Here is a 176805-nt window from a genome sequence, read left to right as displayed (position 1 = left end):
GTGGTAAAGGATGTGGGATTTCTAAGACAACTAGGATGTTGGCTTAGAAGCAGCCACTCATTTAAAGAGTGCGTAATAGCTCACTAGTCAAGAGATCCCGCGCCGAAGATGTCCGGGGCTAAAACTTACCACCGAAGCTATGGATGTGTACTACGTACACATGGTAGAGGAGCTTTCTGCATTGGTNGGGCAGTTTGACTGGGGCGGTCGCCTCCTAAAAAGTAACGGAGGCGCCCAAAGGTTCCCTCAGAACGGTCGGAAATCGTTCGAAGAGTGCAAAGGCAGAAGGGAGCCTGACTGCGAGACCTACAAGTCGAGCAGGGACGAAAGTCGGGCTTAGTGATCCGGTGGTACCTCGTGGGAGGGCCATCGCTCAACGGATAAAAGCTACCTCGGGGATAACAGGCTGATCTCCCCCAAGAGTCCACATCGACGGGGAGGTTTGGCACCTCGATGTCGGCTCGTCGCATCCTGGGGCTGAAGTAGGTCCCAAGGGTTGGGCTGTTCGCCCATTAAAGCGGCACGCGAGCTGGGTTCAGAACGTCGTGAGACAGTTCGGTCCCTATCCGTCGCGGGCGTAGGAAATTTGAAGGGAGCTGTCCTTAGTACGAGAGGACCGGGATGGACAGACCTCTGGTGCACCAGTTGTCACGCCAGTGGCACAGCTGGGTAGCTATGTCTGGAAGGGATAAACGCTGAAAGCATCTAAGCGTGAAGCCCACCCTAAGATGAGATTTCCCATAACGTAAGTTAGTAAGACTCCTGGAAGACTACCAGGTTGATAGGTGAGAGGTGTAAGCATGGTAACATGTTCAGCTGACTCATACTAATAAGTCGAGGGCTTGATCTAATAAATTGACGAAACAATATTCACTGTGTAATTTTGAGAGAATATTTCTCTTATAACCAAGATAATCTGGTGATGATGCTCTTAATGGATACACCCGTTCCCATACCGAACACGAAGGTTAAGCATTAAGAGGCCGATAGTACTGCACGGGAAGCTGTGTGGGAGGGTAGGTGGTTGCCAGGTCTTTTTTTATGGTTCGCTAGCTCAGTCGGTAGAGCACATGACTTTTAATCATGGTGTCCGGGGTTCGATCCCCCGGCGAGCCACCAAAAGCACTTCAGTTATGAGGTGCTTTTTTTATTTTAAAGTTAAAAATAAAAAATTAAAATAAAAAATATTGTAGATAAAGAGAGGTGTTGAAAACTATATCTGTATTATTTTTTTAGTTTTTATTTATAGTAAAAATATGTTAGTAAAACAATGTAAATATAAATAAATAGGAAAGAATTAAAATCATTTACCGTATAAAGATAATTTACATACAAACAGCCTTAGGGATTTCCCAGAGGCTGTTTGTTTTGGGAAAATAGCTGAGTTTTAAGATTAATATTCAAGTTAATTGATACCTATAAAATTTAAAAAGAGTGAATATTACTTGATTTAATTGATTCTATTTTCTAGAATCTTTTTTTGTATCAAAAACGCAATGAAATATTTATAAATGTAATGAAAAAATATATAACGCAATATTAGTCAAATAATTAACAATATTGGTGAAGAAGTGACCAAATCTGTTATGATATAGTTTAATTATCAAAATATTTTGCATTTAGAAATATACTAGTCGTTTTCTAACTGTATAAAGCAATATATATTTTTAAAATTGGAGGAATTACTTTATGGAAAATTTTATGGAGTATTTTGGTAAATATACCCCGGCAGCTGATGGCGTTGTAGCGAGCTTTAAAGTAGAATATTTAACCTCTCTTTTAGTTGCGGCTGTAGTAATCTTCTTAGGTAGAGCTTTGGTTAGAAAATCTAAGTTGTTGAAAAAATATGCTATTCCTGCGCCTGTTATATCAGGGCTTTTATTCTCAATTGTAATATCACTTATTAAAGGTGCTGGCATTATTGGATTAAGTTTTGATAAAGCGCTTATACAAGATTTGGCACAAAATATATTTTTCTTGTGTGTTGGATTTGGTTTTAGTTTAAAAATGCTAAAAAAAGCTGGAGGAAAACTTTGCTTTAGAATAGCTTTTGCAGCATGTCTTATAATTTCAATTCAAAATATAGTAGGACTTCTTATAGGAAAAGCCATAGGGTTACATCCATTACTTGCTCTTCAATGTTCTTCATCAGCAATGAGTGGTGGTGTGGGAACAGCATCTGCTTTTGGTGCAACCTTCGAAGCTGCTGGTGTTGCCAATGCCGTTACCGTGGGTGTTGCAGCTGCAACGCTTGGAAACGTTATGGGTTCATTAATTGGTGGACCAGTTGGAGCATTTTTAATTAATAAACATAACTTAAAGGCTGATCCAAAAGATTCTATAGATGTAGCAGCAACAGGAAAAGTTGTTGAGTTAAACACAAACAGATTAATATCTTCTTTTGCATTAATTTTGGTACTTGCTGGTTTAGGAATGCCAATATATGCATTACTTGATAATATTCCATTTATAGAAATGCCTAAATTTATAGGTTGTATTTTTGCAGGAGCTATTGGACGTAATGTATTAGAAGCTCTTAATGTAGAATTCTACACACCTGAAATAGATGCAATTGAGCACATGTTCCTAGAATTATACTTAGCGCTTGTACTTATGAGTATCGATATAACTGCATTACTTCCCGTTGCAGGTAAAATGGGGATTATATTAGTAGCTCAAGGTTTACTAGTTGCTGCATTTGCGATATTCATTTCTTTCAGAATGTTTGGAAGAGATTATGGTGCTGCTGTAATGTCAGCCGGAAACGTTGGTTGGTCTTGTGGATCAGGTTCCAATGCGGTTGCTAATGAAAAGGCTATCATGGATCAATATGGATGGCACACTATTGCATGGGTATTATATCCATCCTTTGCGGTAATTGTAGACGATATCTACAACCCAATTATATTATCTATTTTAGGAAGTGTTCTAAGATAATTAGTTTGGTGAAAAACTAGACAAGCTTATTTTAAAATTTTTAGTATTAGATTTAAAAACACCCTAGTAAAGCTTATGTATAGCTTTACTAGGGTGTTTTTATTGGAAATTAAGTGATTTTGAAGTTGATATAGTACCTTAAACATATTTAAAGAGTGGGAGATAAGCTTTGTTTAAACTAAGTTCCTCAAGGTTTTATTAAAAAACTAATATTATATGTAAAAAGTGGATTCTATAAGAATCCACTTTAGTTTAGGTCTATATATCTTAGCACAACTTCAATAAAACTACTACAAGTTTATTATTTACTATAATTCAATAGGTTTATTAATGGACATAAAGGTGAAAACACCTTCTCCAAGAAGGGTATCGTTTTCATCGGTTACGGATACAGAGTAAACTAAAACTCTTTTACCGTGTTTAAGTTCTCTGGTTTCTGCATAAAGTGTTTTTGTATTTAAACCAGGATTTAAGAAGTTGAAAGTGTTGCTAAGAGTTGCAATGTGATTCCCGTGGGAACTAGCAGCGGCACAACCGGCAGCATCAGCAATTGAGAATAGACAACCTCCATGTACAGAACCTACAACATTTAAGTATTCTTCACGTATAGGCATCATTGCACGTGCATAACCAGGTCCTATTTCTGTTATTTCAAGTCCTAAAAGTTCTGCAAAATTATTGTGGCTGTTCCTATATTGACGCAATTTTTCATAATCCATATTATTTCCTCCTAATATTAAGTTATTTTGTCATTCCTATTAGTGCAGTATTTTCACTTTGAATATATTGCTGAGCATATTTCCGTGGAGATACACCAGTATATTTACGGAAGGTTCTGATAAAGTAAGAGTTAGTTTGAAATCCGGAAAGTTCTCCTGCTGCCTGTACAGTTATGGGTGAACGAAGAAGCTCTCGAGCTTTTAGGATTCTTTTTTGAATTATATATTCAAAGATACTGAAACTAGTTACATTTTTAAAGATATGGCAAAGATGGTATTTGTTAATTGAGAAATATTTAGATAAATCCTCTAAGGTAATTTGTTCGGTGTAATGCTGCTCAATGTATTCAATTACAGGCTTAATGCGGTAATAATCATCATTTGTTCTCTCTATTACAGTAGTTGTACTTGAGGAAACAGCCATTACTTCTAATAAAAATTCTAAGATTAAAATTTTATATCGTATATCAGCACCAAAGGTATCCTTTGGAAGGTTGATTAATTGCTCTGAAAGAGTAATAATCTTCTGGGATTGTTCTGATGTAAGTGGAATACAGTAAAAGGGCGCTGATATCATAGACACAAAATTTGTTAAGGTTGTACTGGCTTGTGACAGTAATGTTGGTGAAATGTGAAGCACATAGCGTTTAAAGTGTTGGGATTCAGAGGTGTACACTGTACGATGAAGGGTAGAGCTGTTAATTATAAATAGTGTATTTTGTTTTATTTCACAAATACTCTTTTGAAGAAAAAATTCCCCATCATCAGATAATACAAGCATAAATTCCAGGTCATCATGGAAATGAAGCTTATCCATGTTCCAATCATCATTCTCTTTTAGTTGAATAGAAAATTCTTTAGTAATATCAATAGCATCCATTTATTTTCCCACCCCATAATTAATTAAAAATAATAGTATATTGTTTAAAATAGTTCTTATAATTTGAAGAACTATTTTTTATTTAGGTCTGATAAAGAAAAATAAGAGATTTTAATAAATAAATAAGTTTAATTAGATAAGAATTATTGTAAGAATGTAATTTTGAGTGAATATTAACAAGATTTAAAAATATATAAAAATTGTAACATATTCAAAAAATATGGTCAATATTAATAATTATTCTACATTATTTTCATTTTTTTGTTTAAAAAGATAAAATAAGAGAATTTTAAAAGAAAAAAATTCATAATAAAAATCGAAAAAAGAAAAATTATTTTCGATAGAATTTCATAACGCAATATTAGTCAATTTTTAACCAATATCAAGGAAGAATTTTAAAAAGCAATATGAGAAAATATTATTAGATAAAGGAATTAAAAATACTTTTTTAAAGGTATCAATTACATAGGTATGACAATGGATTTAGGAGGTGGAAGAGTTGTGGACAAGTAATACTATGTCATTTAGTCAATCTTTGCTAATTTCTTTAATGGGACTTGCAGTTGTTTTAATTGCATTAACAGTATTAGCAATAATGATAACGTTATTTTCGAAGATTTTTGAAAATTTAAACAAAAACAAAGAGAAGCAAGTTGTGTCCAACGCTGATAAAAAAGAGGGGTTGGCTGAAGAGGAAATAGGGGCGATTATTATTTCGGCAGTATGTGAAGATCTTCGCGTAGAGCCTGATTGTATCAGGATAACAAGTATAAGAGAAATATAATCTTGAAAAAATGAAAAGTTTTAATTTGGAGGAGAAAAGATATGAAGTATATTGTGACATTAAACCAAAAAAAGTATGAGGTGGAAGTTGAGAGAGTATCACCATTCCATATGCTTACTCACGAAGAAGTTGCAACAGGAGTTAAAGCAGCACCAGCACCAGTTCAACCAGCAGCGCCAGTTCAAACTGCTGCACCGGTAGCAACACCAGCAGCTTCAGGTTCAGGAACAACAGTTAACAGCCCAATGCCAGGAACAATTTTAGAGGTTAAGACTGCTGTAGGACAAAGTGTTAAGTCAGGACAAACTCTTTTCATAATGGAAGCAATGAAGATGGAAACTGAAATTGTGGCTCCAGCAGATGGAGTAGTAGCATCAATCGCTGTTAAGTCAGGAGATATAACAGAAACAGATCAGGTATTGGCAACATTAAGCTAGAAGGAGGAATTTAAATTGGATTTTTTAGAGATTCTTTCCGAATTATTTCAGCAATCCGGATTTGCTCAAATGACATGGCAGTCGGGTGTAATGATTTTGATTGCTTTTGTACTATTCTATCTTGCAATAAAGAAGAAGTTCGAACCAATGTTACTTCTTCCAATTGCCTTTGGTATTTTCTTATCTAACATGCCAAGTGGGGGAGTATTTGAATATTTCTATGAAATGGAGCATTGGTATGATGCCGGAGTAATTGGAGTTATGTATGCCGGAGTAAAATCAAGTTTATTTCCTTGTTTAATGTTTTTAGCAGTAGGAGCCATGACAGACTTTGGACCACTTATTGCAAATCCAATCAGCTTGCTTCTAGGAGCAGCTGCTCAGCTAGGAATTTACTGTGCATTTATTTTTGCAAATAGTTTAAGTATTTTTACACCACAACAAGCAGCAGCAATAGGAATTATTGGAGGAGCTGATGGTCCAACTGCAATTTACATAGCAAATAACCTTGCACCAGAGCTGGTTGCACCAATAGCAGTTGCAGCATATAGTTACATGGCATTAATCCCAATGATTCAGCCACCTATAATGCGTGCTCTTACAACTAAAAAAGAACGTAAAATTAAGATGAAACAACTACGTAAGGTAAGTCAGACTGAAAAAATCATCTTCCCAATATTCGTTGCAACTCTTTGTATATTACTTTTACCATCCGTTGCACCACTAATTGGAATGCTTATGTTTGGTAACTTATTAAGAGAAAGTGGCGTTGTTGGAAGATTATCAGATGTTGCACAAAATGCTCTTTGTAACATCATAACAATTATGCTTGGTTTATCAGTTGGAGCAACAGCTCAAGGAGATGTTTTCCTTCGTCCACAAACTCTTGCAATTATTGCAATGGGACTTGCGGCCTTCTGCTGTTCAACAGTTGGAGGATTACTTCTTGGTAAACTACTTTGCTTTATAACAAAAGGAAAAATTAATCCATTAATTGGATCAGCTGGAGTTTCAGCAGTTCCTATGGCTGCTCGTGTAGCACAAACTGAGGGAATGAAAGAGGACCGTACAAACTTCCTTCTAATGCATGCAATGGGACCAAACGTTGCAGGGGTAATTGGAAGTGCAGTTGCTGCTGGATTCTTTATGACAATTTTCCGTTAGAATGAAAGCTCTTTCTTATTATATTTATTTAATGGATAAGGGGGTATCCAAATTATAACTTTGGATACTCACTTAGAAGTTTCGATTGAAAAATATGATTTTAAATAAAGTGAAAATAATTTAATTAATTATAGAAGTTAATTATGACGTTAATTTAGGAGGGATTATAGTGAATAAGGTTATGAATATGCATGATGCGGTTGCAAAATATGTTGAGAGTGGTGATACTATTTGTTTTGGTGGATTTACTACTAACAGAAAACCATATGCAGCTGTGTCTGAAATTTTACGTCAAGGCCAAAAGGACTTTACTGTATGGGCAGGTCCAGCAGGTGGTGACTGGGATATGTTAATTGGAGAAAATCGTGTTAAAACTTATATAAATTGCTATACAGCAAACTCAGGATATACAAACGTATCTCGTAGATTCCGTGCAGCAATTGAAGAAGGAAAATTAATGTATGAGGATTACAGCCAAGACGTATTAATGCTTCAATTACATGCTGCATCCTTAGGTCTTCCATACCTACCAGTAAGACTTATGCAAGGCTCAGGACTTTTAGATTTCTGGGGAATCAGCAGAGAAGAAAGAAAAGCACTTGAAAAAGTTGATAATGAAAAGTTTGTTGAAGTTGAAAACCCATTTAATCCAGGTGAAAAGATAATAGCTGTGCCAGTACCAAAGCTTGATACAGCAATAATTCATGTGCAGAAGGCATCTCCAGATGGAACTTGTATTATTGAAGGAGATGAGTTCCACGATGTTGATATAGCTATTGCAGCTAAAAAAGTTATCGTAACTTGTGAGGAATTAGTTAGTGATGAATATATAAGAAGAGATCCTTCACTTACAAAAGTATTTAGTCAATGTGTAAGTGCTGTTGTACATGTACCATTTGGAGCTTGGCCTTCACAATGCTACAACTACTACGATGTAGATGGAGTAGCTCTTACTGAATACGATAAGGCTTCTAAGTATGCAGATGCTGCAGATGCAGTTAAAAAGCTTAAGAAGGAAGCAGCTAAAAAAGGAATAGAATTTAACCTTGAGAATAAACCAGAGACCTTCGAAGATTATGTTGAGAAGTGGGTTTATAGTGTGAAAAATCATGAGGAGCTTTTAGATAAAATTGGAGGCTCTCGTTTAATGACAATAAGAAATGTTCCAGGTCTTGGATATGCAGGAAAAGTACAGTAGGGGGGAATGAAAATGTCTAATTACAGTAATTATACAAAGCAGGAAATGCAGGCTTATGCCATTGCAAATAGTATAAAAGAAAATCAAATCGTTATTGTAGGAACAGGACTTCCGCTTATTGGAGCTTCATTAGCTAAAAGAGTTATTTGTCCTAGTTGCCACCTGATAGTAGAAAGTGGACTTATGGACTGTTCACCAATCGAAGTTCCAAGAAGTGTTGGAGATAACCGTTTCATGGCACAATGTGGTGTTCAGTGGCCTAACGTTCGTTTTGTTGGTTTCGAAACAAATGAATGGCTTCATGATGAAGATCGTATGATAGCTTTCATTGGTGGAGCTCAAATAGATCCATTTGGAAATGTTAACTCTACTTGTATCGGTGATTACCATAATCCTAAAACACGTTTCACTGGTTCAGGCGGTGCAAATGGAATAGCAACTTATTGCAATACTATCATAATGATGCAGCATCAAAAGCGTCGTTTTATGGACAAAATTGATTATGTAACTAGTGTAGGCTGGGGAGATGGCCCTGGTGGACGTGAAAAATTAGGGGTTCCAGGTAACAGAGGACCATTAATGGTTGTAACAGACCTTGGAATAATGAAGTTTGATGAAGAAACAAAACGTATGTACTTGGCATACTACTATCCATTCTCAACACCAGAAATGGTTAAAGAAAACACAGGTTTTGATATAGATGTTTCTAGAGCTGTGCTTATGGAAGGACCATCAGAGGAAATAATCAAAACAATACGTGAGGAAATTGATCCAGGACAAGCGTTTATAAAGGTTCCAAAGGAAGCACCTTCAAAGCCAGTAGAAAAAGAAGTAATAGAAGAAGTAGCTTCAGAAAAATCCTTAGCTTAATAAGATTAAGCAAAGTTAAAAGGAAAGATGAACATTTTGATATAAGTTATATGAAGAAAAGGAGATATATTTATGGGGAACTATTCAATGCCAGGGTACTTTCAAGCTATGAATGTTATAAAGGGCGACACTTTTCATAAGAATCCCGAAAATGAAAAAGAGCTTAAGGCTGTAGAAGAAGAAATAGGTAAAAAAATAAAGGAAGTTCTAAATGCGGGAACACCTGATGATAAGATACATGCAAAGGGACAAATGACTGCAATGGAGCGTATATTAAGCCTTGTAGATGAAGGAAGCTTTTGTCCATTAAACAGTCTTTTCAATCCAGAAGATAACAATGAAACAAAGATTGGTATCGTAAGCACTGGACTTGTAAAAGGTTTAGGAAGAGTAAACGGAAAATGGGCAGTTATCATTGCATCAGATAATAAAAAAATGGCTGGAGCATGGGTTGCTGGTCAAGCAGACAACTTATTAAGAGGAAGTGACACAGCTAAATTATTAGGAATTCCTCTAATTTATATCTTAAACTGCTCTGGAGTTAAGTTAGATGAACAAGAAAAGGTATATCCAAACCGTCGTGGAGGTGGAACACCTTTCTATAGAAATGCACAGTTAAATCAGCTTGGAGTTCCTGTTATCGTAGGTATCTATGGTACAAACCCAGCTGGAGGCGGATACCACAGCATAAGTCCAACAATCCTTGTTGCCCATGAAAAAGCAAACATGGCAGTAGGTGGAGCTGGTATCGTTGGAGGAATGGATTCTAAACCTTACGTTGATGCTGAAGGCGCACAAGCAATGATTGATCAGACTCGTAAGATGAAGATGGACCCTCCAGGTTCTGTAAGTGTTCACTACAATGAAACAGGATTCTTCCGTGAAGTATACAGTGAAGAGCTAGGAGTTCTTGACTCAATTAAAAAATATATGGACTATCTTCCAGGCTACAATCCAGAGTTCTTCCGTGTTGATACACCAAAGGCTCCAGCAGTAGATGGAGAAAGCTTATATGATATCGTTCCTTTAAATACAAGAAAAGCTTATGATATGTACAATGTATTAAAGGTTTTAGTTGACGGAAGCGAATTCATGGAATTCAAAAAAGGCTACGGACCAGAGATGATTACAGGTCTTGCTAAAGTAGATGGATTATTAGTTGGAATTGTTGCCAATCAGCAGGGCGCTCTTCCAATGAGAGGATATCCTAACTATCCAGAATACAGAGGCAAAGGTGCCATTGGAATGGGTGGAAAGTTATACCGTCAGGGTCTAATTAAGATGAATGAATTCGTAACTATGTGTTCAAGAGATAGAATACCAATGATATGGATTCAAGATACTACAGGAATTGATGTTGATAATGAAGCTGAAAAGGCTGAATTATTAGGACTTGGACAAAGCTTAATTTACTCAATTCAAAACAGCGGGCTTCCAATGTTCGAGATTACCTTAAGAAAAGGAACAGCAGCGGCTCACTACGTTTTAGGTGGACCACAAGGTAATGACAATAACGTATTCAGTATTGGAACAGCAGCAACAGAAATCAATGTAATGTATGGTAAGACAGCTGCAGGTGCAATGTACAGCAGACGTCTTGTGAAGGATCAAGATGCAGGAAAAGACCTTCAACCAACAATAGATAAGATGAATGGATTAATTCAGCAGTATATTGATAAATCAAAACCAGAATACTGTGCAAAAACAGGTATGGTGGATGAGATTGTTGATATGCCAATGTTAAGAAAATATATGGTTGCCTTCACAGCAGCGGCATACCAGAATCCAAAATCAATTTGTCCAGTACATCAGATGATTCTTCCAAGAGTTATTCGTGATTATGATGCTATAAATAATAAATAGTAAGAGGGTAAAAGGATGGATATTTATACTCTTGGTGTTGATGTGGGTTCAACAGCCTCAAAGTGTGTCATTTTAAAAAATGGAAAAGAGATTGTAGGAAAATCACTTATAGGAGTGGGGATTGGTACAAGCGGTCCTGACCGTGCAATTTCGCAGGTGTTAAATGAGGTCGGCATGACAAGAGAAGACATGGCATGTGTACTAGCTACGGGCTATGGAAGAAATATGTTGATGGATTTTGCTGACAGACAGCTTAGTGAACTTAGCTGCCACGCCTTTGGTGCAAAATTCCTATTTCCTAATGTTCACACAGTAATTGATATTGGTGGACAGGATGTTAAGGTGATGAAGATTGAAAATGGCAGTATGATTAACTTTCAAATGAATGACAAGTGTGCAGCAGGTACAGGACGTTTTCTTGATGTTATGGCAAGGATCCTGGAGGTAACCGTTGACGATTTGGATACTCTTGGAGCACAGTCCACTAAAGAGGTTTCCATAAGTTCCACTTGCACAGTATTTGCTGAAAGTGAAGTTATCAGTCAATTGGCTGCTGGCAGTGATAAATGTGATGTTATTCATGGAATCCACAAGGCTGTTGCAGCCAGAGTAGTTGGCCTTGCACACCGTGTAGGATTAGAGGACGATATTGTTATGACAGGTGGAGTGGCACAGAACAAGGATGTTGTAAAGGCTTTAGAAGAAGCTTTAGGGCATAAAGTGCATACAACACCTATGACTCAGTATGTAGGGGCTCTTGGAGCTGCACTATTTGCTTGGAAAAAAGCACAAAAACAGAAGTAACACATAAATAAGTATAGCGGGTAATGTATAAGTTATACATTACCCCTATTATACGTGTATAGATTTTTATTAAAAATAAAAAAAGATATGAGGTGTAATTATGTCTGAAAATGAAAATAAAAAAGCTCCTGAAGTGAAAAAGAAAAAGGGTGCCAGCCCAGGAGTTCTGGCTTTAAGAAAAGTTGTTGATGATGTTTACACTGCTGCAAGAGAAGCAAAAAAACAAGGACAGCCAGTTGGTTGGTCATCTTCAAAGTTCCCATGTGAATTAGCAGAAGCCTTTGGTCTTAAGGTTGTATATCCAGAAAACCAGGCTGCGGGTATTGCAGCACAGCATGATGGAGAAACAATGTGTAAAGCAGCAGAGGAGTTAGGCTATGACAATGATATTTGTGGATATGCCAGAATAAGTCTTGCATATGCTGCAGGAAAAAGAGCTGCTAAAAAATATAACCATGAAACTGGAGAATATATTATCAATCCTAACAGTGGTAAACCACTTAAGGATGAGAATGGTAAGGTTGTTATAGATCCTGAAACAGGAAAACCAGTGAAGGATCCAAAAACCATGACTCCTTATACAGAGCTTGTAGATTTAAATGAAATTGAAGCAATGGAAGAGGGCGAAGAGAAGGAAAGAGCTTTAGCTGCAATCCACAGCTTCAAACAAATGCAGATGCCACAGCCAGATTTTGTACTTTGCTGCAACAACATTTGTAACTGCATGACAAAATGGTATGAAAACATTGCTCGTATGCATAACATTCCTTTAATAATGATTGATATTCCATATAACAATACTGTTGAAATAGATGATACTTATGTTGCCTATGTTCGTGGACAGTTTGATAAGGCTATTGAGCAATTAGAGGTAATTAGTGGAGTTAAGTTTGATGAAGAAAAATTCAAGACAGCTTGTGCCAATGCAAACCGTACAGCTAAGGCATGGTTAAATGTTTGTAATTATCTTCAGTACAAGCCATCACCAATGAGTGGTTTCGACTTATTTAACCATATGGCTGACGTTGTTACAGCACGTGGAAAGGTTGAAGCTGCAGAAGCTTTCGAGCTTTTAGCAACTGAACTTGAGGAGAATGTTAAAAAGGGTGAGTCAACACTTCCATTTAAAGAAGAACACCGTATAATGTTTGAAGGAATTCCATGCTGGCCAGGACTTCCAGCTTTATTCAAGCCACTTAAGGCAAATGGAGTAAATGTAACAGCCGTTGTTTATGCACCAGCCTTTGGATTTGTATATGATGACATGGATGCTATGGCACGTGCTTATTGTACTGCTCCAAACTCAGTATGTCTTGAGCAGGGAGTTGCCTGGAGAGAAGGAATCTGTCGTGATAATAAGGTAGATGGAGTTTTAGTTCACTACAACAGAAGCTGTAAACCTTGGAGTGGGTATATGGCCGAAATGCAGAGAAGATTCACTAAGGATTTAGGAATTCCATGTACTGGTTTTGACGGTGACCAAGCAGACCCTCGTAACTTTAACACAGCACAGTATGAGACTCGTGTACAAGGTTTAGTAGAAGCAATGGAAGCTAATAAGCAAGCAAAGGAGGCAAAATAATGAGTATTGAAGCATTATTACAGAATTTTAAAGAGATTGCAGAAAACCCAAAGAAACAATTACAAGAGTGTAAGGCAAGTGGTAAAAAAGCAATAGGAGTAATGCCATATTTTGCACCTGAGGAGCTTGTTTATGCTGCTGGCATGATGCCTTTTGGAATGTGGGGTTCAAATAAGAAAAACATCAGCCGTGCGAAGGAATACTGTGCAACCTTCTATTGCACTATAGCACAGCTGGATTTAGAAATGATGCTAGATGGAACTATGGATATGCTTTCTGGCGTAATAACACCTACAATTTGTGATACTCTACGTCCAATGAGCCAGAATATCCGTATTGCCATGGGGGAAAAATTAAAGGTTATCTTCTTAGCACATCCTCAAAATCGCTTTGATGAAAATGGAATTAAATTTACAATGGCACAATACACAAATGTTAAGAAGGAACTTGAAAGCATAAGTGGTAAGGAAATTACTAATGCTGACATACAAAATGCAATTAAGGTATATAATGAAAGCAGAGAAGCACGCAGAGAATTTACAAAGCTTGCAGCAGACCATTGTGATATAATCACACCAACTAAACGTAGTGCAGTTTTAAAGGCTGCTTGGTTTATGATGAAGGATGAATATACAAAGCAGTTAAAAGAATTAAATGAAGAATTAAAAGCACTTCCAGTATGCAGCTGGAATGGTGTTAAGGTGGTTACTTCTGGAATCATCTGTGACAATCCAGCTTTACTTTCAGTATTTGAAGAAAATAATGTTGCAGTTGTTGCTGATGATGTTGCCCATGAAAGCCGCTCTTTCCTTGTGGATGTACCAGAACATGAAGATGGTATGAGAGCTTTAGCTTTACAATTTGCAAATCAAGATTACGAGATATTACTTTATGATTGTCATGCAAATAAGAACCGCAGAGGCGAATATATTGCTGATTTAGTAAAGAAAAGCGGTGCAGATGGGTTAGTTCTTTTCATGCAGCAATTCTGTGACCCAGAAGAAATGGAATATCCATACTTAAAGAAAGCTCTTGATGATGCTGGAGTTTCACATATTAAGCTTGGTATTGATCAGCAGATGAAGGACTTTGGTCAAGCTCGTACAGCAATTCAAGCCTTTGCTGATATGCTAGAGTTTGTATAAAATTAATCGGTGGTAAAAAATAGGGGATTATATATGTATTGAGAGGGGTATAAAATGGGGATAGAAAAAATCTTTGCAGTATATTTTTCAGGGACAGGAACAACAAAAAAAGTAGTAACACAAGTAGCAAAAGGACTCAGCACAGCATTGAACCTTCCTATATATGAAATTGACTTTACAACCTACGAAGCTAGGAAGCAAAATTTAGAGTTTTGCAAAAATGATTTAGTTGTCCTTGGTATGCCTGTTTATGCAGGCAGGCTACCAAATCTTATATTACCATATATAAAAACTATAAAGGGAAATGGCGCTATGGCTGTTCCCATAGTTTTATATGGAAACAGAAATTATGATGATGGTCTTATGGAGCTTAAGACAGAGCTTGATAAAGACGGGTTTCATTCAATTTATGCAGGTGCCTTTATTGGTGAACATTCCTTTTCAAGGAAATTAGCGGCAGGAAGGCCAGATTCAAAGGACATAGAGGTAGCAGACAACCTTGCAAGCTTAACAGCAGAAATTATCAATTCGCTCTCCAGTGAAGAGAAGCTTCTAAAGTATGAGCTTCAAGTCAAGGGCAATATGCCTTTAAGTCCATATTATACCCCAAGGGATCGTAAGGGAAATCCAATCGATATACGTAAGGTAAAACCTAAAACAAAGGAAAGCTGCAATAAATGTGGAAAGTGCATCAGCATGTGTCCGATGAATGCCATTGATGCTAGTGACCCAGCACTAGTTTCAGGGGTATGCATTAAATGCTGTGCTTGCATAAAGCGTTGTCCACAAGAGGCTAAATACTTTGAGGATGAAGGTTATCTTTATCATATGAGAGAACTGGAAGAACAATATGGGGTTACCCGTAAGGAGCCAGAAATTTTCTCAATTAATTTTTAAAAAGAAATTCAAAAATCACAAATTGAAAGCAAAATAAACCTTGCTATAGTAGGCTATATATAAAAATGGAGGTGGAAGTATCTTATGATAGAAAAAATTTATGATAGTCCCAACATTTATAGAATTTATGTTCCACTTCCTGAAAATCCTTTGAAAAACTTAAATTGTTATGTTGTTAAAACAGGTGACAAGGATTTAGTGATAGACACGGGGTTTAACATGAAAGAATGTCTGGATGAATTGAAAAAAGGTTTGGCTGAACTTAATGTGGACATGGAAAAGGCAGTACTTTTTCTTACACATATGCATTCAGACCATATTGGACTTACTGAAGAAATAACAGAAGAAAATACTACAATTTATATGTATAGACTGGATTATCAATATTTATCTAAAATACAAAAGCGAGATATTTGGTGTTGGTTGGAGGAGAGATTTATTGAAGCAGGTTTCTCTGAAAACTTATTAAAACAGCAAGAAGAGGTTAATCCAGCAAGAGTATATGCTCCAAAGAATTGTTTTAATATTACTGAGATTGAGGATGGGTTTATTTTTAAATTTGGTGGACAGGAATTTGAATGTATTCATACCCCAGGTCATACACCAGGCCATACTTGTATCTATCTTAAGGAAGAAAAAATCCTTTTTTCAGGAGACCATATTCTTTTTGACATTACCCCAAATATAACAAGGTGCAAGGGTGTACCTAATTCCCTTGAAGATTATATGAATTCTTTGAAGAAAATTAAAGATAAAGATATCAACCCTTTGCAGCACATAGGGCTAGTGAAGGGAACATCTATGCTCGTAATGATGAACTGCTAGTTCATCATTAATATAGATTGGATAATTTAATGAAAATACTTAAAAGCAGAGATGGACAAACTGCATATGAGGTTGCAGCTCAAATGCAGTGGTCTATGAGGGGGAAAGATTGGAGTGGATTTCCAGCACACCAAAGATGGTTTGCGGTAGGAGAAACTTTATCACATTTAGACTATCTTATAGAAAAAGGTAAATTAACTGTAGCTAGGGAGAATAAGGTTAATATATACAGAGTTACTCAGTAAAGGGGACCACTTATATAAAGAAAAGCTATAATTTCAATGAAGACTATGTTTGCATTTAAAACAAATATGGTCTTTTTATTTTTCTACTATCATAATCGAGTAAAACCTCATCATATACTTAAAAGAACTAACTATGAATATAATTAATAAATAAGTAAGAAACACTTACGTTTCAGATGCTAAAATTTACTTAGGGGTGATAAAATGAGTCAATTTAAGATGGGAAGAAAAAGACAACGAAAGAAAACGTTAATTAAGTTTATAGGCTTTATAGGTGTGTTTATAATACTATTTATTGGCTGTAATATGTATCTTGATAATATTTATAAAAATGAAAGAAAAAATATGACTGTTAGTGATGAACAGCTTATAGATGAAGTTATTACACTTGCAAAATCCAAGGAAGGCCTTGAATATGTGTGGGGTGGTAAGGGTGAAATCATGACGGAGGAAAGGTTAAATGAGCTTATTTCCTGGTATGGTGATGATTATTATCCATTAAATCATGAGGAGTACATTGGTCAGCAGGCTTTTGATTGTTCAGGGTTAACCTACTGGACTTATATGGAGCTCACAGATGTGTTTATTGGATACTCAACCACAGAGCAACAGGAGGTTCTAAAGGATTATAAAGTGTCGTGGAAGAGTCTGCAGCCGGGGGACATAATCTTCACTCCAGGCCATGTTGTCATGTACATTGGTGATGGGAAAATAATTAACTCTGCAAATAAAAAGGCTTATCCAGCAGGGGGAGTTAAAATTGAGAATCTTGGTCTTGATAGATTTGGGGATATATATAGGCCTATTGATTATATAAAGGAAGTTAAAGCGGAAGGTTAGAGAAATGGTAGATAGCTTAAGTACATTAAGCTATCTACTCTTAAATACTTGAAGAATAGGCAAGTTTCACTGGAGAACTATAGAACATTAAAAATAGAATAATGTTTTTGGAAGCAATATGGAATGTATAAAATTATTTAATATGGATATAATTTTAATATATCTGTCAAATTATATCCTGCATGGACTGAGGTAATACTCAGTCTTTTTTATTATTTTCTAACTAAAATATATAATCAAGGTATAAAAAATGAAAATGTGGGAATATTAAAAGATGGCGTTAAGCTAAATAAAAATTAAGTTTGATAAGATAAGTAGTTTCTTTTAAAGTAGAAAGTATTATATCAATATAGAAACTTAAAGCATGGAGGATTTATCATGAATGATAAAACAATAAAATGTAAAGAGTGTGGATCAGATTTTGTATTTTCAGTAGGTGAGCAAGAGTTCTATAAAGAAAAAGGATTTGAAAACGAACCTACAAGATGTACAGATTGCAGAAGAGCAAAAAAACAACAAAACCATAGAAGATAATTTTATAGTTTTAAGCCTTAGTGTAAACTGTAGGCTTATTTTTTTGCAAATAATTCAATTGTAAAGTTGTGAGGAGTTTGTAGTTGCTTCTCTAGAAATTCATATAGTGACTAATTAAAGTAGGAACTAGGTAAGAGGCAGGAATAGTAAGAATAATACTGTTTTTGTATTATTTTACACAAATTTATTAAGTTATTTATGATTATTAAGTTTGAAGTAAACAAAGGATATTATAAGTAAAACATGGAATATAATAGTGATGAGTTTAGATAATAACATAATATCTTGAGGTTAAAGGCAATATAAAAAATAAGGGAGGAAGTTTATGGGGATAAGAAGTTTAATTGATGGAGGTAAAACTGCTGTAAAAAAGGCTGTGGCAAGATTTCCAATTGTGATTATATTGTCGGCTGCAGCAGCAATGCTTACAGTTTATATGACTGAAAAATCAATGTATGCATGGGAACAGGGCATTAGCAGATTTATAGTTGTATTATGCTTAGGAATACCTCTTTATCTATGTATATATGTGATCCTTGAGAGAATTAATAAGGAAAATCATAAAGAAAAGTATTTATATCATGGTTTAGGGACACTGATGTTAATCCTTTATTGGAGATTTGTTTACACAGATGCATCAATGGTTATTGTAATAAGACATATTGGACTGATTTTAATATTGATTTTATGCTTTTTAGTAATTCCATATATTAAGCGTGAGGAGAATTTTGAATTATATATAATTCAAATATTGAGTCGTTTATTTATAACAGCCATATATGCTGTTGTGCTTCAAATTGGGATTTCAGCTATTCTGGTAACTTTAAATTATCTTCTAGAGGTAAGGATTAAATTTGAATTATATTATTATACTTGGCTTTTGATAGTTGGCATATTTGCGCCTTGTTTTTTCCTTGGGGGAATTCCAAAGAAGGGTGAGGTACTTAGTAAGGAACACTATCCAAAAGGGTTAAAGGTGCTGATGCTTTATATAATAATGCCTTTAATTTCAATATATACTATGATTTTGTACCTTTACTTTGGAAAAATAATTATTACAAGTAAATGGCCAGAAGGTTTAGTATCACATTTAGTGCTTTGGTATGGGGTGATATCAGCTGGAACATTATTTCTGATTTCGAAGTTAAGAGATACTAATAAATGGGCAGATATTTATTTTAAGGTTTTCCCAGGAGCAATTTTACCATTAATGGTGATGATGTTTGTCTCAATAGGAATAAGAATTGGAGATTATGGAGTTACTGAAAACAGATATTTTGTTGTTGCTTTAGGAATTTGGGTCTCTGGGACAATGATATATTTGGCTATTGCAAGAAAGAAGAAGTTTATAATCCTTCCAATATCCTTGGCAGTTATAATGCTAATATCTGTGTGTGGGCCATTTAGCAGTTATAGTATATCTGTAAGAAGTCAAAACAAACGATTTTCAGACATTCTTAAGAAGAATGATATGATATCAGATGGCAGTATTGTGAAGAGTTCAAAGGAGTTATCTGAAATGGACAAGCAAGACATAAGCAGTATTCTTCATTATTTCGAGAGGAATCACGCCTTAAGTCAGGTTAAATATCTACCAAAGGATTTTCATTTCAAAGATATGAAGGGCATTTTAGGATTTGAAGATATTGAGGGATATGCATATAGTGCTAATAGATTTTTCTATTTTGGAGCAGAGGAAGGCTTTACTAAAATAGATATAACAGGTTATGATTACATGTTTCAAGGTGCCAGCTATAGTGGTGGTGGCAACAGGTATGGAGAGGGAATCAATGCTGATTATAGACAGCAAGAAAGAAAATTTGTTTTAAATAGAGATGGGGAAGAAATATACTCCAAAGCTATGGAGGAATATGCACAAAAGCTCGTTGAAGAATATGGCCTGGACAATAATAGCATAAAAGGTATTGTTAAGGAAATTATATTTGAAGATGAGAATGATAAGGTAAAGATAAAATTTATATTTAAATCTATGTCAGGTGAAGCAGTTAGTGGAACTAATGACATTCAAAATGTAGATTGTGAGTTTATTGTGTTAGTTAAGATGAAATAAAGAGGCCAATAAAAGAATTAGATAAGTGAATTATATGAAAATAAATAGAGAATAAAAGAAAGACTGATCAAGGTTTGAGCAGTCTTTCTTTTATTCATCACCTTCAGGGTATTTAATTATGACCTTCAAGGTGCAGAAATTAATCCTTTAGCAATTCCAATTAATTTTAACAGGATTAGGCTCATTTTCTACTGCGATTTTGTGAAGTTCAGATTCATACTTTGAACAAACCTTTGCAGCTATGTCCTCGTAAACCTCAGCTGAAGATTCAAGACCAACGCGGTCATAAGCAATTGCAGCTGAACCATAGAAGGCAACAGCTAAAGAATTAGTTATAGTAGTAATTGTGGCAGCGGCCTGGGCACAAGCTCTTGCAGCAGCCTGAGCAATAGGATTTCCTTCTGCTTCCTTTGCAGCACCTTGAGCTTCACGAACTAATTTTTTAGCATCAGCTAATTTCATACCACCTTCAACGAAGCTTAAAGCAGCGGTTAAAGCATTTTTAAGACGAGTATCTTCAGGATAAGCTTTTTCGTAAATTGGTAAAAGGTAAGCTTCTGCATATTTTACAGACCAGGTTATTATTGTGGTTTTATTTTGAGTTTCTATTATTCTCATTAAAGAGATTATGTATGGGGAATCAGCAGTACCAAGCATTTTTCTTAATTTAGCCATAAGATTACTCCTTTATATTCAATGTTATATATTATTTTACCTAAAATTTAGGTGAGATGAAATGGGTATTTAAAATATGTGGATTTTTGTAATGAGTTATATATTACTGCTTATAAAGTTATGGCATAATATATAAAAATGTTACTATAAATGGAATGTTAATATTAAACGTTAAATACATAAATAATAATTTTGGAAAATTTATTTGTTTAAAATATTAGATAGGGGGAGTGGTAAAATGGATGCTGTAACATTAGTTTTTGAGTTACCTGGGATATTTACTATTTTAAGTATTATATTATTTTTAGGTAATGTATATAAAAGGTGCAAGATTGGAAAGGGACTTACTACAGTGGCTACTTGTATTGAAGTTTTCTTCGTTTTGGACTCTGTGGAATAATACCTGCAAAGCAGCAGATAATCAGATATCAGAATATGTATATGTGGAGGAATTTTCAGTTTCTAAGGTCGGGAATCGTGACATAATCAAAGCAGGGTTTAAGATTGACTTAGTATATGGACTTTATATACCTGCTTCAGAAAAAGTGGACTTAGATGCTATTGAGGTTTGGGAGTAGTTAAGAAAAATAGTAGTGGATGAGTAGAAATAAATTTTACCAAAAGAGATATAATAAGATTGACATATTTAACGAAGGAGAAAAGCTATGAATAATTTTATTGAACAAGCAAAGGCAATAAAAAATGATTTAGTAAAGTATAGAAGAACTATACATGAAAGTCCAGAAGTTGGAGATAGTCTGCCAAAAACCAAGGGGTATGTTATAGCAGTATTAAAGGAACTTGGCTATGAACCAACTGAAATTTGTGAAAGTGGCATAGTTGCCACAATAGAGGGACGTAAAGAGGGAAAAACATTTCTACTAAGAGCTGATATGGATGCACTTCCTATGAAGGAGGATACAGAATGCGAGTTTAAGTCAACTAATGGCGCAATGCATTCTTGTGGTCACGATATGCACAGTGCTATGCTTTTAGGTGCAGCAAAGTTACTTATGGAAAATAAAGATAAGATAGAGGGGAAAGTAAAGCTTGTATTTCAGCCTGATGAAGAGGGATTTACAGGAGCTAAAAAAATGATAAAGGCAGGAGTTTTGGAAAATCCTAAGGTTGATGCGGCAATGGCAATGCATGTACATTCAGGCACGCCTTCAAATGTGGTGCTTTATGGACTTGGCACAAGTATTGCAGGATGTAATAGGTTTAGAATAGTTGTAAGGGGTACCGGATGTCATGGAGCATTGCCAGAAACAGGTGTTGATCCAATAAATATAGCATCTCATATTTATATTTCGCTTCAAGAAATAATAAGCAGGGAGGTATCGCCAACAGAACCAACAGTTTTGACCATTGGTAAGTTTACAGGGGGAGATGCACCTAATATTATTCCAGATGAAGTTATAATGGAAGGAACTATTAGAAGTTTAAATAAGGAAATTGGTGAGTTTATATTTAACAGAATGAATGAAATAGTTAAGAGTACAGCCAAGATGTTTAGAGGAGATGGAGAAGTGATAGAGTTGTCATCAGTTCCACCACTTGCAAATAATACAGATCTTGCTAAAGAATTAGGAGGATATGTTAAAGATTTAGTTGGAGAACAATCAGTTGTTTCCTTTGAAGGTGGGGGTATGGGATCAGAGGATTTTGCATCATATTCCTATGAGGTGCCAAGTGTGTACTTTATGCTTGGAGCTGGTGTAAAACAAGAAAATCCATCTTATGGAGAGCCTATGCATAATAGCAAAGTTATGTTTAATGAGGATATTTTAGCTACAGGTGCAGCTATGCATGCTTATTGTGCTATTAAGTGGTTACAAAATAATAAATAGTAAGTTACAAGAGAAATGGTTGGATTTGATATCTTGGAAAGAGAAAATGGAATATATAAGTTGAAGGAAGTTTCAATAGAAGTATAAACAGCTTATCCTTTTTTACTTAAGGTGTATTTATTTTATGATATTTAGAAATACTTAAGGTAAAGGAGGAGTTTTATGAAAAAGAACACAAGTTTTTTGGTCATAACCCTTATTCTTGCTGTAGTAGTTTCAGCGCCTTTGATAGGTAACTTAAGAGAAGGCATCAGTAAGGACAGCGATGAAGGAAATGTTTCTGCACCAGCTGCAAGTGTTATTACCGATGAAGTAATTAATATGAAAGGAAGCAAGTATGGTGAATATACATACAATAAATATGAAAATCCACGTTATGGGTTTTCTATTGATTATCCATCTTTTTTAACAGAAGCGAAGGAAAGCCAGAATGGAGATGGCATAATACTACAAAATAAGGAAAATACTATAGTAGTAATTCTTTCAGGTGTTAATAATGCCCTTCACAAAACTTCAAAGGAGCTTTATGAAGGTTATTTAAACAATACAAGAGGCGTTGTATATAAAAAACGCATAGGAAATTCATTTATGATAGCTGCTGAAAATGGAAATAACAGTTACTTTATTTATGAAGTAGCGGGAGAAGGCTCAATTAATACTTTTATTGTTGGATATCCTAAGGAAGATTCAAAAGAGTTTGATAAAATAATTAAAGAAATGAAAAAATCCTTTGAAACACCATACGTTCATAAAGCAAGATAAATTAATAGTTTGTGAGTGAAAGAAGCATCTTAATAGGAAGCTTCTTTTTTCAATTATTTTTTTGAGTTTATAGCTAACAAAGAGGTCATTTGTAATTTCTACGGGGTAGGTCTGTTAATTACAAAAGTTGGACCTGACGGGTCGAATTTTTTACAATGTTTTATATAAGAATTTATTATAAAATTATTTTAATAAAAATAAAACTCTTTGGAGAGTTAAGGAGTCTAATAGATGTAGAAGGTAATTACTTGATAGATCTGTACAGGTTGGAAAGGAGATTTTCATGCAAAATGAAAAAAGGGTAAAAAGAGCTATAAAAGGGGATGACAAAGCCTTTGAGGAGCTTATGAGTGAGTAGAAAATTTATATAGGACGGCTTTTTCTTATGTGAGGAATGAGGCAGATGCCCTTGATATTGTACAAGAGACCGTGTATAAGGCTTATATATCTATAGACAAGCTTAAGGAGCCAAAGTATTTTAAAACATGGATTATAAGAATACTTATTAATACGGCATTAACTCATATTAGAAAAGGAAGCAAGATAGTTTATCTAGAGGATAGAGAGCTTAGTGAGGCTATGGGGTCTGTTGAAAACAGAGTGGAGGAAAGCATTTATATTTGGTAGGCTTTAGATTCCTTAGAGGAAAAGCATCGTGAAGTAATAATACTTAAGTACTTTAATGACCTTACAATAAATGAGGTTGCACAGGTTTTGAAGTATCCTCTTGGAACAGCTAAAACATACTTAAATAAAGGGCTCAATAAGCTTAGAAATATTATGAGAAGGGATGTTGTGTAAATGAGTGATTTAAATATAAAGGATACAGTGAAGATACCAGAGGGGTTAGATAATGCGGTGCTTAAGGGTATTGAAAGAGGAAGACAAGATAAGCAGTACGAAAAGGATAAAAGAAGGATTTATGGATTTAGAAGGGTTGCAATTGCAGCTGGTTTAGCATTCGGGGTAACCATGACAGCAGGAGTTATAAGTCCAGAGATTGTTAGTGCAATACCAGGCTTAGGACAAGTTTTTGAAAGCTTTAATACCTCTTTATTTGGAGAACCAACGGATAGGTTTAAAGAAGCTACACAGGTTATTGGAGAAGCTAAAGAAAGTAATGGTGTATCTGTGATGCTTGATGAAGTGATTTTAGATGAGAATATGCTGGTGATGACACTCATAGTGGAAAGTGACTTTTTAAGAGGTTATGAAGATCTTAACGAGGGGGATTTTTTCTATTTGAATGGATATATGTTCATTGAGGGAGAAGAGCCTATGTCCATGAGTGAAAGGGTTAGAATCATTGATGATAACAGGGGAGCTGTGGTTTTAAGTGCGAATATTGCGGAGATGAATATTAAAGATAAGTCAGACATCAAACTTAAGATAAGAGGTATTTCAAGAGGTTATAAGGATAAGAATGTTAATATAGATTTTGCCTTAAAGGTTAATAAAATATCAGGCGGAAACAGAGTTATTCTTAAAGATGTTCTGCAAGTGGGAGATAATTCCATTGAATCAGCAGAGCTTGTAACCTCAAAATTAGCTAATACACTACTATTAAAAGGTAAGACGGCACCAGTAAAAGAAGGAAGTAAAGATTATTCGGAGACAGTTTTCTTTGACACAGAGTATGTGGTTAGGGACAATAATGGTAAGTATTTTAGAACAGAAAAAACAGGAAACTTAAGCTATGAAGGGGATATGTTTATAAAGCTTGAAATTAAAGGTGACCTATCTGATAGTCAATCAATTCAGGTTATGCCAAAGGTTAATGACAATACTATTACTGAACATATAGATGGAGTATCATTGGAGCCGTCACAATGTACAGGAAATGATGCTGAAGAACAGAATCCAGAAATAATTTCAAGACCTGCCTCAGAAGCAGAATTAAAGGCAGGTTATGCTTTAGAGAAGGTTTCTTATTATGTGAATATGGATGAGCCTAAGGTGTTTAACACTGTTGAAGAGTTAATTGGGATGTCAATACCAGTGAATAGTACAGAAAATGTACTTATAAAGAATATTGAAGTTGGTGAGAAAGGAACAAAAGCAACTTTTAGGATTGAAGGTAACTATGATTATAGAAATCTAAGTCAGATGGTAATCTTTGATGAAAGCATGAAGGATGTATCAAGAAGAGAAGGACAAAGCCTTGTAGCAGTTGAAAATGAGCAAGAAGGAATATACAGTATGACTGTAGATAAAATTTCAGCTAATGGAAAGTATAAAATTGCTATTCCAAGAATGCCAGAAAACAGTGAAGAAGCTCCGGAGTGGGAGATAAATATTGATTTGAAGTAAAAAAATTGAACTTCAATGATTATATGAATCTAAATAGACTAAAATCATTTCAAGGTCATTTTAGTCTATTTTTTACTTAGGTATGTATTTACAGCATTATTTAAAGTTAAAATTATAATACTTAATTTTTAATAATATATTATGTTTGATATAATATATATTATATTTAGGGTTAAATTAAGGGGGAATGAAAATGACTAAATATGCTTTCATTGGTGGCTTGCTTATTGATGGCACAGGTAAGGAACCAGTTGAAAATTCATTAGTATTAGTTGCTGATAAAAAGATTGAATATGCAGGAACTTACATAGATTTTGGAAATGATTATAAGGTAGTTAATATAACAGGAAAAACAATCATGCCAGGTCTTATTGATAGTCATCTGCATTTTTCAGGGAATCTTACAGATGATGATAGGGACTGGATTTTAGAAGATCCAATTCAGAAAACAGTTGTGGCTGTGCAGCAGGCACATGAATGCCTTGAGCATGGATTAACTACCGTTGGAGAAATTTCACGTTCAGGATTACATATTCGTAATATGATTGAAGTCGGAGTAATGAAGGGGCCTCGTGTGGTTGGAACAGGACTTGGATTCTCAAGAACCTGTGGACATGGTGATTCTCACAGGCTGCCACAGTGGTATAACGAGGAGTCACACCCTTGGGCAGAGCGAATTGACGGTCCATGGGATTTACGTAAGGCTGTTAGAAGAAGATTAAGAGAGAATCCAGATGCTATTAAGATATGGTCAACAGGTGGAGGAATATGGAGATGGGACCAAAAGCTTCATCAGCATTATACCTTTGAAGAGATAAAGGCTGTGGTGGAGGAATGTAACATGGTTGGTATTCCTGTTTGGTCTCATGCTGAAGGCTATGAAGGAGCCCTTGATTCTGCAAAGGCTGGTGTTCATTTAATTATTCATGGACAAACTCTTAATGATGACTGTTTGGATATAATGGCAGAAAAGCAAATATATTTCTGTCCCACTATTCAATTCCTTAATGAATGGTTTAAAACCTATGCTCCTCCATATATTCCAGAGGTTCACGATCAGTATCCGGGGGACACAGTAGCTGAGAAAGAGCTTAATCGTGTTTATGCAAACCTAAGGAAGGCAAAAGAAAAGGGCATTGGGTTAACAATTGGGTCGGATTCCTTCTGTTCAAGCCTCACACCTTATGGGATAACTGCCATCGGAGAAATGTATTCCTTCGTTGAAAAGGCAGGAATATCACCAATGGATACTATAATGGCTGCAACAAAAATTGGAGCTGAGATGCTTAGGATTGGAGATATTACTGGTACATTAGAGAAAGGTAAGTTTGCAGATTTGCTGGTTATAGATGGAAACCCTTTGAAAAATATCCGAGAGATAGCTGTTGAAAATATGGATATTATTATGAAGGAAGGAGATATTATAAAAAAAATACTGTAAAAAAATGGACCCTAGAGGTCCGTTTTTTTATATAGCGATTAAGAGGTTTTTTTGAAGGTTTTCGAGGAATAATAATTTTAAATAATCAATTGACAACTACATACTATATGAATATAATGAAACTATAACGTATGAATGATTGCTCATATATTCAATCAAAAGGAGGGGAAATTATATGACAGTAAAGCAGAAAAAAGAGTTAATTTTAGAAGGATTAGAGTGTGCTAATTGTGCTACTAAAATTGAAACAGAAATAAATAGAATAAGTGGTATAACAGCTACCATGAACTTTATGACCAAAACACTTTCCATTGAGACTGAAGGTGGACAGGATTTAAATGTTGTATTAAATAATGTGAAAAATATTGTTAATAGAATAGAATCCCATGTAATTGTAAAAGAAAAAGTAATCAATAAGGGATCAAAGAAGACTCTTATTTTAATGGGACTTGATTGTGCAAACTGTGCGGCAAAAATAGAGAATCAAGTTAAGAATATTTCAGGTGTAAGGAGTTCTACATTAGATTTTATGGCTAAAAAGCTGATTATTGAAGCTGACAGTAATCATGAAATGAAAAGAATTGTTGATGAGGCTACTACAATCGTAAATAAATTAGAGCCAGATGTTAAAGTTATAGATAATGGAACAGAGTCAAAGTCAGAAAAAAAAGTGGACGAGGCTTCAGATGAAGTAAGCTATAAAAAAGAATTCATTCAGCTAGGTGTTGGTGGAGTACTTTTCCTTCTTGGAAGCATATTAAAGCTACCGGATTGGGCTGAGCTTTCCGTATTTTTTATTGCATATCTGATTGTTGGTGGAGAAGTTTTACTAAGAGCTATAAAAAATATATTTAGAGGACAGGTTTTTGATGAGAATTTCCTAATGGCAATTGCAACTATTGGTGCTTTCATTATTGGAGAATTTCCAGAGGGTGTTGGAGTTATGTTGTTCTATCAGGTTGGAGAGTTGTTCCAAAGCATAGCAGTTAACCGTTCAAGAAAATCAATCAGCTCTTTAATGGATATAAGACCAGACTTTGCTAATTTAAAGGTTGGAGATGATGTTAAGAAGGTTGCACCAGAAGAGGTTGCAATTGGCGATATAATCATTGTTAAACCTGGTGAGAAGGTACCGCTAGATGGTAAGGTTATTTCAGGTGCTTCCATGATGGATACTTCAGCTTTAACTGGTGAATCTGTACCAAGAGAAGTTGAAGCTGGGAATGAAGTTCTAAGCGGATTTATCAATAAAAATGGAGTTCTTGAGATTGAAGTTGCCAAGGAGTTTGGGGAATCTACAGTTTCTAAGATTTTAGATTTAGTTCAAAATGCCAGCAGTAAAAAGGCTCAAACAGAGAACTTTATCACTAAGTTCGCTAGATACTACACTCCAGTTGTAGTTATAACAGCGGCAGCTATTGCTGTAATACCTCCAATGGTAATTAGTGGAGCTTCTTTTTCAGATTGGTTATATAGAGCATTAATCTTCCTAGTTATTTCATGTCCATGTGCTCTTGTTATATCAATACCTCTAGGGTTCTTTGGAGGAATTGGTGGTGCATCTAAGAGAGGTGTTCTTGTTAAAGGAAGTAACTATCTTGAAGCTTTAAATGATGTTGAAACTGTTGTATTCGATAAAACAGGAACTTTAACTAAAGGTGTGTTTAAGGTAACTAAAATTGTTACAAGAGAAGGATATTCAAAAGATGAACTTCTTGAACTTGCAGCTTTTGCAGAAAGCTACTCAAATCACCCAATTGGAATTTCAATATTAAAGGCTTATGGAAAAGAAGTTGATAGAGGTAGAATTGACACCTATGATGAAATCTCTGGTCATGGTACAAAGGTAGTAATTTTAGGCGAGCAGCTTTCAAGTGGTATGCTTAAGTTAATGAAAAAAGGAAAAGAAGTATTAGCTGGAAATGCTAAGCTTATGAAAAAAGAAAATATAAGCTACGATGAGGTTAGAGCTGTTGGAACTGTGGTTCATTTAGCAGTTGATAAAGAGTATGCAGGATATATTGTAATATCTGATGAGGTTAAAGAGGATTCAGCAAAAGCTATTCAAAGTTTAAAGGCTCTTGGCGTTAAGACAACTGTAATGCTTACAGGTGATGCTAAGGTCGTTGGTGAAAAGGTTGGAAAAGAACTTGGGTTAGATCAGGTTTATGCAGAATTATTACCTACAGATAAAGTTGAGAAACTTGAAGCTTTAGATAAACAGAAGTCTCCAAAAGGAAAGCTTATCTTTGTTGGTGATGGAATAAATGATGCTCCAGTACTTGCTAGAGCAGATATTGGAATTGCCATGGGAGGACTTGGTTCAGATGCGGCTATAGAAGCAGCAGATATTGTTATTATGACTGATGAACCATCTAAAATAGCTGATGCAATTAAAATTGCAAAGAGAACTAAAACTATAGTTTGGCAGAATATCGTGTTTGCATTAGGAGTGAAAGGAATATTTTTAGTCCTTGGAGCTTTTGGTATTGCAACTATGTGGGAGGCTGTATTTGCTGATGTTGGAGTTTCAGTAATAGCCATCTTAAATGCTATGAGAGTGATGAAGGTAGAAAAACTTTAAGTGTAATTTAATAAAAGGAATTGCGAGGGCAATTCCTTTTGTTTTTACTTAAATAAGAAGACATCATAATTTATACATAAGTTTACAGAAAGATGACTATATGTACCAGATAATTAAAGATTGTGGAAAAATACTCAAATAAATGTTAATTTTTAAGGTTGAATATTTAGACTTATCTATGTTTTGTTGACAGAAAAGAGGTCAGGGGCTAATATGGTAGAAGGGGTATTTTATCCTAATAAACTTGTGAGGAGGGTGTAAAATGAACAAGCGAATAAAAGTTTTAATATCAGTTTTAATGTGTACAAGCCTTTTTTCAGCTACAGTTTTTGCAGATGATCTTAGTGACAAAAAGCAGCAATCATCCGATGTAGAAGCTGAAATAGATGCAGGAAAAGCAAGAGTTAATGAACTAGAAAGCAAGAAAGACACCGTTACTAGAGAAGTTGAGGCATTAAATAGTGAGGCAGAAGCGCTTAATAAGGAAATTAATGAATTAAATAGCAAGATAGAAGTATCAAATAAAAATTTAGAGGAATTAAAAGTTAAAACAGAGGAACTTACAAAGGCAATTGAAGATAATCAGCATGTTGTAAATGAAAGAATGAGAACTCTGTATAAGAGTCAAGGACAAAGCTACATTGAAATTCTTTTAGAATCTCAGGGGATAACAGATATGTTGAAAAGAATTGATTATTTAATGAGAATGATCAAGTTCGACAAGGAAGTTATGGAGGAATTTGAAAAGAATCAAAGGGAGCTTGCCTCAGTAACTAAGGAAGCAGAAGAGGAAAAAGCCAAACTTCAAGACGATAAAATGGTTGTAGAAGTAAAAACTAATGAGTTAAATGCTAAAACTGCTGCAAAAAATGCGTTGGTGGCAGGATTGGAAGCTGATATTGCAGCAGAAGAAGCTAAAATAGCTCAAATGGAAGCTGAGTTTAATGAACTTCTTAGTGCTATCAATACAATGGAAGCTGAAGCTGTTCAAGATGAAAGACCAAGCAGAGGTGATGCTGGCTCTACAACAGCAGGAAATGGAGATATTTTTTCGATTACCGGTGGAATGGCATATCCAATTACTTCAACCTTTGATCCAAGACCGAACCCAATAACTGGGGTGTGGGAATCTCATGGAGCTCTTGATCTAGGAGCACCACATGGTGCAGGAGTTTTTGCTTTAAAAGCAGGAACTGTAGCATATTCAGGATGGATGAGCGGATATGGTAACGTAGTTGTTATTAATCATGGAGATATGAGCACTTTATATGCACATAATTCAGTTCTTAATGTAAGTGCGGGAGAGCAGGTTTCAGGTGGACAAAGAATTGCTTCAGTTGGTTCTACAGGAAACTCTACAGGACCACATATTCACTTTGAGGTAATAATAGGTGGGGTTAAGGTAGACCCAGCTCCATATTATATTTATTAAGTTTAAAAATTAATATTATAAAAGCATAAGCATAGACCATATGCAGAATGGTTTATGCTTATGCTTTTATATGATAGAGTAATTGAACTGAGTGGGTTAGTTGTTATATATAAGAGTAAAATTTGTTTAAACATATATGTCACTTGTGTATAATTAATGTAATAGTGTAAGTTAATTTAGTACAATTATTGTTATACTGTGTGGAAAATGAATCAGAAAAAGAATTAAGGTGATTAAAGATATGGAAGAAAAGTCAATTGGACGAGGAATTATTATTTTATCTATATCCAGCATAGTATTAAAAGTATTATCAGCTTTATATATGCCAATTTTGTCCTATATATTAACGGATGAGGGTATTGCCATTTATACAGTTGGTTATGATGTGTTTATATTTTTGTTTGCATTAACAAGTCTTGGAATGCTTCCGGCAACAACAAAGCTAGTGGCAGAGTATAAGGTTAAGACCAATGATAAAAGTGAATTACAAGTGATGAAGGTCGCAAGGAATGTGTTATTTATATATGGTGGTGTGATTGCAGTTTTATTTGCTGTTATGGCAAAGCCGCTTTCAAAACTGCTTAATAGTGAACAATCATTTTGGGTATTTGTTTTTTTATCTCCTGCAGTTTTCATTGCATCAATTTTAACAGCATATAGAGGTTATTTTCAAGGGTGTAAGGATATGCTTTCCTTAAGTGTTTCAAATATTATTGAGCAGGTATTAAATGTAGTCTTTAGCCTTATTTTTGCTTTTCAGCTTATGAAATTTTCAACTAAGTGGGGAAGTACTGGAGGCACAGTTGGAACTACAATTGGAGCTTTAGGTGCTTTAATATACGTAAGGTATATTATAAATAAGAAGTACATAGAAAAATCAAATTTAAAACAAGTGAGAATATCAAAGTCAAAGAAGCGGGAAATATTAAAAACTTTGCTTACTTATGCAGTGCCCTTTATACTCATTGCAGCAATACAAAATATATCTAACTTAATTGATGTTATCACAATCAGGAATTTAATTCATGGTGATGTTAATGTTAAAACAGCAACTTTAAAATATTATACAACAATTATAAGTGTGCCACTTGTTATTGTAACTTCACTAGGGATTGGTATCTTTCCAAAGATAATAAAAGGATATATAGAAAAAAATAAAAAAGAGTTGATGATTCAGACCTCATATTTTTATAAGTTGACCTATATGATTACAATTCCGGCAGTGTTTGGTCTTATGATTTTAAGTAAAGAGGTTTTTTATTTTGTGTTTGGAAGAACCTTTGGTTATGAAATTCTATCAATTGGTGCTGTGGCTTTATTATTCATGGCATTGACAACTATTCAAAATATTGTTCTTCAGGGGATGGATAAATTTGGGTTTATTATAAACCTAGGCATAGCAACAATTTTAATAAAAACTTTAATAAACATAATGTTAGTAAGGATAGATAGCATAAATATAATTGGAGCAGTAATAGCAACCATAGTATCACTTATGATAGCTACAGTTATTAACCATAAAAAGCTACAAAAGGAGTTTCAGGTTAAGATTCCAATTGTAAAGCAAAGTAAAACTTCAATAATTTCAGCAATGATTATGAGTGCTGTTTTATTAGTTTTAAAGTACGTCATAGTTAATAGCTTCTTTATGGAATATTACACAAGAGCAGGTGCTGGAATAATTCTATTTGTATTAATACTTATTGGTGTAATAGTATACTTCACAGCATTGCTCCTTCTTGGGGGAATTACTAAATATGAATTAGATACGGTTTCACCTAAGATATATGAGTTTATGCCACAAAGTCTAAAAAGTAAGGTAGTAAAGATAAAATAAAAGCAGCCACTAAGGCTGCTTTTATTATCGTGTATATACTATTTTTCCATCAACCATAGTCATTTCAGCTTGAACATATCTTATTTCATCCTCTGGGATTTTAAAGATATCTTTATCTAAAACAACTAAGTCTGCTAATTTACCGATCTCTAAGGTTCCTTTTTTATCTTCATCAAAGGAGCAATAGGCACTTCCTGAAGTAAATAACTTTAGGGCTCTTTCAAGAGAGAGCTTTTCTTCTGGCATGAATCCTCCTTCAGGGAAGTTGTTAAGATCCTTTCTGCACACTGCAGAATATAGGTTTTCAAATGGATTAAAGTGAACTACAGGAGCATCACAGCCGATGGATAGTTTAATTCCCTTATCATCCATAGTTTTAAAGGCATAAGTTTCCTTATATCTGCTGCCAACTCTATCTTCAACTATATGCATATCGTAATCTAAAAATATTGGCTGAATGTAAGCCATAACATCCATATTATTCATGCGTTCAATGATTTCACCATTAGTTATCTGGCAATGAACTATTCCATGACGACCAGCTTTTAAAGGTGTATTAAGATTATCTAAGGCATTTAAATATAAATCCATAGCCTTGTCACCGATGCAGTGGGCTGCTGTTTGGAAGCCGTTATCATGAGCTGTTTTAATATATTTATTTAACGCCTCTTGAGAGTATAATCCAATTCCACAGTTTCCTGCATCATCACTATACGCTTCTCGGAGAAGTGCTGTTCTTCCACCTAAGGCTCCATCTAAAAGAAGCTTTAAAGGTCCTATTTTGAAAAAGTCATCTCCCATACCAGTTTTATAACCGTTATGTATAAACTCTTTAAAAACATCAAGATTTTCAAATAAGCATTGCTCATAGATTCTTACTTTTAAGTTGCCCTCTGAAAGCAGCTCTTTATAAGCCTTTATAACATTTTCAAAGGACTTATCAGGCATGGCATCAAAATCATCCGTTTGAACTGAGGTTATGCCATAGCTTAGCAATTCATCACAGGTTCTTAAAATCATACTTTTCATAGATTCCACAGAAGGTGGTGGAATAATACCATAAATTATAGAGAGTGCATCCTCCATAAAGATCCCCTTGCTTAAATCTATATTTTTGTTGCCTTCTAAAATTCCATGATAAATGTGATCCAAGGCAACAGAGTTACAAACTGCAATATGCCCACATATTCTTGTAAAGATTACTGGTATTTCAGTAGAAATTTTATCTAAATCTTCCCTTGTAGGAAAGCGGTTTTCGTTAAGCTTGTCTTGATTCCACCCACGACCAAGAAGGCAGTTTAGGGAAGTTGCTTGTCTTTCAGCAATAAATTCTATGCCGGCAGCTATCATTTCCTCAATGGAGTTAACCTTTGTTAAATCCATTTTCTCAAGGGTATAGCCATAGTTTAAAAGATGAAGGTGGCTGTCATTAAAGCCAGGTAAAACTACCTTACCATTTAAATCTATAATTTGGTCATAGGAAGCTTTTTCAGCATTACCTTCTTCAGTAGTACCAAGGAATTCAATTATATTATTCTTGATGCCAAGGGCCTCATAAAAATTATTTTTTTCATCCAGTGCTGCTATTTTTCCGTTTAAAAACAAAGTATTCATCATTCATCCTCCAGTTCAGTGCTAAATATGACTTTTTTAAACATATCTGCTACAATAAATATGAATTTTAAAAATTCAAATAATTTAATTTATACATCATTGGTGGGGATTTTATGGAACAAATAGTTGAGTTTTTGGTGGATTTATTATGGGACTGGCCATTAATTATAACAATTCTCTCTACAGGTATATATTATACGTTGTCGTCAGAATTTTTTCAAATCAAATATTTTACCTTCATTTGGAGAAGAACTTTTAAAGCTATTAGTAATAAGGATGAGAAAAATATAAGTATGTTTCAGACATTATTTGCTTCATTGGGCACAACCACTGGTATAGGAAATATAACAGGGGTTACCAGTGCTGTTGTAATTGGAGGGCCAGGGGCTATTTTCTGGATGCTGGTAACGGGGATCCTTGGAATGATAATAAAAATGGCAGAGGTAACCTTGGCAGTTTACTATAGGGATGAGTATAAGAATGGAACTGTTGGAGGAGGTCCGATGCAATATATTGAAAAAGGTATTGGAGAAGGTATGAATTTCAAGTCTGCATGGGTCTTAAGTACAATTTTTGGAGTTGGAATTTTATCCACTTTAATCTTTACAATTCAAAACTATAACGCTTCAGTGATAATATCAAATAGCTTTAATGTACCAATTATACTAGTGGCCATTACGTACAGTTTAATAACTTATGCTGCAATTTATAAGGGAACAAAGGGAATAAAAGAGCTCTTTATCATTGTCGTTCCTGTAATTACATTACTTTATGTAGGAGCTGGAGTCCTAGTAATAGTAAGAAATGGAGGCTTATTTGTAGCAGCATTAAAGGGAATTATATATGATGCTTTTAGCGTAAGGGCAGTCGCGGGAGGTTTTATTGGAAGAGGTTTGCATGAGACTATATCAAAGGGAATGTCTAGAGGTGTTTATTCCAATGAAGCAGGCTGGGGAACCTCTGCAATGATTCATTCAACAGCTAGTACAAATCATCCAATTGAAGTGGGTTTATATGGTGTAGTTGAAGTGTTTTTGGATACTATAGTTATATGTTTTATTACTGGAATTGTAGTTGTAATGGGAATTTTATCAGGAATTTCCCCAGCTGGAGATATAGTAGTATCGGCCTTCTCCCTTGGAATAGGTGAGTTTTCAAAAATAATTATACCTATAACAATATTCTTATTTGGGTTAACTACATCTATTGGGTGGTACTCCTATTATGAAAGTATTTTATTGTTCTTTTATACAAGGGGAAAGATGAAGTTTAATATGGAAAAGCTTTTAAAAAATATGAAGAGAATTTATCCAATACCAGGATTTATTATTGTAGTTATAACAACCAATTTTGGTGGAACAGAGGGGATACTTTGGGGTTTTGCTGACATCTTAGCTGGAATTCCAACCTTTGTTAATATGTTTGTTGTGCTTCTATTATCGGATAAGTTTTTTGAATTGCTTCAGGATTATAAGGAAAGGCACATCTTATGCGAGGAGGCAGAAGTGATTCCTATATTTTATGGAGAGGAAGATCGAAATTATTATAATTTTTAGAATTATGCCAGAGATAACATAATTGTAGCATAAAATTTACGCATTAATCCTTTACAATCATATTAAAGAATATTATTGGGAGGGTTTTTATGGAGAATATCTTGCAGGCAATGGTGGATTTCCTATGGGGATTGCCATTAATAATTGTAATTCTTTTTACAGGTCTTTATATTACTTTACGTTCAGGATTTTTTCAAATTAGATTTTTTGGACACATAATGAAAAATACCCTAGGAAAAATATTTACTAAGAAAAATAAGGAAGAAGCAAAGGGAAAAGGAATTCTTTCACCATTAGAAGCAGTTTCTACAGCAATTGGTGGGTCTGTTGGAGTTGGTAATATTGGTGGAGTTGCAACAGCTATTGCTACTGGTGGACCAGGAGCGATTTTTTGGATGTGGGTTTGTTCTTTAGTTGGAATGCTTCTTAAGGCTGCAGAGGTTACTCTTGCAGTATATTATAGAAATACAGACGAAGATGGAAATCCTTATGGAGGACCAACTTACTATATCGAAAAAGGTCTAGGAGTTGAAAGAGGCTTTAAAGGCTGGTGGATTTTGGCCTTTATCTTTGGAGCAGGTATCTTTGGAACATTTTTTATAACACTTCAGAACTACACTGTTTCAGAAGCTTTGAGTTCAACTTTTAAAATTGGAATGATACCATCTTCATTAATTTATTTTGGAGTAACATATCTAATGATCTTTGGTGGAATAAAGCAGCTTGGAAAAATAGCAGGAAAAATAGTTCCATTTATGTGTTTATTCTATGTTGGCTGCTGTACAATTATAATCCTTTTAAACATTACAGCAGTTCCAGAAACTTTTGCTCTAATATTTAAATCTGCATTTTCAGGAACAGCAGCAGTTGGGGGATTTGCTGGTGCAGCTGTAAGCAGAGTTATACGACTTGGAGTATCAAGAAGTGTATTTTCAAACGAAGCTGGCTGGGGAACATCACCAATGATTCACTCAACAGCAACTACAGACCATCCAGTGAAGCAAGGCTTATGGGGCGCTTTTGAGGTGTTTGTGGATACTGGAATAGTTTGTACTATGACAGCATTAGCTATTATGGTAACAGGACAATGGTCTTCAGGCTTAAGTGGAGCAGCTTTAACACTTTCAGCCTTCGAAATTGGGATTGGAACTTGGGGAAGAGTAATAATGACGATAGGAATTTTCCTATTTGGAATTACAACCTCTTCAGGCTGGTATTCTTACTATGAGATAATTTTAAGACATGCCTTTAAAAATAAGGTTGAAGTGAAAAATACAATTTTAAAATTCTACAAGCCTCTTTATCCAATACCAGGGTTAATAATGGTAGTTTATGCTGTATCCTTTGGTTTACCAGGACAGGTAATTTGGAACTTTGCAGATATATCTTCAGCAATACCAACCTTTATAAACGTATTTGTAGTTTTATTCTTATCTAAAGAGTTCTTTAGATTATTAAAGGACTACAAGGCAAGATATCTTGGAATTGGTGAGGTAGACCCCAATTCTTATCTATTCTTTGAAGATAAGGTTAATGCAGAAAGTAAAAAGGATAGTGTTACAGCTTAATTAATTAAAATACTCCATATCATCAGGAAGCGATGGTATGGAGTTTATTTTATATGTTTAAATTTTGATGAAATATTATGTGAATTGTAGATTTATGATAAACTTACCTTAGGAGAAATTAGTAGCTTCATAGGGGGGAGTTACTGTTTAATGTTATAGATTTAAGGCCCAAAAGCACTTAGGAATCAATGATTAATAGGGATGGGGGATACACATGTTAATTAATGTAGTGGAGGATAATTTAAATTTAAACCGAATGATAAAGACATACTTAGAGGCTGAAGGCTATAGAGTTCAAAGCTTTTTAAATGGCAAGGAGGCTATTGAAAATATATTTGAAGAGGTAGAGTTATGGGTAATGGACATAATGATACCAGATATAAATGGATTTACTATCTTTAAAAAGGTTAAGGAGCTGACCCCCAATTCAAAGGTAATATTTATTTCAGCAAGGAATCAAGATATTGATAGGGTTATCGGTCTTGAGATGGGCTGTGATGATTATATTCCAAAGCCTTTTATGATAAGGGAACTGGTTATAAAAGTAAATAACCTCCTTAAAAAGCCTAAGGAAATTCAAAACAATATAATTAAGTGTGGAGAATATACTATTGATAAGGATAAGCATAAGGTGTACATAAATGACAGTCAACTAGAGATATCTTCAAAGGAGTATGACTTATTACTATATTTTATGGAAAATAAATTTAGAGCAGTTTCTCGTGAGCAAGTACTAGACAGTGTATGGGGGATAAATTACTTTGGTTCAGCAAGAGTTGTTGATAATACTCTGCGAAGACTAAGAAATAAAATGACAAAGCTTAAAATACAAACTATTTATGGATATGGATATAGGTTTGAGGGGGTTAATGACTAGTGAAGGACAAGCCGTTAAGTTTTCAAATCTGGGTAGTAATAACTGTATTTATAGTTATAGTATCTTTAGTTGTTTCCCTTACAACAACAATTTTAATAAGTAATCTGGCTGATCTTAGTATTGTAATTACAAGTCCACAATTTTTAGGAACTATGCTGAAGCTGTTATTATGCATAATCATAGTTAGTATTATTATTGCAAAGACGATTTCTAGTAGAGTAACAAAGCCAATTAGCTATCTAGAAAAAAAGGTAAGGTTAATTTCAGTTAAAAAGTGGGATGAAAAAATCAAGATGAATCGCAAGGATGAAATTGGAAAGTTAGCCTATTCTATTGGAAGAATGCAGGAAAGTTTAATCAATATAGATAAGGAAGAGGAGTTTTTTATTCAAAGTATATCCCATGAATTGAAAACCCCAATTATGGTTATAAAGAATTACTGTCAGGCAATAAAGGATGGATTTTACATAGAAGACAGTTTTGAAAAAAATATAGAGGTTATTGAAGAAGAAGTTGAAAGGTTAGAAGGAAAAATAATTAAACTGCTTTATTTAAATTCCCTTGATTATATTCTTGAAAAGGAATCTGAGTTTAAGCAGGTAGAAGCTAAGGAGCTTTTGGAAGGTATTGTGAAGCGAATAAGTTTAGGTCGTAAGGATATTAAGGTGGAGGTTAAGGGCGAACCTATTCGCATCAATATAGTAGAGGATAAGTTTCAAGTGGCTGTTGATAATATATTAGAAAATAGTTTAAGATATGCAAAAACAAGGCTTACCATAGATCTACACCGTAAATTTATAAATCCAGCAGTGGGGGAAGTTACTGAAATATCCATATATAATGATGGAAGTCCTATTGAAGAAGCCATAATAAATAATCTTTTCTCTAAATTTCACAAAGGAAAGAATGGTAATTTCGGTTTGGGTCTTTATATTTCCAATAAAATAATCAAATTCCACAGGGGAAATATCAAGGTTGAGAATTGTGAGGATGGAGTAAGATTTATTATTGCGATGAAGTCGATTTAAATAATTTAGTTGGTTATTACTTCATGAACTGTCGAAAAGTTGATAGTAAGTTGGTATTGACATGATAGTTTGGTGATAGTGAGTGGATAGTAAGATGATAGGATTGTGATAGTTTTTTTCTGTTATACTTGAAGAGTAATAAAAGATTTAAAATGCTCTAGGGAAAATAATCCCTAGGGCATTTAATTTTATAGGGGGTATAAGCATGAAAAAATATTCTTGGGAGAAAATTGAGAAGTTAGTTAGGGAAGCACAAGTTGGAGATAAAAATGCAATGGAAGAGTTGATGAAGGCCTTTGAAAATTATATTTATAAAAGTGCAATGAATGTTTATGTTTCAGGTTATGATCAAGAGGATTTAATGCAGCTTGGATTTATGACGGTGATGAACGCTGTTGAAAAGTATGATGTTAGCAGAAGTAATTTTATAAACTATATTACTTTGGCTATTACAAATAATTTTAGATGCTTGATAAGAAATAAGGCTAAGGAAAATGCCACTTTAAGCCTTGATGTTGATTTAGGAGAAGGCTTTAGTATTATTGATACTTTACAGGATGAAGGAGTAAATATTGAAGAGGATTATGCTAATGAAGAATTAGGGAGAGTTATTAGGGAAGCCATTGAAGGGCTTCCTTTTAAATTGCAGGAAATCATCATATATGTTTATATAGAAGAGAAGGGGAGCTTTAAGGAATATGCTAATGAGTATGGTGTTAATTATAATACCGTTATAAAAAGAAAAAATCTAGCCTTTGAAAAGCTTAAAAGAGCTTTAAAGACTAGATAAGTGAATGTCCAAATCTTTGATTTAAATATTCGAACTTACTTTTGAAGAGTACTCCATTGAATGAATATGAAGTGGAGGTACAGATATAGTTTTAACGGAAAAATCGTCTGTAGTTATGGAAGGTTTGGACAATCTTGAAGCCAAGGGCTTCATAAATATAAATGGCACGCTTGTTCCAATCAAGAGCACAAAGCTTAATAGTTTTGGAACCTTGACTTAAAGCTTTGTTGATTCCAAATTGAGTGGTTTTACAGCCGTAGCCTTGACCCTCATATTTTTTACTTACCATTATTTCATCTAGAACTCCATTTTTCACATAGATGGTGGAGATTATTTCATCTTCATCATCTAGTAAAAGAAAGATGTTATCCTTATTATCAAGGCATCGTTTTCTGGATTCATCACTGAAATCATTGCAGTTATATGGTTTTATATCATTTGCTCTTCGTAGGTTGTAAAAGGATTCACCTTCTAAGGTTATATATTTTTCAAAATATTTATCTTCGTAGTTTATAAAATTTAAGCCAGGTTCCGGTTGTTCTTTTCCTGTATAGGTCATATCATGATAGATAAACCATTTTTCATAATTTAAATTTTGGAAAAAGTGAGTTGCATCGTCCTTAAGCGTTGTAAATCCAACAGAAACAGCTTTAGACTTCCATTGTTCCTTCGCATACTTTAAAGCTTCATCATGAAGTTTTTTACCAATACCATTATGTCTATAAGGTTTACCAACATAAACTCTTATGTTACAGAATCTGGTTTCTTGATTTGCTAAAATTACTAGTGAAAAGCCTTTAATTATTCCATCATCATATATGTAAATTTTACGGTTGTCACCAGTAAATTCTGATGTGGCTTCTTCTGTACTTATGAGATATCCTTGCTGCAATAAGTTTATAAGGGAAGTTAAATCATTATTAGAAAACTCTCTTATCACAATAACTACCTCCATAGTATTCCATATAAGTAAATTATATCACGGACAAGTAATAAAGGTATACATTCATAAAAAATATTTTTTGCAGGAAAAGATTCAAATATGAAAATGTGGCAAGTATATAAAATAGCATAATAATCATGTAATTTAATCGTAAGAAGAAAGTAATAAATTCCATTCGAAGGCTTGATAAAATGTAATTAAAGATAAGGAGAGGATTTTATGGGAGAAATACAAAGCCAGCGTGCTAAACAAAACAAAGCTATGTTAGCTAAAAAGCAAAAAAATAAAAGAATAAAAAGAGTAAGATTTATTATAACTGCTTTAATTATTTTTACAGCAGGAGCATATATGTTTAGAAATTCTAATGAGAGTATCCTTGGAGAAAATAGAATTGAAGGATCAAATATTATGCTTGTAAACAAGACTTATATGCTTGAAGATAGTTTTGTACCGAAGGATTTGGTGAGAGTTGATATAGATTTTCTACCAGATGCAACAGAAGAAGAGCGCTATATGACCCCAAAAGCTGCAGGAGCTTTAAAAGAATTAGTGAATGGAGCAGCCAAAGACGGAGTAATATTAACCGGTTTATCAGGATACAGATCCTATGAAACTCAAAGAACCTTGTATAATTACAATATTGAAGTTAACGGACAGACTTATGCAGATAAATATGTTGCACCACCAGGGGGAAGTGAACATCAGTTAGGTGAAGCTATGGATTTAGCAACTGAATTGGGATGGATAACAGAAGGATGTCCGGAAGCACAATGGATAGCTGCTAATGCTCACAAATATGGTTTTATTGTGAGATATGAGAGTGGAAAAGAGGACATTACGGGGTATAATTACGAGCCATGGCACGTAAGATATGTAGGGAAACAGACAGCGCAGAGAATATATGAAGAGAGCTTAACTTTAGAAGAATATGCTGAGAAATAGAAAAGAAGCAAACATCTAGAAAGGTAATGAATTTACTTGACTAGATGTTTATTATTTTGCCTATTCTTAGGGGGAAAAGGCTTAAGAATTTGGTTAAGGTAAATATTTACATAAGCTGAGCTAAGAAGTAAAATGAATATATAGAGAATTAAATTTCTAATAAAATGAGGGGTGAGGAAATGGTTTTAGATGTATATTACTTTAAGATGATGCTTTTAAGTTCCTGTGATATTTTAGAAGAAAACTTAGAATCTCTCTCAGAAATTGATTCTAAGTTTGGTGATGGAGATCACGGAATTACCATGGGAAAAATAACGAAAACAATAAGAGCTGTTATTGGTGGATGGCCAGAATGTGGATTAAGGCAGATGCTTGAAACAATCGGGTCGGAAGTAATTGAAGACAATAGCGGATCGGCAGGTATCTTATGGGGAAGCTTTTTCCAAGGTTTATCTGAAGCTATGGAGGAACAAGAAGAAATAGATGATGACTTATTGAAGGATATGCTACTGGCAGCTTTAATTAATATGCAAATGGTTACTCCAGCAAGGCTTGGAGATAAAACAATGATGGATGTTTTAATACCAGTTGTTAATGGTTCTAGAGCTTGTCTAGGATTAATGAAGGAAGTGTTAGAAGCAATTGAAAGTTCAGCAGCAAAGGGTGCGGAAAGAACTAAAAACTATCCAGCTAAATTCGGAAAGGCTGGAAAATATGGAGATCAGGCTATTGGTTATATTGACCCAGGAGCTTTAGGAATGAGTCTTTTCTTTCAAGGGTGGAATAATGTAGTCTTTGATTATTAAGTAATATAAAAAGATATCAGCCTTGTTTATTTAAAGAAATAATAAAATAAAAACAGCACTTGGATTAATAATCAACTTATCTTGAATTGACAAGAGAAAGTTTAAATTATTATCAAGTGCTGTTTTTGTTAATGTACGTTTATCCGATATTGCCAGAAACATAATCAGAAGTTAGAGAATGCTCAGGATTATTAAATAATTTAAAGGTGGAATTTTCCTCAATAACTTCTCCATCGTACATAAAAACAGTTTTGTCAGAAATTCTTTTTGCTTGAGATAAGTTATGAGTAACGATTATAATTGTATATTTATCCTTTAAGGACAGCAAAAGATCTTCTATTTTCTTTGTATTAATTATATCCAAAGAAGAACATGGCTCATCTAACAACAGAATCTCAGGATTTATAGTGAGAGCTCGTGCAATGCATAAGCGTTGCGCTTGACCTCCAGATAATTTTAAGGCACTTTTTTTAAGTAATGAATTAAGTTCATCGTATAAACCAGTGATTTTAAGTGTGTTTTCAATGATATCTTTTCTTTCAACAGCCTTCACTCCGTAGTATTTTAAAGCATACTCAAGATTTTTGTAAATACTAAGAGGAAATAGGGTAGATTGTTGAAATACCATCCCAATACTTTTTCGAAGGTCCTCTAAGTTGAAGGAAGAGAGTTCTTTATCATTAAAGGTTATGGATCCTTGTACAACTGCCTCCGGATTTTCAAGAATTATATTATTTAAACATTTTAATAAGGTGGATTTTCCACAGCCAGAGGGTCCAATGATTGAAGTGATTTCACCTTTATTTATATTTAGATTTATATTTTTTAAAACAGTTTGTTGGCCATAACTAAGGTTTAAATTATTTATTTTAAGTATTGAATTCATATCAATTTCTCCTATAAGTTAGACTTTTTCCTTGCTGAATAGAAAGGGGATTGAATTAAGTATAAAAAGAATTATTATCATAACAAAGGCAGTACCATAAGCGCTTTCAACGGAGATTCCTTCAGCTATTAAATAATATAGGTGGACGGGTAAGGCCATGGCTGGAGACATAATGCTATTTGGAACCTTTGCATAGGTTACTGCTCCGGTTACTAATATAGGAGCCGAAGCACCGAGAGCCAAGCTTAAGCCTAAGCATAAAGAGCTTAAGATATCTTTAAAAGTGGCTGGTAGAATAATATTTAAAAAGGTATAGGTTTTATTTACGCCTAAAGCATAAGAAGCAGATAAAAGATTTTTATCTATTTCCGAGAAGCTTTTTTCAAGACGAACTTCAATATAAGGAAAAATCATAATTCCAAGAACAAGTCCACCTGAAAGTATTGATAATCCAAAATCCATAGTTACAACGAAGAAACCATAGCCAAATAAACCAAGAACAATGGAAGGAATTCCGGCAATTATTCCTATAATTGTACGCAGAAAGCCCTTAATAGTATTTGATTTACAGAAAAATGAAATATAGATTGAGGTTGATAGAGCAAAAGTACCTGCTGAAATTAAAGCAATTAAGCCAAAGTATAAAGAACCAATTAAAGCGGGGTATATGCCACCTTTACTGCCAAGGGGCATACCCATAGGCTTAGAGGTTAAAAAGTCTAAAGAAATTGTACTTCCACCATTAATAACAATAAATCCAATTAAATATAAAATTAAAATTCCAGTGGTTAGTGTAGAAAGTAAAGTATAAATTTTTATATCAATTTGACCTTTTTTCATATAATCACCTCGCTTACTATAAGTATTTTTTTTCAAGGATATTTTTTATTAGCATAAAGAGTAAATTGATTAGGAGTAACATTAGTATAAGAATAAATCCCGCAGCATATAAAGCATGATAATGAGTACTTCCAAGTTCAGCAGCACCCATTTCAAGGGCTATTAAGCCTGAAAGAGTTTCACCACGGGATAAAAGCTTTGGTATTATAGGGGAGTTTCCAATTACCATCATGACTGCCATGGTTTCCCCGACAGCACGGCTTAATGCAAGACTGGCTGAAGTGAAAATTGCCAGCTTTGAGCTAGGTAAAACTAGTGCTTTTATCATGTACAGCCTTGAAACGCCTAAGGAATTTGATACCATGTTAAAGGAATTTTTAATTTTTAACATGGATTCATGACAAGTTGAAACAATGTATGGAAGAATCATAATAGATAAGATTATGCCTCCAATCAAAATACATTCTCCTGTGGCAAAGCTAAATTTAGTTTCAAAAAGTTTTACAAACACAAGAAGTCCAAAGAAACCATATACTACTGAAGGTATACCAGCTAACAAGTTAAGCAATGGAATTATGTATTTGTGATATTTATCTTTAAGAATGCAACTGCTGAAAAGAGTGGTGCCAACACCTAATGGAAGTGCAATAATTAAGGCAACAACAGAAGTATAAAGTGTGCTTAAAATCATTGGAAGTATTCCAAAAGAAGGCGTTTTACTTAAGGGGTTCCATTTTGCGGTAGTAACAAAATCTAAAAAGGAGTACTCCTTAAAAAGCAACATGCTTTCTTTAGAGATTAAGATTATTATAGAAGCTAAAAGTAATAATGTTAAAACGCTCATTATTCTTAAAAAATTTGTGAAAATAAAATCTAGACTCTTATAAAATTTATGCATTGTATAACCTCCAAAAGGTTTATATAAAGGTAATGGCGCTGTAAAATTATCTACAGCGCCTAAAATTTTATTTTGCAGGAACGAAGCCTAATTCTTCAATAACTTTCATTCCATTTGATGATGTGCAAGCATCGATAAATGCTTGCTCTGCTTCAGATAATTCACCCTTTGCAATAACAAGAAGCGGTCTTGATATTTTATAACTTCCACTTAAGATGTTCTCTGAAGTTGGCTCAATACCATCAATATTTAAAGGAGTAACCTTTCCTAAGTTTTGATTAACAACTCCAAAGGAAGCATAACCTATAGCGTTTTTGTTTTCTATTATTTTTGTAACTAAAGCACCCATAGAGGAAGCTTGGATTACATTAGGACTTACTTCAGTATCACCCATAACTTTTTCTTGGAATACTTGGTGTGCTCCACCACTGATATCTCTTGTAACAACTACGATTTCTTCGTGAGGAAGGTTACTGTCCACATCATCCCAGTAAGCATATTCTCCGGAGAAGATTTTTGCAAGTTCTTCAGTTGTTAAGCCATCTTTTTTGTATTTCAACAATTCATTTTCTGGATTAATTGAAATAGTTAAGGCGTCTGTTCCAAGGTCATACTCAGAGTAGCCTTCTATAGAAGCCTTTTCTTCGTCAGTCACAGGTCTTGAAACTAGTCCAAAGTTTGCAGTATCTTCAAGTAAGCCTTTAATACCAGCGCCTGAACCACCTTCAGCAACAACTATATCTATACTTTCATCTCCATATGCATCACTTATGTTACTCCATTTGTTATTAGTTTCTGTGAAATCTGCGATTATTTCATTTATAACAGGTGCTAAAGTTGATGAACCAGCCAGAATTACTTGTCCAACCTCTTCTTTTTCACCTTGAACTTTAGAAGAAGCTGTATTATTAGAGCCATCAGTTTCTTCATCTGTAGAACCCTTAGTGCTGCAACCAACAGCTAAAACTGAAATTGACATAGCAAGTAATAAAGCTAACAATTTTTTACTATTCATTTTAAATCCCCCTAAATTCGTCAATGTCGTATATTTAATATTGACCTTATATCCATATATATCATATGATATTATAAATTGTAATTAAATATATATTTATACATATAATAGATATGCTTTATCTATTTGAATTTGTAATAACTGATACTAAGGAGGATAATCATGAAGATTAGTATTCCCGGAAGGTTTGATTTAAACATTAAAAATTTATTATTAGATTATAATGGAACAATAGCTTTGGATGGAAAATTAATTAAGGGAGTAGAAAAGAGATTAAAATTAATTAAGGAATCTGGGATAAATATATTTGTGTTAACAGCAGATACCCATGGAACTGTAGCTGAGGAGTGTGAGAGCTTACCTCTTCAGATTAAGGTGTTTAATAATGGAGAAGCCAGATTTGCTAAAAGGAAAATTGCAGAAGAATTAGATGGAAAGCTATGTGCTGCTATTGGAAATGGCTTTAATGATGCCTTAATGTTTGAGGAAAGTGCTTTATCAATAGTTATATTAGGCAATGAAGGATGTTCGCCAGTTGCTCTGAGAAATGCTGATATAGTTTGTAAATCAATAGAAGATGCATTAGATTTATTTCTAAATGAGAGTAGAATTATTGCTACATTAAGAGGATAGGTTATTGAGTTGAAAAGAGGAGGTGAAGTATACCTCCTCTTTGTTTTTAAATGATATATTTTATTCCAGCATCGGGGAGAATTTCTTCAATTGCCCGGGTGAAGAATTCCTTCATTTCAGCTAGTTGCTCCTTGGTGTAAACAAACTTACCATAGCCGAATTGTCCATATTTAAACTTTCTGTCCTCATCCTTCATTGGAAGAGTATTTTCAGGGAAAACTTCATCGATGATGGATTTAGCCCGGCTGGTGTATCTGTGAGAAATTACTTCAAAGGTAACAGGACGAACAAGATTTTCAGGAAGCTTTTCCTTTAAGGAAATAAGGAGAGATTTATAATCTTCTTTCCAATTATCGTAAAGAAATACAGGTGCAATTAAGAAGCCCAAAGGATATCCAGCACCAGCAACCTTAGCAGCAGCTTCAATTCTCATATCTCTCGATGCAGTTCTGTTTTCAAAGTTATCTATTACATGAGAGGTGTTAATTGTAAAGCGAACTTCAGTGTGACCATTATGGACTGCATCAAGGAGAGAGTCAACATCAGTATATTTTGTGACAAAGCGGAATCGCCCTTTTTCACTTCTTCCAAAGAATTCAATAGCTGTTTTAAGGCTGTTAGTATAAGGTTCTACAGGAATAGGGTCAGAGGTTGCAGAGCCTTCAAAGACTGTTATATCAGGAAGTCTTTCATTAATATAATTTTGCGCCTGATCAAGAATGTCGTCTTCATTTACATTAACCTTAATGTAAGGTTTATCGCCTAAATTAGTATTTAGATAGCAATATTGGCAGTGGCCGATACAGCCAGAGAGTAGTGGCAATTGCCAGTTAGCAGAAGGTTTGCAGGATTGAAATTTGCCTCCCTTTTTAATACCCACTGCTAAAGTATTTTTACCTTCTCTATAAAAGTCATATAAATTATCACCAGGGATTTTATCTTTAATTTTGTTAGAGGTAAGTTTTATAATCTGCACAGATTTATTGTCCTTAAAAGTGTTATAGATATTCTTAGCAATAGGGTAATCTAAAGCACCTTTTTCAAAAATTATTCTTCTTGGAATGAACATTAAGTAGTTTAGTAAGAATTTTTATAGTTTTAACTTCTTAATTACTTCTTACTAACTTTCACCTCCTTTGATAATTAGTTAGTATTATTTTTGCTTTGTAAATTTTAAATATACAAATGGAATCACTTAGTATAAGGAATAAAAATTTAAATGATACAAACAATATGTGGGTAAACTAATTTGAAGAGAAGTTCGAAGGAGGAAAATATATGCCAAATTTAAAATGTGATGCATGTTCATGTACACATAATAAAGATTATAACTGTTGCCTTAATGGAATCGCTGTAGGTGGAAAATCTGCTACTAAAGATAGTTCTACTTGTTGCATTAGTTTTGTAGAGAGTGATGGAGCAATGACAAATTATTCTAAAGAGCCTGTATATAGTATGGATATAGGTTGTGAAGCTACTAACTGCGTACATAATCATAGTTGTACATGTCAAGCAGATGAAGTTTTTATTTGTGGAGATCATGCATGTAATTGTCAAGAAACTCAATGTTCATCTTTCTGTTGTAAATAATTAATTATTATTTGTAGGATTGTATTACCGAAAATTTAAATTAAATAATTAAATTATACAATTAAATTATACAATTAAAGTCATCTAGGAGAAATCTAGATGACTTTTTTATAATTTTATAAATAAGGGGAAAGCTATATTTTAAAAATTATAGTGAATTTTATTATAAAATATTTGTTTATATGTTAAGATATGTATGTAATCTCCATGAATTTAAGAGTGCTGTTTAGAATTATATGTAAGGAGGATTTGATTTGAAAAAGGTAGTTAAGGAATATTTTATTATAACTTTAGGGGTATGGTTTATTGCCTGTGGAATTAACTTCTTCTTAGTTCCCCATAATCTTGCAGCTGGAGGTCTATCAGGCTTAGCAATGGTAATAAACAATTATGTACCGGCACTAAATGTAGGGATAATTATGATTATAGGGGATATATTCTTTTTCATAATAGGTTTTATTTTTATTGGAAAATCCTTTGGGATTAAGACTATTTATTCAAGTTTGATGCTTTCAACAACAATTTCAATATTACAATGGCTTGTACCATTATCTCAGCCTATTTCTCAGGATATACTTATAAGTTTAATTTTTGGTATACTTCTTTCAGCATTTGGAATGGCTATTGTTTTTAATCATGGTGCAGCTACCGGAGGAACTGATATACCTGCTAAAATATTAAATAAATATTTTCATATTGAAATTGGGAAAGGTCTTCTTATTATTGACTTTATTGTTACAATGATGGCATTAGTTGCCTTTGGTCCAACAACAGGGCTTTACGCAATTTTAGGTGTAATAATGAATGGATATGTTATTGATTTTATAATTGATGGATTTAATATTATAAAAAGAGTTGAAATTATAAGCAGAAAATCTAATGAAGTTCAAAAGTTCATATTGAATGAGCTTGAAAGAAGTGCAACTATTTATAGAGCTGTTGGAGCCTACGACCAAAATGAAAAGGATGTTATTGTAACAGTTATGGGTAAAAAGGAATTTCTCAAATTAAGATCCTTTTTAAAAACAAACGATCCAGAGGCATTTATAATTACTCATAATGTTCATGAGGTTTTAGGCGAAGGTTTTAATAGTATAATTGAATAAGCACAACAAAAGCAGAGAAGTCAGGTATACTGGATTTCTCTGCTTTTATAATGCTTTATTTTATAATAATTTTATATTAAATTCTTTACAGGTTTCTAAATTTTTTTCATCCCAATAGGAGGCTTGAACCTCACCGATATGTGCTTTGTTTAAGAAGTACATGCATATTCTTGATTGACCTATACCTCCACCAATAGTATATGGAAGCTCGTCGTTAAGAACAGCTTTGTGGAAAGGGTAGCTTCTTCTGTCATCAGCATTAGCTGTAGTAAGCTGTTTATCTAAAGCTTTAGCATCAACACGTATTCCCATGGAAGAAAGCTCTATTGATCTATCTAAAAGTGGATACCAGAAAATAATATCTCCGTTTAAGTTCCAGTCATCATAATCAGGGCTTCGTCCATCATGCTTTTCTCCAGATTTCAAAGTATTTCCAATTTGCATTAAGAAGATAGCTCCATATTCTTTACAGGCTGCATCTTCTCTCTCTTTAGGAGTTAAGTTTGGATACTTATCTTCTAACTCTTGTGCAGTAATAAAGGTTATGTTCTTTGGTAATTTATGTCCTGTTTGAATTAAGGAGGAATTGACGAAAAGTTCAGTTTCCTTAAACACTTCATAAATAGAGTTAACGATACTCATAAGAGTCTCTAGAGTTCTATCTTTTTTATCTATAATTTTTTCCCAGTCCCATTGGTCTACATAGATTGAATGAAGATTATCCATTTCTTCATCTCTTCTTATGGCGTTCATATCAGTATATAGACCTGTGCCGGTTGAGAAACCGTAGCGATGTAAGCTAAATCTTTTCCATTTTGCTAAGGAGTGGACTATTTCCACATCTTCGCCGGTTGCTAAAACGTCAAAGGATACAGGGCGTTCAGTTCCATTTAAATTATCATTTAAACCTGTTGATTTTTCAACAAATAGAGGAGCTGATACTCTTACTAGATTTAGTTTTTCTGATAAGTTTTTTTCAAAAAAGTCCTTAATTTCTTTAATGTGAATCTCTGTTTGAATTAATGTACTTTGGCTCTGGTAATTTTGGGGGATAAGTATGCCATTGATATTCATGTAAAAACCTCCTTAAATGAGCATCTAGGTGTGACATTCCAAATCTTTAATTTTGTTAGTGGAGGTTCCACTTGTGCATATTTGATTTGGCTAATGAAAATTTACTCCTTTCAATAAATATGGGAAGGAGTTTCCTTGAGTGATACTCAAAATATGTAATATTATCGTTAGAGTTTATTTAATAGATATTAATTTATAAAATTTTAATATTATATGAATTGTATCATATTGTGCAACTGTATAGGAAGTAAGTGAATCAATGTAAACAATATCTAATTTAAAGTAAAAAAATAGGTGTACAGTTTGTACACCTATTTAAATGATCAAAATTACTCTTGATCTGGAGCTCCTACTGGGCAAACGCTAGCGCAAGCACCACACTCGATGCAAGCATCTGCATCTATAACGTATATTCCATCTCCTGCTGATATGCAGCTAACTGGACATTCAGCCTCGCAAGCACCACAAGAGATACAAGTATCTGCTATTTTATAAGCCATGAAAAAGACCCCCTTTACTATAAAATCATGTTTATCATAACACATTATGGTATAATAATAAAGAGGTATATTACAGGAAATAATGAACAAGTTGTAAGAAAACTTTTAATCTCTATATTATTTCAGTAGTAATATAGTAAGTGGAAATTTAATGGAAAATATAAAAATAAGCTGAATGGTGCTTATTAGAGTAATATAAATTGATAGGAATGAATTAAAATGAAATTAAAAGGAAAAGTAGCAGTAATAACTGGTGGAACCAGAGGTATTGGAAAGGGAATAGCTTTAGAATTTGTAAAAGAAGGTGCAGTTGTAGTTTTAAGCTATTTAAAGGATGATGAAAGTGCTAATGAAACACTAAAGGAAATTCAGGAAATTGGTGGAGACTGCATTTTATTAAAGGGGGATATAAGTAATTACAATTATACAAAAGGATTAATTGCAGATACTATAAATAGATTAGGGAAAATAGATATTTTAGTCAATAATGCAGCAATATCAAGGGTTGGGTTATTTATGGATGAAACAGAGGAATCCTACAATAAGATTATGGACATTAATTTCAAATCTGTATTTAATACCTGTAATTGTGTAATAGGTCATATGCTTTCTAGAAGAGAAGGTTCTATTATAAATATTTCTTCAGTTTGGGGAAATGTTGGTGCATCTTGTGAAGTTCTTTACTCTGCATCTAAGGGAGCGATAAATTCATTCACTAAAGCCTTAGGAAAAGAAGCAGCTCCAAACGGAGTAAGAGTAAATGGGATAGCGCCAGGAGTCATTGATACAAAAATGAATAAATGGATGAATGAGGAAGAAAGAGAAGCTTTAAATGAAGAAATTCCAATGGGCAGGTTTGGATACTGCTCTGAAATTGGAAGGGCAGCAGTTTTTTTAGCTTGTGAAGAAAGTAGTTATATCACAGGGGAAATATTAAATGTCAATGGTGGGTTTTAAGTGAGATTCTAAATCTTTGATTAACAGAGCTTTCACAGAGTACATCTTTGTTTGGTTAGCCAAATTTAAGGAGAAGTAGTTTGCTTAAATTCGAAAATATAGATAAGAAGTTTCATTTAAAAAGTAAAATTTGTATGAAATATGACGATTCTAAGGTGCAGAAAAATGACTTGAACTCAAAAGTTTGGTATAATTATGGCGCAAGGAACATATTGAAATGAAAGGAATTAATAATATGAAAAATGTAGATATGCAGACGCTTATTAAGATTGCATTAGGATGTGTGATTCTATTCCTATTCTCACCACTTATATTTAGCATATTTGGTATTATTGCGAAGGTTGTATTATGGTTTATAATTGCCATTGTTTTGATAATAACTTTAAGTATTATGTACTTTAAACATAAGGTGAAAAAGAGTGAAAATGGCTTCTATTCATTTACCTATGGCGAAAAGGATGAAACTGTAGATACAACGGACAATGTATTTGAAGAATCAGAAGAAGAATTTAATACAGCCAATGTAGTTGATGTTGAATTTGAAGAAGCAGATAATGAGGATGAAGATAAATAAAATTTTATAATATAACATAAACTAAATTGCACCTTTAATAAATTCTTATTATAGGTGCATTTATTTGAAAATAAAATGGGGGAAGATTATGCATAAGATATTATTAATTGAAGATGAAGCACATATAAGAAAATTCGTTAATATAAGTTTAAAGCGTGAAGGCTTCCAAGTTATTGAGGCTGACACTGGAGAAAAGGGAATTGAGGAAGCTGGAAAAGAGGATCCCGATATAGTTATTCTAGATATAATGCTTCCAGGAATTGATGGCTATGAAGTATGTAGATTTTTAAAGAAAAATTATCCAGAGATGGGGATTATCATGCTTACTGCAAGGGCACAGGACAGAGACAAGATTGAAGGCTTAGAGAATGGCGCAGACCATTATATTGTTAAGCCCTTTAATCCATTAGAGCTTATTGCGGTTGTAAAATCCCTTTTGAGAAGGATGTATATAGGCGATAACATAAGAAGAAAAGAGCTTGTATCTGGAGAATTCAAGCTTGATTTGAACAGCAAAACTTTATTTAAAAATAACAATGAGATTGAATTAACACCTAAAGAATACTTACTAATGAAGCTTTTTATGGAAAATCCAAGTAAAGCATTTACTAGAGACGAGCTTCTTGATATGGTGTGGGGCTATAATTATATTGGAGAAAATAAGATTATTGATGTTAATATCAGAAGAATGAGAAGTAAGATAGAAACTAATCCTTCTAAGCCTAAGTATATCGAAACAGTTTGGGGAACAGGGTATAAATGGAGGGAGAACTAAGTGAGTTCTATTAGAAAAAAAATATCCAGCAGTTATATTATTATTATCACTATAACAGTAATAATAATTCAAATTATTTTGTACGGGATGATTAGAAGTTACTATTATAAGAACTTAAGGGAATCTATTGAAGGACAGATAAAAATATCTTCAGATTTTTATAATACTTATTTATCGGGAGATAGTTTAAAGGAAAATATTTTTAATAATAGAGATATGTTTTGGAGTAATACAACTTGCCGTGTTCAAGTAATTGATCTTGAAGGAAGGGTAATTATGGATTCTTCAGGATATATTGATAATAAGCCAGTAACCACACCTGAAGTGACTGATGCTTTAAAAAAAATTCCATCTACATCAAGTAAGATATATACGAATACTGATTTTAAAGATGGAACTATAAATGCAGCCACTTCTCTTTATTATGATACTTCAGTAGGGGGAGTACTTAGATTTTCTGCATCTACTGCACCAGTTGAGATGGTGATAAGAAAGTTTACATATATGATTTTGGGTTTTGGAGCCTTAGTTATAGCAATCGCTTCAACGGTGAGTTTGTTTATTGCTAACAGTTTAATGAAGCCATTGAATTTAGTATGCAGGGGTGCAGAGAAAATGGCAAGAGGAAATTTTAAGGAAGCAATACCGAAGTATTCAAGGGATGAGGTAGGAAAGCTTGCTGAAACACTAAATTTCATGTCAGATGAGATACAAAAAAATGAGAGATTAAAAAACGAGTTTATATCATCTATTTCCCATGAATTAAGGACTCCGTTAACTTCAATTAAAGGTTGGGCAATTATTCTGGAATCTTCAGATTTAAAGGATAAAGATGAGGTTATGGAAGGATTGAAAATTATCGAAGAAGAAGTTGGAAGACTTACATACCTTGTTGAGGAGCTACTTGATTTTTCAAAGCTTAGTTCAGGAAAAATAACACTTTCAAAAGAGATGACCAATGTAGAAGAATTCTGCCTGGGAATTTTAAAACAGCTAGAACCAAGATTTGAAAGTAAGGTTATTGATGTGAATTTTAATTCTAATACTTCTAATAAAATAGAGCTTGATAGAAATAGGATGAAACAGGTTTTAATTAATGTTTTAGATAACTCAATTAAATTTTCACCAAAGAAGTCTAGAATTAAGTTTGATTTAAGTGAAGATAAGGAATGGATTAAGCTTATTATAGAGGATGAAGGATATGGAATTTCAAGGCAGGATTTGCCACATGTAAAAGAAAAGTTTTATAAGGGGAGAAATGTAAATTCCAGTAATGGAATAGGGCTTTCCATTTGTGATGAAATAATTGGACTTCATGGAGGACGTTTTGAAATTGAAAGTGAGCTAGGAGAAGGAACAAAAGTTACAATAAGCCTTCCAAGGAGGAACTAAAGTGAAAAGACTGATAGTTTTAATTTTAATAGTAATAAATGCCTTTATTTTTACAGCTTGTGGAAGCTTTAATTTAAAAGTAGCTAATCCAACAACTAAAACTCTTATTGAAGGACAATGGAAGATTGAAAGAGTTAAAGTGCCTAATCTTCCAGAGGGAGCAAAAGATAGTATAGAGGGAACTATTGTAAGTTTTAGTAATGAGGAAGTGCTTCTGATAGGAAAAGTTTATGAAAATATAAGCTATAAAGTAAAAGTTGTAAATAAAGATGCTTATTTATATGATGTAATGGGATATATACCGGATAATATTAATCCGGCTGATGAAGATATAAAGGTTTTAACAATAAGCTCGAATAATACTTTTATTAAAGACATTATGTTTATAGAAGATGGGGTATATTTAATAGAGGACAGTATATTATATCAACTAGTCAGGGTAGATAAAGAACCTCTTCAATCAGTACATAACTCTATAAATCATATTAATGATGATAGTTATTATAAAATAGATAGTGGAGTTTTAATAGGTTTGAGGAGTCAAGAAGATGAAGAGGGCAATGAATATAGAACCTTATGGGTAAGTAATGTAAATGGTGAATTAAAGGTTGAGGAGATTCCATATTTGCTACTACCAAGAAAAAATGGTTTTTTTAAGGTAACCAACAAAAGGGAATATAATGAAGAGAATTACTTTAAGGATATAATTGTTTTTGAGGATATGAATGGGAAAAAAATTGAATTTCACAATGATTTATTAACGGCTACGAATGAGAATGTTAATATTGATAGGGGAATAACTTTTATTGGTAATGATTTTATGAGTACTAGAACCTATAAATACAATGACGAAAGCCAGGAAGAAATTTTAAGCACCTATGTATTAGATTTGAACACTTTGGGATTTAATAAGCCTATTCCACTGGGTACGTTAACTGATACTACAGATATGAGCAATGTAATTTTATCTTCAGATAAGAACAGCATTCTTAAGAATAATGATATAAATTCCTTTACTAATTTTGCTATAAGAAGAAAACAGGGAAGATGGAGCTTTTATACTTTAAGTCAGGAAAAAGCTTATAAAAGTAGAACTAATAAAAAAGAGTATGATGGTAATGAAGAAAAGGGGAAAAACTTTGAAGCTAAGCATGAAAAGATTGATATTACCTTAAGGGTATCTGAAAAAATTGCTAGACATGATGAGATATTTATTCCATGGCAAGGAATTCAAAAGCAGGTGCCTTCAGCAGTTGATGCAATATCTTCACCAAATAGAAATTTAGCTGTGATAAGGACAAAATCGAAGCTATATATTTACAAAATAGTAAATAATAATCTGGATAAGGCTTCAGAGATTGTTGTGCCATTAGAAGGTAAGGAAAACATTGTAATGGCGGAATGGGCTGAAGGCGATTATGTTGGATACTGGAGTGATCAGGTTAATTTATTGAAAAGTAAATAAACACAAAAGGAGGTAACGCTAATGAGGTTATCTCCTTTTATATTTCAGCTTAATTTAGGAGTAATAGATAAACTACTGAATTATCAAAAGTAAAAATTTGACTTCGTAACTTGTGAGATGTTACCATTTTATTGGGGTTTAAAATACTTTACGAAAGTTGGAGTTATAAAATGAAGGATATGACTTATGGAAATGAGAGAAAAGCACTGATATTTTTTAGTTTACCTTTGATATTAGGAAACTTAATTCAGCAGCTGTATAATATTGCCGACACATTAATTGTTGGAAGGTTTTTAGGTTCTAATGCTCTAGGAGCCGTTGGATCAGCATATGCACTCATGGTGCTTCTTACATCGATTATTTTAGGTTTATGTATGGGAAGTGGAATAGTATTTTCACAGCTGTTTGGTGCTAAAAGAATAAAAGACTTGAAAACAAGCATATGGAATTCTTTTGTTTTTACTGCAGTAGTAACAATTGTTATTAATGTTGTAGCTTTTTTATTGTTAGACAAATTGCTGATATGGTTAAATATACCTAATGAGGCACTGGAGTATACTAAAACATATCTAAATATAATTTTCATGGGAATAGGTTTTACTTTTATATTTAACTTTATTTCATCAATATTACGTAGTATTGGAAATTCAGTTATGCCATTAATATTTTTAGCGATTTCATCTGTATTAAATATAGTGCTTGATATAGTTTTTATATTACCTATGAATATGGGAGTTGGTGGAGCAGCGATTGCAACGGTTATTTCCCAGGGAGTATCTGCAGTAACAATAATGATTTATTTTATAAAGAAGGCTCCACAGGTAAGACCAGAAAAAGAAAATATGTATTATGATAAAAAGTTGTTAAAGCAGGTAATGAGTAATTCAATTTTAAATAGTATTCAGCAATCTATTATGAATTTTGGAATTCTAATGATTCAAGGTCTAGTAAATAGCTTTGGGGTTCATGCTATGGCTGCCTTTGCTGCAGTTGTTAAAATTGATTCCTTTGCCTATATGCCAGCGCAAGACTTTGGAAATGCCTTTGCAACTTATATAGCTCAAAACTATGGTGCAGGAAAGGCAAGTCGAATTAAAACAGGGATAAAAGAAGCAGTGAAAATATCAGGTGTTTTCTGTTTAATATCTTCCTTTGTTGTGTGTATTTTTTCAAAAGAGTTAATGCTGATGTTTATTCAGCCAAGCGAAATAGAAATTATCTCAATTGGAGTACAGTACTTAAGGATTGAAGGAATGTGCTACCTTGGAATAGGATTTTTATTTTTACTTTATGCATTTTACAGAGGTCTTGGAAAAGCACAAATGTCCATTGTGCTTACTGTAGTGTCCCTAGGAAGCCGAGTTATAATAGCTTATGCCTTAGCACCAATTTCATCAATAGGTCTTTTAGGGATATGGTGGGCCATTCCAATAGGCTGGATGTTAGCTGATATTATTGGATTTGGATATTTAATATTAAAAAGAGAAAGACTTTTTAGTGAGGGAAGTAAATTTGAAGAAGCAACTATAGATATAATATAATTGCTTATAACAACTAATGAAGTATTAACTTAAAGGAAAGGGAAGGAACAGTGAAAAGAATTAATAAAAAGAATAAGATACTTTTAAGTATAATTTTAGCTGTATTAATTACGGGGATAGGGTATGCAAGCTTTATATTATTTCAGCGTAGTAAAATTATAATTTTAAAGGAAAGGGATTTTACAATACAAGTAGACGCAGACTCTCATAAAAGTTCAATTGTACAACAATGGGTGAGAGGATATACTGATCAGTTTAAACAAAAATACCTACCTGGAGATAAAAAGTTAGTTGGTATTAAGCCAGGGGTTATAGAGGTTTTAGATGAGGATGAAGCTATTGTACAGATAGATTTTGTTGTTGAACCTAAAAAGAAGGATACTGATTATTTTTCAGATTGGGGAGTTAAAGAGGGAAATCTAATAAAATGTCAGTGGGTTTTAGATCTTGAAGTTTATGAAAGTGGAATGTGTTATCTTCAGGATAGAATGTCTCCTGCTGCTTATCAATTAATGATATATGACATAAGTGGGAAGAGAGAAGAAGAAGAGAGTTACAATGAATATATTCAAGAAAAGCCCTTTGAAAAGACTCAATATACCTATAAAATTGAGGGGGAAAAACTTTTTGTAAGTTATACTGAGGGGGATAATTGGATTGAGGTACCAATAGATTTTGAAGAACTAATGGCTGGTAGGACGTACAGAAATCAATTGCCAGATGGAAGTTATGAAATAGAACCAGATAAAACTTCATTTTTATTTGGTGGAACTAATGAAGTTCCATTAACTGTTTTGTTTTCTGATGATGAGGGAACGACTTGGGAAAAGGCACCGTTATTAGACGTGATATATCCTAGATACAGTTACATTCATTTTGAAAATAAAAATGTAGGATACAGTGTTATAACCTTTGATAAGACAATGGGTCAAGAGGCTTCAGCAATACTCCATACTACTGATGGTGGCAAAACTTGGGAGAATATTGGAGCTGGACCTAGAGGAAACATTTTAAAAGAAGCTAAATTCTTTGAAAATGGTTTAGGATTTTTTAGCTATCCATATATTGAGGGAAATGATACTAATTTATATAGAACCGAAGATGGTGGAAAGACTTTTGAACCAGTTATAGTAGAACCGCAACAGTTAAATAGAGATATAGGACTAGAATGGAAAGATATATTTAAAGAAGCTAATGTGCCTGAAATAAATGGTGAAGTTATGACGCTACTTGTTTCACAAGGTGCTGATGGTGATTATAAAGGTGGAAATTTGATGGCTAGATATGAGTCAAAGGATTTAGGAAAGACTTGGATATATATAGACAAGGTAAAGCCAGCACCAGATCCAAATGAAGGATAAGTATATGGATAAAACAACTTTGAATAAAGGTTGTTTTATTTTGGGGTTATATGGTAAAATTATGTATAAATAGTATAAATAGTATAAATAGTATATAGAATGGGATTCAAATTTATATGGAGGTATATTATGGGAGAGGGAACATTAAAAAAGATTTTAATATGGCTTATAGTTATTGTTATAGTACTTGGTGCAGGGCTATTTGGATATAACTATTATATGAATTACAAAACAGGAAAATTTGAAGCGAAAAAAAATCAAAAGGAAATTGAGGGGATAGTTGATGACATAAATAAAGATAAAGATAAAGATAAAGATAAAGATAAAGATAAAGATAAAGATAAAGATAAAGATAAAGAAGAATTAGTGGACAAGCATGAAGAAGAGCTAAAATCACCAGAATATTATCCAGAGGAGAAAGTATACGATATAATGCATAGAATGGCAAACACAAAAATTATTGCTGAGAATGATAAGATATGGGGTGAGTTACCTATTGATAGTGATTCACTTGGTGATATAAGAGATTTAGTTAGTGAAATAGATTACCCAGATAGAAATTATCTTTTAGAAGTGATAAATAGATGGGAAGATGGCGATTTCTCACAAGCAGATGAGGAGCATAATTATTTTTGGACTAAGCTTGGGGGAACTATAGGAAAAGCTATTGGAGTTAAAGAGTAAAATTAAAGATACCAAACCTTCGAAATACATGAAACCTTATTTTAGTGATGAGTTAAAGAAGTGCTCTAGGGAGTAAGTTCATGTGCACCAAAGCATAGATTTGGTGATTTCATTAAGGTTTGGTATTTTTTATTGCTGAATTCGAATGGATATTTTAATTAAAAAGTTATCGTAGTCATGAACTGATAACTCATCAAGAATAACATCTTCAAAGAAATGACCAGTAAGGTTAAGAGTATTTTCATTGGCATAGTCCAAAATTTTTGTATAGGCCTCATTAATTGTTGAATATCCCTTAGTGTGATAGATTGTTAAATATGGGCCTACTTCTTTTATAAATATATCTGTTCCACTTTTAGGGGAAAGAATCTTTGTAAAATAATAATTATAAGAATAGTAATTTCCATTAAGGATGTTTTCTATGGAAATCATTTCACCAGTATAGCTAGGGAAGGAAATACCATTTTCAGAGCAGTATTTTGCATGATTAGCAATTGAAACTGCCATGCTTCTATTGTCTGTTTCAAGAAGACTTTTAGTGAGAAGCAATAACTCCTCTGATTCTTCAACAATAGAAATTTTGTCAGTAGCGATGTTAAATATGCTTTCTGTTAATTGAGCTTTTAAGGAAATTAATGCTTTCATTTGTTTAAGTCTTTCTATTTTCCTGTCAATCTCTAGTTCTTCTTTTTTCAATAATTTTATCAAGCCTTCAGGACTTTTATTTCTTTTAGAGGCATTTCAAGCTCTTTTAAAGTATAAATCACATAAAAGGCTTCAATTTGGAAAACCGAATAATATCTATAATCGTTATCTTTTTTTATTTCAGGAGAGAAAACTCCAATATCATCGTAGTGAAATAAGGTATGCTTCGTAACTCCAACCAGCTTTGCAAATTCGCCTGTGGTAAAGTAATTTTGTAAATTAATATTCATATTTACGGGCTCCTATTGACTATAGGGTTACACTATACATTATTCTAATCCATGGAGAAAAAATCAGCAAGAGGAGAAAGTTAAAATGAAGAACGTAGAAAATTCAATCAGCAGGGAATTTAACTTTTTTTCACTTATAAAGTTTGCAACACCTACAGTGATTATGATGAGAGTAACTGCATTATATACCATAATCGATTCTATTTTTGTATCTAGATATGTTGGAACTAATGGCTTATCTGCAATTAATATAATATACCCTGTGATTAATGTGTTAATGGCAATTGCCATAATGTTTTCAACAGGGGGAAGTGCCGTAATTGCAAGAAAGCTAGGTAGTGGAGATGAAAAGGAAGCAAGAAGAAATTTATCTTTAATTTATATAACAGGATTTTTATTAAGTGTGGTTTCAGCGGTAGCATGTATGTTTTTTATAAAACCATTAATATATGGTCTTGGTGCTACTGAAGTTTTATTTGATTTATGTAAGCAATATTTGACTATTATGCTTTTATTTGCACCGGCTTTAGTAATTCAGATTTTTGGACAAAGTTTTATTGTGGTAGCGGGAAATCCTAATTTTGGGTTAACTTTAAGTATTATATCTGGTGTGGTTAATATGATATTAGATTATATATTTATTGCTATATGGATATCTCCATATATGATGGAGATTTTTACACCGGTTGGAAGTAATGTTTATGATATAGCAATTTCGGGATTCCCATTATTCAGCTTAAGCTTTTTATTTGTGGGAATTAATATTTTTGCATCATCCTTGTTCACAGCTCTTTCAAATGGAAAAGTATCAGCAATAATATCATTTTTAAGAACTTTTGTATTTATTATTGCAGGCCTTACTATTTTACCGCCACTTTTCCATGTGCCGGGAATATGGCTGTCAGTGCCGGCAGCAGAGCTTCTAGCTATGGTAATGTCTATTGGCTTTATATTGGCATATGGCAGAAGATATAAATATATTTAGTTATTTAAATAAATATAAGGTCAAGTGTTTTATATCCACAGTAATGACAACGCATATAAATCCTCCTAAAATATAAATGTTCTCATTTTTATTTTACCATAAAATGCAATGGGGGTATGGGTATATATGGAAAGGTAAGATTATTTCATAAAACTATAACTAAGTAATGATTTTAAATTTAACATTCCAAATAAAAGAGCACGCCATGTGGCGTGCTCTTTCTATTAGCTGCATCCAGTAGTTGTTCCACAGTCTCTGCAAACCTTGCAAGTACCGTTTCTAACTAGGTTTGTGCTTGAGCAGGTTGAACAAGTTTCTGAATAGATACGTTCTCCCTCAAGCTTTGAAAAATCTTTATGCTGAGTTGAACTTGATGCCTTTGGAGCTGCTGGGCTGTAATCTGTATAGGTCACAGCTTCTTCAGAATCAGGTTTGATCTGACAGCGAGAATAATCACCAAGCTCTATATCAATAATTTTACTTACGAGATCAGAAATTGAGCTCACATGCTTGATGTATGGGTGCTTTTGAACAAAGCCATATGGTTCATATTTTTGACCTCTAAGCATCTTAGCGATATCAGCAGCAGGAACATGATACTGAAGCATAACTGAAATTGATTTTGAAAGAGAGTTTAAAAGTCCAGTAATGATTGTTCCTTCTCGGTCTGTTGTAATATATATTTCAGAGATTTCACCATTTGGTCTTCTGTTTACTGTAGTGTAAATTTTAACGTCATCTATTTGAGCTGGATGAGTAGTGCCAACTCTAATGCCAATTGGTTTTTCTCTAAAAGACTTATAAGATGGTCTGTTGCTTTTAGCTTGAAGCTCTTTAGCCTTTGCAAGCAGTTCTGCATAAGTCAGCTGTTCAAGCTCTGCATCACCTTTTTCCTCTAAAACAGTATTAAGTGGCTGACTTGCTTTACAGCCATCTCTGTATAGGGAAATACCTTTTACTCCAAGCTTCCAAGAATCTAATACTACGTTTTGGAAATCTTTTACGGTGGCATCCTTTGGAAGATTAACTGTTTTAGAAACAGAACCAGATATAAGTGGTGTTATTGCTGCCATCATTAGAACGTGGCCCATTGGTAGGATATATCTTTCACCACTGCCGCATTTATTTGCAGTATCAAATATTTTAAGATGTTCATCTTTTAGGTGTGGAGCACCTTCAATTTTTCCATCTATAATTTTTTCATATTCATATCCGTTATCATCAACCTTCTCTTTTCGAAGAATATAATCAACGATATCTTTAACCTGCTCATCAGTATATTCAAGATTTTTTAAAGCATCTTCTATTATTGGGTTTACGATGGTCATAAACCCTCCACCTGAAAGCTTTTTATAGATAAAGTGTGAGAAGTAAGGCTCAATAGATGTGGCACCACAGTCCATAGCAAAGGAAATAGTTCCTGTAGGTGCAACAACGGAAACTTGAGCATTTCTATATCCAAATTTTTCACCAAGAGTTAAAGCATCTTTCCATACTTTTTTTAGTGTATCTGATATTGGAGCTGCATTCATAGATTTTAAAAGTCTGTGGTTTACCTTAATTGGTTCATAATGAAGATCTTCAAAATCATCATTTAAAGCACCAGCAACTCTGCCGTGATTTCTGATAACTCTTAGCATTGCATTTTTATTTATATCATACTTTTCAAAAGGACCAACCTTCTCAGCCATACGGGCTGAAGTAGCATAGGAGACTCCAGTAAGGATACCTATAAGAGCAGCAGTAAGGTTTCTCGCTTCGTCTGAATCGTAGGCATAACCCATTACCATTAGAAGGGAAGCTAGGTTAGCGATTCCAAGCCCTGTAGTTCTGAATAAGTAAGTCTTTCTTGCAATATCTTCTGTAGGGAATTGACCCCAGTGAACAGAAGATTCAAGCATTAACTGAAGTAGTGAAATAAGGTGTATATATCCATCTAAATCGAAACACTTATTATCTTTATCATAGAATTTGTATATGTTAATTGATGCAAGGTTACAAGATGTATCATCTAGGAAAGCATATTCTCCACATGGGTTTGTTGAGTTTAATCGGTTATGCTTTGCACCAAATTCACCATCTTCTCCACCAGGGCAGGTATGCCATGCATTGAAGGTATCGTCAAATTGAGGGGCTGGATCAGCACATTGCCATGCAGCTTTGTTGAAGTCATCCCAAAGTTCAGCCACACTTACATCTCTGTTGATGCCTTGATCTACTCTGCCTTTTAAAGTAATAGTTGCATCTGGATCTTTAGGAAGGTTTTCAACCTTCTCCATGAATTCATCGCTGAATCTTATAGAGTTGTTTCCATTCTGTCCAGAAACAGTTTCATAAGCTTCTCCTTCAAAGGAAGCATCATAACCCATTTTACCTAAAGCTCTAACTTTATCTTCTTCAGTAGCCTTCCAATTAATAAACTCAGTAATTTCAGGATGATCAATATCCAGGCATACCATTTTAGCGGCACGTCTTGTAGTTCCACCAGATTTTATTGTACCAGCATTCCTATCAAAGCCCTTTAAGAAGCTCATAACCCCAGAGGAACGTCCACCTGCTGATAGATGTTCGTCTTTAGCTCTTAAAGTAGAGTAGTTTGTTCCAGAACCAGAACCCCCTTTAAATAGTTTTGTCTCTGTTACGTATTGTTCAGAGATTGAGTGTGGTCCAAGAAGCTTATCTTCAATTGAAACTATAAAGCAGGCAGAAGCCTGAGTTCTAGTGTAGTTATCAACACTTTCAACGACTTTCTTTAAGTTTTCATCGTAGTAGAAGTGGCCTTGATGTTCTCCTCCGATATCGTAAGAAAGCTTCAAACCAGTATTAAACCATTGAGGTGAGTTTGGAGCATACATTTGATTTAAGAAGCAGTATACTAATTCATCATAAAGGATTTGCCATTCTTCTTCTGTTTCAATTAAGCCTTCATCCTTTAATGATTCACACCAAAAGTTAACTAATCTGTGAGCTACCATTCTCAAGCTGTTTTCATATCCGACTTCATTTGGAATCAAAGCTCTTTTAAAATATTTTGATGCAATTATATCGCATGCATTTTGTGAATAGTGAATAGGGAACTCCAGGTCATGCATATCCACAAGGATCGTTCCTTTTTTATAATCCTTTAATACTACATCAACTTTTTTCCACTGAAATAAATCGTAGACAGTTAGATTTTTATTGTTCTCTAACTCCTTAGTGTAATATCTTTTAAGCATTTTGTTGATATTGTTCATTATAAAAGCTAATCATAAAGTGTATGATTAGCAATTCACCCCCTAACGGCTATGACACTATATATTGTGTTTTTAATTATGTATTAATACTATATATGGTATTTTAATATAAATAAAATTCATAATCAAGTATTGAAATTTCAAAAGAAATGTGGTAGAAAATATGTAAGAAGTTACCATATATTCAAAAATTGAATTGTTTATTTGATTTTTAATGAAACACTATATATATTTTAGCCAGAATATAATATAAATATCATATAAAATCGTAATAAGAAAAATTTTGTAGAAAATAAATCAGATGAGATATTTTACTTCCCATTGGAGAATATAAGTTGTATTTATGATATTATTAAATTATATGAAGTTTGAGAAAAGCTAAAAATTCTGAGTACATTATTGGAAAAGATGAAATAAAAACAGGCGTAAAGGAGGAAATTCAAGTGATAAAAAGAATAATGGGGAAAGTGCCAGTGATTCATGAAAGCTGCTTTATTGCTGAAAATGCAGCAATACTTGGAAATGTTGTTATTGGAGAGAATAGTAACATCTGGTATAGTGCTGTGATTAGAAGTGAAGATGAGTTAACTACAATTGGCAAGAATACTAATATTCAAGAGAACTCAACTGTACATATTGATCAAGATTTTCCAACTACAATAGGTGATAACGTTACAGTAGGACATAACTGTATAATTCACGGTTGCAAAGTTGGAAATAATGTGCTGGTTGGAATGGGCTCAACAATTTTAAATGGAGCGGAGATTGGTGAAAACACAATAATTGGTGCAGGAAGTCTTGTTACTCAGAATAAAAAGATTCCAAGTGGAGTTCTTTGTATAGGGTCACCTGCAAGGGTAGTAAGAGAACTCACAGAAGAAGAAATAGAATCTATAAAAATTTCTGCAGAACATTATGTACATATGGGGGAATTACATAAGGAGAGTCAAGAGTAATGATAAATATTGAAGCAGCTAAAAATCTGCCTATTGAAAATAGATATAAGTATATGCTACTTCTTCTAGAAGGTCAGTTAAGTTCAGAAAAAAATATTTATGCCAATCTTTCTAATGCATCTGCGATAATTTATGCTATAATGGATAAGTTAAATTGGAGTGGTTTCTACTTTATGAGAGAGGGAGAACTGGTTTTAGGTCCCTTCCAGGGAAAGCCAGCCTGCAACAGAATAACAGTAGGTAAAGGGGTATGTGGTGCTGCCGTAGCTGAAAGAGCTGTTCAAAGAATTGCTAATGTTCATGAGTTTCCAGGGCATATTGCTTGTGATGGAGCCAGTAATTCTGAGATTGTTATCCCAATCATAAAGGATGGAGAAGTCTATGGTGTACTTGATATAGACAGCTTCGAGTTTAACACATTTACAGAACTGGAAGAAGAATACCTTATTAAGTTTGTTGAAAAGCTTAATAAGTATATAGATTGGACTCAGTTATAGGTTTTAAGAACTAGGGGTTTTGGATAGGATATAGATAAACTTATGGGAAATTCTTAGCTTAGATAGGAGAATAGAGAATGATAGAATTAGGAAAAATTAATACCCTTAGGGTAGCGAGAAGCTGTGACTTTGGATACTATCTGGATGCACAGGGAAAAACAACTTCAGAAGATATTTTAATACCAAACAGTAACATCATTGGAGAAATAGAAGTTGATGATGAAATAGAAGTATTTATTTACAAGGATTCGATGGATAGACCAGTGGCAACAATGAAGCCAGTACTTGCACAGGTTGGAGAGCCAGCGTATCTTGAAGTTGTAGATAAATCAAGAATAGGAAGCTTTGTAAATATAGGATTAGAGAGAGATGTTCTAGTTCCATTTAAAGAAGCTGTTTACGATTTAGAAGTCGGAAAGAAATATTTATTTGCTTTATATGTAGATAAAACTAACAGAATAGCAGCAACAACAAGAGTAGATAAATACCTTCACGATACAACTCATTACAATGTTGGAGAAGAGATTGAGGGAACTGTTTACGGAAGACACCATAACGGTAACCTTATAATCGCCCTTGAAAATACCTTCAGAGGAATAATTTTAAAAAATGAATACTTTGGAGATGTTAAAATGGGAGATGTTCTTAAAGTAAGAGTTAAGAAGTACTTTGATGATGGTAAGATTGAAGTTACAGCTAGAAAACCTCGTCTTGATGAAATGGGCGAGATGGAAGAGGTAATAATGAACTACCTTAAAAAGCATGGTGGTTCTATGACCTTCAATGATAAAACAAACCCAGATGATATTAAGAAGTACTTTAAGTGTAGTAAAAATGGATTCAAGAGAGCTTTAGGAGCTCTAATGAAAAAAGGACTTATAGAGCAAGACGTTACAGGAACAAAATTGAAATAAGATGAATATTTAAATCAAAAACAGTTAAACATCAAAAAAGGTGTTTAATTGTTTTTTTTATTGGAAAAACATATAAAGTTTAACGAAATAGTTGACAAGGGTGAATAAACGAGTTAATCTGGTATTGAAAACTAGATGTAGAGGTGAAAGAAAATGAAAAATAATAAAATAGCAGTTCTTATTGATTCTTGTACAGATGTTCCTAAGGAATATATTGAAAAGCATGGAATGTATATAGTTCCTTTATCTATAAATTACAGTTTTGGTCAGTTCCAGGATGGAGTAAACATTACAGCACAAGAGGTTTATGACAATTTTTCTAAAGAGATACCTACCACATCACTACCAACTGGTGAAACTATAATGAAGCAGTTTGATAAAATTCAGCAGGATGGCTTCAAGGAAGTAATAATCGTTACTATTTCTAGCGGACTAAGTGGAACCAATAATATGATAACACAGATAGCAAAAGAGTTTCCAAACTTAGATTGCAGGATTATAGACACAAAAAACATTGGAATTGGGGCAGGGTTAACTGGTATCCTTGCAGGACAACTTGTTTCTCAAGATTTGAATATAAATGAAATTGAAAAAAGATTAAATAAATCAGTAGAGGATACAAAGATTTTCTTTTGTGTATCAACCTTAGAGTACTTACAAAAGGGTGGAAGAATCGGACTTGTAACTGCAGTAATGGGAACTGCTTTAGGCATAAGACCAATAATTTCATGTAATGAAGATGGGGTATATTATACAGTTAAGAAAGCCAGGGGAAGAAAGAAGGTTATAAGTGAGGCTTTAAACCTTGCACTAACTCATGGGAAAGGTCATAAATTCAATCTTGCCATTGCCCATGGAGATGCCTTAGAAGAAGCCAAGGAAATATATGATGAGTTAAAAGGGAAGCTTCCGGATTGTAAGGAGATTTTGTTTGGTCAAATAAGTCCAGCATTAGTAGTACATACGGGTCCAGGGCTTATAGGAATTGGAATACAATTAGCAGATTAAAAATAAACCGCCATACTGTTTGATAAAAACAGTGTGACGGTATTTTTATTATAGTGTAATATTATTAGTCAAATAAGGGTGGGGAGTTAGATATATTATAGAGTGCTCCAGGGCTACTATATTCTATTATAATCCATTGTTTTTCTTCTTTAGCCTCAATAATCAAATAAGAATTTATTTTATCATTTATAGTAACGGTTATAACATGGTTAGTTTCAGAGACTTTAAGATTAGAGCTGATGGTAGCTTCATTTTTTCTTCTTGAATCACTATTAAGGCATAACTTCTCGTCAAAGTAAATCTTCATATTAACATGCATTGGTTTATGATTATCATCATTAAACATTATAATTAAATTGCTGTCATCAAAGTCTGCTTCTTGAATAACTTCTTCATTAGAAATAAAATAAGGAACTGTTCCTTTATTGTTACATCCGTATAAGAGCGTAAGAATAAAAAAAATCATTGGTATTAGGAAAAGTTTTTTCATATAAGCCTCCTTATAATAAATCAACCAATTATTTATATCGGCTTATTAGAGTTTGAAGGTCAGTGATAAAATCAGCATCACGTCTCAGTTTCATTTTGTCAGCATAGAAGCTTTCTTCAGGATTCTCAGTTGGCATAATAACATCAATAGTTTTATCGTTTATCAAACTTTTCCACTCACTATGAAAGATATATTCGCTATCTAAAGTAACTTCAATTTGAGGTGCAAATTGATAAACAATTGAATATTGTCCATCACGAGTAATATCACCGTCAGCATAGTTTTCTAAGTCGAATGCCCCTTCATAAAGAATTTTCTCACCAGCATAAAACAAAGGAAGAATATATTGATGGTTAATTTTCAAGTCAAATAGGGCAGAGTCTGTTAGATAGCAGCCATTAAAGCATTGCTGTTCTATTTTTAAGGTGTCTCCAGCCTTAATTTTCCCATCCTCAAGATAGATTTCATCTACCTTTATTTCATATACTATGGTTCTTAGCCAATTATGAAGCTGTCCATTAGGTTCAAGTTTATTACTAAAGGTATAGTATTTATAATCTTTATAATAAGCGTTAAGGATTGTAACCTTTCCCATCCAGGTCATGTCACTTAAAAGGTCTTCAGAGAAAGGAATAATATCAAGGGTTGAAGAGTAAACTTCTCCATTTTGGGCATACTTTTCTGCAGGGGTTAATCCTTCAGCAAAATTTAGGTTTTCATAATTAATAGGTTCTTTATTAAGCCGTTCATCTTCAGAAGCAGGAGCCTTTTCTATATCTAAAAAGTCGGCATTCTTTAAATTTAAATCTGGTGAAAAAATTTTTTCATGATTATAAATAGAAATACCTACAATTAAAGCAAGGACAGCAGCAACGTTGGAAAATGTTTTGATATAAAATTTACTTTTAGTTTTTTGTGTTGGTGGCTCTATTTTGTTAGAGGGAAGCTGGGATTCTATTTTATTCCATAGATCAGGTTTATTAGTTTTAGCTTCATGCAATAATTTTTCTTTTAATTTATCTTTATCAAAATTACTCATATTGGAACCTCCTTAATTTTTTTAAGGCAGAGTTATATTGCCAAGCTATTGAGCCGAGAGGTCTATTTAGAATTTTACTAATATCTTTGAAGGTTAAGTCATTTACTAGGTGAAGAATGACTATTTCCCTTTCAGATATATTAAGCTTGGAAAGTAAGGTATTCATCAGCAGTAATATCTTCAGCATTTTCCTTATTTTTCACAATAGACAGCACTAGTGAATAAATTGAAGTGATATATTCTTTATAAATGGATTCTAGACCATCTTTATTATTGCTTATAATTAATTTGATGCTAGCTTCAAATTCCGTATTAGTCATTATCTTCACCTCTCTTCTTATATACGTTTTAAAATACTATTTTTATGGCTAATATAAAAATTATGTAGGTGTAATAAAGATTCCTTCTTGTATTTATTAGGAGGAATACTCAATAGAGTAAGTTCCATTGATAAAATCAACGAGTTGGAGTGGAACTTTTATATGTTCACTTAATTGTAACAATAATTTCTAGGATTTTCAGTATAATAGGTATATGAAAAAAGGAGATTCATTCTAACTTTATTTGAAGGAGTAATCAAAGAGTAAGTAGGAGTGACTAAGTCAAAGATTTGGAATGTCATGTCTGGACACTCACTTAAGGAGGTAGAGAAAGTAATAAGATGATATGGACAATAATACCTATAGTAGGTGCAACAACTGTAGTTGGAGCAGGTTTATATTATGGAAATAACCATATAGAGGTTTCTAAGTATGATGTTTCATCTTCCAAGATACCAAAGGCTTTTAATGGATATAAAATATTGCAGTTATCAGATTTGCATTCGAAAAGCTTTGGAGAAGATAATAGAAGGTTAATTGAAGTGATTGATAAAGAGAAACCTGATATTGTAGTAATGACAGGTGATATGATAAATTCTTTTGAAGAAGAGTTTTGTGTGTTTTTAGACTTGGCTGAAAAGCTTAAAAAGTATAAAGTGTATTTTGTTGAGGGGAACAATGAAACAAAACTTTCAAGGGAGGAAAAATTAGAATTTATAAAAGAGCTGAAAAATAGAGGTGTAAGAATCCTTGATAATGAGAAAATTAGACTTACAAAGGATGGAAGCTTTATAGGGCTTTATGGAGTGTGGTGTGATCTTTGCTATTATAAAGAAATAAAAAGTGTTTATAAAAAAGATACTTATTTTCAAAAGAAGAATATTGAAAAAGTCTTAGGCTATACTGACAAAAAAGAATTTAATATACTTTTGGCACATAATCCACTTTATTTTGATACCTATGCAAAGTGGGGAGCAGACTTAACCTTGTCTGGTCATATTCATGGAGGACTCATTAGAATCCCAGGCGTTGGAGGATTGCTTTCACCAGAAAGAAAATTCTTTCCAAAGTATAGTAAGGGACAGTATGAGATTAAAGATAGTAAGCTTATTGTAAACCGTGGCTTAGGTGGAAAACCACTTTTACCGAGGGTGTTTAATAAGCCAGAGATTTCGGTTATTACTTTAAGCAGTGAGTAAATAAATGTCCCTTTATATCAACAGTTTTAGAAGATAACTGTTTTTATAAAGGGATATTTTATGAGGATAAATATTTTTTAATTATCGAGTTGCTTCTGTAGCAGTATGCTCAATTTTTATGTCCTTAAAAATTTTTTTTGAAGCTATTGCAATAAAAATTGAAGTTATTGCTGAGCCAAGTAAAATAATCCATATGCTATCTTGAAATTTATCAAATATAAATCCATAGATTGCTTGTCCAATTGGTTGTGCACACATTGAAAATGCAATCATGCAAGCAATAATTTTACCAACTAGATTTTGAGGTGTTTCTGTTTGAACGGCTGCTATCATTTGGACACTAAATATAGTTGAAAAAGTCATTATTAAGAAGCAACAAGCCGTAATAATACTATAACTCATCATATTAGAAGCATTAAGTAGTAGCGGTATTCCCATGATACCAATGCAGATACTTGAAAGTAATAATAGGTAGTGTGAGTTTTTCACCTAATACTGCTGTTAATATTCCACCACAAAGTCCACCTAAAGCAAGGATACTTTGAGATACACCTAAAAGACTGTCACTCAGATTAAGTATATCAATAATTAGAACAGGGATACCAACTATCATCATCGCAGTTAAAACTAGATTAAAGAGAGATATTAATACAATGATTTTTATTAAAATCGGCTTTTCATTTTTCATATAATTTATGCTTTCAGATAAATCATTTTTTACAATTGCAATCATATTTTGATTATCATTTCTTTTTTTGTATGGTATGTGAATAAAAATTTCCATAATAGCTGATAACGTAAAACAAATAATACTAATTGTTAAAATTGGAATAATACCAAATGTACCAAACAGCATACCACCAATAATAGGGCCTAAAAGATTAGATAAAGCACCTATTTGATTTATTATTGCACCGGCAGATAGTATTTTTTTAGAGCTTACTAATGAGGGAATGCTGGCTTGTACAGTTGGGTGATATATTCCACTAATTCCATATAGAATCATTAAAATAATTATAAACAGAGGAACAATAGAAAGCTTGTTTAAAGCAAGTAATAAAAATATAACAACAAGGGCAGTTATAAAATCCAGGATTACCATAATATTTCGCTTGTTAAATCTATCTGCTAGTACACCTCCTACTAAAGATAAAAAAATCATTGGTAGAAAAGAACAGGCAGTAACAATTCCAAATAAAGCTGCAGATCCAGTTGTTCGTAGAAGATAAAGAGGCAAGGCAAAACGGAGAATGGAATTACCAAATAGGGATATAATTTGACCTATTACCACAAGGATAAAATTTTTAGTAAATAATTTTTGTTCATTCATATTAACACTCCTTTAATACAGACTGACGGTATGTATAATATTAAAAATAATCTGCCCATAATTGGACAGCTATTTTTATTTAACGTAATTTTTGCAATACTCAACGTATTGAGATATTGTTTCTTGATCTAATAAATTTAGACCTATTCCTTGTAAAAGGCAACTGAAGAATTCAAGTTTTTGCTTCATTTCTTCTGGGGTTGTTTTAGCTATAATGGGATTTATCCAAATATTAACTAGAACAATAATAACTTCAGAGAGTTCCTTTGGATATTTAGTTTGAATTGAACCATCCATAATCCCTTCTTCAATAACAGGTTGAATATAGAGTGGTGCTACAACTTCAAAAATATCAGTAATTTGAGCCAATAAAAACTTAGGGTCACTACCTATCTTAGAGGTCATTGCAACAACAGCTTCGTTATTAGGATTTGAATATGCAGATTGCACCATTACCTTTAACTTTTCATATCCAGATAGATCTTTGCTATCACGAATACTCCTATAATAAACAGTGTTATCATCACCTATTTTTTTGCATACAGCTTCAAAAATTTCTTCTTTAGATTTGAAGTGGTGATATATAGCTCCTTTTGAAAGGCCGCCTAAGTTATTGATAATATCTTGAATTGATGTATTTTCATATCCCTTTTCAATAAATAGTTTTAGTGATTGATCTACAATTAATTTTATAGTTTCCTCCGGATATTTATTTCTTGCCATAAAGAATCGCCTCCATACATACCGTTGGTATCTATAATAGCATAGTAAATTTATATTAGCAAGAAAAATTAAAAAAATAATCTTTGACATTATAAATGTAGTCCTCATTAAAATTCAATCTTTCTAGGTCGGTACGTGTTGTTCAAGATGAGTATATATCTTGCAATTTACTGCATTCGCTCATAGAAGCATTTTTAATTAAGAGGTTTTCAGTTTCAATTAAGTCAATAAGCGGACTCCTCATAAAATACTCCAATTTATAAATTTAATTAATTATATACACTTTAGAGAGTAAAGGTTCCAAAATAAATCATGAGGCAACATATTATTTTAGAATAAAAATATATTAATATACAACAATATTTTATCGTTTTACGATAAAAATATATTGACACACACTATTGTTCTTGATAAAATTTAATTAAAGATTAAAATGTTGGGAGTCTCATGAAAGAAAAGATATGTATGGGGGTTTTAGGATGTTATGATTTGTTTTTGGCATAAGAGGAAATATATTACGGAAGTAAAACGGCATTGTGAGTATTCTTTTTCTTGAGTTTGTTGATTTCTATAAAAGTATTAGGGGGAGTTTACTTACCAATAGGTATATTTATTATTTTAAGTACAATTCAAATATTATTTGCAGGTATGGCAGGAGTCATTTATTTTAGGAGGACTAAGGATGAAAAAAATTTTTAAAGTGTTTCTTTATGGATTATCAATTATGTGTGTGGGTTTAGTTATAATTGCAGCAGTATTATTACCTAAGCTTGTGGACTGGTATTTTCTAAATTTCTTAGCAGCAGGTGTTAGATTTAATAAGCTTGAAGTAATTATTTTTCTTTACATTTCAGCAATACCATTTTTATTTATAGGAATATCTGTAGTTAAGTTAAGTAAGAGATTACTTGATGGAAATGTATTTTATAAAAGCAGTATGAAGGAATTAAAGATAATAAGCATTTGTTCCCTCACAGATTTCTTAATTTTCTTAGTAGGTACAGTTTTTATTTATAGAAATTTAGTCTGTTTAGTTGTGATGATGGGTGCATTAATGGTATTTATCATATCCTCAATAGTTAGAGAACTTATTGGAAGTGGTATTGAACTCCAAGAAGAAAATGATCTGACAATATAGGAGGAATTGAAATGATAGTAGTAAATTTGGATGTAATGATGGCGAAAAGAAAAATGTCCTCCACTGAACTCTCAGACAGACTAGGAATAACCATGGCTAACTTATCTATTTTAAAAAATAATAAGGCTAAGGCAATCAGGTTTACAACCTTAGAAGCAATATGTGAAGCTTTAGACTGTCAGCCAGGAGATATTTTGGAGTATAGAAAAGATACGGAATAGAAGTTAAATATTTGTAATAAGTTTAAAAATATTTTATAAAGGAGTAGATAGTTATGAAAAAATATATACCAAGCGGAGTGTTTCTTGGTTTAGCAATTGTATGTGCAGTAGCCTTTAATGTTATTGGATCAAAAGTACTTGAGGATGGAACATTAGTAGAGCCTTTCTTTTTAATACCAATGATGTGGTTATTTATTGCAATCTCAGGTATTACATTGGGAGCTGCACTTATATTGTCACGCATGAAAAGGAAGCAGATATAAATCTGCTTTCTCTTTTAAGAATAATATACAGAATATTAGAATATTTGTGGATTTTAGGTGATATAAAGATGAAAAATAGAATTGCTTTAGCAATAGTTGTAATTATTAGTGCATACGCTTTGCTGGGATGTTCAGTTACATCTGATGAAAAGTATATTGAAGAACAAATAGGTATTAATATACCAGAACCTGAAAATATAAGTTATGTTGATGAACATGGTGGATTTCATGGAGATGGACATACATTTGCAAAGGTTGAATTTTTGGCTCAGGATAAAGAAACTATTTTGAATGAGCTTAAAGAAAATTCAAAGTGGTGTGAATTGCCATTAAGTGAGAATCTTAATTTATTCATGTATGGCGGTATGAGAGATGGAACTTCATATGGTTATAATATTGCGGGAGAATTAGGAATTCCTAAAATTGAAAACGGGTATTGGTATTTTTTTGACCGTCATAGTGAAAGTATAGATGCTTCAAGTGATACAAAATTATTTAATCGTTTTTCCTTTAATTTAACAATAGCTATGTATGATGCAGATACAAATATTTTGTATTATGTTGAATTTGATACGTAGCTTAAGCAATATAAATCGTGTAGGAGGTATTTATTGATGAAAAAGAAATTTAGTATGGTAATTGCACTTGGAATTTTACTTATAGTAGTTATTGGCTGCAGCAACAGGTCTAATGTTGTAGCAGAAGAGGAAAATTTAATAATTATCAACAATACCAATCAAAAGATTTATTCCTTTGGTATAGAACAAAGAAATTCCTCAGGCGGAGGTCAGTATGCTGATGAAAGCCCTGTTAAAAAGGGAGAGAGATTTGGCTTCCAAATGGATAAATATGATGGCTGTGAATTTGTGTTAACTGCTAAGGACAAAGGCGGGAATGAAATTTTAAGAACTCAGCAGTTTAAGGAAAACTTTAGTGAAAATAAGGTCACTATTTTAATAAATGAAGATGAAAGTGGTAAGTTATATGCTGAAGTATCAGAGTAAGAGTTTAAAGTAAGAAAGGAGATTTAAAATGGGAAATACAGTAATAAAAAGCAGTATTATTATAATTCTTTATTTCTTTGCATTGGCATTATCATTTTTTTAATATCTCTTCCATTCGGAATTTATAGTGAGATAATGGTGAAATTGAATGATGGAGGACTTGAAGCAGTACACTTGGTTGTTGGTGCTATGAATATGTTATATTTCATTGGATATTTAGTTGTAATTATAATGTTGATACAGATAATTGATAGTACTAATAATAGTCCTTTTATCTATAAAAATGTGAAACGCTTTAGGGTTATGGGTGTATTTTTAACAATAAATGCTGTGTATGAGTGCATTAGAGGATATGGTGATAATAAATTTGCTGGTATACAAATTTTATCTAATGGAAATGGAGCTATCTCACCACTTATGATGATCGGAATAATATCAGCTTTAATGTGTTTTGTCTTGGCAGAGGTGTTTAAAAAAGCTGTTGAAATTAAAAATGATAATGATCTAACTATATAGAGTCATAGGTTTGTAGTTATGTTGAAAAGAAATATAGTTTTAATTTTAAGTGCTTCTGTGATTGTACTATTTATAATAATTGTAGGGGTTTTAGAGGTGACCTTTATTGGAAAGGGGTATGATGAAATATTCAAGGCGAATTGGGATATAAGTTTACCGAGTGGATATGAACAGGTATATGAAAAGGATAGTGGATCTAGTTTTCTAGGAGATGGAGAAAGATTTCATATATTCAGGTATAAATATGCTGAAAAGGTTAAACAGTGTATAGACTGGTATAAGGGGACTAGTATAGTTCTGGAGGCAGAGGTTGCGGAGGTACTTAATAGCTTAGATATACCGGAGGCTGTGATTCCTGATTTTAATGTTGAGTATAAATATTATATCAAAAGAAATTCTGATTCTTCAAAGCTGTATCTTATTTTGAATGAAGAAATGAAGAAACTTTATATTATTGAAAATATTTTTTAATGCTTTAATTAGCATTAATGAAATTTACTAATATTTATTGATGTATAGAATTGGATAAAAATATTTGAAAGTTTATTTTAAATTTTAAGAAAATATTGAAAAGGGACTATTGAAATGTTATGATAAAAATAGAGTTGAAAAAATAACAATTAAATATAGTATTGGGATATTGGTTGTATATTTTATATACATGAAAATGGGAATTAGGTTAGAATCCTGAACAGTCCTGCTGCCGTATTAACGGAGAATGCTTTCTAGTTTTACTAAAGTTAAAAAAGCCACTGAATTTTTATTTGGGAAGGCGAAAGCAAACAATGATGTTTAAGTCGGAAGACCTGCCAATATTGTCCGCATAATAGTTATTATGCGGAGTGCTATGACTTCACAGAGTATGAAGGGTGTAGTTTGCCATGATGAAATTAAGGATTTAATATCGATGTAGATTTTAAATGCTTAGCTTTATTATGTTTTAAATATGCAAACTTAAAGCCTTTACTTCTTTGAAGTAAAGGCTTTCATTTTTTAAGGAGGGGTTTGTATGAATAAAAAAATTTCAAAGTTTCAAGTGATGGTTTTAACGTTAGCGGTAGTGTTGTTAATTCCTAAGAGTGCATATGCAATGCATATTGCAGAAGGATATTTACAGCCTGCATGGTGTATTGGTTGGGGAGTTTTATGTATTCCTTTTGTTGTAATGGGTTTCTTTGCAATAAAAAACAAGGTGGCAGTATCATCTAAGCATTTAGTATTATTTGCAATGTGTGGAGCTTTTGCTTTTGTTTTATCAGCACTTAAAATTCCATCAGTTACAGGTAGCTGTTCACATCCTACAGGTGTTGGATTAGGTGCTATTTTATTTGGACCTTTAGCAATGGCAGTCATTGGAGTGATTATACTTCTATTCCAAGCTATTTTACTTGCTCATGGTGGAATATCTACTCTTGGAGCTAACACTTTTTCAATGGCAATTGTTGGTCCATTAGTTTCTTATGGAGTATTTAAGCTTTCTAAAAAGTGGGGAGCTAATAACGGTGTTGCAGTATTTTTAGCAGCAGCACTTGGAAACTTACTTACTTATGTTGTAACATCAGTTCAGCTTGCTTTGGCATTCCCAGATGCTGGAACAGGAATAATGGGTTCTTTGGTTAAGTTCTTAACTATATTTGCACTTACACAGGTACCATTAGCAATATGTGAAGGTTTAGTTACAGTAGTTATATACAATATATTAGAAAAGTACAGTAGAAAAGAATTAATAGAGTTATCAGTATTATAGTAGGGGAGGAAATATAGAATGAAGTTATATCAAAAGAATTTGCTATTATTATTATTAGTTATTGTTATTGCAGCAGCACCTCTTTTACTTTTAAAAAATGCTGAATTTGGTGGTGCAGATGGACTTGCTATGGATGCAATCACTGAGATAGATCCAGATTATGAGCCTTGGGCTGACTCAATTTTAGAACCAAAGAGTGGGGAGATTGAATCTTTACTTTTTGCACTACAAGCAGCAATAGGTACTGGAGTAGTGGCTTTTGTTCTTGGAAGAATTACAGCTAAGAAGCCACAGGTTAAAGAAAGCAAATGATCCAAATAGATAATTATGCATATAAGTCAAAGCTTTTAAATGTGGACCCAAAAGGAAAATTAATATTTTCTATATCTATATTGTCAATATGCTTACTGATGAATTCACCATCAGTAGGCATACTGACAATTTTATTAATGGGGGTTATAACAATTAGAACTAGTGGTATTTCAATGAAGAAATATATTAAACTTCTAGGTATACCTTTAGCATTCTTAGTTATTGGTACTGTTACCGTTATGATAAATAGGTATGATGTAAATCAATCAATACTAATTGGGTTTCATGTCGGAAATTTTCAGTATGGTGTTGATGAGTTGTCATTGTCACAGGGAATTACATTAATAACTAGGGCTTTAGGTGCAGTGAGTGCAATGTATTTTTTAGCTCTTAATACTCCAATGATAGAACTGTTTGAATTTTTGAGAGGAACAAGACTTCCTAACTTATTGGTGTCATTAATGGAACTTATATACAGATTTATATTTATTATTTGGGAAGAGGCCTCCAATATGAGAATAGCTCAAGCATCAAGACTTGGAAATGCAAGTTTTAAAACTGCAGTTAGATCAACTGGAGAAATGATTAGTATGATTTTTATACGTGCTTATAAGAGAGCAGATAGAATTTTTATGGCTTTAGAATCAAGAGGATATAATGGAGAAGTTAGATTTTTTAAAGAAGAGTATAAGTCTGCAAGAAAGTTATATATTAGTACTTGCACATTAAGTTTGTTTTTGATTGTTGTAGGTTTAGTAGAAAAAATAGTTTTTAAAGGTTGATTCACATGGGAGGTTACAAAATGGCAATACTTGAAACAAGGGATTTAAGCTATTCCTATGATGGAGAGAATAAAGCAATAGATAATATAAATATAAAGATTCCAAAAGGAAAGATAACTGCAATTATGGGAGGAAATGGAGCTGGAAAGTCTACTTTTTTTCTTAACTTAAATGGAGTTCTTACACCAGACTCAGGAAAAGTATATTTTAAAGGAAATGAAGTTGTTTACAATAAGAAAGGCATTCGTGAAATGAGAAAGGAAGTAGGCATTGTATTTCAAGACCCAAATGACCAGCTTTTTTCTTCAAGTGTTAGAAAGGATATTTCCTTTGGTGCAATAAATTTAGGACTTTCAGAGCAAGAGGTAAAAAAAAGAGTTGACGATGCTATTAAAAGAGTTGGAATAGAGGAATTAGAGTATAGACCGACTCATGCTTTAAGTTATGGTCAAAAGAAAAGGGTGGCAATAGCAGGGGTTCTTGTTATGGAGCCAGAAGTTATGATTTTAGATGAACCTACAGCAGGCCTTGATCCGGCAGGAGTTAGTGAGATTATGACTCTTTTATTAGAGATAAATAGGTCTATGGGAATTTCAGTTGTAATAGCAACCCATGATATAGATATTATTCCTTTATATTGTAATCATGCTTTTGTTTTTGATAAAGGCAGAGTAATTATAGAAGGAACACCTAAAGAAATATTTTCAAAGGCTGATATATTAAGAAAGCATTCTTTAAGAATTCCAAGAATAGCTCATTTGATGGAGATTTTAAAGGATAAAGACTATATAAATGTTGATGAAAGTGCAGCTACAATTTCAGCTGCAAGAGCAAGTATAAAGAAGGTATTTTCAGAGAGAAGAGTGGAAGAATGAAGGAATATGTAGTTAAGGACGGAAAGAAGCTGAAGCTTGGGTTCACAACAGGAAGCTGTGCCACGGCAGCATCAAAGGCTGCAGCTACAATGCTTTTAACTGGAGAAGTTCAGGAGCAGGTACGTTTAGAAACTCCTAAAGGAATACTTTTAAATTTAGAAGTTGAAGATATTACATCAGATAAGGAAAGTGTGAGCTGTAAGATTATTAAAGATGGTGGAGATGACCCAGATGCCACCCATGGAATGAAAATTTGTGCAACGGTGAAGAAAATACCTTTTGGGATAGAAATAGATGGTGGAAAAGGCGTAGGAAGAGTAACCAAAGAAGGGCTTGCTTGTAGTGTGGGTGAAGCAGCAATAAATCCAACACCTAGGCTTATGATTAAAGAAGCTTTAATAGAAGTGGCTGAAAAACATAATTATAAAGGCGGATTTAAGGTGATTATCAGTGCTGATGGAGGAGAAGAAGTTGCAAAGAGAACATTTAATCCACGACTTGGAATTATTGGAGGCATATCAATTCTTGGAACCAGCGGCATTGTTGAGCCAATGAGTGAAAGAGCTTTGATTGAAACTATCCATGTTGAGATAGATAGCAGAACGTCTAAGGGTGAAGATAAGTTATTAATATGCCCAGGTAATTATGGAAGAGATTTTGCACTAAGGGAATTTAATATTGACTTAGAAACTGGTATTAAGTGTTCTAATTATATTGGAGAAGCTCTAGATTATTCTGTTTATAAAGGTGTTAAGAGAATTATGCTCATTGGGCATGCAGGGAAAATCAGTAAGGTGGCAGCAGGGATAATGAATACCCATTCTAGAATGGCTGATGGGAGAAAAGAAATTTTTGCAGCCCATGGGGCCATGGCAGGAGCAACCAGAGAGCAGGTAATGCGAATCATGGAGGCCACAACCACGGATGAAATTGATTGCCTTTTAGAAGAAATGAAATTGAAAGATAAAGTTTGGAAAACAGTTATGGATAAAATTGTTGAAAACTTAAAATATAGAATTGGAGACCAATGTGATATTGAAGTGATGACCTTTACTAATAAAGGAAGATATATATATATGACAGAAGGGGCCAGAGGGTTAATAAAAGAATTGGAGGATTAAAAATGAAGGGGATTTTATACGGAGTAGGAGTTGGACCAGGAGATAAGAAGTTTTTAACCTTGGCAGCAGTGGATACTTTAAAGAAGGCTGATATTATTGCAGTACCTGATACTGGTGGAGAAAAGACAGCAATGAACATTGTTGCTGAATTTATAGAGGGAAAAGAGATTTTATATTGTGATATGCCAATGACAAGAGATGCAGAAAGGTTAAAAGCAGGACATAACAGTAGTGCTGATGCAATTATAAAAAGGCTGGATGAGGGATTGAATGTTGCATTTATTACATTAGGAGACCCTTGTGTATATTCAACCTATATGTATGTTCATAGGAGTGTATTAGCAAAGGGGTATGATGCCGAAATTATATCAGGGGTTACTTCCTTTTGTGCAGCGGCTGCAGCATTAAATATATCTCTTTGTGATGGTGCTGATGCTCTGCATATTATTCCAGCATCCTATGAGGGTACTGACGAACTTTTAAAGCTTCAGGGAAATAAAGTGCTTATGAAAAGTGGGAAAAGTCTTGGCAAGGTGAAGGATTCTTTAAGAGAATTAGGTTATGATAATTCATCACAGATGGTTGAATGCTGTGCCATGGCAAATGAGAAGACATATAAAAGTTTAAGTGAGATTCCAGATGAATCAAGCTACTTTTCAATTATTATAGTTAAGGGAGACGAGAAATAATGGTTTATTTTATAGGGGCAGGCCCAGGGGCTTTTGATTTGATAACAGTTAGAGGAAAGAATTTATTAGAGCAGGCTGATGTAGTGATATATGCAGGGTCTTTAGTTAACCCAAAACTCTTAGATTACACAAAACCAGGATGTGAAATACATAATAGTGCTTCAATGACACTGGAACAAGTTATTCAGGTTATGGAAAAGGGCGAAAGTCAAAGTAAGATGACAGTTAGACTACATACTGGGGATCCAAGCATTTATGGAGCAATTAGAGAACAGATGGATATTTTAATTGAAAAGGGAATTGAGTACAGTGTAGTGCCAGGAGTAAGTTCCTTCTGTGGTGCGGCTGCAGCTTTAAAGACTGAGTATACTTTGCCAACAGTGAGCCAGACAGTAATTTTAACTCGTATGGAGGGCAGAACTCCAGTTCCAGAGAAAGAAGAAATTTCAAAATTGGCATCACATCAAGCATCAATGGCTTTATTTTTAAGTGCAGGAATGCTTGAGGAGCTTAGCAGAAGACTTATAAAAGGTGGATATAACGCAGATACGCCAGCAGCTATAGTTTACAAAGCCACTTGGCCAGATGAAAGGATTGTACGCACAACAATTGAAAATTTAAGCCAGGCAGCAAAGGAAAATGAAATCAGTAAAACAGCATTAATTTTAGTTGGTGGTTTCCTTGGAAATGAGTATGAACGTTCTAAGCTTTATGATCCTACCTTTACCCATGAATTTAGAGAGGCTGAAAAGTAATGAGCATAGTCATTGTTTCCTTTACAAAGGCTGGAACGGAAATTTCAAAGAAATTAAATAAGGCTTTAAAGGATAAAGACTATAGGGTAGAAGCTTTTGGTAAATATCCTTCAGGAATAGTGGGGAAACTAGAAGGCAGTATATATGAGTTTACGAGAACGTGTTTTCAGGAGGAAGTTCAGGGGATCATTTTTGTAGGAGCTTTGGGAATTGCAGTGAGAGCTATTGCAGCTAATATCGTGAGCAAGGGAAAAGATCCCGCAGTAGTTGTTATGGATGATGGAGGCCGCTTTGTGATTCCGGTGCTTTCAGGCCATATAGGCGGTGCAAATGAACTTGCAACATACATTTCAGAAAGATTAGAGGCTATGCCAGTTATTACTACAGCTACTGACGGTCATGGGATTTTTGCTATTGATACCTGGGCAGTAAAGAATCAATGTTCAATATTAGAACTTTCAAAGATAAAATATATTTCTTCAGCTTTACTCAAAGGAGAAAAAGTTGGATTTATGAGTGATTACACTGTGGAAGGCGTTTTCCCAGAAGGAATAGAGGGTGGAATCAATTGCAATACTGGAATATGTATTTCTGCCAATATGAGTAAAAGGCCTTTCGAGGAAACTTTGAACTTGATTCCTAAAGAGTATATAATAGGTGTGGGATGTAGAAAGAATATTCCATCGGAAGCATTTGAAAAAGTATTAAATAATGTATTGAAAGAGCACAATATCTCAGTGATGCAGATAAAAAAAATAGCATCCATTGACATAAAAGCAAGTGAAGTAGCAATTTTAAACTATTGCAAGAAGAATGGACTTGAATTTATAACTTACAGCGCAGAGGAGCTTTTAAAGGTTGAAGGCGAATTTTCATCCTCAGCTTTTGTAAAATCTATAACTGGTGTAGATAATGTATGTGAAAGAGCAGCCCAGAAAGCAAGTGAAGATTTAGAGGGAAAACTTGTTTTAAAAAAGAAGTCTTGTGACGGTATTACAGTAGCTATTTCAAAAATTAACTGGAGGTGCAGATTTTGAATATAATTATGGTTTCCGTTGATCATAAATCTGCGGACATAGAGTCAAGAGAAAAATTTAGCTTTACAGCAAGCGGTGTTAAAGAAGCACTAATAAATATAAAAAGTAACCCTTTAGTAGAAGGAGCGGTATTAATTTGTACCTGTAATCGTACAGAGCTATATTTGTCTTGCAATGAGGGTGATGAGGTTGATGCTGTAGGTCTTTTATGCAAGGAGACAAAGGTTAATCCAAAGGAAATGGAGCAGATATTTAGGGTAAAGCATAATGAGCAAGCCATAAACCATTTAATGGAGGTTGCTTGCGGATTGAGATCCATGATTTTATGTGAAGACCAAATTATAACTCAAGTTAAAAATGCAGCGGCTGTTGCAAGAGAAGTTAAAACAATAGATTCTATATTGGAAACCTTATTTAGGTTGGCGGCAACCTGTGCCAAAAAAGCAAAAACTAATATTAAAGTAAGAGCAGTACCAACCTCTGTTGCTGGGCAGGCGGTGTGCATGCTTGAAGATAAATATGGTTTAAAGGATAAAGATGTTTTAGTTATTGGAAATGGAGAGATGGGAAGAATCTGTTCAACCATGCTAGTGGAAAAAGGTGCTAATGTTACAATAACTCTACGTACTTATAAACATGGAATGACGGTGGTACCTAGAGGTTGCGATACTATTGCATATGATAAAAGGGAAGAATTTTTGCCACAGGTGGAGATGGTTATCAGTGCAACAGCAAGTCCACACTATACAATTACAAAAGACATGGTGGAGGATAGAAAAGTAGAATTGAAGCTTGTTGATTTAGCTCTTCCACGTGATATAGATCCAGCAATTAAAAATACTGAGCTTATTCAATGCTTTAATATAGACAGTTTAGCAAAGCCGGAAGAGTTAGAAAATGGCGATGCCATTGAAAAGATTAGAAATATTATTGAAGAATATAAAGAAGAGTATTACAGATGGTATAAAAATCATTTATGCCAGGATCAAATAAAAGCTATTAAGAAGGTTGTGGCTAAACGTGTAAGTGGTGGCCTTGATATTGATTATGGTGATGAAGTCTATGGAAGTATTATCGAAAAGGCTGTTTATAAAACCGTTGATATTTGTCTTCGTTCTATGAGCGAGGACTTGTCACCAGAGTTTCTTGAAAGTATACAGTTTCATGTAAATAAAAAATAGGGGGATAAAGATGAAGTTATATGTAGTAGGACTTGGACCAGGTGAGGTGTCACAAATGACAGGAAAGGCTGCAGAAGTAATTGAAAGCTGTGACACTATAGTTGGATACGGAGTATATACAGATTTAATATCTGATTTAATTAAAGGAAAAGAAGTAATTACAACTCCGATGAAAAAGGAAGTTGATAGATGTCATATGGCAGTTCAGGCTGCAATTGCTGGAAAGAATGTAGCTATGGTTTCAAGTGGTGACGCAGGAATTTATGGAATGGCGGGTCTTATAATTGAGGTTTTATCGGAGTATGAAAACCATAATGTTGAAGTTGAGGTTATTCCAGGAATTACAGCAGCATCTTCAGCAGCGGCAGTGCTTGGAGCACCGTTAACTCATGATTTTGCAGTAATATCCTTAAGTGATTTATTAACACCTTGGGAGAGAATAGAGAAAAGATTAAGCTTGGCTTCTGAAGCAGGGTTTATAATCTGCTTATATAATCCTTCAAGCAAAAAGAGAGCTGACTATTTAAAGAAAGCTTGTGAAATTGTTATGAAGAATTTACCTGAAGAAACTCCTTGTGGCTTTGTACAAAACATAGCAAGGGAAGGCCAGAAATCAAGAGTGTTAACTTTAAAGGAATTAGCAGAAACACAGGTAGATATGTTTACCACAGTTGTTATTGGTAATGAAACAACTAAGATTATAGATGGTAGACTTGTAACACCAAGAGGTTACAGAAAATAGTTTTTAATTTAAGTTATAATTGGTAGTTTGAAGTTATTTAGATAGAAACGAGGATGGACTATGAAGTTTTTAGTCTTTGCAGGAACAACTGAAGGCAGGATGGTTGTTGAGTATTTATTAAGTGGAAATGCAGAAGTCACAGCCTGTGTAGCAACCGAATATGGAAGTGACATGCTGTTTGAACATGAAAATTTAAAGATTAACATTGGAAGGCTGGATTTGGAAGCCATGAAGCCTTTAATAAGGGAGCATGACTTGGTAGTTGATGCCACTCATCCTTATGCAGAGATAGTAACAAGCAATATTAAAGAGGCTTGTGATGAGGTTAAAACTAAATACATTAGAATTAAAAGGTCCTCCTTAAGATTTGAGAATGTAATTGAAGTTGAAAACACTGAGAAAGCTGTAGAGCTTTTAAAAAGTACAGTAGGAAATGTGCTGGTGACAACAGGAAGCAAGGAGCTTCATAAGTATATTGAGGTTCCTAATTATAAAGAAAGACTCTTTCCCAGAGTTCTTCCAACGGTAGCAGTGATGGAGAAATGTAGTGAGCTAGGCTTTGAAGGTAAGAATTTAATCTGTATGCAAGGTCCATTTTCCTTTGAAATGAATTGTGCAATGCTAAAGCAGTTTAATATTAGTTACATGGTGACAAAGGATACTGGTACAGCAGGAGGCTTTGAAGAAAAGGTTAAAGCAGCAAAGGAAAATGGTGTTAAGATTATTTTAATAAAGCGTCCAATAGAAGCTGTAGATGAAGAAGAAAGTTTTGATATGGAAAGCTTAAAGACATATTTAAGTGAAAGCTATGGAATTGTGCAGATACATAAGGATAAAAAAGCAGATAGTTCATATAGAGATTTATCAGAAAAAGAAAGAGTTAAACACTGGAAGGAATCTATGTTTTTCCCGCTCTTTATTGATATAAAGGATAAAAACATATTAGTAGTAGGCGGAGGAACCATTGCTACAAGAAGAGTTAATACCCTTATTAAGTTTGGTGCAAAGGTAAAGGTTGTATCACCTCATATAAGTGAGGAATTAAGGGAACTCGAAGGAAAGAACTTAATAGAAGTAGTAAGTAGGAATTACAATTCTAAGGATATAAAAGACTGCTTTTTAGTGGTTGCAGCCACAAATCACCGTGAGGTAAATTGTCTTGTAGGAGCAGACGCCAAGGAAGCTGGTGCTTTTATAAGTGTTGCTGACTGCAAGGAAGAAAATGACTTCTATTTTCCAGCAGTTTTTGAAGCTGAAGGAATTGTTGGAGGGCTTGTTTCAAAAGGGGGAGCAAATCACTCACTAGTAAGAAAAACAGCATCAAAAATTAGGAAGTGTCTGCAAGGGGAGGAGATTATTCAAAATGAAAAGAAAGATTAAGGTTGGAACCAGAGACAGCAAGCTGGCAATGATTCAAACCTATATGGTTATAGATTCAATAAAGGAAAAACATCCTGAAATAGAAATTGAGATAGTAGCTTTAAAAACTACAGGAGATAAAATTTTAGACAGGTCCTTAGATAAAATAGGTGGTAAAGGGCTTTTTGTAAAGGAACTTGATGAAGCACTTATAAATGGAGAGGTTGATTTTACTGTCCATAGTTTTAAAGACATGCCAATGGAAATAAATGAAGAGTTACCTATAGTTGCTCTTTCAAAGAGAGCTGATTACCGAGATGTTTATATCCTTCCAAAGGGTGAGGTTAATGAAGCAGCACCAATAGGTTCAGGAAGTAAAAGAAGAGTTCTTCAGCTAAAGGAGCTATTCCCAGGAAAAGCTTTTGCACCTATTAGAGGTAATGTAATTACAAGACTTGAGAAGCTTGACAGAGGAGAATACTCTGCTTTAGTTCTTGCAGCAGCAGGAATAAAAAGACTTGGTTTAGAGGAAAGAATTAATAAGTTTTTTGAGGTTGAAGAGATTCTTCCTTCAGCCTGCCAAGGGATTATTGCAGTTCAAGGCAGAAAAGGTGAAGAGTACGATTATCTTAAGGAATTTGATTGTGCAGAATCACATATAGTAGCAGCGGCAGAGCGTGGCTTTGTTAAAGAACTAGATGGCGGTTGTAGTGCACCAATAGCAGCCTTTGCAACAGTTGAGGGGGATGAGGTTCTCCTTAAGGGTATGTATGTTAATGAAGAAGAGGTCGAAATCATAAAACAAGATATAAAAGGAACATCAAAACAAGCCGAAGAGTTAGGGATAGAACTGGCTAGAAGGATAAAGAGGTGTTAAGGATGAAGAAAGGCTTTGTGGCTTTAGTTGGTGCAGGTCCAGGAAATAAAGGACTTTTAACCTTAAGAGGAGCTGAACTTATACAAAGAGCTGAGGTTGTAGTATACGACAGATTAGTATCAAAGGATATTTTAAACATGATTCCAGAAACTGCCGAGCTGATAAATGTTGGTAAAGAAAGCAGCCATCATTTAGTTAAGCAGGAGGATATAAATAAAATATTGCTAGAAGAAGCTCAAAAAGGAAAATTTGTTGTTCGTCTTAAAGGGGGAGATCCCTTTGTATTTGGAAGAGGCGGTGAAGAGTTAGAACTTCTCGCTGATAACAATATATCCTTTGAAGTTGTGCCGGGAATAACTTCTGGGATTTCAGCTCTTGCCTATGCTGGAATTCCAATAACACATAGAGACTTTTGTTCTTCTCTACATATAATTACTGGTCATGCTAGAGAGGGCGGAAAATTAGAAATTCCTTTTGAGGAGTTAGTGAGTTTACGTGGGACTCTTGTATTTTTGATGGGTGTATCTTCAATGCCATTTTTAATGGAAGGTCTTATAAAGGCAGGAATGAATCCAGAAACTAAGGCTGCAGTTGTTGAAAATGGAACACGTCCAAATCAGCGTAAAATTGTAGCTACCATCTCAACATTAGTAGAAGAAGCTGCAAAGGAAAAAATACATTCACCAGCAATAATAGCTGTAGGAGAAGTTTGTTCCTTATCTGATTCCTTTGATTGGTTTATGAATAGAGATTTATTTGGACAAAGAGTTATAGTTACACGCCCTAAGCATTCTATGGGAACCTTTAGTGATAAATTAAAGGAACTTGGAGCAGAGGTTATAGAGTATCCTTGCATTGAAACCATAGAAATAGAAGCTGAAATTCCAGAAGTTAAAGATTATGATGTGGTTACTTTCTCAAGTAAGACGGCAGTTGAGATTTTCTTTAATAAGTTATTTGAAGGTGGAAAAGACGTAAGAACTTTAGGTAATGTTAAGATAGGAGCTGTTGGAAGTCAGACAGCAGCAGAGCTTAAAAAGTATGGAATAGCAGCAGATTTAGTGCCGGATATATTTGATGGAGAACATTTAGGTAGAATGGTTACGGAGTCTATAAAAGCTAATGAAAAAGTATTAGTTTTAAATGCACTAAAAACAGGTGGAGATTTAGAACAGGTGCTTCAATCAGCAGGGGTAGAGTATAAGGCAGTACCTTTATATGATACGGTTTATACAAATCCAGATAGTGAAGAAGTAAGAAGGCATATTGAAGCCAAAGAGGTAAACTGGGTAATGTTCACCAGTGCATCTACTGTTCATGGCTTTGTGAAGTCTATGGAAGGTTTAAACATAGATAATATTAGAGCGTTATGTATAGGCGAACAGACCTTAAAAGCTGCTAAGGAGTATGGTTTGAACTGTGAAGTTTCTGAAAAAGCAACCATTGCTTCTATGCTTGATAGATTAATAGAGTTATCGTAAAAATACCAGAAGGGAGCTCATAGTATGTCATTCATGAATGATAATGTAAGACCAAGAAGACTTAGAAGTAGTGAAGTTCTAAGAGATATGGTGAGAGAGGTAAGGTTATCTCCAAAATCTTTAATATACCCTCTATTTTTAAAGGAGGGAACCAATATAAAGTCTGAGATTTCATCTCTTCCAAATAATTTTCATTACAGTCCAGACAGAATAGGAGAGGCTGTAGAAGAGGCTTTAAAAAATGATGTTCGTTCAGTACTTTTATTTGGAATACCTGAACATAAGGATGAAGTAGGCTCACAAGCTTATGCAGAAGAAGGAATAGTTCAGCAGGGAATTAGAAAAATAAAGGAACAATACCCAGAGGTGCAGATAATTACAGATGTATGTATGTGTGAATACACTTCTCATGGGCACTGCGGAATTTTAAATAACTGTGGTGTAGATAATGATACAACCCTTGATTATCTTGCAAGGATTGCTCTTTCTCATGTTGAGGCAGGAGCAGATATGGTTGCACCATCAGATATGATGGATGGAAGAATTGATGCCATCAGAAAGTTACTAGATAAAAATGGTCATATTAGTACTCCAATAATGTCTTATGCAGTTAAATATGCTTCTTCCTTCTATGGTCCATTCAGAGAAGCAGCAGGTTCAGCTCCTTCCTTTGGAAACAGAAAGGCATATCAAATGGATTATCACAATAAAAGAGAGGCTTTAAAAGAGGCTCTTATAGATGCACAGGAAGGTGCAGATATATTAATGGTTAAGCCAGCTTTATCCTATTTAGATGTAATTAAAGAGGTTAAAGAGAATACTAATTTGCCACTAGCGGCTTATAGTGTAAGTGGAGAGTATGCCATGATTAAGGCAGCAGCAGCCCAAGGCTTAATTGATGAGTATGGGGTAATGTGTGAAAGTGCTGTGAGTATTTTCCGTGCAGGTGCGGATATATTAATCAGCTACTATGCAAAGGAACTTGCACAAGCTATTAAAAAAGGTGATATAGGTTAATTTGATATATACGAAGGGAGGCTTTAGCGGCAGTCTAGTAATATAGTAAGAGACCGCTAAGTAAAGCATATGAACAATAAAACAAGTGAAGCTCTTTTTGAAAGAGCAAAAAAAGTAATTCCAGGAGGAGTTAACAGCCCAGTAAGAGCTTTTAGAGCAGTTGGGGCTAATCCTCTTTTTATAGAAAAAGCAAATGGCTCTAGAATATATGATGTAGATGGACATGAGTACATTGATTATGTATGCTCTTGGGGACCAATGATCTTAGGACACAATCATCCAGAAATATTAAAGAGTGTATCAGAAGCTATTCAAAAAGGTTTAAGCTATGGTGCACCTACAGCTGGAGAAGTTGAAATTGCAGAGCTTATAAATGAAATGGTACCAAATATAGAGATGGTTAGAATGGTAAACAGCGGAACAGAAGCTGTTATGAGTGCTATTCGTGTTGCCAGAGGATATACAAATAGAAATAAGATAGTAAAATTTGAAGGATGTTATCACGGACATAGTGACAGCTTATTAGTTAAAGCAGGTTCAGGATTATTAACAGAAGGAGTTCCAGACAGCTTAGGAGTACCTAAAAATGCTGCGGAAGATACTCTTACAGCACAATACAATGATATTACAACTGTAGAAAAGTTATTTGAAGAAAATAATGGTGAAATTGCAGCAGTAATAGTTGAGCCTGTAGCTGCTAACATGGGAGTTATCGCACCTCAAGGAGATTTTCTTAAGGATTTAAGAGCAATATGTACAAAAAATGGAGCACTATTAATCTTTGACGAGGTTATTACAGGTTTCCGTTTAGCTAAAGGTGGAGCTCAAGAGTTCTACGGTATAGAAGCTGACTTAGTTACTTATGGAAAAATAATAGGTGGAGGAATGCCAGTAGGAGCTTATGGTGGAAGAAGAGAAATAATGAGCTGTGTTTCACCTTTAGGCGGAGTATATCAGGCAGGAACTTTATCAGGAAATCCAGTGGCAATGGCTGCTGGTCTTGCACAGCTTAGAATGTTAAATGAAAATCCAGAGATATATGTAACAATTAATAAACTTGCTAAGAAATTAGCTGATGGATTAAGAGAAATTGGTGAGAAGTACAAGGCACCAATAAGTGTAAATGTAGTTGGATCATTAGTATGTGCTTTCTTTACAGAAGGAGAAGTTACTAATTATGCAAAGGCTAAGAGCAGCGATACTGCGGCTTATGCTAAGTATTTCATCAAGATGGAGGAAAAGGGAATATACCTTGCTCCAGCACAATTTGAAGCTATGTTTGTGAGCTTTGCTCATACAGAAGCTGATATAGATAGAACTTTAAACGCAGCAGAAGAAACAATAAAAGAAATAATAGGGGGTTAACAATATGAAAGGGATTTTAATTTTAGCACACGGAAGCAGAGAAAAAGAAACAGAGTTAACACTTGCTCAAATAACTAAAATGGCTAAAGAAAAACTTGAGGATGTAATGATAGAAACTGCATATCTTCAATTTTCAGATGTGAATTTAGAAAAGGGTTTAGATAAGTTAATTGCTAAGAATGTTACGGAGATAAAGGTTATTCCTTATTTCTTATTTTCAGGAGTTCATATAAGAGAAGATATTCCAAAGGAAATAGAGGAGTATTTAGTAAATAAGCCAAATGTAAAAATTACTATGGGAAATACTTTGGGGGCTGATTCAAGGCTTGCTGATATTTTAGTTGATAGAATCAGCGAAGCATTATGTTAAAGCAGGTTTATATTATTGGTGCGGGCACAGGCTGCCTAGGTATGCTAACAGCTAAAGGCAGAGAAATAATTCAACAGTGTGATGAATTATACAGCACTAATAGAATTGGAGAACTTATGACAGAGATACGCAGGGATATAGAAAACCTGCCTATCTCTGAAATTTCATTAAGGGTATTAGAGTCTGAGGCTTCTAAGGTTGGAGTATTAGTATCAGGAGATACAGGCTTTTTCAGTATGACCAAGAGTTTACTTAAAAGCTTGGAGGGAAAGTGTCAGGTTGAGGTAATCTGTGGTATCAGCAGTATGCAGTATCTTTGTTCAAAGACCGGGAGAAGCTACGAAAATATGAAAATTGTCAGCCTTCATGGAAGAAACAATTCAATTCTTGGAGCTGTTTCATACTTTCCACAGCTGTTTGTTTTAACAGGTGGAAGTAATAAAGCCCATGATATTTGCAGGTTTTTAAGCGAACAAGGCTTAGGTGAAGTAAGGATTATTGCAGGAGAAAATCTTTCTATGGCTTCAGAAAGAATTATAGAAGGAACTGCAAAGGAGCTTTCAGAATTAAAATTTGAGGACCTAACAGTTTTAATAATAGAAAATTATAACTGTACTGATCATAATATTTCTATTAGAGATGAAGAGCTTACTCGAGGGAAAGTACCAATGACCAAGGAAGAGGTACGATTTGTAACTATTGCAAAAATGAAAATTAAATCTAAAGATATTATTTATGATATTGGTGCAGGTACAGGATCTGTAGCCTTCGAAATGGCTAGAAAAGCCTATAAAGGCATGGTATATGCCATTGAAACAAATCCAGATGGCATTGAACTTATTAAAGAAAATAGAAGGCTGCTTAGCGGTTATAACGTTATAACCGTTGAAGGAATGGCACCACAGGTAATGGAGGAGCTTCCAAGGCCTGATAAAGCTTTTATAGGTGGCAGTAAGGGCAATATGGATTCAATTATCAAAGCTCTTGTGGAGAAGAATCCAGAAGTATTTATAGCAATTAATGCTATTACTTTAGAAACTTTAAATGAAGCTATGAAAGTAATGGAGGCTAATGGCTTTGATGCAGAAATTGTATGTATTAATTCAGCACGTTCTAAGAAGGTTGGTGGATATAATATGATGACTGCCAACAATCCTGTTTATATAATTTCAGGAGGACGATATGAACAAAAGTAAAAGAGTTAAGAGAATAATGATTGCAGGAACAGGCAGTGGATGTGGTAAGACAACCGTTACCTGTGGCATATTGAAGGCTTTAGTGAGAAAGAATTTGAAGGTGGCATCCTTTAAATGTGGTCCAGATTATATTGATCCAATGTTTCATTCAAAAATTATAGGAACAAAATCTAGAAACTTAGATTCCTTTTTATGTGGAGATAATACTACAAAGTATTTATTTGCAAAGAATGGAGCTGAGGCAGATTTTTCTATAGTAGAAGGTGTTATGGGTTTATATGATGGTTTAGGTTCAAAATCAACAAAGTATTCTTCTTGCGATTTAAGTTTGCTTACAGATACACCTACTGTATTGGTAGTGAACCCTGCAGGTACTTATATATCTGTTGCGGCTATAGTTAAGGGATATTTAGATTTTGCACCCAATAATATTAAGGGCATTATTCTTAATGGAACTTCAGAAATGATGTATAACACTTATAAGGATATTATTGAGGACCTTTGTAATGTAAAGGTTTATGGATTTTTACCAAAGCTGCCAGCTGCAGAAATAGGTAGCCGACATTTGGGCCTTGTGACGGCAGAAGAAATAGAAGATCTTGATTTAAGATTAAATTTATTAGCTGATGCAGTAGATAAATATATTGATATAGAGGGTCTTTTGAAGTTAGGGGAGAATACTCCAGAATTAGAATATGAGGACATTAAAGTTGAAAAGCGAGGAAGCTGTACCATTGGTGTTGCCATGGACAATGCCTTTTGCTTCTATTATGAAGATGCCTTGAAGCTGCTGGAGGAAATGGGAGCAACCCTTAAATATTTCTCACCATTAAAGGACAAAAAACTTCCAGAGAAAATTGATGGGTTATATTTAGGTGGGGGTTATCCAGAGCTTTACGCTAAGGAGCTAAGTGAAAATAAATCAATGCTGAAAGCTGTCAAAAGTGCTATTGAATCGGGAATTCCAACTATAGCAGAATGTGGTGGTTTTATGTATCTTCAAAAATCCATAAAGGATAAAGATGGAAATGAATTTGAAATGGTGAATATAATTGATTCAACCTCACAGCTTACAAATAAGCTTTCAAGGTTTGGGTATACAACTCTTACAGCTTTAAATAACAATCTTTTATTTCAAGCTGGGGAACAGGTTAATGCTCATGAATTCCATTATTCTGACAGTGATTTATGCGGAGAAGATTTCTTAGCTGTAAAACCAATTACGGGCAGGAAATGGCATTGTATTCATGGGAAAATCACCATGTTTGCTGGATATCCTCACATTCATTTAGGGGGAAATATTAAGGTGGCACAACGCTTTATTAATGCTTGCTTATCATATAAAGAGAAATAATATAAAAGCAAAAGAAAAAATTAGGTTTAATTTTTGATAACTGCAGTAGCAGTTATATTGGAGGAATGAATATGGAAAAGATAAATCCAATGGATATAGAAAAAAGAAGCTTTGAGATTATCAGCAGTGAGCTTAATGGGATAGTCTTAGATGAGGAAAAAGCTCCAATAGTTAAAAGAGTGATACATACTACAGCGGATTTTGAGTATGTAGATAACATGTATTTTTCAGAAGGTGTTGTTGAAAAGGCTTTGGAAGCTCTAAAAAGAGGAGCAGCAATAGTAACTGACACCAATATGGCTAAGTCAGGTATAAACAAAGCTGCAGCGGCTAGATTAGGCTGTGAGGTTCACTGTTTTATGGCAGATGAGGATGTGGCAAAGAGTGCAAAGGAGCAAGGTGTAACCCGTGCAGCTGTATGTATGGAAAAGGCTGTAGAACTTCAAAAGCCTGTTGTCATAGCAGTAGGAAATGCACCAACAGCATTAATCAGACTAGAGGAGCTTATGAAGGAAGGCAAAATAAAGCCAGAACTAATCATTGGAGTTCCAGTAGGCTTTGTAAATGTAGTTGAGTCCAAAGAACTTATAATTAATTCAGGTGCTGATGCTATTATAGCAAAAGGAAGAAAAGGTGGTAGTAACGTTGCAGCAGCAATCGTCAATGCACTATTATACATGGCATCACCAAGAGAAGGAATATAGTAAATAAAGAGTAGTTAGATTTGAGTTATCAAATTTAACTACTCTTATATGTTTACAAGTAAATAGATAATTTTTATGATAAAATATATTACATAATGATACTTTTAGGAAATTGGTGATTATATGAATAAAGAAGTCGAAATTTTAGTTGTTGAGGATGATATAGATATTAATAATCTTCTTTGCAATATTTTAAAGAAAAATGGATATAAGGTACGAGGGGCATTTTCAGGGTCAGAGGCTTTAATGTGCATTGAACAATTTAATTATGATATTATACTTTTAGATTTAATGCTTCCAGGGGTTACAGGAGAAGAGCTTATCCAGGAGGTAAGAAAGCAGAAGTTTATGCCTATTATTGTGATTTCAGCAAAGACTGCTCAAGAGGATAAGATTAACGTATTAAAATGCGGAGCAGATGATTATGTAACTAAGCCCTTTGATATTAATGAAGTTTTAGCCAGAGTTGAGGTTCAGTTAAGAAGGTACAAGCAATTTAGTAAGGAAGAGAAAGCAGACAACAAGTTAAAACATAAAAATATTACTCTGGATAGGGACAGCAGACAAGTATTCATTAAGGATGAAGAAATTTCCCTAACTTTGAGAGAGTTTTCTATTCTAAAAATTCTCATGGAGAATCCCAACAAGGTATTTACAAGGGGAAACTTATTTGAATCCGTTTGGGAAAGTGAGTTCTTAGGAGATGATAACACTGTAAATGTTCATGTAAGCAACCTTCGTTCAAAGATAGCTAAGGCTGATACAGAAGAGTACATACAAACAGTGTGGGGAATTGGGTTTAAACTTAAGGACTAATGAAACTCCTTCTCATATATATTCGAAGGAGTGCTATTACAGAGTAAGTTCGACTAGCTAAATTATAGATTTTGACTCTCACTTAAATCTTAATACTTTCTTAATGTTTGCTTTATGGCATCTTATAACTTAGGAAATATAATTAAGTCATAAGGTAAGGGGAGGTAAACAAAATGAATAATGTAGTATTAAAAACACATAACATAACAAAGAAATATGGAGAGTAGCTTGCTGTTAACAATATAAACATGACCATTAGAAAAGGTGATATATACGGCTTTATTGGAAAGAATGGAGCAGGTAAAACAACTTTAATAAGACTTATTACAGGATTAATTCATAAAACTAATGGTGAGATTGAGTTGTTTGGTGGAAGCAGTGAGAGTGAATTAAATGCTGCAAGAGCTATGGTTGGAAGCTTAATTGAGACTCCAGCATTTTACGGTAATATGACAGCAAGAGAAAACCTTGAGGTATCAAGATTAGTAAGAAATATCGTAGGCAAGAGCTGTATAGATGAGGTACTTAAGCTTGTTGGATTAGAGGATACCGGTAAAAAGAAGGTGAAGAATTTTTCTTTAGGAATGAGACAGAGACTTGGAATTGCGAATGCTCTTATTGGGAATCCAAGAATACTAATTTTAGATGAACCTATTAATGGTTTAGATCCAATGGGAATTGTGGAGATAAGAGAACTTTTAAAGAAGGTTAATAGGGAAAAGGATGTAACAATATTAATTTCAAGTCATATTCTTGGAGAGCTTTCAGAACTTGCAACCTGTTATGGAATAATCAGTAATGGAAAACTAATTGAAGAAATTTCAGCAGAAGCTTTAAATGAAAAGTGCAGACAGTATATTGAGCTTAAAGTAGATGATACCGCTAGAACAGTGACATTATTAGAAAAAGATCTTCAAATAACAAATTACGAAGTGCTAGAGAATAAATTAATAAAAATCTTTGATCACTTAGATGAGGTTGGAAAAATCAATTCAGTTATTTCAAGAGGTGGAATAATTGTTGAGAAAATCGGTGTTACAGGTGAAAACTTAGAAGAATACTTTGTAAGTCGTGTTGGAGGTGCTGAAAATGCTTAGAATAGTTAAAGCGGAATTATATAAATTATTTAAAAATAGAACATTTAGGGTGTTATGTGGAGTAACAATTGTATTATCAATAATGATGATGGCTATGTCATCACCTTTTATGGAAGATGTAATGGTGGATAGCTTAGGAGATATATCAGTAGAGGAGAAAGAAGCTATTTTGAGTCAAATGGGAGCAATGACATATGAGGAACAGGTTGTGACACCAGGTAAGATGGGACTTAATCTAGTTGCAAAGGATCCTATGAATCCAACAGCTTTAGAAATATATCATTCTTCATTTGGTGCTGGATTAATTGAAATTTTAATAGGAATTTTAATTGCTGGATTTTTAGCAAAGGAATATTCAGAGGGGACAATAAAGAATACTTTAGCCTATGGAAAGAAAAGGCATGAATTTTATATAGCTAAATTTTTAGCTATGATAGTGGGCGTAGCATATTAACAGCTTGTCTAATATCGATATCTACTATTGGGAGTACAATTATAAATGGCTGGGGTCAAACTTTTGAATTATCACAAATATTAGGCATGTTACAGAGCTTTGTGGCATCAATATTTGCTAATTCAGCAGTGATAGCTATTATAATGATCTTTGCAATTTTAATTAAAAGTAATGGTGGAACAATCGCAATAACAGCGGGATTATTTATATTAGCTCCTATGATTATTTCATTTTTCTATGGAATATATCCTTGGTTTGATAAGATTTATGAGTTAACTCCATTCTATAACTCAGCTTTAGCAACCTCTATATATGCTGGAAATGGTGATTTAATGAGGTCAATAGTGATTGCTGCTGTTACAATAGTAATTGCGTTAATGGCAGGGATACAAATTTTAAAAGCTCAAGATATTAAATAGTAAAAAGAGGACATGTTGAAAGTTATTAATTCAGCATGTCTATATTTGCATACAGGGGGAGGTGTAAAATGAAATTAACAATTATATTTTTAGTTTTTATTGTCTTAGGTTTACTAGCATATATAATAAGAACAAAAAAGGAGCTGAAGGATTTATCACGGCAAATGGATAAAAGCAAAGGGAGTTATGTTAATATTCACACCACAAGTTTAAGTAATGAGATAGAAAAGCTTACACAAAATATTAATTTTTTATATGATGAAAACCAAAGGGTCAATGCTGCAAAAAAGTCTATAGAAGAAGAGATAAGACACAGCATTGCAAATATGTCTCATGATTTAAGAACACCATTGACATCTATAATGGGATATATTCAGTTGTTAAAGCAAGATAACATAACAGCTCAAGAGCATGAGGAATATTTAGAAATTGTAGAAAGAAGAACCAAAAATCTTGAGAAGCTCATTTCCAGCTTTTATGATTTATCTAGATTAGAGGGGAATGAATATATTTTCAATTTGAAAAGTATAAGTTTAGAAAAGCTGTTATGTGATAATATTGCATTGTATTACAGTGATTTTATAAGTAAAAACATAGATCCATTTATTGAAATCGAAGAAAAGCTTCCCAATATAATATCTGATGAAAATGCTGTACAGATGGTATTTTCAAATTTAATCGGGAATGCTTTAAAGCATGGGGAAGGATTTATTAAAATAGTTCTAAAAAAAGAAGGAAATAATATTGTAACTGAATTTATAAATTCGGCACCAACACTAAATGAAGAAAATACTGAAAAGATTTTTGAAAGATTTTTTACAGCAGATAAATCCCGAAATGATAAAAATACTGGACTAGGATTAGCGATAACTAAAGGCTTAGTTGAAAAGTTAGGTAATGAAATTAGTGCACGGCTTAGTGATGGGAATTTAGTTATAAAGATAAAATGGAATATAAAATAAATGAGTGCTGCCAGTAGGATTACTGAGCAGCACTCACCATATAAAGGGAGTTAATGAAAAAAGCTTATTAAATATATTGAATTCCTAGGCTTTCAGCAAACTGTTTAAAGCCTTCTATGCCATCTGGAGTCTGCTTAAATACTCCAGCATCTTCAAGAACTCTAACAAATTTATTTCCAACTTCAATTTCAATGAAGCGATCTATATCTAAATCAGAAGTATATTTTTCTTTAAGCTCTAAAGCCCAGGTTCTGTGGTATTCTTCAACCGTTGAAAGGTCAGTTTCAGTGTTAAGCAGGAAAGCTTTAACTGCTTCAAGTTCATTCTTAAGTCTGCCAGGAAGAATAGCAAGGCCCATAACTTCAATAAGACCTATATTTTCCTTCTTGATGTGCTGTACATCAGGATGTGGATGGAAGATACCATCAGGGAATTCTTCAGAGGTTCTGTTATTTCTTAAAGCTAAATCGAGAACGAAGAAATCACCTTCCTTACGGCAGATAGGAGTTATTGCATTATGTGGAGTACCATTAGTTTCTTTAAATATTCCACGACTCTCATCAGCGTAATTCAGCCAACTGTCATAAATATAACCACCACATTCCACTAAGTCTTCTACATTTTTAGCTTTGACTCTTAAAGTGGCAAGAGGCCATTTTAAACCTTCAACAGTTACGTCCTTGAATTTATTTATTTTAAATTTAAATAAAGCTTCAGCTCTATTCATTGGGAAAATGTAATTTCCACCTTGATAGTGCTCGTGAGCAAGGATTGAACCACCAACGATTGGAAGACCAGCGTTGGAACCAAGGAAATAGTGTGGGAAAATCTCAACAAAGGAAGATAATCTCTTAAAGGTTTCCTTGCTGACAAACATCGGCTCATGTTCTTCAAGAAGCACAATGCAGTGCTCATTGTAATAAACATAAGGAGAGTATTGAAGTCTCCATTTTTTATTCTTAATATCTAGGGAAATGGTTCTATGGTTAGCTCTGTCAGGGTGAGTAACTGTGCCTTCATAACCCTCATTTTCAACACATAGAAGACATTTTGGATAATTTGTACTTATGTTATTTTTAGAAAGAGCAATCTGTTTTGGATCCTTTTCAGGCTTAGATAAATTTATTGTTATATCAATATCACCGTAAACAGATGGTATTTTATAAAAAATATTTTTAGCTATTCTATCCATTCTGATATAGTTTGAGCTTTTACTAAGGTTATAGAAGTAATCAGTGGCAGTCTGTGGAGATTCTTTGTATAAGTCAAAGAAGGTTTTGTTAATAACAGAAGGTTTATCTATAAAGCAGTTCATTAAGTTACTGCTGAAGATATCTTTTGCATATAAATAATCCTCAATTATTCCTTTTTCCACAGCTATAGCTGTTAATTCTTCTAAAGTTTTTGAAAATTCTGTGGATATCTTTTCACTTTCCTCATAATTCTCTTCTTTAAATAAAGTCAAAAGCCTGTTTCTAACATAGATTTTATCAAGATTTTCTATAAGTTTATTCTCTATGGAAATTTCAATTAGTCTGTCTATTAAAGCATATAGTGAATTCATGTTGTACCTCCATACCTTTTGATTTAGTTAATTTTCTTTGGACCATCTGAAGTTGAAGCTATATAGAAGGAAGCTTCATATCCAATGGCAGCTTTATATTCAGCACCTACTTTTTGAATAAATTCTTCAACGTGTGGATTCTCAACTAAAGCAATAGCACATCCTCCAAAGCCAGCTCCAGTCATACGTGCACCGAGAACACCAGGCTGTTTTAAAGCAGAAGAAACTAGTGTATCAAGTTCAATACCAGTAACTTCATAGTCATCTCTTAGAGAAGTGTGGGAGCCAGTCATTAGCTGTCCAAAGGTAATTAAGTCATCATTATTTAAAGCTTCAATTGCTGACTTAACTCTCTCATTTTCAGTTACAGCATGATAAGCTCTTTTTCTTTCTATAGGGTTATTTATTACTGAAGATATCTCATTAAAGTCTTTGGTAGAAAGCTCACAAAGAGCATTGATATTTTTTATTGTTTTAATCTGTTCAAGAGCGGCTTCACATTCAGCACGTCTTTCGTTGTATTTAGAATCAGCAAGTTCTCTTCTTTTATTAGTATTCATTATTACGATACTTTCATTTTTAAAATTTACAGGAGCATATTTGTAATCTAAGGTATTACAATCTAGTAAAGTTGCATTATCTTTTTTTCCAAGGGATATTGCAAACTGGTCCATAATACCGCTGTTAACACCAAGAAATTCATTTTCAACACGCTTCCCAAGAAGGGCTAATTCAACCTTGCTGATATTAAGATTGAATAAATCTATAAGGGTTTTTCCAGTGAGCATTTCTAAAGAGGCTGAAGAAGAAAGTCCAGCTCCATTAGGAAGGTTTCCATATACTAAGAGGTCAAAGCCAGAGTTAATTTCATGACCAGCTTCCTTCATAAATTTAACTACACCTTTAACATAGTTAGTCCAATTATCTTCTTTCTTATATGTTAAATCAGCTAAGGAAATTTTAATTAGTCCTAGGGCCTCAAAGTTTAAGGAATAAGCTCTGATGGTATTGGTATCATTAAAAGCAACAACACCATAGGTTCCTAGGCTTATAGCACAAGGAAAAACTAAGCCTCCATTATAATCGATATGTTCACCGATTAAATTTACTCTTCCAGGACTGAAAAATACTTTAGCGTTATTAGTTTCAAAAATTTCTTGAAATTTTAAAAGCATTTCATTTATCATATTAAATTCACCCCATATATTATTATATTATTATATGTAGCTACATACTATAAGTACTTAGAAAAATAGCAATATATCATACATATACCCCTATAATACAATTATAATATTTTAGTAAAAAGAATCAATGGTTTTACTAAAATATTATTCTTTGATTTATGTAATGTAAATGGTAAAATAAATATATAATCTGGGAGTTGATAAATTTGATTCAAGGGGGATTTTTCATGGATATAATAAATAGAAGATTTGAAAATGGAGAGAAGTCGTTTAAAATATACCAACTGGTAAATGACAATGGGGTTTGTGTTGAAGTCTTATCTTTAGGTGGGGTTATCACTAAGATTATGACACCAGATAAAGAAGGCATCTTTAAAAACATAGTATTGGAACTTGAGAAACCAGAAGATTATTATATAAATGATGCATACAGGGGAGCAATAGCTGGAAGAACGGCAGGAAGAATTGGTGGCGGAAAAGTTACTATTGAAGGAATGGAATATAATATAACTAAAAATAGTAATGGTTCAACTCTCCATGGAGGGACTATTGGATTTAGTAAAAAAATCTGGGACAGCCAGCCAATTAAAGAAGAGGATTATGTAGGCGTTAAGTTAAACTTAAAATCTGCAGATGGTGAAGAAGGTTATCCAGGTAATGTAGAAGTTCAGGTTATTTATAAACTTAATAATGAGAATGAATTAACTATGGAGTATAGTGGGACAACTGATAAAACAACATTGTTAAATTTAACAAATCATAATTATTATAATTTATCCGGTGATGGTGAAAGTAGAATCGAAGAACATATTCTGAAGATAAATAGTGATAGGATTTGTGAAATGGGAGATGGGTCTATTGTTACAGGAAGGCTTCTAGAGGTTGAAGGAACTCCATTTGATTTTAGGCTGGAGAAAGCTTTAGGTAAAGATATAGATGATATGACAAATGAGCAGCTTGCTAAGGGGTGTGGTTATGACCATATGTGGATGTTAAATGGGGATAAAAACACAGATATTACCTTTAGAGATCCTAAATCAGGAAGAGCAATGGACATTAAAACTAATGCGGAGTGCGTTGTATGCTATGCAATGAACTTTGCAGAAGGAGAAATGTTAAGTTGTGGGAAGAAGGCGAGTCCTAGAATGGCTTGCTGCTTTGAAACTCAAGCACCTCCAATAGGTTTTAATAATGAGTTTGCTGAAATGTCTATTTTAAAACCAGGTGAAAAATATGAAGCAAAAACTGTATTTAAATTTTATGTTACGCAATAATACTTGTTATGATAGTATCTGAGGATTTATATATAATTTAGAGCACAGATATACTCTATTAGATAATGGAGGGAGAATATGGCAACCATAAAGGATGTAGCAGCGCTTGCAGGCGTTTCAATAACAACGGTTTCACGAGTATTGAATTTTGATGATAAGCTAAATGTAGCAGCTGAAACTAAGAAAAGAATTTTTGAAGCTGCTCAGAAGCTAGATTATATAACATCAAAGCAGAAGAAGCAAAAGGAAAAAGAAATAAATATAGGTATAGTTAATTGGTACACAGAAGGTGACGAAATAAAGGATCCATATTTTCTATCTATAAGAATGGCAATAGAAGGCCGATGCACTGAAGAAGGAATGAACTTTTCATATTTAAATTTAAAAAGTGATAATGGGAATAAAACCTTTGATGGAATTATTGCAATTGGAAAGTTTGGAACAACGGAAATTGAGGAGATGAAAAAGGTATCTGAAAAGATTATTTTTGTGGATTCCTCACCAAATGATTTAGAATATGATTCTGTGGTAATTGATTATGAAGGTGGAGTTAAAAGAGCTTTAATTTATTTACATGAACTTGGGCATATTAATATTGGTTATATAGGTGGCCAAGAGTACGTTGAGAATGGTTCCATAAAAGTTAATGATTTAAGACTGGATGCTTATATTAAGTTTATGAATTCTCTAGGAAATTTAAAAGAGAATAACATATACCTTGGCAGTTTTTTGCCAGAGGCCGGATATGAATTGATGAAGGAGGCTTTAAAGGAGAAGAAGATACCAACTGCATTTTTTATAGCAAGTGACCCCATGGCAATTGGTGCTTATAGAGCTTTATCAGAAGATGGATATAAAGTTCCAGAAGACATAAGTATTATAGGTTTTGATGATATATACACGTCTCAATACTTAACACCAGCCTTAACTACAGTGAAGGTTTATACTGACTTTATGGGCAGAGTTGCTGTAGACACTTTAAAGGAAAGTATAAGAGGAGAATTAGATGTTTGCAGAAAGGTAGTTATTCCAACTAAGCTTATTAAAAGGGAGAGCTGTAAATCTATTTGAATATTAATAAATAAAGCTTGATATAAATAGAAATAACCTTAGTTTCTAGCTAAGGTTATTTTTATAGTTAATCTTTTACCCTATATATAAAGCAAATAAGTTAATCTAGCAAGTGGCACCACCAACTAAGTGTAGTTTAGCATCTAATATTTCTTGTTTACGCTCTAAAATATCATTTGAAAGCAATTCTTTTTCAAAAGCATCAAAGCCAATACGTTCAATAGTTTGAGCTAAACGTTCTCCGGTTTGTCCCTTTTCTCTGTAAAGTAGAATTAACTTTTCTAGTATATTCAAGGCTTCTTCCTTTGAAGTGAAGATTTTGCTTAGAGGAATACCGTGAGAAATGCTTTTACCCCATCTTCCTCCGATATAGATTTTGTAACCTGTTGTACCATCCTCTATGCAGTCAAAGGGGCATTTTCCAATACAACGGCCACAATTGTTGCAACGGTCTTTGTCGATTTCAAGGATACCATCTTCAAGGGTTGCAGCCTTTATTGGACATGCACTTACAATAGAACATTTTTTACAGCCATTACAATTATCAGAATCATAATTAGGGATTCTTTGTCCTATAATACCAATGTCATTTAAATCTGGCTTTACACAGTTATTAGGACATCCGCCAACTGCTATCTTAAATTTATGAGGTAATTTAACTGTTGAATATCCATTGAAGAATCTTTCGTGGATTTCTTCAGAAAGAGCAAAGGTATCAATTAAACCATACTGACAGGTAGTACCTTTACAAGATACAACAGGACGTACTTTAGAACCAGTACCACCGGTTACTAAGCCTTCTTTTGCAATGTATTGTTGGAATTTTTCAATATTGTCATAATGAATTCCTTGGCATTCAAAAGTTAAACGAGTAGTTAAAGTTACAATACCATTACCATATAACTCTGAAGCTTCAGATAAACATTTATTTTGAGCAGCAGTAATTTTACCATTTACAGTTATAATTCTTCCAGAGAAACAGTCGGTTCCTTTGTTTCTTAAAAAGCCCATGGCTTTTACTCTCTTTTCATCTTCTGGGGTCACTTTAAGTTGTGTTATCATTGTTAATTCCTCCATAAGTATAAAAATTTTTATTACAATTCCACTTCTGAAAAAGTGGAGCCACCTTCAAGGACAAGGGTATTTGTATAACCATAATGTTTTAAACGATTTTGTAAAAGATATGCACGTTTACCTTTTGAACAAACTAATAGCAGTTTGGCATCTAAATCATATCCATCTACAGGTCCTGATACTTTTGAAAGATCAATATAAGAGGCTCCAGGGATATAAGGAGTCATTGAAGCATCAATTACCTGATAACCCTCTGGCTTATTTGTTTTATATTCAAGGGGAGTTATCGTTGAAAATTCTCCACTTATCTTGTTAAGAAGTATATTCACAGTATGTGAGAAGGGGTGAATTGCTGTTGAGAATGGAGGTGCATAAGCTAAATCCATATTCTCAATATCCTCTAGAGAAGCATTCATTGTAATAGCGGTAACTGCTATATCAACCATTTTATCAACGGCACCTTTACCAAGGACCTGAAGACCTAATAATTTCTTTGTATCTTTATCAGCAATCATTTTTACTATGAATATTGATGCGTCTGGATAGTAGTGAGCTTTATCATCTACTACAGTTATAACGGAAACTGCATTAAAGCCAGCGGCTGTTGCTTGAGTTTCGGTTAGACCAGTACGTCCCACATTTAATTTAGGTAATTTACATACTCCAGTACCAAGTACACCATTATATTTTAGTGCAGCACCAGCAATATTTTTTGCAGCTATACGGCCTTCGATATTTGCTGAAGATCCCATTGGAGACCAAGTTGGAGCTTTTGTAATAGAGTTTATTACAGAGGCACAGTCACCAACTGCATAGATATTTTCATCGTTAGTTTGTAAGTATTCATTCACCTTTATTGTTCTGTTAGGCATTAGTTCAATTGAAGTGCCGTCTAAAAAGCTTGTGTTTGCACGTATACCCATTGCAAGTATTACTGCATCGCATTTCATTGCACGTTTTTGAGTTTGCACTTTTTCTACCTTTTCCTCTCCAAGAATACCTTCAAGTCGAGTGTTTGTGAAGGTCATGATACCTTGATCTGCAAGATGGTTCTCCACATATTCACAGATTTCTTCATCAAAGCCTGGAAGTATATGATCTGCCATATCAAGAACAGATACTTTAACTCCTTGTAAAGCTAAGTTTTCAGCAACCTCAAGTCCGATAAAGCCGCCACCTACAACGATAGCACGTTTAATTTCACCAGCCTCAACAGAAGCTCTTAAGGAGATTGCGTCTTCTGGTGTTCTCATAAAGTAAACACCTTTTAAGTTAATGCCTTCAAGGTTTGGTTTAATTGGGTTTGCTCCGGAAGCGATGACTAATTTGTCATAGTTAAATGTAGAGACTTCATTTGTTGATAAATTTAAAGCAAGTACAGTTTTTTCAGCTTGATTTACTTTATTAACTTCCATTTGAGTTAAAACATTAACTCCTGTAAGGGCAGAAAAGCTTTCTGGAGTATTTACAATAAGCTGAGAACGTTCATGGATTAAATCACCAACATAGTAGGGCAAACCACATCCTGCATATGAAATATCATTACTTTTGGTTAAGATTGTAATATCTATATCACGATTTTCTCTTTTTAATTTAGCAGCGACTTTGGTACCAGCTGCTACACCTCCGATAATAAGTATTTTCATAGAAACACTTCCTTTGTATTATTTTTAACATATTACATTTATAATATAGCATTTGTGTTAATATTAGGAAAGTGATATTATTTTATTAATATCATAGGAAAAACTAATGAATTTTCATGCTATTTTTAGGAATAAAATGAAGATACGTTAAGGGATAGGCTTATTCCGCAAAAGGGGGAATTTAAATGACAATAAAACATTTAAGGGTATTTAATGAAGTTGCGGAAAGTGGAAAAATGAGTATTGCAGCAGCTAAATTTTATTTGTCTCAGCCAACAATCAGTCAAATAATTAAAGAGCTTGAAGAGCATTATGGTTTTCTGCTATTTGAACGTTTATCAAAAAAACTATATATAACTGAAGAAGGAAAAAAGCTGTTGTCTTATTCAAAACAGGTTGTACAGCAATTTGATGAATTAGAAAGGCGGATGTTAGAAACATCAAAAAATCCAACTTTTCGTATTGGATCAACTGTAACTGTTGGAAGTTGTTTGATAAACGATATAATAAAAAAGATAAAAAATATAGATGAAAGTATTGAAATCTATTCTTATGTTAACAATACACAAATAATTGAAGAGGAATTATTAAATGCTAATATAGATATCGCCTTGGTGGAAGGTGTAGTTAAGAGTGCAGATTTAATCAGCATTCCAGCTGTAGATGATTATTTAGTTTTAGTATGCAATAGGGAGCATCCATTGGCAAAATCTCGTCATTTCACTGTAGAGGCATTGAATAATCAACGATTTGCAATGAGAGAAAGAGGAAGTGGGACAAGAGAACAGTTCGAGAATTATATAAATAAACATGGAATTAAAATAAAAGAAAGTGTAGTTGCAAATTGTCCAACAGCCTTAATCGATGCTGTTCTTGAACAAGGATGTTTATCAGTATTATCTGTAAGATTAGTTGAAGAAGAAATTAAAAATGGAGATATTGTAATTTTAAAGAATGAAACTTGTACATGGAATCGTTCTTTTTCAATTGTATATCATAAAAATAAGTTTTTATCTCCACGCATTGTAAACTTTATACAAGTTGCTTCAAGCTTTAAACGTTCAGAAGTTATGGATTTAATTAGGTAAATAAAAAATAAACATAATAATTTCTGATGATATACTTTAGAAAAGCTAATCAATGGTAATGAAAAATTGAAAAATTGTTAAAAGAAAAACGATAAACTAAAAGAGGCTTAGGTGAATAATCAACTAGGCCTATAATTTTAGGGTTACTTTATTTAAATATTAAATAAAAGGTCATAGGATAAAAAAACAGCCTTTCTAAATAGAAAGGCTGTAAGAACTATAATTTAAAAGAAGAATAGATAAGTTAATCCACACAAAATAGATATTGTTACAAGCAAATTCGCTAATGATGTTTTTTGTGGATTTTTAACTTTGATAATTATTGAAATTACTGCAAGGAATCCAAAGGCCCATGAGATAAGCTGTTCCATTATGTAGTTGCTAGGCTGACTTGTTGCATTAAGAAGAGCTATAAGCATAGATAACACTGCAGTAAAATAGAAGAATATAGTTTTAGTTTTAGGATTTTTTGAAAGATATAAGAAAGCAATACCAAGTCCACTAGCTACTGCAAGTACAATAAACATTATTAATAAAAGTTCCATAATTTTACCTCCTATAGATTCATAATAATTATAAATCTTAATTAATCTTATACTTTTATTATAAGTGAAGTATATGTGTTTTTTAGTAATAGAATTCTAAAGAATTCTAAAGACTTTATAAAGGAAATGGTAACTTAACTTTAAAGGTATAGGTAGTGCTAGTAGTAAAGCAGTCCATTTCACCATGATACCTTAGTACTATTTTTTGAATATTTTTCAAGCCAATACCGTGACTTTCTTCATTTAATGAGGTATGAAAATTAATTGAATTACTTTGAATTAAAAATATTTCATTGTTTTTTACAAAGGCTTTTAAAGTTATTTTCTCTTTTTTATCTGCATATTTGATTATGTTTGAATATAGGTTATCAAAGATTCTAGAAATATCTTGAGGGTCAAGAGCGGTTTTAAAATTTATTAAACCGAGGGTATCTGTATTAATGGAAAATCCACTGCTCTCCAATGCATCTTCAAATTCGCTTATAAATTGTTCAAACATAACCTTACCTTCTAAAAGGGAAGTTTTATTATTGCTAGGTGTATCCAACATTGCTTTAGATAGTTCATCTATTTTAGTAGCCTTAAGTTGAATTAATTCAGCGTAGGATTGAAGTTTTTCCTCGCAATCATATTTTTTAGTTTTTATAAAATCAGCATAAGAGATTATTGAAGTTAGAGGTGTTCTAATATCATGAGAAAGCCCTCTAATTAACTCGTCTTTTTCAAGTTTTTGTTTCTCTTCATTTTTTGTGTGATTTGATAGTGCTATTAAAAGACTATTAAAAGAATCAGCTAAATCAGTAAGCTCATCTTCACCGATAAGCTCAATTTCAGATGTTAGATTTCCAGACTTATAGCTTTCAATAGCCTCTTTTATTGTTAAGATGTATGAAATTTTGCCAGCTAGAAAATATACCAAAAAAGCGAGAAAGATAATTATTCCAGCTATAATACATATAAGCTGTAGCCAAGTAATAAATTGTGGTTCAGATATTGAAGATGTGGGGTATTTCCCTTCAATTACGGCCTTGTTTGCTAAACCTATGGAGGTATAAAATAGAAAGGCACTACTAAAGGCAGCAAGTATTAAGGACAAAGCAACGTAGCCGATAAACTCTAAAGCTAGCTTAGGAACTTTATATAGTCTAATCAATGTAATATCCCTTTCCCCATGCAGTTTTAATATGTTTTGGATTTCTTGTATCAGTTTCAATTTTCTTCCTAAGGTTTTTAATATGAACCATTACAGCACTATCACCAACTACATCATCATTCCAAATAACACTATAGATGTGATCAATAGAAAAGATTTTCTTCCTATTAGTAATAAGAAGCTCTAGTATTTTATATTCAGTATGTGTAAGAGAAATAAGGGTTTTATTTAGCCAGACTTCCTCAGTTTGGGTATCAACAGTCAGTCCATTTAATTCTATTTTTGATACAATGCTTTTGGGGTGAGGTTGATAAACTTGATATCTGCGCAGAAGCGCCTTTACTTTGAGAAGCAATTCTGAATTAGAAAAGGGTTTTGTTATATAATCATCACCGCCAGCAGAATACCCCATAGTTTTATCTGATTCTTGAGAATAGGCCGTTAGGAACAGAATTGGTGCCAGGGTCTTTTTTCTGATTTCAGAGCTGGCTATAAAACCTGATTTACCTGGCATATTAACATCAAGGATTATAAGGTCAATTGAGCTATCCGTAAGCTCAACAGCTTCAACTCCATTCCTTGCCTCAATTACTTCGTAACCTTCACCTGTAAAGAGAATTTCAAGGATTTGTCTAATATCATTATCATCATCTGCAATTAATAGTCTTGTTTGTTTATTCATAAAATCATCTCCATTTATTTTGATGAATTAAAAGATATGGTTGTTTCTTTGATTTTACTATAAATATAAAAATGTTACTATTACTATGGGCTTAATTATAAAATTTATATAATACATCAATACGAATTTATTGGGGTAAAGTAATACAGAATAAATTTATGATGTTAGGTGAGTAAGATGATAGATAAGTTAAAAAGTAATAAATTATATATTAAGTATGGGGTAATTATAATTTTTATTGCAATTGTGGCGGTATTGGCAGTTAAAATTATTGCCTATTGGGATTTCATATTAGATTTTTTGGTCCTTGAAGTAAGCGAGTTTTTTTCAATTATAGCGCCAATTCTTTATGCTATATTATTAGCCTATTTATTATATCAGCCAATTAAATATATAGATAAATTCTTATATAACTGTTTTAATTCAAAGAATGATAAAATAAAAAAATATAATAAGTTGATTAGATTTATTAGTGTTTTAATTATGCTTGGTGTAGTAGTTATTTTGTTGATTCTTGTATATAACTTCTTGATACCTCCAATGCTTCGCAGTATTAATGAAATAATTCATTCGCTGCCAGAGTTTCAAGCACAATTAAGAACTTGGACTAATGAGCTTGTGCAGCAGTTAAATAGTAAGAATATTAATGTGCAGAATACTGGTCATTTATCAGGAGATATTATTGATAAGGTTGGAGTTGTTGCTCAAGGAGCATTAAATACGGTTTTTTCTTTGTTTTCAAATTTATCTTCTATAGTTTTAGATACTGTTGTAACCATTATTCTTACGGTGTATTTTTTGATAGATAGAGAACGATTAATTTATCAATTAAGGCGAATACGGGATGTTTTATTTCCTCCTAGGATTGGAAGAGGTATTTCAATTTTTATTCATGATCTTGATGATATAGTTGGTGGCTTCTTAGTTGGCGAGGTATTAGATTCAATAATAGTAGGGATAGTTTCAGCTTTGCTTCTTCTTTTAATAAGGCATCCATTTGCAATATTAATTGGTGTAATTGCTGGAGTGACAAATATAATTCCTTACGTGGGACCAATCATTGGAGCTGCATTAGCATTTTTCTTTGGTATTTTCACAAGTATTCCACTAGGCATAGCAGGTGCAGTATTACTTCTTTTATATCAGCAGATAGATGGAAACTTTGTTCAGCCTAAAATAGTAGGAGATAAAATTGGATTGTCACCTGTGTGGGTTTTAATTGCAGTTTTAATTGGAGGAAGCTATTTTGGAGCTTTGGGAATGATATTATCTATGCCATTTGCTGGGCTATTAAGGATATACTTTAATAGATACTCAGATTATAAAAGGCTAAAGGAAAAAATTTAATATTTATTAAGGAAACAGCACTTTATATTAAAGTGCTGTTTTTTATGTTACTATAAAATTATGTAAATTTTACCAAATATTTTAGTTTAGTAGGGGGAGAGTATGAAAGAAAAGTTCTATGTTGAAGATTTTATTAATGTAATAAATATTTGTGCTGAACCAACTGATGTAATCTATGGAGATGGTGTTCAATGTAATAGATATAACAATTTTTCGGATTTAGGAGCTTGGCACGGCTATTATCTTCCCAAAGAAGGTTCTAAAGAGCTTTATGGAAGTTTTCCAGGTCCGGTTATTATTGCAGAAGAGTATCCAATTAATTTATCAGCATCAATAAGCAAGGTTAATATTTACAATGAAATTAGTAAAGTATGGTATGAGCTAAGTGAGGGGACGTTTGAGTTTAAGTATTATCCTGGAAAGTTAGTTCAAACTTACAAACTTGAAGATATAGAGGTGTCTTTAAATTTAATTTTTGTATCTAATAGAAGTACATTAATTGAGACAAAAATTAGAAATCTAACAAGTCAGGAATTAACACTGAAGCTTAAGTGGACAGGAAGTATTTTTAATGAATTCAGGGAGAGGGAAGAGGAGGCACAGTATAGATTAAACCAAGGTATAGAGAGCATAGAAAGAGGGATTCAAGTTAGATTCTCAAAAGTTAGAGAGAACTATAAGTTCTTTTCAAGTGAGGAAGCGAGATTTTATATAAATTTTAATGAAGATGTAAGTAGTGAAATTAGTGGGGATACATATTCCACATTGCTAAAAAATAATATAAAAATTGGTGCTGGTAAAGAGTATAAAAATTACTCAATTCAAATCTATATTTTTACTCATAAGGAACTTGAAAAAGAGTTAATAATTGGTGAAGAAGTTTTTGAAAATCCACAAAAGTACTTAGATGAGAATAAAACTAGATGGCAGGAATATTTAAATAAAGCCTTGAAAAACAATGAGATCTCATCACTTAAGCATAAGGAAGCAATAGTAAAAACCGTTGAGACTTTAGTAACAAACTGGAGAAGTCCAGCAGGGGCAATAATTCATGATGGGGTTGTTCCAACTATGTCATATAAATGGTTTATTGGATTATGGGCTTGGGATTCCTGGAAGCATGCAGCGGCTGCTGCAAGGTTTAATGGAGAGCTGGCTAAGAGTAATATTGAAGCTTTATTTGATTATCAGATAAAAAGTAATGATGAGTTAAGGCCTAAGGATGTAGGCGCAATATGTGATGCCATATTTTTTAATAAGGACAAAAGCAGAGGCGGAGATGGAGGAAACTGGAATGAAAGAAATTCTAAACCGCCTCTTGCTTCATGGACTGTCTGGATGTCTTATAAAGCAACTGAAGATATTGAGTTTTTGAGAAATATGTATCCAAAATTAAAGCTATATCATCAATGGTGGTATAACAATAGAGATCATGATAAGAATGGAATTGCAGAATATGGAGCTATGGTTCATGAGAAAAATTGTAGCTGTGAGCAAGTTATTTTAGCAGCAGCTTGGGAAAGTGGAATGGATAATGCTCCAAGGTTTGATGTGAGTGGTTATGGAGCTGAAGATACTGGAGTAAAAGTATTTGAGAATAAGCATGATAATGGTCAGGTTATTGGATATTCTATTAATCAGGAATCAGTAGATCTAAATTCATATCTTTATGCTGAAAAAGTATTTTTAAGGAATATTGATAAAATTCTTGGTTATCATGAAGAAGCGATGAAGTATGAAGAAGATGCGGAATATGTTAAAAAATATATAAATGAAAATATGTTTGATGAAAAAACAGAATATTATTATGATTTACAGATAAGTGAAGATGGGAAGAAGAGAAATCTTTTAACTAATAGAGGCATGGGTCCAGAGGGATGGATACCTCTGTGGGCAAAGGCTGCATCACCTTTACGAGCGAAAAGAGTTATGGAGAACATGATGTGTGAAACAAAATTTAACTCTGTAATGCCACTGGGAACAGCAGCCTTAGATAATCCTAGCTTTCAACCAGAAGCATATTGGAGAGGTTCAGTTTGGATGGATCAAGCTTATTTTGGAGTTAAGGGATTGATGAACTATGGATATAAGGAAGAAGCTGTAGAATTGGCTTTAAAGCTTATTAATAATGCAGAAGGCTTAATTGGGGAAGGAACTATTAGAGAGAACTATAATCCGCTGACGGGAAAAGGCCTTGATGCAACAAACTTTAGCTGGTCTTCAGCTGTATATTTATTGTTGTATCAAGAAGTTTTAGCAGGGGAAGAGAGACTTAGGTAAGTATAGTTTGGGAGAAGTTTAAAGAAGTTAGTTCTTAAAGGTTGATTAGTATACAAGAATAAAAAGGAATTTCAAAATCTTGTGAAGTGCCTTGAAAGCTGCTATTATATTGTTCTTAATACTGATATAATTATGATAGTTTTAAATTTATTTTTAGGTGTTTGTTTTATTAATAGTATGGAACCTGGAGCATATACAGGCAATCCTACAAAGTTTGATTTGTTTTATTATACAATTATTACTTTTACAACTATAGGATATGGGGATATTTCTCCAGTTTCACCAGTTGCAAATTTAATGAGCATTTTAATTGCTATAACCAGTGTAATTTGTTTGACCATATTTATTGGTTTTGTGTTGTCTTATAAAGAGAGTGATGTAAAATAATCAAAGTGCTTAAAAAAGCTTTAAGGATAATATAAAGACATAATAAGTAAAAAGGAGTCAGTAATTCAGTTGTTTTTTATTTTTTTAGATAAAATTAAATCAAATAATTAAATGATGTATAAATAATAAACATAACAAGATTTGACATGGAGATGTATGTTGAAAAATTGGACAAAATAATATATAGTAATATAGTTGTAGTATGAAGAAATAAGATTATAGTAGGGAGAACTAGGAACAGATGATTAATAAAAATGAACCATATATATTAGTTTTAGGTGCATCAGTTTATGATATTTTTGGATTTACATATAATAATTATAAATCTCACGACTCTAATCCAGGATGTGTAAAGGTATCTTTTGGTGGAGTTTGCAGAAATATAGCAGAGAATATGGCTAAATTAGGTATTAATACTAAGTTAATTTCAATTGTTGGAGACGATGAAAAGGGAAACAGTATATTAAAGCATGCGGAAACCGTTGGACTTGATATGACTGAATCTTTAGTATTACCTGGAGAGTCTACTCCAACATATATGGCAATCCTTAATGAAAATGGGGAAATGGAATCTGCAATAGTAGATATGAATATCACTGATAAAATTACAAAGGAATTTATTGATTCCAAAGCTGAAATAATAAAAAATGCAGAGTATATGGTTTTAGATTCTGACAACCCTGCTATATTAGAATATATTTTAACTAAGTATGAAGGATGTACTAAATTCATCCTAGACCCAGTATCAGCAGCAAAGGTTCAGAAGGTAAAACACTTAATTAGCAGATTCCATACAATTAAACCAAATAGACATGAGGCAGAGTGTTTATGTGGATTTAAAGTAGAAACTCATGAAGATGTTAAAAAAGCAGGTAGATATTTCTTAGAGCTAGGTGTGAAGCATGTTTTTATTAGTTTAGATGCTGAAGGAATGTACTATAATGATGGTATTGATGAAGGAATTATTAAAGCTCCAAATGTTCATGTTGTTAATGTAACAGGTGCTGGTGATTCTTGTGTTGCAGGACTTGGTTATGGATATATGAATAATTTAAGCATAAAGGATACTTTGAAGTATGCTATTGCTATGTCTGTAGTTACAATATCTCATGAGGATACTATTTATCCAGAGATGTGTTGTGAAGTTGTAGAACAGTTTTTAAGCGAAATTGAATGGATAGAAAAATAAATAGAGAAATAAAAATAGTAGGGGATTTCAGTGAAGTCCTCTACTATTTTTTTAAAATTAAAAGGGGTAATCTTTTAATTTATTAAGCAATAATATTTTATTTATCTTTAATAAACAGCTTTCTAAGCTCATTGACTGCTAGTGGAATAATGCTTAGGCTAAGAACAATTCCCCAGTCTCCAAGTGTTAATGGGATTACATTAAACATAGTAGCAATTGGTGGAATGTACATTACTGCAAGTTGCAAAATGAAACCAAGTAATATTGCACCTATCAAATACATGTTAGAGAATAATCCAATTTTAAAGATTGATTTAGTTGTACTTCTCATATTTAAAGCATGTACCAATTGAGTTCCGCTTAGAACTACGAAGGCTATGGTTTGAGCATGCATTAAAGCTTCAGGATTATTAACTACATTAGTTAAAGTAACACCTACAGCACCATATTTCATTACTCCGTAGATAAAACCAATTAAAGTGAGAACTCCAATTAATACTCCATTAAATACAAGGGTGAAGATAGAACCTTTGAATAAACTATCTTTTGGATTTCTAGGTTTATTCTTCATTACATCAGGATCACCAGGATCTACTCCTAAGGCAAGCGCCGGGAAGGAGTCTGTAATTAAGTTAACCCAAAGGATGTGAGTTGCATTTAATGGTGCAGCCCAACCAAATAGAATACCAAAGAATAAAGTAACTATTTCACCAGCATTACAGGATATTAAGAATACTACGGCCTTCTTAATATTACTGAAAATATTTCTTCCTTCTTCGATAGCAGAAACTATTGTTGAAAAATTGTCATCAGTAAGAACCATATCTGAAGCTCCTTTTGCAACGTCAGTACCTGTTATACCCATAGCAACACCGATATCAGCTGCCTTTAATGATGGCGCATCATTTACACCGTCACCAGTCATGGAAACAATGTTTCCTTTTGATTTAAAAGCTTTAACAATTCTAACCTTATGCTCAGGTGATACCCTTGCAAATACACGAAGGTGGTCACAGTTTGCAGATAATTCTTCATCAGACATTTCGTCTAAATCAGGACCACTGATAACTTGGTTAATATCATTTGCAATAGATAATTCTTTTGCAATGGCAAAGGCAGTGTTTTTATGGTCTCCAGTAATCATTACTGTTGTAATACCAGAATTTTTACAAGTTGTAATTGAATCCTTAACTTCAAGTCTAGGAGGGTCTATCATACCAACTAATCCAATAAAGATAAGATTGTTTTCAAATATGTCTATATCTCCATCGGCGGTTTTAACAGTCTTATAAGCAGAACCTAATACTCTTAGAGCTGAATTAGACATTTCAGTAGCTGCATTCATGAACTTATCTTTAATTTCCTCAGTTAAAGGAACTATTTCGTCATTTATATATGCAAAGTTACAAAGGGTTAGGAGGTTATCAGTAGCTCCTTTAGTCATTACATAATAAGTATCTTCATACTTGTTAACAGTAGTCATAAGCTTTCTGTCTGAATCAAAAGGAACTTCATTAACTCTAATATGAGCTTTGTCTAAATCTTCCTTATAAACTTTATGCATATTACCTAAATCTAAAAGAGCGATTTCAGTAGGGTCACCAGTCTTAGATTTTTCTGTAGAGGTAGCATCATTACAAAGTACAATGTTATCTAAAAGAAGTTTTTCACCAGCATTATTAATATTTAGGTTTTCTGCTGATTTTAGTTCATTGTTAACATAGTATTTTACTACTGTCATTTTATTTTGAGTAAGAGTTCCTGTTTTATCAGAGCAGATTATGTTTACAGAACCAAGAGTTTCAACAGATGGAAGCTTTCTGATGATGGCATTCTTTTTAATCATTCTTTGAACGCCAAGTGCAAGAACTATGGTTACAATAGCTGCAAGACCTTCAGGAATTGCTGCAACTGCAAGACTTATGGAAATCATAAACATATCTGTTATTTGGCGGCCTTGAAGGATACCAACGATGAACATAACTACGCAGATACCAATTGCCATTATTCCAAGAACTTTACCAAGCTCTTCAAGCTTTTTCTGAAGAGGGGTTAATTCATTTTCACCATCATCTAACATCTTAGCAATCTTACCAATCTCAGTGCCCATTCCAGTTGCAACAGCAACACCAGTACCTCTTCCATAGGTTGCTAAAGTGGACATAAATAACATATTCTTTTTATCACCAAGGGATACCTTTTCATCTTCTATTACTAAGGCAGCATCCTTGTCCACTGGAACAGATTCACCAGTAAGGGCTGATTCTTCAACTTTTAGGTTTGCACTATCTATTAACCTTATATCACATGGAATAAATCTTCCGGCATCAATTATTACAATATCACCTGGAACAACTTCTTCAGATGGAATTTCTACAAGCTCTCCGTTACGTTTTACTATTGCTTTAGGAGTAGACATTTGCTTTAATGCATCTAAAGCTTGTTCAGCTTTTGCTTCCTGAATCATTCCAACAGTAGCATTAATAAGAATTACAATACCAATTATTATTGCATCACTAAATTCTTTACCAACGACCACAGATAGAATGGCAGCTACAATTAAGATATAAATTAAAATATCATTTAATTGAGAAATGAAGATTTGTAGCTTAGTTTTTCTTTTTTTGCCAGCAAGTTTGTTAAGTCCATATTTTTCTTGGAGTTTCTTTACCTGGTCTGTTGTAAGACCAGTTGTTTCATTTGTGTTAAAGTGCGTCAATACATTTTCTCGTGAATCATTAAAAAACATTAAATCACCTCATTAATTTAGTAAAAAAATAAAAGCGGAAACTTATTGAGGTTTATTTCAACATAAATAAGTTTCATTTATAAAATAAAGACCCATATATAGCTGATGAAAGCTATATATGAGTCTCATCTTTTAATTCAAGACCAGACTAGTGATAGTCATGATGTTGATCTTGACCTAGAAATTAATTCTAGAAATTACTCCCTCATACGAAATATATTAAGTTAAAGTCCAAATGTGATGACCTAAAAGTGATATTCCAAATTTTTTATTTGGCCAGTGGAACTTTCACAGAGTGTATCTTTAACTTTAGTACTTCAATTTACTCTTTGAGCACTCCTTCCAATAGAATGTGAAGGAGTTTCCTTAATGATAATTATATACCTAAGAAGCAATTTGGACAATATGGTTTTTGAAACAATTTTTAACAATAATCGATAAGGTAAAATATGGTCATGGTTAACTTGAAACAGCTGGAACTATACCATAAAGTGCTATTCCGAGCAGAGCTGCAATTACAATAATTAGAATAGGATGAAGCTTAGTTTTATATAAAAGGAAACCGATTATTGCAGCAATTATAATACTATTAAAATCTCTGTATGAATCATAACTCATAGTTAAAAATACAGAGATAATTAAGCCAACTAATGCAGGACGCATACCTTTTAAAGCATGTTCAAGGATTTTTGAGTTTTTAAATTTAGTAAAGAAATAATTTGCTAAGGAAACTAAAATAAAGGATGTAGTAACAACACCTAAGGTTGCAACAACACTTCCCCAAAAGCCAGAAGCTCTAAAACCTACAAAGGTTGCAGAGTTAATAGCTATTGGTCCAGGAGTCATTTGGGATATTCCAATGATATCCATAAATTCACCTTGATTAAGCCAGTGATTGTTAGTAACAATCTCCTTTTGGATTAGTGGAAGCATAGCATAGCCTCCACCAAAACCAAAGGTACCGATTTTTAAGAAGGCCAAATAGAGTTTTAATAATAGATCCATTATTTTTCAGCCTCCTTTCGATTAATAAAGATACCATATACAGCTGATAGTAGAATAATGTAAACAGGGCTTACATTAAGGAATACACTAAGAAGTACTGTTATAATTACAATTATAATATTTGTTGCAGTTTTTGGAAGAACTTGAGCTAAGCTATTTACGCCAACAAGAATTAAAAGTGGTACAGCAGCATTTATTCCATTAAAAATTAACTCAACAATATACATATCTCTAAATTTACTGAAAGCTAAAGCAATTAGTAGGATAATAAGGAAAGATGGAAGTGCCACTCCAAGTAATCCTAAAATTCCACCTGCAATTCCACCAATCTTATATCCAATAAAGGTACAGCTGTTTATGGCAAGGGCGCCGGGAAAACTTTGTGAAATAGCGATAATATCAATAAATTCATCTTTAGAAATCCACTTGTTATTATCTACAACTTCTCTTTCAATTAGTGGAATCATGGCATAACCTCCACCGAATGTGAAGGAGCCAATCTTAAAGAAGGTTAAAAACATTTTGAATAATTCTTTCATAAATCCTCCAATTCATTGCATTAAAGCAGAAGTAAAACCACTGTCTCCTTAAAGTCAGTGGTTAGTTATTAATTTATAGAAATCCGTTATAGCTTGCGTCAGATGGCATTCTTAAGTCTCCTCTAGGAGAAAGGCTTATAGAACCAACTTTAGGACCATCAGGCAGAGCAGAACGTTTAAATTGTTGAGTAAAGAATCGAGTTATAAATTTATTCAGCCACTTAGAAATTTCTTCATTAGAGTAGATGTCTTTAAAGGCTGTTCTAGCTAGAAACTCAATTCTTTCCTTTGAAGAGCCGTTTTTCATGAAGTGGTATAAGAAGAAATCATGAAGCTCATATGGTCCAACAATATCTTCTGTTTTTTGAGCTATATTTCCGTCTTTATCTTTTGGAAGAAGTTCTGGACTCACTGGAGTATCAAGAATATCAAGAAGTATTTTTGATATTTCTTCAGTGCTTTCATGCTCGGCAACATAATCAACTAAGTATCTAACTAAGGTTTTAGGAATTGAGCAGTTAACAGAATACATGGACATGTGATCTCCGTTATAAGTGCACCAGCCTAAAGCAAGCTCAGATAAATCTCCAGTTCCGATTACAAGGCCTCCTTCTTTATTTGCAAGGTTCATTAGGATTTCAGTTCTTTCTCTCGCTTGAACATTTTCATAGGTAACATCATGTTGTTCAACAGGGTGACCTATATCTTCAAAATGCTGAAGAGAAGATTTAACTATATTAATTTCTCTTAAATCTGTTCCTAGATGTCTGCAGAGATCTAAAGCGTTATTGTAAGTTCTATCAGTTGTTCCAAAGCCAGGCATTGTTATGGTAACAATATTTTTTCTATCAATTTTAAGCATATCAAAGGTTTTAACAACTACAAGAAGGGCAAGGGTTGAATCAAGACCTCCAGAAATTCCAATGACAGCTTTCTTTAAATTAGTATGAGTAAATCTCTTTGCAAGAGCTGCAGTTTGAATATTGAAGATTTCCTTTGAACGATTATCTCTTTCAAGAGGATTTCCTGGTACAAATGGATGCTTATCAATATATCTGTCAAAATCTCTTATGGCAGTGCTGTCAAATTTAAAGTTAATTATATCTATTGGAGCAGGTAATAAACCTTTATTATCTCTAAAGCTTAAATTTTTTAATCTTTCTGATTTAAGTTTGTATATATCAACAATGGCAGTTATAATCTCATTTTCTCGGTTAAATCTTTCATTTTCAGTCAAGATTCCACCATTCTCACTGATAAGAAGGTGACCCCCGCAAAGGACGTCTGTTGAAGATTCAAATACTCCGGCAGAGGAATAAATGTATGAAGCAAGACAACGTGCACTTTGATTTTTAACTAAATCTCTTCTGTAATCTGCTTTGCTTACTAATTCGTTTGAAGCTGATAAGTTGCAAAGGATATTACAGCCAGCAAGGGCTAAAAAGCTGCTTGGAGGAATTGTAACCCAAAGGTCTTCGCAAATTTCAACACCAACACAAATTTCGCCACTTTTAAATATTATATTTGTTCCAAAGGGAATATTATCTTGAAAAGATAGGTTTACGCATTTAGAATGAACATTTATTCCACTTGAAAACCAACGCTTTTCATAGAATTCAGAGTTGTTTGGAAGATAGCTTTTTGGAACTATCCCAAGGATTTTACCTTTAAATATTATAAAGGCAACATTGTATAAAATATCATTTTCTTCAAATGGAGCTCCAACAACAAATAAAATATCTTTATTTTCAGAGTATGTACAAAGCGATTTTATTCCAGCCTCAGTTTTTTTCATTAATCTTTGTTGATAGAATAAATCAGCACAGGTATAAGAGGTTATGGACAGTTCAGGAAAGACTAAAACTTTAACATCTTGATCCATAGCCATATCTATACATTTTTTTATTTCAGCGACATTAAAGTCAACATCAGCTACATTGGTTATTGGACATGCAGCTCCTACCTTAACAAAATTCATTTTAATTCACTCCTTTATATTAAATGCGAGTTCTTTTTTTAGATTTTGATTTATTGGCTTTTGTACTTTTTGAAGAGGTAAGATTTTTCTTTGAATTATTATTTTTATCATTTGCAGATTTAGAAGTCCTCTTAGAAGTATTTTTTGAAGTATTTGATTTTTTATCCCTAGTAGTAGAGTTTGTATTTATTTTATTATTTAAAGCTGATACTTCTAGAAAATCAGCTGATTTTTTTGAAATAGGTTTCTTTCTTACAGAATAACCAAAAGAGCCTAAAGGCGTTGGATTTATTCCAAAGTATTCACCGTGAGAATAAGCTAAAAGGTCGGCTTTATCAAAGTGAATTTTACCTTTTTCATCAATAAGTTCTTCATCCACATGGCATTTAACGACTTCAGCTAAAAATAAATCATGGCTTCCAAGAGGAGTGATAGATTTTACAACACACTCAAAGGCAACAGGACATTCATTTATAACGCCACAATTAATTTGCTCTGCTTCGCTTAAAGTCAGATTCATGTCTTTAAATTTGTCCGTAGTTCTTCCACCACGAACCCCACAGTAATCTACTGCTTTAACAAGATTAGTTGAAGCTAGGTTTACCACGAAGGAATTCCCTTCTTTTATATATTCATGAGATAAACGTTCAGGTCTTATCGCCACAGTAACCATAGGTGGTTTTGTACAAGCTGTACCAACCCAGCCTACAGTAAATACGTTATCCTTACCTTCTAAATTTCTACTGGTTATTAGTACCGCTGGTACTGGATTTAGCATAATACTACCCTTAAAAGTAGTTTTAGCCATAATATCACATCACTTTCTAATTTTAGCATATATTCATAATTAATTAAATTCAACCCTTATTTAAAGTTTCACTTAGTAGTATACATTAAAACTTACATATTTATCAAAGGCTAGTGAGTTTCATATCAAAGTAGCAAATGACAAATATATATTAGTGTTTGGTCTTCACCCGTAGATTCTACGGGTCAGGTCTATTTTGGTGTGATTTAACTGTAACTGATATAAAGTTTATGACAATATTAAGAAAAGTATTGACGTCAACTATATCATTTAATAATATATAATTAAATGATATATCTTTAAACGATATAGTTTTGGAGGAAGAGTAATGGCTAGAGGGAAAGCTTTAGATGAGGATATACTAACGGACTCAACTTATTATATTTTATTAACTATGGTGGAACCAATCCATGGTTATGCAATAATGCAGCAGGTTCAGGAGATTTCTGAGGGAGAGGTTGTTATAGGACCTGCCAGCTTATATACAATTTTAAAAAAGCTTCAGACGGCAGATTTAATTGAGCTTTTAGAGGATGAAGAAGAACGCAGAAAAAATTATAGATTAACGGATAAAGGAAAATCTATTTTAAAGAAGGATATTAATAGAAGAATTGCAATGGTGGAGCATGGAAAAAAGGTATTGAAATATTTAGGGGAGGAAGTTTAAATGGGGAAAGAATATAAATATATGATAAATAAAGGGTTAGCCTTTAGTGAAGAAAAAATGATGAAGAAGTTAAGTGATAGAGCAAAAGAAGGCTGGATTTTAGAGAAGGTTACATTAATGTGGTTTAAGTTGAAAAAAGGAGAGCCTCAAAATTTAATTTATGCTGTAGATTGTAATAAAGTAAAAAAGAGCGATGAAGAATACTTTGAATTTTTTGAGAAGAGCGGATGGACTCATGTATTTACGTTAGATTACCTTCACTTTTTTTCAGCAAAGGAAGGAACAGTTCCCATTTATACAGATAAAGACCAGGAAGGTGAAAAGTATGAGAGTACAAGAAAATGGTATACAGTAGCTTTAGTGTCAAGTGTTTTAGCTTTTATAGCATGTATTATAATTTCTGCACGTTATGGAAGTGCAATGGATAACACTATGTGGTTTTCTGTCATAGCTATAGTTGCATTTTTATCAGTAATGATTGCAGTGCCATCTCTTATGGTAACGGTAGCTTTATATTTTAGCGCTAGAAAGGGAAAGAATTAATGAGTAGGTTAATAGCTGTATTAACAGCCATATGGGCAGTGTTATTATTTATAGGTTATTTTGATAAGAATAAAAAAAGCAATAAGGAGTAGGGGTTATGGTATGGGAGGATTTAGGAATAAGTAGTGGAACGGCAATAATTGTTTTAATTGCTTTATATTTTGTGATAAAGTGGGCAGTTAAGAATGGAATAAAGGAAGCCTTAGGAATTAAAGATGGAATGGAAAAGGTGGATTTTTATAAGGTGAAAGAGCAATTAAAAGGTGAGAAAAATAAACTTGAAGATTTTATGAAGTAATTCCCAATAAGTGAAGTTTGATATACAATAGGAATATATATTTCATGTCGTGTATTTTTAGTGATATTTCTAATTTTGATTAGGGAGACGATATTGTTATGGAAAGAAAAAACGATTTACTTATTGATATGGCAGAGGATTTAGGAAGAAGTCTTATGAGGCTTATTGTAGATGATGATAGTGATGATTCTGAAACAATTGTGGTGGAGAACTTAACGGATAAGGATAGGATTCTTATTATATTGAGGAAATTAATCTCAGAAAAGAGATATTCAGAAGGTGAAGATGTTTTGTTCCAGTTTGCCGAGGAAAATCAGCATAGTTATGTGGAGAGTGTTGGTGAATGGTTTTATAGAGAGCTTTTTTTAAAATCGGAGGACGAACTTGCAGAAGGTAATTTTTCAGTACAAGAAATTGAACAGGGTATAAAGGATTTCAATAAACTAATAAAATAGATATAAAAATGAGGATGACTAATTTTTTAGTCATCCTCATTTTTATTATAAGATATACCTTCATGGTGTTTTTTCTTTAATTTCAGGGGGAAAATTTTGCGCCCTGAAATTAAAGTATTTAGGAAGTTAATTTATTAAATAAATCAATATATTTTTCTTCAACTTCATGGAAGGGTACAAATTTGAAATCAGGTATAGATACTAGCTTTTCAGCTTCCATGTCAAGTTTTTCATTCATATAATGGATGAACTCTGAAAATAAAAGTGAGTTATCTACAGAGTGGATTTGAGCTTGCTCTTCAGTTGATAAAGCTTGTCCAATATACTTTGAGTATATTGCAGTTTGAAGAACTTCTTCTATATCAAGATAGTTAAGAAGGTTTTTCTTTACTGGTCTTGTGATGTCTGCAAGGTAGGCTTCACTGGCATCATGTAAAAGGCATGCTAGAGCAACCTTATTGCTGTAGCCCCTTGCTAAGGCTTCCTCGCAGCAGAAAATGCAGTGTTGAGCTACAGAATAAAACTCATGAAAATGTCCGTTAGCTCTAGTCATAAGAGATAAAGCATGAGCTATATCCTCAATAAGAATACTGTTTTCATCAGGATTTAAAGGATTAAAGCTAACTTTTGAGTAGGTTAATATATTATTAGACATAAAAATCTCTCCTTATAATTTAAAATTTTATAAAAAAAAATACCCACTAACCATAAAAATTAAAAATATATGGACTCCACATAGGGAGAAAACATATAATCAACTGATGCGGTAGTTGGTAGAAACATTCAACCATAATATAAATTTATATACGCTTTACAATTAAGTATTTTATCACAAAGGATAATTAAAGTAAACATAGTCATGGTATAAGGATATAAAAAACCAGTTCAATGGAACTGGTTTTTGCTAAGTCATTTATTAATAAAATCTTACATGTCCTTTTTAAATGTTCTTAATAAGCGTAGATAGTGATTAGCTTCACGTAAAGTATGATCTGCCAACAGTGGTATTATTATGGACTTAATATTACATTCTAATATTCCTTGAGTACCTTGTGCTTTAAATTTGCTGATTTCAATAGTTGCATTAAGACTTTCGTTAGTAACTTCAGAGAGTGGAAGAGACTTGTCCATAGCTTCCTTTGATTCCATTACCAATCTATCAAACTCATTTCCAAAGTTATTTGCTGTCATTATAAGCTCCTCTTCAGTTGGGTCAAGGAGACCGCGAATAAACTTTGAATGTTCAGCCATAATTCTATTCCAAAAAGCTTCTTGTTCATAAGCTTCTCGTTCTAAATCTATTTCTTCACCACATTGCAATCTTTGTAACAGTTTAAAATAGAAATTTGCTTCCCTTAAAATATGATCAATAAGTAAAGGATAATTAACTGTAAATACTTTGCAATCTCTAACATCTGCTAATAATTTTGTTTTAAATTGAGCTAAACCTTTAACTAAATCCATTGCATTTTCATTAAGTTTACGCACTCTATGTTCTAGTTTGTTGTTACAGTTCATTAGCGGAGTTCCCATCAAGTCGTACTCTGACTTAGTTAAGTGAGTAGGAATATCTACTCCTGTAAAATAAGATGATGCTATTTCAGCATCTAAGGTAAATGGTGTTACTACTTCACCAGACTTTAATACAACAGGACTAATAGCACCATCTGAAAGTGAAATAACTTCACATAGAAGCTTGTCAAACCTCATTCTAAATCTATCTGCTTGTTCTATAAGTTTTGAGTTCTTTGGTGTAAATCCTACTTGTAAGAAAAATGAATGCTCCTTCATGATTCTAGCAAAAAAAAGATGGAGTTCTAAGGATTGCCTTATAAATTGTATACTAGATAGCATCGATTACCTCTCTTATATATAGTAATTATTACTATCATTGTATTACTTATATTTAGAAATGTTACTTGGTATTATAAAGTTATAAATGCAAATAAAATTCTTTTGATATTAGCGAGTCATAATTACATCATTTATTGATATATTGGAGAAAAAATATGTATAAATACCAGTAAAAAAACTTGTATACGTCATCAGTGAACTAAGTATTGACAGGAGAAAGCTATAAGCTTAATCTAGTATGAGATTAAATATGTACAACCCATAAGTGAACAGCCCAATCTATGCCCTAAAGGGTATGTGTGATTTGGAAAGTTGATCTTACGCCTTTTTATATTTATATGAAAAGGAGTTTCCATATAAATATAAAAAGGAGGATGGACAATGGAAAGAACAGGTAGCATAGACAAAAAAACATCCTTATTTATGCTTACATGGCCTATATTTATAGAGCTAGTACTACAGATTCTTGTAAATAATGTGGATCAGATAATGATTAGTAGGGTTTCGGAAAATGCGGTGGCAGCCATAGGAAATGTAAATCAAATAATGAATGTATTAGTAATAACTTTTAGTGTGGTGACTATGGCAGCTACCATATTAGTATCACAGTATTTAGGTTCGAAAAGGTATAATAAAATTTCAGAAATATACTCTGTAGCAGTATTTTCGAATTTAGCCTTTAGCATAGTTATAAGTATTTTTTTATTTTTATTTAGTGATAGCATATTTGCTTTAATAAAGCTTCCTATGGAGCTTTTAGCAGATGCAAAATTATATATGAATATAATTGGGGGAGGAATATTTCTTCAAGGAAATTTTATGACCTATGCAGCCATATTTAGAAGCAATGGACTTATGAAGCAGGGAATGTATATTTCTGCTATGGTTAATCTAATCAATATTCTAGGAAATTTTATTTTAATATATGGAATGTTTGGACTTCCGAAGCTGGGAATCGCAGGGGTTGCCATTTCTAGTGTGGTAAGTAGGCTGATTGGTGTTATTGTAATTATATATATGTTTAAAAAGAAGATTAAGGGAAATGTATCAATGAAGTATATGTTCCCATTTCCTAAAGCCACATTTAGAAGACTTATGGTTATTGGTCTTCCAGCAGGAGGAGAGTCAATTTCTTATAATGCATCTCAAATGGTTATTTTAACTTTTGTAAATATGATGGGGACAAATATTGTAAAGGTGAGGTCTTATGTAACAATTCTTGCATGGTTTACATATATGTTTGCTTCTGCAGTATCGCAAGCAAACCAAATTAGAGTAGGATATTTAATGGGTGCTGGTGAAGAGGAAGAAGCTTCTAAAATGGTTTTAGGCACTTTAAAACCTGCAGTTATATCATCAATAATAATAGCTGCATTGCTATTTTTATTCAGTGACAGTTTACTAGGAATATTTACATCTAATAAAGAAGTTTTACAGTTAGGGAAGTTAGTATTATTTATTGATATCTTTTTAGAGATCGGAAGAGCATTTAATATGGTTCTTGTTAGAGGAATGCAAGCTGCAGGTGATATAAAATTCCCAATTTTTATTGGAATATTATCCATGTGGATTATAGCAACATTTTTAGCATATATTTTTGGAATAGGTCTTGGCTGGGGTATTGCTGGAGTTTGGATTGCTATGATGCTGGATGAGTGTATAAGAGCGGTGATATTTTATATCAGATGGAAGAAAGGAACTTGGAGAAATAAAGCTTTAATTTAGATATAACAAATATAAATATATATATATAAGTTAAAATAAGAATGGACAGAAGCTTAAGGCTGCTGTCCATTCTTATTTATTCCACTATACTATATTCAAAGCATTCAAAAAGTAACTTAGTGCCAACTCTGATTCCATCTGGAAGTAAGGCAATGGCAACTCTATTTTCATTGTTGTTTTCATCTCTTAGAATTGCATAATCTCCATCAAAGGATATTACTACGTAATTTATTGGTATCATTATAAACACTCCTTAAACTTAGTTAATAAAAATATTATATAGTCTAGTATGCTATAAAGTAAATGAATTAAATACAATTATATAAGTTTGGTAACAAATGATACATACAATTTATTAAATTCTTAATATAATTAAATAAAATAAAGGCTTAAATATGAGAATGTAAGGGGCGAGAGGATGAATATGAAAAGGAATATTATAAAAATACATGAAGAAAAATGTAATGGCTGCGGTATATGCGTTACTGCTTGTCATGAAAGGGCAATAGAACTAGTAAATGGAAAAGCAAAGTTAATAAGTGATATATATTGTGATGGATTAGGTGATTGTTTACCAAATTGTCCAACAGATGCTATAGAAATGATTCAAAGGGAAGCAGAGGAATATGATGATGATGCAGTTCAGGCTAGAATAAAGCAGCTTGAACAAGATGAAAAAGTAACAGGTAAAGAAGTAGCAGAAAAGCTACCATGTGGATGTCCAGGTACAGTAGCAAAAGTCATAGAAAGACCAAAACAAAGTGTTCTTAATTTAACAGTTGGCGGGAAAGCTACGGTTAAAGAAACAGTTTCAATGAAAAACACTTCTGAATTAAGACAGTGGCCTATTCAAATAGCACTTGTAAATACAGTAGCATCATATTTAAAAGGAGCAGATCTTCTTATTGCAGCTGACTGTACAGCCTATGCATATGGAAGCTTTCATCAGGACTTCATGAAGGATAAAATTACTTTGATAGGATGTCCTAAGCTTGATGATAATAAGTTTTATGAGGAAAAACTGGTGGAAATATTAAGTAAGAATGAAATAAAAAGTATAACTGTAGTTCGTATGGAGGTTCCATGCTGCTCAGGTATTGTAGGGGCAGTTAAAGGTGCAATGCTTAAATGTGGAATTATTGTGAATTATAAAGAGGTTACTATAAGCACAGGTGGACAAATAATTTAATAAAATCAAAGATTAAATCACAGGTGTGGTTTAGTCTTTTTTTCTTTAGAGGAAATTATTGCTGCATTTCATATGATTGAATCACCCAAAAAGAGAAAATTACACAGTGTATTATCACAAAAAATGTTTTCTGAATATTAATATATTGACATTGTTGATAAAAAAAGTAATAGGTGCTACACTGGAATTGTTAAAAAAATATCAATGAGGTGATGTGTTATGAAGGGCTATTTTGAGGGGAGATTTGAAGGTAAAAATGTACTTGTAACTGGGGGAACGTCTGGTATAGGAAGAGCAGTATGTATAAGAGCAGGAAAAGAAGGAGCTTATGTAATTGTTGTAGGAAGAAATGAAGCAAGAGGTCAAGCTGTAGTTAGTGAGATAATAAATAATGGTGGCAATGCAATGTTTTTTCAAGCAGATGTTTCAAAGGAAAATGATGTTATAAAGCTTTTTGAGGTGGTGTCTGATAAAGTAGGGAAGATTCATGTTGTCATCAATAACGCAGGAATTGTTGGTCATGGAGAAAGAATTGATGAATTATCAACTGATGAATGGCTTAATGTTGTTAATACAAACTTAAACTCAGCTTTTTATTGTTGTAGGGAAGCTGCAAAAAATATGATTAATCATAAAATAGGTGGTTCTATAGTAAATGTATCTTCAATTGCAGGAAGCACTGGTTTTTATAGATCAAGTGCTTATGTTGCATCAAAGCATGGATTAAATGGATTAACAAAGGCTGTTGCTAATGATTTAGCTATGTTTAATATTCGTTGCAATTCAGTATCACCGGCAGGAACTGCAACACCACTATCTGACAGAAGTTCTATGGAAGTTAAAACTAAATTAGGAGCAGCTATGGCAGCAGGAAAGTCGTTAGAAGAAGCAAAGTCTGAAACTATGATAGGTGGAAAAACTGAAACGTTACAAAAAAGATCTGCTACGTCAGAAGAACAAGCAGCTACTATTTTATATGTTGCTAGTGATGAAGCAAGTCACATTACTGGTTCTATAATTATGAGTGATGGTGGATATACTGCATATTAATTATTAAATTCAATATAGAACATAATTTAAAGAGAATCCATGATATTTTTTATCATGGATTTTTTACTGTAGGTGTTTTAACAATGGTATGGTAAAATAATAAGTATAAGGAAAAAAATGTATTAAGGTTTGGTGGTGATTTTAGTGATTAAACTACGTAATAATACTTCTCAATAATTGCATTGCAAGGGAAGTATTAAAAATGAAACAACAAAAATATTATCCTTTGTGCTGCAGTTAGATTAAATATTTAATAGTTAATTTAGTTTGCAGGAGGATATAAAAATGAAAAAATATATAAGAAAAAATTTAATTGTGATAATTATATTTGTGGTCGTATTGCTAGTAGAAAATACTGCAGCAATTGGAGTTCAATTTCTAAAAGGAGATTTATTAAACCTAGCTATTGCTGGAGTTGGAAAACAAGCTTTGTATAAAGGCATGTTCCTTCTCGGGGCTATAATTTTGGAGATAATCTTCATGTATTTTGAGTTTATTTCAAACAATAAATTTAGTTATTTATGTGTTAAAGACTTAAAGGAAGATTTGTATTCGGCTACACTTAAAAGAAATTACACACAATTTAACAAAAATAGCATAGGAGAATATGTTTCAAAATTTACTAACGAGGTTGAAACTATAAAAAACGATTATTTTACGTGTATTACAATGCTTATAATGTTTATTATGAAAATTATATTTGTTTCAACTGCTTTAATTTTTCTTAATGCTAAGCTGGCGATCATAACCTTTGCTCTTTTAACAATGCCATTATATATTCCTAAACTGGCAGAAAAGAGGTTGCAACGCTGTAAAAATAGTTTTTTAAAGAATATGGAGAGTTTTTTAGAGAAGCTTAATGACTATTTACAGGGCTTTGAGTTAATAAAGAATTTTTCAATTGAAGAGAAGATAAGAGAAAAGTTTGTTTCTGAAAATAGTAAGGCAATGAAGAGTAGTTATGTTAGTGCTAACACTCAGTCCTTGGTTAGAACAATTTCAGCATGTATGTCTTATTTTTCCTATTTTATAGTCGTAGCTTTTTCAGCTTACTTAGTTTTTGCTGGAGAATTTAATCCAGGAGAATTTTTTATTGCTGTAAATATGATAGATCAATTAAGTTATCCTATTATAGCTATTTCGGGATGTATACAAGGCATAATTTCAGTGAAGGATTTAAATAAAAACCTTGTTGAGTATTGTCAGGATAAAGATTTAGAGAAATCTGAAGGAGTATGTATTAACAATTTTAAGGAAAGTATAGACTTTAATAATATAAGCTTTTCTTATGAAGAAGGTAAACCTATATTTGAGGGGATTTCAATGAAGTTTGAAAAAGGAAAGAAGTATATTATTAAGGGGAAAAGTGGATTTGGAAAGACAACTTTAATGAATTTATTTTTGAAATACTACAAACCAGACGAAGGTAAAATTTTTATTGATAACATGGATATACAGCAAATTAATAATATTTATGACCATGTTTCGGTGGTAAGACAGGATAATTTTATTTTTAAGGATACCTTAAGAAATAATCTTACCATGTATGAAAATATTTCGGATGAAAGGATATTTCAGGTCCTTGAAAGGCTTAATATGCATGAGTTTGCAAATAAAGATTCTTTAAATATGATAATTGGAAGTGGAGGAGCTGCTTTATCAGGGGGAGAGGCTAAGAGGTTGTCTATTGCTAGGGCTTTATTAAGGGAGAAAGATATTTTGATATTGGATGAACCTTTAGCAAACTTAGATAATGAAACAACTAGAGTTTTGGAAGATGAGATACTAAGTTTAAAGGATTGTACCATCATAATGATTACCCATGTATTAAATGAGGCTAAAGAAAATGAATTTGATATGGTATATAGCTTTAGTTAGATAATATAGAATTAAATTTTTTATATAAGAGAAGGTTGTATCAAGGAAAAAAATCTCATTGATACAACCTTTAATTATTTAAGTTTATTTATAAGGTATCCTATGTTACTAGGAATAAGATTAGAATTAGGAAATTGTATCTCATAAAAACAATCAATTCATTAGTAAGGCACGTACCAGAAGTGTTAATAAATGATTTCCATATTAATTTATGTTAGAGGAACACCATCACTATTAAGATAAATATATTTCTGACCATTGCGGACAATTACATTTTCCTCATCATAAGAGCAAATTTCATCATAAGTAGGTTCAACTAAGGTATGTGTCTTAATATTATAGAAACCATATTTATTATTCGCTTTTATAGTAAGTAAGTCACCGAGGCTTTCTTCAATTTTATCATAGGAGAAAGGGAGAATTTCCTGTCCCAGGGTATCAATTATTCCATATTTATAGTCAGAGTTTTGGACTATAAATAAATTTTTTGATGAATAAATTGGAGATAATTTAGTATATTTCACAGGAATTACTTCTATGCCTCTGTTATTGATGCAGCCATATTTACCACCATCATAAACAATTCCTATATCATTATTCAAATAACTATAAAACTGAATTGTATCATAGGGGGTATCAAATAGTAAATTTCCATCGTAAGAATAGCAGGCTGTATTAAACTTAGTTTCTTCAGAATAAGAAGCAGTAATAATTGGTTTGTTATTTTCGTCATAATGGTTAGTAGCTATTGCTCTATAGATTGGTTCACAAATATATTCACCTTTAGTATTAATGATACCATACTGATAGCCAGACATAACAATGGCTAAACCAGCATTAAAGGATTCTGCACTAGTAAAAGGTCCTGGAATTGTAACTTCACCAGAATAATTAATATAGCAATAACCCTTATCATTTCTAAGGGGAATTAAACCTTCAGACAAGGAAGGAACTGCATCGGTGTAACTTGAATTTTGGATAAGTTCCTTTCCATTGGTGTCAATTAGATTGTAGATTCCATTTTCACAAACTAAAGCAATTCCTTCTTTTTCAAATTGGAAAGAGGAATCATATTTTGGTGCTATAGTAACGTTATTAGCAAGGTCTATAAAACCAAACTTATCATCCTTACCTATAATTAATATTTCATGAAAGGGAGAGGGATAAATAGTGTCATAGGTTGGTTCCACAGATATATTCTTTTCAGGGTATATGTATCCAAACCTCATACCGTCTTGAGTTATAAAAATAGGAGTTTCATTACCGTTAACTTTAAAGTATTCATGATAAATACTGCTGTAATTGAAGTCAACAACCACATTGCCATCAAGGTCAATATAACCACATTTAAAATCTTTAAGCATTGCTACATAATCTCCATTTGGACTTAGTAGCTGATCAAATTGGAAGGGGCAAATTACATTATAACTTTCATCAAGGATTCCCCACTTTCCATCCTTTCTTACAAAAATATTCTTGTTAAGATAATCAATAATTTCATCATATTCAAAGGGAAGTAAAACTTCATTATTTTTATTAATTATTCCACTGTAGCCATCCTTTTCTACTTTAGCTTTTCCATCATGAAAGCTATCACCATCTTCATAAATTGTGGGAATAACTACATTGAAGTTTTTATCAACATAACCGTAGAGACCATCAATTTTTACCATAGCAACACCCTCACTAAAAGTAGAGGCCTCCTCAAATTCTAAGGTTTTCTCATCCTTTGAGCATGAGATTAAAAACACTAGGGAGATAAGTAACATTGTAAGAGCAAGAAACTTATAAATTAGCTTCACAAATAAACCTCCTTTAGATATAAATATTAAATGAAAAAATCAATAAAATAAGTAGCAGTTTAATTATTTAAAAAAGTATTTCTCCATTTTCATCTATATAAAACCATACTTCATTCTTTTGTACTGGTATTGGAAATCCTAAGAAAGGAATATCTAGATATGAATAGACATTATCATAAACATTTTCCTTCAGTTCATTAGTTTCTAAGTTTAAGCAGCTCCATCTACCATTAAGCTTAACAAGAGCAAGTTTAGAGTCGTAACTTTTTATATCATCATATTTTAATGGCAATATTTCATTTCTAAAGATATCAATTATTCCATATTTACCGTTTTCTTTGATTACTAATTTGTTTTCATAAGCTATTTGAATATCTTCATATAATGGAGGCAGGATTTCTATTCCCTTTTCATTGATGCATCCAACTTTTCCATTAAGATTTACAAGTGCCATGTTGTGTTCAGGCATAGATATATCATCATAAATAGTTTTGAATAGAATTTTTCCTTCACGGTCTATTGCCATAGCCCTTTGATTTGAATCTTTGTTTAGATAATATGATGGGTAAAAGCTGGCCGATTCTGGCCAATATTTTGACATCATTGCAGCAATGCTTTTTCCGTATTCATCAAAATCTACTATTTCACCATTAGCATTTATATAAACAGTCTCATAAGTATTTTCATCAATTATAACTGGGGCAACACCTTGTGTGAAGCTTGATCCAAAAGCAAAGGAGGGTTCAATAATAATCTCTCCTTTTGTATTTATGCAGCCATATTTTCCCTCTTTTTTTACAGAGAAATATGGAGTGTTTGAGAAATCTATCTCTTCATATTCAAATGGAATTACTACATTTCCGTTTGTATCAATACATCCTTTTAATTTTCCCTTAGTCTGAATGCTGAAACCTCCTAAAAAGAAACTTGAACTATCGTAAGCAGGCTGAATAACTACTTCGCCAGATTTATTTATATATCCATATTTTCCATTTATTCTTACGCAGGCTAAATCATCTAAAAAAGGATAAGCGTCTTCAAATACAAGAGTTTTTTCATTTTTATAGAATTTTGAAGATAGTGCAGCAGCTGCAATTAGTAAAATTAAACCTATAAATATTTTAGTATGTTTTTTCATAGTTATCCTCCTTTAAATAACTCTACTTTAATCAATATCCATCAGTATTTATATAAAACCACTGTTATTTAGGCTCGATTATTTTATTATCGATTAGATTTATAAATCCGTATTTATCGTTATTATTTAAGGCTATTATAGATTCATCAATATTAGGGGTCTATATATTTTCATATTGAGGAGGAATAGAAAGAGTTTCGTCCCAATTTATTACTCCTATTTTGTTATTAAGAGAAGTACGTGATTTTTTTATAGAGTGGTTCTAAGAATATATTTCCATAAGTATCAATAATACCATAGAGGGTATTTTGTTTAACTGCTGCAAAGCCATCATGAAAATCTAATGCATCTTAATAAATTTTGAAGTTACTTTTACAGGCAGTTAAAGAAAAAATATAAGAATAATTAAGAGGGGAAAAGTATAAAACATGAAAAAATTTAATTATTATTGCACCTCCAAAGAAAGTATTATTACTTACATTATAAGTAATAATATGAATTTATACAAATAATTTACATGCAAATGACAAATAAAAACACAGCATAAAATTCTATGCTGTGTCTCCAATATATTATCTTCTTTTATTAGATATTTCGATATTTACTTTTCTCTTACCGAACATTTTTCCTTTAGAGTTGCTTAGGATAGTATCAACAAGATTTGCAGGAACGTCTACGAAAGAGAATTTATCAAGGATATCAATTCTTCCGATTTCTTTTCCCTTAACCCCTGCAGTATTGTCTAAGAATTCTATTATGTCCTTAGCTCTAGCTCTATCTAATTTACCAACTGATAAGAATAATCTAGTAGTATCTTCAACTTCTTGAGTTTCTTCTGTGTAGTTGCAGTTTAACTCTTTATCAAACATAAGTTTTAATAAAGAAGCAGCAACATCTTCAGCGCCGTATTCAGTAATTAGCTCTTTAGCCATTGGCATGAAAGTAGCATAAGCGTCTTCTTGAAGAACATTTGCAATGTTTTCAAGTAAGCTTCCTGATTTAGCAGAAAATATATCAGCTAAAGTAGGAATTTCTTTCTTAACAATTTTACCTTTTGTATGGTTCTCGATTTGTCTAATGAAAGAAACTTCTTTTCTTGTTGCGAAGTTGTAAGCTATACCTTCTCTGTTTGCTCTTCCAGTTCTTCCGATTCTGTGAACGTAAGACTCGATGTCTTGAGGAAGGTCGTAGTTTATAACGTGAGTTACATTCTCAACGTCAATTCCACGTGCAGCAACGTCAGTCGCAACTAAGAAGTGAAGGCTTCCGTTCTTGAATTTAGCTAAAGTATTCATTCTTTGGCTTTGCTTCATATCTCCGTGCATGCCTTCAACACTGTAGCCCTTACCGTGTAAAGCATCAACTACTTCATCTACACCTTTTTTAGTTTTACAGAACATGATTGCTGAAGTTGGATTATCAACGTCTAAGATTCTGCAAAGTGAATCAAATTTATTTGATGGATTTACTAAGAAGTATGATTGATGAATTTTTGATACAGTCATAGTTTTTTTAGCTATTGCTATATGTTCAAGATCCTTCTTCATGTAGTTCTTAGCAAGATTTTTGATTTGTCTTGGCATTGTAGCCGAGAATAAAAGTGTTTGTCTTTCTTCACTTAGGTTAGAAAGAATGCTTTCTATATCCTCAATGAATCCCATGTTTAACATTTCATCAGCTTCATCTAAAACTAAGAACTTAACGTTTTGTAGTTTTAATGTTCTTCTGTTGATGTGGTCCAATATTCTTCCTGGAGTTCCAACAACGATGTCTACTCCTCTTTTTAAAGCACTAAGCTGTCTGTCAAAAGATTGACCACCATAAATTGCAAGTATTTTATACTTTTCATAAGTACATAATTTTGCTAACTCTTCACTAACTTGTATAGCTAATTCTCTTGTTGGAGCTAATATAAGAGTTTGAACTGCTCCACCTTTAGGACCCATATTACTTAATATTGGAGCACCAAAGGCAAGGGTTTTACCTGTTCCTGTTTGTGCTTGACCTATTATATCTTTACCCTGTAAACTTACTGGAATGCTTTTTTCTTGTATATCACTAGGATGCTCAAAGTTTAAGTCTTGAATAGATCTTAATATTGACTCCTTTAAACCAAGTTCTTCAAATTTAATTTTTCCCATTTATTATATTCCTCTTCTCTGTTTTCTTTAAATACATCTAATAGTATCATAGTATATATATAATAGCAAATAGAAAGTTGTTTTTCTACTATTGTTATATGTGAATAAAATTAAGATGTAAATTACCTCATATTTATTTAGAAGCAATACTTTAAGTGTAAGTTCTAGGAGTTAAATTAAAGATTTAAAATCTCCTTTAACTTCAACGTAAAGTAAGTCAAAGATTTAGTTATCCATTAAAGTTGTAATATAAAACTCTATTTTATTTATTAAAAATCATATATTATATAGTATGTGTAGATATATATTCAAATATATATACTTGGGTAAGAAATTGAAGCTTTAGATTAAGCGTTAAGGAGTTTATATGAAGAAAAATTTATTTGATACAGTTGAAACATATTTGAGCAATGGATTACAGCTTATAACTATAAAAAAAGAAACACAGCTGGCATCTTTAAATATTGGAGTTAAAGTTGGGGCAGTATGTGAGGAGAAAAAAGAAAGAGGAATCTCTCATTTTATTGAGCACATGCTGTTTAAAGGAACAATAAATAGAACTAATGAAGAGCTGAATGCAGCTTTAGAAAGTTTAGGTGGTGAATATAATGCGTATACGGATTATACTTCAACAGTTTTTAATACAACTACTTTAAACGAAGAGTTAGAAAACAGCTTAGAATATTTGGCGGATTTATTACAGCATCCAACCTTTAATGAAGAGCATATTGAAAAGGAAAGGGGCGTTATTCTTGCAGAGCTTAGAAGTAGCAAGGATGATGTGGAGGATTTATCATTCCAGAAAATTAATGATATGGCCTTTACCAATAGTCCGTTAAAGGTAGATGTAATAGGTAAGGAAGCCATTGTTAGAACAATAAATAAAAAAATGATTACCAATTACTATAATAAGTTTTATGTTCCTAACAATACAGTGATTACCATAGTTTCTGACTTTGAGCATGAAAAAATAATAGAAATAGTTGAAAGATGGTTTGGAGCATGGGAGCAAAAAACAGTAGAAAAAGCAGTACTTGAATTTGAGCAAAATAAGGAAAAGTTTAAAATAACTCATAGAGACAACATGGAACAAAGTACTGTGTTATATCTGTATACATTTAAGGATTTAACAAAGAAAGAAGAGTTAGCATTAAGAGTTCTAAATCACAAGTTTGGAGAAAGCTCAAACTCTATATTATTCAGGGAGCTTAGGGAAGATAAAGGGCTTGCTTATGATATTTATACAAGCATGGATTTAACAACAAATTTAAAATCCTTATATATTTATGCGGCGGTTGCACCGGAAGATGTTGATGATGCAATAAAAACTATTGACAGCTGCATAGAAAGAATTAAAGAGGAAATAATTGTATTTGACAATAATACTATTAATATAATGAAAAAAGTATTTAAAACAGCAATTGCATCAACCTTAGAAGATTCTACTGATTTAGGTAACTATATTCTCCACCAAGCTATGGATAAGGAAGAACTGTATCAGTTTACAGAAGATATGGAAAGGTTAAATACCATTGAGGCAAAAGATTTATATAATGTGGCGAGGAAGGTTTTAAACAGACCGACTGTCCATGTGCTGTTATGCCATAAAGAATAAGATAGTTAGGGGTAAAGGCATATAGTATTTAGGCGAAGAGTTGTCTATACCATATGTCTTTAATTAAGGAAGATAAGTTATGAAGAAGATTATTACGAAAATTGAAGCTCAAAAGAAAAAAGAAAATAGAGTTAATATATTCATTAATGAGGAGTTTGCTTTTGGATGCAGCAGTGAACTTGTTTATTACCATAATTTAAGCAAGGGTAAAGAGGTAAATGTTGATGAACTTAAGGAGCTTATTCTTGAGGATAATTATATTACTGGAAAGACTAAAGCTTTAAAATACTTAGAAGCCTCTCTTAGAAGTGAACATCAAGTTAGAGAGTATCTAGAAAAAAGAGAATATGAAGAGTCAGTTATAGATAGAGTAGTTGAATTTTTAAAGGAATACAAATTTATTGATGATACATATTATGCTAAGGCATATGCTACTCAAAATATCAGATCCCAAGGGAAAAATAATATTAAATATAAACTTATGCAAAGGGGAATAGGAGAAGAGATTATTGTTAAGACTTTAGATGATATTCCTAGTGAAGAGGAATATAACACTGCTTTAAAGCTTGCAGAAAAGAGATGTGCTGTACTTTGTAAAAATGAAAGGGATCTTTGGAAGATAAAAACTAAACTAAACACCTTTCTATTATCTAAAGGGTATGGATACGATACAGTAAAATCTGTTATAGATAAGTTGGAGATTATACCTTTAAAGGAGCAGTATAAAGAGGTAGATGGGTGCTTAGAGGAAGCAACAGTTGAAGAGATAACTTATGGGAATAGCATTTATTTAAAAACTGAAAAACAAAAAAATGGTGATTCTGAAGAAGAAAGAGAAGCTGAACTATACAGTCTGGCAGAGAAAAGATATGAGAAGCTGTGTAGAACAGAAAGTGATAAGTTGAAGCAAAAAAGAAAGTTACAGGATTTTCTTTTTAGAAAAGGATATAGTTACAGTGAAATAAAATCGGTAATCAACAGATTGACTGACGGGATAGAAGAGGAATATTAATTTATGAAACCCCTCTTCATATTCATTCAGAGGAGTACTCTTACAGAGTAAGTTCGAGTGACTAAATCATAGATTTAGACTCTCAATCAACTTCTACCAATCCAATCATAGATGCACGCTGTGAAAGTTCCACTTGCCAGATCAAAGATTTGGAGTGTCACTTTTGGAGTATCATTTTTGGAGTATCACTTAAGGAGGTGGACAGGTGAAGTTCCTAGAGGAAAGCAACATAAATGTAATTTCATTAATACTTGTAATTGCATTTATTTACCCTGTATTAATGGGGGTTATTTTTAAACTTAAAAGCAGAAGTATGGTAACAACTTTAAAAAGTGTTTTATCATCAATTGCAATGCTACTTGCAATAGTTTTAACTGCTTTATTGGTAAGGGATGTAGTTAATTTAGATAAGTATGGACTTATGGAGTACTTATCTAAAAATATTTCAGCCTCATTTGTTTTTCTTATTACAAAATCAAAATTATTTGTTGGAGCAATCTTTTTAATAGTATTTTTGTTTTTATATCAAACTTTCAAGTGGGGAATTGAGTTAATTAATAGAATTGTTCTATATCCTCTTTCAGATGGTATTGATAGATGGCTTAGAAATAAGGGAAGAGGAACAAGAATGCTGTTAGGGGGACTTTTTCAGGTGCCAAAAGGGATTTGTTATATATTAATTTTGACTGCCCTTCTTAGTTATACCGAACCGTTTTTAAATAATGAAGGCTTAAGTGCAAAATTAAATGATTCCAAAGTCTATGGCTATATGAATGAAAGTATTATTGAGCCTCTTTTAGAATCAGATATGGCAAAAAACTTTCCAAATATTTTGCAGGATTCCTTTAGAATTGTTAACTCTAATGAGAATGTGGTTGAGACTGTAGATGGATATCTTCAAGGGTTGATATATTATAACGGGGTTACTCTAGATGAAGGTATAAGATCTAATGAAGAGATAGATGAAATGGCATTAAAGCTAACGAAGAATTGTGAAACGGATTATGAAAAGGCAAGAATTCTTTACGACTGGGTAGGAATGAATATCGAGTATGATGATGATAAGGCTACTGAAGTTATGCAGAATAAAGTTCCAGTGGGGATTGATTCTGGTGCCATCAATACCTTTGAAACAAAGAAGGGCGTGTGCTTTGATTATGCATGCCTCTATGTAGCTATGTGCAGAGCTAATGGAATTCCAGTAAGATTAATTGTTGGAGAAGGTTATAATGGAATTGAGTGGATTAGCCATTCATGGAATGAGGTTTATATCAAAGATCGTGATGAATGGATAGGTGTTGACCCGACTTTTTATGGTGGCGGCAAGTACTTTGATAGTGATATTTTTAATGCTGATCATATGGGCAGAAAGATAGCAGGAGAATGGTTTAAATAAATGTATATTAAAAGCCGACTATTAGCAGTTTAAAGCAGATAGTCGGCTTTTAGGGTGGGGTGGTTTATATTAACTTGATTTCTTATACTTTGAAAGTATAAGGTCAATGGCCTTTTCGCATTCATCATCAGTATTATCAAGAGTCCAAGCAGTATTAAAATAATGAAGAGCTTTAGGATTATCTCCAAGCATTACGTAACAATATGCTAAATTAAAAAAATACTTGCTTTCCTTACGAAGCTCTAAGGCCTTATAAATAAGAGGAAGAGCCGATTTATAGTCCTTTAACTTTATGAAACATACAGCAGAGTTATAGAGGGAAGGTGCTTCAAATTCTTTGAGCTCTGCTGATTTTTGATACATTTGAATTGCATTTTCATAGTCTTTAATTTTATATAAATCATTGGCTTTTGTAAAATAGTTCAAGGAAAATACCTCCTATTATTTTAAAGTGACACTCGAAGTAACCCTTATGGATAAGGATTCATAAGAGTGATTTCTATATCTAAGTATTTTCCAAAATATAGAATAATATACGATTGCGGTATAAAAATTTGGAAAATTGGAAAAATAATTAGATAAGAAGGTTAAATTGAGGATAAAACCATGTTGACAAAAATAAATTAAGTGCATATAATAAATGAATAAATACATTATATAAATTGGCTGTGATGAAGAGGAGTAGAAATAGGGAATATTTAGAGAGGAAAATCCATAGGCTGAAAGGTTTTCTATAGGAAGTATTTTGAAGGTAGCTTCGGAGCTGCTTCGGCGAAATTAAAGTAGCTGAAGACGGTGGTCCTCCATCGTTAAAATTAAGAGAGCCTTAAGATTAGTCTTGAGGAATAAAGGTGGTAACGCGCGCTGTCGTCCTTTGGGGAGATAGCGCTTTTTTTTATTCATTTTTTAGTGATAATTACTAAGTGAATATGAAGTGGAGTTTCATAAGTTAACGTACAAATTTATAATTTGGCAAACGTTAACTTAATCTTTCGAATTAAGATGAGAAGGAGCTTCATTTAAAGTGATTAAACAAAGGTAATTTCAGAAAGTATAAATCATAGAAGGGAAGGATTCAAAATGGAAGAAAACAAAAATATAGCAAAGAATTATGATCCAAAAGAGTTTGAAGACAGATTATATAAGTGGTGGGAAGAAAGTGGTTTCTTTACTCCAGAAGTGGATAAAAATAAAAAGCCATATTCAATAATGATGCCGCCACCAAATATAACAGGTCAATTACACCTTGGCCACGCACTTGATAACACTCTTCAAGATATCTTAATTAGAACGAAGAGAATGCAAGGGTACAGCACGTTATGGCTTCCAGGTGAAGACCACGCAAGTATCGCTACAGAAGTAAGAGTTGAAAAAGCTCTTCTTGCAAAAGGAATCAACAAGAAAGAAATTGGAAGAGAAGCTTTCTTAGGACACGTTTGGGAGTGGACTGGAGAATATAGAGAAAGAATCAGAACGCAGCTTAAGAAGATGGGTTGTTCTGCAGACTTCACAAGAGAAGCCTTCACAATGGATGAAAACTTAAGTAAAGCAGTAAGAGAAGTTTTCGTTAAATTATATAATGATGGATTAATATATCAAGGAAACAGAATAACTAACTGGTGTCCAAAATGTATGACTGCTATTTCTGATGCAGAGATAGAGTACGAAGAGCAAAATGGACATTTCTGGCACATCAATTATCCAGTTATAGGAAGCGATGAAGTTGTTGAGATTGCAACAACAAGACCAGAAACTTTACTTGGAGATACAGCAGTTGCTGTAAACCCTAATGATGAGAGATATGCTCATTTAATAGGTAAAAAATTAAGACTCCCACTAGTAGGAAGAGAAATACCAGTTGTTGCTGACGAGTATGTTGATATGGAATTTGGAACTGGATGTGTTAAGATTACTCCAGCTCACGATCCTAACGATTACCAGGTTGGTAAGAGACATAACCTTCCAGAAATCGTTGTTCTTGAAGAAAACGGAACTATTTCTGAAGGTTATGGAAAATATTCTGGGTTAGATAGATATGAAGCTAGAAAATTAATGGTTAAAGACTTAGAAGAGCAAGGTCTTCTTGTTAAGATTAAAGACCACGGCCACAATGTTGGAACTCATGATAGATGTGGATGCACAATAGAGCCAATGCTTTCTAAACAATGGTATGTTAAAATGGATCCTCTTGCAGCACCAGCAATAAAAGCTGTTAGAGAAAAAGAAATAAAGTTCATACCTGAAAGATTTGAAAAAATCTACTACAACTGGATGGAAAACATCCAAGATTGGTGTATTTCAAGACAATTATGGTGGGGACACAGAATACCAGTATGGTACTGTAAAGATTGTGGAGAATTAAACGTTCAAGTTGAAGCTCCAACTCACTGCTGCAAGTGTAACAGCACAAACTTAGAGCAGGAAAGTGACGTACTTGATACTTGGTTCAGTTCAGCTTTATGGCCATTCTCAACACTAGGCTGGCCAGAAAACACAGAAGATCTTAAATACTTCTATCCAACTAGTACACTAGTTACAGGTGGAGATATCATATTCTTCTGGGTTGCGAGAATGATATTCTCTGGACTTTACAACATGGGAGAAAGACCATTTGATACAGTATTTTTCCACGGAATGGTTAGAGATGACCAAGGAAGAAAGATGTCTAAATCTCTAGATAATGGAGTAGACCCACTAGAAGTTATAGATAACTATGGAGCAGACGCTTTAAGATTCTCTCTTGCAACAGGAAATGCTCCAGGAAGCGATATCAGATTCTATGAATCAAGAGTTGAAGCTGCAAGAAACTTTGCAAATAAGATTTGGAATGCTTCAAGATTCGTTATGATGTACTCTGACGAAGCTTTAATGGAAAAATATAAAGACTGTAAAAACTACTCTATAGCTGATAAATGGATTTTATCAAGAATGAACGATGTAACTAAAGAGGTTACTGAGAACTTAGAGAAGTTTGAAATAGGAATAGCATTACAAAAGGTTCATGACTTCCTATGGACTGAATTCTGTGACTGGTATATAGAGCTTGCAAAACCATCACTATACAGTGAAAATGAAGAAGTTAAAGGTGTAACTTTAAATGTTCTTAACAAGGTTCTTGTTGATGGATTAAAATTACTTCACCCAGTAATGCCATACATCACAGAAGAAATCTACACTCACTTAAGCAAGGAAACAGAATCTATAACAATTGCTAAATGGCCAGAATTTGATGCAGCTCTTGAAGACAAGAAAGCTGAAGAATACATGAACTACATCATTGACGCAATAAGAAACACAAGAAACGCTAGAGCAGAAATGAACGTACCACCTTCAAGAAAAGCAACAACTTATATCTTCGCAACAGAAGCAGCAGATGCTTTCGTAGAAGGTAAAGTTTACTTTGAGAAGCTAGCTTCTGCAAGCCAGGTAATAATCCTTAGCGCTAAAGAAGAAGCTCCAGAAAACATTGTAACTGTAGTTTCTAAAGGTGCAGAAATCTACATGCCTCTTCTAGAGCTTGTTGATGCAGAAAAAGAGCTTGAAAGATTAAATAAAGAAAAAGAAAAATTAGCAGCTGAGATAGACAGAGTTGAGAAGAAGCTTTCTAACGAAAGATTCGTATCAAAAGCTCCAGCAGCAGTTGTTGAAGAAGAAAAAGCTAAGGGTGAGAAGTACAAAGAAATGTATAACTCAGTTCTTGAAAGTATAGCTAAATTACAATAATAGTTAATGATAAGAGCTCCATTCGGTTATGAATGGAGCTTTTATTAATTTGTTATTTATCTTTCAATTGTTTAAATATTTGTTATGAGTTAAAATTAAGAAGGAAATCTGATTTATGGAGGCTTTGATATGAATTATACAGAAGCTATTAATTATATAAAGGATACGGCTAAGTTTGGTAGCAAGCTTGGCTTAGAGAGAACGGAGAAGATTTTAGAGTACTTAGGAAATCCACATAAAAAAATTAAAACTATACATATTGCAGGAACTAATGGTAAGGGGTCAACTACAGCTATGATCACTAAGATTTTAGTGGAAAGTGGCTACAAGGTTGGTTGTTACATTTCACCATACATAGAAGAGTTTGAAGAGAGAATGCAGATTAATAATGAAAATATTCCTAAGGATGACTTAGCAGAGATAGTTACAGAGGTTTCAAAGGCTGTTGAGAAGGTTATTGAAGGGGATTATGGCAATCCAACAGAGTTTGAAATTATAACTTGTGCAGGGTTCTTATATTTTGAAAGAAATAATGTTGATTTTGCTGTTGTGGAGGTTGGACTAGGAGGAAGACTGGATTCTACTAATGTTATTAAGCCAGAGCTTTCAGTTATTGGTTCTATTAGCCTTGATCATGTGCAGATTCTTGGTGACACCATAGAGAAAATTGCCTTTGAAAAAGGTGGAATTATAAAAGAGAATACTAAGGTAGTTTTATATCCACAGCAGGATAGTGTTACAAGGGTTATAGAGGATATATGTGAAAGTAAATCAGCGCCACTTGTGAAGGTGGTTAAAGAGAATGGGGAGTTTGAAGGTGTTTCAAAAGGCTCTGATGGTCAGATTACTCAAAAGCTTAAGGTTGTAACAGAAAGGGATACCTATTATGTTGAGTTAGCACTTTTAGGGGTACATCAGGTACAGAACTGTAATGTGGTTATTAATTGCTGTGAAGCACTTATGGAGATGGGGGTTATGATAACAAAAGAGGCTGTTTTGAGTGGATTAAAGCTGGTTAGATGGCCAGGAAGATTAGAGATAATGAGAAGGAATCCATTAGTTGTAATAGATGGAGCTCATAATATTGATGGAATAAATAAGCTTTCAGAAAGCATTAATAAATATTTTGAATATAATAAGATGATACTTATTTTAGGTATTCTTGCAGATAAGCAGGTAGATGAAATGGTTCAGACAATTTGCCCTAAAGCATCTAAAGTCATTGCTGTAACGCCTCATAGTGAAAGAGCAGAGCTTTCAGAAGACTTAATGAGAAAGGTTCTTTTATATAATGATAACTGTGAAGCTGTAATGGATTATGAAAAAGCTTATGAGAAGGCTTTAAGCTATTGTGAAGAAGGGGATATGCTCGTTATATCTGGTTCTTTATATATGGTTGGAGATATGAGAAAAATTGTTAGAAACAAATAAAATCCGTCATTAATAATATAATTTATAAATTCGTATCACAAATTCCCTGTTCTTCATATTATAAAGTGTGAGGGGAGGGAATCCGATGAGGTACTTATATGTATGTAATACAACGCAGGATCTAGTTGATAAGGTGAATGTGGATAAGTTTGAAGTTGAAGAAACCATAAAGTTAATAGGCGTTAACAGTAGTAAAGTAGGTCCTCATGGTGTTTACCTTCAAGGGGACCTTCTATTCACTTCTAATTGTTACGATGGATCTGTGTCGGTTGTGAATTTAAAAGATAATAGCGTTAAAGGGTTTTATTTAGGTAGATATTGCAGGGATATATGTGCTCATGGAAATCATTTATATATTATTTGTGGTGATTCAAACAATGTAGTTAACTTTGATTTAAACAGAGAAGAGATTGTGGAAATTATTCCGTGTGGAGATTCACCGCATAGCATTGATATTTGTACACGTACTAATGAAATTGTGGTAGCCAATCAAGGAGATGACAGTATAACAATATTTGATGCTTTATATGGAAATGATATTACAGAGATTAAAGTTGGACCATCACCAACAAAGGCATTGTTCACTGTTGATGGTGATTATATACTTGTTTGTGAAAGCTGTATGGGAAGTATGGAGAAGGGGCGAATTAGTGTTTTTTCTAGTAAGAACAGAAAGCTTGTTCAAAGAATATCAGTAGGAAATTGTCCTTTTGACATGTATTGTGATGAGCAGTGTTGTTATGTTGCAAACTATGGAGATGGTTCTATTTCAGTTATTGATATAAGAAGATTAAAAAATGTAGATAACATAAGAAGTGGTGGTATGCCTAGAGGAATAATTTGTGATGAAAATTACATTTATGTGGGTGACAGCTATAATGATCTTTTAATTAAGATTAATAAGAAAAATAATAATGAAAAAAAAATCATTCCGCTAGGCGGGCAGCCAACGGGAATGATAATCACATAGGGTAGGTATTATAGATTATTCACTTAATACCTTTATAATCTTTGTGTATAAGTCAGAGGGGTTTGCCTTCCATTTGGTGCAGAGCTCTCTGGCTTGTTTATTTGAAGCAACAGTAACCTTGATTTCCATTAAGGGAATATTGTTTTCAGAAGCACTAAGGCTTACTACGTAACTATTTCCGTTTTCGATAGTGTAGTCAGCTGATATTGTTGCTTCTTTTTTTATTAAATTCATTTTTACACCTATGTAGGTATTTAATTTGTTTATATCTTCATCAGACAGCCTATTTTTAAATAATGATAGAACTTCCTTGCCTTTACTAGAAATAGTAAGCCTATCTTTTTCATTTTGATTAACCTTTATAATTAAATTAGAAGATATAAGTTCATCAATGTATTCTTGAAGTGTAAAATAGTTTATAAAATTATTTTCTAGCACGATTTCTGTAAGCTGTATATTTGAGATAGGTAAGTCAATCTTATCTATAATATATAACAATAGAAGTTTCTTTTCTGCTAAGTTCAAAGAATTATCAAACATTAATGTACCTCCTTTAAACTATGTATATAAAAATACAATAATAATCCTTAAGTAAAATGCTAAATCAAATAATATATTAGAAGGAATTTACTTAAGTTATATTCTAAAACTTTGATTTAGTTAATTGGATATACTCTTTCAAATATATAATGAGAAGAGTTTCTTTATTATTATAACATATTATTGTCAAAAATGAATGGCTTTTAAAATATATGACTTGGCATATATTTAGGCAGGCTGAATATATTTCTATAGAAAGTAAGATTCTGGTTGGAGGAATATGGATAAAGAGAGGAAACTAAAAATAAAAGCAGTTAGTATATTAGGCTTATTGATTGTTGTTATGGGGGTAAGCCTATTGGGAAGAACCGTTTATAAGGAGACTTTTGCGCCAGCTAATAAAAAACTGCCCATATATTCAGTGAATACAACTGAGAAAAAAATGAGTATTACCTTTGATGTAAATTGGGGGGAGGATAAAACAAAGGAAATACTTGATATTTTGGATAAATATAATGTTAAGGCAACTTTTTATATTATTGGATTATGGTGCGATGATTATCCAGAGCAAGTTAAGGAGATTTATAGCAGAGGGCATGAGATTGGTAATCATTCAAATAAACATCCAGATTATGCAGGGATATCTAAGGAAGCGATTATGAAGGATGTTGAAATTGCAAATGCAAAAATATTTGAATTAACAGGTGAAATGCCGAAAACTTTTAGATTTCCATCTGGTTCTTATAATGATTTATCTGTAGCAACAGTTGAAGAAATGGGATTAAAATCTGTTCAATGGGATGTTGATAGCGTGGATTGGAAGGCGTTAGGTCAGCAGGTTGAATATGATAGAGTAGTGAGTAAGGCCAGGGAAGGCTCTATCTTGCTTTTTCATAGTGATGGTAAGTATACTCCAGAGAATTTAAATAGGATAATTGAGAAATATCAAAGCGAAGGTTATGAGTTTGTGACAGTGTCTGATTTGATTTATAAAGATAATTATTTTTTGGATCATGAAGGAAGACAAAACCAGAAATAGTAATAAATTTAAAAACAAGTTATGAAATGGAAAATGCCACCTAGATTTAAAAAATATTATATTAATAAAATTAAAAAAAATTAAAATAAAATGTTGTAAAATTTAGACAATTATTCTATAATTAATTAACGGGGATATAAACCAACGAAAAAAGTATAAAAGATTTCGATGCTGTAAGTTATATTTTCAAGAGTCTTGAATATAAATTATAGTAAATTTTAACAAAAAACCAAGGGAAGAGGGGTTACCATGGATAATAATATGTTTAATAACAAAATCTACCTAGAAGGAAAAGTAATTTCAGATTTAACATTTAGCCATGAAATGTATGGAGAGGGATTTTATAATTTTGAATTTGAGGTTTCAAGACTTAGCGACACATCAGATGTGCTAGTAATAACAGTTTCAGAAAGACTTATTGCTGGAATAGATGTAAGCATCGGCAGCGAACTTGTTGTTGATGGACAACTTAGATCTTATAATAAGTTTGTAGATGGATCAAATAGATTAATCTTAACTGTATTTGCAAGAGATATTCGTGAACTTAAGGAAAGAGGCAAAAATCCAAATCAAATTTTCCTTGATGGATACATTTGCAAGGCTCCAGTTTATAGAACAACACCATTTGGTAGAGAGATAGCAGACATGCTATTAGCTGTAAATAGACTTTATAACAAATCAGATTATATTCCAACAATTGCTTGGGGAAGAAATTCAAGATTCTGCAAGAGTTTAGAAGTTGGAGATAATATTAGAGTATGGGGAAGACTACAAAGTAGAGAATATCAAAAGAAGATTTCTGATACTGAAGTAGTTAAAAAGGTTGCATATGAAGTATCAATTTCCAAGATGGAAAGGGTTACTGATGAAAATAGAAATAACATAGCGGTAATTGGAAGAGTGGATGAAGACGAAGCAGTGGACGCAGAAACATCTGTAAGCAATGCTGAAAATGAAGTTGTTAATGAAGTAATTTAATATAATAAAGCTACTATGAGAAATTCATAGTAGCTTTATTTATTATAAAGATATTTAATACGCTAACTTTTTATTTTAACGAAAAAATAAAAAGTTTATTTTCTTAGATCTGCTAAAATCTCAGTTTTAGCTTTTGTTTTATCGTCAACACTTTTTATTATTTTTGCAGGTGTTCCAGCAACAACAACATTTGCAGGAACGTCCTCAGTAACAACTGAGCCAGCTGCAACTACTGAATTGTTTCCGATTTTTACACCTTCAAGGATAACAGCATTGGCACCGATTAGTACGTGATCTCCTATTTCACATGGAGATTTGCTTGGTGGTTCTAATACTCCAGCCACTACAGCACCAGCTCCAAGGTGAACTCCTTTACCAAGCTTTCCTCTAGCGCCAATTACAGCATTCATATCAACCATAGATTCATCACCGATTTCAGCACCAATATTTATTACAGCACCCATCATAATAACTGCGTTGTTACCGATTGAAACTCTGTCTCTTATAATTGCACCTGGCTCAATTCTTGCATTTAAGCTTCTAGTATCGAGCATTGGTATTGCTGAATTTCTTCTGTCAGACTCAAGTCTGAAGTTATGTATTTTTTCTTTATTTTCCTCTATGAAGTTTGATATTTCAGTATTGTCTCCAAATAAAACGTAAAAGTTTCCCTCACCAAAGCAATCTATTTTTTCGCAGTTACAATCTTTTAAATCACCGCTGATATAGGCCTTAACAGGTGTAGACTTTTTAGATTCTTTTATAAATCTAGCAATTTCATAAGGATCAGTAAAATTGTATTCCATATTTTGAACTCCTTTCGTCACGTTATACAATTAATTTATATTCACCTATAGGTTATCCTATAATACTACATAATAATTAATAAATAAGATAAAATCTGAATATAATATTTAATGTACTTGATTTACTAATATAGTTATATCATAAAAGATATGCATATTGGAATAATTTATTTACAAATGATATAATAAAGTTAAAAAATTTCAAAATTACAAAATCGGAGGCGGAGTCATGGGAAATTTAACAAAAGGTTATATTCAAATATATACTGGGAATGGAAAAGGTAAAACTACTGCTGCGGTTGGATTAGCTACAAGGGCAGCAGGAAATAAGTATAGAGTTTGTATGGTTCAGTTTTTAAAGAGTGACGCAACCGGAGAACTTCAATCAGCAAAGTTAATGGCGCCATATTTTACTATTCATCGATTTGAAAGACCAAGAGATTTCTTTTGGAATCTTAATGATGAAGAAAAGGTAGAATTAAAAAAGGATATACAGGTTGCTTATGAATTTTGTTTAAAGCAGTTAAAGGAAAAAAGCTGTGATATTCTTATTATGGATGAAATAATGGGAACATTAACAAATAAATTAATAACAGAAGAACAATTACTACAATTGTTAGACTTAAAGCCAGATGATGTTGAAATTGTAATGACAGGAAGAGATGTTCCAGAGAAAATTATGGAAAGAGCTAATTTAGTTACAGAAATGAAGGATTTAAAGCACTATTTTGAAGAAGGTGTACCAGCACGTAGAGGAATAGAGTTTTAAGGCTAGTGTAAGGGGAATAGAAGGTATAACTATGAATTTATCAAGAAAAGTTGAGGATATAGAAATATCAGGAATTAGAAAGTTTTATAATAAGGTTGTGAAAGTAGAAAATTCTATTTCTTTAACCTTGGGGGAACCTGATTTTAAGATTCCTAAAGAAGTTAAAGCTGCAATGAAGCAGGCAATAGATGAGGATAAAACTACATATACTTCCAATGAAGGTATTTTTGAATTAAGAAAAGAAATAAGTAATTATTTAAGTAACATGGATATAAAATTTTTACCAGAAGAAATATGTTTAACTGTAGGTGGAAGTGAAGGATTGTTGGATACCTTTACAGCGGTGTTAAATCCCGGAGATAAAGTTCTGATTCCTTCTATTGCATATCCAGCCTATGAAAGCTGTGTGAAGGTTGTAGGGGGAGATGTAATCAATTATAGTTTAAAGGATGATTTATCAATTGATTTTGAGAGCTTAAGAGAAAGTATTAAGAAGCACAAGCCTAAGGCTATAGTGATATCCTATCCTTCTAACCCAACGGGAAGAGTATTAACAAAAAAAGAATGTGAAGAACTTCACAATGCATTGATGGATGAAGAGTTGTTAATTATCAGTGATGAGATGTATAGTTCAATAGTTTTTGAAGAATATCATACTATTTCAAAGTATGAGGATTTAAAGGATAGATTAATTCTTATCGGTGGATTTTCAAAAATGTTCTCTATGACGGGGATTAGAGTTGGCTATGTGTGTGCTGAAAAATGGTTGCTTCAAAATATAGTTAAGGTTCATCAATACAATGTATCCTGTGCACCATCTATAGGTCAATATGGAGCTTTAGGTGGCCTGAAAAATTCTATGTATCATATAGAGCATATACAAAAGGACTTAAAAGAGAGAAGAGATTATGTTTACAGCAGGCTTTTAGCTATGGGGCTTGAAGCGAAAAAACCAGAAGGCGCATTTTACATATTTCCATCAATTAAGAGAACAGGAATGACTAGTGAAGAGTTTTGTGAAAAGCTTCTTAATGAAACAAAAGTCGCAGTAGTTCCTGGAACAGCTTTTGGACCTGGTGGAGAAGGATATGTTCGTATTTCTTATTGTTATGATAGGGAGAAATTGAAGGAAGCTTTAAACCTTATGGAAGAGTTTCTTTATAATTTATAATTTATAATTTAGGTTGATTTTTTTAATTATAAATTTATTAATTTATAGTGAGTGATAATTAATAAATTTCTTTAGTCAATGATAAATAATTATCAATATAAATAAGAAATAAGAAATAAGAAATAAGAAGTAAGAAGAACTCCGTAAAGAGTTCTTCTTACTTTTTTGAATAAAAGAAATCCAGCAAAACTGGATTTCCTCCTTAATTCTAAATTCTACATTCGGGCATTCTTAATTAGAATATGATACAGTCTATTAGAACTTTATAGTATCGTTAACTACATTGTCCATTGAATACATTCCAGGTGTTTTATCATAAACATATTCGCAAGCTTTAAGAGCTCCAACTGCAAAAACTTCTCTAGAGATTGCAGAATGCTTAATTTCTATAACTTCACCTTTGCCGGCAAAAATCACTTCGTGGTCTCCAATTATATTTCCACCGCGAATAGCATGGATTCCAATTTCTTTATGCTCTCTTTTTGCGATGCCTTCTCTTCCATAGTTAAATTCAGTTTCAGCTTCAATAGAATCTTTTATTGTGTTAGCTAGAAGAAGAGCAGTTCCACTAGGAGCATCAACCTTTTGGTTGTGGTGCTTCTCAATTATTTCGATATCAAAATCCTTATATAGGGTATTGCTGATTGTCTTAAGAATGTTGTTTACTATGTTTATTCCTATAGACATATTAGCTGAGTGGAATACAGGAACTTCAGCAGATAATCCTTGGATTTTGTTTAGTTGTTCAGCAGAATAACCAGTAGTACAGAAAACTACAGGGATTTTTCTGTTTAAAACAAATTCACATATGCTGTCTAAAGTTGCTGGTCTTGAAAAGTCTAAAACTACATCCACATTCTCTTTTACGTTTGTAAGTGAATCATAAACAGGATAGTTAAAGTTTCCTTCAGTTTTGCTGTCAAAGCCAGCTGCGATTGTTAGTGTTGTAGAGTTCTGGGCAACTGTAGAAATCATAGTACCCATTTTTCCATTACATCCAACTAATAAAATTTTTATCATATCTAGTCTCCTTTATAGTAAGCCGTAGTCTTTTAAGGAATTTTTAAGAAGTTCTAAAGTGTTATCAGCCATGTCTACTAATGGTAATCTTAAACTTCCAACATTATGTCCTAAAAGATTCATTGCGGTCTTTATTGGTATTGGATTTGTTTCGCAGAAACAAGCATTAGTAAGAGGTATTGTTTTTAAGAATAAATCTTGAGATGCTTTGATTTCTCCATTGAAGAAAAGTTCACAGATATTATGAACATCTTTTGGAACTATATTAGCAATTACGGAAATTACGCCAAGACCACCTATTGCAAGGGTTGGAAGAATTTCATTGTCGTTTCCTGAATATATATCCAGATTGTCTCCACATAGGTATTTAATTTCAGCAATTTGACTTATGTTGCCACTAGCCTCTTTCACTGCAACTATATTTTCAAGTTTACTTAATTCTAATAGAGCATTAGGTGTGATATTCATACCTGTTCTAGATGGTACATTATACACCACTATAGGAGTAGTAACAGCTTCTGCTATTTTCTTGAAGTGTGCAATAAGGCCTTTAGCAGAAGTTTTATTGTAGTATGGATTTATGATTAGTAAGCCATCTACACCTACAGATTCAGCGTATTTACTCATTTCAACAGATGCCATTGTATTATTGCTTCCTGTTCCAGCTATTACAGGTATTCTTTTATTAACTGTATCAACAGTGAATTTAATAGTTTCTTTTTTTTCATTTTCAGTCATTGTTGATGCTTCACCGGTTGTACCGCAAATTATGATTGCGTCAGTTTTATTTTCGATATGCCATTCAAGTAATTCTTTTAGCTTTGAAAAATCTACGCCAGCCTCATTAAATGGAGTTACTATTGCAACACCGGACCCTTTAAATATACTCATACATACACCTCTTTATTTATAATTATAACTTAATCAATTCTTCAGCAATTTGGACTGCATTTAAAGCTGCACCTTTTCTGATATTATCAGCCACAACCCATAGGTTAAGACCGTTATCTAGACTGAAATCTCTTCTTATCCTTCCAATGTAAACATCATCACGGCCTGCAATGTCTAAAGGCATTGGATAAGTGTTTGTATTTATGTCATCCATTACAGTTATACCTTTGAAGTTATTAAATAATTGGAAAATATCTTTAATATCGAAAGTAGTTTTAAGTTCCACGTTAATACTTTCACTATGTCCGTGAAAAACAGGAACTCTTACTGTGGTAGCTGTAACTTTAACATCTTCATTATGGAGAATTTTATGAGTTTCATTTATCATTTTCATTTCTTCTTTTGTATATCCATTTTCTAAGAATACATCAATTTGTGGTATTACATTAAAAGCTATAGGATATTGGAATTTCTTTGGAGCTATATCATTAACCCCATCTTTTAAATCGTTATATCCTTGCACACCTGCACCAGATACAGCTTGGTAAGTTGAGTAAACTATTCGTTTAAGGCCGTATTTATCAGCTAGTGGTTTTAAAGCAATAACGGCTTGAATTGTGGAGCAGTTAGGGTTTGCTATTATTCCCTTGTTCCACTTAATATCTTCGCTGTTTACTTCAGGAACTACTAAAGGCACAGCAGGATCCATTCTCCATGCACTGCTGTTATCAATTACTACTGCACCATGGTCAGCGAAGATTGGTGCAAATTTTAAGCTTATGTCTCCACCTGCTGAGAAAAGAGCGATATTTATTTTTTTGTTAGATATATTTTCTGGTTTAAGTTCTTCAACAACTATTTCTTTATTATTAAAAGTTATAGTGCTGCCAGCTGAACGGAATGATGAGAAAAGATATAAGTTTTCAATAGGAAAGTTTCTTTCAGCTAAGATATTTAAGAATTCTCTTCCTACCATACCGGTAGCGCCAACTATAGCAACGTTATATTTCAAAAAAATCACCTCATTTATGTTATATATACTATTATTATATAACGTACCTAAATAATATTGTATAAATTTAATAAAAATATAAAGTTTTTTAATTGTTCACATTAAGTAAACGATAACATAATATATATAAATTTTAATGTGCATTTTTGTAAAAAAATAATAAAGGTGTAAAACATTTCTGTTGAAAAATGTCGCATCATCTTATTGGCTTATCATTGACATGACAAGAAGGGATAAGAAAATACAGATTTTTAAAGTGTTTTTAGATGTTTTGATTAATTAGTAATATTAAAATAGTTTGACAACTTAAATTACACGTGATAATATTATAAAAAATGAATTTTAAAAAAATTGCAATTTCATATTTCGATATCGTTTCTTAGCGATAAAAACAATACAACTATACGCTGAGACTATGCTTTGACTAATAAATAGAGTAAATCTTACAATAAGTTAAAAAGTTTATGCCTGTTTGTTGAATTTTCAAAATATTTAAAATGGAGAGCTAAAGTTAGTGGTTATTTTAAATAGTTTATAAAGTTCAAACATATGAAGTATGTAAATTTAAAAATTTATATAAAAGTAGGATGTATTCTAGGTGGATATGGAGGTGTAAAACGGAGTGGCTTTGGGGAGCCATAATCACAATTGGAATTTTATGTTTATTTAAAAGGATGTTAAGGCAGTTAATTGAAATGACAACAAGAGAGAAAACTATTAGCTAATATAACTTATCATCTAAATAAAAGTGTATTTCAAATTGAAATATTACTTTTGTTAATATCTATGCAAGGTAGAAAAAAGGTTAATAATGGGAGAATGCAATAATGGGGATTATTGCATATTTATATTTAATGGAGGGATGATGATGTTAAAATTTACACTTAAAAGATTTGGATACATGCTTATGACTTTGTTTATAGCTGCATCCATAACGTTTTTCCTTATTCATACAATGCCAGGAGATCCGTTAGGGACCGTAGGCAGAGAACTTCCAGAGCAAATCAAAGCTAACTATTATGCAAAGTATGGGTTAGATAAACCTTTGATTACTCAATATGGATATTTTATTAAAAATGCAGTGCAAGGAGATCTTGGTGAATCTCTTAACTATCCAGGAAGAAGTGTTACAGGAACAATTGTGAAAAGTGCTCCGATTTCGGCTAGAATAGGCGGACAAGCGTTATTAGTTGGGGTATCAATTGGAATTATACTTGGAATCATAGCAGCCTTTAATAGAGGAAAATGGCCAGATTATTTAGTAATGTTTATTGCGATAATTGGAATTGCAGTTCCAAGTTTCGTAGTGGCATCCTTACTGCAATGGTTATTAACAGTTAAGTTTAGAGTTTTTCCAACCACAGGATGGGGAGAGGTTAGACATACAATACTTCCTACTATTGCACTAAGCTTTGGTTCAATTGCTACTTATGCAAGATATATGAGAACTAACTGTCTAGATGTTATTGGACAAGATTACATATTAACAGCTAAAGCGAAAGGTGTTTCTAAACTAAGCTTAGTATTCAATCATGTAATTAGAAATGCTATTTTACCGGCAATAACACTTATAGGACCACAGGTTGCTGGAATATTCACTGGTTCTTTCGTTATAGAGAGTATCTACGGTATACCAGGACTAGGTCAATATTTCGTAGAGGCAATTACAAGTAGAGATTATAACATGATAATGGGACAATCTATATTCATATCAGCATTATTCATTGTAGCATTATTCTTAGTTGATATAATTTACGGACTAGTTGACCCAAGAATAAGAGCAGCAAGAGAACGTTAGTAGGGGGGATACAAATGGCAAATTATTCAAGTGATAAGTTTCAGATAATTGGATGTAATAATTTAGATTCTGAAGGCATACTTAGACCAAGCTTGACTTATTGGCAAGATGCTTGGAGAAGACTTAGAAAAAATAAAGTGGCTATTATTTCTTTAATAGCTTTAGTGCTTATGATAATCATGAGTATTGTTGGGCCTATGATTGCTAACTTTCAGTATCAGTCTATGAATAAAGGAATGGAAAACTTAGCACCAAACTCAACATTTTGGTTTGGAACAGACGTTGTAGGTAGAGATTTGTTTTCAAGAGTATGGGTTGGTGGAAGAATTTCTATCTCCATCGGAATTATTGGAGCGATATGTGATACTGTTATCGGAGTAATATACGGCGGAGTTGCTGGATACAATGGTGGAATCATTGATGATATTATGATGAGAATAGTTGAGATATTAGCTAGTATACCTTACCTTGTTTTAGTAATCCTAATCAGAGTTGTATTTGATAAAGGTGGAATATTCCCACTTATCTTAGCAATGGCAATTACAGGCTGGACAGGTATGGCAAGATTAGTTAGAGGTCAGATTTTACAAATTAAGGAACAGGAATATGTTCTTGCTGCAAAAGCACTAGGAGCAAATTCATCAAGAATTATAGCAAAACACTTAATACCAAATACATTAGGAATTATGATAGTTGCAATTACTTTTGCCATTCCAGGATACATGTTTAGTGAGGCATTCTTAAGCTTCTTAGGACTTGGAGTTAAGTCACCAATGACAAGCTGGGGAGCACTTGCACAGATGGGACAACAACAAATGAGGTTCTATCCGTATCAATTAATTTTCCCTGCCTTAGCAATATCTATAACCATGCTTTCATTCCAACTGTTGGGTGATGGTTTAAGAGACGCACTAGATCCGAAATTACGTCAATAGGAGGGGTAAATATGGAAAAGATTTTAGAAGTGAAAAATTTACAGGTTTCATTTCATACCTATGCAGGCGAAGTAAAAGCGGTTAGAGGTGTGGACTTTCATTTAAAGAAAGGTGAAACTTTAGCTATAGTTGGAGAATCAGGATGTGGAAAAACAGTTACATCTAAAGCAATAATGAGATTATTGCCAGAGCCAAGACCAGCAGAAATGAAGGAAGGGTCAGAAATTCTCTTTAATGGAAAAGATATATTAAAAATGAATGAGAAGGAATTAAGAGAAATCAGAGGTTCAGAGATATCTATGATATTCCAAGATCCGATGACCTCTTTAAATCCTACAATGACAGTTGGAAAACAAATAGCAGAAAGCTTAAGAATACATAGAGGCATGAATAAAAATGAAGCTATGGCTGAAGCTATAAAAATGCTTGAACTTGTTAATATTCCAAATGCAGATAAAAGGGTAAATCAATATCCACATGAGTTTTCAGGTGGTATGAGACAAAGAGCTATGATAGCTATAGCTTTGGCATGTAACCCTAAGATACTTATAGCGGACGAACCAACAACAGCTCTTGATGTTACAATACAAGCACAGATAATGGATTTAATTAGAGATCTTCAAGAAAAATTGGGTACAGCGGTGATTCTTATCACTCACGACTTAGGGGTTGTTGCGGACACAGCGGACAGAGTTCAAGTAATGTATGCAGGCCAGGTTGTAGAAAGAGGAGCTGTTAAAGAGATATTTAACAATCCTCAACACCCATATACATGGGCGCTACTTCAATCTGTTCCAAGACTAGAAACAAAGAATAAGGATGTATTATATTCCCTAAATGGAACACCTCCAGATCTAGTAAAGCCTCCAGTTGGATGTCCATTTGCTGCTAGATGTGAATATTGTATGGGTATTTGTTTAGAAGAGATGCCTGAAATTACTATTGTGGATGGAGAACATTCAGTAGCTTGTTGGTTAAAACACCAAATGGCACCGAAGGTTGAAGTTCCTGAAGTATTAAGAAAGGGTGAATAAGATGGCTAAGGATAAAAATAAAGAAGTTTTAATAGAAGTGAAAAACCTAAAAAAATACTTCCAAGTTGGACCTAAAGCTACCCTAAAGGCTGTAGACGATGTTAGCTTTAATATTTATAAAGGTGAAACTTTAGGATTAGTTGGAGAATCAGGTTGTGGTAAGACTACTTGCGGAAGAACTGTTATGGGACTTTATGATGCTACCGGTGGAGAAATTCTATTCCAAGGTGAGGATATAAGCAAGTATAGTAAAAAGCAAAAAAGAGCATTCTCAAGAAAAGCCCAAATCATACTTCAAGATCCATATGCATCATTAAACCCAAGAATGACAGTTGGAGATATAGTTGCAGAAGGAATTGACATTCATGGTACTTTGAAGGGTGATGCAAGGCAGGAAAAAATATATGAATTACTTAATTTAGTTGGATTAAATAAAGAGCATGCTTCAAGATTCCCACATGAGTTTTCAGGTGGACAAAGACAGAGAATAGGTATAGCAAGAGCTTTAGCTATAGATCCAGAGTTTATAGTGTGTGATGAACCTATTTCAGCTCTAGATGTATCTATACAAGCACAGGTTGTTAACTTATTAATAAAGCTTCAAAATGAGTTAGGGTTAACATATCTATTTATTGCTCACGACTTATCAATGGTTAAACATATTTCTGATAGAGTTGGAGTTATGTATCTTGGAACAATGGTGGAGTTAGCTAGTAGCGAAGAGTTATATGCAAAACCACTACATCCATATACACAAGCTCTTTTATCTGCTATTCCAATACCAGATCCTGATGCTACAGGACGTGGAGAAAGAATACAATTAGAGGGTGAGGTTCCAAGTCCTATCAATCCAAAGCCAGGATGCAGATTTGCTACAAGATGCAGATATGCAAAGGATGTTTGTAAAACAGAAACACCAGTACTAAAAGAAGTTGAGCCGAATCATTTTGTAGCTTGTCATATAGTTTAGGTTAGACAAGTGTAAAAAATAAAAAGGTTTTAAGTTTGAAGAAGCTTATGCTTAATTTGCAATTAGATTCATTGCAGTTAAATTAATTATGCTGAATCTATGCGTAGAAAATAAATAACCGTTAATATACTTAAATGACTTTCAATATGTTTATTTAAGTGTAATAAATAAAGAATATAAGGGGGAAAAATTATGAAAAGCAAAAAGTTTTTAGCATCGTTACTAACTTTAACTATGGTTGCATCTGTAGCTTTAGTTGGATGTGGTAGTGATAAAGGCTCAGGCGAGAGCGGTTCAGCTGAAGGAGAAAAGGATAAAGAACAATATTTAAACATGCTTCTTGGTGCAGAGCCTAAGACTATCGACCAATCTAAGTCAAGTGATAGTTATTCTTCACAAATCTTAGCTAACACTCAAGAGGCATTAACTAGAATTACTCAAGATGAGAATGGTAAGGATAAAATCGAGCCAGGTATAGCAGAGTCTTGGGAAACATCAGAAGATGGATTAACTTGGACATTCAAATTAAGAGATGCAAAATGGAGTGATGGAGAAGCTATTACTGCTGAGCACTTCGTTTATGGTATTACAAGAACTCTTTTACCAGACACAGCTTCAAACTATGCATTCTTATTATATCCTATAAAAAATGCTGCAGCATTCAACGCTGGTAAAGCTACAGCAGAAGAGTTAGGTGTTAAAGCTATAGATGAGAAAACTGTAGAGTTTACACTTGAATCTCCAACACCATTCTTCTTAGACTTAACTTACTTCAAAGTTATGCAGCCACAAAGAGAAGATATAATTGAAAAACATGGTGATAAATATGGTAGTGAATATGACACAATGTTATTCACAGGTCCTTTCGTTATGACTGAATGGACTCATAACAGCCAAGTAGTTTTAGAGAAAAACGAAAACTACTGGGATGCTGACAAAGTTAATCTTGAAAAAGTAACAATGAAAATAATTAAAGAAAAAACTGCTAGAATGAATGAATTAGATAGCGGTGCCGTTGATATGGGAGCAGTTGATGAGCCAGAGTGGATTAAGACTTTTGATGCTACTGGTGAGTTTGATGTTTTAAAAGGATATGATGCATCAACTACATACACTTTCTTCAACCAAGAGAATGAATTCTTTAGTAATGCTAAAGTAAGAAAAGCATTCATAATTGCTGAAGACAGAGTAAATAAAATTGAAACATTAAGAAAAGGACTTGGAGATCCTGCTCTAGGATTTGTTCCACCAACAGTACAAATAGGTGGAGAAGACTTCAGAGAAACAGTTGATACTTTACCAGTACAAGATTTAATGGATGAAAACAAAGATCCAAAAGCACTTCTTATCGAAGGTATGAAGGAGTTAGGACTTGGAGAAGATCCATCAACAATAACTGTAGAATATTTACAATCAGGAACAGATGCTAATGCTAGAGTTTGGGCTGAATTCCAACAAGAAGTATATCAAAATACTTTAGGAATAAAAGTAGATGTTGACTATGTTGAGTGGCCAATATTCTCAGATAGAACTAAGAGTGGTGACTTCCAAATAGCAGCAATGGGATGGACTGGAGACTATAATGACCCTAACACTTACCTTGATTTATTTAAGACAGGTGCAGGAATCGTTGCTACAGGCTGGTCAAACCCAGAGTTTGATAAGTTAATTGATAAAGCTGCTCAAACTACAGATCAAGCTGAAAGAGCTAAAATATTCGCTGAAGCTGAAAGAATATTAATATATGAAGATGGTGTAATCAGTCCAGAGGCTTGGAGAGTTAAAAACACTTACATTAAGAAGTTTGTTAAAAACTACGCTTCTCCATTATTCGGAACAGCTGATTTAAAATACACTTATACTTCTGGAAGAAAATAATTTTTAAATAAAAGGCAGATTCAACTTGAATCTGCCTTTTTCATTGTGATTATTGGAATTTAGGGATGTAAAGGTAAATATAAAATATAAAAAATGAGATGTGTTTTCTCTTATTTTATATAAAACTGAATAAAAAAAGCTCTACAGTAGAAAATATAGGTAGTATAAGTAAACTCAACTTTGTATAGATTTGGTGGACTGCTGAAAGAATAAGCTCCATTATTAAGATTATAGATTTTAAATGAGGTTTAACTTCGGCTTAACCAAATCAAAGGGGTGGAGTTCAACTTTAAAATTATATTTAGTTTGGTAGAGGTGATATTTTATGGGAAAAACACCATTGAAAAAAGTTATTAAATCAAAACTAAAGGCTAATAAAGAATTGACCCCTGAGGAAGCTTTAAGGGAAAAGATGAAGTATGATATAGTACAAGAATTAGGGCTTGTTGACAAGGTGAATGCTCTTGGATGGAGCAGTCTTACAGCAGAAGAAACAGGTCGTATTGGCGGAATAATGACGAAAAGAAAAAAAGGCATGCATACAGCGGATGATAATCAGCCAGATCCAGATCAAAATACTGGTGGTTTTTTTTAAGAATGAAATCTTTTTTTATAGAAAGTTTTGTAATAACTCTTAGACAAAATAACGAAAGTAATGTAAAATGGATAGGTATTATGAAGTAAAGTTGGTGACCTATGGATTGTTATAATGATTTTGCAGAGATATATGATGAACTAATTAATGAAGATATAGATTATAAGTTATGGGCAGAAAAAATAATCGAAATATGTGATGAATATAAAGTTGTAAAAAGAGACTATTTAGATTTGGCTTGTGGTACTGGAAATTTTACAGCATGTATAGGTAAAAAATTCATTTTTACTACTGCTTTAGATTTATCAGAACAGATGCTGTCTATTGCGGATGAAAAGCTGAAGGAAGAAGGAATTAAAGCTAAGGTTGTGTGTCAGAATATATGCAGTTTTAACTTGAAGAAAAAGTTTGATTTAATAACCTGTGGATTGGATTCTACAAATTATATTCTTGATAGAGATGAATTAAAGCAATATTTTGCTTCAGTTCATCATCATTTAAAAGATGAAGGTGTATTTATTTTTGATATAAATACTGAGTTTAAAATTAAACATATATTAGGAAATAATTCCTTCAATTTTGATAATGAAGATGTAGTATACATATGGGAAAATGAATACGACGATGAAGAAGATATAGTAAATATGTACTTAACCTTTTTTGTTAAAAAAGGACAAGTGTATTATAGATTTGATGAAGAGCACAGAGAAAGAGCCTATAGCGAAGCTTTTATCGAACAATGCTTTAAGGCAGCAGGCTTTAAAATGGAGAAAAAGCTTAATTGCTATGGAGACGAAGCGATAGATAAAGAAACAGAAAGAATAACTTATGTGCTGAGAAAGGATGGAGTGTAATGGCAGATAAATTAATTAGAGGAACGGCTAAGGATGGACAAATAAGAGTTATTGCTGCGATAACTACAGAACTAGTTGGAGAAGCAACTAAAACTCATGAGTGTAGTCCTACGGCATCTGCAGCTTTAGGTAGAATGCTTACTGGTGGTATACTTATGGGAGCAATGTTAAAAAATGAAACCGATAGCTTAACTTTACAGATTAATGGTGGAGGAGAAGCTAAGGGCGTTATAGTAACAGCTCATGCAGATGGAAAGGTTAAAGGATATATAGGAAATCCTAAAGTGGAGCTTCCTTTAAATTCAAAGGGTAAATTAGATGTAGGTGGAGCTATAGGAAAAAGTGGAGATTTAAAGGTTATAAAAGACATGGGACTTAAGGATCCATATGTAGGTCAAGTTCCAATATATACAGGTGAGATTGGTGATGATTTAGCTTATTACTTCACAGTTTCAGAGCAGACACCATCAGCTGTTGCTTTAGGTGTTCTTGTTGATACGGATTTATCAATAAAAGCTTCAGGTGGATTTATAATTCAAATGATGCCAGGAGCATCTGAATTTATAGCAGATATAATAACATATAGATTACAAGAAATTCCTTCAGTTACATCTATGATTGAGAAGGAAATGTCTATAGAAGAAATACTAGAGTATGTATTTGAAGATATGGATTTGAAAATTTATGATTCACTAGTTCCAGAGTTTAAGTGTGATTGTTCAAGAGATAGAGTTGAAAGAGTTCTTATGAGTGTTGGTAAAAAAGACCTTCAAGAAATATATGAAGATGGAAAAAATGAAGAAATATTATGCCACTTCTGTAATAAAGGATATGAATTTACTCCAGAAGATATTAAAGGTTTAATGGATGAAATTGATAGAAAGTAGAAATTAAATAAAAATTAAAAAAACAATGTTGACAATATAGTTATATTTTAATATAATAATCTTTGTTAGGAGTTAGTGAAAACAACTAACAAAGATTATTTTAAATAATGGGAAGCACAAATTAAAATAATGGTCGCATAGCTCAGCTGGGAGAGCACCTGCCTTACAAGCAGGGGGTCACAGGTTCGATCCCTGTTGCGACCACCATTTATGGCCCAGTGGCTCAGTTGGTTAGAGTGCCGGCCTGTCACGCCGGAGGTCGAGGGTTCGAGTCCCTTCTGGGTCGCCAATAAGTTTTAATTTTGTGTATGGCTCGATAGCTCAGTCGGTAGAGCAGAGGACTGAAAATCCTCGTGTCGCTGGTTCGATTCCTGCTCGAGCCACCATTAAACTTAAAATAATAAGCGGGAGTGGCTCAGTGGTAGAGCGTCACCTTGCCAAGGTGAACGTCGCGAGTTCGAATCTCGTCTTCCGCTCCAAGTGGCGCCATAGCCAAGTGGTAAGGCAGAGGCCTGCAAAGCCTTTATTCCCCAGTTCAAATCTGGGTGGCGCCTCCAAAAAAAAGTAAGTAATAGTATTATTGCTTACTTTTTTTATTTTTCGATGACAAAATGAAAAGTTAGGAATGATAAATATAGCTATGTGATTATCCTTTGAATGGATAGTGTATAAAGAAAAAAGAAACTCCAGGGGAGTTTCAATAGTAATTCATTATTTTATCGTTAAGGACATTATAAATCAGTAAAGAAGATGCTGCCCCTATCTATAAGAGGTGTATCGGAGAGGTAAATTGGTGTTATATTGTTTCTTTTTAAGAAGTTAGTTATTTCTTGTTTCTGCGGGTGGTAATCTAAGGAACCGTAAAAAACTAAGGTGTTAGAATCCAGCATTCCACAAGTTCCGCCTATAAAACCATAGTCTAGACCAGGAAGTTCTATGTTTCCAGGATTTATTAACAGTACATCATATCCATGAGCAGTTAAAGCTTTGAAAACAGAATTATCGGAAGTAATAAAGGTTTTGGCATTAAGGATAGCGGTTGAACACTTTGAATAACCTTGTTTTATGTTTATTAAAGTTTTATCTTGAACAGCATCAAGAAGAATCGGGTCAGTATGTATAAGATTATGCATGAAAAAGTCTTTAGTGTTTACTGCATTTAGGATTATATCTTCAGGATACTTATCTGTAAGGCTGTACTCGCTTCTAATTATATTGAAACCTAGATCGATTAAGGAAGCTTCAAAGGTGTCTGAGGCGTCTTTATGAAGTATTATAGTACTAGGATTGATAAAGTGAAGTAAAATATCAGGGTGGCCGCAGATTGCATTATACAATTTGAGGCAAGGCTCACATTTAATAATATTGCAATTTAAATTTGAAAGATTGTTGATTTCTTCTTCTGATATTCTATAATCAACAAAAGCATATTTCATTATATAACACCTCTTTTAAAATTTTCATTATAAAAAATATACTATAAATACATTAGAAATCAAAGAATAAATTGGATTTTTAATGTTGAATATAGAAATTATAAACACATATAATAATATCATCTTTAATGAAAATACTTTTCACATTCTTTAGATTTTATAATTTGTATGGTGATAAAAGGCTTAAATCAAGAGGTGATTATATGCTACTATTGACTATTATAAATAATAGCCATAAAGATTATGTGTTGAATGAGATTAGAAATATTATCACTTATTTAGAGGATAAGGAACTAGAACTGCGTTGCGAGGTTGATGAAGAAGATGGGTGTCAGTTAGTCGAAATTTATGGTGAGATTTCAAGGAATTCAGAGGCAAATGTTAGAGTATTTCAGTACTACATAGCAACGATATTATATAAAGTTGCAGTAAAGGAGTTTTTAGATGGTAAAATTAATAAACATCTAAATGAAGCATATAACTTTTTGAATTATAAAGATATATCTATAGTAAAGGATGTAGTACATAAAGTTTTAAATGAGGAAGTAGCCATAGATGAAACTATGATATTTTGCATGAATAGAAAAAATGATGCGTTGCAAAAAATTATGGTATGTTTAAGTGAAGTAGAAGAATTGAATGTGAAGGGATTTTTAGATTTTAGATCTAAGGATTTAAATAAAGATATTATTTCAATGGTTGAAAAAATAGTTGAAAAGTATATGATTGAAAAGGAGTATAATGAATTTATAAATCTTCTGAAGTACTTTGTTGAAGTTCAAGACTGCAAATTAGAAAAAGTGGATTTGTTTATTGGAAAATCCGGAGATGATTATACACTTAAGGATGATGAGGGGAATGATATGATGGAATCCCTTCTAAATGATTTGTGTGAGAATAAAACAATGGGAGAAATAAGTAAGGATGATTTGATTATAAGTGGCTTGATAACAACTTGTCCACACAAAATAGTTATACATTCTTCAGAGAGATGTAAAAATAAGGAGTTAATTAAAACAATACACAATGTTTTTGAAAGCAGGGTTGAATATTGCACTGGATGTAATGAGTGTAATATTTTGAATGGATTTATTAAAATACCTGTTGACAATAATATAAACATATAGTAAAATCAATTTTGTTAGTTGAAGAAATTAATAAAATTTTGCAAGAAGAAACAGCCGTTTCTCACCTTACAGTATTGCTAGTAAGGTTAAGATATTTTACATTATGATTGAATTGTAATATCAGGACGGCTTATGTCGTCCTTTTTATTTTATATTTATATATGGTTAAAAATAACCGGAGGTGAAAGTTATCAGTAAAAATAAAGACTTCATGATGAATGAAGATATAAGAGACAAAGAAATTAGAGTTATTGATTCCAATGGAGAAGCTCTAGGGGTAATTCCTACTAAAGAGGCTTTAGAAATTGCTCATAAGAAAGAATTAGACTTAGTGGTTATGTCTCCAAATGCAAAACCAATGGTTTGCAAGATTATGGACTTTGGGAAGTTTGTTTATGAACAACAAAAGAAGGAAAAGGAAGCTAAGAAAAAGCAGAAGGTTGTTACAGTTAAGGAAATCAGATTAAGTGCTACAATTGAAGAGCATGATATCGAGATTAAAGCTAACAACGCTAGAAAATTTTTGTTAGATGAAGATAAGGTTAAAGTTACTGTGAGATTCAGAGGAAGAGAAATTGAAAACTCACAGATTGGATTTAAGATATTAAACCTATTTGTTGAAAAGTTAGGCGATGTTTATACAATAGAAAAGCCTGCTAGACAAGAAGGAAGAAATATGATAATGATATTAGCTCCTAAAAAAGGAGCATAACTGAGAGGAGGACTTTACAATGCCAAAAATGAAAACACATAGAGGTGCTGCAAAAAGATTCAAGAAAACAGGAACAGGGAAGTTAAAAAGATCTAAAGCTTTTAGACGCCATATATTAACTAAGAAAAGCGCTAAAACTAAGAGAAATCTTAGAAAAGCAGGATACGTTTCAACTACTCAAGAAAAGAACATGAAGAAATTATTACCATACTTATAGTAGAAGAGATCTAGGAGGGAAATATAATGGCAAGAGTAAAAAGAGCGATGAACAGTCGTAAAAAACATAAAAAAGTATTAAAACTTGCAAAAGGATACTACGGTGGAAAAAGCAAGTTATTTAAAACTGCTAATGAGTCAGTTATAAGAGCATTAAGAAATGCTTATGTTGGAAGAAAATTAAAGAAGAGAGACTTCAGAAAGTTATGGATAGCTAGAATAAATGCTGCTGCAAGAATGAATGGTCTTTCTTACTCAAGATTCATGAATGGAATGAAGGTTGCTGGAGTAGATATAAACAGAAAAATGCTTTCTGAAATAGCTATCAACGATCCTAAAGCATTCGCTGAATTAGTAGAAGTTGCAAAAAAGCACATCTAAGATTGATAACATAAATGCCAGAGGATGACTTAGTCGTTCTCTGGATTTTTCTAATAAAAAAACAAATTACCAGTTTTGGAATATTAAGTACATAAGATTAAATGTGTTGATAGTATAAAAGTGTAGTTTAAGCTACATTTTTATACTATCAATATTTTAACGGTGAAATGGGAAAAACATAGGTAAGTAATATATAATTTAAATATGAAGATTCTTATTAGAATAAGAGGTGTTTTATATGCAATTGAAGAAGCGTAATATGCTGAGAAACAAAAGATTTACACCAGTGCAGATAATAGCTATGGGGTTTGCGGCAATTATATTAATTGGGGCATTTCTACTAAGTTTACCCATTGCAACTATTGATGGTGTGAAAACGCCCTTTATAGACTGTATTTTCACATCTACATCAGCAGTGTGTGTAACAGGACTTGTTACAGTAGATACAGGTACATACTGGTCTTATTTCGGTAAAACTGTTATTATGTTATTAATACAAATTGGTGGGTTAGGATTTATGTCCTTTGCTACCTTAATTGCCTTAATCGCAGGCAAGAGAATAACATTAAAGGAAAGATTGTTAATAAGAGAGTCTATTAGTTTAACATCTCTTCAAGGAATTGTTAGATTTGCACGATACATACTAACATTTACTTTTTCAATTGAACTTATAGGAGCACTACTTCTTTCAATTCAGTTTATTCCAGAGTTTGGATTAGGTAAAGGAATTTATTATAGTATATTTCATGCAGTATCAGCCTTTTGCAATGCTGGCTTTGATTTGATGGGTGGATACAGCAGTGTAACAGGATATAGCGGCAATGCATTGATTATTCTTACATTATCAGCTTTAATCATCATTGGAGGCTTGGGCTTTTATGTTTGGGATGATTTATACAACTATAAGATAAATAGAAGGCTATCACTACAAACAAAGGTAGTAATATCAATGAGTTTATTTTTAATAGTATTTGGATTTGTTATGTTCTTTATATTTGAGTATTCAAATCCGGCTACATTAAAAGAGATGTCTATGAAGGATAAACTGCTATCTGCTTTCTTTGCATCTGTATCACCAAGAACAGCTGGATTTAATTCTATTGATTTAGCGGGTATGTCTATGGCTTCAGTACTGTTAACAATAATTCTTATGTTTATTGGAGGTTCTCCAGGCTCTACGGCAGGGGGGATAAAAACGTCCACAGCAGGAGTGCTTTTATTAACAGTAATGTCTGTTATAAAAGGAAGAGAAGATACAGAAGTATTTAGAAAGAAAATAAGTAAAGAAACAGTATATAAAGCCTTTGCAGTAGTAGTTATAGCACTGGGATTGGTATTTACGGTTACAATATTATTAACAATAACTGAAAGCGGAGCAGGAGTGCCATTTGAGCAATACTTATTTGAAGCTACATCTGCCTTTGGTACAGTTGGGCTTACAATGGGATTAACTCAAAAGCTTACTGCAATAGGTAAAATAATTGTAGCAATTACTATGTATGCTGGAAGAATAGGACCACTTACTTTATTGGTAGCTATAGCAATAAGAAGTGATAATAAGACAAATTCAATAAAATATCCAGAAGGTAAAATTTTAGTTGGATAGAGGGGTATCAGAATATGAGTAAAAAACAATTTATAGTTATAGGTTTAGGAAGATTTGGAACATCGGTAGCTGAAACTTTGTATGCTTTAGGAAATGATGTTTTAGCTGTGGATATAGATGAAGAGAGAGTTCAAAATATTGCAGATAGAGTTACTCATGCAGTACAGGTTGATGCTAATGATGAAGCAAGCTTAAGAGCTCTTGGAATAGGAAATTTTGATGTGGCTATAATTAGTATAGGTTCAGATATTCAAGCAAATATTTTATCTACTCTATTAGTTAAAGAAATGAATGTTAAGCACATTATAACTAAGGCAAACAATGCAATGCATGCAAAAGTACTTTATAAAATTGGAGCAAATAGAGTTATATTCCCTGAGAGAGATATGGGGATAAGAGTAGCTCATAACCTTTGCTCTTCAAGTATATTAGATTATATTGAATTATCTCCTGACTTTAGTATTGCTGAGATTGTAACTCCTAAGGATTGGGTTGGTTCATCTTTAAAGGAATTAAATCTTAGAGTTAGATATGGAATAAACGTAGTTGCAATCAAAAGAGATAATGATATTAATGTATCACCATCTGCAGAGGAGATTATTACAGAAGGCGATATAATAGTTGCCATAGGTGGAACTGCTGAACTAAATAGTATAGAAAGACTATAGTAAGGTAAGGAGCGAAATAAGTGCAGCTGATAACAAGTAAAGAGAACAATACTATTAAAGATATTAGGAAGCTTAAAGATAAAAAGTACAGAAATGAAACGGAAAGATTCATTATAGAGGGATTTAGATTTGTGGAGGAAGGACTAAAGTCCTCTTTCATAATTGATAAAATCATTGTTAGAGAGTCTGTAGTTGAGAAGTTTAAAGATAAGTTTTACGAGTACGCAGCAGAAAATGAAGAAAAAATATATGTTACAAGTGACAGTATATTTAAGACAATAGCAGCAACGGAGAACTCTCAAGGAGTTTTAGCTGTTGTAAGAGTTAATAATCAAAGGCATAAACCTACTGATGGAAGTTATATTTTAATAGATAAGGTTCAAGATCCAGGAAACCTTGGAACCATAATAAGAACAGCCCATAGTGCAGGGTGTGCTGGTATTATTATGACTAAAGGTACTGTAGATTTATATAATGAAAAAACTTTAAGATCAACCATGGGTTCTATTTTTAATATACCTTTAATTCAAGATAATGATAATTTAGATTTTACAAAAGAGTTATTGAGTAAGAACTATAATTTGATTTGCAGTTCATTACAGACTGATAAAAATTTTTATGAGGTTGATTTAGTGAGTAATTCAATTATAGCAGTCGGAAATGAAGGTAATGGAATTAGTGATGAGGTTATGGATCTTGCAACTAAAAAGGTTAAGATACCAATGCTGGGAAGCACTGAGTCACTTAATGTTGCCATTGCTGCATCTATAATGATATATGAAGGTGTAAGACAAAGGATTTTAAGTGGAAAGTATTAATACTTGAAATTTGGTTATATTCTATGTATAATATTTCTAATGCTATTTTTAATAGTAAAAATAATAATATAAAATACGATGACAAAGAGAGTAGATATAAATTTTTTATACTAGGGATGAGAAGTCAAGGACTGAAAGCTTTTCTTATAAAAATTATTTCGAAGTTCACTTTAGAGTATCAATTATGAAAGAGGAAGGAAACTCATTCTCATATTCATTCGAATGAGTAATTTCGAGGAACTAAATCAAAGATTTAGACTCTCAATTAGTAATTGACGGCGGAGGTCGATAAACTTACTAAGTGGAATTTCATATTGAAATTCAATTAGGGTGGTACCGCGGATATTCCGTCCCTTTCGGGGACGGTTTTTTTATGCAAAAAAATGGTTAAACTTATTTACAATAGAAGGTTAGAAAGGAGATTATTTTATGAAAGAACAATTAGAACAAATTAAAAAAGCAGCTCTTGAGCAGCTAAATGAAGTTTCAGATAAAGCTGAACTAGAAAATCTTAGGGTAAAATACCTAGGAAAAAAAGGTGAGCTTACTGCAATTTTAAGAGGAATGGGTAAGCTTACAGCAGAGGAAAGACCAGTGGTTGGTAAAGTTGCAAATGAGGTTAGAGAAGCTATAGAATCTGCTTTAGAGAGCAAGGTAGAGGCTATAAAGGCTGAAGAGAAGAAGAAGAAGTTAGAGAGCGAGGTTATAGATATATCTATGCCTGGTAAGAAGCAGATAGTTGGTAAAAAGCACCCTATTACTTTAACTCTTGAGCAAATTAATGATATCTTCTTATCTATGGGATTCTCTATAGAAGAAGGTCCAGAAGTTGAGACTGATTACTACAACTTCGAAGCATTAAATATTCCAAAGGATCACCCAGCTAGAGGAGAACAAGATACTTTCTATATAAACGATAGTATAGTTTTAAGAACTCAAACATCAGGAATTCAGGTTAGAACTATGGAGAATCAAAATCCTCCAATAAAGATGCTTGGACCAGGAAAGGTTTTCCGTTCAGATGCGGTTGATGCTACACACTCTCCAATATTCTATCAGGTTGAAGGACTAGTTATAGCTGAGGGAGTTACTTTCGGTGACTTAAAAGGAACCCTTGAAATGTTCGTTCAAAAAATGTTTGGAGATGAGATGAAGGTTAAATTCAGACCTCACCACTTCCCATTCACAGAGCCATCAGCAGAGATGGATGCTACTTGCTTCGTTTGTAAGGGAGAAGGCTGTAAGATTTGTAAAGGAAGCGGATGGATAGAAATCCTTGGTTGCGGAATGGTACACCCTGACGTACTTAGAAGAGGCGGAATCGACCCAGAGAAGTACAGCGGATTTGCTTTCGGATTTGGTTTAGACAGAATGGTAATGCTTAAGTACGGAATAGACGATATCAGATTATTATACGAAAGTGATATGAGATTCTTAAATCAATTTTAGAAGGTAGGAGGGAAAAAATATGAAATATCCAGTTAAATGGTTAAACGATTATGTTGATATAAATATTTCACCTGTAGAGCTTGCAGATGCACTTACTCTATCAGGTTCAAAGGTTGAAGAAGTAATCCTTACAGGGGATGAAATATCAAACGTTGTTACAGGAAAAATAACAAAAATAGAAAGACATCCAGATGCAGAGAAGCTAGTGGTTTGTGCTGTTGATATAAATAAAGAAGAGCCAATACAAATTGTTACTGCAGCAACTAACATGAAGGAGCAGGACATAGTTCCAGTAGCTCTTCATGGTTCAACACTTCACGGTGGACTAAAAATTAAAAAGGGTAAATTAAGAGGAGTAGTTTCTAACGGTATGTTCTGTTCAGAAGATGAGTTAGGAATAGCTGGAGATGAGCCAGTACACGGTCTTTTAATAATGCCTGAAGATACACCAATAGGAGTCGACATAAAGTCTGTGCTTCCACTTGAGAGCGCTATAATAGACTTTGAAATAACTTCTAACAGAGCTGACTGTTTCAGTATCATCGGTATGGCAAGAGAAACTGCTGCGACATTAGGAACTTCTTATAAAATGCCAAACCTAGAGTACACTATAAAGGACAACACAGATATAACTGACACTTATAAGGTTGAAGTTAAAAGTCCATTATGCAGAAGATATATGGCTAAAGGAATCAGCAATATAAAAATCGAGCCATCACCACAATGGATGCAGGAAAGATTATTAGAAGCTGATGTAAGACCAATAAATAATATTGTTGATATAACTAACTTTGTTATGTTAGAGCTTGGTCAGCCATTACATGCCTTCGATGCAAGAGATATAGAGTCAAATACTATCGTTGTTGAAGAAGGAAAAGATGGAGAGAAGTTCACTACGCTTGATGGAGAAGAGAGAAGCTTAGACAGTTCTATGCTTTGTATCAAAGATGGTGACAAGACTATAGGACTTGCGGGAGTTATGGGAGGACTTAACTCTGAAGTTAAGGAAGACACTACTATGATAATCTTAGAAAGTGCTAACTTTAACGGTCTTAACATCAGAAATACTTCTAAGAAGCTTAACTTAAGAACAGAGGCTTCTGGTAAGTTTGAGAAGGACTTAGATCCAAACCTATGTGAACTTGCTGTTAAGAGAGTGTGCGCTCTTGTTGAAGAGTTAGGTGCTGGAACAGTTATGGCTGGTGAAATAGACATTTACAATGAAGTTAAAAATCCACATACTTTAACTGTAGATTTCAAATGGATAAATAAATTCTTAGGAAGCAGAATATCTCCAATAGATATGAAGAAATATCTTGATGGGTTAGATTTATTTACTGAAATAGAAGGAGATAACTTAGTTGTTACTTGCCCAACTTTCAGAAGTGATTTAAATATTAAAGAGGATGTTGCAGAAGAAGTTGCAAGAATTCACGGGTATAATAACTTTGAATCAACTTTAGCAACTTGTGAAGCAGAGAAATCGGGTAAATCTGAAAAACAAAAATTAGAGGACAGAGTTATAAATGCTTTAATAGGAAGTGGATATAACCAATCTATAAGTTACTCTTTCGTAAGCAATAAAATCTTTGATAAGCTTTTAATACCAGCAGACAGTTGTCTTAGAGATGTAGTTGAAATTAGAAACCCACTAGGAGAAGATTTCAAGGTAATGAGAACAACAACTATTTCTTCAATGATGGAGTCATTATCTAGAAACTATGTTAAGAGTAACGAGTATGCAATGTTATTTGAAATAGGAAAAGTATATATCAAGAATGAAGATGAAACTCAGCTTCCAGAAGAGAGAAACATCTTAACAATTGGTATGTATGGTGCTGGAGATTACTTAGAGCTTAAGGGCGTTGTTGAAAATGTTCTTGCTAGTCTTGGAATTGAAAATGCTGGCTTTGTTAGAGAAAGCGAAAATCCAACCTTCCATCCAGGAAAGACAGCAGCTCTTAAGTTAAGAAATAAAGTATCAGGAGTAATTGGAGAAATCCACCCAGACGTTTCAGAAAACTATGGTATCGATACAAGATGCTTCATTGCAGAGCTTAACTTAGATATGTTATTTGAATGTGCTAAATCTGATAGAAGATATAAAGCCCTTCCAAAGTTCCCAGCTGTAACAAGAGATATGGCTATTCTTGTTGATGACACTGTTCTTGTGCAAGAAATAGAAGACACAATTAAGAAGCAGGGCGGAGGAATCTTAGAAAGTGCTAATCTGTTTGACGTTTATAAAGGAAGTCAGATTCCAGAAGGGAAGAAGAGTATAGCGTATGCTTTAGTTTACAGACATTCTGACAGAACTTTAACAGATGCAGATGTTAATAAGGTTCATGATAAAATATTAAAAAGCTTAGAGCACAAGCTTGGAGCTGAATTAAGATAAGATAGAGATGTTGATATTGAGGGAGCAACCTTCGATATCAACATTTTTTTGTCTTATAGCAGAATTTAATCCGAAAAGGAGATGACCTCTTGTATTTATGAGTAAATATGGTGAAGGAGTTTAATAAACCTGAGGATTTCTGTGGATATTTTAAAATACTGTATTTAATAAGTAGCTAATATATGTTAAAATAATGGTAGGTTTATCTAAGTGTAAATTTGAATTAAGAGGGTGTTTATGTGAACATTATAACAGTTAAAATAAATGGAATGGAATATAACCTTCGTGGTGAAGAAAATAATGAGTACTTACAAATGGTGGCTCAATATATTGATAATAAAATAAATAGCTTAATGATAAAGAATACTAAAATAAGCCGTCCAGATGCAACTATATTAGCTGCTATTAATTTAGGTGATGAAGTTTTTAAGAATAAAGAGGCTTTTGAAAGAGTTAATGAAAATTATAAGCTATTATCTAGGGAGCATAAGGAGCTTATCTCAGAAACTGAAATGATGAGAAGAGATTATGAAGCTATCTATGAGGAAAATACAACTTTAAACAGTGCTTTAAGAGCAGCATCAGAGAAGTTGAAGACAGCCACAGAAGAGTTAGAATCAGAGAATGTAAAGGAACTACAAATAAAGCTTGCTGAATTCGATAAACTTTTTGAAGCAAAACAAGCTGAGTTTACTAAATTTGCTGAAGAGAAGCAGGCTGAAATTGAAGCCTTAAAACAGCAATTAGCTGTGATGGAAGAAGTGGAAGCAAAACTAA

171 protein-coding genes, 6 tRNA genes, 2 rRNA genes, 2 pseudogenes, 2 riboswitches and 3 other annotated features (1 of these 186 only partly in view) are annotated in these 176805 nt (G+C 33.1%); of the genes and pseudogenes, 133 read left to right on the top strand and 48 right to left on the bottom strand.

The features are described from left to right. The 4 genes from BN1075_RS12610 to BN1075_RS12595 form a co-directional block, all read left to right on the top strand. Window positions 1–850 (top strand): 23S ribosomal RNA (locus BN1075_RS12610); the annotation flags it as partial. A 65-nt stretch (window positions 851–915) separates the two neighbouring features. Next, window positions 916–1033, top strand: a 5S ribosomal RNA gene (gene rrf, locus BN1075_RS12605). 10 nt (window positions 1034–1043) lie between these two features. Further along, window positions 1044–1119: transfer RNA gene (locus BN1075_RS12600), tRNA-Lys, on the top strand. A gap of 570 nt (window positions 1120–1689) precedes the next feature. Then, window positions 1690–2937: a sodium/glutamate symporter gene (locus BN1075_RS12595; protein ID WP_040193503.1), complete on the top strand. Its 1248-nt coding sequence runs from the start codon at window positions 1690–1692 to the stop codon at window positions 2935–2937. A 308-nt stretch (window positions 2938–3245) separates the two neighbouring features. On the opposite strand, the gene BN1075_RS12590 is transcribed toward BN1075_RS12595, so the two are convergent. Both BN1075_RS12590 and BN1075_RS12585 read right to left on the bottom strand, forming a co-directional pair. Further along, window positions 3246–3656: a PaaI family thioesterase gene (locus BN1075_RS12590; RefSeq protein WP_040193502.1), complete on the bottom strand. Its 411-nt coding sequence runs from the start codon at window positions 3654–3656 to the stop codon at window positions 3246–3248. Between the two features lie 22 nt (window positions 3657–3678). Further along, window positions 3679–4536, bottom strand: coding sequence for an AraC family transcriptional regulator (locus BN1075_RS12585; protein ID WP_040193501.1), 858 nt, complete (start codon window positions 4534–4536; stop codon window positions 3679–3681). A 499-nt stretch (window positions 4537–5035) separates the two neighbouring features. On the opposite strand from BN1075_RS12585, the gene BN1075_RS12580 reads away from it, so the two are divergent. From BN1075_RS12580 to BN1075_RS12515, 15 genes are all read left to right on the top strand, one after another. Next, on the top strand, window positions 5036–5320 hold the full coding sequence (locus BN1075_RS12580; protein WP_040193500.1) for an OadG family protein: 285 nt from the start codon (window positions 5036–5038) through the stop codon (window positions 5318–5320). A 41-nt stretch (window positions 5321–5361) separates the two neighbouring features. Then, window positions 5362–5757 carry a biotin/lipoyl-containing protein gene (locus BN1075_RS12575; RefSeq protein WP_040193499.1) on the top strand — a complete coding sequence of 132 codons (396 nt, stop codon included), beginning with the start codon at window positions 5362–5364 and terminating at the stop codon, window positions 5755–5757. A 15-nt stretch (window positions 5758–5772) separates the two neighbouring features. Beyond that, window positions 5773–6921: a sodium ion-translocating decarboxylase subunit beta gene (locus BN1075_RS12570; protein WP_040193496.1), complete on the top strand. Its 1149-nt coding sequence runs from the start codon at window positions 5773–5775 to the stop codon at window positions 6919–6921. A 169-nt stretch (window positions 6922–7090) separates the two neighbouring features. After that, window positions 7091–8119 carry a CoA transferase subunit A gene (locus tag BN1075_RS12565; protein WP_040193494.1) on the top strand — a complete coding sequence of 343 codons (1029 nt, stop codon included), beginning with the start codon at window positions 7091–7093 and terminating at the stop codon, window positions 8117–8119. A gap of 12 nt (window positions 8120–8131) precedes the next feature. Then, entirely contained in the window at window positions 8132–8989 is an 858-nt protein-coding gene (gene gctB / locus BN1075_RS12560; protein WP_081911579.1) for a glutaconate CoA-transferase subunit B, read from the top strand. 72 nt (window positions 8990–9061) lie between these two features. Further along, the gene (locus tag BN1075_RS12555) at window positions 9062–10852 is read left to right on the top strand and encodes an acyl-CoA carboxylase subunit beta (RefSeq protein ID WP_040193493.1); all 1791 of its coding nucleotides are present in this window, start codon (window positions 9062–9064) and stop codon (window positions 10850–10852) included. 15 nt (window positions 10853–10867) lie between these two features. Continuing rightward, window positions 10868–11656, top strand: coding sequence for a (R)-2-hydroxyglutaryl-CoA dehydratase activase HgdC (hgdC, locus tag BN1075_RS12550; protein ID WP_040193492.1), 789 nt, complete (start codon window positions 10868–10870; stop codon window positions 11654–11656). Between the two features lie 100 nt (window positions 11657–11756). Further along, entirely contained in the window at window positions 11757–13238 is a 1482-nt protein-coding gene (gene hgdA, locus BN1075_RS12545) for a (R)-2-hydroxyglutaryl-CoA dehydratase subunit alpha (protein ID WP_042387261.1), read from the top strand. Beyond that, complete coding sequence (gene hgdB / locus BN1075_RS12540; RefSeq protein ID WP_040193491.1) at window positions 13238–14383, top strand: (R)-2-hydroxyglutaryl-CoA dehydratase subunit beta; 1146 nt, start codon at window positions 13238–13240, stop codon at window positions 14381–14383. The genes hgdA and hgdB overlap by 1 nt, the downstream gene beginning before the upstream one ends. 54 nt (window positions 14384–14437) lie before the next feature. After that, window positions 14438–15280, top strand: a complete 843-nt coding sequence (locus BN1075_RS12535) for an EFR1 family ferrodoxin (protein ID WP_040193490.1) — start codon at window positions 14438–14440, stop codon at window positions 15278–15280. Window positions 15281–15364: 84 nt separating this feature from the next. Beyond that, on the top strand, window positions 15365–16105 hold the full coding sequence (locus BN1075_RS12530) for an MBL fold metallo-hydrolase (protein WP_148315502.1): 741 nt from the start codon (window positions 15365–15367) through the stop codon (window positions 16103–16105). Between the two features lie 29 nt (window positions 16106–16134). Then, entirely contained in the window at window positions 16135–16350 is a 216-nt protein-coding gene (locus tag BN1075_RS21615) for a hypothetical protein (protein ID WP_148315501.1), read from the top strand. A gap of 204 nt (window positions 16351–16554) precedes the next feature. Further along, window positions 16555–17190 (top strand): C40 family peptidase, encoded by a 636-nt coding sequence (locus tag BN1075_RS12525; RefSeq protein ID WP_235777795.1) that lies wholly within the window; start codon window positions 16555–16557, stop codon window positions 17188–17190. 378 nt (window positions 17191–17568) lie between these two features. Further along, the gene (locus BN1075_RS12520) at window positions 17569–17724 is read left to right on the top strand and encodes a zinc-ribbon domain-containing protein (RefSeq protein ID WP_040193489.1); all 156 of its coding nucleotides are present in this window, start codon (window positions 17569–17571) and stop codon (window positions 17722–17724) included. A gap of 325 nt (window positions 17725–18049) precedes the next feature. Beyond that, complete coding sequence (locus BN1075_RS12515; protein WP_040193488.1) at window positions 18050–19795, top strand: DUF4153 domain-containing protein; 1746 nt, start codon at window positions 18050–18052, stop codon at window positions 19793–19795. Window positions 19796–19942: 147 nt separating this feature from the next. On the opposite strand, the gene BN1075_RS12510 is transcribed toward BN1075_RS12515, so the two are convergent. Further along, entirely contained in the window at window positions 19943–20470 is a 528-nt protein-coding gene (locus tag BN1075_RS12510) for a putative immunity protein (RefSeq protein WP_040193487.1), read from the bottom strand. Window positions 20471–20708: 238 nt separating this feature from the next. Here BN1075_RS12510 and BN1075_RS21610 point away from each other — a divergent pair, with 238 nt between their 5' ends. From BN1075_RS21610 to BN1075_RS12470, 11 genes are all read left to right on the top strand, one after another. Beyond that, entirely contained in the window at window positions 20709–20870 is a 162-nt protein-coding gene (locus tag BN1075_RS21610) for a hypothetical protein (RefSeq protein WP_156132793.1), read from the top strand. Further along, window positions 20836–21048 carry a hypothetical protein gene (locus tag BN1075_RS21950; RefSeq protein WP_197072307.1) on the top strand — a complete coding sequence of 71 codons (213 nt, stop codon included), beginning with the start codon at window positions 20836–20838 and terminating at the stop codon, window positions 21046–21048. Before BN1075_RS21610 ends, BN1075_RS21950 begins: the two co-directional genes overlap by 35 nt. An 87-nt stretch (window positions 21049–21135) precedes the next feature. Next, entirely contained in the window at window positions 21136–22320 is a 1185-nt protein-coding gene (locus tag BN1075_RS12505) for a M20 metallopeptidase family protein (protein ID WP_040193486.1), read from the top strand. Window positions 22321–22482: 162 nt separating this feature from the next. Beyond that, complete coding sequence (locus BN1075_RS12500) at window positions 22483–23082, top strand: hypothetical protein (protein WP_040193485.1); 600 nt, start codon at window positions 22483–22485, stop codon at window positions 23080–23082. Between the two features lie 387 nt (window positions 23083–23469). Further along, on the top strand, window positions 23470–23709 hold the full coding sequence (locus BN1075_RS22175) for a sigma factor (protein ID WP_235777794.1): 240 nt from the start codon (window positions 23470–23472) through the stop codon (window positions 23707–23709). Between the two features lie 36 nt (window positions 23710–23745). Next, entirely contained in the window at window positions 23746–23883 is a 138-nt protein-coding gene (locus tag BN1075_RS22170; protein WP_328286194.1) for a sigma factor-like helix-turn-helix DNA-binding protein, read from the top strand. Then, window positions 23884–25392: a DUF4179 domain-containing protein gene (locus BN1075_RS12490; protein WP_040193484.1), complete on the top strand. Its 1509-nt coding sequence runs from the start codon at window positions 23884–23886 to the stop codon at window positions 25390–25392. A gap of 193 nt (window positions 25393–25585) precedes the next feature. After that, entirely contained in the window at window positions 25586–26833 is a 1248-nt protein-coding gene (locus BN1075_RS12485) for a metal-dependent hydrolase family protein (protein WP_040193483.1), read from the top strand. 175 nt (window positions 26834–27008) lie between these two features. Beyond that, window positions 27009–29417, top strand: coding sequence for a heavy metal translocating P-type ATPase (locus BN1075_RS12480; protein WP_040193482.1), 2409 nt, complete (start codon window positions 27009–27011; stop codon window positions 29415–29417). A 262-nt stretch (window positions 29418–29679) separates the two neighbouring features. Continuing rightward, window positions 29680–30849: a murein hydrolase activator EnvC family protein gene (locus tag BN1075_RS20805; RefSeq protein WP_052406525.1), complete on the top strand. Its 1170-nt coding sequence runs from the start codon at window positions 29680–29682 to the stop codon at window positions 30847–30849. A 241-nt stretch (window positions 30850–31090) separates the two neighbouring features. Next, window positions 31091–32686: an oligosaccharide flippase family protein gene (locus tag BN1075_RS12470; RefSeq protein ID WP_040193481.1), complete on the top strand. Its 1596-nt coding sequence runs from the start codon at window positions 31091–31093 to the stop codon at window positions 32684–32686. Window positions 32687–32710: 24 nt separating this feature from the next. Here BN1075_RS12470 and BN1075_RS12465 read toward each other — a convergent pair whose 3' ends face one another. Further along, window positions 32711–34300, bottom strand: coding sequence for an amidohydrolase (locus tag BN1075_RS12465; protein ID WP_040193480.1), 1590 nt, complete (start codon window positions 34298–34300; stop codon window positions 32711–32713). Window positions 34301–34413: 113 nt separating this feature from the next. On the opposite strand from BN1075_RS12465, the gene BN1075_RS12460 reads away from it, so the two are divergent. The 5 genes from BN1075_RS12460 (at window position 34414) to BN1075_RS12440 (ending at window position 40119) form a co-directional block, all read left to right on the top strand. Continuing rightward, window positions 34414–35856, top strand: a complete 1443-nt coding sequence (locus tag BN1075_RS12460) for an alanine/glycine:cation symporter family protein (RefSeq protein WP_040193479.1) — start codon at window positions 34414–34416, stop codon at window positions 35854–35856. A gap of 89 nt (window positions 35857–35945) precedes the next feature. Then, window positions 35946–37424: an alanine/glycine:cation symporter family protein gene (locus BN1075_RS12455; protein ID WP_040193478.1), complete on the top strand. Its 1479-nt coding sequence runs from the start codon at window positions 35946–35948 to the stop codon at window positions 37422–37424. Between the two features lie 214 nt (window positions 37425–37638). Then, window positions 37639–38301, top strand: a complete 663-nt coding sequence (locus BN1075_RS12450) for a response regulator transcription factor (protein WP_040193477.1) — start codon at window positions 37639–37641, stop codon at window positions 38299–38301. After that, complete coding sequence (locus BN1075_RS12445) at window positions 38301–39329, top strand: HAMP domain-containing sensor histidine kinase (RefSeq protein ID WP_040193475.1); 1029 nt, start codon at window positions 38301–38303, stop codon at window positions 39327–39329. The genes BN1075_RS12450 and BN1075_RS12445 overlap by 1 nt, the downstream gene beginning before the upstream one ends. A gap of 205 nt (window positions 39330–39534) precedes the next feature. Continuing rightward, window positions 39535–40119, top strand: a complete 585-nt coding sequence (locus BN1075_RS12440) for an RNA polymerase sigma factor (RefSeq protein WP_040193474.1) — start codon at window positions 39535–39537, stop codon at window positions 40117–40119. Between the two features lie 91 nt (window positions 40120–40210). Here the strand turns inward: BN1075_RS12440 and BN1075_RS12435 are convergent, their stop codons facing one another. Next, on the bottom strand, window positions 40211–41059 hold the full coding sequence (locus BN1075_RS12435; RefSeq protein WP_052406524.1) for a GNAT family N-acetyltransferase: 849 nt from the start codon (window positions 41057–41059) through the stop codon (window positions 40211–40213). Between the two features lie 222 nt (window positions 41060–41281). Between BN1075_RS12435 and BN1075_RS12430 the strand changes: the two genes are divergently transcribed. Continuing rightward, window positions 41282–42004: a M15 family metallopeptidase gene (locus BN1075_RS12430; protein ID WP_052406523.1), complete on the top strand. Its 723-nt coding sequence runs from the start codon at window positions 41282–41284 to the stop codon at window positions 42002–42004. Window positions 42005–42183: 179 nt separating this feature from the next. After that, entirely contained in the window at window positions 42184–42810 is a 627-nt protein-coding gene (locus BN1075_RS12425) for a dihydroxyacetone kinase subunit L (RefSeq protein ID WP_042387258.1), read from the top strand. A gap of 139 nt (window positions 42811–42949) precedes the next feature. Here the strand turns inward: BN1075_RS12425 and BN1075_RS12420 are convergent, their stop codons facing one another. The 4 genes from BN1075_RS12420 to BN1075_RS12405 all read right to left on the bottom strand — a co-directional run bounded on the left by BN1075_RS12420 (window position 42950) and on the right by BN1075_RS12405 (window position 46449). After that, complete coding sequence (locus tag BN1075_RS12420; protein WP_040193473.1) at window positions 42950–43696, bottom strand: phosphate ABC transporter ATP-binding protein; 747 nt, start codon at window positions 43694–43696, stop codon at window positions 42950–42952. A gap of 18 nt (window positions 43697–43714) precedes the next feature. Continuing rightward, complete coding sequence (locus BN1075_RS12415; protein ID WP_040193471.1) at window positions 43715–44536, bottom strand: PstA family ABC transporter permease; 822 nt, start codon at window positions 44534–44536, stop codon at window positions 43715–43717. Between the two features lie 16 nt (window positions 44537–44552). Then, window positions 44553–45434, bottom strand: coding sequence for a phosphate ABC transporter permease subunit PstC (gene pstC / locus BN1075_RS12410; protein WP_040193469.1), 882 nt, complete (start codon window positions 45432–45434; stop codon window positions 44553–44555). A gap of 67 nt (window positions 45435–45501) precedes the next feature. Beyond that, the gene (locus tag BN1075_RS12405; RefSeq protein WP_040193467.1) at window positions 45502–46449 is read right to left on the bottom strand and encodes a phosphate ABC transporter substrate-binding protein; all 948 of its coding nucleotides are present in this window, start codon (window positions 46447–46449) and stop codon (window positions 45502–45504) included. A 162-nt stretch (window positions 46450–46611) separates the two neighbouring features. Between BN1075_RS12405 and BN1075_RS12400 the strand changes: the two genes are divergently transcribed. After that, window positions 46612–47082: an HAD family hydrolase gene (locus BN1075_RS12400; RefSeq protein WP_052406522.1), complete on the top strand. Its 471-nt coding sequence runs from the start codon at window positions 46612–46614 to the stop codon at window positions 47080–47082. Window positions 47083–47128: 46 nt separating this feature from the next. Here BN1075_RS12400 and splB read toward each other — a convergent pair whose 3' ends face one another. Further along, on the bottom strand, window positions 47129–48151 hold the full coding sequence (gene splB, locus BN1075_RS12395; RefSeq protein WP_040193464.1) for a spore photoproduct lyase: 1023 nt from the start codon (window positions 48149–48151) through the stop codon (window positions 47129–47131). Between the two features lie 209 nt (window positions 48152–48360). On the opposite strand from splB, the gene BN1075_RS12390 reads away from it, so the two are divergent. Both BN1075_RS12390 and BN1075_RS12385 read left to right on the top strand, forming a co-directional pair. Next, complete coding sequence (locus tag BN1075_RS12390; RefSeq protein ID WP_040193463.1) at window positions 48361–48672, top strand: DUF1540 domain-containing protein; 312 nt, start codon at window positions 48361–48363, stop codon at window positions 48670–48672. A 254-nt stretch (window positions 48673–48926) separates the two neighbouring features. Next, entirely contained in the window at window positions 48927–49778 is an 852-nt protein-coding gene (locus BN1075_RS12385; protein WP_040193462.1) for a YitT family protein, read from the top strand. A gap of 60 nt (window positions 49779–49838) precedes the next feature. On the opposite strand, the gene asnA is transcribed toward BN1075_RS12385, so the two are convergent. Together asnA and BN1075_RS12375 are read right to left on the bottom strand one after the other, a co-directional pair. Then, window positions 49839–50852, bottom strand: a complete 1014-nt coding sequence (gene asnA, locus BN1075_RS12380) for an aspartate--ammonia ligase (RefSeq protein WP_040193461.1) — start codon at window positions 50850–50852, stop codon at window positions 49839–49841. 329 nt (window positions 50853–51181) lie between these two features. Then, window positions 51182–51352, bottom strand: a complete 171-nt coding sequence (locus BN1075_RS12375) for a DUF362 domain-containing protein (protein ID WP_040193459.1) — start codon at window positions 51350–51352, stop codon at window positions 51182–51184. A gap of 219 nt (window positions 51353–51571) precedes the next feature. Here BN1075_RS12375 and ymfI point away from each other — a divergent pair, with 219 nt between their 5' ends. The 8 genes from ymfI (at window position 51572) to BN1075_RS21605 (ending at window position 60101) form a co-directional block, all read left to right on the top strand. Next, window positions 51572–52309: an elongation factor P 5-aminopentanone reductase gene (ymfI, locus tag BN1075_RS12370; RefSeq protein ID WP_040193458.1), complete on the top strand. Its 738-nt coding sequence runs from the start codon at window positions 51572–51574 to the stop codon at window positions 52307–52309. Window positions 52310–52544: 235 nt separating this feature from the next. After that, entirely contained in the window at window positions 52545–52883 is a 339-nt protein-coding gene (locus BN1075_RS12365) for a hypothetical protein (protein WP_148315500.1), read from the top strand. Window positions 52884–52971: 88 nt separating this feature from the next. Further along, window positions 52972–53658: a response regulator transcription factor gene (locus tag BN1075_RS12360; protein WP_040193456.1), complete on the top strand. Its 687-nt coding sequence runs from the start codon at window positions 52972–52974 to the stop codon at window positions 53656–53658. Then, window positions 53659–55050 (top strand): HAMP domain-containing sensor histidine kinase, encoded by a 1392-nt coding sequence (locus tag BN1075_RS12355; RefSeq protein ID WP_040193455.1) that lies wholly within the window; start codon window positions 53659–53661, stop codon window positions 55048–55050. It begins immediately after the preceding gene. A 1-nt stretch (window position 55051) separates the two neighbouring features. Further along, window positions 55052–56515 carry a hypothetical protein gene (locus BN1075_RS12350; protein WP_040193454.1) on the top strand — a complete coding sequence of 488 codons (1464 nt, stop codon included), beginning with the start codon at window positions 55052–55054 and terminating at the stop codon, window positions 56513–56515. Between the two features lie 143 nt (window positions 56516–56658). Beyond that, complete coding sequence (locus BN1075_RS12345; protein WP_404989234.1) at window positions 56659–58056, top strand: MATE family efflux transporter; 1398 nt, start codon at window positions 56659–56661, stop codon at window positions 58054–58056. 50 nt (window positions 58057–58106) lie between these two features. After that, window positions 58107–59417, top strand: coding sequence for a WD40/YVTN/BNR-like repeat-containing protein (locus BN1075_RS12340; RefSeq protein WP_040193451.1), 1311 nt, complete (start codon window positions 58107–58109; stop codon window positions 59415–59417). Between the two features lie 129 nt (window positions 59418–59546). After that, a complete protein-coding gene (locus BN1075_RS21605) occupies window positions 59547–60101 on the top strand; it encodes a DUF6241 domain-containing protein (protein ID WP_040193450.1) in 555 nt (184 codons plus the stop codon). 129 nt (window positions 60102–60230) lie between these two features. Here the strand turns inward: BN1075_RS21605 and BN1075_RS22165 are convergent, their stop codons facing one another. After that, window positions 60231–60746 (bottom strand): GyrI-like domain-containing protein, encoded by a 516-nt coding sequence (locus BN1075_RS22165; RefSeq protein WP_235777793.1) that lies wholly within the window; start codon window positions 60744–60746, stop codon window positions 60231–60233. 59 nt (window positions 60747–60805) lie between these two features. Further along, window positions 60806–61036, bottom strand: coding sequence for a MerR family transcriptional regulator (locus BN1075_RS22160; protein WP_235777792.1), 231 nt, complete (start codon window positions 61034–61036; stop codon window positions 60806–60808). Window positions 61037–61121: 85 nt separating this feature from the next. Here BN1075_RS22160 and BN1075_RS12325 point away from each other — a divergent pair, with 85 nt between their 5' ends. Further along, window positions 61122–62021, top strand: coding sequence for an MATE family efflux transporter (locus BN1075_RS12325; RefSeq protein WP_040193449.1), 900 nt, complete (start codon window positions 61122–61124; stop codon window positions 62019–62021). A gap of 224 nt (window positions 62022–62245) precedes the next feature. On the opposite strand, the gene BN1075_RS12320 is transcribed toward BN1075_RS12325, so the two are convergent. Further along, entirely contained in the window at window positions 62246–65257 is a 3012-nt protein-coding gene (locus BN1075_RS12320; RefSeq protein ID WP_040193448.1) for a vitamin B12-dependent ribonucleotide reductase, read from the bottom strand. Between the two features lie 443 nt (window positions 65258–65700). Here BN1075_RS12320 and BN1075_RS12315 point away from each other — a divergent pair, with 443 nt between their 5' ends. The 4 genes from BN1075_RS12315 to BN1075_RS12300 all read left to right on the top strand — a co-directional run bounded on the left by BN1075_RS12315 (window position 65701) and on the right by BN1075_RS12300 (window position 68632). After that, complete coding sequence (locus tag BN1075_RS12315) at window positions 65701–66213, top strand: gamma carbonic anhydrase family protein (protein ID WP_040193447.1); 513 nt, start codon at window positions 65701–65703, stop codon at window positions 66211–66213. Beyond that, window positions 66213–66710 carry a GAF domain-containing protein gene (locus BN1075_RS12310; RefSeq protein ID WP_040193446.1) on the top strand — a complete coding sequence of 166 codons (498 nt, stop codon included), beginning with the start codon at window positions 66213–66215 and terminating at the stop codon, window positions 66708–66710. Before BN1075_RS12315 ends, BN1075_RS12310 begins: the two co-directional genes overlap by 1 nt. A gap of 77 nt (window positions 66711–66787) precedes the next feature. Further along, on the top strand, window positions 66788–67624 hold the full coding sequence (locus tag BN1075_RS12305; RefSeq protein WP_040193445.1) for a CvfB family protein: 837 nt from the start codon (window positions 66788–66790) through the stop codon (window positions 67622–67624). Window positions 67625–67777: 153 nt separating this feature from the next. Next, a complete protein-coding gene (locus BN1075_RS12300; protein ID WP_040193444.1) occupies window positions 67778–68632 on the top strand; it encodes a DegV family protein in 855 nt (284 codons plus the stop codon). A gap of 64 nt (window positions 68633–68696) precedes the next feature. Here the strand turns inward: BN1075_RS12300 and BN1075_RS12295 are convergent, their stop codons facing one another. Genes BN1075_RS12295 through BN1075_RS21600 form a run of 4 tightly spaced genes read right to left on the bottom strand, consistent with a single transcriptional unit; the run spans window position 68697 to window position 70481 of the window. Next, window positions 68697–69122, bottom strand: coding sequence for a hypothetical protein (locus BN1075_RS12295; RefSeq protein WP_040193443.1), 426 nt, complete (start codon window positions 69120–69122; stop codon window positions 68697–68699). A gap of 28 nt (window positions 69123–69150) precedes the next feature. Then, complete coding sequence (locus BN1075_RS12290; protein ID WP_052406521.1) at window positions 69151–70161, bottom strand: hypothetical protein; 1011 nt, start codon at window positions 70159–70161, stop codon at window positions 69151–69153. Then, complete coding sequence (locus BN1075_RS22520) at window positions 70154–70327, bottom strand: RNA polymerase sigma factor (protein ID WP_197072306.1); 174 nt, start codon at window positions 70325–70327, stop codon at window positions 70154–70156. Before BN1075_RS22520 ends, BN1075_RS12290 begins: the two co-directional genes overlap by 8 nt. Beyond that, window positions 70302–70481 (bottom strand): hypothetical protein, encoded by a 180-nt coding sequence (locus tag BN1075_RS21600; protein ID WP_040193441.1) that lies wholly within the window; start codon window positions 70479–70481, stop codon window positions 70302–70304. The genes BN1075_RS22520 and BN1075_RS21600 overlap by 26 nt, the downstream gene beginning before the upstream one ends. A gap of 341 nt (window positions 70482–70822) precedes the next feature. Here BN1075_RS21600 and BN1075_RS12280 point away from each other — a divergent pair, with 341 nt between their 5' ends. Continuing rightward, entirely contained in the window at window positions 70823–71680 is an 858-nt protein-coding gene (locus BN1075_RS12280) for a metallophosphoesterase (protein WP_040193440.1), read from the top strand. An 81-nt stretch (window positions 71681–71761) separates the two neighbouring features. On the opposite strand, the gene BN1075_RS22445 is transcribed toward BN1075_RS12280, so the two are convergent. The 3 genes from BN1075_RS22445 to BN1075_RS12270 all read right to left on the bottom strand — a co-directional run bounded on the left by BN1075_RS22445 (window position 71762) and on the right by BN1075_RS12270 (window position 73733). After that, window positions 71762–72085 (bottom strand): MFS transporter, encoded by a 324-nt coding sequence (locus tag BN1075_RS22445; protein ID WP_235777791.1) that lies wholly within the window; start codon window positions 72083–72085, stop codon window positions 71762–71764. Window positions 72086–72095: 10 nt separating this feature from the next. After that, complete coding sequence (locus tag BN1075_RS12275) at window positions 72096–73010, bottom strand: MFS transporter (protein WP_235777790.1); 915 nt, start codon at window positions 73008–73010, stop codon at window positions 72096–72098. 75 nt (window positions 73011–73085) lie between these two features. Further along, the gene (locus BN1075_RS12270; protein ID WP_040193439.1) at window positions 73086–73733 is read right to left on the bottom strand and encodes a TetR/AcrR family transcriptional regulator; all 648 of its coding nucleotides are present in this window, start codon (window positions 73731–73733) and stop codon (window positions 73086–73088) included. A 682-nt stretch (window positions 73734–74415) separates the two neighbouring features. Between BN1075_RS12270 and BN1075_RS12265 the strand changes: the two genes are divergently transcribed. The 31 genes and pseudogenes from BN1075_RS12265 to BN1075_RS12120 all read left to right on the top strand — a co-directional run bounded on the left by BN1075_RS12265 (window position 74416) and on the right by BN1075_RS12120 (window position 99587). Beyond that, a complete protein-coding gene (locus BN1075_RS12265) occupies window positions 74416–74871 on the top strand; it encodes a DUF2975 domain-containing protein (protein WP_040193438.1) in 456 nt (151 codons plus the stop codon). An 11-nt stretch (window positions 74872–74882) separates the two neighbouring features. Beyond that, complete coding sequence (locus BN1075_RS12260; protein ID WP_040193437.1) at window positions 74883–75092, top strand: helix-turn-helix domain-containing protein; 210 nt, start codon at window positions 74883–74885, stop codon at window positions 75090–75092. 53 nt (window positions 75093–75145) lie between these two features. After that, the gene (locus BN1075_RS12255; RefSeq protein WP_040193436.1) at window positions 75146–75355 is read left to right on the top strand and encodes a DUF3955 domain-containing protein; all 210 of its coding nucleotides are present in this window, start codon (window positions 75146–75148) and stop codon (window positions 75353–75355) included. 68 nt (window positions 75356–75423) lie between these two features. After that, window positions 75424–75933, top strand: coding sequence for a hypothetical protein (locus tag BN1075_RS12250; RefSeq protein ID WP_040193435.1), 510 nt, complete (start codon window positions 75424–75426; stop codon window positions 75931–75933). 36 nt (window positions 75934–75969) lie between these two features. Then, window positions 75970–76359 carry a hypothetical protein gene (locus BN1075_RS12245; protein ID WP_040193434.1) on the top strand — a complete coding sequence of 130 codons (390 nt, stop codon included), beginning with the start codon at window positions 75970–75972 and terminating at the stop codon, window positions 76357–76359. Window positions 76360–76494: 135 nt separating this feature from the next. Further along, window positions 76495–76875 (top strand): DUF2975 domain-containing protein, encoded by a 381-nt coding sequence (locus tag BN1075_RS12240; protein ID WP_081911573.1) that lies wholly within the window; start codon window positions 76495–76497, stop codon window positions 76873–76875. 18 nt (window positions 76876–76893) lie between these two features. Next, the gene (locus BN1075_RS12235; RefSeq protein WP_040193433.1) at window positions 76894–77346 is read left to right on the top strand and encodes a hypothetical protein; all 453 of its coding nucleotides are present in this window, start codon (window positions 76894–76896) and stop codon (window positions 77344–77346) included. Window positions 77347–77499: 153 nt separating this feature from the next. After that, window positions 77500–77703: riboswitch (cobalamin riboswitch) on the top strand. 211 nt (window positions 77704–77914) lie between these two features. After that, on the top strand, window positions 77915–78622 hold the full coding sequence (locus tag BN1075_RS12230; protein ID WP_449727766.1) for an energy-coupling factor ABC transporter permease: 708 nt from the start codon (window positions 77915–77917) through the stop codon (window positions 78620–78622). 18 nt (window positions 78623–78640) lie between these two features. Next, the gene (locus tag BN1075_RS12225; RefSeq protein ID WP_040193429.1) at window positions 78641–78934 is read left to right on the top strand and encodes an energy-coupling factor ABC transporter substrate-binding protein; all 294 of its coding nucleotides are present in this window, start codon (window positions 78641–78643) and stop codon (window positions 78932–78934) included. Next, a complete protein-coding gene (gene cbiQ / locus BN1075_RS12220; protein ID WP_040193428.1) occupies window positions 78931–79716 on the top strand; it encodes a cobalt ECF transporter T component CbiQ in 786 nt (261 codons plus the stop codon). Before BN1075_RS12225 ends, cbiQ begins: the two co-directional genes overlap by 4 nt. A gap of 20 nt (window positions 79717–79736) precedes the next feature. Continuing rightward, complete coding sequence (locus BN1075_RS12215; RefSeq protein ID WP_040193427.1) at window positions 79737–80591, top strand: ATP-binding cassette domain-containing protein; 855 nt, start codon at window positions 79737–79739, stop codon at window positions 80589–80591. After that, window positions 80588–81712, top strand: a complete 1125-nt coding sequence (gene cbiD / locus BN1075_RS12210) for a cobalt-precorrin-5B (C(1))-methyltransferase CbiD (RefSeq protein WP_040193426.1) — start codon at window positions 80588–80590, stop codon at window positions 81710–81712. The genes BN1075_RS12215 and cbiD overlap by 4 nt, the downstream gene beginning before the upstream one ends. Window positions 81713–81714: 2 nt before the next feature. Beyond that, on the top strand, window positions 81715–82401 hold the full coding sequence (gene cobI / locus BN1075_RS12205; RefSeq protein ID WP_040193425.1) for a precorrin-2 C(20)-methyltransferase: 687 nt from the start codon (window positions 81715–81717) through the stop codon (window positions 82399–82401). Beyond that, window positions 82401–83156 (top strand): precorrin-4 C(11)-methyltransferase, encoded by a 756-nt coding sequence (cobM, locus tag BN1075_RS12200; protein ID WP_040193424.1) that lies wholly within the window; start codon window positions 82401–82403, stop codon window positions 83154–83156. The genes cobI and cobM overlap by 1 nt, the downstream gene beginning before the upstream one ends. Next, a complete protein-coding gene (locus BN1075_RS12195) occupies window positions 83156–84193 on the top strand; it encodes a cobalt-precorrin 5A hydrolase (RefSeq protein ID WP_040193423.1) in 1038 nt (345 codons plus the stop codon). The genes cobM and BN1075_RS12195 overlap by 1 nt, the downstream gene beginning before the upstream one ends. Further along, window positions 84190–85374 carry a glutamyl-tRNA reductase gene (hemA, locus tag BN1075_RS12190; RefSeq protein ID WP_081911572.1) on the top strand — a complete coding sequence of 395 codons (1185 nt, stop codon included), beginning with the start codon at window positions 84190–84192 and terminating at the stop codon, window positions 85372–85374. Before BN1075_RS12195 ends, hemA begins: the two co-directional genes overlap by 4 nt. A gap of 10 nt (window positions 85375–85384) precedes the next feature. Continuing rightward, entirely contained in the window at window positions 85385–86116 is a 732-nt protein-coding gene (cobJ, locus tag BN1075_RS12185; protein ID WP_040193422.1) for a precorrin-3B C(17)-methyltransferase, read from the top strand. 60 nt (window positions 86117–86176) lie between these two features. Then, window positions 86177–87496 (top strand): precorrin-6A reductase, encoded by a 1320-nt coding sequence (cobK, locus tag BN1075_RS12180; RefSeq protein ID WP_042387252.1) that lies wholly within the window; start codon window positions 86177–86179, stop codon window positions 87494–87496. Continuing rightward, window positions 87480–88352, top strand: a complete 873-nt coding sequence (hemC, locus tag BN1075_RS12175) for a hydroxymethylbilane synthase (protein ID WP_040193421.1) — start codon at window positions 87480–87482, stop codon at window positions 88350–88352. The genes cobK and hemC overlap by 17 nt, the downstream gene beginning before the upstream one ends. A 2-nt stretch (window positions 88353–88354) precedes the next feature. Further along, a complete protein-coding gene (cobA, locus tag BN1075_RS12170) occupies window positions 88355–89833 on the top strand; it encodes a uroporphyrinogen-III C-methyltransferase (protein ID WP_040193419.1) in 1479 nt (492 codons plus the stop codon). 33 nt (window positions 89834–89866) lie between these two features. After that, on the top strand, window positions 89867–90850 hold the full coding sequence (gene hemB, locus BN1075_RS12165) for a porphobilinogen synthase (protein WP_040193566.1): 984 nt from the start codon (window positions 89867–89869) through the stop codon (window positions 90848–90850). 69 nt (window positions 90851–90919) lie between these two features. Continuing rightward, the gene (gene hemL / locus BN1075_RS12160; protein ID WP_040193418.1) at window positions 90920–92215 is read left to right on the top strand and encodes a glutamate-1-semialdehyde 2,1-aminomutase; all 1296 of its coding nucleotides are present in this window, start codon (window positions 90920–90922) and stop codon (window positions 92213–92215) included. A gap of 4 nt (window positions 92216–92219) precedes the next feature. Next, window positions 92220–92585 carry a sirohydrochlorin chelatase gene (locus tag BN1075_RS12155; RefSeq protein ID WP_040193417.1) on the top strand — a complete coding sequence of 122 codons (366 nt, stop codon included), beginning with the start codon at window positions 92220–92222 and terminating at the stop codon, window positions 92583–92585. After that, window positions 92579–93781, top strand: a complete 1203-nt coding sequence (locus BN1075_RS12150) for a bifunctional cobalt-precorrin-7 (C(5))-methyltransferase/cobalt-precorrin-6B (C(15))-methyltransferase (protein WP_040193416.1) — start codon at window positions 92579–92581, stop codon at window positions 93779–93781. The genes BN1075_RS12155 and BN1075_RS12150 overlap by 7 nt, the downstream gene beginning before the upstream one ends. Next, window positions 93768–95135: a cobyrinate a,c-diamide synthase gene (locus BN1075_RS12145; RefSeq protein WP_040193415.1), complete on the top strand. Its 1368-nt coding sequence runs from the start codon at window positions 93768–93770 to the stop codon at window positions 95133–95135. The genes BN1075_RS12150 and BN1075_RS12145 overlap by 14 nt, the downstream gene beginning before the upstream one ends. Window positions 95136–95206: 71 nt before the next feature. Beyond that, complete coding sequence (locus BN1075_RS12140; protein WP_040193414.1) at window positions 95207–95839, top strand: precorrin-8X methylmutase; 633 nt, start codon at window positions 95207–95209, stop codon at window positions 95837–95839. Window positions 95840–95962: 123 nt separating this feature from the next. Continuing rightward, window positions 95963–96655, top strand: a complete 693-nt coding sequence (locus BN1075_RS12135) for a response regulator transcription factor (protein WP_040193413.1) — start codon at window positions 95963–95965, stop codon at window positions 96653–96655. A gap of 173 nt (window positions 96656–96828) precedes the next feature. Further along, window positions 96829–97752 (top strand): annotated as a pseudogene (locus BN1075_RS12130) (ATP-binding cassette domain-containing protein). Next, the gene (locus tag BN1075_RS20800) at window positions 97745–98206 is read left to right on the top strand and encodes an ABC transporter permease subunit (protein WP_052406519.1); all 462 of its coding nucleotides are present in this window, start codon (window positions 97745–97747) and stop codon (window positions 98204–98206) included. Before BN1075_RS12130 ends, BN1075_RS20800 begins: the two are co-directional and overlap by 8 nt. Window positions 98207–98292: 86 nt before the next feature. Then, complete coding sequence (locus tag BN1075_RS20795; protein ID WP_052406518.1) at window positions 98293–98625, top strand: hypothetical protein; 333 nt, start codon at window positions 98293–98295, stop codon at window positions 98623–98625. Window positions 98626–98693: 68 nt separating this feature from the next. Beyond that, window positions 98694–99587, top strand: coding sequence for a sensor histidine kinase (locus BN1075_RS12120; protein ID WP_040193412.1), 894 nt, complete (start codon window positions 98694–98696; stop codon window positions 99585–99587). 67 nt (window positions 99588–99654) lie between these two features. Here the strand turns inward: BN1075_RS12120 and BN1075_RS12115 are convergent, their stop codons facing one another. Then, the gene (locus tag BN1075_RS12115; RefSeq protein ID WP_040193411.1) at window positions 99655–101151 is read right to left on the bottom strand and encodes a UDP-glucose--hexose-1-phosphate uridylyltransferase; all 1497 of its coding nucleotides are present in this window, start codon (window positions 101149–101151) and stop codon (window positions 99655–99657) included. A 23-nt stretch (window positions 101152–101174) separates the two neighbouring features. Next, entirely contained in the window at window positions 101175–102338 is a 1164-nt protein-coding gene (locus BN1075_RS12110; RefSeq protein WP_040193410.1) for a galactokinase, read from the bottom strand. Between the two features lie 227 nt (window positions 102339–102565). On the opposite strand from BN1075_RS12110, the gene BN1075_RS12105 reads away from it, so the two are divergent. Beyond that, window positions 102566–103612: an aldose epimerase family protein gene (locus BN1075_RS12105; RefSeq protein WP_040193409.1), complete on the top strand. Its 1047-nt coding sequence runs from the start codon at window positions 102566–102568 to the stop codon at window positions 103610–103612. 78 nt (window positions 103613–103690) lie between these two features. Continuing rightward, window positions 103691–104683: a LacI family DNA-binding transcriptional regulator gene (locus BN1075_RS12100; RefSeq protein ID WP_040193408.1), complete on the top strand. Its 993-nt coding sequence runs from the start codon at window positions 103691–103693 to the stop codon at window positions 104681–104683. 105 nt (window positions 104684–104788) lie between these two features. On the opposite strand, the gene BN1075_RS12095 is transcribed toward BN1075_RS12100, so the two are convergent. Together BN1075_RS12095 and BN1075_RS12090 are read right to left on the bottom strand one after the other, a co-directional pair. Then, window positions 104789–105745, bottom strand: coding sequence for a 4Fe-4S dicluster domain-containing protein (locus tag BN1075_RS12095; RefSeq protein WP_040193407.1), 957 nt, complete (start codon window positions 105743–105745; stop codon window positions 104789–104791). A 32-nt stretch (window positions 105746–105777) separates the two neighbouring features. Next, entirely contained in the window at window positions 105778–107403 is a 1626-nt protein-coding gene (locus tag BN1075_RS12090) for an FAD-dependent oxidoreductase (RefSeq protein WP_040193405.1), read from the bottom strand. Between the two features lie 185 nt (window positions 107404–107588). On the opposite strand from BN1075_RS12090, the gene BN1075_RS12085 reads away from it, so the two are divergent. Then, a complete protein-coding gene (locus BN1075_RS12085; protein ID WP_040193403.1) occupies window positions 107589–108491 on the top strand; it encodes a LysR family transcriptional regulator in 903 nt (300 codons plus the stop codon). A 224-nt stretch (window positions 108492–108715) separates the two neighbouring features. Here the strand turns inward: BN1075_RS12085 and BN1075_RS12080 are convergent, their stop codons facing one another. The 3 genes from BN1075_RS12080 to BN1075_RS12065 all read right to left on the bottom strand — a co-directional run bounded on the left by BN1075_RS12080 (window position 108716) and on the right by BN1075_RS12065 (window position 110871). Continuing rightward, window positions 108716–109036 (bottom strand): hypothetical protein, encoded by a 321-nt coding sequence (locus BN1075_RS12080; RefSeq protein ID WP_040193401.1) that lies wholly within the window; start codon window positions 109034–109036, stop codon window positions 108716–108718. Between the two features lie 115 nt (window positions 109037–109151). Continuing rightward, window positions 109152–110189, bottom strand: a complete 1038-nt coding sequence (locus BN1075_RS22150; RefSeq protein WP_235777789.1) for a HAMP domain-containing sensor histidine kinase — start codon at window positions 110187–110189, stop codon at window positions 109152–109154. Beyond that, window positions 110182–110871: a response regulator transcription factor gene (locus tag BN1075_RS12065; RefSeq protein WP_040193400.1), complete on the bottom strand. Its 690-nt coding sequence runs from the start codon at window positions 110869–110871 to the stop codon at window positions 110182–110184. Before BN1075_RS12065 ends, BN1075_RS22150 begins: the two co-directional genes overlap by 8 nt. A gap of 177 nt (window positions 110872–111048) precedes the next feature. Here BN1075_RS12065 and BN1075_RS12060 point away from each other — a divergent pair, with 177 nt between their 5' ends. The 4 genes from BN1075_RS12060 (at window position 111049) to BN1075_RS12045 (ending at window position 116074) form a co-directional block, all read left to right on the top strand. Next, window positions 111049–112218, top strand: a complete 1170-nt coding sequence (locus BN1075_RS12060; protein ID WP_040193397.1) for an AI-2E family transporter — start codon at window positions 111049–111051, stop codon at window positions 112216–112218. A gap of 102 nt (window positions 112219–112320) precedes the next feature. Then, entirely contained in the window at window positions 112321–114498 is a 2178-nt protein-coding gene (locus BN1075_RS12055; RefSeq protein WP_040193396.1) for an MGH1-like glycoside hydrolase domain-containing protein, read from the top strand. An 81-nt stretch (window positions 114499–114579) separates the two neighbouring features. Beyond that, window positions 114580–114885, top strand: a complete 306-nt coding sequence (locus tag BN1075_RS12050; RefSeq protein ID WP_040193395.1) for a potassium channel family protein — start codon at window positions 114580–114582, stop codon at window positions 114883–114885. Window positions 114886–115126: 241 nt separating this feature from the next. After that, window positions 115127–116074: a carbohydrate kinase family protein gene (locus BN1075_RS12045; protein WP_040193394.1), complete on the top strand. Its 948-nt coding sequence runs from the start codon at window positions 115127–115129 to the stop codon at window positions 116072–116074. Between the two features lie 97 nt (window positions 116075–116171). Here BN1075_RS12045 and BN1075_RS12040 read toward each other — a convergent pair whose 3' ends face one another. The 5 genes and pseudogenes from BN1075_RS12040 to BN1075_RS12020 form a co-directional block, all read right to left on the bottom strand. Next, a complete protein-coding gene (locus tag BN1075_RS12040; RefSeq protein ID WP_040193393.1) occupies window positions 116172–118823 on the bottom strand; it encodes a cation-translocating P-type ATPase in 2652 nt (883 codons plus the stop codon). Between the two features lie 459 nt (window positions 118824–119282). After that, window positions 119283–119828, bottom strand: a complete 546-nt coding sequence (locus tag BN1075_RS12035; RefSeq protein ID WP_040193392.1) for a chromate transporter — start codon at window positions 119826–119828, stop codon at window positions 119283–119285. Further along, window positions 119828–120367: a chromate transporter gene (locus BN1075_RS12030; RefSeq protein ID WP_040193391.1), complete on the bottom strand. Its 540-nt coding sequence runs from the start codon at window positions 120365–120367 to the stop codon at window positions 119828–119830. The genes BN1075_RS12035 and BN1075_RS12030 overlap by 1 nt, the downstream gene beginning before the upstream one ends. Before the next feature lie 73 nt (window positions 120368–120440). After that, entirely contained in the window at window positions 120441–122345 is a 1905-nt protein-coding gene (locus BN1075_RS12025) for an NAD(+) synthase (RefSeq protein ID WP_040193390.1), read from the bottom strand. Window positions 122346–122574: 229 nt separating this feature from the next. Beyond that, a pseudogene (locus tag BN1075_RS12020) lies at window positions 122575–123153 on the bottom strand (flavin reductase family protein); the annotation flags it as partial. Window positions 123154–123481: 328 nt separating this feature from the next. On the opposite strand from BN1075_RS12020, the gene BN1075_RS12015 reads away from it, so the two are divergent. From BN1075_RS12015 to BN1075_RS12000, 4 genes are all read left to right on the top strand, one after another. Further along, complete coding sequence (locus BN1075_RS12015; protein WP_040193388.1) at window positions 123482–123820, top strand: PadR family transcriptional regulator; 339 nt, start codon at window positions 123482–123484, stop codon at window positions 123818–123820. Then, entirely contained in the window at window positions 123821–124363 is a 543-nt protein-coding gene (locus BN1075_RS12010; RefSeq protein WP_042387248.1) for a DUF2812 domain-containing protein, read from the top strand. Window positions 124364–124460: 97 nt separating this feature from the next. Beyond that, window positions 124461–124661, top strand: a complete 201-nt coding sequence (locus tag BN1075_RS12005) for a DUF6019 family protein (RefSeq protein ID WP_040193387.1) — start codon at window positions 124461–124463, stop codon at window positions 124659–124661. 98 nt (window positions 124662–124759) lie between these two features. Further along, window positions 124760–125116, top strand: coding sequence for a DUF6483 family protein (locus tag BN1075_RS12000; RefSeq protein WP_040193385.1), 357 nt, complete (start codon window positions 124760–124762; stop codon window positions 125114–125116). 118 nt (window positions 125117–125234) lie between these two features. Here BN1075_RS12000 and BN1075_RS11995 read toward each other — a convergent pair whose 3' ends face one another. Both BN1075_RS11995 and BN1075_RS11990 read right to left on the bottom strand, forming a co-directional pair. Further along, window positions 125235–125771, bottom strand: coding sequence for a phosphohydrolase (locus BN1075_RS11995; protein ID WP_040193383.1), 537 nt, complete (start codon window positions 125769–125771; stop codon window positions 125235–125237). 76 nt (window positions 125772–125847) lie between these two features. Further along, window positions 125848–125944: riboswitch (purine riboswitch) on the bottom strand. Between the two features lie 99 nt (window positions 125945–126043). Then, window positions 126044–126970, bottom strand: a complete 927-nt coding sequence (locus BN1075_RS11990; RefSeq protein WP_040193381.1) for a DUF2935 domain-containing protein — start codon at window positions 126968–126970, stop codon at window positions 126044–126046. A 381-nt stretch (window positions 126971–127351) separates the two neighbouring features. On the opposite strand from BN1075_RS11990, the gene BN1075_RS11985 reads away from it, so the two are divergent. Further along, window positions 127352–128695: an MATE family efflux transporter gene (locus BN1075_RS11985; RefSeq protein WP_040193379.1), complete on the top strand. Its 1344-nt coding sequence runs from the start codon at window positions 127352–127354 to the stop codon at window positions 128693–128695. A gap of 76 nt (window positions 128696–128771) precedes the next feature. Here the strand turns inward: BN1075_RS11985 and BN1075_RS21595 are convergent, their stop codons facing one another. Beyond that, complete coding sequence (locus BN1075_RS21595; RefSeq protein ID WP_148315498.1) at window positions 128772–128936, bottom strand: chorismate--pyruvate lyase; 165 nt, start codon at window positions 128934–128936, stop codon at window positions 128772–128774. A 183-nt stretch (window positions 128937–129119) separates the two neighbouring features. On the opposite strand from BN1075_RS21595, the gene BN1075_RS11980 reads away from it, so the two are divergent. The 3 genes from BN1075_RS11980 (at window position 129120) to BN1075_RS11970 (ending at window position 132812) form a co-directional block, all read left to right on the top strand. Next, window positions 129120–129884: an ATP-binding protein gene (locus BN1075_RS11980; RefSeq protein WP_040193562.1), complete on the top strand. Its 765-nt coding sequence runs from the start codon at window positions 129120–129122 to the stop codon at window positions 129882–129884. Between the two features lie 219 nt (window positions 129885–130103). Then, window positions 130104–130934, top strand: a complete 831-nt coding sequence (locus BN1075_RS11975; RefSeq protein ID WP_040193378.1) for an SDR family NAD(P)-dependent oxidoreductase — start codon at window positions 130104–130106, stop codon at window positions 130932–130934. Between the two features lie 285 nt (window positions 130935–131219). Then, a complete protein-coding gene (locus BN1075_RS11970; protein WP_040193376.1) occupies window positions 131220–132812 on the top strand; it encodes an ATP-binding cassette domain-containing protein in 1593 nt (530 codons plus the stop codon). A 209-nt stretch (window positions 132813–133021) separates the two neighbouring features. Here BN1075_RS11970 and BN1075_RS11965 read toward each other — a convergent pair whose 3' ends face one another. The 4 genes from BN1075_RS11965 to BN1075_RS11955 form a co-directional block, all read right to left on the bottom strand. Further along, window positions 133022–134614, bottom strand: coding sequence for a WG repeat-containing protein (locus BN1075_RS11965; protein ID WP_040193375.1), 1593 nt, complete (start codon window positions 134612–134614; stop codon window positions 133022–133024). 67 nt (window positions 134615–134681) lie between these two features. Further along, complete coding sequence (locus BN1075_RS11960) at window positions 134682–135752, bottom strand: WG repeat-containing protein (RefSeq protein WP_040193374.1); 1071 nt, start codon at window positions 135750–135752, stop codon at window positions 134682–134684. 227 nt (window positions 135753–135979) lie between these two features. Further along, a complete protein-coding gene (locus BN1075_RS22515; protein ID WP_081911582.1) occupies window positions 135980–136045 on the bottom strand; it encodes a hypothetical protein in 66 nt (21 codons plus the stop codon). A gap of 279 nt (window positions 136046–136324) precedes the next feature. After that, the gene (locus BN1075_RS11955; protein ID WP_040193373.1) at window positions 136325–137893 is read right to left on the bottom strand and encodes a DEAD/DEAH box helicase; all 1569 of its coding nucleotides are present in this window, start codon (window positions 137891–137893) and stop codon (window positions 136325–136327) included. A 367-nt stretch (window positions 137894–138260) separates the two neighbouring features. On the opposite strand from BN1075_RS11955, the gene BN1075_RS11950 reads away from it, so the two are divergent. The 3 genes from BN1075_RS11950 to BN1075_RS11940 all read left to right on the top strand — a co-directional run bounded on the left by BN1075_RS11950 (window position 138261) and on the right by BN1075_RS11940 (window position 141916). Beyond that, window positions 138261–139508 carry a M16 family metallopeptidase gene (locus tag BN1075_RS11950; protein ID WP_040193372.1) on the top strand — a complete coding sequence of 416 codons (1248 nt, stop codon included), beginning with the start codon at window positions 138261–138263 and terminating at the stop codon, window positions 139506–139508. A 79-nt stretch (window positions 139509–139587) separates the two neighbouring features. Further along, window positions 139588–140520, top strand: a complete 933-nt coding sequence (gene recX, locus BN1075_RS11945; protein WP_040193371.1) for a recombination regulator RecX — start codon at window positions 139588–139590, stop codon at window positions 140518–140520. A gap of 205 nt (window positions 140521–140725) precedes the next feature. Then, the gene (locus BN1075_RS11940) at window positions 140726–141916 is read left to right on the top strand and encodes a transglutaminase domain-containing protein (protein WP_040193370.1); all 1191 of its coding nucleotides are present in this window, start codon (window positions 140726–140728) and stop codon (window positions 141914–141916) included. A 69-nt stretch (window positions 141917–141985) separates the two neighbouring features. Here the strand turns inward: BN1075_RS11940 and BN1075_RS11935 are convergent, their stop codons facing one another. Next, window positions 141986–142342 (bottom strand): tetratricopeptide repeat protein, encoded by a 357-nt coding sequence (locus tag BN1075_RS11935; protein ID WP_040193369.1) that lies wholly within the window; start codon window positions 142340–142342, stop codon window positions 141986–141988. Between the two features lie 233 nt (window positions 142343–142575). After that, window positions 142576–142794, top strand: a binding site (T-box leader). A gap of 202 nt (window positions 142795–142996) precedes the next feature. On the opposite strand from BN1075_RS11935, the gene BN1075_RS11930 reads away from it, so the two are divergent. The 3 genes from BN1075_RS11930 to BN1075_RS11920 all read left to right on the top strand — a co-directional run bounded on the left by BN1075_RS11930 (window position 142997) and on the right by BN1075_RS11920 (window position 148040). After that, window positions 142997–145639 (top strand): valine--tRNA ligase, encoded by a 2643-nt coding sequence (locus tag BN1075_RS11930; RefSeq protein ID WP_040193368.1) that lies wholly within the window; start codon window positions 142997–142999, stop codon window positions 145637–145639. A gap of 129 nt (window positions 145640–145768) precedes the next feature. Next, window positions 145769–147070 carry a bifunctional folylpolyglutamate synthase/dihydrofolate synthase gene (locus BN1075_RS11925; RefSeq protein ID WP_040193367.1) on the top strand — a complete coding sequence of 434 codons (1302 nt, stop codon included), beginning with the start codon at window positions 145769–145771 and terminating at the stop codon, window positions 147068–147070. 85 nt (window positions 147071–147155) lie between these two features. Continuing rightward, entirely contained in the window at window positions 147156–148040 is an 885-nt protein-coding gene (locus BN1075_RS11920) for a YncE family protein (protein WP_040193366.1), read from the top strand. A gap of 15 nt (window positions 148041–148055) precedes the next feature. Here the strand turns inward: BN1075_RS11920 and BN1075_RS11915 are convergent, their stop codons facing one another. Continuing rightward, window positions 148056–148580, bottom strand: coding sequence for a DUF4364 family protein (locus tag BN1075_RS11915; protein ID WP_040193365.1), 525 nt, complete (start codon window positions 148578–148580; stop codon window positions 148056–148058). 280 nt (window positions 148581–148860) lie between these two features. Between BN1075_RS11915 and pdaB the strand changes: the two genes are divergently transcribed. Both pdaB and BN1075_RS11905 read left to right on the top strand, forming a co-directional pair. Then, complete coding sequence (gene pdaB, locus BN1075_RS11910; protein ID WP_040193364.1) at window positions 148861–149619, top strand: polysaccharide deacetylase family sporulation protein PdaB; 759 nt, start codon at window positions 148861–148863, stop codon at window positions 149617–149619. A gap of 249 nt (window positions 149620–149868) precedes the next feature. Next, the gene (locus BN1075_RS11905; RefSeq protein ID WP_040193363.1) at window positions 149869–150597 is read left to right on the top strand and encodes a single-stranded DNA-binding protein; all 729 of its coding nucleotides are present in this window, start codon (window positions 149869–149871) and stop codon (window positions 150595–150597) included. A gap of 95 nt (window positions 150598–150692) precedes the next feature. On the opposite strand, the gene dapD is transcribed toward BN1075_RS11905, so the two are convergent. Next, a complete protein-coding gene (dapD, locus tag BN1075_RS11900; RefSeq protein WP_040193361.1) occupies window positions 150693–151403 on the bottom strand; it encodes a 2,3,4,5-tetrahydropyridine-2,6-dicarboxylate N-acetyltransferase in 711 nt (236 codons plus the stop codon). 229 nt (window positions 151404–151632) lie between these two features. On the opposite strand from dapD, the gene BN1075_RS11895 reads away from it, so the two are divergent. Together BN1075_RS11895 and BN1075_RS11890 are read left to right on the top strand one after the other, a co-directional pair. Beyond that, a complete protein-coding gene (locus tag BN1075_RS11895; protein ID WP_040193360.1) occupies window positions 151633–152172 on the top strand; it encodes a cob(I)yrinic acid a,c-diamide adenosyltransferase in 540 nt (179 codons plus the stop codon). 31 nt (window positions 152173–152203) lie between these two features. Continuing rightward, complete coding sequence (locus BN1075_RS11890; RefSeq protein ID WP_040193359.1) at window positions 152204–153343, top strand: pyridoxal phosphate-dependent aminotransferase; 1140 nt, start codon at window positions 152204–152206, stop codon at window positions 153341–153343. A 255-nt stretch (window positions 153344–153598) separates the two neighbouring features. Here BN1075_RS11890 and dapB read toward each other — a convergent pair whose 3' ends face one another. Genes dapB through BN1075_RS11875 form a run of 3 tightly spaced genes read right to left on the bottom strand, consistent with a single transcriptional unit; the run spans window position 153599 to window position 156266 of the window. Beyond that, window positions 153599–154363 carry a 4-hydroxy-tetrahydrodipicolinate reductase gene (gene dapB, locus BN1075_RS11885; protein ID WP_040193358.1) on the bottom strand — a complete coding sequence of 255 codons (765 nt, stop codon included), beginning with the start codon at window positions 154361–154363 and terminating at the stop codon, window positions 153599–153601. 12 nt (window positions 154364–154375) lie between these two features. Next, window positions 154376–155254 carry a 4-hydroxy-tetrahydrodipicolinate synthase gene (gene dapA, locus BN1075_RS11880; RefSeq protein WP_040193357.1) on the bottom strand — a complete coding sequence of 293 codons (879 nt, stop codon included), beginning with the start codon at window positions 155252–155254 and terminating at the stop codon, window positions 154376–154378. A 22-nt stretch (window positions 155255–155276) separates the two neighbouring features. Next, entirely contained in the window at window positions 155277–156266 is a 990-nt protein-coding gene (locus BN1075_RS11875; protein WP_040193356.1) for an aspartate-semialdehyde dehydrogenase, read from the bottom strand. An 868-nt stretch (window positions 156267–157134) separates the two neighbouring features. Between BN1075_RS11875 and BN1075_RS11870 the strand changes: the two genes are divergently transcribed. From BN1075_RS11870 to BN1075_RS11810, 13 genes are all read left to right on the top strand, one after another. After that, window positions 157135–158064 carry an ABC transporter permease gene (locus BN1075_RS11870; RefSeq protein ID WP_040193355.1) on the top strand — a complete coding sequence of 310 codons (930 nt, stop codon included), beginning with the start codon at window positions 157135–157137 and terminating at the stop codon, window positions 158062–158064. 14 nt (window positions 158065–158078) lie between these two features. Next, complete coding sequence (locus BN1075_RS11865; protein WP_040193354.1) at window positions 158079–158999, top strand: ABC transporter permease; 921 nt, start codon at window positions 158079–158081, stop codon at window positions 158997–158999. A gap of 11 nt (window positions 159000–159010) precedes the next feature. After that, on the top strand, window positions 159011–160033 hold the full coding sequence (locus tag BN1075_RS11860) for an ABC transporter ATP-binding protein (RefSeq protein WP_040193353.1): 1023 nt from the start codon (window positions 159011–159013) through the stop codon (window positions 160031–160033). Between the two features lies 1 nt (window position 160034). Beyond that, entirely contained in the window at window positions 160035–161003 is a 969-nt protein-coding gene (locus BN1075_RS11855; RefSeq protein WP_040193352.1) for an ABC transporter ATP-binding protein, read from the top strand. 192 nt (window positions 161004–161195) lie between these two features. Further along, window positions 161196–162881: a peptide ABC transporter substrate-binding protein gene (locus BN1075_RS11850; RefSeq protein WP_040193351.1), complete on the top strand. Its 1686-nt coding sequence runs from the start codon at window positions 161196–161198 to the stop codon at window positions 162879–162881. 325 nt (window positions 162882–163206) lie between these two features. Next, window positions 163207–163476: a small, acid-soluble spore protein, alpha/beta type gene (locus BN1075_RS11845; protein ID WP_040193350.1), complete on the top strand. Its 270-nt coding sequence runs from the start codon at window positions 163207–163209 to the stop codon at window positions 163474–163476. A 101-nt stretch (window positions 163477–163577) separates the two neighbouring features. Beyond that, window positions 163578–164330 carry a class I SAM-dependent DNA methyltransferase gene (locus BN1075_RS11840; protein WP_040193349.1) on the top strand — a complete coding sequence of 251 codons (753 nt, stop codon included), beginning with the start codon at window positions 163578–163580 and terminating at the stop codon, window positions 164328–164330. Further along, a complete protein-coding gene (gene hslO, locus BN1075_RS11835; RefSeq protein WP_040193348.1) occupies window positions 164330–165217 on the top strand; it encodes an Hsp33 family molecular chaperone HslO in 888 nt (295 codons plus the stop codon). Before BN1075_RS11840 ends, hslO begins: the two co-directional genes overlap by 1 nt. Window positions 165218–165348: 131 nt before the next feature. Then, window positions 165349–165424 (top strand) — tRNA-Val (locus BN1075_RS11830). A gap of 5 nt (window positions 165425–165429) precedes the next feature. Continuing rightward, window positions 165430–165506, top strand: a tRNA-Asp gene (locus BN1075_RS11825). A gap of 21 nt (window positions 165507–165527) precedes the next feature. Then, window positions 165528–165603: transfer RNA gene (locus BN1075_RS11820), tRNA-Phe, on the top strand. A gap of 18 nt (window positions 165604–165621) precedes the next feature. Further along, window positions 165622–165696, top strand: a tRNA-Gly gene (locus tag BN1075_RS11815). Between the two features lie 3 nt (window positions 165697–165699). Beyond that, window positions 165700–165774 (top strand) — tRNA-Cys (locus BN1075_RS11810). 174 nt (window positions 165775–165948) lie between these two features. Here the strand turns inward: BN1075_RS11810 and BN1075_RS11805 are convergent. Further along, window positions 165949–166653: a DUF6873 family GME fold protein gene (locus tag BN1075_RS11805; RefSeq protein WP_040193347.1), complete on the bottom strand. Its 705-nt coding sequence runs from the start codon at window positions 166651–166653 to the stop codon at window positions 165949–165951. Between the two features lie 203 nt (window positions 166654–166856). Here BN1075_RS11805 and ytxC point away from each other — a divergent pair, with 203 nt between their 5' ends. From ytxC to BN1075_RS20790, 10 genes are all read left to right on the top strand, one after another. Continuing rightward, a complete protein-coding gene (gene ytxC, locus BN1075_RS11800) occupies window positions 166857–167780 on the top strand; it encodes a putative sporulation protein YtxC (protein ID WP_040193346.1) in 924 nt (307 codons plus the stop codon). A 36-nt stretch (window positions 167781–167816) separates the two neighbouring features. Beyond that, window positions 167817–167933: a sequence feature (ribosomal protein L20 leader region), on the top strand. A gap of 28 nt (window positions 167934–167961) precedes the next feature. Then, on the top strand, window positions 167962–168492 hold the full coding sequence (gene infC, locus BN1075_RS11795) for a translation initiation factor IF-3 (RefSeq protein WP_081911570.1): 531 nt from the start codon (window positions 167962–167964) through the stop codon (window positions 168490–168492). A gap of 19 nt (window positions 168493–168511) precedes the next feature. After that, the gene (gene rpmI, locus BN1075_RS11790; RefSeq protein WP_040193344.1) at window positions 168512–168709 is read left to right on the top strand and encodes a 50S ribosomal protein L35; all 198 of its coding nucleotides are present in this window, start codon (window positions 168512–168514) and stop codon (window positions 168707–168709) included. Window positions 168710–168735: 26 nt separating this feature from the next. After that, a complete protein-coding gene (gene rplT / locus BN1075_RS11785; protein WP_040193343.1) occupies window positions 168736–169089 on the top strand; it encodes a 50S ribosomal protein L20 in 354 nt (117 codons plus the stop codon). 238 nt (window positions 169090–169327) lie between these two features. Beyond that, a complete protein-coding gene (locus tag BN1075_RS11780; RefSeq protein ID WP_042387242.1) occupies window positions 169328–170695 on the top strand; it encodes a TrkH family potassium uptake protein in 1368 nt (455 codons plus the stop codon). Between the two features lie 14 nt (window positions 170696–170709). Next, complete coding sequence (locus tag BN1075_RS11775) at window positions 170710–171363, top strand: potassium channel family protein (RefSeq protein ID WP_040193342.1); 654 nt, start codon at window positions 170710–170712, stop codon at window positions 171361–171363. A 26-nt stretch (window positions 171364–171389) separates the two neighbouring features. Beyond that, a complete protein-coding gene (locus BN1075_RS11770; RefSeq protein WP_197072311.1) occupies window positions 171390–172181 on the top strand; it encodes a TrmH family RNA methyltransferase in 792 nt (263 codons plus the stop codon). A 69-nt stretch (window positions 172182–172250) separates the two neighbouring features. Continuing rightward, window positions 172251–172539 (top strand) — a binding site (T-box leader). A 71-nt stretch (window positions 172540–172610) separates the two neighbouring features. After that, on the top strand, window positions 172611–173630 hold the full coding sequence (gene pheS / locus BN1075_RS11765; RefSeq protein WP_040193339.1) for a phenylalanine--tRNA ligase subunit alpha: 1020 nt from the start codon (window positions 172611–172613) through the stop codon (window positions 173628–173630). Window positions 173631–173649: 19 nt separating this feature from the next. After that, window positions 173650–176028 (top strand): phenylalanine--tRNA ligase subunit beta, encoded by a 2379-nt coding sequence (pheT, locus tag BN1075_RS11760; protein ID WP_040193338.1) that lies wholly within the window; start codon window positions 173650–173652, stop codon window positions 176026–176028. A gap of 239 nt (window positions 176029–176267) precedes the next feature. Further along, window positions 176268–176805: the 5' portion of a cell division protein ZapA gene (locus BN1075_RS20790; protein WP_052406517.1), read on the top strand. Its footprint extends 173 nt past the window's final position; the window shows 538 of its 711 coding nt (coding positions 1–538); it begins with the start codon at window positions 176268–176270; the stop codon falls past the right edge of the window.

This window comes from Clostridium culturomicium, from assembly GCF_000821305.1.
GTDB classification, from domain to species: Bacteria; Bacillota; Clostridia; order Clostridiales; family Clostridiaceae; genus Clostridium_J; species Clostridium_J culturomicium.
The sequence above is the reverse complement of the archived record's forward strand: the minus strand, read 5'-3'. Positions and strand labels throughout refer to the sequence as shown.

What these genes read in the sequence shown, in the direction of transcription:
- BN1075_RS12595 (WP_040193503.1), top strand. Translation starts at nt 1,690, where the DNA reads ATGGAAAATTTTATGGAGTATTTTGGTAAATATACCCCGGCAGCTGAT.
- BN1075_RS12590 (WP_040193502.1), bottom strand. Translation starts at nt 3,656, where the DNA reads ATGGATTATGAAAAATTGCGTCAATATAGGAACAGCCACAATAATTTT.
- BN1075_RS12585 (WP_040193501.1), bottom strand. Translation starts at nt 4,536, where the DNA reads ATGGATGCTATTGATATTACTAAAGAATTTTCTATTCAACTAAAAGAG.
- BN1075_RS12575 (WP_040193499.1), top strand. Translation starts at nt 5,362, where the DNA reads ATGAAGTATATTGTGACATTAAACCAAAAAAAGTATGAGGTGGAAGTT.
- gctB (WP_081911579.1), top strand. Translation starts at nt 8,132, where the DNA reads ATGTCTAATTACAGTAATTATACAAAGCAGGAAATGCAGGCTTATGCC.
- BN1075_RS12555 (WP_040193493.1), top strand. Translation starts at nt 9,062, where the DNA reads ATGGGGAACTATTCAATGCCAGGGTACTTTCAAGCTATGAATGTTATA.
- hgdC (WP_040193492.1), top strand. Translation starts at nt 10,868, where the DNA reads ATGGATATTTATACTCTTGGTGTTGATGTGGGTTCAACAGCCTCAAAG.
- hgdA (WP_042387261.1), top strand. Translation starts at nt 11,757, where the DNA reads ATGTCTGAAAATGAAAATAAAAAAGCTCCTGAAGTGAAAAAGAAAAAG.
- hgdB (WP_040193491.1), top strand. Translation starts at nt 13,238, where the DNA reads ATGAGTATTGAAGCATTATTACAGAATTTTAAAGAGATTGCAGAAAAC.
- BN1075_RS12535 (WP_040193490.1), top strand. Translation starts at nt 14,438, where the DNA reads ATGGGGATAGAAAAAATCTTTGCAGTATATTTTTCAGGGACAGGAACA.
- BN1075_RS12530 (WP_148315502.1), top strand. Translation starts at nt 15,365, where the DNA reads ATGATAGAAAAAATTTATGATAGTCCCAACATTTATAGAATTTATGTT.
- BN1075_RS21615 (WP_148315501.1), top strand. Translation starts at nt 16,135, where the DNA reads ATGAAAATACTTAAAAGCAGAGATGGACAAACTGCATATGAGGTTGCA.
- BN1075_RS12525 (WP_235777795.1), top strand. Translation starts at nt 16,555, where the DNA reads ATGAGTCAATTTAAGATGGGAAGAAAAAGACAACGAAAGAAAACGTTA.
- BN1075_RS12520 (WP_040193489.1), top strand. Translation starts at nt 17,569, where the DNA reads ATGAATGATAAAACAATAAAATGTAAAGAGTGTGGATCAGATTTTGTA.
- BN1075_RS12515 (WP_040193488.1), top strand. Translation starts at nt 18,050, where the DNA reads ATGGGGATAAGAAGTTTAATTGATGGAGGTAAAACTGCTGTAAAAAAG.
- BN1075_RS12510 (WP_040193487.1), bottom strand. Translation starts at nt 20,470, where the DNA reads ATGGCTAAATTAAGAAAAATGCTTGGTACTGCTGATTCCCCATACATA.
- BN1075_RS21610 (WP_156132793.1), top strand. Translation starts at nt 20,709, where the DNA reads ATGGATGCTGTAACATTAGTTTTTGAGTTACCTGGGATATTTACTATT.
- BN1075_RS12505 (WP_040193486.1), top strand. Translation starts at nt 21,136, where the DNA reads ATGAATAATTTTATTGAACAAGCAAAGGCAATAAAAAATGATTTAGTA.
- BN1075_RS12500 (WP_040193485.1), top strand. Translation starts at nt 22,483, where the DNA reads ATGAAAAAGAACACAAGTTTTTTGGTCATAACCCTTATTCTTGCTGTA.
- BN1075_RS12490 (WP_040193484.1), top strand. Translation starts at nt 23,884, where the DNA reads ATGAGTGATTTAAATATAAAGGATACAGTGAAGATACCAGAGGGGTTA.
- BN1075_RS12485 (WP_040193483.1), top strand. Translation starts at nt 25,586, where the DNA reads ATGACTAAATATGCTTTCATTGGTGGCTTGCTTATTGATGGCACAGGT.
- BN1075_RS12480 (WP_040193482.1), top strand. Translation starts at nt 27,009, where the DNA reads ATGACAGTAAAGCAGAAAAAAGAGTTAATTTTAGAAGGATTAGAGTGT.
- BN1075_RS20805 (WP_052406525.1), top strand. Translation starts at nt 29,680, where the DNA reads ATGAACAAGCGAATAAAAGTTTTAATATCAGTTTTAATGTGTACAAGC.
- BN1075_RS12470 (WP_040193481.1), top strand. Translation starts at nt 31,091, where the DNA reads ATGGAAGAAAAGTCAATTGGACGAGGAATTATTATTTTATCTATATCC.
- BN1075_RS12465 (WP_040193480.1), bottom strand. Translation starts at nt 34,300, where the DNA reads ATGAATACTTTGTTTTTAAACGGAAAAATAGCAGCACTGGATGAAAAA.
- BN1075_RS12460 (WP_040193479.1), top strand. Translation starts at nt 34,414, where the DNA reads ATGGAACAAATAGTTGAGTTTTTGGTGGATTTATTATGGGACTGGCCA.
- BN1075_RS12455 (WP_040193478.1), top strand. Translation starts at nt 35,946, where the DNA reads ATGGAGAATATCTTGCAGGCAATGGTGGATTTCCTATGGGGATTGCCA.
- BN1075_RS12450 (WP_040193477.1), top strand. Translation starts at nt 37,639, where the DNA reads ATGTTAATTAATGTAGTGGAGGATAATTTAAATTTAAACCGAATGATA.
- BN1075_RS12440 (WP_040193474.1), top strand. Translation starts at nt 39,535, where the DNA reads ATGAAAAAATATTCTTGGGAGAAAATTGAGAAGTTAGTTAGGGAAGCA.
- BN1075_RS12430 (WP_052406523.1), top strand. Translation starts at nt 41,282, where the DNA reads ATGGGAGAAATACAAAGCCAGCGTGCTAAACAAAACAAAGCTATGTTA.
- BN1075_RS12425 (WP_042387258.1), top strand. Translation starts at nt 42,184, where the DNA reads ATGGTTTTAGATGTATATTACTTTAAGATGATGCTTTTAAGTTCCTGT.
- BN1075_RS12420 (WP_040193473.1), bottom strand. Translation starts at nt 43,696, where the DNA reads ATGAATTCAATACTTAAAATAAATAATTTAAACCTTAGTTATGGCCAA.
- BN1075_RS12415 (WP_040193471.1), bottom strand. Translation starts at nt 44,536, where the DNA reads ATGAAAAAAGGTCAAATTGATATAAAAATTTATACTTTACTTTCTACA.
- pstC (WP_040193469.1), bottom strand. Translation starts at nt 45,434, where the DNA reads ATGCATAAATTTTATAAGAGTCTAGATTTTATTTTCACAAATTTTTTA.
- BN1075_RS12405 (WP_040193467.1), bottom strand. Translation starts at nt 46,449, where the DNA reads ATGAATAGTAAAAAATTGTTAGCTTTATTACTTGCTATGTCAATTTCA.
- BN1075_RS12400 (WP_052406522.1), top strand. Translation starts at nt 46,612, where the DNA reads ATGAAGATTAGTATTCCCGGAAGGTTTGATTTAAACATTAAAAATTTA.
- splB (WP_040193464.1), bottom strand. Translation starts at nt 48,151, where the DNA reads ATGTTCATTCCAAGAAGAATAATTTTTGAAAAAGGTGCTTTAGATTAC.
- BN1075_RS12390 (WP_040193463.1), top strand. Translation starts at nt 48,361, where the DNA reads ATGCCAAATTTAAAATGTGATGCATGTTCATGTACACATAATAAAGAT.
- asnA (WP_040193461.1), bottom strand. Translation starts at nt 50,852, where the DNA reads ATGAATATCAATGGCATACTTATCCCCCAAAATTACCAGAGCCAAAGT.
- BN1075_RS12375 (WP_040193459.1), bottom strand. Translation starts at nt 51,352, where the DNA reads ATGGCTTATAAAATAGCAGATACTTGTATCTCTTGTGGTGCTTGCGAG.
- ymfI (WP_040193458.1), top strand. Translation starts at nt 51,572, where the DNA reads ATGAAATTAAAAGGAAAAGTAGCAGTAATAACTGGTGGAACCAGAGGT.
- BN1075_RS12365 (WP_148315500.1), top strand. Translation starts at nt 52,545, where the DNA reads ATGAAAAATGTAGATATGCAGACGCTTATTAAGATTGCATTAGGATGT.
- BN1075_RS12360 (WP_040193456.1), top strand. Translation starts at nt 52,972, where the DNA reads ATGCATAAGATATTATTAATTGAAGATGAAGCACATATAAGAAAATTC.
- BN1075_RS21605 (WP_040193450.1), top strand. Translation starts at nt 59,547, where the DNA reads ATGGGAGAGGGAACATTAAAAAAGATTTTAATATGGCTTATAGTTATT.
- BN1075_RS22165 (WP_235777793.1), bottom strand. Translation starts at nt 60,746, where the DNA reads ATGAAAGCATTAATTTCCTTAAAAGCTCAATTAACAGAAAGCATATTT.
- BN1075_RS22160 (WP_235777792.1), bottom strand. Translation starts at nt 61,036, where the DNA reads ATGAATATTAATTTACAAAATTACTTTACCACAGGCGAATTTGCAAAG.
- BN1075_RS12325 (WP_040193449.1), top strand. Translation starts at nt 61,122, where the DNA reads ATGAAGAACGTAGAAAATTCAATCAGCAGGGAATTTAACTTTTTTTCA.
- BN1075_RS12320 (WP_040193448.1), bottom strand. Translation starts at nt 65,257, where the DNA reads ATGAACAATATCAACAAAATGCTTAAAAGATATTACACTAAGGAGTTA.
- BN1075_RS12310 (WP_040193446.1), top strand. Translation starts at nt 66,213, where the DNA reads ATGATAAATATTGAAGCAGCTAAAAATCTGCCTATTGAAAATAGATAT.
- BN1075_RS12305 (WP_040193445.1), top strand. Translation starts at nt 66,788, where the DNA reads ATGATAGAATTAGGAAAAATTAATACCCTTAGGGTAGCGAGAAGCTGT.
- BN1075_RS12300 (WP_040193444.1), top strand. Translation starts at nt 67,778, where the DNA reads ATGAAAAATAATAAAATAGCAGTTCTTATTGATTCTTGTACAGATGTT.
- BN1075_RS12295 (WP_040193443.1), bottom strand. Translation starts at nt 69,122, where the DNA reads ATGAAAAAACTTTTCCTAATACCAATGATTTTTTTTATTCTTACGCTC.
- BN1075_RS12290 (WP_052406521.1), bottom strand. Translation starts at nt 70,161, where the DNA reads ATGAGTAATTTTGATAAAGATAAATTAAAAGAAAAATTATTGCATGAA.
- BN1075_RS22520 (WP_197072306.1), bottom strand. Translation starts at nt 70,327, where the DNA reads ATGAATACCTTACTTTCCAAGCTTAATATATCTGAAAGGGAAATAGTC.
- BN1075_RS21600 (WP_040193441.1), bottom strand. Translation starts at nt 70,481, where the DNA reads ATGACTAATACGGAATTTGAAGCTAGCATCAAATTAATTATAAGCAAT.
- BN1075_RS12280 (WP_040193440.1), top strand. Translation starts at nt 70,823, where the DNA reads ATGATATGGACAATAATACCTATAGTAGGTGCAACAACTGTAGTTGGA.
- BN1075_RS22445 (WP_235777791.1), bottom strand. Translation starts at nt 72,085, where the DNA reads ATGATGAGTTATAGTATTATTACGGCTTGTTGCTTCTTAATAATGACT.
- BN1075_RS12275 (WP_235777790.1), bottom strand. Translation starts at nt 73,010, where the DNA reads ATGAATGAACAAAAATTATTTACTAAAAATTTTATCCTTGTGGTAATA.
- BN1075_RS12270 (WP_040193439.1), bottom strand. Translation starts at nt 73,733, where the DNA reads ATGGCAAGAAATAAATATCCGGAGGAAACTATAAAATTAATTGTAGAT.
- BN1075_RS12265 (WP_040193438.1), top strand. Translation starts at nt 74,416, where the DNA reads ATGAAAAAAATTTTTAAAGTGTTTCTTTATGGATTATCAATTATGTGT.
- BN1075_RS12260 (WP_040193437.1), top strand. Translation starts at nt 74,883, where the DNA reads ATGATAGTAGTAAATTTGGATGTAATGATGGCGAAAAGAAAAATGTCC.
- BN1075_RS12255 (WP_040193436.1), top strand. Translation starts at nt 75,146, where the DNA reads ATGAAAAAATATATACCAAGCGGAGTGTTTCTTGGTTTAGCAATTGTA.
- BN1075_RS12250 (WP_040193435.1), top strand. Translation starts at nt 75,424, where the DNA reads ATGAAAAATAGAATTGCTTTAGCAATAGTTGTAATTATTAGTGCATAC.
- BN1075_RS12245 (WP_040193434.1), top strand. Translation starts at nt 75,970, where the DNA reads ATGAAAAAGAAATTTAGTATGGTAATTGCACTTGGAATTTTACTTATA.
- BN1075_RS12240 (WP_081911573.1), top strand. Translation starts at nt 76,495, where the DNA reads ATGGTGAAATTGAATGATGGAGGACTTGAAGCAGTACACTTGGTTGTT.
- BN1075_RS12235 (WP_040193433.1), top strand. Translation starts at nt 76,894, where the DNA reads ATGTTGAAAAGAAATATAGTTTTAATTTTAAGTGCTTCTGTGATTGTA.
- BN1075_RS12230 (WP_449727766.1), top strand. Translation starts at nt 77,915, where the DNA reads ATGGTTTTAACGTTAGCGGTAGTGTTGTTAATTCCTAAGAGTGCATAT.
- BN1075_RS12225 (WP_040193429.1), top strand. Translation starts at nt 78,641, where the DNA reads ATGAAGTTATATCAAAAGAATTTGCTATTATTATTATTAGTTATTGTT.
- cbiQ (WP_040193428.1), top strand. Translation starts at nt 78,931, where the DNA reads ATGATCCAAATAGATAATTATGCATATAAGTCAAAGCTTTTAAATGTG.
- BN1075_RS12215 (WP_040193427.1), top strand. Translation starts at nt 79,737, where the DNA reads ATGGCAATACTTGAAACAAGGGATTTAAGCTATTCCTATGATGGAGAG.
- cbiD (WP_040193426.1), top strand. Translation starts at nt 80,588, where the DNA reads ATGAAGGAATATGTAGTTAAGGACGGAAAGAAGCTGAAGCTTGGGTTC.
- cobI (WP_040193425.1), top strand. Translation starts at nt 81,715, where the DNA reads ATGAAGGGGATTTTATACGGAGTAGGAGTTGGACCAGGAGATAAGAAG.
- cobM (WP_040193424.1), top strand. Translation starts at nt 82,401, where the DNA reads ATGGTTTATTTTATAGGGGCAGGCCCAGGGGCTTTTGATTTGATAACA.
- BN1075_RS12195 (WP_040193423.1), top strand. Translation starts at nt 83,156, where the DNA reads ATGAGCATAGTCATTGTTTCCTTTACAAAGGCTGGAACGGAAATTTCA.
- cobJ (WP_040193422.1), top strand. Translation starts at nt 85,385, where the DNA reads ATGAAGTTATATGTAGTAGGACTTGGACCAGGTGAGGTGTCACAAATG.
- cobK (WP_042387252.1), top strand. Translation starts at nt 86,177, where the DNA reads ATGAAGTTTTTAGTCTTTGCAGGAACAACTGAAGGCAGGATGGTTGTT.
- hemC (WP_040193421.1), top strand. Translation starts at nt 87,480, where the DNA reads ATGAAAAGAAAGATTAAGGTTGGAACCAGAGACAGCAAGCTGGCAATG.
- cobA (WP_040193419.1), top strand. Translation starts at nt 88,355, where the DNA reads ATGAAGAAAGGCTTTGTGGCTTTAGTTGGTGCAGGTCCAGGAAATAAA.
- hemB (WP_040193566.1), top strand. Translation starts at nt 89,867, where the DNA reads ATGAATGATAATGTAAGACCAAGAAGACTTAGAAGTAGTGAAGTTCTA.
- hemL (WP_040193418.1), top strand. Translation starts at nt 90,920, where the DNA reads ATGAACAATAAAACAAGTGAAGCTCTTTTTGAAAGAGCAAAAAAAGTA.
- BN1075_RS12155 (WP_040193417.1), top strand. Translation starts at nt 92,220, where the DNA reads ATGAAAGGGATTTTAATTTTAGCACACGGAAGCAGAGAAAAAGAAACA.
- BN1075_RS12150 (WP_040193416.1), top strand. Translation starts at nt 92,579, where the DNA reads ATGTTAAAGCAGGTTTATATTATTGGTGCGGGCACAGGCTGCCTAGGT.
- BN1075_RS12145 (WP_040193415.1), top strand. Translation starts at nt 93,768, where the DNA reads ATGAACAAAAGTAAAAGAGTTAAGAGAATAATGATTGCAGGAACAGGC.
- BN1075_RS12140 (WP_040193414.1), top strand. Translation starts at nt 95,207, where the DNA reads ATGGAAAAGATAAATCCAATGGATATAGAAAAAAGAAGCTTTGAGATT.
- BN1075_RS12135 (WP_040193413.1), top strand. Translation starts at nt 95,963, where the DNA reads ATGAATAAAGAAGTCGAAATTTTAGTTGTTGAGGATGATATAGATATT.
- BN1075_RS20800 (WP_052406519.1), top strand. Translation starts at nt 97,745, where the DNA reads ATGCTTAGAATAGTTAAAGCGGAATTATATAAATTATTTAAAAATAGA.
- BN1075_RS20795 (WP_052406518.1), top strand. Translation starts at nt 98,293, where the DNA reads ATGTTACAGAGCTTTGTGGCATCAATATTTGCTAATTCAGCAGTGATA.
- BN1075_RS12120 (WP_040193412.1), top strand. Translation starts at nt 98,694, where the DNA reads ATGAAATTAACAATTATATTTTTAGTTTTTATTGTCTTAGGTTTACTA.
- BN1075_RS12115 (WP_040193411.1), bottom strand. Translation starts at nt 101,151, where the DNA reads ATGAATTCACTATATGCTTTAATAGACAGACTAATTGAAATTTCCATA.
- BN1075_RS12110 (WP_040193410.1), bottom strand. Translation starts at nt 102,338, where the DNA reads ATGATAAATGAAATGCTTTTAAAATTTCAAGAAATTTTTGAAACTAAT.
- BN1075_RS12105 (WP_040193409.1), top strand. Translation starts at nt 102,566, where the DNA reads ATGGATATAATAAATAGAAGATTTGAAAATGGAGAGAAGTCGTTTAAA.
- BN1075_RS12100 (WP_040193408.1), top strand. Translation starts at nt 103,691, where the DNA reads ATGGCAACCATAAAGGATGTAGCAGCGCTTGCAGGCGTTTCAATAACA.
- BN1075_RS12095 (WP_040193407.1), bottom strand. Translation starts at nt 105,745, where the DNA reads ATGATAACACAACTTAAAGTGACCCCAGAAGATGAAAAGAGAGTAAAA.
- BN1075_RS12090 (WP_040193405.1), bottom strand. Translation starts at nt 107,403, where the DNA reads ATGAAAATACTTATTATCGGAGGTGTAGCAGCTGGTACCAAAGTCGCT.
- BN1075_RS12085 (WP_040193403.1), top strand. Translation starts at nt 107,589, where the DNA reads ATGACAATAAAACATTTAAGGGTATTTAATGAAGTTGCGGAAAGTGGA.
- BN1075_RS12080 (WP_040193401.1), bottom strand. Translation starts at nt 109,036, where the DNA reads ATGGAACTTTTATTAATAATGTTTATTGTACTTGCAGTAGCTAGTGGA.
- BN1075_RS12065 (WP_040193400.1), bottom strand. Translation starts at nt 110,871, where the DNA reads ATGAATAAACAAACAAGACTATTAATTGCAGATGATGATAATGATATT.
- BN1075_RS12060 (WP_040193397.1), top strand. Translation starts at nt 111,049, where the DNA reads ATGATAGATAAGTTAAAAAGTAATAAATTATATATTAAGTATGGGGTA.
- BN1075_RS12055 (WP_040193396.1), top strand. Translation starts at nt 112,321, where the DNA reads ATGAAAGAAAAGTTCTATGTTGAAGATTTTATTAATGTAATAAATATT.
- BN1075_RS12045 (WP_040193394.1), top strand. Translation starts at nt 115,127, where the DNA reads ATGATTAATAAAAATGAACCATATATATTAGTTTTAGGTGCATCAGTT.
- BN1075_RS12040 (WP_040193393.1), bottom strand. Translation starts at nt 118,823, where the DNA reads ATGTTTTTTAATGATTCACGAGAAAATGTATTGACGCACTTTAACACA.
- BN1075_RS12035 (WP_040193392.1), bottom strand. Translation starts at nt 119,828, where the DNA reads ATGGATCTATTATTAAAACTCTATTTGGCCTTCTTAAAAATCGGTACC.
- BN1075_RS12030 (WP_040193391.1), bottom strand. Translation starts at nt 120,367, where the DNA reads ATGAAAGAATTATTCAAAATGTTTTTAACCTTCTTTAAGATTGGCTCC.
- BN1075_RS12025 (WP_040193390.1), bottom strand. Translation starts at nt 122,345, where the DNA reads ATGAATTTTGTTAAGGTAGGAGCTGCATGTCCAATAACCAATGTAGCT.
- BN1075_RS12015 (WP_040193388.1), top strand. Translation starts at nt 123,482, where the DNA reads ATGGCTAGAGGGAAAGCTTTAGATGAGGATATACTAACGGACTCAACT.
- BN1075_RS12010 (WP_042387248.1), top strand. Translation starts at nt 123,821, where the DNA reads ATGGGGAAAGAATATAAATATATGATAAATAAAGGGTTAGCCTTTAGT.
- BN1075_RS12005 (WP_040193387.1), top strand. Translation starts at nt 124,461, where the DNA reads ATGGTATGGGAGGATTTAGGAATAAGTAGTGGAACGGCAATAATTGTT.
- BN1075_RS12000 (WP_040193385.1), top strand. Translation starts at nt 124,760, where the DNA reads ATGGAAAGAAAAAACGATTTACTTATTGATATGGCAGAGGATTTAGGA.
- BN1075_RS11995 (WP_040193383.1), bottom strand. Translation starts at nt 125,771, where the DNA reads ATGTCTAATAATATATTAACCTACTCAAAAGTTAGCTTTAATCCTTTA.
- BN1075_RS11990 (WP_040193381.1), bottom strand. Translation starts at nt 126,970, where the DNA reads ATGCTATCTAGTATACAATTTATAAGGCAATCCTTAGAACTCCATCTT.
- BN1075_RS11985 (WP_040193379.1), top strand. Translation starts at nt 127,352, where the DNA reads ATGGAAAGAACAGGTAGCATAGACAAAAAAACATCCTTATTTATGCTT.
- BN1075_RS21595 (WP_148315498.1), bottom strand. Translation starts at nt 128,936, where the DNA reads ATGATACCAATAAATTACGTAGTAATATCCTTTGATGGAGATTATGCA.
- BN1075_RS11980 (WP_040193562.1), top strand. Translation starts at nt 129,120, where the DNA reads ATGAAAAGGAATATTATAAAAATACATGAAGAAAAATGTAATGGCTGC.
- BN1075_RS11975 (WP_040193378.1), top strand. Translation starts at nt 130,104, where the DNA reads ATGAAGGGCTATTTTGAGGGGAGATTTGAAGGTAAAAATGTACTTGTA.
- BN1075_RS11970 (WP_040193376.1), top strand. Translation starts at nt 131,220, where the DNA reads ATGAAAAAATATATAAGAAAAAATTTAATTGTGATAATTATATTTGTG.
- BN1075_RS11960 (WP_040193374.1), bottom strand. Translation starts at nt 135,752, where the DNA reads ATGAAAAAACATACTAAAATATTTATAGGTTTAATTTTACTAATTGCA.
- BN1075_RS11955 (WP_040193373.1), bottom strand. Translation starts at nt 137,893, where the DNA reads ATGGGAAAAATTAAATTTGAAGAACTTGGTTTAAAGGAGTCAATATTA.
- BN1075_RS11950 (WP_040193372.1), top strand. Translation starts at nt 138,261, where the DNA reads ATGAAGAAAAATTTATTTGATACAGTTGAAACATATTTGAGCAATGGA.
- recX (WP_040193371.1), top strand. Translation starts at nt 139,588, where the DNA reads ATGAAGAAGATTATTACGAAAATTGAAGCTCAAAAGAAAAAAGAAAAT.
- BN1075_RS11930 (WP_040193368.1), top strand. Translation starts at nt 142,997, where the DNA reads ATGGAAGAAAACAAAAATATAGCAAAGAATTATGATCCAAAAGAGTTT.
- BN1075_RS11925 (WP_040193367.1), top strand. Translation starts at nt 145,769, where the DNA reads ATGAATTATACAGAAGCTATTAATTATATAAAGGATACGGCTAAGTTT.
- BN1075_RS11920 (WP_040193366.1), top strand. Translation starts at nt 147,156, where the DNA reads ATGAGGTACTTATATGTATGTAATACAACGCAGGATCTAGTTGATAAG.
- BN1075_RS11915 (WP_040193365.1), bottom strand. Translation starts at nt 148,580, where the DNA reads ATGTTTGATAATTCTTTGAACTTAGCAGAAAAGAAACTTCTATTGTTA.
- pdaB (WP_040193364.1), top strand. Translation starts at nt 148,861, where the DNA reads ATGGATAAAGAGAGGAAACTAAAAATAAAAGCAGTTAGTATATTAGGC.
- BN1075_RS11905 (WP_040193363.1), top strand. Translation starts at nt 149,869, where the DNA reads ATGGATAATAATATGTTTAATAACAAAATCTACCTAGAAGGAAAAGTA.
- dapD (WP_040193361.1), bottom strand. Translation starts at nt 151,403, where the DNA reads ATGGAATACAATTTTACTGATCCTTATGAAATTGCTAGATTTATAAAA.
- BN1075_RS11895 (WP_040193360.1), top strand. Translation starts at nt 151,633, where the DNA reads ATGGGAAATTTAACAAAAGGTTATATTCAAATATATACTGGGAATGGA.
- BN1075_RS11890 (WP_040193359.1), top strand. Translation starts at nt 152,204, where the DNA reads ATGAATTTATCAAGAAAAGTTGAGGATATAGAAATATCAGGAATTAGA.
- dapB (WP_040193358.1), bottom strand. Translation starts at nt 154,363, where the DNA reads ATGATAAAAATTTTATTAGTTGGATGTAATGGAAAAATGGGTACTATG.
- dapA (WP_040193357.1), bottom strand. Translation starts at nt 155,254, where the DNA reads ATGAGTATATTTAAAGGGTCCGGTGTTGCAATAGTAACTCCATTTAAT.
- BN1075_RS11870 (WP_040193355.1), top strand. Translation starts at nt 157,135, where the DNA reads ATGTTAAAATTTACACTTAAAAGATTTGGATACATGCTTATGACTTTG.
- BN1075_RS11865 (WP_040193354.1), top strand. Translation starts at nt 158,079, where the DNA reads ATGGCAAATTATTCAAGTGATAAGTTTCAGATAATTGGATGTAATAAT.
- BN1075_RS11860 (WP_040193353.1), top strand. Translation starts at nt 159,011, where the DNA reads ATGGAAAAGATTTTAGAAGTGAAAAATTTACAGGTTTCATTTCATACC.
- BN1075_RS11855 (WP_040193352.1), top strand. Translation starts at nt 160,035, where the DNA reads ATGGCTAAGGATAAAAATAAAGAAGTTTTAATAGAAGTGAAAAACCTA.
- BN1075_RS11850 (WP_040193351.1), top strand. Translation starts at nt 161,196, where the DNA reads ATGAAAAGCAAAAAGTTTTTAGCATCGTTACTAACTTTAACTATGGTT.
- BN1075_RS11845 (WP_040193350.1), top strand. Translation starts at nt 163,207, where the DNA reads ATGGGAAAAACACCATTGAAAAAAGTTATTAAATCAAAACTAAAGGCT.
- BN1075_RS11840 (WP_040193349.1), top strand. Translation starts at nt 163,578, where the DNA reads ATGGATTGTTATAATGATTTTGCAGAGATATATGATGAACTAATTAAT.
- hslO (WP_040193348.1), top strand. Translation starts at nt 164,330, where the DNA reads ATGGCAGATAAATTAATTAGAGGAACGGCTAAGGATGGACAAATAAGA.
- BN1075_RS11805 (WP_040193347.1), bottom strand. Translation starts at nt 166,653, where the DNA reads ATGAAATATGCTTTTGTTGATTATAGAATATCAGAAGAAGAAATCAAC.
- ytxC (WP_040193346.1), top strand. Translation starts at nt 166,857, where the DNA reads ATGCTACTATTGACTATTATAAATAATAGCCATAAAGATTATGTGTTG.
- rpmI (WP_040193344.1), top strand. Translation starts at nt 168,512, where the DNA reads ATGCCAAAAATGAAAACACATAGAGGTGCTGCAAAAAGATTCAAGAAA.
- rplT (WP_040193343.1), top strand. Translation starts at nt 168,736, where the DNA reads ATGGCAAGAGTAAAAAGAGCGATGAACAGTCGTAAAAAACATAAAAAA.
- BN1075_RS11780 (WP_042387242.1), top strand. Translation starts at nt 169,328, where the DNA reads ATGCAATTGAAGAAGCGTAATATGCTGAGAAACAAAAGATTTACACCA.
- BN1075_RS11775 (WP_040193342.1), top strand. Translation starts at nt 170,710, where the DNA reads ATGAGTAAAAAACAATTTATAGTTATAGGTTTAGGAAGATTTGGAACA.
- pheS (WP_040193339.1), top strand. Translation starts at nt 172,611, where the DNA reads ATGAAAGAACAATTAGAACAAATTAAAAAAGCAGCTCTTGAGCAGCTA.
- pheT (WP_040193338.1), top strand. Translation starts at nt 173,650, where the DNA reads ATGAAATATCCAGTTAAATGGTTAAACGATTATGTTGATATAAATATT.